Source organism: Micromonospora sp. WMMD730, assembly GCF_049178955.1.
In the GTDB taxonomy this organism is placed as follows: Bacteria; Actinomycetota; Actinomycetes; order Mycobacteriales; family Micromonosporaceae; genus Micromonospora; species Micromonospora wenchangensis.
Window position 1 is genome coordinate 6,983,758 of sequence record NZ_JBMHML010000002.1, and the last position, 227,574, is coordinate 7,211,331.

Here is a 227,574-nt window from a genome sequence, read left to right on the forward strand (position 1 = left end):
GGTCCATTCCCGGCGACGTGCGCCCGAGGCTGCGCAGCTACACCGCGTACCGCACCCGGCCGCCAGCGGGCGAGCTGGACCTGGACTTCTACCTGCACCAGCCGCACGGCCCGGCGAGCGGCTGGGCGGCGGCGGCCCGGCCCGGTGACCGGCTGCTCCTGTCGGGCCCGCACGTGGCGGCCGGCCAACCCGGGTACGGCGTGCAGTGGGAGCCGGGGCCGGCGACGCGGGTGCTGATCGCGGCGGACGAGACGGCCTACCCGGCGGTACGCGGCATCCTGTCCGGCCTCGGCCCGGGGGTGCGGGCGACGGTCCTGCTGGAGGCCGGCGACGCGGCGGACGCCGCCACCCTCGACGACGTGACCGCCGGCCACCGGGTCGAGGTCCGGCTGCGGGGCGACGCCCGGGGCGGGACGACGCTGACCGGGTTGGTGGCCGACTGGTTGGCCGGGCACGGCCGGGCGGCGGCGACGGCGGGAACGGACTTCTACGCCTGGGCGGCTACGGAGAGTAGCAAGATTGCCCTGGTGCGTCGACTCTTCACCGAGGCAGACGTTGATCTACGGCAGGTGCACACCCAGGGTTACTGGCACGACCGGCCAGCCCGCGAAGAGATCGATGATTAGGTAATGCTAACCTAAACATCGCCGTGAGTAATCACTGTCAGTAGCCAGACGGGAACCTGCACCATGCGCACGCCGACCCCTCGAACAATCCGCCGACGCCTCCTCGCCCTCACCGTCGCCTCGGCGGCCGTGCTCGCCGTGGCCGCCTGCGGCTCCGACGACTCCGACCCGGCGGGCAGCGTCGGCGACACCAGAACCGTCGAACACGCACGCGGCAAGACCGCCGTGCCGAACAAGCCGACCCGGGTCGTCGTCCTCGAACCGGTCCAGCTCGACACCGCCATCGCCCTGGAACTCACCCCGGTCGGCGCGGCCGTGCTCAACGAGGCCGCCGGCGTGCCCAAGTACCTCGGCGACAAGGCCGCCGGCATCACCACCGTCGGCACCGTCCAGGAACCCAACGTGCAGAAGATCGCGGCCCTCAAGCCCGACCTGATCATCGGCACCGAGTCCCGGCACTCCGCCCTCTACCAGCAGCTCACCGACGTCGCCCCGACCGTGTTCATGGCCTCCCAGGCCGACCCGTGGCAGGACAACGTCAGGTTCACCGCGACCACGCTCGGCGGCGCGGACTCCGCCGACAAGCTCCTCGCCGGCTTCCAGCAGCGGTGCGCGGACATCGCCAAGAAGTTCGGCACCGCCGGGAAGACCGCGCAGCTCATCCGCCCCCGCGACGGCGTCCTCACCCTCTACGGCCCCACCTCGTTCGCCGGCAGCGCACTGGAGTGCGTCGGCTTCACGACCCCCGAGCGCGACTGGGAGAACTCCATCTCGGTCGACGTCTCCCCGGAACGGGTGCTGGAGGCCAAGGCCGACCACGTCTTCGTCACCACCGTCGACGTCAACGACCGCAGCACCATCCCCGCCTCGGTCACCGCCAACGCCGCCGCCTTCCCCCGCCTGCACCTCGTCGACCAGTCGTTCTGGATCACCGGCGTCGGCACGGTCGGCGGGAAGGTCGTCCTCGACGATCTCGAACGCATCCTCACCGCGTCGAGTTGACCGCCACCACACCCGCCCGCGCGGTACGGCCGGACACCGGCCGTACCGCGCGTCGCCGTACCACCAGGCGGTGGCTGGTCGGCGCGGTCGTCGTACTCGTGGGGTCGCTGGTGTTGTCGGTCTTCGTGGGCGCGAACCCGGTGCCCCCGGCGGACGTCTGGGCGGCGCTGCGGGGCGCGGGCAGCGACACCGCGCAGTACGTCGTCTGGGGGCAGCGCCTCCCGCGCACCCTCGCCGGGCTGCTCGTCGGAGCCGGCCTCGGGGTCGCGGGTGCGCTGATGCAGGCGTTCACCCGCAACGCGCTCGCCGAACCGGGCATCCTCGGCGTCAACGCCGGTGCCGCCGCGTTCGTCGCCGCCGGCATCGCCTTCTTCGGGATCACCTCGCCGGCCGGCTACATGTGGCTCGCCCTGCTCGGCGCGCTCCTGGTCGCCGTCGCCGTGTACGCCGTCGGCGGCGCCGCCGACCTGCGGGCCACCCCCACCCGGCTGCTGGTGACCGGGGTGGCGACCGGTGCCGTGCTCGCCGGCCTGACCACCGGGATCACCCTCACCCACCCCGACACCTTCGACCGGATGCGCGGCTGGAACGCCGGCAGCCTGCTCGAACGCGACACCGCCGTGGTGCTGCCGGTGCTGCCGCTGATCGTGGCCGGGCTGCTCGCCGCGCTGGTCGCGGCCCGCAGCCTCAACGCGCTCGCGCTCGGCCCCGACCTGGCCGCCGCCCAGGGCGTCAGCCTGGTCCGGACCCGGCTGCTCGTGCTCGGCGCGGTGACCCTGCTCGCCGGTGGGGCGAGCGCCATCGCCGGCCCCATCTCGTTCGTCGGGCTCGTGGTGCCGCACCTGGTGCGCTGGGGTGTCGGCACCGACCAGCGCCGGATCCTCGCCGGGTCCCTGCTGGCCGGCGGGATGCTGGTGCTGCTGGCCGACGTGCTCGGCCGGATCGCCGTCCTGCCCAGCGAGATGCCCGTCGGCATCGTCACCGCGTTCGTCGGTGCGCCCATGCTGATCGCGCTCGCCCGACGCCGACGGGCGACCGCGCTGTGAGCCGGCCGGTCCGCCGCACCGCCGGGGGTCGCCGGCTGTTGCTCGGCACCGACCACCGGCACGTGACCGTCGGCGTACGCGAAGCCGCCGTCTGCGCCGCCGCCGCGCTCGTCGTCGCGGCGCTGGCGGTGCTCGGCCTCTGGCTGGGTGACTTCCCGCTGCGCCTCGACGAGGTGCTCGGCGTGCTCGGCGGCCGGATCGACGGGCTGACCCGCACCGTCGTGCTGGAGTGGCGGCTGCCCCGCATCGCCGCCGCCGTCGCCTTCGGCGCGGCGCTCGGCGTCGCCGGGGCGATCTTCCAGACCATCACCCGCAACCCGCTGGCCAGCCCGGACATCATCGGCCTGGCGAACGGGTCGTTCACCGGCATGCTGATCGCCCTGCTGATGCTCGGCGGCGGCTGGCACCTGCTGATGCTCGGCTCACTCGCCGGCGGCCTGCTCGCGGCGCTGGCGATCTACCTGCTCGCCTACCGGGACGGGCTCTCCGGGTTCCGGTTCATCGTCGTCGGGGTGGGCGTCTCCTCGATGCTCGCCGCCACCAACACCTGGCTGCTGCTGCGCGCCGACCTGGAGACGGCGCTGTTCGCCGCCGCCTGGGGTGCCGGTTCGCTCAACGCTGCCACCGCCGACGTGGTCTGGCCGGCCGCCGCGATCATCCTGGTGCTGCTGGCGGTCACCCCACTGTGGGCGGCGGCCCTGGCCCAGCTCGAACTGGGCGACGACGTCGCCGCCGCCAGCGGAGTCGCGGTCGAGCGCAACCGCGCCGTCCTCGTGGTCATCGCGGTCGCCCTGGTCAGCGCGGTCACCACCGTCGCCGGCCCGATCTCCTTCGTCGCCCTGGCCGCCCCGCAGATCGCCCGCCGGCTCGTCCGGGCCCCCGGCCTGCCGCTCGCCGCCACCGCCGGGGTCGGGGCGCTGCTGCTGCTCGGCGCCGACCTGATCGCCCAGCACGTGATCCCGCTGACCGTGCCGGTGGGGGTGGTCACGGTCACCCTCGGCGGCGCGTACCTGCTCTGGCTGCTCGTCCACGAGATCAGGAGGACCCGATGGTCGACCAGCTGACCGCGCGGCTGCGGGCCGAGAACGTCACCCTCCGGTACGACCAGCGCACCGTCAGCGCCGACCTGTCGTTCGCCGTGCCCGACGGCTCGTTCACCGTCCTCATCGGGCCCAACGCGTGCGGCAAGTCGACGCTCCTGCGCGCCCTCTCCGGGCTGCTCCGCCCCGCCGAGGGTCGGGTCACGCTCGACGGATCGGACCTGGTCACCCTGCCGGCGAAGGAACGCGCCCGGCGGATCGCGCTGCTGCCGCAGACCATGACCGCGCCCGAGGGGATCACCGTCCGCGAGCTGGTCGGCCGGGGCCGCTACGCCCACCAACGGGTGCTGCGCCGCTTCTCCCACGCCGACGAGGAGGCCGTCGAGTCGGCGCTCGACTCCACCGGCACCACCGACCTGGCCGACCGGCGGGTCGACGAACTCTCCGGCGGGCAACGCCAACGGGCCTGGATCGCCATGGTGCTCGCCCAGGAGACGCCCCTCGTCCTGCTCGACGAGCCCACCACCTACCTGGACGTGGCACACCAGATCGACGTGCTCAACGTGCTGCACCGCCTCGTCACCCGGGGACGCACCGTGGTGGCCGTGCTGCACGACCTCAACCACGCCGCCCGGTACGCCACCCACCTGGTGGCGATGCGCGACGGCCGGATCGTGGCCGAGGGGCACCCGGCGTCGACCGTCGGTGCAGGGCTCGTCGCCGAGGTGTTCGGGATGCCGAACCAGGTGGTCCCCGACCCGGTCACCGGGGCACCCATGGTCGTACCGGCCGACACCCGGGAACCGGCCGCCGGATGAGGTGGGCGACGGCGGCCCGGTCTCCGGGGCCGCCCGCAGGCGTACCCGACCGGGAGGGCGTGGTCGGGTAACCTGTGGGCGAACGGGCCGCTAGCTCAATGGCAGAGCTGAGGACTTTTAATCCTTAGGTTCAGGGTTCGAGTCCCTGGCGGCCCACCACGATCCGCCTTGGACGCGAAAGCGTCTGACGAAGGTCACCGGGACGCAGCCGGGGCACGACGCAGCCCCGGTCCTCGTCTGCACGCAGACCCCGAGCACTGCCCGTCTCCCGCCTGCGGCCACCCACCGGGCCCCGCGGCCGGTCCCTCTTCGGGCACCCGGTGAACGTAGATCTGCACGTGATCCGCAGGCTGGCGGCCTCGATCCCACCGGCGTCGGCCGGGACGCCGGTGGGCCGTGCGCTGGAGGGCACCGCTGGACGCCTTCCATTTCGCCTTCGAGATCGGGTCCACCCCACCAACGACCGACCACCTTGGCTTCCGAGACCAGCCGTCGATGTAACCGGCCCTGCCTGGCCGGCTACAGGGTGCATCGGAGCCTCAGGCGGCCCCGGCAATCGGGTCCAAGGGTTCGGCGTTGCTGCGGCGGATACTCACCACCTCTCCCTCTTCGTGCCAACCAAGCTGTTCCGCTTTCGCTCCCAGCGCGTAGAGGGTGGGTGCGTTTGCGCGCTGGCGGAGCCTGGCGAGCATTCCTTCTGCCGTCCTCGTGCTGACGTAGAGTGCTGCTGCCGCAGCGGCGACGGTCTGACCCAACAACAGTAGTCGCAGTAATTCGTGTTCCTGGCCACTAACACTTCTGTCCCCCGTGGACATGACAACCTCCGGCTGAGAATCCCGGCATCGGTAATCAAGAGCCTAGGGTGCAGCACCTATCCCCGACTGTCAATGCCGACAAATCCACCAAAGGCTCGATACCGGACACGGTCGCCGCACTGCTGCGGGTATCCGCAACCCTTCCCCGGCAGGCTTGTCGTGGCCCCATGGGTCCGGCCAGTCTGCATCGACGGGAGTTCCCGTGACAACTATCGGTTCCATCGGGAGGATGCATCTTGTTCGCCAAAGGGATTATCGGCCGCATTGTCGCCCTCACGGCCCTCGTGTCCGGGAGTGTGGTAATCATCAGCGCCACGGGAGCGCAGGCGGCACCTGAGCCCCTCTGTCTCAGCACTTCCGCGGCCAACAGGGCGACAGCCGGCGACGGCGGGGCAAAGGCGTTGGACCGCACCCTCGTCGCCCTGCGTCGTTCCGGCAAGTCGCAGGCGGAGATCGACCGGACGCTGTTCGCCGAGGAGGGACTCAGGCTCGTCTCGACCCCGACGCCCCGAACCGCTACTCCGATGTCGTCGGAAAGCATCGTCAGTGTGCCCGCGCCCTCCATATACAGGGACACCTGCACCAGTAAGTACTACGCGATCGCAACGTGGAAGTTCAGCAGTCTCACCTCACTCAAGAGTGACGGTGGTTGCACGACCACGTGCAATGTCGGTGGATACGACGTGTTCGCGATCTCCTTCAGCCGTAACGTCTCCTCGGTGTCGGGATACTCCTCGACCGCGTGGGGCGCATCCAGCACGTTCCCGTCCTTCAGCCTGACCATGGTCTCCGGCGGGACCGACGGGGTCGCGGCCAGGGCGCAGGATCGACTCTGCGGTGGATCCGGCTGTGGCGCGCTGGACTACAACATGTACAACGGCCAGATCGTGTACTCGATCAATACTCCCGGCTGCGGCGAGCTCCAGGCCTTCTCGGAATACACCCACACCTGGTCGACGGCACAGATCACCGGCATCGGCGTCGGGATCGACTCGATCAGCGTTTCGTGGAACCCGACCGACAAGGGCTGGGACAAGGGCAGCCAGCCCTCGAACGTCGTGCGGCCGTGCTGAGGCCCGGCGCAGTCTCCAGGGCATCCGGTGGCGTTCTCGTCGCGGCGGCAGTGCTGACGGCCACCCTCGGCGTCGCCTCGCCCGCCCTGGCCAACGACGGCAACTGCGGACCTGGCGACTTGTGCCTCTTCGAGGGCAACAACATGAGCGGTGGTCGCTGGGACCTGGGCAGCAGCGACAGCGACTACGCCAGTGGCGACAAGTGGTGGGGGACGACGATCTCCATCAACGACCAGGCCAGTTCCGGACAGAGCAAGTACAGCTTCTGGGATGCCTACCTTTACGAACACTCCTACTACCGAGGCTCCTGGCTCCGCATCCTCCCGGGGGAGAAGGTCTACTACTTCTCCGACTACGGGTTCAACAACAAGGCTTCTTCCAACGACTACTGAACATTCCGCATGTGGCGGAATTGAGAGATAATTGTCATGCGTCAGGCGCTGGTGGCCCTGCCGGCCACCAGCGTCTCAATCGCAGAGGTAGGCCATGCCACGATTGAGAACTTTAATCCCCGTCGTTGTGGTGACCTTTATTTCCGGCTGCGCAGGGCCGACTGCCGAAGTTGCGGGTGAGCCGGAGATAAGTGTCCGTACGGAACCGGTGCTCGCCGAGAAGGTTGCTCTCCCACTCGACGCCTACATGCTCGACGCGCGGAGCGAGGCGATAGTCACCTACGCAACTTCCCTGATCGCCGCGAAATGCCTGGCTCGCTTCGGCTACCAGGTCGTTCCTCCACCGCTGGTCGAGGGACGCCCCGGTCATCCCGACAGGTTCGGCATCACGGACGAGGCGGAGGCACGACGCTACGGCTACCACCCGCCTCCCAGCCGGCTGGCCGGCCCGAGGCGGGAGCCGGAGTTGCCCCCGGGGGCCTACGCGATCATGCATGGCGAGGTCGCCAGGAGCGAAGCCGGCCAGGTTCCGGAGGGCGGATGTCTGGGGGAGGGACGCCGGGCGCTGGGGTCAGTCTCCTCGGAGAGTTTCGCGCTGCCCTTCGCGCTCGCCGGTGAAGCGACGGCGCGGGCCAGGCAGGACCGTCGCCTCCTGGCCGCCTTCGACGACTGGCGTGACTGCATGTCGAAGCGGGGCCATGACTATCCGGACCCCTGGAAGGCGAATGACGATGTGCGGTGGCAGGGTTCGAACGTCGCGACGGCAACCGAGAGGGAGGTCGCGGTCGCCGATGTCACGTGCAAGCGCGAGACGAACCTGATCAACATCTGGATGGCAGTGGAGGCGGCCTACCAGACGCGCTCCATCGAGGAGAACGAGACCCGCCTCGACGAGGTCAAGCAGACGATGGATGCGGAGCTTCGCGCTGCCACATCCGTCGTCATGTCGAGTGGGACAACATGGTCCCCTCACGTCGCACCGCGTTGATCGCGACAACCGCTGCGGTGGCTGTACCCACCGGTCGACCGTGGCAGGCTGGCGAGCTTTCCGGGCCCGATGCCACCACGCCGTGCCCGAACTCGACGGGCACAGGGGGAGGACATCGCGATGAGCGGTGAAACACACGACGGCTTTTGCCGGTGCGGGTCCGCGAAGGCTGGCCTGGCGACAAGACGACGGTGGTTGGCACTGACCGCTGGGGCAGCTGTCCTGTCCGTAACCGGTCTGGTGGGCTCGACCTATGTGAAGTCGCCGGCGGAGCGGCGAGCGGCCGCCGCGCCGCCAACTCCCACCGTGCTGACCGCGCCCGTCGAGCGCAGGGTTCTGGCGGACACCGTAGTCGTACGGGGGACCGTGGTCACCGAGCGGCGAATAGAGGTCACGCCCGTGGTGTCCGATGTCGGCGCTCAGGTGGTGACCCAGGTCAGGGCGAGGACCGGTGCCACCGTGCGCGCGGGGCAGGTCCTTCTCGCCGTCTCGGGACGGCCCTTGGTCGTACTGCCGGGGCGCACACCCGGCTACCGTGACCTCAAGCCGGGAGACAGTGGTGAAGACGTCACGCAGCTTCAGCATGCCCTGAAAGGACTGGGCCACTACCGGGGCGGCGACCGGGCAGGGTACTTCGGTGCATCGACCAAGTCAGCGGTGCGACGACTGTACCGCTCGATAGGTTACGACGTTCCTGACACAGGAGGCCGCGGCGGAGCAGCCGATCGTCCTGCCCTGGACGCCGCTCGGTCGGCCATCGAGTCAGCGGAACACGAGCTACGGACCGCGGTTCGCGACGCCGCAGGTCAAGATGCCGTCGACATCGCCCGTCGTCGTTTCGAACGCGCGAAGGCGGCAGAGACGGAACTGATTGCGCATACGGGGCCGATGCTGCCGTTGGCGGAAGCTGTCTTCGTCCCAGCGTTCCCGGCCCGGGTCATCGACATGAAAGCGGAGGTCGGCCGCAAGATCGAGGAGCCCCTGCTCACCCTCGGCGCCGGGAATCTCAGCATCGAGGCGAAGCTGCCCCCGGACCAGGCCACTCTGGTGCAACCCGGGATGGGGGCGATCGTGGCGTCGGAGATCACCGGCGACGAGACCGCCGCGAAGGTCACTACGGTTGGCGAGCCGGTGGTGGACAGCACGGGTGGGGCGGCTCCACACTGTGTCGTCCTCCTGCAGTCGCTACGCAGGTTGCCGTCAAGTTGGGCCGATCTCGACGTGCGGGTCACGGTGACCTCCGCCAAAAGCGCGCGGAAGGTCCTGGTGGTGCCGGCGTCCGCGATCTTTGCCGGTGCGGACGGAACATCCGCCGTGCTCGTCCAGCCGGCTGCCGGCGTCCCCGTCAGGACCGAGGTACGCGCCGGGGCGAGTGCGGGTGGATTCGTCGAGGTCACCCCACTACACCAGGCACGCCTGCGGGAGGGCGACGTCGTCGTGGTGGGTACCGGCGCATGAACGACCTCATGCGCCTGAGTGCGATCGGACTCACCTATGCCGGTCCGCCGCCGGTGCGAGCGCTCAACGACGTGAACCTATCGATCGCGGCCGGCGAACGAGTCTCCGTGGTAGGCGCCTCCGGTTCCGGAAAGTCGACCCTGCTGAACGTCATCGGGCTGCTGGACCGACCTACAGCCGGGTGCTACGAGTTCCGGGGCAGGGATGTGGGCTCGCTGTCGGAAGGGAAGCGATGCGCGCTGCGCGCTTTCGAGATCGGGTTCGTCCTCCAGGCGTTCCACCTGCTGCCCCGGCGCTCGGCGTTGGAGAACGTGGAACTCGGCCTGCTCTACCGGGGCATAGCGGGTGAGACGCGCCGGGCAGCGGCCATGGAGGCGCTGAAGCGTGTCGGACTGGCCCGTCGAGCACAGGCGATGGCCAACAATCTCTCCGGAGGGGAGCGGCAGCGGGTCGCTGTGGCGCGGGCCATCGTCGGACGGCCGCAGGTGCTGCTCTGCGACGAACCCACCGGGAATCTCGATAGCCGGAGCGCGGCTGACGTCCTTGATCTCTTCGACGAACTTCACGGTGACGGTCTGGCGCTGATCGTCGTCACTCATGACATGGCGGTGGCGGATCGGTCACCGCGCTCCATCTCCGTCATGGACGGGGTGGTCACGTGAATCGCCGCACCAGTGTCCGCTTTCTCGACCTGATGTCCGAGGCCTTGGCCGGCCTGCTGCAGAGGCCCGGTCGATCGGTCCTGACGGCACTCGGCGCGGTGCTCGGCATCACCTCGCTCGTCTCGGTCCTCGGCCTCGCCGCTACGACCGGGGCGCAGATTGATGACCACTTCAGCGAACTCGCCGCGACGACCATCACGGTCGAGGATATCGGCAGAGCCGGGGAGATCTCCTCTCCGCCGTCCTTTCTCCCGGACGCACCGGAGAAAATTGCCCGCCTGAACGGCGTGACGGCTGCGGGAGTGTGGTGGCCGGTACCGAACGAGCGGTATCACCTTGCGGCAGCGCCCGGAGTCCGCAACGACACGAATGTGGGTGTGATGGCTGCGGACAGTGGTGCGCTGGCCGCAGCGGAAATCAAACTCCGATCGGGTCGGATCTTCGACACCTTTCACGAAGAACGTGCGGAACGGGTGGCCATCCTGGGTGCTGCGGCGGCCGACAGGCTCGGGATCTCGACCCTCGCCTACCAGCCCACGGTCTTCATCAATGACATGCCGTTCTCAGTGATGGCGGTTGTCGACTCGGTAGAGAGGTTGCCCGAGCTGCTCCTCAGCGTCATCATCCCCCCGAACTCGGCCGTGGTCGCGTTCGGCACGCCCGAGGAACCTCGTGCCCGAATGCTGGTGGAGACGAGGGCCGGGGCAATTTCCCTTGTCGCATCCCAGATAGCGTTGGCTTTGCGACCGGAAGCTCCGGAGATGTTCAAGGTGGTAGCGGCCGGCGACCCTCAGTCGCTACGCGCGAAGGTCACCGACGATCTCGACGATATGATCATCGTGTTGGCAGTCGTATGTCTCGTCATTGGCGCGGTCGGTATCGCCAATACGACGCTCGTGTCAGTCTTGGAACGGGTCGAGGAGATCGGGCTGCGGCGGACGCTGGGCGCGCGGCCGTGGCACATAGGTGTCCAGTTCATAGCCGAATCCGCGGTGCTCGGCGCGACCGGCGGGCTCATCGGCACCGCCCTCGGCGTCTCCCTCGTCTTGTCCATCGCCATCGCGCGGAGGTGGACCGCGGTGATCGAGCCTTGGACGGTCGCCCTGGCACCCTGCCTCGGCTTGGCAATCGGGCTATCGGCAGGGCTCTACCCAGCGCGTCGTGCGGCGCGTATCGAACCAGCCGACGCAATGCGGCGATGAGGTAGCGTAAGAAGTGACATCTACCGATCAGGAGGGCGCTGTGAAGATTGGTCACCCGCAAGTACGGTCAGCAGCCTGCGTCGTTTTGTCAGCCTTGGCCCTGTCCGCCTGTGGAGGTCCCGCCCGCACCGAGGTAGATGTGGAAATCCGCCTCAACTCGTGCAACACGCAGAAGGCGAGCTGCCTTGCGTCGGGGCTTTCTGAAGCCGAGATCTCGCTGGTGGATGCCGACGGGCAGACCATCGCCTCCGGAAAATCCGACGACGCGGGTAAGTTGGTGCTGGCGACAGGGGGTGCCGTGGGCGAGGCGCGGGTGATTGCCGTGTCCCCGCTGATTGAAGGTGGCCGGAAAGAGGCAAATCTCGTTCTTCCCCGCGAGGGAGAGACGACAAACATCACCATCATGGCCAACGGATCCGGGACCCCTTCACCCTAGTCAATCCCACTTGCAGAGACCCGTAAGAATTGATCAGATCCTTGCCGCACCCTCTTGCTTTCCATAGGCTGGAACCGCCAATAAAATCAAGACAAGGGAGTCGTCGTGAAAATTTGGCGGTTTGGAAGAACTGTTTCAGCGCCCCTCGTCGTCGCCACCACGGCAGCGATCATGGTGTTGGCCGGGGCAAGTGCGGCTACAGCTAACGACGGGGTCTGCGGTTCAGGTGACGTGTGCCTTTACGAAGACACGTCGTGGAGCGGTGGTCGCTGGGACGACAGTGGCAGCGTCTCGAACTTCACGAACGAGCGTTGGTGGGGAACGTCGCGATCCATCAACGACGCCGCGAGTTCCGCCGAGAACAAGTACAGCTGGGCGGTGGCCACGCTGTGGGAGCACTCGTTCAACCGCGGAAGCAAGGTCAGCTTCGGTCCAGGGATTCGGATCGGAAACCTGGGCGACTACGGAATGAACAACAAGGCGAGCGCCAACTGGTGGGGCTAGCCACCAGCACCATGCTCCCACGAGACCAACGCGACTTGGCGTGATCCTCCATCCTCCCGAGCGAAGGACGCCCTGGCGAGAACAGCCTCACCCAGGGCGTCCGCCCGCCAGGTCCGATATGAAGCCGGGCGACTGTCACTCGGCGCGACCGGCTGGCCCTCCGGCCCGACACGAAGCGCCGAATCCCGTCGCGCCGCCCGGTGACGCGGAGCGGGGGCAGTTGCTGCGCGCGATGGCCAGCGACGCCATCCGGGCCAGCCTGGAACGCCACTTCGGGGTGAAGCTGGCGTTCCAGAACTGCCACCGGGTCGCCGCGTTCCGTCCGGCGGCGGTCGACTCGGAGTCCTACCGCCGGTTCGTCTCCACCCGGGGCCAGCTCCTGAACCAGTCACCCGAGCTGCGCAACTGCTGACCCGTCGCCCGGGTGTGCCGGACCGGCAAGAACCGTCCCGGTCCGGCACACCCGGTGGCGCCGGTCGTCAGCGGGCGCACTCCGCGCAGGTGCCGAAGATCTCGAAGGTGTGCCCGACCTCGGTGAAGCCGTGCTGGGCGGCGACCTGGTCGGCCCACCGCTCGACCGCCGGCCCGGCCACCTCGACGGTGCTGCCACACCGGCGGCAGACCAGGTGGTGGTGGTGCCGGCTCTGGCTGCACCGGCGGAACAGCTGCTCGCCGCCGGGCAGCCGGGTGGAGTCGATCTCCTGGGCGTCGACGAGCAGTTGCAGGGTGCGGTAGACCGTGGTCAACCCGACCCGGGCCTTGCGGGCCAGCAGCATCTGGTGCAGCTGCTGCGCGGTGTGGAAACCGTCGACCTCGCGCAGCAGCGCCAGCACCTCGCCGCGCTGACGCGTGTTCCGGGTCACGTTCGGCATCGCCTGGGTCACCGTACCGCCGTCTCCGCTCGTCGCCCCGGCCCCGCCCGGCGGCCGTCGCTGCTCCCCGCCCCCGCCGGTCCACGCGGAGGCCGTACCCATTATGCGCTGCGGATACGGGCACCCCACGGCCCGAGGCGGGCCCGGGGGGACGACGACCGCCGGAGGCGGGTCAGGCCACGGCCGCGACCGTGGTGAGGGCCGCGTGCCGCGACCGGGCGACCACCGCCAGCTCGGTGGCCGGCACCAGCTCGTACTCGGGCACCCCGGCGCGCAGCACGGTGAGCAGCTTCTGCCCGGTCACGGTGCAGGTCCTGCCCCGCGCCGCGAGCAGCGCCGGCACGTCCGCGAACGAGCCGGTCGCCACCACCGCGCCGGCCACCCGCAGGGTGGCCAGGCCCTCGGCGGCGAGCACCGCCTCGACGGCGTCCGGGTCGTCGCCGGTGAGCACCACCGAACGGGCGTCGGCCACCACCGCGTACGCCGGGTCACCGGTCGGGCCGATCACCGAACCGACCCGGAAGTCACCGGTGTTCAGTCGGCAGGTGACCGTCACACCGTGCCGGGCGGCCAACTCCACGGCCCCGGGGTGCAGCACCTTCGCGCCGGCCCGCGCCATGGTCACCACGTCGGCGTACGCCAGGCTCGGCAGCAGTCGCGCCGCCGGGACCTGCCGGGGGTCGGCGTCGTACACGCCCTCGACGTCGGAGTGGATGTCGCAGCCCGGCAGCCGCAGCGCGGCGGCGACCGCGACGGCGGACAGGTCGGAGCTGTTCTTACCCAGCCAGGTGGGGCGCTGGTGGGCGTCGGCCGCCTGACCGCCGGGCAGCACCAGCGCGTCGGCGGCGGCGAGGTGCCCGTGCAGGTAGACCGGGTCGACACCGGTGAGCGCGGCGGCCTGCCCACCCGCCGGGCTGCTGGCCAGACCGATGTGGTGCGGCGGCAGCAGCTCGGCGCGCAGACCGGCGCGTTCCAGCGCGATCCGCAGCAGGGCCGCGCCGACCGTGTCGGCCAACGGCAGCAGGCCGAGCAGGGCCGGGCTGCTGACCTCGGGATGCAGTTCGGTGGCGAGCCGACGCAGTTCCTCGGTGGCCCCGGGCATCCCGCTGGTGACGACCACCAGTTTCTCGCCGTCGCGGACCCGCCCGGCGAGGTGGGCGGCGACGGTGTGGAAGTGCTCCGGACCGGCGAAGCTGGAACCGCCGAACTTGACCACCCGTACCCGGCTCACCGGACCCCCCTCGCCACCAGCACCTCGGCGATCTGCACCGCGTTCAGCGCGGCGCCGATCCGCAGGTTGTCCGCCACCAGCCAGAACGCCACCCGGTTCGGGTGCTCCGGGTCGACCCGGATCCGCCCGACGTGCACCAGGTCGGCGTCGTCGAGGGTGCGCGGGGTCGGCGGCCGGTCGGTCCACACCCGGACCTCGGGCTCGCCGGCCAGCAGCGCGGCCAGCTCACCGGCGTCGACCGGCGCGTCGCAGTCCACCACCACGGTCTCGCTGTGCCCGTTGAGCACCGGCACCCGGACGCAGGTGGCGGTCACGTCCAGCGTCGGGTCGCGGAGGATCTTGCGACTCTCCTGCCGCATCTTCTGCTCCTCCAGCGTGAAGCCGTCGGCGAGCAGGGTGTCGATCAGCGGGATCACGTTGTAGGCAAGCGGCACCCCGAACGCCTCGACCGGGCCCGTCCGGGTCGGGTCGTCGGTCGCGGCGGCGGCCTGGGCACGCAGTTCCGCCATTCCCCGGTTACCCCGGCCGGAGGCCGCCTGGTAGGTGCTGACGGTGACCCGGCGCAGGCCGTACCGCTGGCGCAGCGGGGCGAGCAGGCGCACCAGGGGAATGGTGGAGCAGTTCGGGTTGGCGATGATGCCGCTGTCCGGCCGCCGGTGCAGCACGTCCGGGTTGACCTGCGGCACCACCAGCGGCACGTCCGCCGCCATCCGGAACGCGTTGGTGTTGTCGATGACCAGGGCACCCTGGGCGGCGGCGCGACGGGCGTGTCGTTCGCTGACCCCGGTGCCGGCGGAGAAGAACGCCAGCCGTACGGCGGAGAAGTCGTACCGGTCGAGGTCGTGGACGGTGGCGGTGCCGCCGGGCACGTCGATGCGCTGCCCGGCGGAGCGCGCCGACGCCACCGGCACGCACTCGCCGACCGGGAAACCCCGCTGGACGAGCAGGTCGATCAGGGTACGACCCACCGCGCCGGTGGCCCCGACGACGGCGGTCGGCACCGCGACGCCGGTGGCGGCCCGCAGGTCGGTCGCGGGGAGAGCGGGGGTGTCGGTGGAGGATGTCACGTCAGCCCTGCTTTCGAAGGACGGAGTGGGGTGACCAGGCCTCGTCGACGGTCACCAGAGGAGTGGGTGCCCCGGTCGCCACCGGCACCTCGGCCGGCTCGGGCACCGCGGGCCCGGTCGACGCTTCGCCGGGCGCGGGGTTCGGGCGGCGGACGGCCAGCGGTTGCCAGCGCAACGTCACCCCGAGGCTGGACAGCACGATCAGCACGATGCCGACGATCTCGGCGAGGGTGGGCCGGTGGGCGTAGACGACGACGTCGCAGACGATCGCCACCGCCGGGTTCACGAACGCCACCACGGCGATGGTGGAGCTGGGCAGGTGCGGGACGGCGGAGTAGAGCAGGTGGTAGAGCACGCCGGTGTGGAACACCCCGAGCACCGCCAGCCAGATCCAGCTGCTCGCACCCGGGGCCGGCAGTGCCGCGAAGCGGACGAACGGCAGCAGCAGCGGAATGCCGATCAGCACCTGGATCAGTGCGGTGATCTGCGGCCGTACCCCCTTGAGCTGCTTCGCGGCGATGGTGGCCAGGGCGTAGAGGACGGCGGCGGCCAGCGCGTTGAGGATGCCCAGGAGCTGCCGGGAGTCCAGTCCCCCGCCGCGCAGCGCCGTCCACAGTTCGGTGGTCAGCACCAGCCCGACGAAGGCCAGCACCACCCAGCCGACGTTGGCCCGGGTGAGCCGTTCCTTGAACAGCAGCGCGCCGAGGAACAGCACGTAGAACGGCTGGGTGTGGTAGACGACGGTGGTGATGGTGATCGACGTCTGCTCGAACGAGGAGAACAGGAACACCCAGTTGAACACCAGGCAGACCCCGCCACCGGCGGCGAGCAGCAGGTTGCGCCGGGTCAGCCCGGTGTTGCGGAAGTAGCCGCCGACCAGGCAGGCCACGGCGAGGGCGACCGCGCCCAGCACGCACCTGGCGAAGACCACGTTGAACGCCGGCTGCCCGGATTCGAGGACGAACACCCCGATCGTGCCCCAGCCCGCCATCGCGACGATGATCTGGACCATCGGTGTCCTGCTGCTGCGGTGGTTCTCCATGGTGTCCCTTCCGGTTGCGGTCGCCGCCCCCTCGGCTGCGGCCGTGCTCAGGCGAACGGCGGGGCGTACATCAGGCCGCCGCACGTCCACAGGTCGTTGAGGCCACGGGGCACGTCGAGACCGCTGGCCGCGCCGAAGCTGCGGTCGTACACCTCGCCGTAATTGCCGACCTGACCGACGGCGTCGCCGATCCAGGTCTGCGGCAGGCCGAGCGTGTCGCCGAGGCGGGCCTGCGCGTCCAGCAGCGCCGACGCCGCACCCTGGCCGACGGTGGCCGAGGTCAGGCCCTCCTCCTCGGCGGCGATCAGCGCGAAGATGATCCAGCGGACCGTCTTGAGCCAGTGCGAGTCACCGTCGGCGACCGCCGGGCCCATCGGCTCGCGGGAGATCAGCTCGGGCAGGACGACGTGGGCGTCGGGGTCCGGCAGCCGGGTCTTCTCGGCCGCCAGCACCACCCCGTCGCAGACGTACGCGTCGACCGCGCCGTCGCGGTAGCCGACGAGCGCGTCCGCCGCGTCCGGGTACGGCACCACCTCGACCTCGGCGCCCAGCGGCGCGTAGTAGCGGGCGAGGCTGGCGGCGCTGCTGGTGCCGCCGAGCACCCCGATCCGGCGTCCGGCGAGCTGCGCGGCGGCGGTGACGCCGGCCGCCCGGGGCACCAGGAACGCCCCGCCGTCATAGCAGGTGGTGGCGACGAAGGTGGCCCCGAAGCCGGCCTCCCGGCTCACCGTCCAGGTGGCGTTGCAGGTGAGCAGGTCGATGTCGTCGCCGGCGAGGGCGGGCATCCGCTGGTCCGGGGTCAGCGGCACGAACTCGACCGCGTTGGCGTCACCGAGCACGGCGGCGGCCACCGCACGGGCCGTGTCCACGTCCAGGCCCTGCCACCGGCCGTCGGTGTCGGGGGCGGACAGGCCACGGATGCCGGTGCTCACCCCGGCGCGCACCGCGCCGTGGCGGCGGACCCGGTCGAGGCGGGCGGTCGTGCTGGTCAGGACCGAGGTCATCGGGTCTCCCTGTCAACGGGCCGGGCTCAGGGCCGGCGTGGTCGGCTCGGTGGTCGGGGTGTCGAAGCGGCGCTGGTTGAAGGCGAGCATGTCGATCAGTTCGGCCGAGCCGAGGTCGGCGGCGTGGCCGGTGGCGGGCCGCAGCGGCATCCGCCCGGTGCGGGTCCAGCGCAGCGTCCCGTCGGGTTCGACCCGGCTGCGGGCCTGGTTCGCGTTCTCCGGGTGCAGGCAGAACGGCACGTCGAGCAGGCCGGTGCCGAACGCCGCGGCGAGGGCGGCACCGGGCTCGGGGTGCAGGTCGAGCACGGCCTCGACGAGCAGCCGCGCCTCCGCGTACGCCGGGGAGGCGGCCGGGTCGAAGGACCGCCGGGTCGGTGCGGCGCAGCGGGCCGCCTGGGTGGCGGCGAACTCCAGGGCGGCGACGTTCTCCGCGACGGTGGGGATGCGGAACGCCTCGGCCGAGGTCTTGACGATCAGCCGGGCGGCCCCACCGGCCACGGCGAGCCGGACGCTCTCCGCCAGGATCTCGGCGGCACCGGCCGGCGTGCGGGGGAACAGCCCCATGAACGTGTAGACCACCAGGTGTACGTCGCAGTCGGGCAGGAACTCGGCGGCCAGGTGTCGCAGGGCCAGCAGCGCGTCCAGGTCCTGCCCGGGGTTGGTCTGCTGGGCGAAGCTGAGCGACAGGCTGCGTACCCCGTGCCGCCGGAAGAACAGGCCCTCCAGGATGCCCAGCGCGACGAGCAGGGACGGCGGGCAGAGTTGTCCGAGCATGCAGCCGGCGAAGCTCTCCAGGTGGGCGCCCCGCCCGTCGCCCACGGTGGCGAGCAGTTCGCAGCAGGCCGCCCACTCGTCGATCGCCGCCCGCAGCGGCACCCGGCTGTAGGGCAGGCAGTACGACACGGGTCCGCCCTCGGTGGCGTCGAGGCCGGCGTCGAGCAGGGCGTGGAAGATGCCCAGCGGCAGCGCCGAGCCGTGTCGTACCTGGACCGGGAAGTCGTCGGCGGCGATGTCCTCCAGCATCGCCCGGGTCATCACCGCCCCGTGCGCGACCAGTGGATAGCCGTTGAGGTCGTGCCCGTGCACCAGTGCACGGGCGGCGCTGGCGTGGTCGCCGACCCGGGTGAAGCTGTCCAGGGTGAGGGTGCCGGCGGCGGTGGCCCGGGCGGCACGGACGGCGAGCAGGCCGCCGCGCATCTGTTCGGTGGTGGCGAAGCCCATCCGGGGCTGCACCACCAACCGACCGGCGGCCTGGTTGTCGGCCACGTACGACGCGAACCGTCCCCGGGTCACACCGGGCTCGCGGCCAGGTGCGGGCGGGCGTGCAGGGTGTGCAGGTGGGCGCGGAAGTCGTCGACGGCCCGGTCGCCGACGAAGACGCCGGTGTACCCGGCGTCGAGCAGGGCGGGCACGTGCCGTTCGTCGGCGGACCCGGCCACGCCGAGGTTGCCGCCGATCACGACGGGGGTGGTGTGGTCGTGCCGGCGCAGCCGGCGGACCAGTTGCTCGCCCTCGACCGCGCCGTGGCCGTTGACGGTGCTGACCACGACCAGGTCGGGCGTGTGCCGCAGGTGGGCGGCGACGAGGTCGTCGATCGGCGTGCAGGCGCCGAGGTTGACCACCCGGAAGCCGTGCTCCTCCAGCAGCAGGTGGAGGTAGACCAGGTTCCAGGTGTGCGAGTCGGAGGGAATGGTGGACAGGACAGCGACCGGTGCGTTGGCCGTCGAGAGGCGCATGCCGAACTCCAGGACACTTCGCTAGCGGATAATCGTCACGGAAAATGGGCACGACTGGTCCGCCGCAGCCTCCGGGCGGAAGCTCGGCGAAAGATGCCGTTCCATGGTCAGAGAAAGATGATCTGGCTAGCGCAGGCCCGCCATTGCATTGAACACCGCAACTCCCCGTAAGTGGGTGTCTCACACATCTGTCGGTCGCCGAGTCTAGGACGCGACCAGAACCCTGACAAGCAATGTCCCGGTTGACTTCCGGAGGGTCGTCGTCGGTGGATACGGACGGTAGCCAAACCGCCACCGGCGCTCCGCGCAGGGCCCACCCGCGCCGCCTGCGGGCCACTCCCCACCAGCACCGCCCGCCGGGCAGGCCGCCACCCGCAGTGGCGCAGGGTGATCGAAACAATCTATCCCGGCATCCCATATAATGGGACATGGTCGACTGTGCGGCCCTCGACACCCGACGACCACCCGCTGCGGAGTGACCCAGATCATTCCCGCCATCGATCGCTCCCCCGCCGCTCACCCAGGGGGCCCGGATCATCGATCCGACACGTGTTCGGCTCACCCCGAGGCGCCCGACCGAACCGGGAAACCCCCGCCACGGATCACCCTTCCCGCATCGCGGGACACTTGAACAGGTCAATTGATGACTGCGGGTCACGGACGACGTCCCACCGATGGCCTGGGGATAGATAAGGCACGATGGCCTGCCACACACGGTGACGGGTCGACCCGGGGCGAAGAGATGCATTGCACGGCCCCCGCAACCGACCTATGGTCTACCCGCACGCCTGATCGACAGTGATCAGTGCGGCACTCATAGTCACCGGCGCCGCCGCGTCACGGGGGTCCCCCGCACCGCGCGCAGCCGACGAACATCCGGTCGTCGTCGACCGTCCCCGTGCCGTCGCCGCCATTGTGCGGTGACCCGGCACGCCCTCGGGAGGAGGTTTCCGTGGTGAGTGCGAAAGGCCATCGCGAATTGTTCGCGGTGCACGGTGAAATCGAGGTGAACGCCACCCGTCAGCACATCTACGAGGTGGTCAGCGACCTGGCGGGCAGCGGTCGGTGGAGCCCGGAATGCCGGGGCGGGAAATGGATCTCCGGCACTCCCGGCACGGTCGGTGCGGTGTTCCGGGGCGACAACGTGCGCAGCGACGACGTGGTGCCCTGGGCCCCGGTGGTCCGCGGCGAGTGGCAGACCACCGCCGAGGTGGTACGCGCCGAACCCGGCCGGGTGTTCGCCTGGGCGATGCGCAACAGCGCCGGCGAACGACAGGAGAGCGTCTGGTCGTACGAGATCGACGCCGCCCCGGGCGGCAGCCTGCTCATCCACCGGTTCCGGATGGGCGCGGCGACCGAGGGCATCCGGGGCATCACCGCCGGCCTCGACGCCGAGGCCACCGAGCGGTTCTTCACCCAGTGGACCGAGAAGCTGCGCGGCGACATCGGGCTGACCCTCGCGCGGCTGAAGACCTACCTCGAACAGCCCTCCGGAGGACGGTAGCCATGCTGCTGCAACGCGTCGCCAACCAGGGAATCCGACTCGGCACGGTGTTCGACCGGGCACTCGCCCGGCACCCCGCCAACCTGCTCATCCTCGACCACGACCTGGACGTCGCCCCGGAACTCGGCCGCCGGATCGCGATGGCCGAACTCGCGGACCTCGTCGACGACCTCGCCTCCCGGCTCTGGGCGGCACGCATCCGCCCCGGCGACCGGGTGGTCGTCTACAAGTCGGACGGGTTCGACATCCCGCTGCTCGCCGTCGCCGTCGCCCGCATCGGCGCGGTACCGGTGCTGCTCTCCCCCAAGCTGGACGGTGCGACGGTCGCCGAGCTGCTGCGCCGGGCGGCCCCGGCGTACCTGCTCACCGACGGGACGAAGCTGACCGGCACCCTGCCCGAGGGCATCGGCGAACTGGCCGACGGGGTGCTGCTCGCCGCCGGCACCCACCCGGCGGGTACCGCGCTGGCCGAGCTGGCCGGCGTACCCCGGGTTGCGCCGGTGACCATGCCCGCCGACCATCCGTCGCTGGTCACCCACACCTCCGGCACCACCGGCATCCCCAAGATGGCGGTGCACACCGGCCGGTCGCTCCAGGCCCGGTACCGGCCGCAGGCCACAATCGCCGCGCTGGTCCGCCGCCGGGAACCGCTGCTGCTGCACGTGTCGTTCGTGCACTCCCGGGCGATCAGCGCGATGACGCTGGCGCTGTCGCGCGGCGTACCGCTGATCGTGCTCGCCGACGACGACCCGGCGCGCGCCGCCGAACTGCTCACCCGGTTCCGGCCCGGCGTGATCGAGGCGCACCCCAACTCGTTCCTGCGCTGGGAGGAACTGGCCGAGGACCCGCGCCGGCCGCTGGCCAGCGTCCGCTACTTCAGCAGCACGTTCGACGCGATCCACCCGCGCACCATCCGCCGGATGCTCGCCGCCTCCGAGCACCGCAACCCGAAGTTCGCCCAGCTCTACGGCCAGAGCGAAACCGGCCCGGTGGTCGGTCGGACGTACAGCAGGCGGTGGGAGCCGGAGCACGACGGGCGCTGCGTCGGCGTGCCGTTCCCCGGCATGACCGATATCCGGGTCGTGTCGGTCGACGGCCGACCCCCGACCCGGGAGTCGCCGGGTCGGATCGAGGCCCGCAGCGACGGACGGGCGGTCACCTTCCTCGGCGAGCCGGAACGCTACGCGGCCCAGGTCGACGGCGGCTGGTGGAAGATGGGCGACGTCGGCTACCGCACCCGGTGGGGCTGCCTGCACCTGCTCGACCGCGAGGTCGACGTGGTGCCCGGCTTCGGCAGCACCCTGGTCGCCGAGGACCACCTGCTGGCCCGGATGAGCGACCTCACCGAGGTGATCATCGTGGGCACCGAGGGCCGGCCGGTGCCGGTGGTGTGCACGCGCGACGACAAGCCCCTCGACCTCGACGCCTGGCAGGCGGCGGCCCAGGGGTTGCCGCCGATGGCCGACCCGGTGCACCGCCGGCTGGCCGACCTGCCGCACACCGCCACCACCAAGATCAAGCGGCTGGAGCTGGCCCGGGCGCTCGTCGCCGAAGGTGTCGGTCGGTGAGCACCGACGGCACGGCCCTGGTCACCGGCGCGGCCGGCGGGATCGGCGCCGAGGTGGCGCGGGCACTGGCCCGGCGCGGCACCCCGGTCGCCGCCGTCGACAGCGACGCCGACCGGCTGCGGGCCACCGTGGACGAGGCCCGTTCCGCCGGGCTGCCGCTGACCGCGTACCCGGCCGACGTCCGCTCGGGCGCGGCGGTACGCGACCTGGTGGACACCGTCGAACGGACGCTCGGACCGATCGACGCGCTGGTCAACGCCGCCGGGGTGCTGCGCTCGGGCGAGGCCCGCACGCTGACCGAGGAGGACTGGCAGCACACCTTCGCGGTCAACGCGACAGGGGTGTTCCACACCTGCCGGGCGGTGGCCGACCGGATGGTGCCCCGACGACGCGGCACCATCGTCACCGTCGCCTCCAACGCCGCCGGCACCGCCCGCGCCGGCATGTCGGCGTACGGGGCGTCCAAGGCGGCGGCCACCGCGTTCACCAAGGCGCTCGGGCTGGAACTCGCCAGGTACGGCATCCGGTGCAACGTGGTGGCCCCCGGTTCCACCGACACCCCGATGCTGGCCGCGCTGCTGCCCGACGACGCCGCCCGGCGCTCCACCATCGGCGGGGTGCCGGAGGCGTACCGGGTGGGCATTCCGCTCGGCCGGATCGCCGACCCGGCCGACATCGCCGCCGCCGTGCTGTTCCTCATCTCCGACGACGCCCGGCACATCACCATGCAGCACCTGACCGTCGACGGCGGCGCCACGCTCGGCGTCTGAGCCCGACCGAGGAGGCAACCGTGGGCATCCCGGACACCATCCGGTACAACCTTCCCGACCTGCCCGGCAACACCGTCGGCTGGGTGCCCGACCCGGCCCGCGCGGTGCTGCTCGTCCACGACATGCAGGGCTACTTCCTGCGTCCGTTCCCGCCCGACGCGCAGCCGGGCCGGGCCCTGCGGCACAACGCGGCCCGGCTGCGGGCCCGCTGCGCCGAGCTGGGGGTGCCGGTGGCGTACACCGCGCAGCCGGGCTCGATGACCCCGCTGCAACGGGGCCTGCTCGCCGACTTCTGGGGGCCGGGAATGACCGCCGAGCCGCAGCAGCGTCGGGTCGACCCGGCGCTGGCCCCCGCCGTCGGGGACTGGGTGTTCACCAAGTGGCGCTACAGCGCGTTCCACCGCACCGACCTGCTGGACCGCATCCGCGCCGCCGGCCGTGACCAGCTCGTCGTCTGCGGCGTGTACGCGCACGTCGGCGTGCTGGCCACCGCCTGCGACGCGTTCTCGCACGACATCGAGACGTTCGTGGCCGCCGACGCGGTGGCCGACTTCACCGCCGAGGACCACCGGATGGCCCTGACCTACGCGGCGAACCGGTGCGCCGTGGTCGCCGACACCGACACCCTGCTCACCGCGCTGTCCGTCACCACCGCCGCCCACGCCTGAGCACGGGCCGGGCCGCGCCCACCGTCGTATCCCCGACCGGCCGGAACCTGTACCGGCCGGTCGGGCACCCACCACCACGAGAGGAGGCGGCCGATGTCCACGCAGCACCGACCACCGTCGTCCGACCCGGTCACGCTGCCACCCGCCGACCGGGCCGGGTGCCATGGACCGTTCGCCCTGCTGCACCGGCCGTACGCGCACGACTACGGCTGGGTCGACGTGCTCGCCGGGCCGGTCGCCCCGGTCGACCGGCTGGCCGACCTGCCCCTGCCCGACCCCGCCGGTTCCCCGGCCGGCGAGGACCTGCTGGTGCTGATCCCCTACCGGCAGCTCGCCGAGCGGGGGTTCGACGCCCCCGACGACGGCACCCCGCTGCTGGCGATGCGGGTCGAGCAGCAGGAGGTGCTGCCGCTGGCCGAGGTGCTGCGGCGCATCCCCGACGGTGAGATCCCGGTCGGCCCCGGCGACTACGACCTGTCCGACGCCGCGTACGCCGGGCTGGTGCGCGCGGTGCTCGACGCCGAGATCGGCAGCGGCCAGGGGGCCAACTTCGTCCTCAAGCGCACCTGGATCGCCGACCTGGGCGGGGACCCGTTGACCGCCGCGCTGCGGTTGTTCCGTCGGCTGCTCGCGGCGGAGAACGGCGCGTACTGGACGTTCCTGGTGCACACCGGTGACCGGACGCTGGTCGGGGCGAGCCCGGAACGGCACGTCAGCCTGACCGGCGGGCGGGCGGTGATGAACCCGATCAGCGGCACCTACCGGTACCCGGAGTCCGGGCCGACCCTGCCCGGCGTGCTCGACTTCCTCGCCACCTCCAAGGAGACGGCCGAGTTGTTCATGGTCGTCGACGAGGAACTGAAGATGATGGCCCGGATCTGCCCGGACGGCGCCCGGGTCCGGGGCCCGTACCTGCGGGAGATGGCCCGGCTCGCGCACACCGAGTACCTGGTCGAGGGGGGCACCGACGCGGACGTGCGGGACGTGCTGCGGGAGACGATGTTCGCCCCGACGGTGGTCGGCAGCCCGTTGCAGAACGCCACCCGGGTGATCGGCCGGTACGAGCCGACGGGCCGCGCCTACTACAGCGGCGCGCTGGCCCTGATCGGCCACGACCGGGACGGCCGCCGGACGTTGGACTCGACGATCGTGATCCGTACCGCCGACATCGACTCCGGTGGGCGGCTGCGGCTGTCGGTCGGTGCGACGCTGGTGCGCGACTCGGACCCGGTGGCGGAGGCGGCGGAGACCCGGGCGAAGGCCGCCGGCCTGTTGGCCGCCCTGCACGCCCGGCCGGCCGGCGGGCTGGCCGGCCATCCGCGGGTACGGCGGGCGCTGGGGCAGCGCAACGAGCGGGTCGGCCGGTTTTGGTTGGCGTCCGACCAGCCCGGCACCGGGGGCGCGCACCGGGCCGGTGACGCCGATCCGGTGCTCGACGGCCGGCGGGTGCTGGTGGTCGACGCCGAGGACACCTTCGCCGTCATGCTCGGCCAGCAACTGCGCTCGCTGGGGCTGGACGTGACGGTACGCCGGCACGACGAGTCGTTCACCGTCGACGGGTACGACCTGGTGGTGCTGGGGCCCGGTCCGGGTGACCCGCGCGATGACGCCGACCCGAGGGTGCGGCTGCTGCGGGAGACGATCGGCACGTTGCTGGCCGGTCGCCGCCCGTTCCTCGCCGTGTGCCTGAGCCATCAGGTGCTGTGCGACCTGCTGGGTGTCCCGCTGCACCGGCTGCCGGTGCCCAACCAGGGGGTGCAGAAGGAGATCCGGTTGTTCGGCGTGCCGCACCGGGTCGCCTTCTACAACACCTTCACCGGCCGCTGCCCCACCTCGCTGCTGCCGCCGGGGCGGCACCCCGGGACGGTGCAGGTGAGCCGGGATCCGGCGACCGGCGACGTGTACGCGTTGCGGGCGGCCGGGTTCGCGTCGGTGCAGTTCCATCCGGAGTCGATCCTGACCGAGGACGGGGTGGGCATCCTGCGGGAACTGCTGCGGGTCCTGCCGCAGCCGGGCGCGGCGCGGGTGCTGTCGGCCGTCGGCGTCGACTCCCGAAGCTAACCAGGACGTGTATTATCCAGGTTATGCGGATGAGCGAGCAGGTCGAGTGGGGGTTGCACTGCTGCCTCACCCTCGCCTGGATCGGCGGCGAACACCCGATGCCCGCCGTCCGGCTCGCCGAGTGGTTCGAGCTGCCTCCGGCCTACCTCACCAAGTGCCTCCAAGCCCTGACCAGGGCCGGCATCCTCCAGTCGGTGCCCGGCGCGCGCGGCGGGTTCCGGCTCGCCCGCCAACCGGCGGACGTGACGGTGATGGACGTGACGGTGGCGATCGAGGGAGCCGACAACCCGTTCCGGTGCACCGAGATCCGCCAGCGCGGCGCGGGGGTCGACCCCTCCGCGCCGGAGTTCCGCACCCCGTGCGCCATCAGCACCGTCATGCACCGCGCCGACCTGGCCTGGCGACGCGAGCTGGCCGGCCACACCCTGGCCGACCTGCTCGCCTCGGCACCGCCGGAGGCGGCCGAACGCACCCGTCGCCGCTACGCGCTGCTGCGCGGCTGACGCCCCGCCCGTCACCGCCGCGACCGCCGACCGACCGTCGGACCGCGCACCCGCCGACCACCGGTCCACCCGCGACCGGCCGGGGCCATCCGCGACCGCAGCACCGGTCGCCGGGCCGGACGGACCCCCGCCGCCGGCCCGGTGGTCGTCCACACCCGAATCCCGTGCCCGGCGCGCTCCGCCGCGCCGCCGCATGCCCTCCCGCATCCGGAGACCCCATGTCCCACCTGCACACCCGCACCGGCCCGGAGCCGGCCACCACCGCCGGGCCCGGCCGGGGCCTGCGCTTCACCCTGATCCTCGCGGCCGGCACCTTCGCCGTCGGCACCGACGCGTTCGTGGTCGCCGGGCTGCTCCCCGACATGGCCGCCGCGCTGCGCGTCTCCACCGCCGCCGCCGGGCAGTCGGTGACGGTCTTCTCCATCTCGTACGCGGTCCTGGCCCCGGTGCTGTCCACGCTGACCGCCCGGCTGCCACGCCGTACCCTGCTCGTCACCGCGTTGCTGGTGCTCGCCGCCGGCAACCTGGTCTCGGCCGTCGCCGACACGCTGTCGGTGCTGATCGTCGGCCGGATCGTCGCCGCCGCCGGTGCCGCCGCGTACACCCCGAACGCGGGTGCGGCCGGCGCCTCCCTGGTGTCACCGGCGCTGCGCGGGCGGGCCCTCGCGGTGGTGATCGGCGGGCTCACCGTCGCCACCGCGCTGGGCGTCCCGCTGGGTGGGCTGACCGGCCAGTGGCTCGGCTGGCGGGCGGCGCTCGTCGCGGTGGCCCTGCTCGCGCTGGCCGTGGCGGTGGCCGTCCGGTTGGTGATGCCCGCGCTGCCCGGCGCGGCGGCGGTGCCGCTACGCGCCCGGTTGACCGCGCTGCGCCGGCCGGGCGTGCTCGCCGTGCTGCCGCTCACCGTGATCGGCATGGCCGCCGCCTACACGGTGTACGCCTTCGCGGTGCCCACCCTCGGCGCGCTCGGCGTCGGCGCGTACCAGGTCAACCTGATGCTGCTGGTCTACGGGGCGGGTGCGTTCGCCGGCAACGTCGCCTCCGGCTACGCCACCGACCGGTGGGGCGCGGTGCCGGTGCTGGTGGTCGGGTACGCCGCGATGGTCGTCGCACTGGGCGTGCTCGGCGCGCTCAGCACCGCCGGGTCCGCGCCGATCCTCCTGGTCGGACTGCTCGTCGGCGCGTGGGGTGCGGCGAGCTGGTGTCAGACCCCGGCGCAGCAGCACCGCCTGATCGCCGCCGCGCCGCAGCAGGCCCCACTGGTGGTGTCGCTGAACTCGTCGGCCATCTATCTCGGCATCGGCCTCGGCACCACCGTCGGCGGGGCGACCCTCACCTCCGGCGTGCCCACCATGTACGCCCTCGGCGCGGCCGGAGCGGTGCTGGCCCTACTGGTGCTCCACCTCGGACAGCGGATCACCGGTCGTACCCCGGCGGTGACGTCGTGACCGGCCGGGTCCCCGCCGCCCGACCGACGCCGGGTGCGGGCTGGTCGGCTCCGCCGGCACCCCGGTCCGGCGCGACGGACACCACGACCGCCGCGTACGTGGACCGCACCGGGCCCGCCGAGACGATCCGGGTCGGCCCGCTGCCCGTGCCCGAACCGACGCCGACCGAGGTGCTGGTCAGGGTCGAGGCGAGCCCGGTGAACCGGGTGGACACCTTCGTCCGGTCCGGCGCGTTCCGCACCCCGCTGACCTTCCCGTTCGTCATCGGACGGGACCTGGCCGGCACGGTGCTGCGGGTCGGTGCGGCCGTCACCGGTTTCGTGCCGGGGGACCGGGTGTGGTGCAACAGCATGGGTCACGCCGGCCGGCCCGGTGCCGCCGCGGGGCGGGTGGCGGTGCCCGCCGACCGGCTCTACCCGGTGCCGGCCGGGGTGGACCCGGTGGCCGCGGTGGCGGTGGCGCATCCGGCGGCCACCGCCTACCTCGCCCTGGTCACCCACGCCCGGGTCCGGCCGGGTGAGGTGGTGCTGGTGATCGGCGCGGGCGGCAACGTGGGCAGCGCCGCGGTCACCCTGGCCCGCGCCGCCGGGGCCCGGGTCGTGGCCACCGCGCACCCCCGCGACGCCGACCACTGCGCCGGCCTCGGCGCGGAGCCGGTGGTCGACTACCGGGACGCCGACTGGGCCGCGCAGGTCCGCCGGGCCTGCCCGTCCGGGGTGGACGTGGTGCTCGACGCCGCCGGGGTCAACGACCTGACCAGCACCGTCGGCCTGCTCGCCCCCCGGGGCCGGGTGCTGGTGCTGGCCGGCCTGGGCACCACCCCGACGCTGCCCGCCGGCGAGTTGTACCTGCGTGACGGTGCGGTGCTGGGCTTCGTGATCTCGCACGCCACCGTCGCCGAACTGGCCGACGCGGCGCGGGCGATCAACGCGTTGCTGGCCGACGGCCGGCTGCGGGCCCGCACCGTCGAGACGCTCCCGCTGGCCGCCGCCGCCGAGGCGCACCGCCGCGCCGAGGACGGCCTGCACGGGGTCCGCACCCTCCTGCTGCCCACCCCACCCTGACCGTCGCCGAACCGGCCGGGCGGGCGGATCGGGTCGGCCGGCCCGGGTCGGCGGGCCGTCGTGCTGCCCGGCCGGGACGGCGGTCGGCGACGCCGGCCCGCCCGCGCGGTCAGCGGCGCAGGCCCACCCCGGCGTAGCCGTGGGAGATCCGCTCCCGGGGTTCCCCGTCGGGTCGCCACTCGGCCACCCGGACCAGCCCCGGATCGACCAGGTCGTAGCCGTCGAAGAAGCGCAGCACGTCGGCGTGCGGACGGGGCAGCAGCGGAGCGCTGCTGCGCTGGTAGACCGCCTGCCCCTGCCGGGTGGGCAGCGGCGGGGCGCCGTCGGCGGTGAGGTGGGAGACGACCAGCGGGCTACCGGGAACGGTCGCGTCCCGCAGCCGGGCCACGGCGGCCCACGGCTGCTCGGCGTCGGTGACGAAGTGCAGCACCGCCACCAGCAGCACGGCCACCGGCCGGTCGAAGTCGATCGCCGCCCGCACGTCGGGGTGGGCCAGCAGCTCGTCCGGCCGGCGCAGGTCACCGTGGACGACTGTGGTCCGCCCGTCGGCCGGCAGCAGCCGTCGGGCGTGCGTGACGGCGACCTCGTCGTAGTCGACGTAGACCACCGTCGAGTCGGGGGCGACCTGACGGACGATCTCGTGCACGTTGCCCTGGGTGGGCAGCCCGGCGCCGATGTCGAGGAACTGGCGTACGCCCAGCTCGGCGGCGTGCCGGACGGCCCGGCGCAGGAAGTGCCGGTTGGCCTGGGCGGCGATCCCGGTGTCCGGGAAGATCCGCAGGATCTGCTCGGCGGCGGCCCGGTCGGCGGCGAAGTTGTGGCACCCGCCGAGGTAGTAGTCGTACATCCGGGCCACGTTCGGTCCCAGCTCGGCGTCGGTCGGCGCGGTCACCGGCCCTCTCCCTCCACTCGCGTCGTCGCTGCGGGACGACCCACCGCCGGGCGGCGGGCACCCCGCGCCCTGATGTCTAGCACCCGGGGCGACGACATGTTGACCCCCCGTGTCGGCGAGCCGGCAGCACACGACCGTCACCTGCCGGTATGACGGTGACACCGACTGTCGGCGAGGAGGCATCCGATGAACACTGCCCGGGAGACCGTGGAGGTGGACCCGGCCCTGTTCCGGGCCGTGTACGACTCACCCGCCTCGCTGCCGGGGCGGCACCGCTGGACCACCCCGGAACACGACGTACGCCGGCTGGAGAAGCTGCTCGGGATGCCGGCGCAGAGCATCGGCGCGCCCCTGTGGGTCAGCGGTGACGAACCGGACTGCCCCAAGTGCGGACGCCGGGCCACCTGGCTGGACATCGTCGCCTCGGCCCTCAAGGGGGTGCACGACCCACTGATGATCGCCACCGTGATCCTCGGCGATCGCCGGTACGTCAACACCGAGATCCCGGACGCGATCGCCGGGGTGCACTGCCTCGACTGCCACACCCCGGTCACCGGCCTGCGCAGCTTCAAGTGCCACAACTGGGCGTACGCCTTCGAGGAGCTGGCGGTGGTGCGGGAGCGGATGCGGGGCGGGTCAGGCCCGGCGGGCGGGCCGCCGACCGTGCGGTGACGGCGGTTCCGGCCCCGGGTCGGGCACCTGCGGCAGGGGCCGGGTGACCGCCGCCGCGCCGGTGACCGTGACCGGCTCCCCGGCGTGCCGCAGGTCGACCGTCGTCTCCGGGTCGGCGTCGGGCAGCTCGTAGCGGGCCCCGTCGCGGGTCAGCGTGACCCGTAGCCGCTGCCCGTGCCAGCGCAGGTGGAAGGCGAGCCGGTCGATCCGGGCCGGCAGCCGGGGGTTGAACGAGAGCACCCCGGTGTCGTCGCGCAGCCCGCCGAAACCCTCCACCGCCGCCGTCCACGCCCCGGCCAGGGCCGCCAGGTGCAGCCCGTCGCTGGTCTTGTCGCCGAGGTCGGCGAGGTCGTGCAGCGCCGCCTCGGCGAACAGGTCGTACGCCAGGTCGAGGTGGCCCAGTTCGGCGGCGAGCACCGCCTGGGAGCCGGCGGACAGCGACGAGTCGCGGACGGTGCGGGCCTGGTAGTAGGCGAAGTTGCGGGCCTTTTCCTCGGCGGTGAACTCCCCCGGGCAGCGTTGCATGGCCAGCACCAGGTCGGCCTGCTTGACCACCTGCCGCCGGTACAGCTCCAGGTAGGGGTAGTGCAACAGCAGCGGGTAGTCGTCGTCGGTCATCGCCGCGAAGTCCCACTCGGGTTGCTCGGTGAAACCGGCCGCCTGCTGGTGCACGCCGCGCTTGCGGTCGTAGGGCAGGTGCACCGCGTCGGCGGCGGCCCGCCAGCCGGAGATCTCCGCCGGGTCGACGCCGAGCGCGGCGGCCCGCTCCGGGTGCCCCTCGGCGGCGTCGGCGGCGCCCCGCAGGTTGCGCCGGACCATCAGGTTGGTGAAGACATTGTCGTCGACCAGGGCGGCGTACTCGTCGGGGCCGGTGATCCCGGTGACGTGGAACGCGCCGTCGTCGGACCAGTGGCCGTAGCCGGCCCACAGCCGGGCCGTCTCCACCAGCAGTTCCAGCCCGGTGTCGGCGAGGAACTCCTGGTCCCCGGTGGCCGTGACGTAGCGCAGCACCGCGTCGGCGATGTCGGCGTTGACGTGCAGGGCGGCGGTGCCGGCCGGCCAGTAGCCGGAGCACTCCCGGCCGCCGATGGTCCGCCAGGGGAAGGTGGCCCCGGTGAGCCGCAGCTCGGCGGCCCGCTCCCGGGCCTGCGGCAGGTGGGCGTGCCGCCAGCGCAGCGCGCCCCGGGCCACCCCGGGCAGCAGGTACGTCAGCACCGGCAGCACGTAGCTCTCGGTGTCCCACAGCACGTGCCCGTCGTAGCCGTTGCCGGTGAGTCCCTTCGCCGCGATGGTCCGGTCGCCGTCGACCCGGCCCGCCTGGAGCAGGTGGAACACCGAGAACCGGACGGCCTGCTGGAGTTCGGGGTCGCCGTCGATCTCCACGTCGGCGGTGCGCCACCGCTCGTCGAGGGTGGCCCGCTGGTCGGCCAGCAACGCGTCGAACCCGTACCGGTGGGCGGCGTCGGCCTCGGCGGTGACCAGGTCGGCCAGCTCGTCGGGGGTGCCGCCGTCGACCGGGGCGCACTCGTACGCGGCGTACTTGGTCAGTCGGAGCCGCTGCCCGGGGGCGAGCCGCCCTTCGAGGGTCGTGCGCAGCCGGTCCGGGGTGTGGTCGTCGCCGTCGGTGAACCCCGCCGGCACGTCCGTCGCGTGGGTCACCGCCACGGCGACCCGTTGGGCGCTGCGGTCGGTGCGGTGCACCAGCACGCCCCGGTGGCCGTCGGGGCGGTGCAGTTCGGCGTCGAGCGGGTCGTGCACGACCGAGGCGGCCCGGGGGTCGTCGGCGCGTTCGGGTACCCGCTCGTTGGCGAGCACGTCCGAGCAGACCCGGATCTCGACCGGCCGGTCGTCGAGCGGTTCGACCTCGTAGCGGACGGCGGCCACGGCGTGCCGGGGCAGGGAGACCAGCCGGGTGCTGCGGACCCGCACCCCGTGCCCGGCCGGTGAGATCCACTCGGTGCACCGGCGTACCACGCCGGCCCGCAGGTCGAGGGTGCGCTCGTGGGCGCGGACGGTCCCGGTGCGCAGGTCGAGGGGTTCGCCGGCCACCCAGAGCCGGATCAGGGCGGCGTTGGGCGCGCTGATCACGGTGTCGCTCTCCTGCGGGAAGGCGTACCCGTCCTCGGGGTAGCTCTGTCGCCGCCGTTCGTGGAACCCGTTGAGGTAGCTGCCCGGCATGCCGTAGGGCTGGCCCTCGTCGAGGGTTCCCCGCCAGCCCACCCAGCCGTTGGACAGGGCGAACACCGACTCGGTCTCGCCGAGCCGGTCCAGGTCGGTGGCGGTCCGCCGGATCTGCCAGGTCTCGTCCATCTGCACGGCGGGGAGGTACCCGGTGGTGGTGGGCGGCCAATCGCGGGGACCGCTGTGAACTCGCTGTGACGGAGGTGGGGATCCGCCCCGACATCGCGCACCATGCGACCGGTCCACCCGGTTCCTGCACCTCGATGGGCCTAAAAGAGGTATGACACTTTGGTGAGGTGAGCAATGATCCAGATGATTACCACAGACATTCCCGATATCAGCGAGGAGTGGTACCGCGACGTCGTCGACGTGGCCGATGCCGCCCCGGCCCCGGCGCAGTGGTTCGCGGTGCACTTCACCGAGGCGGTGATCCTGCTGCTCGGCCTGATGGTGGTGGCCGTCGCCGTGCCCCGGCTGCGTCGTGCCGACCCGTGGGGCCGGGCCCTCGCCCTGGTCGCGCCGGCCACCGTCGTCCTGGCGTACGGGTGCAGCGAACTGCTCAAGTCGCTGATCGACGAGGAGCGGCCCTGCCGGGGCGCGGTCACCATCCTGGCCGCACCCTGCCCGCCGACCGGCGACTGGTCCTTCCCGAGCAACCACGCCACGATCGCCGGGGCGCTGGCCACCGCCGTGCTGCTGCTGTCCCCCCGGTGGGGTCTGCTGGCCGCCCCGCTGGCGCTGCTCGCCGCGTTCTCCCGGGTCTTCGTGGGCGTGCACTACCCGCACGACGTCCTCGCCGGCCTGCTGCTCGGCCTGGCGGTGACCCTGCTGGTGAGCCTCCCGGCGGCCCGGTTCCTCGCCGAACTGCTGCGCCGGCACTCCGGCCCGGCCACCCGGGAGGTCGACCAGGGTCAGCGGGTCGGCTGAGCCCGCTCAGCCGGTCAGCAGGTCAGCCGGCCAGCAGGAGCGTCGCGCAGGTGCCGGCGACCAGGAACGGCCCGAACGGCAGGTGGCTCGACCACCCGACCCGGCGGCTGGCCAGCAGCACCACCCCGACCAGCGCCGACAGCAGGAAGGTCAGCACCAGCCCGGTCACCACCGCCCCCCACCCCTGCCAGCCGAGCAACGCCCCCACCCCGAGCGCCAGTTTGGCGTCGCCGAGGCCGAAGCCCCGCCGGCCGAGCAGCAGTGTGGTGGTGGCGAAGGCCAGGCCGAGCGCCACCCCGGCGATCACTGCCCGCAGCCACGCCCCGGCACCCGCCCCGGTCACCGCCGCCACCCCGAGCAACGCCCAGGTGCCGACGGCGGCGGGCCAGGTGAGCCGGTCCGGCAGCCGGTGCACCGCCAGGTCCACCAGCACGAGTGGGACCGCGCAGCCGAGCCACCAGGCCAACGCGGCCCGTTCGGCCGCCGCGCCGTCGACCAGCGCCAGCACCGCCACGGCCACCACCAGCAGCGCCTCGACCGCGAACGGCGCGGCACCGACCCGGCCCGCGCAGACCGGGCAGCGGGCCGTCGGCCCGAGCGCCGGCAGCGGCCGGTCCAGCCCGACCGGCGCGCCGCAGCCGTCGCACCCGGCCCGGTCGGCCACCCCCGGGGGTACGGCGTACCGGAAGACCGCGAGCCGCAGCACCGGTACGACCGCCAGCATCCCGGCCAGCCGCCGAACGACGGACACGGAGCGTGACGTACGGGCGGGGTCGACGTAACGGTCCGATATCAGCTCGGCGTCCCCAGTGGAGACCTGAGCGCCCGCCACCCCGTCGGGCGTTTCCGGGGCATCGACGGCTGCCTTCGGGGAGCGGATCGGACCAGCCCGTTCGACCCGCCCCCCATCCTCCGGCGACGCAGGCGGTTCGCCGATCGGGCCGATCCCTTCGGCGGGCACCGGCCCGCGATCGGCGGGCACCGGTGACACCGGTCGGACACCCTGGACATCGCCCACCTTCGGTCACTCCTGCCCATCACGGTGAGTGCTCGGATGAATTGCCTCTGTTGCATCGGCGCACGTCAGCCTATGCTCGCCCCTTGAGTACGACGCAACCCCGAGCAGCCGCGTCGGACGCCACAACCACCCATTCGCACAAGATCCACACAGGTAAATGCCGCAGCACCCGGAATTGTCCGATCGACATCATCCCGGAGTACCGCCGCATGCCCGGAGGCCGCCACGACCGTCGCCACCGGGCGCCACCGAGGAGGGCACGGCAATGCGTACAGGGCGATCCCGCCACTGGACCAGCTGCCTGGTCGTCGTCGTGGTGGCCGCCCTCGCCGGCTGCGCCGACCCCCCGGAGACCACCTCCGCCCCCGCCACCCGACCGGCCAGCGACGACCGCCCGCCCACCGAGGCGGAGCAGGCCGCCGAGCGGGCCGCGCTGGCCGCGTACGCCGGATATCTGGAAGCCTCCCGGGAGGCGAGCCGCGACAGCGACCCCCGCCATCCGAAGCTGACCCGGTACCTGGGCGACCCGCTGCTCACCCGGGTCCGGGTGGCGATCGACGACGCCCGCCGACACGGCGCGGTCCGCACCGGGACCCTGACCTCGCAGCCCTCCGTCACCTCGGTCAGCCTCGACGGCGACCCCCCGACCGTGGAGATCCAGGACTGCCTGGACGCCACCGGATACCGGCTGGTCTACCGCAAGGACAACCGGGTGGTGCCCGGCTCGGCCGGCACCCGGCACCTGGCGACCGCCACCGCGACCCGATACCCGGACGGCCGCTGGCTGATCAACTCCGGTGCCGCCCACGAGGACCAGCCATGTTGACCCGGGAAGGAACGCCCGTGCCGACCCACTCCGCCACCGTGTCCCCCACCGTCCCGGACCACCCGACCCCGGCCGGCCGCCGCCCGCTCCGGCAGTTCGTCGGCGTGCCCCGTCGGGTGCTCGCCGGTCTGCTGCTGGCCGTGCTGGCGGCCGTGGCCGCGCCACCCGCCCCGGTGCAGGCCGCCGGCCCGGGGGTGGAGTGCCCGCCGGGCCAGAACGACTGCAGCGTCTGGGACGACGACCCCGGCACCCCCGGCGACCCGGGCGGTGGCACCGGACCGGGCAGCCCGAACAGCCCCGGCGCGGCCCCGAAGTGCCAGTGGAACGGCAAGCCGCTGCCCTGCTACAACCCGAACCTCGGCTGGTTCGACAACTCCAGCGGCTGCTACTACAAGGTCGCCGAGCCGCAGGAGGAGGCCCCCGAGGGTCAGGTGTGGTACGTCCAGACCTGCAACGGCGGTGACCTGGGCGCGCAGTCGATGGTGCTGCTCGACGGGCCGCCGCCCGGGTTCGGCACCCCGCCCGACCCGGAGGAACTGGCCCGGCGGGCGCTCGCCTCGATCAGCCTGCTGCCGCCCCGGGCGTCGGTCGCCCCCCGGCGCAGCCTCGGCCCCGGCCTGGTCGGTCTGCCGGTCTGGATGTGGGCCAGCAGCGGCCGGAACTACTTCGGCCCGCTCCGCGCCTCGGCCAGCGACCGGGGTCTCACCGTACGGATCACCGCGCAGGTCCAGCGGATCGTGTGGGACATGGGCAACGGCAGAAAGATCACCTGCAAGGGCCCCGGTACGCCCTACAAGGCGACCGGCCCGAACGCCGGCAAGAAGTCGCCGACCTGCGGCTACGACGGCTACCCCAAGGTCGGCAACTACCGGGTCAGCGCCACCACGTTCTGGAACGTGCACTGGGTCGGCGGTGGCCGCAGCGGCGACATCGCGCAGACCCGTACCAGCGGCGTGGTCGACATCCAGATCAAGGAACTCCAGGTGGTGACCCGATGAGCGCCCGTGCCGAGCTGATCTTGCGAGACCCGCAGTCGCGAACGGAGATGCACCAGTGAGTCTGGCCACCCGCGATGGAGTTCCGGTGGATGCGCCGATCGCCCCGCCCAGGGTGGTCCGGCAGCGCCGTACCCGGCCCGGCCTGCTCGGGCTCGCCGTGCTGCTGATCGCGTTGGGTGGCCTCGGGGCGGCCTTCGCGGTCACCTCGGTGCGGGCCACCGGCAGCTACCTGGCCATCGCCCGCCCGGTCGAGGTGGGTCGCATCCTGACCGCCGACGACCTGGTCAGCGTGCAGGTCTCCGGGGGCGCCGGGCTGTCCCCGGTGCCGGCGAAGAAGCGCGACGAGGTGGTCGGCAAGCGGGCCGCCGTGTCGCTGGTCCCCGGGTCACTGCTCACCATGGCGCAGCTCACCGACGCCCCGCTGCTCGGCCAGGGTCAGCAGCAGATCGCGCTGGGCCTGGAGCCGAGCAGGGTGCCGGCCCGCAAGCTGCACCCCGGTGACAAGGTGCTGCTGGTCAGCACCCCGGACGAGGACTCCGACAACTCGCCGTCGTCCACCCGGTTCACCGCCACGGTGATCGACACCCTCACCCCGGAGAACGACGACGTGGTGATCTACCTGGCGCTCGCCGTCCGGGACGTCCCGGCGGTGGTGGTGCTGGCCGCGCAGGAGCGGATCGCCGTCGTGCTGACCGAGGCGGCCTGACCATGGCCATCATCGCGCTGGTCTCGGCGAAGGGATCACCCGGCGTCACCACCACGGCGCTGGCCTGCACCCTGAGCTGGCACCGGCGGCTGGTGCTCGCCGAGTGCGACCCGGCCGGCGGCTCGGTGCTCGCCGGTTACCTGGGCGGTCAGCTCGACGGGCCACGCGGCATCGGCGAACTGGCCGTGGGCGAGCTGCGCGACGGCAGCCTGGAGTCGACGTTCTGGTCGCAACTTGTCGACCTGGACGCGCCGAGGCGGGAGCGGCTGCTGCTGCCCGGCGTGGTGGACCCGGCGCAGGCCGGCAGCGTCGCCCCGCTGTGGCAACGGTTCGCCGACTTCTTCCGCACCCTGGAGAAGGGCCGTCCCGGCTACGACGTGATCGTCGACTGTGGACGCCTCCAGGTCTTCGGGCCGCCCTGGCCGCTGTTGCGCGCCGCCGACGTGGTGCTGCTGGTGACCCGGGCGCAGCTCCCCGGGCTCTCCGGCACCCGGTCGATGATCCGGGCCATCGAACGGGACTTCACCCACCACCGGGTGCCCCCGGGCACGCTGCGGCTGGTGGTGGTCGGCGACGGGCACGGCAAGGCCGAGATCGGCAAGGCGTTGGGGGTGCCGGTGATCGCCCGGTTGCCGGAGGACCCGCGTACCGCGCAGGCGCTCAGCTTCGGCGGCACGGTCCGCGCCGGACGGCCGCTGATGCGCGCGGCGGCCGGGTTGGAGGCGCCGGTACGGGAGATCCTGGAGCAACGGCGGGCCCGGTTGGCCTGGCCGGCCCCGGCGCAGGGGGTGCCGGATGCGGTTTGAACCGGTCTCCCACGACCCGCGCACCCCGCCGCCGGGGGTCACCTCGACGATGCCGCCGCTGGCCCCGGTGAACGGCCGGCACCACGCCACCGCCCCGGCGACGCCACCGACCGCCGCCCCGCAGACGCTCCCGCCGGCCGCGCCACCCCGGCCGAAGGTGGACTTCGCGGTGGTCCGCGAGCTGCGCCGGGAGCTGAGCGAACGACTCACCCAGTGGCAGCGCGGCCGGGAGTTCGACGCCGACGCCGAGGAGGTCGAGCGGGCCCGGCTCGCCGTCGCCGTGGTCTCCGGCTACGCCGACGCGGTACGCCGGGCCGGTACCCCGCTCAGCGCCGACGAGGAACGGACCCTGCTCGACCAGGTGACCGCCGAGCTGGTCGGGCTGGGCCGGCTACAGACCCTGCTGGTCGACGACACCATCGAGGAGGTGCACATCCTCGGCTGCGACCAGGTGCGCATCACCCGGCACGGCGGCGGCGTCGACTGGGGTGAACCGATCGCCGACAGCGACGACGAACTGGTGGAGATCCTCCAGGCGGCGGCCCGGCGGGCCGGGGCCACCGAGCGGTCACTGTCCACCTCGAAGCCGACGCTGGACCTGCAACTGCCCGACGGCAGCCGGTTGGCGGCGGTGTTCCTGGTCAGCCACCGCCCCTACGCGGTGATCCGTAAGCACAACACGCTCGACGTCAGCCTCGACGACCTGGCCGGCAGCCGCCCCGACCTGGACGAGATGATCGACCCGCTGCTGCGCGACTTCCTCCGGGCGTCCATGCGGGCCGGGTTGAACATCATGGTCGCCGGGCTGGCCGGGGCCGGCAAGACCACGGTCATCCGGGCGCTGATGGACGAGATCCCGCCCGACGAGCCGTACGTGCTGCTGGAGGAGAGCCGGGAGCTGCTGCCGGCCCGGCGCGGGGACAAGCACCGGGCGGTGATGAGCTTCGAGTCCCGGGAGGGGCACGGCGAACGCGGCATGGACGGTCGACCCGCCGGCGAGGTGAGCATCGCCGACCTGATCCCGGTGTCGCTGCGGATGGGCGTGCTGCGGATCATCGTCGGCGAGGTCCGGTCCCGGGAGATCGTGCCGATGCTCCAGGCGATGACCACCAGCCGTGGGTCGATGTGCACCATCCACGCCCGTACCCCCGCCGGGGTGAGCGAGCGGATCATCGAGCTGGCCCTGGCGCACGGCCGGGAGATGACCGTCGACCAGGCCCGCCGGATGGCCGGCAACGCCCTCGACCTGATCGTGTACGTCACCGTCGAGGACGAGACCGCGATCGGCGGACGCAAGCACCGGTTCGTCTCGCACGTCGAGGAGGTGATCGGGGTAGGCGACGCCAACCGGATCACCACCACCACCGTCTTCGGGCCCGGCCCCGACGGTCGGGCCATCCCCCGCCACCTGCCGGAACGGGTCCGTGGTCAACTGCTGCGGGTCGGCTACGACGCCCGGCTGCTGTCCCGTTTCATCGAGGCCGGCGCGGGCGCGTGGCGTCGTCCCCGGCACAGCCACCTCGCCCCGGCGGTGCGCCGATGAGCACCATCGAACTGCTCGCGGTGATCTCCGGCGCGGCCTGCGTCGGCGGGATCGTGCTGGCCGTGGTGGCGCTGTTCGGCACCACCAAACCGACCCGGCCGGCGCGCAGTTCGACCACCGGGCTGCGCCGGCTCTGGCTCGGCTCCGGCACCAACCGGCGGGACCAGCGGGCGCACCAGATGACGTTGGGCGCGGCGGCGGTGGCGGGCGCGCTGGCGTTCCTGCTGACCGGGTTGCCGGTGGTGGGGCTGATCGTGGCGGTGGCGGTGCCGGGGGTGCCCTGGCTGTTCGCGGTGGGCCGGGCCGAGGAGCGGGCGATCACCCGGATCGAGGCGGTCGGCGAGTGGACCCGTCGGCTCAAGGACGTCTCCAACACCGGGCAGGGCCTCCAGCAGGCGATCGTCACCACCATCGCCACCGTCCCGGAGGAGATCCAGGAGGAGGTACGGCTGCTCGCCGCCCGCCTCCAGGCCGGCTGGACGGCCCGGTCCGCCCTGCTGGCGTTCGCCGACGAGATCGGTGACCCGGTCTGCGACCAGGTGGTCGCCGCGCTGATCCTGCACCTGACCGACCGGGGTGAACGCCTCGGCGACGTGCTCGGCTCCATCGCGTCGGCCGCCTCCGCCGAGGTGGCCACCCGGCGCGAGGTGGAGGCCAAGCGCACCCAGCCCCGGTTCGCGGTCCGCTTCCTCACCGGGATGACCCTGGCCGTGCTGGCGTACGGGCTGGTCAACACCGAGTACGTCAGGCCGTACGGGACGTTCTTCGGCCAGGTGCTGATGGCGGTGCTCGCCACGGCGTTCATCGCCCTGCTGGCCTGGGTACGCGCGATGAGCCAACCCCCGCCGCCGCCCCGGTTCCTGCCCAGGCCCGACCCGGCGGAGGTGATCGCGTGACGCTCAACTGGCAGCTCACCATCGCGGTGCTGGGCGGGGCGGCCATCGGGCTCGGCCTGTTCCTGCTGGTCCGGGAGGCTTTGCCGGCCTCCCCGGCGCTCGGCCCGGCGCTACGCCGGCTGCACCAGCCGGCGGGCACCGCCGTCGCCGCCGGCCGCGGGCCGGACTGGGTGGGGGGCTTCGCCCGCTGGCTGCGCCCGCCGCACCGCCAGCTCGCCCTGCTCGACCAGACCCCCGAGCAGTACACGATGTCGATCCTGCTCTCCGCCCTGGTCGGGTTGGCCACCCCGACGGTGGCGGGGGCGCTGCTCTTCCTGGCCGGGGTGAGCATGCCGGTGGTCGTACCGGTGCTGGGCAGTCTGGGGTTGGCGCTGTTCTGCGCGCTGCTCGCGCACCGGTCGGTGCTGGCCAAGGCGGACACCGCCCGGGAGGAGTTCCGCGCGGCGGTCTGCACCTACCTGGACCTGGTGGCGTTGCAGTTGTCGGCGGCGCACGGCCCGGTGCAGTCGCTGGAACGCGCGGCGGCGGTCTGCGACGGCTGGGTCTTCGCCCGCATCCGGGAGTCGCTGCGGATCGCCCAGATGCAGATGCACTCGCCCTGGGACGAGTTGCAGGAGCTGGCCGAGAAGATCGGCATTCCGGAGCTGGGTGACGTCGGGGCGATCATGCGGTCCTCCGGCAGCGAGGGCGCCCAGGTGCACGAGACGCTGCGCAGCCGCGCCGAGTCGCTCCGGGACCAGATCCGCACCGACAACCTGGCCCGCGCCGAGGGCGTCACCAGCCGGCTGGACATTCCCGGCTCTCTGCTGGTCTTCGTGCTGCTGGCGTTCATCCTCTATCCGTTCCTCGCCCGCATGTGAGCAACCGACCCCTGAGAAGGAGCCCCGCCATGCACCTCGTCACGTTCCTCTACGTCGCCACAGTGACCCGGCTGGCCGAGCTACGCCGCGAGGCGGAGCGGGGCGACAGCCCGGTCCCGACCGCCGTGATCATCGCCGGCCTGGTGGTGGCCGGAGCCGCAGTCACCGTCCTGGTCAAAGAGAAGGCCGAGACCTGGATGAAGAGCATCGCGAACCCGTGACCCGCGTCCCCCTGGCCGGCTCGTGCCGGGACCGGACGGCCCCCGTCGCCCAGTTCCGGTGCGCACCCCTGCGCGCACCCGACGCCGGACGTGCCGTGCCGGGCCGGCTTCGTGCCGCCGGCCGGGCCGCCCGTCGCCGGCTCACCGCCGGGGGTACGGACCGGGGGGCCAACCCCGTGGAACTGGCCGTGGTGATGCCGGCGGTGCTGGTGCTGCTCTTCGGCTCCATCCAGATCGCCGCCTGGTTCGTGGCCCGGTCGACGGCGATGCACGCCGCCCAGAGCGGGGTGAACGCGCAACGGGTCCTGGAGGCGCCGGCCGGGGCGGGTGAGGCCCGCGCCAAGCACTTCCTCGGTGCCGCCGGGGACTGGCTGGTCGGCGCGAAGACCACCTGCGCCACCACCGCGACCGAGGTGACCTGCACGGTCACCGGGAAGTCCCTGAGCGTCATCCCGGCCGTCCGGTTCGACGTCCGGCAGACCGCCCACGGCACCGTCGAACGGTGGACGAACCCGTGACCGGCCACCCGCCCCCGCGCACCGGGCGACCCTGGCGTGACCTGCTGACCCGGCCCGCCCGGGGGAAGCGGGCCGTGGCCCACGCCCTGTGGTCCGGCTGCCCCGCCGAGACGGTCGTGCACGCCGCCGGGCGCACCCCGGGCGACGTGCCGGTGGACCGTGCTGCGGGGCGTACACGGGGGTCGGTGTCGGTGGAGGTGGCGGTGCTGGCCCCGGCGTTCCTGGCGCTGCTGATGCTGGCCGGGGTGGCCGGGCGGGTCGCGGTCGCCGACGAGGCGGTGGAGGCGGCGGCCCACGACGCCGCGCGGGCCGCCTCGATCGCCCGCGACGCCGGCGCGGCGGAGAGCGCCGCGCGGTCGGCCGCCCGACGGCAGCTCGACTGGCGGGGCCTCAACTGCGCCAGCGCACCCCAGGTCACGGTCTGGGGTTCCACCCGCAACTCCGACCACACGTCGCTGGGCGCGGCGTTCCGCACCCAGCTCGGCGAGCCGGCGAGCGTCTGGGTACGGGTGAGCTGCACGGTCTCCTTCGCCGGGATGCGCTTCCCCGGGCTGCCGATGGGCGACAAGCGGGTCGAGGCGACGTTCGGCTCCCCGCTCGACCGTTACCGGAGCCGGCAGTGACCGCCCGCCCCACCGGCGACGAGGGCCGGATCAGCCTGTTCCTGGCCGTCGCCATGATCGGCGTGCTGGCGGTCATCGGCGTCGCGTACGACGGCGCGGGTCAGCTGCGTACCCTGCAACGCGCCGACGACCTGGCCGCCGAGGCGGCCCGCAGCGGCGGCCAGGTGATCGACCGGGCCGCCGCGATCGAGGGCCGACCCAAGGTGATCGACGAGCCGGGTGCCCGCGCGGCCGTCACGCAGTACCTGCGGGGCAACTCCGACGTGACCGGCCAGCAGGTCAGCTTCCCGGTGGTGGCCGGCGAGAAGCAGATCCGGGTACGCGTCACCGTCGTCTACCGCCGGCACCTGCTCGGCCTGATCGGCATGGACCGCACCGTCACCGTGGCCGGCGAGGCGACCGCCCGCACCCTCACCGACCGACCATGAACCCGCTGGCCCGACGGACCCGTCGGCCCACGCACCCGGTGCCCCCGCACCGGCAGACCGTAGGAAGGAGGGCAGCATGACCACACCGCGTGGTTCCACCGCCCGACGAACCGGCCAGTTGCTCACCGGCTTCGGGTCGCTGGTGGTCCTGGTGGCGTTGCTGGTCGGCGCACCGGTGGCGCTGCTCGCCTTCGCCGGCAACCCGCTGCCCGACCACCTGCCGACCCTCAGCGAGGTCGGCACCGTGCTGACCAGCCGGGACGACGGTCAGCTCTTCATCCGGGCGCTCGCGCTGGTGGGCTGGTTCGGCTGGGCGACGTTCGCCTTCTCGGTGCTGGTGGAGATCGGCGCCCAGGTGACCCGCCGGCAGACACCCCGGCTGCCCGGTATGCGCCGGCAGCAGCGGGCGGCGGCGGCCCTGCTGGGTTCGGTCGCGCTGATCATCGCGGCCAGTCCGGCGGCGAGCGCGGCCGTGACGCTGACCCAGCCGATGCCGGCCGCCGCCGGCACCGGGGTGGCGACGACGCTGGACGCCTCGCGTACCGGCCTGGGGGCCGCCCCCAGCGCCGGCATCGGTGGTGCCGCCCTCGGTGCCGCCCCCGGTACCGGTCTCGGCCCCGTCCCCGGTGCCGAGAAGCCGGCCACGAAGCCGGTCTACCGGGTGGCCCGGGGCGACTACCTGGGCGAGGTGGCCGAACGCTACCTGGACGACTTCGACCGCTACCCCGAGGTGGCCCGGCTCAACGACCTGCGCGACGCCGACCGGATCAGGCCGGGCCAGCTCATCCGGCTCCCCGCCGAGGCCGACGACACCGGTGCCCGGCGGCACGCCAGCGGCCACCTCGTCCCGGGTACGCCCCGCAAGCCGTCGCCGCGCCCGCCCGCCACCACCCCCGGCGGCCAGGCCGACCCGCAGCACCAGGGTGCGCCTTCCACGCCGGGCAAGCCGACCGGGCCCGCCGCCGCGAAGCCGACCGGTCCGGCCACCCCGAAGCCGGGGAAGATCGGGCCCGCCACCCCGCAGACGGCCACCCCGCAGACCGCCCAACCGCCCGCCGAGCGGCCGGTCGGCGTACCACCGGCGATGGCCGCCGGGGCGTCCCGGGGCACCCCGGACGACCCGATCAACAGGCCGCTGGCCGTGTCGGCGGTACTGGCCGTGGCGAGCATCGTCGGCGCGCAGATCGGTGCGGTGCTCGGCCTGCGTCGCCGCCCCGTCCGGGTGACCGCCGGCCGTACCTCGGCCGCCCGGATCGCCGCGGCCCGGATGTCCACCACCGGTCGCACCCCGGGCCGCTCGATGGGCAGCCGCGCCTCCGCCGCCCGGGACCTGGTGACCGGCCGCCACCGCCGCGACTGACCCCTGTCCCACCCCCACCCGCTCCGCCCCGCCGCCGTCCGCCCGCTCCGGCTAGCCCGCCCCAGCGGGGTCGCCCCGGTGATCAAGAGGTTTGCGTCAGGTTGGAGATCGACTTTGACGCAAACCTCTTGATCGACCTCCAAAAGCGAGAGCGGGGGTGTGGAGGCGGGGGCGGGGTTTGGGGGGTTAGGGGAGGCGGGTTTGGAGGGTGCCGTCTACCACGCGGGTGGGGAGGATCTGCTGGTCGGTGGCGGACGGGCCGTGGACGACCTCGCCGCCGTTGAGCCGGAACGCCGAGCCGTGCCAGGGGCAGACCACACAGGCGTGCCCGTCGATCTCCTGCACCTCGCCCTCGCCGAGCGGGCCGCTCTGGTGCGGGCAGCGCTCCAGCATGACGGTGACCTCGTCGCCGTGCCGGTAGAGGATCACCGAGACGTCGTCCACCTCACGGGTCACCAACGTGCGCTGCGGCAGCCCGGCCAGGTCGGCCACCGGCCGCCACCCGTCGCCCATCCGGTGCAGCTCGGAGACGCTCTGGCTGACCTGCGCCCCCTGCTTGTACGCCAGGTGCCCGCCGAGGTACGCCCCGGCGCTCGCCGCGCCCAGCCCCAGGTAGGCCAGGGCCCGCCCGACGCCGTGCCGGCCGGTCAACCGGGCCGCGAGGGAGCCGGCGTAGAGGGTCAGGCCGACGGTGTTGGCGGCGGCGTGCACCAGCCCCACCCGACGCTGGTCCCGGGAGAGTTCCGCCCAGTCGTTGAGCCCGGCCACGGCGGCGGGAACCGCGCTCACGGTGCCCAGCGCGACCAGGGTGGTGGCCGCCCGACGCTGCCCGGGGAGCAGGTCGACCACCGCGGCGCTGATCCAGGCCCCCACCGGCACCTGCACCATCGCCGGGTGCAGCGGATGGCCCAGGAAGACGCCGTGCAGCAGGTCGCGTACCCGCTGCGGGCGCAGGGTCGCCTGGACGGCACGCTGCAACCGGTCGCCGGTACGGTCCAGCGCGGTGGCCTGTTCGAGTTTCGTCATCAACGCTCGCACCCCGTCCGACTTCCCGCCTGACCGGGTCGCAAACCGGGCGACCGGCACCAATCCGGGTTCCCGCCCCGATCGACCCGACAGCGCCCAGGCGACACCATCGACCCCGCAACATCCCGCCACCGGCGTCGCGCATGCGTCGTTTCGGCCACGAAGATCCACTCAACGGAGTCCCGACAGCGGCATCAGCGCCCCGAGACACCGCAACATCGCCCCACCAGCGCCATCCCCCGCCAGCGCCACGACCCACGGGCGCGGCGCGTGCGGGATGCTGGGGGGATGGCGGTGCATGTTGTCCGGGACGGGGCGGTTACCACGGTGATCCTCGACCGGGCGGCGTCCCGCAACGCCGTCGACGGGCCGACCGCGCGGGCGCTCGCCGACGCGTTCCGCGCGTTCGAGGCCGACCCCGAGGCCCGGGTCGCGGTGCTCTGGGGTGCGGGCGGCACGTTCTGCTCGGGTGCCGACCTCAAGGCCATCGGCACGCCCAGCGGCAACCGGGTCGAGCCCGACGGCGACGGCCCGATGGGTCCGACCCGGATGGCACTGTCCAAGCCGGTCATCGCGGCGATCTCCGGGTACGCGGTGGCGGGCGGCCTGGAGTTGGCGCTCTGGTGCGATCTGCGGGTCGCCGAGTCGGACGCGGTGCTCGGGGTGTTCTGCCGACGCTGGGGGGTGCCGCTGATCGACGGTGGCACCGTACGGCTGCCCCGGCTGATCGGCCAGAGCCGGGCGATGGACCTGATCCTCACCGGGCGTCCGGTGCCCGCCGACGAGGCGTACGCGATGGGGTTGGTCAACCGGGTGGTCGCGCCGGGTGAGTCGCGGGCGGCGGCCGAGCGGCTGGCCGCCGAGATCGCCCGGCACCCGCAGACCTGCCTGCGCAACGACCGGGCGTCGGTGCTGGCCGGGGCCGACCTGCCCGAGCCGGAGGCGCTCGCCACCGAACTCGCCTACGGGATGGACTCGCTCGCGTCTGACGCGCCGGCCGGCGCGGCCCGGTTCGCCGCCGGCGCCGGCCGCCACGGCGAGTGAACCGACCCGCACCGAAACCACCCACCAGCCGGCCCGCGCCGACCGCACGCGCCGCCCGGCCGGAGCCGGGCGGCGCGGTGGCTCAGCTCAGGTCGTCCAGGGCGCTCTGGATGGCCCGGTGGAACGTCGGGTACGCGTAGATCATGTGCCGGAGCTGGCTGACCGGTACGGCCGCGTGCACCGCCACCACCAGCGCCGAGAGCACCTCGCCGCCGGCCGGGCCGACCGAGGTCGCACCGATCAGCACCCCCTGGTCGGCGTCGGCGATCACCTTGATGAAGCCGCCCGGCTCGCTCTTGTGGATCCAGCCCCGGGTGGACGACGACAGCTCGGTGAACCCGACCTGCACGTTGATGCCCCGCTCGCGGGCCTGCCGTTCGGTGAGCCCGACCGCGCCCACCTCGGGGTCGGTGAAGGTGACCCGGGGCAGTGCCCGGTAGTCGGCCCGGGGCACGGTGCCGGCGGCACCACTGGGGCCGGCCGCGCCCATCGCCCCTCCGACGGCACTGGCCGCGCCCATCGCGCCACCGACCACGCTGGCGGTGCCGCTGGCGTCGGGGCCGGCCTCGGCCCGCCGGACCCGGTCGAGCACGTCGGCGACCACGATCGACGCCTGGTACATGGCGATGTGGGTGAACGCGCCCTCGCCGGTGACGTCCCCGACCGCCCAGATCCCGTCGGTGACGTGCATCCGGTCGTCCACCGGCAGGTAGCGCTGCCCGGCGTCGATCCCGACGGTGTCCAGCCCCAGCTCGTCCAGGTGGGCCCGGCGGCCGGTGACCACCAGGAGCTGGTCGGCGCTGAACGACCGGTCACCGGCGTGCACGGTGAACGTGTCGCCGTCGTGGTCGATCCGCTCGGCCCGGACGTCGGTGGCGATCTCCACCCCGTCGGCGCGCAACGCGGCGGCGGCCACCTCGGACGACTCCGGTTCCTCGAGGGCGAGGATCCGGCCGGACGCCTCCAGCACGGTCACCCGGACCCCGAACCGGGCGAAGACCTGCGCCAGTTCCGCCCCGATCGCCCCACCACCGAGGACCAGCAGGCTCGCCGGCAGCTCCGCCGCCTCGATCGCCTGGTGGTTCGTCCAGTACGGGGTGTCGGCCAGCCCGTCGATGGGCGCGATCGAGGGGCGGGTACCGGTGCCGAGGACGATGCCGTGCCGGGCCTGGAACACCTGGTCACCCACCCGGACCCGGCCGGGGCCGTCCAGCCGGCCGCTGCCGCGCAGGAACCGGCCGCCCTTGCCGGTGAACCGGTCCACGGCGGCCCGGTCGTTCCAGTCGTCGGTGGCCTCCTCCCGGATGCGTTTCGCCACCGCCGCCCAGTCGGCCCGGACCTGCGCCGATCCGGCCAGCCCGTCGACCCGACGGGCCTCGGCCAGGGCGTTCGCCGCCCGGATCATCATCTTGCTGGGGATGCACCCCCAGTACGGGCACTCCCCGCCGACCAGGTCCCGTTCGACGCCGACGACGCTCAGGCCGGCCTCGGCGAGCCGCCCGGCCACCTCCTCGCCGCCCACGCCGAGCCCGACCACGACCACGTCCACCAGTTCCGGCTCTGCCATCCCGCCAGCATTCCGCACGGCCCCGCCCCCGGCCACCGCTCCACCCCGGAGTTCCCGCCCAAGTGCGCCCGGCCGGGCCAGCGCAGCCGGACCGGGTCAACGCAAGCCGGGGCGGGTCAGCGCAAGCCGGGGCGGGTCAGCGCAGCCAGACCGGGTCGGCGCCGGGCACCTCCAGCGGTGGCGGGTAGTCGAGGGTGCGACGGACCTCGGGGGGCAGCCGCCACGGCTGGTGCACGGCCTTGCCGGCGACCGTCGCCAGCTCCGGCACCCAGCGGCGGACGTACCCGCCGTCGGGGTCGTAGCGTTCGGCCTGGCGGACGGGGTTGAGTCCCCGGTAGGGGCGGCTGTCGTTGCCGGTGCCGGCCACCCACTGCCAGTTGCCGGAGTTGTCGGGCACGTCGCCGTCGAGCAGCCAGCGGGAGAAGACCGCGAGGCCGGGCCGCCAGTCGAGGCCGAGCACCTTGGTCAGGTAGCCGGCGGTGATCAGCCGGGCCCGGTTGTGCATCCAGCCCTCGGCGTGCAGTTGGCGCATGCCGGCGTCCACGATCGGCATCCCGGTGCGGCCGTCGGTCCAGGCGTCCAGTGCCGCCGCGTCGTACCGCCATTCCTCGGTGGCCCCGCGCCGGTACGCCTTCGCCGCGATCTCCGGGAAGGCGGCGGTGACCTGGTGGTAGAAGTCCCGCCAGCAGAGCTGCCTGACGAACGGGTGCCCCCGGTCGTCGGCCCGGTTCGCCACCGTCAGCGGGGACAGGCAGCCGAACCGCAGGTACGGGCTGAGTCGGGAGGTCTCGTCGGCGGCCAGGTCGTCGTGGATGTCGTCGTACCGGGAAAGGGTGGGCAACCACTGCGTGAGCCGGCGCCGCCCGACGGACTCGCCGCCGACCGCGGCGTCCGGCGACTCCCCCTGCGGTGCCGCCGGCAGCCGACCGACGGCGATCCCGGCGGGCAGCGTGACCCGCCGGGGCGCGGCCAGTTCCTCCCGCCACCGCGCCCCCGACCAGACCCGGTGGTACGGGGTGAACACCCGGTAGTGGTCTCCGCCGCCGGGTCGCAGCTCCCCCGGTTCGACGACGGTCACCCCGGGGAACAGCCGCAGGAACATGCGGTGCCTGTCGCACTCGGCGCGCAGTCGCCGTTCCCGGCGGTGGGCGTAGCGGCTGACGTCGGCGGACAGTCCGATCCCCTCGGCGTCGACCTCGCGGGCGAGCCGGATCGTCTCGGCCACCGGGTCGCCCCGGCGGATCACCAGGTCCCCGCCGAGGGTGCGCAGGGTGTCCCGCAGTTCGGCGAGGCACTGGTGCAGGAACCGGTTGCGGTTGGGCGAGTGGCCGGCCAGCGCCGGGTCGAGGACGTACAGCGGCACCACCCGGTCGAACGCGGCGCAGGCCGTCGCCAGGGCCGGGTGGTCGTGCACCCGCAGGTCGCGGGTGAACAGCACGACCGCCGTACGACCGCTCACGACACCGCCGGGCCGGGCACCACGACCGGGGTGCCGGTACGGGTGAGCAGTGCCTTCGCCGCCACCGCGAGCCGTCGCCGCTGGGGCACCACGGCCCGCTGGGCGAACACGTCGTAGTCCTGGGCGGCGACCTCGTCGAGGATGCCGCCGTAGAGGGCGTAGGCGGTGCGCATGCACGCCTGGGAGGCGGGGGCGAGCAGGGTGATGCCCGGCGCGGCGGCGGCGTAGTGGGCCTGGGCGCGGGTCACCTCGTACTCGACGAGGTCGCGGATGCGGTCGGTGCTGCGGCCGGCGGCCCGCGCGGCGAGCAGGTCCTCGCGGGTGACGTTGAACTTGGCCAGGTCCTCGTCGGGCAGGTAGGTGCGGCCCCGGTCGAGGTCCTCGGCGACGTCCCGGATGAAGTTGGTGAGCTGGAAGGCGAATCCGAGCTGCCGGGCCGGCTCCCGGGCGGCGACCGGGTCGGAGCTGCCGAGGATGGGCAGCATCATGGTGCCGATGACCGCCGCCGAGCCCTCCATGTAGTCGAGCAGGTCGTCGTAGGTCGGGTAGGCCATGACGGTCAGGTCCATCGCCATGCTGCGCAGGAACGACGCGAAGTCGGCGCGGTCCAGGTCGAACACGGCGATGGTGTGCAGCACCGCCGGCAGCAGCGGGTCGTCGACCGGTTCGCCGTGCAGTCCGGCGACGAAGCGGGCACCCCAGGCGTCCAGGCGGGCGGCGCGTTCGGCGGGCGGCAGGTCCTCGGTGCGGTCGACGATCTCGTCGGCGTAGCGGGTGAATCCGTACAGGGCGTGCACGTGCCGCCGTTTCCATGCGGGCAGCAGCCGGGTGGCGAGATAGTAGGTGCGGCCGTGGTGTTTGTGCAGCTCCTGGGAGCGGGCGTAGGCAGCGGTGAGATCGGTGTCCACCCGGGCCTCCTCGGATTCGACGCAGCAATCGACGCAACTCGTAACCCTAGGGTACGCTCCCCCACATGGCCAACGACGCAGTTGCGGGTAATGCGCTCCGCGTCGCACCGGAACAGCCGGGAGCGACGGACGATCCGGTCCGCGGCGTACTGGCCGCTTACGCCCGTGACCTGGTCAACGGGGTCGACGAGACGTTGTCGGCGTTCCTCGCCCGGGAGGTCGACGCGCTGACCGAGATCGACGCAGCGATGGGCGGTTTCGCCGCGACGGCACGCGACTGCGTGCTGGCCGGCGGCAAGCGGGTCCGCCCGACCTTCGCCTACTGGGGCTGGCGGGGGGTGGTGGGCGGCGACGAGCCGTTGCCCACGGTGCTGCCCGCGCTCGCCGCACTGGAACTCCTGCACACCTTCGCCCTGGTGCACGACGACGTGATGGACGCCTCCGACACGCGGCGCGGCCTGCCCACCGCGCACCGGGCCGCCGCCGAGCGGCACGTCACCGCCGGCCACACCGGTGACCCGCACCGGTTCGGCGAGTCGGTCGCCGTCCTCATCGGCGACCTCTGCCTGGTCTGGGCCGACCGGCTGCTCGCCCACGCCGCCCTGCCGCCGTCCCGGCTCATGGAGGTGCGGCGCTGCTACGACCAGATGCGGGTCGAGACCATCGCCGGGCAGTACCTCGACGTGCTCGGCGAGAACGACGCGGCGAACTGGTCGGTGGACCGGGCGCTGCGGGTGGCCCGCTACAAGACCGCCAGCTACACGGTGCAGCGTCCGCTGCTCTTCGGCGCCTGCCTGGCCGGCACCGACGCCGACGCGCCGCTGATCGCCGCGTACACCCGGTACGGGCTGGCGGTCGGTGAGGCGTTCCAGCTCCGCGACGACCTGCTCGGCGTCTACGGCGACCCGGCCACCACCGGCAAGCCGGCCGGCGACGACCTGCGTACCGGCAAGCCGACCACGCTGCTGATGCTCGCCCGGCAACTCGCCACCGGCGGCCAGCGGCGGGCGTTGGAGCGGTCCGGCAACCCCACCTCCGTCCGGGAGCTGGCCCGGCTGGCCGACCTCGTCGCCGACACCGGTGCGGTCGCCCGGGTGGAACACATGATCTCCGACCGGGTCGCCGACGCGCTGGCCGCGCTGGAGACCGCGTCGATCGACGAGACCGCGCGCACCGCGCTGACCGGTCTCGCCACCGCCGCCACCACGCGGCGGGCTTGATGGGCAACTTCGTGAAGGAGGTGGTCGCGTGCGGACCGTGACGGGACGTACGGACCGGGTGGTGGTCGTGGGCGCCGGCCTGGGCGGGCTGGCGTGCGCGCTGCACCTGGCCGGCAGCGGCCGGCAGGTGACCGTGCTGGAACGCGAACCGGTGCCGGGTGGTCGGGCCGGCCGGCTCAGCGTCGACGGGTACGAGTTCGACACCGGTCCCACCGTGCTCACCATGCCCGACCTGATCGCCGAGGCGCTGGGAGCGGTCGGCGAGGAGCTGCACGACTGGCTCGACCTGACCCCGCTGGACCCCGCCTACCGGGCCTACTACCCGGACGGCTCCACGCTGGACGTGATCACCGACACCGCCCGGATGGCGGCCGAGATCTCCCGGGTCTGCGGCCCGCGCGAGGCCGACGGCTACCTGCGGTTCGTCGACTACGCCCGCAACCTGTGGAACTGGGAGCGGGCCGACTTCATCGACCGCAACCTGGACGCCCCGACCGACCTGCTCACCGGCAACCTGCTGAAACTGCTGGCGAACGGGGCGTTCCGCCGCCTCCAAACCAAGATCAACCAATTCTTCTCCGACCCGCGCACCCAGCGGATCTTCTCCTTCCAGGCGATGTACGCCGGGCTCGCGCCGCACGACGCGCTGGCCATCTACAGCGTCATCGCGTACCTCGACTCGGTGGCCGGGGTCTACTTCCCGCGCGGCGGCATCCACGCGGTCTCCAGGGGGATGGCCGGCGCGGCCGAGAAGCACGGCGTCCAGATCCGGTACGACAACACGGTCGCCCGAGTGGAGACCGCCAACGGCCGGGCCACCGGCGTGGTCACCGCCGACGGCGAGCTGATCCCGGCCGACGTGGTGGTGCTCAACCCGGACCTGCCGGTCGCCTACCGCGACCTGCTGCCCGAGGGCCGGCAGCGGAAGCTGACCTACTCGCCGTCCTGCGTCGTCCTGCACGTCGGATCGACGCAGGGGTATGGGAAGATCGCTCATCACAACATCCACTTCGGACGGTCCTGGAAGGGCACCTTCGACGAGGTGATCGGGCGCGGTGAGCTGATGACCGACCCGTCGCTGCTGGTCACCAACCCGAGCCGGACCGACCCGTCGGTCGCCCCGGCCGGCCGGCACACCTACTACGTGCTGGCCCCGGTGCCCAACCTCGACCGGGCCCCGTTCGACTGGCGGGGTGACCTGAGCCGGCGCTACGCCGACCAGCTCGTCGCCACGCTGGAGGAACGCGGGTACGTCGGGTTCGGCGCCGGCATCGAGGTGTTGCGTACGATCACCCCCGCCGAGTGGGAGGAGCAGGGAATGGCCGCCGGTACGCCGTTCGCCGCCGCGCACAGCCTCTTCCAGACCGGGCCGTTCCGCCCGTCCAACCTGCACCGCAGCCTGCCCAACGTCGTCTTCACCGGTTCCGGCACCCAGCCCGGCGTGGGCGTGCCGATGGTGCTGATCTCCGGCAAGCTGGCCGCCAACCGCATCACCGGCGCGGGTCGGTGACCGCGTGAAATCCCGGGAGGGCCACCTCGTCGAGCTGGTCGACGACACCGGCCAGGTGCTCGGCGAGGCCACCGTCGCCGCCGCCCACCAGGCGCCCGGGCGGCTGCACCGGGCCTTCTCGGTGCTGCTTGTCGACCCGGACGGCCGGGTGCTCCTGCAACAACGGGCCGCGGTCAAGACCCGGTTCCCGCTGCGCTGGGCCAACTCCTGCTGCGGGCACCCGCTGCCGGGCGAGTCCCTGGCCGAGGCGGCGAACCGCCGGCTCGCCGAGGAGCTGGGCACCGGGCCGGTGTCGTTGACCGAGGTCGGCGTCTACCTCTACTACGCCGAGGACCCGGCCACCGGTCGGGTCGAGTTCGAGTACGACCACGTGCTCCGGGCCGACGTGCCGGCCGACCTCCCCCTCGGGCCCGACCCGGACGAGGTGGCCGAGCTGCGCTGGGCCGACCCGACCCGGTTGATGGCCCAGATCGACGCCGACCCGCGCACGTACTCCCCCTGGCTCGGCGGGGTGGTGAGCCGGCTGCTCCACCCGACCCCGACCGGTCCCGACGCCCCCACCGGCGGTCCCCGTGCCGCCCCCACCACCCCGTCCGGCCACCGGGTGGACCACGCGTCGGAGCGGTCGGGTGGTCGATGAGCCGCTGAGCGCGGGGGCCGTGGCACGCCGGCTGGGTGTGGCGGTCACCACGCTGCGCACCTGGCACCAGCGCTACGGCCTCGGCCCCAGCGAGCACGTCCCGGGCCACCACCGGCGCTACACGCCCGCCGATCTGGCCCGCCTGGAGATCATGCGCAAGCTCACCGCCGAAGGGGTCACCCCGGCGGAGGCGGCCCGCTGGGCGAAGCAGAGTCCCGTCGTCCCCGGTCCCGGGGTCGCCTCCCGGCTGCGGGCGGGCACCGGCCGCGACGGCGGCGGGCAGACCATCCCGGTCGGCCGGGCCGGTCCGGCCGCCCGGGGACTGGCCCGCGCCGCCATGCGGCTGGACTCGGCGGTGATCAGCGACACTATCTCGGACGCCCTGGCCACCGACGGGGTCGTCGCCACCTGGGAGGGGCTGCTCCGGCCGGTGCTGGCCGGCATCGGGGAACGGCACGTCGCCACCGCCGGCCTGATCGACGTGGAACACCTGGTGTCCCGGTGCGTCTCCGAGGCGTTCGCGGCGGTCGCCCGGGCCGGCCGGCCCACCGGGCCGGCCCGCATCCTGCTCTCCTGCGCCGACGAGGAGCAGCACACCCTGCCGCTGGAGGCGCTCGCCGCGGCGCTGGCCGAGGCGGGGGTGAGCTACCGGATGCTCGGGGCCCGGGTGCCGGCGGCGGCGCTCGTCGAGGCGGTCAACCGGACCGGACCGGCGGCCGTGGTGGTCTGGTCGCACACCCGGCCGACCGCCGACCCGGCGCAGCTGTCCGCACTGCTCGCGGTGCCCCGCCGGCCGCTGCTGGTGCTCGCCGCCGGGCCGGGCTGGCGGGCCGACACGCTGCCCGCCGGGGTGGTCCGCCCGGTCGACCTGGCCGAGGCGGTCTCGCTCGCGCTGGCCGTACGGGACTCGCTGGACCAGTCGACGGGGGCCGACCGGACCTGACACATTTCGCTTTCGTGAACTACCGTCGGGGCCGTCCGCGTACCCCATCCCCCGGAGTGACGATGCGTTCACGCCCCGTTCTGGCGGTCGCCCTCGGCCTGCTCCTGCTGGTCGCCGGCTGCGGCGACCAGCACCGGAACGTCCGGCCGGCAGCGGCGCCCGCCCCGACCACCACCGCACCGGAGCCGGCCCACACCCCGTCGCCGAGGCCGGTGCCCACCACCAAGCCGAAGCCCCGGCTCCGGCCGAAGCCCAAGACGCTGCCCGCCGGGCTGCGCAAGGCGACCGGGGTACGCGCCGTGGCGTTGACCTTCGACGACGGCCCCGACCCGACCTGGACGCCCCGGGTGCTCAACCAGCTCCGGGCGAACAAGGTCAAGGCGACGTTCTGCGTGGTCGGCACCCAGGTGCGCAAGCACCCGGAGCTGGTGGCCCGGATCGTCCGGGAGGGGCACCAGCTCTGCAACCACAGCTGGCACCACGACGTCGATCTGGGCCGCCGGCCGGTCGCCGACATCCGGGCCGACCTGGTGCGCACCAACCAGGCCATCACCAAGGCGGTCCCGGGCGCGAAGGTGCCGTTCTACCGGCAGCCCGGTGGCCGGTGGACCCCGGAGGTGGTGCAGGTCGCCAAGGAACTCGGCATGCGGTCGCTGCACTGGACCGTCGACCCCCAGGACTGGGCGAAGCCCACGTCCGGGGTGATCTCCGGACGGATCAAGAGTGCCTCCCGCCCCGGTGCGGTGGTGCTGATGCACGACGGCGGGGGTGACCGGAGCCGCACCCTGAGCGCCGTTCCGCAGGTCATCGGCGACCTCAAGCGCCGTTTCGGCATCGCACCACCTCGCTGACCTGCTATTTTGCCGGGCCGCAACCCGGTGGGCATACCGGTTTGGTCGACCGCCGGGGCATGGCATATGCTTCTCATGCCTCCGGCGGGGCCGGATGGGAGCAAGTCCGCTTGAAGTTGCGAGTGTGCAATGATGGCGGGGCCGCCCTCATCGTCTAGCGGCCCAGGACGCCGCCCTTTCAAGGCGGTAGCACGGGTTCGAATCCCGTTGGGGGCACGATCCGGCCCAGCCGGAGGCAACAGAGCAAGGTCCTGTGGAGCAGTTGGAGTGCTCGCCGCCCTGTCAAGGCGGAGGTCGCGGGTTCAAGTCCCGTCAGGACCGCCAGCGCCGACGCCGCGTGTACCAATGCGCGGCGTTCTGCGTATCGGGACGCGGCACCCTGTCGGCGGAGACCCCGCCCTCCGGGTACCATGTCCCGGAGTACCAGGCCAGGTAGCTCAGTTGGTACGAGCGTCCGACTGAAAATCGGAAGGTCGGCGGTTCGACCCCGCCCCTGGCCACATAGCCTTTCGCCGGGCTACAGAGAGCGGTGACCTGCGGAAACGCGGTCACCGTTTTCGTGTATCCGGGCCTGCCCGGCATCGATCACCGCCGTGGACCGCCCATCCCGGGACATCCAGGAGCCTCGCTGCCCACTGACCGGAATGAGCCGGTAGATGGCGCTGCGCAGCGCACCCCCAGCCGGTATGGTCCGGGCCTATGGGACAGCAGAAGCCAGATCCGGAGGGCGTCCATCAGGACGTCGACCGGTACTCGCTGCACTGCACCCTCCTCGTCCCCGCCCCGGCGGAGCAGGCGTTCGCGGTCTTCACCGGTTCGCTGGCCGACTGGTGGGTCCGTGAGTACACCTGGTCCGGGCCGGCGGCGCTGGCCGAGCTGGGGATGGAACCCCGGGCCGGCGGCATGCTCTACGAGATCGGCCCGTACGGCTTCCGGGGCGACTGGGGGCGGGTGCTCACCTGGGACCCGCCGCGTCGGCTCGTGTTCACCTGGCAGCTCGGCCCCGACCGGGTGCCGGTGCCCGATCCGGCGCGGGCCAGCGAGGTGGAGGTGCTGTTCCTGCCGGACGAGTCCGGGCGGACCCGCGTCGAGCTGGAGCACCGCCACTTCGACAGGCACGGTGAGGCCGCCGAGGGGTACCGGGCGGCGTTGACCGCCGGCTGGTACGAACTGCTCGGCCGCTACCAGGGCACCGTCATCCGGACCGCCCCCGACCCCCTCTGAGGGGCGGGGGCACCACGCGGAAGGACCGGGCCGGTCAGCGGGGCGGACCGCCGAGGGGCGTCCGGCCGGTCGGGCGACCGACCGGATCGGGGCCGCCGAGGTCGGCCCGGTGGCCGGCCGCCGCGCCCGCGCCGAAGCCGGAGCCGGCGAGCCGGCGGGTCGGCGCGGTACGCAGCCGGGGGTAGACCTCGGCGACCCGGCGGGCCACCCGGTCCGAGCGGTCGGCCAGCACCAGCGCCACCGACGGGGCGTCGCGTTCCGCCGCCGCGCCCGCCTCGGCGGCCCGTAACCGTTCGGCGACCACCCGGGCGAAGCCGGCCAGCCAGGAGCGGCGGAAGGCGGCCGGCTGCTCACCGGGCGGCACGGCGGTGCCGGCGAGACCGTGTGCGGCCTGCACGAGCAGCGAGGTGAACAGCAGGTCGACCCGTTCCAGGTCGCTGGCGAAGCCGAACAGGTGCAGCGCGAACCCGCTGCCGTCCGGTCGGCGTACGCAGCGGCAGCGCAGCGGGTCGGCCACCGCCGCGAGCAGCCCGGCCTTGTCCCGGGCGTACGGGGCGACGACGTCGACCACCCGGTCGCCGACCGGGTCGGTGGTGGGGTCGCGGGCGGCCAGCAGGGCCCGGTCGACGCCGTACCGGGCGATCAGCTCGGTGGCCTTGGCGGTGAACGCGGCCGACTCGGCGGGGGTGCAGGCCGGGTCCTCGGCCTGGGCCAGGAGCTTGCGCACCTTGCTGAGCATCGCCTCGGACATGCCTCACTGGTACCACAGCGGGTTCACGGTTCTGTCACAGCGGGATCAGAGATCGACAGATATCATCGCCACTCACCGCACCCTGTCCACGACTCAGGGTCCGCCCTCTTCCCTGGAGGCACCACCATGGCATCCCGGACCGCCCGCCTGACCGCGCTCACCGCCACCCTGCCCCTGCTCTGGTTCGGCACACCCGCCCAGGCCGCCCCGGAGGCGAACCTCTCCGCGTCGGCCGCCACCTGCTACGGCGGGGCGGTCCGGTCGTACTTCCAGGTCGGCGGGTGGGGCGGGGACGCCGGGCCGTACAAGGCGAGCACCAGGTGCAAGGACGTCAACGTCAAGAACAGCAGCGAGTTCGGCACCGAGGCGTGCGTGGTCTTCATCGACAAGACCAACAAGTGCAACTACCTCACCTATCTGCCGGCGAAGTCGGACTGGATCACCGTCGCCACCAACGTGCGCGACGGCGCGAACTTCAAGGTCCGCTTCACCAACCTGCGCTACGAGTACGAGCCGCTGGTGGCGTACCACGCGTACTGAGCCGCGCCGCCGGCCCTGCCGCTGACGGGCGGTGGGGCCGGGCGGGTCAGCCGGCCCGGCTGCGCAGCGTCGCCACCGCCGAGCCGGCGAGGGTGAGCAGGCAGTCCGGCAGTTGCCCGTCGGCGACCGCCGCTCCGAACAGCGCCTCGCCGGTGTCGGCGTCGTGGTTGGCGTACGCGCTGACGAACCGGGCCACCCAGCGGGTGTCGTACCCCGCCTCGTCGATGCCGGGGAAGTCCAGCGCGCACGCGCCGGGCGGCGGCGGGTCACCGACCATCGTCGCGGCCAGGGTCCAGGCGACCGTGTACGCACCAGCGAGCCCCGACCGGTCCACCACGGCGTCGAATGTGCCGACCACGGCGGCGCCGTCCCCGGTCAGCGCCGAATGGAGTACGGCGGTAGCGTCGGCGAGCGTCTGATCCGGTACGTCGGTCACCTGCGGCACAGTAGGACGCCAGGTCAAGCGGTCGGCCACCGGAAACGGTGACCACCTGGCGGGACGACGTGACGGAGCGTGCGTTGCACTGTCGGGCCGGCGACGAGGGCCGCCTCCCTGGTCCCACGGCCCCCGCCGGCACGCTATGGTGCGCACCGGACCTGCGCCGGAGGAAGGACCACCATGCTCGTAACCCGCGGCCCGCGCGCGGCCGTCCTGGCGGCCTGTGCGTCGTTGCTGCTCGCCGTCAGCGCGTGCGGGACGACCGACGACAAGCCCGAGGAAGCGGACACCCCGCAGGTGCGCCTGTACGGCACCGACGGCAACATGCTCAACTCCTTCGCCGCCGAGCTGAAGGACCGGGCCGACCTCGTCGACGGCATGAAGGGCACCACCCCGCTCACACCGCTCAGCGACGACTTCAAGCAGCGGCTGCGCTCCATCGACCCGAAGTTGACCGACTACCTCTATGCGGCGGAGTCGTACGACGCAGTCATGATCAGCGCGCTCGCCGCCCAGCTCGCGGGCAGCACCGACCCGGCCGACATCGCCAAGCAGATCGTCGGGGTGACCACCAACGGTCAGCGCTGCACGGACGCGGCGAGCTGCCTGACCCTGGCCCGGGACGGTCAGGACATCGAGTACCGTGGCCCGTCGCTGAACCGGGCCGGGTTCACCGATCTCGGTGAGCCGGCCACCGCCAGCTACGCGACCCTGCACTTCGACAACCAGAAGATCAACGACGCGAAGACCGAGTTCGTCGGTGCGGGCGACGAGTCCGGGGTGAGCACCAAGGCCGCGCCGAAGCCGAAGAAGCAGCGGGGTGGGCGCAACGACCGCAGCGACGGCTCCCCGCTGATCCTCGGTGGCCTGCTGCCCAAGACCGGTGACCTGGCCCTGGCGAACCCACCGCTGGCGGCCGGCGTGGCGCTGGCGATCAAGGAGATCAACGCCGCGGGTGGGGTGCTCGGCGACCCGGTGACCTGGTTCGACGGTGACGACGGCACCAACCCGGCCGTCGCCAAGGCCACCGTGGCCTCGCACGTCAGGAACAAGGTCCAGGTCATCATCGGGGCCGCCGCGTCGGGAATCTCCGCCGCCGTGCTGCCGGACGTGGTGGCGGCCGGCAAGATCCTGTTCTCGCCGTCCAACACCGACGCGGGGTTGAGCCAGGCCGACGACAAGGGCCTCTACTTCCGGACCGCCCCGCCGGACAGCCTCCAGGGCCGGGCCCTGGCCGACGTGATCCTCCGCGACGGCCCGCACAAGATCGTGGTGGTGGCCCGCAAGGACTCCTACGGCGAGGGCCTGCAGGAGACCGTCCGCGCCGAGCTGGAACGGGCCGGCTTCGGCACCGACCGGGTGCGGCTGCTCACCTACGAGCCGCCGGCCGACGCCAAGGCCCCGCCCGTCGACTTCGGCAGCCTGGCCGGCGAGATCAAGGACTACAAGCCGGAGGCGGTGCTGGTCATCGGCTTCGGTGAGTCCGCCGGACTGATCAGGGCGCTGGCCGACGCGGGCGTGCCGATCCGGCACTGACGCGACACCGGCGGGGGCGGCACCGGGTGCGGTGCCGCCCCCGCCGACGTTCAGCGGGGTCGGCGACGTTCCAGGAAGTCGGTCATCCGGCGGTGCTTCTCCTCGTCCTCGAAGAGCACCGCCTGGCTGACCAGGTCGAGCTGCGGGTGGGCACCGGGCGGGGCGTCCACCGCGAGCTTGGTCAGCCGCAACGCCAGTGCCGAACCCTTGGCCATCTCGTCGAGCAGCCCGTGCGCGGTGGGCAGCAGCTCGGCCGGCTCGGCCACCACCCGGTTGACCAGGCCGATCCGCAGCGCCTCGTCGGCGTCGACCCGCCGGCCGGTGAAGAGCAGTTCCTTGGCCCGGCCCTCGCCGACCAGGGCCGGCAACCGGTGGGTCGCCCCCGCGCCGGCCAGGATGCCCAACCGCACCTCCGGCTGACCGAAGACCGCCCGCGCCGTGCACACCCGCAGATCGCAGGCGTACGCCAGCTCCGCGCCACCGCCCAACGCGGGGCCGTCCACGGCGGCCACGCTCGGCATGGGCAGGGCCCGGAGCCGGGCGAAGGCCGCCGAGTTGATCGCGGCGAGGGCGTCCAGCCGACCCCGCTCACGCAGCTGACCGATGTCGGCCCCACCGGCGAAGAGACCGTCCGTGCCGCCGGTGAGCAGCAGCAGCTGGGGCCGGGCCTCCAGCGCGGCACAGACGTCGTGCAACGCGCCGATCAGGTCGGCGTCGATGGCGTTGCGTTTCTCCGGCCGGTCCAGCGTCACCACCACCCGGTCGGGCAGCTCCTGCACCCGTAGCCCGCTCACTGCCGGCGACCGTCCTTCCACACGTAGAAGCCCTGGCCGGACTTCTTGCCGAGTTTCCCGGCGGCGACCATCTCGACCAGCAGCGGCGGCGGGGCGAACCGGTCACCGTAGGCGGCCTGGAGGGTACGGGCGATGTCCAGCCGCACGTCCAGCCCGACGAGGTCGGTCAGCTCCAACGGGCCGACCGGGTGCCGGTAGCCGAGCACCATCGCCTTGTCCACGTCGGCCGGTGCGGCCACCCCGTCGGCGACCATCCGGATCGCCTCCAGGCCGAGGGTCACCCCGAGTCGGGAGGTGGCGAAGCCGGGCAGGTCGCGTACCACGACGGGGTCCTTGCCCAGCCGGCCGGCGAGCGCGACGGCCGCCGCGGTGGTCTCCGGCGCGGTGGCCGCGCCGACCACCACCTCCAGCAGGGTCATCGCCCAGACCGGGTTGAAGAAGTGCAGCCCGAGGAAGGACTCCGGTCGGGCCAGCCCCTCGGCCAGCTCGCCGATGGGGATGCTGGAGGTGTTGCTGCCCAGCAGCGCCGGGCGCAGCCGTTCCGCCTCGGCGAGCACCGACCGCTTCAGGTCGGGCCGCTCGGGCACCGCCTCGACGATCACCTCCGGTGCCGGGGCGACCTCGGCGAGCGCCCCCCGCAGGGTGATCCGGTCCCGCTGCGCGGCGGCGGCCTCGGCGTCGAGCTTCCCGCGCTGCACCGCCCGTGCGCACAGCTCGTCGAGGCGGGTGGCGGCGGCCTCGGCCCGCCCCCGGTCCACCTCGACCAGTTCGACCGCGTAGCCCGCGCCGGCCGCCACGTAGGCGATGCCGAGCCCCATCGTGCCGGCCCCGACGACGACAAGACGACTCATGGACGCTCCCTCACTGCGTACGGCGGCGTGCGGGGTCTCCGGCACGCCCTGCCGCTCGCTCCGCTGGCTCATGGGTGCGACCCTATGCAGCACCGTTCCTGGCGGCATGCGTGGGGGACCGCCGCACCGGGTACTGACGGCCCAACGTCAAGGGAAGGAACCAGTCGACATGAGCCAGGCACCGGAGACCGTGGACAGCGGCACCACCGACGGCACGGCGGTCGTGGAGACGCGCGGCGACGAGCGCATCGACCTGCTCCGCGCCGACACCAACAACGACGGCAAGACCGACGTGTGGGTGGTGGACACCGACGGCGACGGCCGGGCGGACCTGTTCCAGTTCGACACCGACGGTGACGGCAAGGTCGACATCACCATGGTCGACATCGACGAGGACGGCACCCCGGACGAGGTGGTCGACGGCGACGGCGGCCTCCCCCCGGAGCCGCTCCCGCCGACCGTCCAGGTCTGACGCGGACGCGGGGGCCCGACCGGGCCCCCGCTCACCGCCCGGCGGCCAACCGCAGGGTGGCCAGGTAGTACGGGGCGTCGCGGTCGTCCACGTCGGTCAGCCGCCATCCGGTGCCCCGGACCAGTTCGGCCAGCTCCTCGGCGGAGCAGACCAGGTAGTCGAACCACTGCGTGCCGAGTTCGCGGTAGCGCAGCCGCAGCCGCAGCTGCCCGCCGAGCCGCCCCCGCTGCCGGTTGCGCTCGTGGTAGCCGGTGTGCACCGGGTCGGTGGTGCCGTACGGGTCGGTGCCGTGCGCGATGACCTGCGCGCCGGGCCGGGCCAGGGCGGCCAGCGCGGCGAGGAACGCCGGAGCCCGCTCCCGCCCCTCGAACAGCCCCAGGTTGTTGCCGAGCAGCAGGAACGTGTCGTAACGCCGGCCGTCGGCGACGTGCTCGTCGACGGTGCCGAGGACGAGGTCCCGGACGCCCCGGTGCCGGCTGACCCGCAGCGCCCCGGGCGAGGTGTCCAGCCCGGTGACGGGGATGCCGCGCTCCTGGAGCACCAGCGCGATCCGCCCGCCCCCGACGCCGACGTCCAGGGTGGCGCCCCGGGTCCGCTCCACAGCCCGGTGGTCGTACGGCTGCCAGTGTTCCGGCCCGTCGAGGTAGTGCGCGGCGGGGGCCCCGTTGACCAGTCCGTCGTCCCGTTCGATGATCTCGATGACCGGTCGGGGCAGCCGCCCGCCGACCAGCGGCCGGGGGCCGATTCCGGTGTGCACCGCATACGCGTCACGCAGCAGTTCGCCGAACACGTCGCCGAGTCGAGGTTCTCCGGTCACGACCTGCACGGTATCCGGGTCCGTCCGCCGTATCCTGGGCGGCGTGACCGACCTGGACCGCCTGGCGGCGGAGAAGTACGTCCTGTTGACGACGTTCCGCAAGGACGGCCGTGCGGTGTCCACCCCGGTCTGGGCGGTCCGCGACGACGACACGCTGGCGGTCTGGACGGTCGCCGACTCGGGCAAGGTGAAGCGGATCAGGCGGGACGGCACGGTGACGGTGGCCCCGTGCGACGTGCGCGGCCGTCCGCTGGGTGACGCGGTGCCGGGTCACGCGGTGCTCTGCGGCCCGCAGGAGAGCAGCCGGATTCGCGACCTGCTCAAGCGCAAGTACCGGCTGCTGGGGCGGTTGACCCTGCTCGGCAGCCGGCTACGCCGGGGTGAGGCGGGCACCGTCGGAATCCGGGTCAGCCTGACGGGCCCGCCGGGGTGACCGATCCGGCCGCTGGCCTGCCGGAGGGTGACCCATGGGTGGAGACGACTCAGGGGCGGTGGTACGTCGCTGCTGCGACGTCCGCCCGCCCCTGAGGTCCGTAACGTTCTGACCGGGTCAGTCCCCCTGGCGCTGCTGGGGGATCTGGCCCTGTAGCAACGCCCGCACCTCCGACTCACGGTACCGACGGTGTCCGCCCAGGGTTCGGATCGCGCTGAGCTTCCCCGCCTTGGCCCACCGGGTCACCGTCTTCGGGTCGACACGGAACATCGACGCCACCTCGGCCGGCGTGAGTAGCGGCTCTGGTTCGTGCGTTCGCGATGCCATCGGTCACTCCTCCACATGGATAGACATCGGCCGGGGTCCCGCCGGCCGACGCGTCTCCCATGGTCCGGCTAGTCCCCGATGTCCGACATGGGCCGAACGGCCGAAGGTCCCTAGACGGACGGATGAACCATGCCCGATTTATCTGACTTTTACACGGCAGAAAGTACCTTATTCGGACTCATGATCACGGTTCGTGATGCGTCAACTACGAGTGTGACTCATAATTGACAGTGCGAATGGGCGATATGTGGTTAATTGCACCGCTCCAGTAACTGGATCGCGCGCCACCGCGCCACCAACCGGTCGTACGCCGCCGACGCCTCGTCCGTCTCGCCCCGGGATAGCCCGGCCAGGCCGCCCGCCACCAGCTCCGGCGAATCGTCTGCGGTCAACGTCTCGTCGGAGAGCAGTTGCACCAGGCCGCCGTAGTCCAACTCGACCACCGACCGGGGGTGGAACTCCTCCAGCCAGCGGGCGGCCTCCTCGACCGCCTCGGTGATCGGCGCGGCACCTATCGACTTCCTGAGCACCGCCAGCGCCCGCGAGGCCCGCCGGCGGGCCTTGGAGATCTCCGTGCGGTAGCGCAGCGCCCGCCGGTCCGGTCGGGTGACCAGCTCCCGCTCACCCGCCTCGACCAGCACGAACCACCGCAGTGGCACGCCCCAGGTGGCGATCTGCTCGTGCAGCCGGGGCACCCCGTGCTCCAGCACCCGGGCACCGCTGCGCCAGTCCTCCACCACGGTCTTGGCCTGCCCGGCCAGGACCGGCGGGACGAACGCGTCGGCGATCACCGACGGCACCCCTTCCCGGGCGCTCAGCGCCGCCTCGGCCACCCGGACCCGCAGGTTCCACGGGCAGACCAGCAGCGCGTCGTCGACCTCCAGCACGTACGCCTCGTCGGGCAGGTCGGGCAGTCGCGTCCAGCCCGCGCCGAGCGCCGCGATGACCGCGCTCCGTTGCCGGCCCGGCCCCTCCAGCGGGGCCACCGCCCGCCCCTCCCGCACGTAACGCCGCCAGTACGACTGACGGTCCCGGTCGAAGGCGGTCAGCGGCTCGTACACGCGCAGGTAAGAAGCGAAGAGCGACGGCACCGCGCGATCCTCCCACGAAACCTCCTACCGGTGCCGCCGCCGTCGGACGCGACCGGGGAGCCGCTGGCGGACGGGACCGGAACGGACCGGCGGGCGACGCCCGGAACGCCGCCGGCGGACGCCGCCCGGACGACCGGGTCGCACGCGACGTGGACGACGGCACGGTTCCCGACCGATATTAGGCTGACCAGCGCCGGCAGCACCCCCGCCGGCCGAGAAGGTCCGTGCCCCACAAGGGCGCACACCGACACCAGGAGCGAGCCATGGGCGTATTCGTGAGCACCGACGACCCCGGACCGGCCGGTCACGAACAGGTCGTCTTCTGCCAGGACAGGCAGAGCGGCCTCAAGGCGATCATCGGGATCTACTCGACCGCGCTGGGTCCCGCGCTGGGCGGCACCCGGTTCTACCCGTACGCCAGCGAGGAGGCGGCGCTGGCCGACGTGCTGGACCTCTCGCGCGGGATGGCGTACAAGAACGCGCTGGCGGGGCTGGACCTGGGCGGCGGCAAGGCGGTCATCTGGGGAGATCCGGACCAGGTCAAGAGCGAGGCACTGCTGCGCGCGTACGGGCGGTTCGTGCAGTCCCTGGGCGGGCGCTACTACACCGCCTGTGACGTGGGCACCTACGTGGCCGACATGGACGTGATCGCGCGGGAGACCCGGTATGTCACCGGCCGCAGCGTGGAGCACGGCGGGGCGGGGGACTCCTCGGTCCTCACCGCCTGGGGCGTATTCCAGGGGATGCGGGCCGCCGCCGAGCACGTCTGGGGCAGCCCCAGCCTGCGCGGACGACGGGTCGGGGTGGCCGGGCTGGGCAAGGTCGGCAGGCACCTGACCGGGCACCTGGTCGACGACGGGGCCGAGGTGGTGGCGACCGACGTCGACCCGCGGGCGCTGGAGTGGGCGCGGACCAACCACCCCGGGGTCGCCCTGGTCGCCGACACCGCCGCGCTGGTCGCCGCCGACATCGACGTGTACGCCCCGTGCGCGCTGGGCGGCGCCCTGAACGACGACACCGTGCCGGCCCTGCGGGCCCGGGTGGTCGCCGGCGCGGCCAACAACCAACTCGCCCATCCCGGCATCGAGAAGCTCCTCGCCGACCGGGGCATCCTCTACGCCCCCGACTACGTGGTCAACGCCGGCGGGGTCATCCAGGTCGCGGACGAGATCGAGGGCTTCAACTTCGACCGGGCCAAGCTGCGGGCCACCCGGATCTTCGACACCACCCGGCAGATCCTCCGGCTGGCCGGCGAGGAGGGGGTGCCCCCGGCGGTGGCCGCCGACCGGCTGGCCGAGCGCCGGATGGCCGACGTGGGTCGGCTGCGCGCCATCCACCTGGGCTGAGCGCGTGTCCCGGGCGTGGCGACGATCCGCGCCCGGGACGCCCCGGCCGGACCGGTCCGGTTCGGCACGGCTGCCGGCCACCGGCGGGCGGGGCACGCGGTAGCATGGCTTTTCGCGGCTTTTTCAGTAGTTTGACCGGCGTCACGGGCGGTCCAGCGCTTACCCCTTACCGGGTACACTCGGTGACTGCCGGGTGACTGCGACGCGCAGGGCCGGCAGACGGTAACCCGAGGTGCCGAACGGTGGCATCCCCATGTACCGTAAGAGCCACGAGAGATGCCTGACGTCATCGGGGCCCGCCTTCGGGCTGCCCCGCATTCTGTGCGAGGGGGTCGAGCCATGGGGCGCGGCCGTGCTAAGGCCAAGCAGACGAAGGTGGCGCGGGAGTTGAAGTACCACTCCCCGAACACCGACCTCACCGCCTTGCAGCGCGAACTGGCGGGTGCTGGTGGGAAGTCTGAGCAGCACTTCGACGACGACTACAAAGAGTATGTCGACGACGACGATGAGGATCATGCGGACGACGACCCGGACCCCTGGGCTCCTCCGACCCGCTGACCTCCGGTCACACTGAGCACGCGGCAACTCTCCGCGTGCTCACGCATGTGCCCGACCAGAGCAGCATCATCACCTCGATCAGGGACCCCGCCAGCCCGGAGCACACTCCGGCCGGTCGGCGCGGTCCCTGATCGAGGTGGCCATGACCCGTCCCCGTACGGCGAGGCCGGGCGTCCCTGCTCAGCGCGGCCGGTTGTTCCAGTTGTAGAACGTCGGGATGTTCTCGAAGTGGTTCCAGGCGCAGACCGCGCCGGCACCCTCCGCGCCCGACACCTCGGCGCGGGAACGACGGGCGGCCTCGGCCTCGTGGAGCAGGGCGGAGAGCCCCCCAGCGGCCTCCCGCACCCGGTCGGTGACCTGGTCCGGGCCGGTGCCGACCCGCTCAGCGGGCCGGTGACTCGTGGTCTCGGGCATGCTCCAACACTCCCTCCAATAGGCGGATCTTGCTGTTGCGGCAGTGCTCGGTTTCCGTGCCGTCGAACCGTCCCTGCTCGAAGTAGCGGTTGGCCGCGTGCCCTCCGCCGCAGAAGCCGAAGTACGGGCAGGACGACCGGCACGCCTCGACGCCGGTGAGGAACTCACCCACCCATTCCGTGCCCGCCGCCCCGGCCAGGATCTCGGCCAGCGGGGTGGCCAGCACGTTGCCACTGCTGAAGTCGCCGTAGCGGGCGTCGGAGAAGCCGGCCAGCTCGGGGGAGAGCACGGTCACCGAACCGTCGTACCCGATCGTCGGGATCGGGTCGAGCTGCCGGGGCAGCAGGTCGCCCTCCGCACCGTCCAGCACCGCCGCCGCGTACCGCAGCGACCACTCGACCTCCCGCAGGTGCACCCGGGGCGCCCGCCGCCAGGCCGCCACCAGCTCCGCCCAGAACGCGGTCACCGCCGCCGCGTCGTGTGCGTTGCTGCGGGTGTTGACCCCCTCGGTCTCCTCGATGTTCAGCCCGAGCACGTCACAGCCCAGGTCGAGGAAGTAGTCGTACAACTCGGTGGCGAGCCCCGGCGTCGGCCGGCTCACCACCGCCAGCGCCGAGAACGGCAGGCCGTGCCGGCGCAGCGCCGCGACCCCCCGGACGATCCGGTCGTACGCCGGCCGACCGGCCCGGGTCACCCGCTCACCGTTACGGGCGGCCGGGCCGTCCACGCTCACGCTCACCCGCACCCCGTGCGCGGCGAAGAACGCGCACCAGGCGTCGTCGATCAGGGTGGCGTTGGTCTGCACGTGGTGTTCCACCCCGGCGGGGAACGCGGCGATCAGCGCCGCCAGGTGCTCCCGGCCGGCGGCGAGCGGCTCACCGCCGTGCCAGACCACCGAGAACCGGCCCCGCGCCGCCCAGGGGGTGACAGCGGCGGCGACCGCCTCGGCAACCGCCACCGGCATCCGCCGGTCGGCCGCCCGGTGCGGCAGGTAGCAGTACGCGCAGTCCAGGTTGCACAGCGTCGTCGGCTGCATCACCACGTACGACGGGACCGCCGCGATCCCCCGCATGCCCGTCACGGACCGGCACCGAGCAGCCATCGACCCTCCTCCCCCGTGCCCGAAGTGTCCTTCAGGCTAGGCGGCGACGGCCGCTCGGGTGAACCCCCGACCAGGCAGCCGGCCGAGCGGCCACGCCGCTCAGCCCCGGGTGTGCTGGCCGATCATCTGCACGTTGCCGGTGCCCTCGATGATCTCGCCGGCCTGCCAGGCGTCCACGCCACGGCCGGCGAGGGTGGCCAGCGCGCGGTCGGCGTCCTCGGCGGAGACGATGGCGAACATGCCGACGCCCATGTTGAACGTCGACTCCATCTCCGAGTCCTCGATCCGGCCCTTGGACTGGATCAGGTCGAAGATCGGCTGCGGCTTCCAGGTTGCCCGGTTGACCACCGCGTCGACGTGCTCGGGCAGCACCCGGACCAGGTTGCCGGGGATGCCGCCGCCGGTGACGTGGGCGATCGAGCGCACCTCCGCCTCGGTGATCAGCTTCAGGCAGTCCTGCGCGTAGATCTTGGTCGGGGTGAGCAGCTCCTCGCCGAGCGTGCGCTGCCGGCCGAAGTCGTCGATCACCACGTCCAGCCGCATCCGGCCGGCACCGAGCAGCACGTGCCGGACCAGCGAGTAGCCGTTGGAGTGCAGGCCGGACGAGCGCATCGCGATCACCACGTCGCCCACCTCGACCCGGTCCGGGCTGAGGATCTCGCTCTCCTCGACCACGCCGACCCCGGTGGCGGAGACGTCGTACTCGTCGGGACGCAGCACGCCCGGGTGCTCGGCGGTCTCGCCACCGAGCAGCGCGCAGCCGGCGTACCGGCAGCCGTCGGCGATGCCCGCGCCGATCTCGGCGACCCGGTCCGGCACGACCTCGCCGGTGGCGATGTAGTCGAGCAGGAACAGCGGCTCGGCCCCGCACGCCACCAGGTCGTCGACGACCATCGCGACCAGGTCGATGCCGATCGTGTCGTGGATGTCGAGCTGCTGGGCGATGACCAGCTTGGTGCCCACCCCGTCGGTGGAGGACGCCAGGATCGGGTTCTTGTACTTCTTGGTGTCCAGCCGGAACAGGCCGGCGAAGCCGCCCAGGTCACCCATGACCTCAGGCCGCCGGGTCTCCTTCACCTTGGACTTGAGCAGCTCGACCGCCCGGTCGCCCGCCTCGATCGACACCCCCGCGTCGGCGTACGAGACCGAGCGTTTGCGGGTGGTGCGGCCGGTCCCCGCCGTCCAGGGCTGGCGGTCGCCACCGGCACCGCTCGGGCTGCTTCCTGCGCCGCTGCGCTCGGACACGTAGGTCACGGTTCTCCCCTTTGTGGTTCTCGGTGCCGCGCCGACGGTGGCCGGGCGACCCCGGTGTGCTACGGGCGGTGGGCGGTCGCGCCGCCCGGAGTGGCGACGAGCGGTGTGTGGTGCTCGGAGGAGGTGTCCGGGGCGTCGGCGACCCGCCGGCCCACCCCTTCGAGCACGTGCTTGCCGATCAGGTTCCCGGCCGGCAGGTCGATCGGGTACTCCCCGTCGAAACAGGCCCGGCAGAGCCTGCTCCTGGGCTGTTCGGTCGCGGCGATGAGACCGGGGAGCGAGACGTAACCGAGGGTGTCGGCGCCGATCGAGCGCCGGATGCCCTCGTTGTCCAGCCCGTTGGCCAGCAGTTCGGCCCGGGTGGCGAAGTCGATGCCGTAGAAGCACGGCCAGTTCACCGGCGGGGAGGAGATCCGGACGTGGACCTCCAGCGCGCCCGCCTCGCGGAGCATCCGGACGATCGCCCGCTGGGTGTTGCCGCGCACGATCGAGTCGTCGACCACGACCAGCCGCTTGCCCCGCACGTTCTCCCGCAGCGGGTTGAGCTTGAGTCGCACGCCGAGCTGGCGGAGGGTCTGCGACGGCTGGATGAAGGTCCGCCCCACGTACGGGTTCTTCATCAGGCCGGCGCCGTAGGTGATGCCGGACGCCTCGGCGTAACCGATGGCGGCCGGCGTGCCCGACTCGGGCACCGGGATCACCAGGTCGGCCTCGACCGGGTGCTCCTTGGCGAGTTGCCGGCCGATCTGCACCCGGGCGGCGTGCACGTTGCGGCCGGCGATGGTGGCGTCCGGGCGGGCGATGTAGACGTACTCGAAGAGGCAGCCCTTGGGCTCCGGCGCGGCGAACCGGCTGGAGCGCAGGCCCTCCTCGTCGATCGCGATCAGCTCGCCCGGCTCGACCTCCCGGACCACGCTCGCGCCGACGATGTCCAGCGCGGCGGTCTCGCTGGCCACCACCCAGCCGCGTTCCAGCCGGCCGAGCACCAGCGGGCGGACGCCGTGCGGGTCGCGGGCGGCGTAGAGGGTCGACTCGTCCATGAAGACGAAGCTGAACGCGCCACGTAGCTGCGGCAGCACCTCCAGCGCGGCGGCCTCCACCGACAGGTCGGGGCGGCTGGCCAGCAGCATGGTCACCAGTGAGGTGTCGTTGGTGGCCCCGTCGTCGAGCAGGCCGCGCTCGGCGACCTCCTTCTGCAACTCGGCGGTGTTGACCAGGTTGCCGTTGTGCGCCAGGGCGATCGTGGTGCCGGAGGTGGTCGACCGGATGGTCGGCTGGGCATTTTCCCAGGTCGAGCCGCCGGTGGTGGAGTAACGCGCGTGCCCGATGGCCAGGTGGCCGCGCAGGCTCTTCAGGGTCGGCTCGTCGAACACCTGGGCCACCAGGCCGAGGTCCTTGTAGACCACCACTCCCGAGCCGTCGCTCACGGCGATACCGGCGGCCTCCTGGCCCCGGTGCTGGAGTGCGTAGAGTCCGAAATAGGTGAGATTGGCGACCTCTTCACCCGGGGCCCAGACGCCGAAGACGCCACACGCGTCCTGGGGGCCGGGTCGCTGGGGGTCAAGGTCGTGGCTCAGCCGGCCATCGCCTCGGGGCACTGCCGCTCCCTCATGCTGGTCTGGACTGGCCTGGCGGAGCCGGGGGGCTGCTCCGCACCTTTCGGCCCTGGACCACTGTCGTCGCCTGACAGTGTACGCGAACACGAGTCAATACAGAAAGTCACGATCTGCCTCCACCCCGTCACCCCGTCGAGCGGAACGGTGCAGCTAGAGCGGCAGATGGTCGGTGAGATCCGCCCGGTTTCCGCTCACCTGTACGCGACCGTCCGTGACCGCCTGCGCCCACGACAGCCGTCCGGTGGCAAGCGCCAGCCAGGTGTCCGGCGCCATCTCCACCACGTTCGGCGGGGTACCCCGGGTGTGTCGGGGCCCGGGCACGCATTGAACTGCACCGTAAGGTGGGACACGCACCTCCACCGATCGGCCGGGGGCACGCTCCGCGAGGGCGGTCAGAAGGGCACGGACCGCCTCGCGGTACACCTGTCGTTCGGGGATACGCCCCTCATCGAGCGCCGTCAGCGCCGCCAGCACCGCGGCGGACTTAATGTGCGGAGAGGACACGACGGGACGATACGACCCCTGGCCGCGGAGTGCCACGCTGGCCCCTGGGTCGCGCCGATCCGGTCAGACAAGGCATAGTTGCCGACGGCGTATTCGTACCGTGATGATCCCCGGCCCCCGCCGGGGAGGTCAGACCGGAAGGCGGTGGACGTGTCAACACACCGACGTGCCTGGACGCAGCGGGCCGGTGTGGTCGTAGCGCTGGTGGCCGGCGCCCTGCTCACCGTCCCCGCCACACCCGCTTTCGCCGCTCCGAGCGTCAACAACGTGTCGGCGTCCCCGAGTTCCGTCGAGGCCGGGAAGACTACCCGGGTCAACTACTCGCTCACCGTGGGTGACGGCTCCCCGGTCGACGTCTCCGTCACCTCCAGCAACGGCAAGCTCCGCTGCGTCGACGGTTGCAGTCGCAACAAGGTCGACCAGAGCGGCGGGTCGAGCGCCAGCTTCGCCCTCGCCGACGACGCGTCGAGCGGGTCCGCCACGATCACCGTGAAGGCCGTCGACGCCAACGGCGCCGAGAACTCGGCCAGCACGACCGTGACCCTGGTGGCCAAGGCCGCGCCGCAGACCACCCCGCCGCAGGACAAGCCGACCGTCAAGTCGATCTCCGGCAAGGTGGTCGTGGCGGCCACCGGCGACGCGGTGCCCAACGCGGTGGTGGGGCTGGAGGACTCGACCGGCAAGCAGTTCAACACCACCAGCGACGGCAGCGGCAACTTCCGGATCACCGGGTCGAGCTCCAACCCGATCGCGCCCGGCTCGATGGTGCTCGGGGCCAGCAAGGACGGCGTCGTCGCCACCAAGCCGATCAGCGCGGGGGCCGGGCAGAGCCTGAGCAACCAGCGGATCAGCCTGGCGCTGAAGGTCGAGGTGAGCCCGAGTGCCACCCCGTCGACCTCCGCCGAGCCGACCCCCTCGGAGGAGACGACCGCAGAGACCACCGAGGAGAGCGCCGAACCGACCGGCGGGCAGCAGCAGGCCGCGTCGCAGGACGACGACAGCGGGTTCGGCTCCTTCCTGATCATCCTGCTCGGCGGTCTGCTGGTGGCGGCCGGCGTCGGCACCATCGTGCTGCTCTGGATCCGCCGGAGGAACGCCGACGACGACGGGAACGGACCGGCCGGTGCCGCTGCGGCCGGTGACGTCCCCGGCCCCCGGAGCCCACGCGGCACCGACGACCAGACCCGGGTGGTCAACCGGGTCGGTGCCGGCCCCGACCCGACGATGGTCGGCAGTTCCGCGCTGAGCGACGCGCCGACGATGTTGCAGCGACCGGTCGTCGACGACGTCCCGCCGGACCCGTACGCCGCGCCACCGCAGCCCTACGGCGCACCGCAGGACAACTGGGCCGGTGCCGGCGGCTACGGCGACGAGCCCGGTGGCCCGGGCGGTTACGGCGGCCAGCCGGGCGGCTACGGTGCCGCACCCGCCTCCGGCGGCGGCTACGGCGCGGCCGGAGCGGCGGGTGCCGCCGCAGGCGCGTACGGCGCGGCGAACCCGGCCGGTGGCGGCTACGGCAACGCACCGTCCTCCGGGAGTGGCTACGGCAACGCCCCCGCATCGGGCGGTGGCTACGACAACGCGCCCGCCTCCGGTGGCGGCTACGGCAACGCCCCCGCATCGGGTGGCGGTTACGGAAACGCGCACGCCTCCGGTGGCGGTTACGGCGGCCGGGACTACGGCGCGACCGCCGGTGCCGGCTACCCGGCGCAGGAGCAGGCCGGCGGCTTCGGCGGCGAGCAGCGCTACGACGAGCCCACCGGCCGGTACACCGGCGACAGCACCTCGTACGCGCCGGCCGCCGACCCGTACCCGACGAGCACCTACCAGCCGGAGCCGGACGCGTACGGCCAGCCGGGCGCGGGCGGCTACGGCCAGTCCGAGCGGGGTGGCTACGGTCGGGGTGCCGAGCCGACCGGTGGTTACGCCGGTGGCGGATACGGCCAGCAGGCCGGGTACGACGCCGGCCCGGACCAGGGTTACGGCGGCGGCCAGCGTGGCGGCTACGACCAGCAGCCCGGTGCCCACCAGGGCGGCCAGCACGGCGGCTACGACCAGCCGACGGGTGCCCACCAGGGCGGCTACGACCAGCGCGGCGGCGGGTACGACCAGCGGGGTGGCGCCCACCAGGGCGGCTACGACCAGCGCGGCGGCGGGTACGACCAGCAGCCCGGCTACGGCGCCCCGCAGGGCGGCTACGGTCAGGCCGGCGGCTACGGTGCCGAGCAGCAGCAGGGCGGCTACGGCCAGGAACCCCCGCAGCAGCGCGGCGGCGGCTACGACCAGCAGGGCTACGACCAGCAGCAGGGTGGCTACTACGGCGAGCAGGGCCAGCCCGGTCGTGACCAGCAGCCCCCGTCCGGTCGGGCCCGGCCCGACGGCCCGCCCCCGGAGCGTGGCGGACGCCGCCTCGACTGGCTGGACGACTGACCCGGACCGACGAAAGCGAACGACGGTGGGCCGCCCCGACGCACATCGGGGCGGCCCACCGTCGTTGCGGGTCGGGTCGGCACGGTTCCTACAGGCAGGTCAGCACGGTTCCTACGGGCCGGGTCAGCCGGCCGAGAAGACCCCCTGGCGGAGCACCGGCACCACGGTCGAGACGTCCCGCTGCACGGCCGCCTCGACGTCCCCGGCGAAGCCGCTCTCGATCAACTCCCGGCCGGAGACGCAGCCACGTACCGCCGCCGGCACGTCCGGGGTGCTGGCCAGGGCGGCCAGCGCCATCGCCGCCTCCACGGACAGCCCACCGGGCACCCCGGAGACGGCATCCAGCACACTGGCCGCGCCCAGCAGGTCCTCCACCGAGGGGCGCAGGGTGCCGTCCGGCCAGCGTTCACCGGCGGCGATCACCCCGACCGGGGCGTCCGTCGTGCCGTACCCCTGGTGGTGCAGCCACCGCCCGACGGCGCTGGCGTTGCGCAGGCAGGCCGCGACCACCGGCCGGCCGGTGGCGCTGGCGGCGGCGCTGATCGCGGAGCCGTTCGGCGACGGCAGCACCAGATCGCCGACGACGGGTGCGCCGGCCAGGGCCGCCGGGGACAGCGACCACGGGTGGGCGGTGGTGGTCTGCCGACGGCCCACCGCCGCCACCGCACCGACCCGTCGCGCGTAGTCGGCCGCCTGCTCACCCCAGGGGAACGGGTGGACCCGCACCCCCCGGGCGACCGCGACCTCGACGGCGGTGGTGAACGACAGGACGTCCACCACCACCAGTACGGCACAGACCCGGCCGAGTTCCGCCGCCCCGGTCAGCCCCCAGTCGAAGCGGGCACTCGACCCGGGCTGGACGTGGACGGCCGAGGCCACCGCCTCAGCGCTGCTCGGGCGTCGGGCGCTGCCCGTCACCGTCACCGGCGTCGGAGGTCGCCGCGTCGGCCTGCGGGGTGGACCCGGTCGCCGAGCCGGCGGGAGCGTCCGACGTCGGCGCGGAGCCCGCCGGGGCGTCCGGTGCCGGCGCGGAGCCTGCGGCGTCGTCCGACGAGGCGGCGCGGGCCGCCGGGTCGTCCGACACCGGGCCGGTCGACGTCGACCCGTCCGACACCGGGGCGTCGGTCGTCGGAGCGGCCACCGCCTCGGCTGCCGGGTCGTCCGCGTCCGCCGGCTGCTGCCGTTGCGGCACGTCCACCGGCTGCGTGGCGGTTGCCGGCGCGATCGTGGTGGTACCCGTTCGGACCGCCTCGACCTGCACCTGGGCCGCCTCCGGGCCGCCGAAGAGCCGGGGCAGGGTCGCGGTGTGCGCGGCCCGCAGCTCGTCCAGGCCGATCCGGAACTGGCCGTGCACGTCCAGGGCACCGCTCGCCGGGTCGGTCACGCCGATCTGCTCCCACGGCACGCCCCGCTCGTCGCAGAGCGCGGTGAACGCCTTCTCGTGCCCCCGGGGCACGGTCACCAGCGCCCGGCCGGCCGACTCGCTGAACAGGAAGACGAACGGCAGCGAACCGTCGGCGAACCGCTCCGGCACGCCGATCCGGACCCCGACACCCCGACGCAGGCTCGACTCGACCAGGCTCTGGGCCAGGCCGCCGTCGGACAGGTCGTGCGCGGAGCTGAGGTGACCCACCCGGGCCGCCTCGGCCATCAGCTCGGCGAGCTGGCGCTCCCGGCCCAGGTCGACCTGCGGCGGCATACCACCGAGGTGCTCGTGCGTCACCCAGGCCCACTCCGAGCCGGACAGCTCCACGTGCGTGTCGCCGAGCAGGTAGACCTGGTCGTGGTCGCCGTTGGCCCGGGGGACGAAGCCCATCGGCACCCGGTCGGCCACGTTGTCCAGCACACCCAGCACACCGACCACCGGGGTCGGGTGGATGGCGGCGGCACCGGTCTGGTTGTAGAAGCTGACGTTGCCGCCGGTCACCGGGATGCCCAGCTCCAGGCAGCCGTCCGCCAGGCCACGGACGGCCTCGGCGAACTGCCACATCACGCCCGGGTCCTCAGGCGAACCGAAGTTGAGGCAGTTGGTCACGGCGATCGGCTTCGCGCCGGTCACCGCCACGTTCCGGTACGCCTCGGCGAGCGCCAGCTTCGTCCCCTGGTAGGGGTCGAGGCGCGCGTACCGGCCGTTGCCGTCGACGGAGAGGGCGACACCCAGGCCGCTCTGCTCGTCGATCCGGATCACACCGGAGTCCTCCGGCTGGGCCAGCACGGTGTTACCCAGCACATACCTGTCGTACTGCTCGGTGACCCAGGTCTTGTCGGCCAGGTTCGGCGAGGCGATCATGCGCAGCAGGGTCTCCCGCAGCGCCTCCGGGTTGCTCGGCCGGGGCAGCGTCTCGGCCCGGTCGGCCTGGAGCAGGATCAGGTCGGCCGGCTCCCGCATCGGGCGGGCGTAGACCGGGCCGTCGTCGACAAGCGAGCCCGGCGGCACGTCGACGACCACGTGGTCGTTCCAGGTGACCAGCAGCCGGCCCGGCCGGCCGTCGGGCGCGGGCGGGGTGACCTCGCCGATCGCGGTCGCGAGCACGCCCCACTTCTCGGCGGTCTTGAGCACCGCCTCCAGCTTGTCCGGGGTGACGACCAGCAGCATCCGCTCCTGGGACTCGCTGGCCAGGATCTCGTGCGGCTCCATCGAGGGCTCGCGCAGCGGGACCCGCTCCAACCAGACCCGCATCCCGGTGCCGGCGGACGCGGCGGTCTCGGTGAGCGCGCAGGTCAGGCCCGCGCCGCCGAGATCCTGGATGCCGACGACCAGCTCGGCGTCGTACAGCTCCAGGCACGCCTCGATCAACAGCTTCTCGATGAACGGGTCACCGACCTGCACCGACGGACGGCGCTGCTCGCTGCCCTCGTCGAAGGTGGCGCTGGCCAGCACCGACACGCCGCCGATGCCGTCCCGGCCGGTCTTCGCGCCGAGCAGCACCACGACGTTGCCGGGGCCGGCGGCGTCCTTCTTCTGCAACCGGTCGACCGGCAGCACGCCGAGGCAGAGCGCGTTGAGCAGCGGATTGCCCTGGTAGCAGGGGTCGAAGACCAGCTCACCACCGATGTTGGGCAGACCGAGGCAGTTGCCGTAGCCGCCGACGCCGGCCACCACGCCGGGCAGCACCCGGGCGGTGTCCGGGTGGTCGGCCGCACCGAACCGCAGCGGGTCCATCACCGCGACCGGGCGGGCGCCCATCGCGAGGATGTCCCGGACGATGCCACCGACACCGGTCGCCGCGCCCTGGTAGGGCTCGACGAAGCTCGGGTGGTTGTGCGACTCGACCTTGAAGGTGACGGCCAGCGTGTCGGAGACCCGGACGACGCCCGCGTTCTCCCCGATGCCGGCGAGCAGCCGGTCGCTGGGCGGGGCCTTCTCGCCGAACTGGCGCAGGTGCACCTTGCTCGACTTGTACGAGCAGTGCTCGCTCCACATGATCGAGTACATGGCCAGCTCGGCCTGGGTGGGGCGGCGGCCGAGGATGTGCCGGATCCGGTCGTACTCGTCGTCGCGCAGGCCCAGCTCGGCGTACGGCTGGAGTTCGTCGCCGGTGCCGGCGGCCCGCTGCACGGTGTCCACGCCGTCGGCCCAGTCGGTGGCCGGCGTCGGACCGCTGGGCCGACCGGCGTCGGCCGGCGGCGCGACGGCCGCGTGCGGTTCCGCCGGGGCGACGCCCGCGACTGCCCGAACCGCCGGGTCCTGGTGGGTGGTCATGACCTCTCCTCGCTGCGCTCGTACCCGCCGGTGGGGCGGTGGAGCCGACCGATGTTGCCGCCGAGCACCGTCACGCCGGCGTCCCCACCAGGTGCTTGAGCACCGAGGTGAAGAAGCCGAGGCCGTCCAGGGAGGGGCCGGTGAGCGCCTCGACCGCGTGCTCGGGGTGGGGCATGATGCCGACCACGTTGCCGGCGGCGTTGGTGATCGCGGCGATGTCCCGCTGCGAGCCGTTCGGGTTGCCGCCGACGTAGCGGGCGACGACCCGCCCCTCGGCCTCCAGCGCATCGAGAGTGGCGGTGTCGGCCACGTAGCAGCCCTCGCCGTTCTTGACCGGGATGAGGATCTCCTGGCCGGGCTGGAAGGTGTTCGTCCAGGCGGTGCCGACCGACTCGATGCGCAGGACCTGGTCGCGGTTGCGGAAGTGCAGGTGCTGGTTGCGGGTGAGCGCGCCGGGCAGCAGGTGGGCCTCGCAGAGGATCTGGAAGCCGTTGCAGATGCCGAGCACCGGCAGGCCGCCCCGGGCGGCGTCGACCAGGGTCTCCATCACGGGGGCGAACCGGGCGATGGCCCCGCAGCGCAGGTAGTCGCCGTAGGAGAAGCCACCGGGGAGGACGACGGCGTCCACCCCGTGCAGCTCCGGGTCACCGTGCCAGAGCCGGACCGGCTCCGCGCCGGCGATCCGCACGGCGCGGGCGGCGTCCCCGTCGTCCAGCGAGCCGGGGAAGGTCACCACTCCGACGCGGGCGGTCACGAGTTCGCGTCCGCGGTCTCGTCGGCCTCGACCCGGACCGTGAAGTCCTCGATGACGGGGTTGGCGAGCAGCTTGTCGGCGATCTCCCGGGCCCGGTCCAGGTCCGGTTCGCCGGTGAACTCGATCTCGATCCGCCTGCCGATGCGGACGGAGGCGACGTCACCGACGCCGAGCCGCGGCAGCGCGTTTGCGACGGCCTGGCCCTGAGGATCGAGGATCTCGGGCTTGAGCATGACGTCGACGACGACGCGAGGCACTGGGCACTCCTGACTGTGTACGCAGTTGGGTGCCGGCCCACTACGGGCGAGCGCAGCCAGCGTACCTGGCAGATTCCGGTCCGGACGCACCGGCCGGGCGCAGTTCAGGCAGTGATCGACGTTACCGGTCGCCGGGACGTGTGGTCGAGATCCGTTCGTTGCCGCTCTGATACGGATTTGTTGCCGATTGTCGTCGCGTCGCTCCGACACACCCTACCTGAGCAGGCAATACACGGCTCAACGCCAGATTTGCGACCGGTATCCGACAAACAGGGACGAGCACATCCCGGGTCATTCCTGTCACATTGGTTGATCTCGATGGCACCCTTGTGAAGCCAATCACCACCCCCTAGCCTCATCGAGATACATCGATGCCCGGTCGGCGTCCCCGAGGGGCCACCCCCACCCCGACGCCCGACCCCCGCCCGGCCACCCCGGGCCCGACCCGAAGGAGTCTCTCCCGATGCGTCTCCGCTCCACGCTCGCGGTGCTCACCACCGCCCTCGCCGGTGTCCTCGTCGCCGCCTCCGGGGCCACCGCCGCCCCGGCCGGCCCGCAGCCGATCATCGGCGGCAGCACCGTCTCCTCCGCCCCCTGGGCCGCCGCGGTCTTCAGCAACGGGTCGTTCACCTGCTCCGGCAGCGTCATCTCCGCCCAGTGGGTGCTCACCGCCCGGCACTGCGTCAGCGGCACCATGTCCGTCCGGGTCGGCAGCGTCTACTACGCCTCGGGCGGCACCACCCGCACCGTGAGCGCCTCCTACACCCGCAACGACCTCGCCCTGCTGCGGCTGTCCAGCACGGTCAGCACCACCGCGGTCAGCCTGGCCAGCAGCAACCCGCCGGTCGGCTCCACCAACACCATCTACGGCTGGGGCATGACCTGCTACAGCGGCTGCGGGGCGTCCAGCCAGCTCAAGACCGCCTCGGTACAGGTGACCAGCACCAACGCCACCGACGCGTACGGCGGCCAGGCGATCCGCAGCACCCGGATCAACGGCAACGCGTGGCGCGGCGACTCGGGCGGCCCGCAGTTCTACAACGGCCGGCAGGTCGGGGTCGCCTCCACCGCCGACGGGTCGAGCATCCAGAACTACGGCAGCGTCGCGTACAACCGGGCCTGGATCACCTCGACGGCCGGTGTCTGACGGTTACCACCGCAGGCGGTGCGGATGGCCGGTCGCGTGCCGGGCGTCCGCGCCGCCTGGTTTTGCAGCATCCGACCAGGTGCGTACGGCACGCTTCGACGCCGTAGCGCTACTGACAGCATCGGAACCGTGCTGGTCGTGACGACGGATCAACTGCCCGGCTACGAGATCCGCCAGATCCTCGGCGAAGTGGTGTCGTCGATGGCGCGGACCCGGAACCCGTACCGCGAGGGGGTCAAGAACCTGCGCGGCGGTGCGTACGACCCGATGGCCCCGGACAACCTCACCCGCTGGCGCACCGACTCGGTGGCCCGGCTCGGCGAGGAGGCCCTGCGCATCGGCGCCAACGCCGTGGTGGGGATGCGCTTCGACAGCCGGGACTGCGGCGAGATGTGGATGGAGATCTGCGCCTACGGCACGGCGGTGATCGTGGTGCCCAAGGTCCCCGACGTCATGCCGCACGACCAACCCCTGGTCGCTGCCGAGACCGCACACGACCCCGGGTTCGCCGAGGCCCCCGGCGGCATCGCCGAACCGGCGAGCGCCCCCAACCTCTCCTCCGCCGCCGAAACCCCCACCCGGGACTCCTGACCCACGCCCTGCCACCCCACCCGGCTTCCGCCCGCCCCCGTGACCACGGGTGATCAAAAGCTTTACGCCAATTCGATCTCCATTGGTGACGCAAACCTCTTGATCACGGGGGCGAGCCGACGCCCGGCCGGGCCTGCGGGGCGTGATCAAGAGGTTTGGGGCTGGTTGATCTTCATTGGTGACGCAAAGCTCTTGATCACCGGGGGGAGAGAGGGCGGGAAGGCGGGCGCGGGGGGGTTAGAGGATGGGGGGTGGGGAGTAGGTGGCGGCTTCGGGGTGGGCGGTGACGACCGTGGTGATGCGGCGGGTGATCGCGTCCACCTGGGCCTGGGCGGCACCGGTGAAGGTGGCGGGGTCGGCGACCAGGGTGTCGATCTCGCTGCGGGTGAGACCGAGGCGGGAGTCGGCGGCCAGCCGGTCGAACAGGTCGTTGTCGGGGGCGCCCTTCTCGCGCATCGCGAGGGCCACGGCGACCGCGTGCTCCTTGATCACCTCGTGCGCGACCTCCCGGCCGACGCCCCGGCGTACCGCCGCGACCAGGATCCTGGTGGTGGCCAGGAAGGGCAGGAAGCGCTCCAGCTCCCGGCTGATCACCGCCGGGTACGCCCCGAACTCGTCGAGCACGGTGAGGAAGGTCTGGAACAGCCCGTCGGCGGCGAAGAAGGCGTCCGGCAGGGCCACCCGGCGGACCACCGAGCAGGAGACGTCCCCCTCGTTCCACTGGTCGCCGGCCAGCTCGCCGACCATCGACAGGTAACCCCGGATGATCACCGCGAAGCCGTTCACCCGCTCCGACGAACGGGTGTTCATCTTGTGCGGCATCGCGCTGGAGCCGACCTGGCCCGGCTTGAAGCCCTCGGTCGCCAGCTCCTGACCGACCATCAGCCGGATCGTGGTGGCCAGTGACGACGGCGCGGCGGCCACCTGCGCCAGCGCGGCGAGCACCGCCATGTCGATCGACCGCGGATAGACCTGGCCCACGCTGTCCAGCACCCGGGAGAAGCCCAGATGCTCGGCCACCCGACGCTCCAGCTCGGCGACCTTCGCGGCGTCGCCGTCGAAGAGGTCGAGCTGGTCGGCGGCCGTGCCCACCGGACCCTTGATCCCGCGCAGCGGGTACCAGTTGATCAGGTCTTCCAGCCGCTCGTACGCGATGAGCAGTTCCTCCGCCGCCGAGGCGAAGCGCTTGCCCAGCGTGGTGGCCTGCGCGGCGACGTTGTGCGAGCGGCCGGTCAGCACCAGGCCGGAGTGCTCGTGGGCGAGCCAGGCCAGCCGGGCCAGCGCGGCGACCACCCGGTCGCGGATCAGCTCCAGCGAGGCGCGCACCTGGAGCTGCTCGACGTTCTCGGTGAGGTCGCGGGAGGTCATCCCCTTGTGCACGTGCTCGTGCCCGGCGAGCGCGCTGAACTCCTCGATCCGGGCCTTCACGTCGTGCCGGGTGACCCGCTCCCGCTCGGCGATCGAGGCCAGGTCGACCTGGTCGACCACCCGCTCGTACGCCTCGACCACGCCGTCGGGCACCGCCACGCCGAGGTCCCGCTGGGCGCGGAGCACGGCGAGCCAGAGCCGCCGCTCCATCCGGACCTTCTCCTCCGGGGACCAGAGGGCGACCAGTTCGGGTGAGGCGTACCGGTGGGCGAGCACGTTCGGGATCGTCGTCACGTACCTCATTCTCTCCTACCCGACGACCGCCGCCCTGGTCGGGCCGCCGGGGGTGGGGTGATCGACTCCTGAGAGGCGAAACTGCGGTGTCGCGCGGGCCGGGACACCGCAGTTTCGCCTCCGATGAGTGGATCACCTGGTCGGGCTGTGCCCTCAGCCCGCGGCCTCGGACCGACCGGTCAGTGCCCGCCACAACCCCGCGCACGCCTCCTGCTCGGTGTCGTAGGTCAGGCGGACGTCGTACACCCCGCGTTCGTACGCTCCGATCTCCCACCGTCCGTCGGCGCAGCGGCGGAGGAACCAGAAGTCGGGTGGCAGGGGGACGTGCTCGTGCACCCCTTCCAGTTCGAAGGCGTCCGGGGATATCCCGGTCGCGAAGAGGGCGTTACGCAGCTCGTGCCGGTCCACGGTGACCTCCAGGGTGCGTCAACAGGCCGGACGGCCCGGCGGCCGCCCGAACGGCCGGGCCGGGCACGGCAGGAGCCGACCGGGTCGGGGCGGCGGCGGATCAGCACACCGGGGCGGTACGCAGCCCGCCGCCCCGCCCACCCTGACGCGGCACGGCGTCGGCCGCGCACGGCGGGGTGCTCCCCCCGAGATACTCCTCGACGATGACGTGGTGGTCGAGGAGCCACTGCACGGTGAGCAGCTTGCCGGCCTCCGGCACGTACGCCGGGTTGAGCTGGAACTGGGTGCCCATGCCGGGCTGCGCGAACCAGGGGGCGATCGGGCCGGAGTCGACGTCGAACGGCTTGAGTACGCAGTAGGTGTGGTAGTTCGCCAGCGGCGCGGCGGGCGTGGTGGCCGGCGGCGTGGGCGGGGTGTTCAGGCTCTGCGGGGCGAGGGAGCGGGAGTTGAACGGGGTGCCGAGCGGGGCCAGGAAGCTGCCACCGGTGAAGCCGAACCGGTCGAGCCGGTAGCCGGCCAGCATGGTCTGCCGTTGCTTCACCGGTTTGCCGTCGGGGCCGAGGAAGAAGCCGTTCTCGGGCGGAAAGACCAGCGTCGTGCCGGCCCCGTTCACGGTGTAGTTGCCGACCCACTGCGCTTCGGTCTGCGCACCGAACCGCCGGTAGCCGGCGAGCAGCGGGCCGACCGGGCTCTCCGTCGGCAGCACGGCCGGCCCGAGCAGCCGGTTGTCGTCGTAGAACCGGGTGGTCTGCGGGGCGTCCGGCGGCAGGCCGGGCCGGCACAGGCTCGGTGTGTCGGGCGGCGGCTGCGGGGTGCGGCTGTGCGCGGCGCGGGCGGTGGGCTGCCCGCCGTGGCCGGAGCGGTTGCCGTCCGCCCCCGGGGAGCCGGAACGGTTGCCGTCCGACCCTCGGGAGGCGTCGTCGACAAGCGTGGCGGTCCGGGCCGTGCTGCCCGGCGTACCGGCCGACGGGGCGGCTCCGGGGAGGAGGGCCAGGGCCGCGCTGGAGAGCACGGCGAGAAGCCAACGGCTGCGTTTCACCATAAACCTCCTGAAACGGGACGATTGTCGCCCTCATCCTGTGGAGGTCAGCACGTGAAAGTGAGCCTTTGGGTGGTTCGTCCCCCGATGGGGGGCTCATCCCGCCGCCCGGCGGTGATGCCGAGGCCCGGCCGCCGGGTGGTGGAGCCCGGGGTCAGCGCTCCAGGATGGCGGTCACGCCCTGCCCGCCGGCCGCGCAGATCGAGATCAGTCCCCGACCGCTGCCCTTCTCGGCGAGCAGCTTGGCCAGCGTGGCCACGATCCGGCCACCGGTGGCGGCGAACGGGTGCCCGGCGGCCAGCGACGAGCCGGCGACGTTGAGCCGGTCCCGGTCGATCGCGCCCAGCGGGGCGTCCCGCCCCAACCGGTCCTTGCCGAACTCCGGCGACTCCCAGGCCGCCAGGGTGGCCAGCACCTGCGACGCGAACGCCTCGTGGATCTCGTAGAAGTCGAAGTCCTGGAGGGTCAGCCCGGCCCGGTCCAGCATCCGGGGCACCGCGTACGCGGGGGCCATCAGCAGCCCCTCGTCGCCGTGCACGAAGTCCACCGCCGCCGTCTCCGACCAGGAGAACCAGGCCAGCACGGGCAGCTGGTGCTCGCGCGCCCACTGCTCGGAGGCGAGCAGCACGGTGGACGCGCCGTCGGTCAGCGGGGACGAGTTGCCGGCGGTCATGGTGGCCTGATCCGCGTCCGGGCCCCGGGTGCCGAAGACCGGCCGGAGCGCGCCGAGCTTGTCCAGGCTGGTGTCGGGGCGGAGGTTCTGGTCCCGGGTCAGCCCCAGGTACGGCGTCATCAGGTCGTCGAAGAACCCCCGCTCGTACGCGGCGGCGAGGCGCTGGTGCGAACGCAGTGCCAACTCGTCCTGGGACTGCCTGTCGATCTGCCAGCGCAGCGCCGTCCGGGCGGCGTGCTCGCCCATCGACAGCCCGGTGCGGGGCTCGGCGTTACGCGGCAACTCGGGCCGGAACGGCTGGTGCGGGCGGAGCTTCGCGGCGATCTTCAGCCGCTCGCCGAGGGTCCGGGCGCTGTTGAGCTTCAGCAGGGTGCGGCGCATGTCCTCGTTGATCGCCAGCGGCGCGTCGGAGGTGGTGTCGACCCCACCGGCGATGCCCACGTCGAGCTGCCCGAGGGCGATCTTGTTGGCGACCAGGATGGCCGCCTCCAGGCCGGTGCCGCACGCCTGCTGGATGTCGTACGCGGGGGTGTGCGGGTCAAGCTTCGAGCCGAGCACCACCTCCCGGGTCAGGTTGAAGTCCTTCGAGTGCTTGAGCACCGCCCCGGCCACCACCTCGCCGACCCGCTGCCCGGCCAGCCCGAACCGGGCGACCAGCCCGTCCAGCGCCGCGCCGAGCAGGTCGGCGTTGGACGCGCTGGCGTACCGGGAGTTGGACCGGGCGAAGGGGATGCGGTTGCCGCCGATGACCGCGACCCGCCGGATGCTCTGCACGATCCCGCCTCCGTTTCAGGACTTGCCCACAACCTACTGGCCAGTAGGCTACGCCTATGACCGACAGGTACGCGAGCTTCGTCCAATCGGGGGCCGGCCGCGCGCTGGTCAAGCGCCTCGGGCTGCCCGACCCACCGCGACTGCGCCGGTACGCCGTCGGTGACCCGCTGCTGCCCGGCCCGGTCCTGCTCGGCGCGGCCACCGGCGGTCGGCTCGGCGACCAGGTCGCCGCCCTGCTCACCGCCGCCGGGGTCGACGTGCGCACCGGAACGGGCACCGCCCCGCCCGCCGCCGGGCACGACGACTCCGCCGCAGCCGACGGACCCGCCGGCCGGGACGAGCGGGCCGGGAACGGCGGCGCACCGGCCGGGAGCGGGACGCCCGCCCGGTTCGGCGCCCTGGTCTACGACGCCACCGGCATCACCGACTCCACCGGTCTGCGTCAGCTCTACGACTTCTTCCACCCGCAGGCCCGCTCGGTGCTGCCCAGCGGCCGGGTGATCGTGCTGGGCACCCCGCCGGGCGAGTGCGGCCCGGCCCGGGAGGCCACCGCCCAGCGGGCCCTGGAGGGGCTGACCCGCAGCATCGGCAAGGAGTTCGGCCGGGGTGTCACCGCCCAACTGGTGTACGTCACCCCGGACGGGGACGCCGGCACCGCGACCAGCCTGGCGGCGACCCTGCGGTTCCTGCTCTCCGGCCGGTCGGCGTACGTCTCGGGGCAGGTGGTCCGGGTCGGCACCGGGCCGGCCGCCGTCCCGGCGGACTGGGACCGGCCGCTGGCCGGGCAGGTCGTGCTGGTCACCGGCGCGGCCCGGGGCATCGGCGCGGCGGTGGCCCGGGTGCTCGCCCGCGACGGCGCGCAGGTCGTCGCGCTGGACGTCCCGGCGGCCGGCGACGCCCTCGCGGCGGTCGCCAACGAGATCGGCGGCACCGCCGTACAGCTCGACCTGACCGGCGCGGACGCCCCCACCCGGCTCGCCGACCACCTGGCCGACCGGCACGGCCGGGTCGACGTGGTGGTGCACAACGCCGGCATCACCCGGGACCGGACGCTGGGTCGGATGGACGCCGACCGGTGGGACGCGGTGCTCGACGTCAACCTCTCCAGCCAGGAACGGATCAACGACGTGCTGCTGGAGCGGGGGTTGATCCCCGAGGGGGGCCGGCTGGTCGCCGTCTCGTCGATCGCCGGGATCGCCGGCAACCGGGGGCAGACCAACTACGCGACCAGCAAGGCCGGGGTGATCGGCCTGGTCGACGCGCTCGCCCCGGCGCTGGCCGGGCGGGGGATCAGCGTCAACGCGGTCGCACCCGGGTTCATCGAGACCCGGCTGACCGCCCGCATTCCGCTGGTGATCCGGGAGGCGGGTCGACGGATGAACAGCCTGGCCCAGGGCGGCCTGCCGGTGGACGTCGCCGAGACGATCGGCTGGTTGGCGTGGCCGGCCTCGGCGGCGGTCAGCGGTAACGTGGTCCGGGTCTGCGGCCAGAGTCTGCTGGGGGCGTGATGGCACGGCGCAGGAACCGACCCGAGGAGTCCGGCGACGGCGAACTGTCGGTCGGCGACCTGATCGAGGGGCCGACCGAGGTCATCTCACCGGCCGCGCTGGCCGCCGCCCGCGCCGCCGGCCCGGACCGCAGCGTCGACGAGACCCACGACCTGTCGGCGTACGCCACCCGGGACCTGACGTCCCCGGCCGGCACGGACCGCACCGAGGATCTGACGGGCCGGTCGGGCGGCCACGACGGCGGGCCGGCGGCGCGGCCCCGGGTGGTGCTGCCGGGGCTCCCCCGACCGGGCGCGCTCCGTCGGCGGGCGCTGCGCGACGCGCTGCCCGGGATCGGCCGTTCCCGCCGGCCGGACGCCGCGCCCCCGGTCGAGCTGGCCGTCACCGGGGTCACCGTGGACCGGGCCCACCTCGCGGAGTACGACCGGGTGTGCGGTTTCCGGTTGGCCGACACGCTGCCGGCGACCTACCCGCACGTGCTGGGGTTCCCGCTGGCGCTGCGGTTGATGACCCTGCCGGAGTTCCCGTTCCCGCTGGCCGGGGTGGTGCACGTGGGCAACCGGATCACCGTGCACCGGCCGGTTCCGGCCGACGTGCCGTGGGACTTCGTCGCGTACGCCGAGAATCTGCGGCCACACGCCCGGGGTCGGCAGGTCGACGTCGTCCTGGTCGGCTCGGTCGACGGTGAGGAGGTGTGGCGCGGGGTGTCGACGTACCTGGGCCGGGAGCGCGGGGCCGGCGGGGGTGCCGGGCGCGACCCCGGTGAGCGGCCCGCGCCGCCGGCCGCCACCGCGCACTGGCGGCTCACCCCCCGGGTGGGTACGGACTACGCCCGGGTCTCCGGGGACCACAACCCGATCCACACCTCCCGGCTGGGGGCGCGGGTGTTCGGCTTCCCCCGGCCGATCGCGCACGGCATGTGGAGCAAGGCCCGCTGCCTGGCTGCGCTGGAGAGCCGGCTGCCGGAGGCGTACACGGTGGAGGTGGCGTTCAAGCTGCCGGTGCCGTTGCCCTCGACGGTGGCGTTCAGCGCCGTCCCGGGCTGGGACTTCGCCCTGCACGACGCCCGGACCGGCCGCCCGCACCTGGTGGGCACCGTCCGCTGAGGCCGGACGCCGCCCGGCACCACCCGGTGCCGGGCGGCCCGCGTGACAGGACGCACAGCACCGGTCGGCCACCGCGCCGGTTCCACCGGTTGCGGAGCACTTTTTCGTGAGCTAAGTTGTTCTCAGATCGAGTAATTCTCAACCTGAGAGGGACGCCGTGAACGAGCAGGACTTCCTCGCCGGATACGACCCCAGCGCCTACCCCGCGACCGCGATCACCGTGGACGTGGTGGCGCTGACCATCCGCGAGGGCGCGCTGCACCTGCTGCTGATCCGGCGTGGCCAGCCCCCCTACCAGGGGCACTGGGCGCTGCCCGGCGGGTTCGTCCAGCCCGACGAGGACCTCGCCACCGGGGCCCGCCGCGAACTCGCCGAGGAGACCGGCCTCGGCGGCGACCGGCTGCGCCGCGTCCACCTCGAACAGCTCGCCAGCTACGGCGCACCGGACCGGGACCCCCGGATGCGGATCGTCTCCGTCGCCCACCTCGCCTTCGCCCCCGACCTGCCCGACCCGGTCGCCGACAGCGACGCCGACGAGGCCGGGTGGCTGCCGGTCACCGCCCTGCCCAGCCGGCAGCTCGCCTTCGACCACGCCCGGATCGTCGACGACGGGTTGGAACGGGCCCGCTCCAAGCTGGAGTACACCCCGCTGGCCGCCCGCTTCCTCGGCCCCGAGTTCACCATCGCCGAGCTGCGCGGCGTCTACGAGACGGTCTGGGGGCACCCGCTGCACGCCGGCAACTTCCACCGCAAGGTGCTCTCCGTCCCCGGCTTCGTCGAGAGCACCGGCGGCAACACCGAACGCGGCGGTGCCCGGGGCGGCCCCCGGGCCCGGCTCTACCGGGCAGGCGACGCCCGACTGCTGCACCCGGCGCTGCTGCGCCCCGCCCGGGAGGAGACCGTCCGGTGAGGACCGACGAGGCGATCCGGCTGGTCGCGGCGGCCCGCACCGACGCCGACCTGTTCGGCGTCGACAGCCCGGCCCGGCGCTACCGCGAGCTGGTCGCGGCCCTGCACCCCGACCGGCTGGGCACGCTCGACGCCGGGGTACGCGCCGCGGCCACCGACGCCTTCGTCCAGGTCACCACCCGCTGGCAGGCGGCCGACACACCCGACCCGGCGACGGTCGTGCTCGGCGGGTACCGGCTCGGGGCGCTCGCCCACGCCGGTGACCTCGCCGACCTCTACGACGTCGGCGCGGACCGGCTGCTCAAGCTGCCCCGCGACCCGGCCGACAACGACCTGATGGCCCGCGAGGCGTACGCGCTGCGGCAGATCGAGGACCGCGGCGACCCGCGCCACCTGCCGTACGTGCCCCGGCTCGTGGACAGCTTCCGGCACCGCGACGCCGCCAGCGGGGCGGAACGCCGGATCAGCGTGCTGGCCGCCGTACCCGGGCTGCACGACCTCGACGCCGTACGCCGGGCGTACCCCGACGGGTTGGACGCCCGGGACGCGGCCTGGATGTGGCGGCGGCTGCTGGTCGCCCTCGGCCTGGCCCACCGGGCCGGCGTGGTGCACGGCGCGGTGCTCCCCCGGCACGTGCTGATCGAGCCGGACGCGCACGGCGTGGTGCTCGTCGACTGGTGCTTCTCCGCCGTCGACGGCGGCACCGTCCCGGCGCTGGTCCCCGGCCACGAGGACTGGTACCCGCCGGAGGTCACCGCCCGGCGACCCGCCGGCCCCGGCACCGACCTGGCGATGGCCGCGACGTGCATGAGCTGGCTGATGGGCGACCGCGCCCCCCGTGAACTGCGCGCCTTCGCCGACGGCTGCCGCCGCCCGGCGCTGGCCGCCCGACCCGACGACGCCTGGCGACTGCTCGGCGAACTCGACGAGGTGCTCGACCGGCTCTACGGGCCGCGCACCTTCCGACCCTTCACCCTCAACCCCTAGGGAGGCTGCCATGGGCAGCGGAATCTGGTCCACCGACGTGTACGACGCCGCCGACCGCTACCGGAAGAAGAAGGGCAAGAGCGCCTTCTCCTACAGCGACGGCGGGGCCCGGACCGTGCACCCGGCGCTCGACCCGCGCGGCGCGGTACGGGAGAGCCGGGACTCGGCCGAGCACCCGCAGTCGACACCCATCGCGGTGCTGTTCGACGTGACCGGCTCGATGGGGCACGTGCCCCGCACCCTCCAGGCCAAGCTGCCGCAACTGCTCGGGCTGCTGCTGCGCCAGGGCTACGCCCGCGACCCGCAGGTGCTGTTCGGCGCGATCGGCGACGCCACCTGCGACCGGGTGCCGTTGCAGGTGGGGCAGTTCGAGTCGGACAACCGGATGGACGACGACCTCGGCCGGATCGTGCTGGAGGGCGGCGGCGGCGGTCAGATGACCGAGTCGTACGAGCTGGCGATGTACTTCATGGCCCGGCACACGGTCACCGACAGCTGGGAGAAGCGGGGCCGGCGCGGCTACCTGTTCATCATCGGCGACGAGCTGGCGTACCCCCGGGTGAGCCGGCGGGAGGTGAGCCGGCTGATCGGCGACGACCTCGGCGAGGACGTGCCGCTGCGGCAGATCGTCGACGAGGTGACCCGCCGCTGGGACACCTACTACCTGCTCCCCGCCGGCAGCCACTACGCCGGCAACGCCACGGTGCTCGACTTCTGGCGGGACCTGCTCGGACAGCGTGCCGTCGTCCTCGACGACCTCAACGCGGTCTGCGAGACCATCGCGCTCACCGTCGGCCTCGGCGAGCAGGCCATCGACCTGGACGAGGGGCTGCGCGACCTGGACCGGGCCGGCTCCACCGCCGGCCGTACCGTGTCCAAGGCGCTGGCCCCGCTGGGCGGCGGCCGGCGTGCCGAGGTCTCCACGCTGCCGGCCACGTCGCGCCGGGCCGGTGGGGTGACCCGGCTGTGACCGCGCTCCCCGACCCCGGACAGCCCGGCCGGCATGTGATCGTGGTCGACCTCGGTTACGGCGACGCCGGCAAGGGCACCGTCGTGGACTGGCTCTGCGCGACCCGCCACGTGCACACCGTGGTGCGGTTCAACGGGGGTGCGCAGGCCGCCCACAACGTGGTGCTGCCCGACGGCAGGCACCACACGTTCGCCCAGTTCGGGGCGGGGACGTTCCGCCCGGGGGTGCGTACCCACCTGGCCCGGCAGCAGGTGGTGGACCCGCTGGCGCTGGCCGCCGAGGCCGACCACCTGGCCTCGGTCGGGGTGCCCGACGCCCTCGACCGGCTCACGGTCGACGGGGAGGCGCTGCTGGCCACGCCGTACCACCGGGCCGCCAACCGGCTCCGGGAGATCGCCCGGGGGGCCGCCCGGCACGGCTCCTGCGGGCTGGGGGTGGGCGAGTCCGTCCGGTACGGGCTCGCCCACCCCGACGAGGCGCCCCGGGTGGCCGACTGCCGGGACCGGGAGCTGCTGCGCCGCCGGCTCACCGTGCTGCGGGACCGGTTGACCGCCGAACTCGGCCCGCTGGACGCCCCGCCGGTGGCGGACTGCCTGCCGGCGTTCACCGCCTTCGCCGACCGGGTGGCGATCGTCGACCGGTCGTACCTGGCCGGGGTGTTGCGGGCGGGGACGGTGGTGTTCGAGGGGGCGCAGGGGGTGCTGCTGGACGAGTGGCACGGCTTCCACCCGTACACCACGTGGAGCACCACCACCTTCGCCAACGCCGAGGACCTGCTCGCCGAGGCGGGGGCGGCCGGGTCGGCGTACCGGCTGGGGGTGGTACGGACGGTGACCACCCGGCACGGGCCCGGTCCGCTGGTCACCGAGGACCGGACGCTGCCGCTGACCGACCCGCGCAACCCGACCAACCCGTGGCAGGGCCGGTTCCGGTTCGGCCACTTCGACGCCGTCGCCCACCGGTACGCCCTGGACGTGGCCGGCGGGGTGGACGGCCTCGCCCTCACCCACCTCGACCTGACCCGCCCCGACCCGGCCCGCCCGGCGCTGAAGCTGTGCCGCCGCTACGACGGGACCGACCGGTTGCGCCCCGGCCCACCCGGTGACCTGGAGCGGCAGGCGGCCCTCACCGCCCGCCTGCTGACCACCCGCCCGGTGTACGACGCCCCACCGACCGACTGGCCGGCGGCGGTGTCCGAGGCGCTGGCCGCCCCGGTGGTGCTCACCTCGCACGGCCCCACCGCCGCCGACAAGCGGGAGCACGGCAGGTCGGCCGCCGATCCGCTGCCGGTTCCCCGGCGGGTGGCCTGATCCGGCGACTGGGCCCCCGGCCGGGGGCCCAGCGTCGAGCATGAGGGCATGCAGTCGGTGCTCGACCTGCTCCACCACACCGTCACCTCGCCCTGGGTGTACCTGGTGATCTTCGTGGTGACCGCGGTCGACGCGTTCTTCCCGGCGGTGCCCGGCGAAACCGTCCTGATCACCGCCGGGGTGTTCGCGGCCAGCGGCCACCCGAACCTGGTGGCCGTGATCGCGGTGGCGGCCCTCGGCGCGCTCGCCGGCGACCACGTGTCGTACGGCATCGGCCGGGGCGGCGGCGCGGAGCGGTTGGCCCGGCTGCCCGACGGTAGTCGCCGCCGCAGTGGCTCGGACTGGGCCCGCCGGGCGGTGGACCGGCGGGGCGGCTCGATCCTGACCACCTCCCGATTCGTGCCGGGCGGCCGGACCGCCGTCACCCTGACCATGGGGGCCGTCCGGTATCCGCTCCTGCGCTTTCTGGTGTTCGACGCCGTCGCCGCCGCGATCTGGAGCCTGTACTGCGGGCTGCTCGGCTACTTCGGTGGGCTGGCCTTCGAACGCGATCCGCTCCGGGGACTGCTCGTCGGCGTCGGGCTCTCGCTGGCCGTCACCGGGGTGTTGGAGCTGGTCCGCTGGATGCGCCTGCGGGCCCGCCGTCGCGCCGCCGCCAACCGCTGACCACTCCGGGCCGGGACCGGTGAGCCGCGCCGGGAGAGTGGGGGCAGTCAGTCCGCCGGGGGTCGCCAGGTGACGCCGTCGAGGAGTTGGGCCGCGCCGAGCCAGGCGACGTTCATCATCCGGGTGGCGGTCTTCTCCGGTTCGGCCTCCGGGTGGTCGGCGAGCCAGTCGGCAAGCGACTCGCTCGCGCCGACCAGGGCGTACGCGACGACCTCCAGCTCGGTCGCGGCGACCTCCCGGTCCCGGGCGCGCAGCGCGTGGTCGAGCATCCCGGCGACCACGTCGACCAGCCGGGCGCGCATCGCGGCCAGCTCGGCGGCGAACGGTTGGGAGCCCCGGGCCTGCCGGTAGAGCACCGCCCAGCCGTCGCGGTGCGCCCCGACGAAGCCGAAGAAGGCCCGCAGGCCGCGCCAGAGCCGCTGGTCGGGCGGGAGGTCGGGGGCGGCGGCCCCGGCGATCGCCAGCATCATCCGGGCGGTCTCCCGGTGCAGGCAGGCGATGAAGAGTTCCTCCTTGGTGCCGAGGTAGGCGTAGACCATCGGCTTGGAGATGCCCGCGTCCTCGGCGATCTCGTCCATGCTGGCGGCGTGGAAGCCGCGCCGGGAGAAGACCTTGACGGCCGCGTCGAGCATCTGCTGCTCGCGTACGGCGCGGGGGAGGCGCTTGAAGCTCGGCGTGCTGGACACCCTTGCGAGCATACCTACTCGTGCGTAGGGTTACGCGAGAGTAACCAGAACCGGTCCGCCCCGAGAGGTGCAACTTCCATGACTGACTTCGACCCGGCCAACTTCGCCAACTTCGGCCCGAAGGAGTTCGCCCAGCTGGTCAAGTCCACCCCGGACGACAAGATCGCCGAGGTGATGTCCGGCGACCTGCGCGGCAAGGTGCTCAGCGAGGTCTTCAGCCGGATGCCGCAGATCTTCCGCGCCGACCGCGCCGGCGCCACCAACGCGGTCATCCACTGGAACATCACCGGCCGCCCCGACGGTGGCGCCGACACCTACGAGATCGTCATCGAGAACGGCACCTGCACCGTCTCGGATACCCCCACCCGCGACCCGAAGCTCAGCCTCACCATGGGCCCGGTCGAGTTCCTGAGGATCGTCTCCGGCGGGGCCAACCCGGTGATGATGTTCATGACCGGCAAGCTCAAGGCCAAGGGTGACCTGGGCCTGGCCGCCAACATCGCCAACCTGTTCGACATCCCCAAGGCCTGACGATGGCCGAGTTCTCGCTCGACCTGAACGAGGAACAGCGGGATCTGCGGGACTGGGTGCACGGCTTCGCCGCCGAGGTCGTGCGCCCGGCCGCCGCCGAGTGGGACGCCCGGGAGGAGACCCCCTGGCCGATCATCCAGGAGGCGGCGAAGATCGGCCTGTACGGCTTCGAGTTCCTCGCCACCTGCTGGGCCGACCCCACCGGACTGTCCCTGCCGATCGCCAGTGAGGAACTCTTCTGGGGCGACGCCGGCATCGGGCTGAGCATCTTCGGCAGCTCGCTCGCCGTCGCCGCCATCTACGGCACCGGCACCCCCGACCAGATGGTCGAATGGGTGCCGCAGTGCTTCGGCACCGTCGACGCCCCCGCCGTCGCCGCGTTCTGCACCACCGAACCGGAGGCCGGCTCCGACGTCTCGGCCATGCGTACCCGCGCCGTCCACGACGAGGCCACCGACGAGTGGGTGCTACGCGGGCAGAAGGCGTACGCCACCAACGGCGGGATCGCCGGGGTGCACGTGGTCACCGCCTCCGTCGCGCCCGAGCTGGGCTCGCGCGGGCAGGCCGCGTTCGTCGTACCGCCGGGGACAGCCGGGCTGCACGCGACCCGGAAACTGAAGAAACTGGGACTGCGCGCCTCGCACACCGCCGACGTCTTCCTCGACGACGTCCGGGTGCCCGGACGCTGTCTGCTCGGCGGCAAGGACGCGCTGGACGAGCGGCTGGCCCGCGCCCGGTCCGGGCAACGGGCCAGCGGCCAGGCCGCGATGCGCACCTTCGAGCTGTCCCGGCCGACCGTCGGCGCGCAGGCACTCGGCGTCGCCCGCGCCGCCTACGAGTACGCCCTCGACTACGCCAGGGACCGGGTCCAGTTCGGCCGGCCGATCATCGAGAACCAGGCCGTCGCGTTCGCCCTGGCCGACATGAAGATGGAGATCGACGCCGCCCGGCTGCTGGTCTGGCGGGCGGCCTGGATGGGCCGCAACAACCGGCCGTTCACCGCCGGCGAGGGCTCGATGTCCAAGCTCAAGGCGGGCGAGGTGGCCGTCGCGGTGACCGACCGGGCCGTGCAGCTCCTCGGCGGGGCCGGCTTCCTGCGCGACCACCCGGTCGAACGCTGGTACCGGGACTCCAAGATCTACACCATCTTCGAGGGCACCTCCGAGATCCAACGGCTGGTCATCTCCCGCGCCATCTCCGGCGTCCAGATCCGCTGACCGTCGCCACCGGTCGACCGCCCGGTCACCGCCCGTCCACCACGGGCGACACCGACTGGGCGGTCGGCCGGCGACGACGCATGATCGGAAAGGAATCCCTGGTGAGGGCCCCGGCCGGCCCCACGTCACACCCCGAAGGAGGTCGCCGGATGGACCTGCCGTTCATCGTGGCCACACTGACCAGGCGGGGACTGCTCACCCCCGGGCACCCCGTCCGGGTCGCCTCGCAACTCGCCGCACTGCGCCAGTGGGGCTGGGGCATGGCCGGCGAACTACGGCAGGCCGCCGCCCGCGACCCCGGCCGGGTCGCCGTCGTCGACGAGCACGGCCACGAACTCACCTACCGGGAACTGCTCGACCGGGCCGAACGGCTCGCCCGGTCGATGCGCAGCGTGCTCGGCGTACAGGCCGGGGACCGGGTCGGGCTGCTGTGCCGTAACCACCACGGGCTCATCGAGGGCATCGTCGCCGCCACCCTGCTCGGCGCCGACGCGGTGCTGGTCAACACCGGACTGTCCGCCGCGCAGCTCGCCACCGTCGCCGAGGAGCAACGGCTGCGGGTGCTGGTGCACGACACCGAGTTCGCCGAGCGGGTCCTCGGTGTCCCCGCCGAGGTGCACCGGGTCGACGAACCCGGCCTCGACGCCCTGATCGCCGCCGCGCTCCCCGCCGACCGGCTCACCCCGCCCGCCCACGACGGCCGGACCATCGTGCTGACCTCCGGCACCACCGGCACACCCAAGGGCGCCCGCCGGCCCGTCCCGAACGGCTTCGGCCCGCTGGTGTCCATCATCGACCGCATCCCGCTGCACACCCACGACACCGTGCTGATCGCCGCCCCGATCTTCCACACCTGGGGGTACGCGGCACTCCAGGTCGCCTTCGCGCTGCGCGCCACCATCGTGCTGCACCGCCGGTTCGACCCCGCCGCCACGCTGAACGCGCTCGTGGCGCACCGCTGCCAGGCACTGTTCGCCGTACCGGTGATGGTGCAGCGTCTGCTCGACGTGCCGCCGCCGGACCCGCGACCGGCGCTGACGGTGGTCGCGGTCAGCGGCTCGGCGCTGCCCGGCGGCCTCACCACCCGGTTCATGGACACCTACGGCGACGTCCTCTACAACCTGTACGGCTCGACGGAGGTCTCCTGGGCCGCCATCGCCGGCCCCGCCGAGCTGCGCCAGGCCCCCACCACCGCCGGTCGCCCCCCGCACGGCACCCGCCTGGAGATCGTCGACGACGACGGGAAGCCGGTGCCGGCCGGGCGGGTCGGCCGGATCCTCGTCGGCAACGAGATGCTGTTCGAGGGTTACACATCGGGGGCCCGTCGGGAGACCCACGACGGGCTGCTCGACACCGGCGACCTCGGCCGGGTCAACGCCGACGGACTGCTCTTCGTCGACGGCCGCGCCGACGACATGATCGTCTCCGGCGGGGAGAACGTGTTCCCGTCCGAACTGGAGGACCTGCTCGCCCGGCTGCCGCAGGTCCGCGAGGCGGCCGTGCTCGGCGTGCCGGACCCGCAGTACGGGCAACGGCTGGCCGCGTTCCTCGCCCTGCACCCCGGCGAGACCCTGGACCCGGAGGCGGTACGCGAGTACGTCCGGCGCTACCTGGCCCGGTTCTCCGTCCCCCGGGACGTGATCTTCGTGAAGTACCTGCCCCGCAACGCCACCGGCAAGGTGCTCACCCGGGAACTGCGCCGCTACTACGGCTGATCTTCCCCGGGGTGGTCTCCCCGAGCCGACGATCGGGGTGTGGCGGGGGACTCTCCCCGATGTCGTCGCTCCCCGTCACCGGCAGGCTCGACGCCATGAAGATCATGAATCGACGGGCCGTGCTCGTCGCCACGACACTCGGTGCCCTGCTCGCCGTCGCCGCCCCCTCTCCCGTCTCCGCCCCCTCTCCCGCCTCCGCCGGTGACCGGCGCGGGGCTGCGGGCTGCCGGCCCGGCACCCTCGACCCGACCCCTGTCGCGCAGGCGATAGCCGGGTTACCCGACGCCGACGCCACCAGCGCCCAGGTCCGGATCACCACGCCCGACGGCTGCTGGACCGGCACCACCGGCGTACGGGACCTGCGCAGCCAGGCACCCGTACCGCCGCACGCCCGGTTCCGGGTCGGCAGCGTCACCAAGGCCTTCACCGCGGCCATGGTGCTGCAACTCGTGGCCGAGGGCCGGATCGACCTCGACGCGTCGGTGCAGCGGCTCCTGCCGGGGCTGCTCCCCGCCGGCTACCCGACGGTCAGCGTCCGGCAACTGCTCGACCACACCAGCGGCCTGCCCAGCCCACGAATGCCGGACGGCATCGAGTGGCAGCTCGCCCACCGGTACGACAGGTGGACCCCGCAACAGCTGGTCCGGCTCGGCCTGGACAACCCCCGCGAGTTCGAACCCGGCACGAAGCAGCACTACACCAACATAGGCTACATCGTCGCTGGGATGATCATCGAGAAGGTCACCGGCCACCCGTACGCGACGGAACTGGACCGGCGCATCGCCCGACCGCTCGGCCTCAAGGACACCTACGCACCGGGCGACGACCCGCGCATCCGCGGCCCGCACGCCCACGGCTACCAGGCCGTCGACCGGGACGGCCGGACCGAACTCGTCGACGCCACCACCTGGAGCCAGACCTTCACCCCGGCCTCCGGCAACATCATCTCCAGTCTCACCGACCTGGACACCTTCCTCACCGCGCTGTTCGCCGGCCGGGTGGTGCCACCGGCCCAGCTCGGCACGATGTTCACCCTGCCGGGCGTGCCGGACATCGGCGGCGGGCCGGCCCGCTACAGCGCCGGGCTCACCGCGTTCCCGCTGCCCGACGGCGAAACCCTGTGGATCAAGACCGGTTCCCGGTACGGCTACCTCGCCGGGGTCGCCTCCACCCGGGACGGCCGGTTCCGGGTGGAATACTCGATCACCAGCACCGACGCCAAGGGCGAGGACCTCAGCGCCACCGCCCAACGGGTGATCGCCGCCGCCCTGTCCCTGCTCTGACCGCCGACCCGACGGGGCACGACCCGACCGGGCCGCCACTGCGGGCCGTTGATCGCGGTGGTGGCCGGGCCGGGAGGGTGGCCGCCCGCTCCCGTGTCGTGCCGCGCCCGGCGTCGGGCGGGCGCTGCGGCAGTCGCCCCGGCTGTGGTCAGTCGGGGACGGTGATCCGGCCGTCGATCGCGGTGGCGGCGATGTCGCTGCGGTGGTGCGAGCCGGCCAGCTCGATGCCGCGTACCAGGGCGTAGGCGGCGTCCCGGGCGGCGGTCAGGTCCGGGCCGGTGGCCGTACCGCAGAGGACCCGGCCGCCGGCGGAGAGCAACGCGCCGTCGGCGGCCCGGCGGGCGGTGCCGGCGTGGATGACGCCCGGGTGGTCGGCACCGGTGATCACGTCACCGGTACGTGGAGTCGCCGGGTAACCCTCGGCGGCCACCACCACGGTGACGGCCGCACCGTCCCGCCACCGCAGCGGCGGATGCGCGGCCAGCGTGCCCGTCGCGGCGGCGTGCAGCAGCCCGCCGAGCGGGGTCTCCAGCAGCGCCAGCACGACCTGGGTCTCCGGGTCGCCGAAGCGGGCGTTGAACTCGATCACCCGGGGGCCGGCGGCGGTGAGCGCCAGCCCGACGTAGAGCAGCCCGGCGAACGGGGTGCCCCGGCGGCGCATCTCGGCGAGCGTCGGGTGGACCACGTCGGCCAGCACCTCGTCGACCAGACCCGGCGGTGCCCACGGCAGCGGCGCGTACGCCCCCATGCCGCCGGTGTTCGGGCCGGCGTCGCCGTCGCCGGCCCGCTTGAAGTCCTGCGCCGGCAGCAGCGGCAGGGCTGCCTCACCGTCGGTCACCACGAACAGGGAGACCTCGGGGCCGGAAAGGTACTCCTCGATCACCACCCGACCGCACTCCTGCGCGTGCCGCAGCGCGACGTCCCGGTCGTCGGTGACCACCACGCCCTTGCCGGCGGCCAGCCCGTCGTTCTTCACCACGTACGGCGTGCCGAACTCGTCGAGCGCCCGCCCGACGCTCTCCGCGTCCGTGCAGGTGTACGCGCGGGCGGTCGGCACCCCGGCCGCCGTCATGATCTCCTTGGCGAAGGTCTTGGAGCCCTCCAACCGGGCCGCCGCGGCCGACGGGCCGAAGACGGGGACGCCCTTGGCGCGTACCGCGTCGGCGACCCCCGCGACCAGCGGGGCCTCCGGCCCGATCACCACCAGGTCGGCACCGACCTCCACCGCCAACCCGGCCACCGCGACGGGATCGGCCGGATCGACCTGCCGCAGCTCCGCCACACCCGCGATCCCCGGGTTACCGGGCGCCGCCAGCAGGGCCTCGACCGCCGGGTCCTCGACCAACCCGAGCGCGAGCGCATGCTCCCGCCCGCCACCACCCAGAAGAAGTACGCGCACGGCGACGAATCCTACCCACCACCCCCACCACCCCCCTGCCCTCGCCCCCGCCCCATCCCATCCCGCCCTGCCCGCCCCGCCCCACCCTCGCCCCGTCCCGCCCCGCCCTGCCCCGCTGATCAAGAGGTTTGCGTCACGTTGAAGATCGACTTTGACGCAAACCTCTTGATCAGCTGACGCAAACCTCTTGATCACCGTCCGAGGGGTCAGGGGTCAGGGGTGAGGCGAGGTGGAGTCGGGTTGAGCTGGGGCGGGGCGGTATGCCGGGGCGGGGCGGGGCCGGGCTGTGCCGAGACTGGGCAGAGCGGGATGGGATGGCCGGCGGCGAGCAGAGTGATGAGGCGGGGGGCCGCATCGGGCTGTGCCGAGACTGGGCAGAGCGGGATGGGATGGGGCAATGCCGAGACGGAGCGGTGCCGAGACACGGGGCGGTGCCGGGACGGGGCAGCCGACGGCCTAGGGGCGGGAGCGGGTCAGGGCCATGGCCTGGCGGACGGTGTGCGGGATGTAGTCCGGGCGCAGCGCGTCGGACCAGGTGAACCGGAGCACCCGCCAACCGGCGTTGACCAGGCGGTTCTGCCGGCGGCGGTCGGCGAACAGGGCGTCCGGGGTGCCGTGTGGGCCCGCTCCGTCGGCCTCGGCGATCAACCGCGCCGCCCGCCACCCGAGGTCACCGATGCCGAGCAGGTGACCGTCCCCGTCCCGGACCTCCTGTTGCAGCACGTCGGGCGGGACTCCGCCGTCGACGCAGCGCAGCCGCGACCAGGTCTCCAGCGGTGACTGGGCGCGACCGTCCACCTCGGCGAGGTGGTTGCGGGCCGCCAGGGCACCCCGGCGGCCCCGGACGAGCGCCGGAGCGGTGGCCAGGTCCTCCCGGGTGACGAGCCCCCGGTTCAGTGCCGAGTCGAGCACGGACACCGCCGGGTACCGGTCGAGCCGGAGAATCATGTCCGTCACCGTGCGCAACGGCGAGGTCGTGGGAATGCCGGCCACGTCGACGACGTCGCCCGGGGCCACGGTGAACTGGTGGAGGACGAGCATCGGGTCGGTGTGCCGTTGCGGCCGGGGCCGGTCCACCGGCACCGACACGTGGACGGCGGATCGGCGTGGCCCGGCGATGTCGTGCAGCGCGAGGGCGCTGTCGAGGACGGCGAAGGCTCCGGGGCCGAGGCTCGTCACCGCCGCCCGGATGCGGGCCCGCCGGGTGATCGCGTCCGGTGGCTGCCCGGCGGGGGCGTAGCAGCCACGGGACAGTCGCCTCCACCGCCCGGAGCGGCAGAGTTGCCGGACATGGTGCCGGGTCAGCCCGGCCGCGAGGGCCTGTGACGTGGTGACCATGCCGTCCTGCCCGAGGGCGATCCGACGGAGAATTTCGAGCGGCATCACCCCGCCACCCTCACGCCCCACCCACCCCAACTTCCACCCCTGTGGACAACCCTCGGGTTTCCACAGGTGATCAAGAGGTTTGCGTCATCGGACGGCGAATCCGTGACGCAAACCTCTTGATCACCGGGGCACGGCGGGAGCGGGGCGCGGGAAGCGGGAGAGGGGAGGCGGGGGGTTAGGGGAGGAGGGGGTGGCGGACGACGTTCTCCTCGCGGCCGGGGCCCACGCCCACCACGCTGACCCGGGTGCCGGTGATCTCCTCGATGCGGGCGATGTAGCGGCGGGCGTTCTCCGGCAGCTCGTCCTCGGTGCGCGCCTTGCTGATGTCCTCCCACCAACCGTCGTGCTCTTCGTAGATCGGGGTGGCGTGGTGGAAGTCGGTCTGCGTCATCGGCATGTCGTCGAACCGCTCACCGTTGATCTCGTACCCGACGCAGAGCGGGACCTTGGACAGGCCGGTGAGCACGTCCAGCTTGGTGACGACCAGGTCGGTGACGCCGTTGAGGCGGCACGCGTACCGGGCCACGACGGCGTCGAACCAGCCGCACCGGCGTTCCCGGCCGGTGGTGGTGCCGTACTCGTGGCCGACCTTGCGCAGGTGCTGGCCGTTGTCGTCGAACAGCTCGGTCGGGAACGGGCCCGAACCCACCCGCGTGGTGTACGCCTTGCTCACCGCGATCACCCTGTTGATCGCCGTGGGCGGGATGCCGGCACCCACGCACGCCCCACCGGCCGTCGGGTTCGACGAGGTCACGAAGGGGTACGTGCCGTGGTCCATGTCGAGCATGGTGGCCTGGGCACCCTCCAGCAGCACCGTCTCGCCCCGGTCCAGGGCGTCCCAGAGCATCACCCGGGTCTCCGCGATGTACGGCCGCAGCCGCTCGGCGTACCGCAGGTACTCCTCGACGGTCTCCTCGACGTCGATCGCCTTGCGGTTGTAGACCTTGAACAGCAGCTGGTTCTTCTCGCGCAGCGCGAGTTCCAGCTTCTTGCGCAGGATGCCCGGGTCTAGCAGATCCTGGAGCCGGATGCCCATCCGGGCGACCTTGTCGCCGTACGCCGGGCCGATGCCGCGCCCGGTGGTGCCGATCCGGGCCGAGCCGAGGTAGCGCTCCACCACCCGGTCCAGCGCGCGGTGGTGCGGCATGATCAGGTGCGCGTCGCCGGAGATCCGCAGCCGGGACACGTCCACCCCCCGCTCGGCGAGCCCGTCGATCTCGGCGAGCAGCACCTTCGGGTCGACCACCACCCCGTTGCCGATGACGATCATCGCGCTCGGGGAGAGCGCGCCTGACGGCATCAGGTGCAGCGCGTACTTCTGCCCGTCCGGCGTGATCACCGTGTGGCCGGCGTTGTTGCCGCCGGAGTAGCGCACGACGTAGTCGACCCGCTCACCCAGCAGGTCGGTAACCTTGCCCTTGCCCTCGTCGCCCCACTGAGCACCGATGAGCACGATCGCTGGCATCTTTTCCGCCTCCAGAAGGCTCGGGTGCCAGGTGGCGACCGGTTGGCGAGCCCGGGGTGTCAGGCTAACAAGTAGAAACGGCGTGGCCGGCAGGGGTTCACGTCGCGAGGCAGGAGGCCCGGAGTGTACGACGTGGTGCTGCTCACCCTCGGCTCCGAGCGGGACGCTCCCGGTGGGGGCTGCGGCAGCGGCGACGCCTGCTGCGGCGGTGCTCCCGAGGCCACCGGCAAACCGGCCGCGCCACCGGACGGACAGCGCTGCGAGACGCCGCGCGTACCGGTGCTGGCCTGCGCGGACGCGCTGACCGCGCGGGGTGCCCGGGTGGAGACCGTCGTCGCCCGCTCCGACGCCGAGGTCGACGAGGTGCTGGCCCGGCTGGACGGCCCGGCCCGCCCCGACGGCCTCGCCTGGCCCGACCCGGACAGCAAGACCAGGCTGGTCGTCGCCGTCGCCAGCGACGCCCAGTTGCGCGCCGTCGTGCGTCGGCTCGTCCGCCGGTACGCCCCACCGCCCAGCCGCCGTCCCGCCGAACTGGCCGGCAACCGTACGGTGCCCGACCTGCCGCCGATCGGCGTACTCCCGCTCGATCCGGCCCGGGGTGGCCCGCACCGGGACCTGGCCGCGCAGCTCGGCCTGCCCCGGGACCCGGCGGCGGTGGCGGCGGCCGTGCTCGACGGCGGCGTACGCCGGCTCGACCTGCTGCGCAACGACGGCGGTTCGGTGACCCTGGACGGGGCGCTGCTCGGTGCCGCCGACGAGGCGGGCCGGCCGCTGCACTGGCGGGGTCGGGTGGAGGTGGACGACGCGGTGCTCTCCGACGGCGCGGACCCGATCCTGGCCTGCGCGATCGGCAACGCCGGCGGTTACGCCACCCTCGACTCGCTGCCGCTGCTCACCGCCGGCGACCCGGCCGACGGTCGGGTGGAGGTCGCGGTGGCCGTTCCCGTGCCGACCCGCCCGACGTTGGGTAGGAAGAAGAAGATCCGGTACGAGGTCCGGCGGGCCCGGGGCCGGGCGGTGGCGGTGATCCCCCGGGACGAGCGGGTGCCCTTCCTCGACGACGGGGTCGAGGGTGAGCTGAGCCGCAAGCGGTCCTGGTGGACCGAGCCCGGGGCCTGGGCGGTCTTCACCGGCTGACCGTTCCCCACATCCGTCACCCGGCGTAACGGGAACGGGACGGCCTATCCTCGGCGGGAGGAGTGGGGAGGATCCGTGGTGGACGACAACGCCGACCGGGCCGGACAGCCCGGCCAGCAGCCGGGGCCGGAGCGGGACATCGAACCACTCTGGCCGCCCGACCCCCCGGTGCCGCACTGGGCCGCCGAGCCCACGCCGGTCTACCCGCCGACGGCGTACCCGTCGCTCGCGGCGGAGGTCGCGCCCCTGCCGCCCGACGGCGGCTGGGCCCCGCCCGGTGACGGCTGGGTGCCCGACCTGCCCGAGCCGACCCCGTCGACCCAACTTCCCCCGAGGTACGACGACTCCCCGAGGTACGACGACTCCCCCGGCTACGACCCGCCACCCGGCTACGCCCCTCCCGGGTACGCCGCCCCGGCGGATCGTGGCGGTGCGGGCCGGGCGACCGCACCGGCCGGTGGAACGGGGCCGGGCCGGACCGGGCGGGTGGATCTCGACCTGCCCTTCACGTTGGACCCGTCGCTCGCCGGGCCACCGGCACCACCGGCCTCCGTCGCTCCGCCGCCCGGACCTCCCACGGCTGCTGCGCCGGCCGGGCCCGGGCCGCTGACTCCGGCTGCCCCGCCCGCCGGGCCAGGACCGTCGATGTCGGCTGCGCCGACGCCCCCGCCGAACAGTCCGTCCCATCCCGCCCCACCATCCCCTCCGCGCAACGGGAGCGTCGTGGCCCACGGAGATGACCCGACCGAGTTGAATCCTGGAAGGTTCGGGCCGCCGGCGGGGCCGAGATCCTCCAAGATCCAGGAGGCCGAACCGGCGGTCGTGGCGGCAGTGCCGGCACAGTCCACGGGGCGGGGCGAGTCGCCCTGGGCGTTGCCGCCCCAGCGGCTCTCCACCGGGATCGACGAGCCCGACCGGGCCACCGGTCCGACCACCACACCGCCGCCCGTCGCCGGTTCCGGTGTCCCCGGCGGGTTCCGGGCCGCCACCGGGGACGCCGGCCCGGAGCAACCGGCAGCGGGCTGGCCCGAACCGGGCGAACCGACGCCACCGGGCCGGCCCGAGCCGACCGCAGCCGGACCGGCCGTCCCCGGGTTCGATCCGCCCGGAACCGGGGCGGCAGTTCCCGCTCCGCTCCGACCGGAGTCGACGGACCGCGAGGGACCCGGCCTGCCCGACCAGCCGGCACCCGACCTGCCCGAGCCGTCAGGGTCCGGCCTGCCCGAGCCGTCAGGGTCCGGTCCCGCGCTGCCGGAGCCACCGGTACCCGGGCTGCCGCTACCCGGCTCGTCGGCACCGGGCCTCGCACGGCTCGATTCGCCGGCAGCGGGGCTGCCGCTACCCGGGCCGCAGGAACCCGGCCTGCCGGTTCACGGGTACCCGGTACCCGGACAGCAACCCGGACCGGGACAGCCGGCCGCCGGATCGCCGCAGCAGCCGGCACAACAGGCCGGACCACAGCAGGCAGCGGGGCAGTCGGCTCCGGGACCGCAACCGGCAGCGGAACAGCCCGCACCGGCGCAGCAGGTGACCGGCGGGTGGTACCGGCCGTCCTGGCCGGAGCCGTCGACCTCCGGCGGGACGCCTCCGGCGTCCCCACCCGCGCCGGTCTATCCCGATCCGCTCACCTCGGTCGGCTACCCCGAGATGGGGTGGTCGCCGGAGAGCGGGATCGCCCCGACCGCCGAGGACTTCGCCCGCCGCCGGCAGATCCGGCCGGCCGAGCCGATCGCCACGATGGGCGTCCGGGCCATGGTCAACAGGATCGGCCTGGTGAAGCTCCCCCCGGGGCAGCACGAGCAGGAGGTGAAGCGGGACATCGAGATGGTGCGCCGCAACTTCGGCGGGCTGCGCCAGGTGACCGTGGTCAATCCCAAGGGCGGCGCCGGCAAGACGGTGGCCATCCTGCTGCTCGCGATGACCTTCGGGCAGAAGCGCGGGGGTTACGTGCTGGCCTGGGACAACAACGAGACCCAGGGCACCCTGGGGATGCGGGCGCAGCAGGACTTCCACTCCCGTACGGTGCGCGACATGCTGCGGGACCTCGGGCAGTTCCAGGGGCCGCACGGCCGGATCGGCGACCTGTCGCAGTACGTCCGCTCGCAGGGCGAGGGGATGTTCGACGTGCTCGCCTCGGACGAGTCGGCCACCGGGGGCGAGATGCTGACGGCGGCGGCGTTCGCCGAGATCCGCGAGGTGGTGAGCCGGTTCTACAAGTTGATCTTCGTGGACACCGGGAACAACGTCCGGGCGCAGAACTGGCAGGCCGCGATGGACGCCACCGACCAGTTGGTGGTCACCATGTCGGCCCGTAACGACTCGGCGGAGACGGCCGCCCGGATGCTCGACCACCTGGAGCAGAGCGGCCGGCACCGGCTGGTCCGGCAGGCGGTGACGGTGGTGTCGATGCCCCCGTCACGCAAGGAGATCGACCTGCCGGCCATCCAGGAGCACTTCGCCGCCCGGACGAGGGCGGTGCTGCTCGCGCCGTACGAGCGGCTGATCGACACCGGCGAGCCGATCCGGTACGGCGGGCTCTCCTCGGCCACCCGGGACGCCTGGCTGAAGATCGCGGCAGCGGTGGCCGAGGGCCTCTGACCCCGGTCGGCCGGTCCGCCCCGACGACCGTCGGGGCGGACCGGAGACGGGTCGGTCAGGCGCTGGCGAGGGCGTCCCCGGCGGCCGGGTCGCAGTCGCGGAGGAACTGGGCACACCGGGCGGCCTCGTCCGCCTCGCCGATCTCCCCGGCGGCCCGGGACAGGACGTAGAGGCAGCGCAGGAAGCCCTGGTTCGGGGTGTGCGACCAGGGGACCGGGCCGTGCCCCTTCCAGCCGCTGCGCCGCAGCTGGTCCAGGCCCCGGTGGTAGCCGGTGCGGGCGTACGCGTACGCCGCGACCACCTGGCCGCCGTCCAGGGCCCGGGTGGCCAGCGCCGCCCAGGCCGCACTGTGCGTCGGGAAGCGGGCCGCGACCTCGGCGTACGCCTCGTCGGTGCCCTGCTCTGCGGCAGCGGCCAACGCGGCGTCCGCGTCGTCGTGCGCGGGCAGGAGAGTGGCCGGAGGCTCAGGCAACAGGTTCTGCATCGCCCCATTCAACCCGCTTCGCCCTGCGGGGCGCGAGGGGGTCGGGTGGGTACGCTGGCTGAACGGTGGAGGTCTACGTCACGTCGGGGACCCCACCGGGTGAACCCTCGGCCCCGTCGGGTGAACCCTCGGCCCTGTGGGGTGAACCCTCGGCCGACCGTACCGGCCCTGCGGCCCATGCCACCCGAAGATATTTTCCACTACAACTATTGGTCCGGAGCCTCCCCAGGACCCGGTTACGCAGGAGCCCGGCGACCTCGGTCGCCGGGCTCCTGTCGTCGGTACCCCTGCCCCGGTGCGCGGTGGCGGGGTGGGGGCAGGATGGCGGGGTGCCCACCCCACCTCCGGCGGACGTCATCGCGCCGCACGACACCAGTCATGACGAGATCGAGACCCGTGCCGAGTTCGACAGGCACCTGGCCGCCGACAGCCTCGCCGGGCTGACCGTGCAGGGGCTCCGCCTCGATCTCGACCCGGTCCCCGACCTGACCGCCACCGACGTGGCCGGCACGCTCTTCGTCGGCTGCCGGTTCGCCGGCCGGGAGGTCGGCGCGGACCTGGTCCGGCGCGGCGCGAACGTGGTGCCGCCCTTCTCCGGCCTGCCGTACCCGACCCAGCCGGCCCACCTCTACACCCCGACCGACCTGGCCGAGGGGTTCGCCACCGCCGGGTTCGCCGGGATGTACGACACCCGGGTCTACGACCACTTCCGCGCCCACGGTGGCGCCCTGCCTGACGTGAAGGAGGCGCTCGGCCAGCGGTTGCACGACCACGGCGTGGACAACGCCCTGGCCGACGCGACCCGGACCTGGCTCGCCACCCACGGTCCGCAGTCGGTGGTGGGCGTGATGGGCGGGCACGCGGTCCAGCGCGGCAGTGTGCCGTACCGGATGGCGGCGGTGCTGGGCTGGGAGCTGGCGCGGGCCGACCGGCTGGTGGTGACCGGCGGCGGCCCCGGGGTGATGGAGGCGGCCAACCTGGGCGCGTTCCTGTCGGCCTGGCCGGCGCAGGAGCTGAACACGGCGATCGACCTGCTGGCGGTGGCCCCCGACTTCACCGACCACGACCGCTACACGGCCGCCGCGCTGGCCGTGCGGGACCGCTACGCGGCGACCGTGCCGCAGCAGCGCGGTCCCGGGGTGGACTGGGCCCGTTCCGGCGGGCTGGCCATCCCCACCTGGCTGTACGGGCACGAACCGGCGAACCTGTTCGCCGGGCGGATCGCCAAGTACTTCTCCAACGCCATCCGGGAGGACACCATCCTGCGGCTGGCCCGGGGCGGGATCGTCTTCGCGCCCGGCCGGGCCGGCACCGTGCAGGAGGTGTTCCAGGCGGCCACGAAGACGTACTACGGCACGGACGGGGCGAGCGGGGCGTACGTCTTCCTCGACCAGGCGTACTGGACCCGGGAGCTGCCGATCGAGTCGTTGCTGCGGCCGTTGTTCGCCGGGTCGCCCTTCGGTGACCTGTCCGGCAGCATCCACCTCACCGACGACGTACGGGAGGCCGTCCGGGTGCTCACCGCGACCGCCTGACGTCCGGCGGGGCCGGTCGGGACCCGAGACGGCGACGGCCGGCACCCCGGGTGGGGAGCCGGCCGTCGACGGGGTACGTCAGGGTCACTTCATCCGGGTGCCGGTGGAGCGCAGGTGCTCGCACGCCTCGACGACCCGGGCGGCGAGACCGGCCTCGGCCAGCTTGCCCCAGGCACGCGGGTCGTACTGCTTCTTGTTGCCGACCTCGCCGTCGATCTTGAGGACGCCGTCGTAGTTGCGGAGCATGTGGTCCGCGACGGGCCGGGTGAAGGCGTACTGGGTGTCGGTGTCGATGTTCATCTTCACCACGCCGTAGTCGAGCGCCTCCCGGATCTCCTCCAGCAGCGAGCCGGAGCCGCCGTGGAAGACCAGGCTGAGCGGCTTGTCCTTGCCGTACTTGGCGCCGACCGCCTCCTGGATCTGGTTGAGGATCTCCGGCCGGAGCTTGACGTTGCCCGGCTTGTAGACGCCGTGCACGTTGCCGAAGGTCAGCGCCGCCATGTAGCGGCCCTTCTCGCCCAGGCCGAGCGCCTCGACCATGGCCAGACCGTCCTCGACGGTGGTGTAGAGCTTGTCGTTGATGGCGTTCTCGACGCCGTCCTCCTCGCCACCGACGACGCCGACCTCGATCTCCAGGACGATCTTGCCCTTGGCGGCCTCGTCGAGGAGCTGGGCGGCGATCTGCAGGTTCTCCGCCACCGGCACGGCCGAGCCGTCCCACATGTGCGACTGGAACAGCGGCTCCTGGCCGCCCTTCACCCGCTCCTGGGAGATGGCCATCAGCGGCCGGACGAACCCGTCCAGCTTGTCCTTCGGGCAGTGGTCGGTGTGCAGCGCGATGTTGACCGGGTACTTCTTGGCCACCTCGTGCGCGTACGCGGCGAACGCCACCGCGCCGGTCACCATGTCCTTGACCGACGGGCCGGACAGGTACTCCGCGCCACCGGTGGACACCTGGATGATGCCGTCGCTCTCCGCGTCGGCGAAGCCCTTCAGCGCCGCGTTCAGGGTCTGCGACGAGGTCACGTTGATCGCGGGGTACGCGTACCGGCCGGCCTTGGCCCGGTCCAGCATCTCCGCGTAAGCCTCGGGGGAAGCGATGGGCATGTGAAACGCTCCTTACTTACCGCTCTCGGCCGCGCTGGCCGCTGTCTTCCATCGGTGCGCCGGACCGCGCTGTCCACCGTCGGCAGTATCCCGTAGGAGGCGTCGGCGGACACAACCGCCCCGGTGACCGTCCACCGCCCGGCCTCACCGGGCCTCCCGGCCGTCCGGCACGGCGACGCTGATCAGCCAGGTCACCACGGCCATCACGATGGCCCCCCAGAAGGCCGGCCAGAAACCGTCCACCCGGAACGACAGGTCGACCGCGCGCGCGATCCGGTCGGTCAGCAGGAACAGCAGGGCGTTCACCACCAGCGCGAACAGCCCGAGGGTGAGCAGGTAGAACACGCAACCGACCACCTTGATCACCGGTTTGAGCACCGCGTTGACCACGCCGAAGATCAGCGCCACCAGCAGCAGGGTGAACGCGGTGTTCGCGCCGTTGCGCCCGGAGACGTCGACCCCCGGCACGATCAGCGTGGTGACCCACAGCGCGATCGCCGTGATCACCAACCGGATCAGGAAGCCCACCGATCCATCCTGACACCGCCCGGCGTCGCCGGTGGGACGTTCCCGCGTTCCCGCGCCCACCGGGCGACCTCCGCCCCCAGCCCGTACGGTGGGGTGGACAGGCCGCCGCAGCCAGGGAGGGACGATGGGTCAGCCCGACGAGGACTTCACCCCGAGCGACCACCTCGACCCGCAGGAACGCGACCTAGAGGCCGAGCCGGCCGACGCGGTCGAGCAGGCCGCCGTGATCGGCCCGGACGAGACCGACGCCGAGCCGCACCGGGGCCTGGAGGTCGCCGACTGGGACGCCATGGAGCAGGCCCGGGTGGTCACCGCCGACGAGGACGACTACCGCTGACGGTGCGGGTCCGGCCGGCCGGACAGGGCTGAGAGCAGCCCGCGGCCGGGAGAAGGACGAGCGGTACCGACGGCACCGGGTGCCGGGAAATGAGGACGACGCCGGATCGGCCGCGCTGGGATCATGGGCGCGTGCTGCTCACCCTGACCACCACCCACCAGCCGGCGACGGATCTCGGTTTCCTGCTGGTCAAGCACCCCGACCGGGTGCAGGAGTTCGACCTGCCGGCGGGCACCGCGCACGTCTTCTACCCGGAGGCGACGGAGCAGCGGTGCACGGCCGCCCTGCTGGTCGAGGTCGATCCGCAGCGCCTCGGGGTGGGGCGGCGGCGGGCGGCGTCCACCCCGGAGAGTTTCACCCTCGGGCAGTACGTCAACGACCGTGCCTACGCCGCGTCGAGCCTGCTGTCCTCCGCGCTGTCCACGGTGTTCCGTTCCGCGCTGCGCGGGGTGTCCCGGGACCGTCCGGAGCTGGCCGGCACGGCGATCCCGCTGAGCATCCGGGTACCGGTGCTGCGCTGCCGGGGCGGTGCGGAGCTGGCGGTACGGCTGTTCGCCCCGCTCGGCTGGGCGGTGGCCGCAGCCCCGCTCCCGCTCGACGAGCAGCACCCCGAATGGGGTGACAGCCGGTACGTCGACCTCTGCCTGACCGGCACGGTCCGGCTCGCCGACGCCCTCAACCACCTGTACGTCCTGCTGCCGGTGCTGGACGACGCGAAGCACTACTGGGTCGCCCCGGACGAAATCGACAAGCTGCTGCGGGCCGGGGCGGGCTGGCTGGCCGACCACCCCGAGCGGGCGTTGATCACCCGTCGTTACCTGGCGCACCGCCGGGCGTTGGCCGGGCGGGCGATGGCCCGGCTGGCCGAGTTGCGGCTGGCCGACGTACCCGTGCCGGACGACAGTGTCGACGAGGCCACCGGCCCGGCTGTCGCCGACCCCCGGCGGGCGTCCCTGGCGGTGCGGCGACGTGCGGCGGTGCTCGCCGCGCTGGCGGCCAGCGGCGCGAGCCGGGTGGTGGACCTGGGTTGTGGCGGTGGCGCGCTGCTCACCGCGTTGCTCGCCGACCGGCGTTACACCGAGGTGGTGGGCGTGGACGTCTCTGCCCAGGCGCTGACCGTGGCCGCCCGCCGGCTGCGGCTGGACCGGCTGCCCCAGCGGCAGCAGGACCGGGTCCGGCTGTGGCAGTCGGCGTTGACCTACCGGGACGACCGGTTGCGCGGCTATGACGCGGCGGTGCTGATGGAGGTCGTCGAGCACCTGGACCCGGCCCGGCTGCCCGCGTTGGAGGACGCCGTGCTGGGTCACGCCCGGCCGGGCACGCTCGTGGTGACCACCCCGAACGCGGAGTACAACGTGCGGTACGAGGGGCTGCCGGCGGGCCGGTTCCGGCATCCCGACCACCGGTTCGAGTGGACCCGTGCCGAGTTCGCCGCGTGGGTCGACCGGGTGGCCGCCGAGCACGGCTACACGGCCACGATCAGCGGGGTCGGCGACCCCGACCCCGAGCTGGGCCACCCCACCCAGCTCGCCGTCCTCACCGCCGTGGCCAGCCGGGAGGCGACCCGATGAGCATCCTCGACATTCCCGAACTGGCCCTGGTGGCGCTGGTCGGCGTCTCCGGTTCGGGAAAGTCCACCTTCGCGGCGCGGCACTTCGCGCCGAGTCAGGTGCTCGCCTCGGACGCGTTCCGGGCGATGGTCGCCGACGACGAGAACGACCAGTCCGCCTCCGCCGACGCGTTCGGGGCGCTGCACCACGTGGCGGGGGTCCGGCTGCGGCGGGGTCGGCTGACCGTGGTCGACGCGACGAACCTCCAGCCGCACGCCCGCGCCGGGCTGGTCAGGGTGGCCCGCGAGCATGACGTGCTGCCGGTGGCGATCGTGCTGGACGTGCCGGAGGCGGTGGCCTGGGAACGGACCCAGGCCCGCGCCGACCGGACGCACGGCCGGCAGGTGCTGGCCCGGATGCAGCGTGACCTGGGCCGGTCGTCCGGGCAGTTGGACCGGGAGGGGTTCCGCAGGGTGCACGTGCTGCGCGGGGTCGAGGAGATCGACGCCGCGCGGGTCCGGCTGGAGAAGCTGTACAACGACCGGCGGGAGCTGACCGGGCCGTTCGACATCGTCGGTGACGTGCACGGGTGCCGGGCGGAGTTGGAGGCGCTGCTGACGCGGCTGGGCTTCGTGCTGCACCGCGACGACGCGGGTCGCCCGGTGGACGCGGTCCACCCGGCTGGTCGTACCGCCGTATTCGTGGGTGACCTGGTGGACCGCGGCCCGGACTCCCCCGGCGTGCTGCGCCTGGTGATGGGCATGGTGGCGGCCGGGCACGCGATCTGCGTGCCGGGCAACCACGAGCACAAGCTGCTGCGCAAGCTGCGGGGCCAGGACGTCAGGCTCACCCACGGCCTGGCCGAGACGATGGACCAGCTCGCCGCCGAGGACCCGACGTTCGTGGCCGGGGTGGCGACCTTCATCGACGGCCTGGTCAGCCACTTCGTGCTGGACGGCGGCCGGCTGGTGGTGGCGCACGCCGGCCTGAAGGAGGCCTACCACGGCCGCGCGTCGGGCCGGGTCCGCTCGTTCGCGCTCTGGGGCGAGACCACCGGCGAGACCGACGAGTACGGCCTGCCGGTGCGCTACCCGTGGGCGCGCGACTACCGGGGTGCGGCGACTGTCGTGTACGGGCACACCCCGACCCCGACCCCGGAATGGGTCAACAACACGATCTGCGTCGACACCGGTTGCGTCTTCGGCGGGAGGCTCACCGCGCTGCGCTACCCCGAGCGGGAGCTGGTGGCGGTCGACGCCCAGCGGGAGTGGTACGCCCCGGCCCGGCCGCTGTTCACCCCGACCCGCCCGGACACGGTGCTCGATCTGGCCGACGTGACCGGGCGGCGGCACCTGGAGCACGCCTACGGGACGCTGACCGTGCCGGCGGAGAACGCCGCCGCCGCGCTGGAGGTGATGAGCCGGTTCGCGGTGGACCCGGGTCGGCTGGTCTGGTTGCCGCCGACGATGGCGCCCTGCTCGACGTCGACCGTGCCGGGGTTCCTGGAGCACCCGACGCAGGCGTTCGAGGATTACCGGTCGGCCGGCGTGCAGCGGGTGGTGTGCGAGGAGAAGCACATGGGTTCCCGGGCGGTGGTGCTGGTCGAGCGGGAACCCGGCCGGTTCGGCGGTGGGGTGGTGCACACCCGTACCGGTCGGCCGTTCTTCGGCCCGCCGCTGGACGGGGAGCTGCTGGACCGGGTCCGGGCGGCGGTCGGCGCGGCCGGCTTGTGGGACGAGCTGGGCACCGACCGGCTGCTGCTGGACTGTGAGCTGCTGCCCTGGTCGGCGAAGGCGGCCGGGCTGATCCGCGAGCAGTACGCCGGGGTCGGGGCGGCCGGACGGGCGGCGCTGCCGGCGGCTCTCGCCGCGCTGGACTCGGCGGCGGCCCGGGGACTGCCGGTGGCCGCGCTGCGGGACCGGATGGCGGCCCGGCAGGCGGAGGTCGACGGCTACTCGGCGGCCTACCGCGCGTACGTGGCACCCACCGAGGGGTTGCGCGGGGTGACCCTGGCACCGTTCGCGGTGCTCGCCGGGGCGACGGTGACCTTCACCGACCGGGACCACGGGTGGCACCTGTCGTTGGCCGACCGGCTCTGCGCGGCCGACCCGGAGTTCTTCACGCCGACCCGACGGCAGGTGGTGGAGCTGGACGACGAGGCTGCGGTGGCGGCGGCCATCGGATGGTGGTCGACGCTGACCGCAGCCGGTGGCGAGGGGATGGTGGTCAAGCCGTACGCCGGTCCGGCCGCCCGGTCGGCGCGCGGTTCGCTGCTCCAGCCGGGGATCAAGTGCCGGGGCCGGGAGTACCTGCGGATCATCTACGGTCCGGGCTACACCGATCCGGCGCAGCTCACCGCGCTGCGTCGCCGTTCGCTGGGGCGCAAGCGGGGCCTGGCGCTGCGCGAGCACGCGCTCGGTCTGGCCGCCCTGGACGCCTACGTCGCCGATGCGCCGCTGTGGCGTCGGCACGAGCTGGTCTTCGCGATCCTCGCCTGCGAGTCGGAGCCGGTCGACCCCCGGCTCTGACCGCCCCTCCCCTGGCGGGACGGGCGGGCGGGGTGGGCCTTCGGGGTGAATCCGTCGGCTGTTCGGCCCATTCTGCCGCCGCCCGTCGGCGTGGGGCGCCCGGCCGGGGACGAACTCCTTAGGCTGCGGCGACCGCCGTAGCACCTCCTCAGGACAGGATCCGCTGATGCGCAAGCACGAGACGCGTCGTTGGCTGGCCGGACTTGCCGTGGTGGGCGCGTGTGTCGTCGCCTCCGCCGCTCCCGCCCCGGCTGCCCCCGCGAGCCCCGACGCCTCCCCCGACGTGGCCGCGGCGGCGGGGTTCACCACGTCTGCCAACGACGTCACCCTGGCCCCGGGTGGGCCCGGCAAGACGGTGGTCCTGCGGTTGGTGGGCGATAAACTCCAGGACAGTTACGTCATCACCGTCGACGTCAGCGCGATCGACGCCTTCGCGGAGGTGCGCGGTCCCCTCGAACCGTTCTGCACCCGCGCCGGCACCGTCCTGACCTGTAAGGCCTACCAGGAGGACGCACCGGACCTGGTGTCGTTGTCGATTCACCCACGTGCGGGCGCCCAGGTGGGTCGGGAGGGCCGGATCCGGTTCACCGCGACCACCACCGGATCGGGTACGAGCACCGCCGCTTCGACCGTCCTCGTCGGCGAGGCGGTCGACCTCGTGGCGGGTCCGGCGGTGAAAGTGACAGGTGGTCCGGGTGCCACGGTGCCGGTGGGGCTTTCGGTCGGCAACCAGGGGCGGGAGACCGCCCGGGGCGCGGTGCTGCTCGTGTCGGCGATGTACGGTCTCACCCCGTCGCAGCGCTACCGGAACTGCCGTTACGGCAGCAAGGGCGGCCTGACCAACTTCACGCCGAACCTGTTCGTGTGCACCTTCGACGACGAGATCGCGCCGGGCCGGGTGTTCCGGGTCGGCGGCGGTTTCGGTGTCACCGTGCCCGGCGACGTCTCGGCACCGAACACCCAGACCGGCACCGCCACCTGGTTCACCCCGCAGGACTGGGCGGACCAGCAGCCCAGGTACACCCTCGACCAGCAGGGCACGGGTGAGGTGCTGCGGCTGGAGCAGGTCGGTACCCGACTGCCCGTCGGCGCGTCCCGGGCAGCGCAGACCGACGTCCGGCCGACCGACAACGACACCGCCGTCGAGTTGACCGTCACCGGCAACCAGCGGGCCGACCTGGCCGCCGACGAGGTGCGGATCACCGCCCGGGTGGGCGAGACCGTGCCGGTCACGATCGGTTACACCAACCGGGGGCCGGCCTCGTCGTCCAACGGCGGTCGCGACTTCTACACGATCGTCAAGATGACCGTGCCGAAGGGTGTCACCGCCGTCAAGGTCCCCAGGAACTGCCTCGACGCCGACATCCAGGACGAGGAGGGCGGCCGGCCGGGTGCCCGCGCCTACCTCTGCTACCAGTACGACGTCATCCGCAAGGGCGGGAAGGTGGCCCTGCCGTTCTCGTTCCGGATCGACCGGGCGGGCACCCTGACCGGCCGCACCGAGCTGCTCTACGGCCCGACCACCACGACGGACCTCGACCCGCGCAACGACACCGCGAAGATCCTGGTGAACGCCGGCTCGGGTGGGCAGGGCGCGGACGACGGCACGCTGCCGATCACCGGTTCCCCGACCGTCCTGGTCGCCGGTGTCGGCGGGTCGCTGCTGCTGGCGGGGGTCGGCAGCTACCTGGTGGCGCGGCGTCGCCGGTCGCGCTTCGTGGCCTGACCGGACCCGCCCGGGCGGGCGCTTCATGGCCCGGCCGGGCGGGCCCGGTGGGGTGGGTCGCCGGTCGGAGGGACGCGTGCCGCAACCGTGGGTTCGTGGGCTCGGTATGGTGTGTGGCCGTGGACACAGGTGAGAAGACGCGGGTGGTCGCGGAGACGGTCGCGCTGAACCCGCTCGACCCCAAGGATCTGCTCCAGACCTTCGGGCTGGTCGGCGTGTGGGTGATCCTCTTCGCCGAGACCGGCCTGCTGGTGGGGTTCTTCTTCCCCGGCGACTCGCTGCTGTTCCTGGCCGGGGTCGCCGCGTCGCCGGTGGCCGACGCGATCTTCGGCAGCGGCACCCGGCTCTCGCTGGCCGGGCTGCTGATCGGTGGGCCGCTCTGCGCCATCGTCGGCGCCCAGCTCGGGCACTGGCTCGGTGCCCGCTACGGCCGGCGGATGTTCGAGCGCCCCAACTCCCGGCTCTTCAAGAAGGAGTACGTGGAGAAGGCGGAGTTCTACTTCCAGAAGTTCGGCCCGGCCAAGGCCGTGGTGCTGGCCCGGTTCATTCCGATCGTGCGGACGTTCCTCAACCCGGTGGCGGGTGCGCTCGGCATGCCGGCGAAGCAGTTCCTCCTGTGGAACGTCGTCGGCGCGATCCTCTGGGTGGACGGCATCCTGCTGATCGGCTACCTGCTCGCCGACCAGATCTACAGCGCCATCGGCGACAAGATCGACAGGTACATCCTGCCGGTGGTCGCGCTGATCATCCTGATCTCGGTACTGCCGATCTTCTTCGAGTTCCTGCGCGACCGCAGGGCGCGTCGGCGCGGTGAGGCCGTGGCCGTGATCGCCGCAGCGAGCGCGGTCGGGGCGGTCGAGGCCGTCCGGGACGCCGTCGAGCACCACCACCACGACCAGCCCTCACAGCCGCACCCCGGGCAGCCGGCAGGAGACGCGCAGCCGTACGGCCAGCAGCCCGGCTCCGACCAGCGGTTCCCCCCGCAGACGTACGGGCAGCGCCCGCCACGCGACGGCGGGCGGTACCCGGACCACGGGCAGGGCCACTGACCGGCGGACGACCAACGGCCGGCCCTCGGGGAGAGGACCGGCCGTTGCGTACGCGTACGCCACCGCGGGCACGGTGGTGGATCAGCGAACTGACCGGTGACGGACAGACGTCACCACCCGATGGCGCCACCCCTGGTCCGCCATCGGACGTCGCCCCTGGACGGGACGAACGGGTTCAGTCAGCGGGCCTTCTTGGTGGCCCGCTTGCGCGGCGGCGTGAGGAGGTCGGCGATCGTGGCGATCGCCGACGGCACCAGCCGGTAGTAGGCCCACACACCACGCTTCTCCCGCTCCAGCAAGCCGGCCTCGGTGAGGATGCGGAGGTGGTGGCTGACCGTCGGCTGCGAGAGGCCGAGCGGCGCGGTGAGGTCACACACGCACGCTTCGCCCTCGGGCGCCGACTGGATCAGGCTGAGCAGCCGCAGCCGGGCGGGGTCGGCGAGGGCCTTGAGGACCCCCGCCAGCCGCTCGGCGTCGGCGCGTTCGATCGGCTCGCCGGCAAGCGGCGAGATCTGAGGCATGGTCATTTCAGCCAACGCAGTTCCCACGTATTCCATCCTTCCACCAGCAGCATCGATCCGCCTGCATATCAGCAGATCCGAATCGGCAAATTTTTACGCCACAAGGCCGAGGTCAGCCAACGTATAGGCCGCCCGATACGGCAGTCCGGCGGCACGTACGACGTCGCTGGCGCCACGGTCGACGATCACCGCCACGCCCACGACCTCCGCCCCGGCCTCGCGTAGAGCTTCGACGGCCGTCAACACGCTGCCGCCCGTCGTCGAGGTGTCCTCCACCGCCAGTACCCGCCGGCCGGCCACCTCAGGACCCTCGATCCGCCGTTGGAGACCATGCGCCTTGCCGGCCTTGCGGACGACGAAGGCGTCCAGGGGTCGATCGGTCTCTGCGGCGGCGTGCAACATCGAGATGCCGATCGGATCGGCACCCAGGGTCAACCCACCGACCGCGTCGTAATTCCAGTCGGCGGTCAGCTCACGCATCACCCGACCGACCAGGGGAGCGGCCCGGTGATGGAGAGTCACGCGACGCAGATCGACGTACCACTCCGCCTCCCGCCCCGAGGAGAGCACGACCCGGCCATGGACCACAGCCAGGTCAGTGATGAATTTACGCAGGTCGTCGTGGTCCCCCATGGCGATAGAGGGTACTGCTCAAGTCTGTGGGTCGTGTGTGCGGCCCACCCGGACCGACCATGCGGGCCCTCGATGACTGGCGATGGACGGCTACGCTGCGCGATCGCACCGGCAGAGTTGCGCAGCCACGCCGGAGGCACCGGCGCGTCGACCGGCACCGCCTGCCGCTCACTGCCCGGCCGGGTCGACCTGCCCGCGCCGGTCCCGGAAGGCACCGCGCAGCAGCCGGCGCGGCACGTGCCGCAGGCTCGCCACGGCCAGCTTGTACTTCCAGTCGGGAACGCTCAAGGTTTTGCCTTTTCGCAGGTCACGCAGGGCTTCGGCGACCACGTCGTCGGCCTTGAGCCAGATCCACCGCGGCATGCCGGACATGTCGATGCCGGTGCGTTCGTGGTAGCCGGTGCGGGTGTAGCCGGGGCAGAGCGCCATCACGTGCACCCCCGCCGCGCGGGCCGACTGCCCGATCGATTCGCTGAAGCTGGTGACCCATGCCTTGCTGGCCGGATAGGTGGAGCCGGGCATCACCGGGCCGAAGCCGGCGACCGAAGAGACATTTATCACTGTCCCATTACCGCGCCTCGTCATGGGCCCGAGCGCAGCGTGGGTCAGTCGCAATACCGCGTGCACGTTCAACCGGAGCAGCCGCGTCTCGTCGGCGACGGTGGACCGCAGAAACGGTTGGTTCAGGCTCAATCCGGCATTGTTGACCAGCAGGTCCACCGGGTCGCCGGTGGCCAGTCGCCGTTCCACCCGGGCGCATCCGTCGTCGGTGGACAGATCGGCGGAGATGACCTCCACCCGGTTGCCGTACCGGCCGGTCAGCTCGGCGGCGGTGGCGTCGAGCCGGGTGGTGTCCCGGGCCACCAGGACCAGGTCCCAGCCCTCGGCGGCGAGCTGCCCGGCGAACGCCGCGCCGATCCCTGCGGTGGCACCCGTGATCAGTGCGCACCGGCCGGGCACGGTTCGGTCGACGGTCACGGTTGCTCCTCGGCGGGACGGCGGACCACGTCAGGCCCGGACGCGGTCGGTCCGGCACCGGGATCGGGCCCGGACGCCGCCGGCCCGGCACCGGGATCGGGATCGGGTCGCGACGCGGCCGGTACGGCACCCTGGGCGGCTCCGGACCCGGACCCGGACCCGGACCAGCTTGGCACCGACGGCAGCGCGGGCCCGGGGGACGGGTAGGGCGCGGCGGTGAACGGGGCGGGCCCGTATCCGGGTCGCACCGGCCGCCTGCCGGTGAACCAGCTGTTCGCCGGCCGCAGGGCCAGCAGCACGGCCACCACGAGGTAGCCGAGGGCCTGGGCCACCGAGACGCCCGCGTTCACCGGCACCCACCACGAGGGATAGGCGTCGTCGAGGGTGGTGAAGAGGGCGGCCACCCCCTGGTCGCCGCTGCCCGGCCGCAGCGGCCTGACCCGCTGGCCGACCAGCACGGCCAGGGCGCACCCTCCGGCGAGCAGACCCAGCCCGCAGACCGCCCAGACGCCGACCCGGGCCGCCCGACGGCGGGCGAGCAACCCCCCGGCGAGGCCGACCAGCAGCAGCGCCACCAGCACCGTCAACACCGCCGCACCGACCGTGCCGAGCCGCAGCAGCCGGACCAGCCCGTCGACGTCGCCCGGGTCGGCGTCGGTACCGGCGGCGGCGCCCCGGAACCGGTCGATCGTGCCACCCAGGGCGAGCAGGCTGGTGACGGCGTAGACCCCGGCGGCGAGCGCCATCAGCCCGAGCAGCGCCGCCGCCACGGTGACCACCGGCGGGCGACGGTCCGGCACCTGATCCGGGTACGACACGACGATTCCCTCCGGTAGGCGTCGGTGTGCAACCTACTCGGAGGGAATCGTCGGTGTCGCTGTTACGCGCCCGTCAACTGCCGGCGGGGCGCTGCGGGTCGTCCGGGCCGCTGCCTCCGGTGGGCCGGTCGGGCTCCCCGCCCGACGGCGGCGACCAGGACGGGCCGTCGGACGACTGCGGCTGGTCCGGCACGCCGGGAGTGGCCGACGACGGGCCGGGGGCACCGGGCTGGCCGGGCGCACCGGGCTGCGGGTAGTCCGGCGTCGCCGGGTAGCCGGGGGTGGACGGGTAACCGGGGGTGGGCGGGTAGCCGGGCGTGGCCGGGTAGGTGGCACCCGGGACCGGCGGCTCCCAGCCCGCCTTGGGCTTGCGGAAGAACTCGTTGGACTGCGGCAGGGCGAGCAGGATCAGCGCCGCCAGCAGGGCGAGCAGGCTGACCACGCCGAGCAGGGTGCTGACCGGGTTGTACCAGGAGGGCAGCACGGCGTTCATGCTGCGTTCCAGTTCCTCGGCGCTCGGCGCGTTGCCGGAGGTGGAGCCGGTGGAGCCGCTGAAACCCGCGGCACCGTTGACCAGCCCACCGCCGACGCAGCAGACCATGATGCCGCCGACCACCCAGGTGGCGATCCGGCTGCCGTTCTTGCCCCGGTTGTTGAAGATCGCCAGGACGACGAGGGCGAGCGCGATCAGCAGCAGGACGGCGGACGCGCCGACGGCGAAGACCACGACGGCGGTGCCGAGGCCCTCGACCTCGCTCGCGGTCCCCTCGAAGGCGTCCTCGAACGCCTGGCGCAGCTTCCCGCTGATCGCCAGGGTCAGGATCAGCCCGATCAGTTGGAGCGCCGCGAAGAACATCAGCAGGTAGCTGGAGAGCGTCACCAGACCCGGACGGGTCCGGGCGGGCGTGCTGTGGGAATCGACCATGATTCTCCTTCCTAGATCACCGCACCACGGTAACGTCCGCAGTCCCGTCGCACCGGGTACGACGGAGCCGTACCCGCTGGTGGAGCCGCCGAATCACGGCTGTCGGGCACGGACCGGGACCGGCCGGGGCCGTTGAGGTCACGACTGGCGGACCAGTCGGCGGTGTTCGGCGGTCACCACGGCGAGCAGGAGCAGGTCCACCGCGAGCCCGGTCACCGCGTCGAACTGGTTGACTGTGAAGTTGAAGATCTGCCCGAACAGCAGGTCGACCAGGAGCGCCAGCTTGAACAGCCGGAACGCGGCCCGCCGGTCGTTGCGGAGCAGGAACGCGGCGCGGATGCTCAGCACCCCGGCGACCACGGCCGAGGCGGACACCCCGAGCACCGCGCCCCACTCGCCGAGCTGGTCCAGCTCGCCGGTGACGCCCTCGGTGGCGACCGCCACCACCGTCGCCACCGGCTCGACGACCAGGTAGGCCACCACCAGCAGGACCACCCAACGCTGGGCGGTCAGCCGGACCAGCGCGTCACGCAGCCGGTCCACCCAGGGCTGCCAGAACCGCCGCGGCGGTGGTTCCCGGTGCGGCACCACGTCCAGCAGCGCGGACACCCCCGACTCGACCTCCGGGCCGGCACCCCGGACCAGCCGCAGGGTGGCCGTTCGCTGTCGGTCGGTGAGCCCCCGGCCGACACCGCCGACGATCACGTCCAACGCGTTGGCCACCCGTTCGCCGGGGGTCGGGCGCAGCCGTTCGCGCAACGCCTGGGTGATCACCACCAGCAGGGCGAAGACGGCGTAGATGATCCCGGCGGCCGGCCGGTAGAAGTAGTCGGTGCCGGCGGTGACGAACTTGCCGACCTCGTCGATGAACAGCCCGAAGCCGATCCCGGCGAGCACCGCCCCGGTCATCCGGGCGGGCCCGCCGAGGAAGACCAGCGCGACGCCCAGCCCGACGGTCATCAGCAGGCCGCCCCAGAGCACGTGCGCGACGTGCAGGCCGCCGCCGCCGAGCTGCGGGTAGCCGGTGGCGTGCAGGAACGCCCGGGTGACCAGCACCGTCGCCACCCCGGACAGCACGAACGCCTGCAGGTACGCCGCAGCGTCCACCGCGCGCGGTGGCAGCCGGCGGCGCAGCGACGGTGACATCGCCTCCGAGGCTAGTAGCCGCGCCACTCGCTGCGGGCGTAGTCGAGCACCCTGGGCCTCAACAGGGTGGAGGCGGGCACGTCGAGCCGGCCCCGGTCGGCGGGGAAGGCCGCCGCCGCCCGCAGCACCGCCGGGTCGAGAAAACGCAGCCGGGGCGCGTCCACCGGCAGTTCCAGCAGCGGCGGGGTGCCGCCCGGGGCGGCGAGCACGAACCCCCAGTCACCGAACGACGGCACGTCGACGTGGTACGGCACGGTGGCGAAGCCGGCCGCACGGATCGACGCCTCGATCGACCAGTACGACCGGGGCGCGAAGTACGGCGACCCGGACTGCACCACCAGCCGGGCGCCCTCGGCGAGCACCGAACGGATCAACGCGTAGAACTCGACGGTGTAGAGCTTGGCGGTGGCCGTCTCGTCCGGGTCGGGCAGGTCGGCGACGACCACGTCGAAGCGCTCACCGGCGGTACGCAGCCAGCCGAACGCGTCGGTGTTGAGCACCCGGACCCGGGGGTCGTCGAGGGAGCCGCCGTTGAGCGCGCGTAACTGCGGTTCGGAACGGGCCAGCGCCACCACCGCCGGGTCGAGGTCGACCACGGTCACCCGGCGCACGTCCGGATACCGCAGGATCTCGCGTACGGCGAGACCGTCGCCGGCACCGAGGACCAGCACCTCGCCGCGCGGGCCGCGCATCGCCGGGTGCACCAGCGCCTCGTGGTAGCGGTACTCGTCGATCGAGCTGAACTGGAGGTCGCCGTTGAGGAACAGCCGCAGGTCGGTGTCGGAGTGGCCGACCTCGCGTACCGACCGGGTCAGCACAATCTCCTGGTAACGGGAGCGTTCGGCGTGCACCACCGGGTCGCGGTAGAGCTGCTGGCGGCTGGTCACCTCGAAGTCGGCGGCGGTGACCCAGGCGTACCCCAGGCAGAGGGCGACCACGACGGAGCCGGCGCCCAGCACGAGCCGGGCCCGGCGGCTCAGCTCGGCGCGGAACACCGTGCAGACCAGGGCCAGGCCGGCCACCGCGTTCACCGCGCCGACCACCAGGGCACCCTTGAGCTGGCCGAAGACCGGGATCAGCAGGAACGGGAAGGCGAGCCCGCCGAGCAGCGCGCCGACGTAGTCGGCGGCGAACAGGTCGGCGACCGCGCTGCCGGCGGCCTGCTCCCGGATGCGTTGCAGCATCACCATCAGCAGCGGGATCTCCGCGCCGATCAGCAGACCCAGCACGAACGCGGTGCCGACCAGCGCCGGGCCGTACAGGTCGAGCCAGGCGAACGCGGCGTAGAGGCCGAGCACCGACAGGCCGCCGAGCAGGGCCAGGGTCAGCTCGATCACCGCGAACGCGGCGGCGGCCCGGGGCTGCAACGGCTTGGCGACCAGCGCCCCGATCCCCATCGCGAAGACCATCACGCCGAGCACGATCGACGCCTGCCCGACCGTGTCGCCGATCAGGTAGCTGCCGAGCGCGACCAGGGCCAGCTCGTACACCAGGCCGCAGGCGGCGCAGACGAAGACCGCGAGCAGCACCGACGCGCGGGCCAGCCGCCAGCGCGGCCGGACCGCCGGGGTGTCGTCGACCGTGGTCACCGCGCCCCCCGGAAACGCCCGGCCGGCGTCGCCGCCCGCTGCCGGCCGCGCTGGACGAACCCGACGGTGATCAGCAGCGCGGCGACCAGCAGCAGGCCGGCGGTGGCGAGCAGCCAACCCCAGCGGTCTCGCAGGAAGTCGTTCCCGGCGTCCGGCAGCGCGCCGGCCGGCACGGCCGGGTCGGCGGTCGGGGTGGCGGCGGGCGGGGCGACACCGGCCTCGGCGACCAGCAGCGGCAGGGTCACCGCGGCCCGGCAGATCGCCCAGCCCGGATCGTCGATGAACGTGTCGGTGTCCAGCCCGAACCGGCCCAGCCCGTTGTCGACAGCCCACAGGTCGGCTCGGTCGAGGTCGTCGGAGCCGGAGACGGTGACCGTCGCCCAGTCGTTGCTCTCGCTGCTGGACGACGTGTACATGATCCGGGCCCGGACCTCCACCCAGCGCGGGCAGCGGGCGTCCCCGGTCACCGGCACCCCGTCGCCGAGGTTGGAGCCGACGCTGACCTCCGCGCCGGACGACCTCTCCAGCCGCCAGCCGTAGCAGATGCCCTGGCTGTCGGCCGCCTGCACGAGCAGCGGCACGGTGTCGGCACGCTCGTCGGCCGCCGGACCGGGCACGGTGGTGCCCCCGGAGTCCCGGTTGAGGATGCTGCTGCCCACGCAGACCAGCGCCATCACGCCGATGAAGAGCCAGACGACCCAGGCGCCCGAGTTCTGCTTCGCCTTCGCCGGCTGCTTCGCCGTGGTCATCAGCTGATGGCGGCGGCGATGATCGCGCCGGTGGCGAGGTGCACCATCGCCGACACCCAGACCGCCGGGTGCGGCTGCTGGTCCACCAGCAGCGTGCCCAGCTTGCCCGGGGTCAACGCGTCGAGCAGTACGAACGCCAGGGCCATGATGACCAGCCCGACGATCCCGTACGCGGCGGCACCGACCAGGCCGAGCAGGAAGTCGTCCTCACTGGCGGCGATCGCGGCGACCACGATGATGCCGACGCCGGCCAGGTTCGAGGTCAGCAGCAGCGCGGCGTTACGGTTGCGTTCGGTCCAGATCAGCTCGTGGAGCTTCCCCGGGGTGGCCACGTCGACCAGCACGTAGCCGACGGCCATCAGGACGACACCGACCACCCCGTAGGCGAGGGTGACCAGCAGGTCGGTGACCAGGTTCTGCACAGCGTGCTCCAGGGGTTCGTTCGGTCGGGGTCGGTACGCGTCACTTGCCGGAGCCGGGACCGCCGCCGCGCACGGTGCTGCCCCGACCCCAGCCCCAGTGGCTGCCCACCGTCGAGTGGTAACGCGGGTAGGCGGTGCGCATCCGCTCCAGCAGGATCAGCGAGCCGGCGGCGATCGGCAGGATCACCAGCGAGTCGTCGTCGTAGCGCAGGTAGACGCCGCTGCCGTCGACGTACTGGTCGGCCGGCTTCCAGGCGTCGGTGACGTCCTTGGCCACCTGGCTCGGGGTGCGGTTCGAGGTGTACGCGATGGCGTCCCGCCCGATGTCCCGGCTCGCCGCCCGGGTGTAGCGGTCCTCGATGTAGCCCCGGGGCGAGAAGTTGCCGTAGAAGATCGCGAAGGCGGCGACCAGCGCACCGACGACCGCGAAGGCCACCCCCACCACGAACCAGCGTCGGTACGTCACGGTGTTACCTCCGTTCGCGACTGCGGGGCTCGCCGATCGTGCGGGAGCGTCACCGCCGTCTCGGTCAGGACCAGTTCGTTGGTCTGGGGGTACGCGTGCCAGGTGCGCCAGGCCACCGTCCCGGCCGGCGCATCGGGGCGTACGGCCAGCGCGGTCACCGCGTCCGGGTCCCCGGGAAAGACCCCGACCAGGGCGTACGGGTCGTCGGCCAGGTCGGCGCGGAGCGCGGCGATCCGGGTGTGCAGCTCCCCCTCGGCGGGGCGCAGCACGGTGGCGGCGAACCGGTAACCGCCCGCCTCGTCGTGCAGGTCGCCAGGCAGGTGCGGGGGCCGACCGGGCAGGCAGGCGACCGTCTCGACCAGCCCACCGGGCCGATCGGGGGCGGTCGCGTCGGCACCTGCCGCCGGGACGGCGAGGACGACCTGGTGGGAGGCACCGAGCAGGCGCAGCCGCAGCCGGACGTCACCGGGCAGGGTCAGGTCACGGACGTGCAGGGCGGGGCGTTCCGGGCCACCGAGCGCCAGGCTCAGGTCGGCCGCGCACGTGTCGACGTACGGGGTGTCCAGGCTGACCAGCACGATCAGGACCCCACCGGGCCGGACTGCGGGTACACCATCACGTCGGCGCGGTGCAGCCGCTCACCCCGACCCACCTCCCAGCCGGCCTCCCCGTACGCCTCGAAGGAGAGCCGGTCGCCGCCCTGGCCCCGGTAGTCCTGGTAGCGGACGGTGCCGTACGGGTCGAGACCGGTGCTGCCGGTGGCCGAGTAGCGGGCCTGGCCGGACTCCTCCCAGGAGTAGCGGCGGCCGGCGAAGTCGAGGGTCGGTGCGCCCGGGGTGAGCGTCGCGGTCGGCTCGGCCGTCCAGAGCACCAGCTCCAGGTCCGGGTCCTCCTCGACGGAGAGCCAGCGCTTGTCGCCCTCGACGGTGTCCAGCAGGTGCTCGGCCCAGCTCCAGCCGCCCTCGACCAGGTGCACCGAGCCCCGGACCGCGTAGGACACGCCACGGATCTCGACGATGTCGCCTGGCTTGAGCTTGCGGGGGTCACCGCGCAGCGCGTCGGAGTCGGTGTCGCGGAACGGGTCCTTCGCCGGTGTCGGGCGGGCCGGTTTGCGGCTCCGGCTGAAAGCCACCGCCGCCACCACGATCCCGGCGACCCCGATCAGACACCCCAACGCCGCCACGACGTACGCGACTGAACCGTTCACCCCGACCACCTCCCCAAGTGCATCGGCGGAGACGGTAACAACCCCGCGCACCCCGCGCACCTGGGGAAACTCAGCGAATTCTGAGTGAGAGATCAGCTACTCAGCGTGCCTGTCGGGAGGTGGGCCGGACAGCCGGTCGGCCGCGTACCCACGCAGCGTGGTGGTGCCCATCGTGCAGCCGGCGAACGTGGTGAACTCGGCGTCGTCGTCGCCCAGCGCCGTCCAGGCCGCCCGGGCCGCCGCCGGGTCGACCTGCTCCAGCAGCGTCGCCGCGTACGCCCGCCCGGCTGGCGAACCGTGCCGCAGCAGCCAGTCGACCTGCTCGCGGGCCTGCCGGGGGCGCTGCGCGAACGCCTCCTCGACCCGCCGGTACGCCTCGGTCACCGGCAGCAGCGTGCCGGCGAACCCCACCCCACCGAAGGCGACGGTGTCCGCCCCGGCGAGTTCCCGCACGGCGGCGTCCAGCTCCGGATCGCCACTCTTCTTCCGCATCCCGAACATGCCCCTTTCCTTTCCCCGCCCCGCACCACCCCACCCACCCCCGCCCACCCCACCGCGCCCCGCACTCAGCCCCGCCCAACCGCGGTGATCAAGAGGTTTGCGTCACCGGAGAGCGCTCCCGGTGACGCAAACCTCTTGATCGCCGAGGGCGGGAGGGCCGGCGCGGGGCGATCAAGAGGTTGGCGTCAGGAGAAGGCGCTCTCGTGACGCGAATCTCTTGATCACCGGGACGGGAGGGGCGGGGCGAGGGCCGGGGCGAGGAGGGGGAGGGGGAGGGGGCAGCGGTGGAGGGGCCGGCCCCGCCGGGGTGGCGGGGCCGGGCCGGTGGGTACGGGGGGTCAGGAGGCGGTGACGGTGAGGCCGCTCTTGTCGTCGGACAGGTCGACCCGCACGGTGTCGCCGTCCCTGACCACGCCACCCAGCAGGGCCTTGGCGAGCTGGTCGCCGATGGCCGACTGGACCAGGCGACGCAGCGGCCGGGCACCGTAGATCGGGTCGTACCCGTGCTCGGCGAGCCAGGTCCCTGCGGGTTCGCTGACGTCCAGCGCCAACCGGCGGTCGGCGAGCCGCCGGCGCAGCCGGTCGAGTTGGATGTCGACGATCGAGCGCAGGTCGTCCCCGCGCAGCGCGGCGAAGACCACGATGTCGTCGAGCCGGTTGAGGAACTCCGGCTTGAAGTGCGAGCGGACCACCGCCAGCACCCCCTCGCGGCGCTGCTCGTCGGCGAGCGTCAGGTCGCTGATCACCGACGATCCCAGGTTGGACGTGAGGATCAGGATCGCGTTGCGGAAGTCGACCGTACGACCCTGGCCGTCGGTGAGCCGGCCGTCGTCGAGCACCTGGAGCAGGATGTCGAAGACGTCCGGGTGGGCCTTCTCCACCTCGTCCAGCAGGATCACCGAGTACGGCCGGCGGCGCACCGCCTCGGTGAGCTGCCCGCCCTCCTCGTAGCCGACGTATCCGGGCGGGGCACCGACCAGACGGGCGACGGAGTGCTTCTCGCCGTACTCGCTCATGTCGATGCGGACCATGGCCCGCTCGTCGTCGAAGAGGAACTCGGCGAGCGCCTTGGCAAGCTCGGTCTTGCCGACGCCGGTGGGGCCGAGGAACAGGAAGCTGCCGGTGGGGCGGTCCGGGTCGGCGACGCCGGCCCGCGCCCGGCGTACCGCGTCGGAGACGGCACCGACGGCCTCGGCCTGGCCGACGACGCGGCTGCCCAGCGACTCCTCCATCCGCAGCAGCTTGGCGGTCTCGCCCTCCAGCAGCCGACCGGCCGGGATGCCCGTCCAGGAGGCGACGACGGCGGCGATGTCGTCCGCGCCGACCTCCTCCTTGAGCATCGCGCCGTCGGCCTGGAGCCGGGCCAGTTCCTCCTCGGCCGTCGCCAGGTCCGCCTTGAGCGCCGGGATCCGGCCGTAACGCAGCTCGGCGGCGCGTTCCAGCTCGCCGTCGCGTTCGGCCCGCTCGGCCTCGCCGCCGAGGCGTTCCAGCTCCTCCTTGGCGGTGGAGAGCTTGGTGATGTGGCTCTTCTCGGTCTGCCAGCGCTCGGACAGCGCGGTGAGCTGCTCACGCTTGTCGGCCAGCTCCTTGCGCAGCCGCTCCAGCCGCTCGGCGGAGGCGGCGTCGGGCTCCTTGGCCAGCGCCATCTCCTCGATCTCCAGCCGGCGGACCGCCCGTTCGATCTCGTCCACCTCGACCGGCCGGGAGTCGATCTCCATGCGGAGCCGGGACGCGGACTCGTCGACCAGGTCGATCGCCTTGTCCGGCAGGAACCGGTCGGTGATGTACCGGTCGGACAGCGACGCGGCGGCGACCAGGGCGGCGTCGGTGATCCGGACGCCGTGGTGCACCTCGTAGCGCTCCTTGAGGCCACGCAGGATGCCGATGGTGTCCTCGATGGTCGGCTCGCCGACCAGCACCGGCTGGAACCGGCGCTCCAGCGCCGGGTCCTTCTCGATGTGCTCGCGGTACTCGTCGAGGGTGGTCGCGCCGACCATCCGCAGCTCACCCCGGGCGAGCATCGGCTTGAGCATGTTGCCGGCGTCCATCGAGCCCTCGCCCTTGCCCGCGCCGACCACCGTGTGCAGCTCGTCGAGGAAGGTGATGACCTGCCCGTTCGAGTTCTTGATCTCCTCCAGGACGGACTTGAGCCGCTCCTCGAACTGGCCCCGGTACTGCGCACCGGCGACCATCGCGCCGAGGTCGAGCGAGACCAACTTCTTGTCCCGCAGCGACTCGGGCACGTCCCCGGCCACGATCCGCTGGGCCAGGCCCTCGACGATCGCGGTCTTGCCGACGCCGGGCTCGCCGATCAGCACCGGGTTGTTCTTGGTACGCCGGGAGAGCACCTGGATCACCCGACGGATCTCGGAATCCCGCCCGATCACCGGGTCGATCTTGCCGTCCCGGGCGCTGGCGGTGAGGTCGACGCCGTACTTGGCCAGCGCCTGGTAGGTCTGCTCCGGGTCGGCGGTGGTGACCCGCCGGTCCCCGCCGCGCACCGTCGGAAACGCGGCGACCAGGTTCTCCTCGGTGGCCCCGGCGGTCTTCAGCGCGTTGGACACCGCGCCACCCACCCGGGCCAGGCCGGCGAGCAGGTGCTCGGTGGAGGTGTACTCGTCGCCGAGCGGACGGGCGATCTGCTCGGCGGCGCCGATGGCGTTGACGAACTCGCGGGCGAGGGTGGGCTCGGCGATGCTGGACCCACGGGCGGCGGGCAGCGCGTCGACCGAGCGCTGCGCGACCCGGCGCAGCCCGGCGGGGTCGGCACCCACGGCGCGCAGCAGGCCGGCGGCGGTGGAGCCGTCGGTGTCGAGCAGGGCCAGCAGCAGGTGCCAGGGTTCCACGGTGGCGTGACCACGCTGGTTGGCCAGCGCGACCGCACCGGTGATGGTTTCGCGGCTCTTGGTGGTGAGTCGTTCCGTGTTCATGGGCTCCCCCGGGATCGGCGTGTCCACTAGTAAGAGACACCATCAGAGTTGAGCCTATTCCGCTCAACTCTGCCAACGTGGCGTGGGTCACAATCTCCGGGGACGGGCGGCGTTCGGTGGCCAGCGGGACAGGCGGGACGTGCAGGGCGTCTCGTGACCGGCCCGCAGCACACACCGGCGGCCGGTCTCCAGTCGGACGTCGCAGAAGACCCGGTGACGTACCCCCTGATCATCCTCGATGGACACGGTGGTCTCGCCGGGGTCCACGTGGGCGAGGAAGGCCAGCGAGCGGGCCGCCGTCCGGGCGAGCACCTTGGCCCGCAGCGGCATGAGCAACATCGGCCCGATGGCGGTGTCGAACGGGGTCGGACCCCGCAATATCGCCCCCGACGAGTGGATCTGTCATCGCGGTTCCTCCTGGGCGGTCGGTTGTTCCGGGCGGAGCGGTGCGGTGCGGTGGGTGCAGGCGCGGTGACCGGGCGGCGCGGTGAGGGGTGTGACCCGTCGGGGGGTGGGTGGATACGGGCGGTGGCGGGGATGGCACGCTCGCGAGCAGGGCAGACATCCGTCGGGCCGAGGTGGAGGGCAGGGTATAACCTCTCGTCCGTGCGAGTACGAGTCGAACAGACCGCCCTACCGGGAATCGGCGTCCGTCATGACCTGATGACGGAGTCCGGCCGCCGGCTCGGTGTGGTCTCCCACCGCAATGGCCGCCGCGACCTGGTCCTCTACGACCCGGACGATCCCGACTCCTGTCAGCACGACATCCCGCTGACCGACGACGAGGCCGAGGCGCTCGCCGACATCCTCGGCGCGTCGCTGATGCTGGGTCAGCTCTCCGGCCTGCGCGAGCAGGCGGCCGGGCTGCTCACCGAGCAGATCGCCATCCCGGCCGGGTCGAAGTACGTCAACAAGCGGCTCGGTGACACCAAGGCACGCACCCGCACCAGCGCCTCGATCGTGGCGGTGCTCCGGCAGGGCGAGGTCAACGTCTCGCCCGATCCCACCTTCCGCTTCGCGGCCGGTGACGTGGTGGTCGTGGTCGGTACCCGGCAGGGTCTCGACGGGGTGACCGCCATCCTCGCCGACAGTGACCCGGACGGCTGAGGCGGATGCACGAAACCACAACCCTACTGGTCGAGGTTGGCGCTCTCCTCCTGCTGCTCGGGCTGCTCGGTCGACTCAGCCGCCGGTTCGGCGTCTCCCCCATCCCGCTCTACCTGCTCGCCGGCCTCGCGTTCGGCCACGGCGGTCTGCTGCCGCTGGCCGCCAGCGAGGAGTTCTTCGCCGTCGGCGCCGAGATCGGCGTCATCCTGCTGCTGGTCATGCTCGGCCTGGAATACAGCGCCAACGAGTTGGTCGGCAACCTGCGCTCGGCGGCGCCGGCCGGCCTGATCGACGCGGTCCTCAACGCCCTGCCCGGGTTCGGCTTCGCGCTGCTGCTCGGTTGGGGCTGGGTGGCGGCCGTGGTGCTCGGCGGCATCACCTGGATCTCGTCCTCCGGGGTGATCGCCAAGGTGCTCGGCGACCTCGGCCGGGTCGGTAACCGGGAAACCCCGGTCATCCTGTCCGTGCTGGTCATCGAGGACCTGGCGATGGCGCTCTACCTGCCGCTGGTGACCGCGCTGCTGGCCGGCGTTGGCCTGGTCAAGGGCGGCATAGCGCTGGGCATCGCGGTGCTCACCGTGGTGGTCGTGCTGGTCGTCGCCATCCGCTTCGGCCACCTGATCTCCGCCGCCCTGTCGGCGAAGGACCCGGAGGCGCTGCTGCTCGGGGTGCTCGGCCTGACCCTGCTGGTCGCCGGGATCGCCGCCCGGCTCCAGGTCTCCGCCGCCGTCGGGGCGTTCCTGGTCGGCATCGCCCTGTCCGGGCCGGTGGCGCACCACGCCACCGAACTGCTCTCCCCGCTGCGGGACCTCTTCGCCGCCGTCTTCTTCGTCTTCTTCGGCCTGGTCACCGACCCCCGGGACATGCCGCCGGTGCTGCTGCCCGCGATCGCGCTGGCCGTGGTCACCATGGGGACGAAGCTGGTCACCGGCTACCTGGCGGCCCGCCGGGCCGGGATCGCCGAGCCAGGCCGGTGGCGGGCCGGTTTCGCCCTGATGCCCCGCGGTGAGTTCTCCATCGTCATCGCCGGTCTCGCGGTCGCCGCCGGCACCGTCGAACCCAAGCTGGCCGCGCTCGCCACGGCGTACGTGCTGATCACCGTGATCACCGGTCCGATGCTCGCCCGGCTGCCCGACATGCACTGGTTCAAGCAGCGGGTGCGGCGGAGGATCGCCGCCCGCCAGGCCCGGCCGGTACCGGCCACGGACTGAGTTTCGCCTGGCCAGGTCGACCGCACGGGTCGGCCTGGCCAGGGCATCCGTTGCCGAATTGCTTCCCGGCAGGTCTTCCGCCGGCCGGGTGACGGCGGCTAGCGTTGCGCCCCAGCAGGCCAGGGTCTCGCGGGCGGACGGAGGCATCCCGCGGGCGTGAGCGGGAAGGTTGCCGGGTGAGCGCGCACGGTCCGACGTTCCGCGGCTTCGCCAACCCCGTCGACCCGTCACCGGCGGAGTTGCGGGCCTGGGCGTACCAACCCGACTCGGTGCCGTTGACCTCGCTGCCCCAGGACTGGGACCTGCTGGTGGCGGGTGACCACCTGGTGCTCACCCTCTTCGAGCTGGCCCGGGACCCGGCCTGCCCGGCCCGCCGTTTCGCCCTGCACTGCCTCTACATCTACGCCGCCGACGGCATCCGGACGAAGTTCCGCGCCCACCCCCGGCGTCGGTTCCGCAAGCTGGTGGAGCAGGCCGAGCGCGACGGCGACGAGTTGGTGCGCAACTGGGCGCACAACAGCCGGATGCTGCTGGCCCGGCAGGAACTCTTCACCTACCACGACTGGTGCGAGGGCGGCCTGGTCCGGGACAACCGCCGCCTCGGCTGACGTCGCGGTCGGGCCGGAGCCGCCCCACCACGCCCGGACGGCGAACGGGCCGGGACCCCCCGTGGGTCCCGGCCCGCACGTCGGCGGATCGTCAGCGTTGCGATCCGCCCTGGTCGCCGCGTTTCGGCTCGGCCTGCCCCCGGTTCGCCCTGCGGGCGTTCCGGTCGGCGAACCTGCCGTCCTTCACGGTGTCGGAGAACGTGCCCCGGGTGACCCGGTCGAACTTCTTCCGGACGTTCTCGGCCACCTGGTCGAGCCGCTCCTCCGCCTGCCGGGCCACCTTCTTCGCCGATTCCGCCACGGTTCCCCCCCCCCGCTGCCGAAGTCCGGATTGGTCCGCTTGCGCCTGATTCACAGGTTAACGGGACAGCCCCACTCCCGGCGGAGGAATGCCTGAACCCCGCCGGTCAGCGTCCCGCCTCGGGGAGATTCACTCCAGATACGCCGAATAGCGGCATCCCGTCGAGGGGATGCCGCTATTCGCGCCCAGAAGTGTTGATCATGCCGGTCGGGTGCGGCGAGGGCACCGGAGCACCCGACCGGAAGTGTCGATCAGGTGGGGCCGGTGCGGCGGGGACGCCAGACCACCAGCGCCGTCGAGGTGCGGCTGGTCGGCACCAGGTCGCCCCGGGAGAAGCCGCTGGCCAGCGTCTCCAGCTCGGCGATCCGCCGGTACGCGGCGTCCAGCTCCGCCTCCAGCCGGGCCACCCGCTGCTGGGCCTGCTCCACCAGGCGTTCCAGCCCGATGATCCGCTTCACCCCGGCCAGGTTGACGCCCTCGTCCTGGCTGAGCCGCTGCACCTCGCGCAGCAGGACGACGTCCCGCACGCTGTAGCGTCGCCCGCCACCGGCCGCCCGACCGGCCTGCACCAGGCCGAGCCGGTCGTACTGGCGCAGCGTCTGCGGGTGCATGCCCGCCATCCGTGCCGCAACCGAGATCATCAGCACCTTGGCCTCGTAGGCAGGGTCACCCGAACCGACGAACCCGTCCGACATCCCACTCACCTCCGCACCCGTCCACCGGTCAACCGACCCGACGCACCCGCGCGTCGAGATGTTCCCGGGCGGCCGGCGGCGTCGCCCCGGCGAACGACTCCAGCGCCGCCCGCGCCTCGTCCGACACCGTCGCCGGCACCACCACATCCAGCGTGACCAGCAGGTCGCCGGCCCGCCCGTCCCGTCGTACGACACCCTTGCCCCGGGCCCGCAGCACCCGCCCGGACGGGGTGCCCGGCGGGACGCGCAGGGTCACCGCGCCGTCCAGCGTGGGTATCCGCAGGTCGGTGCCGAGCACCGCCTCGGCGAAGGTGATCGGCACGGCCAGCGTCAGATCGTCACCGGTACGCCCGAACAGGTCGTCCGGGCGGACCTTCACCTGCACGAACAGGTCACCCGCCGGCCCACCGCGCTGCCCCGGCTCGCCCCGCCCGGCCAGCCTGATCCGCTGGCCGTCGGCCACCCCGGCGGGGAACCGGACGTTGAGCGTGCGGGCCTTGGTGACCCCGCCGGTGCCCTGGCACTCGGGGCACTTCTCCTCGACGACCGTCCCGACGCCCTGGCAGTTGCGGCACGGCTCGGAGAAGCTGAACGACCCCTGGTCCCGGGTGGTCACCCCGGCACCGTGACAGACCGGGCAGGCGGTCGGTTGGGTACCCGGCTTCGCGCCGTTGCCGTGGCAGGTGTCGCAGACCCCGGGGGCGCGCAACGTCAACGGCAGGGTGACGCCCCGGACGGCGTCGCCGAAGTCGAGCGCGACCTCGGCCTCCACGTCCCGGCCCCGGGCCGGTCCACGCGCCCGGGTCGGGCCGGCGCCACCACCGCCGGAGAAGATCGAACTGAACAGGTCGGTGAAGCCGCCGCCACCGAACCGGTTGTCCCCGCCCCCGCCGCCGCCGAACAGGTCGGAGACGTCGAACGGGACCCCGCCGGGCTGACCCGGGCCGCGGGCGCCCCGCCGGAACGCGCCCGAGCCGAACAGCGAGCGCATCTCGTCGTACTCGCGGCGTTTGGCGTCGTCGCCGAGCACCGCGTACGCCTCGGAGACGCCCTTGAACCGCTCCTCGGCCTTCGGGTCACCGGGGTTGTGGTCCGGGTGCGACTCCCGGGCCAGTTTCCGGTACGACTTCTTGATCTCGTCCGAGGAGGCGGACTTCTCCACGCCCAACGTGGCGTAGAAGTCCTTCTCGATCCAGTCCTTGGAACTCACCGGTCCACCCCCTTCCGTGAGATGTGGCCCGGTCGCCCCGCCCGCCTCGGGAGGCGGGCGGGGCGACCGGATGGCCGTGCACTACTCCGGGTCGGCGACCGCGACCATGGCCGGCCGCAGCAGCCGCTCGCCGAGCAGGTAACCCCGACGCATCACCTGCACGCAGGTGGGCTCGTCGACGTCCGGTGAGGTCTGGTGCGCGACCGCCTCGTGCCGGGTCGGGTCGAACGGGTCGCCCTGCTCGCCGAAGGGCGTCAGGCCGAACTTGCCCAGCGCCGTGGTGAGCTGCTCCGCCACGGTGCCGAACGGCCCGACCAGGTCGCCGTGTTCCCGGGCCCGGTCCAGGTCGTCCAGGATGGGCAGCAGCGCGGCGAGCACCGAGCCGGTCGCCTGCTCCTGGACCACGCCCCGGTCCCGGTCCACCCGCTTGCGGTAGTTGGCGTACTCCGCCGACACCCGCTGCAGGTCCCGGGTCCGCTCGTCCAGCTCGGCCCGGAGGGCCTCCAGCTCGGCGCCGAGCGGGGAGCCCGTGGCGCTGCCGTCGACCGGCTGCGCGGGGGCGTCCACCACCGGCGGACCGGTCGGTGCCGGGTCGTCGAGGGCGGTGGCCTCGGCCTCGATCTCGTCGACCACCACCTCGGACTCCTCGACCAGCCCCTCGGCCGGGACGTCGGCCCCGGCGTCGGCGGCGGCGGGCGTCTCCTCGGTCTTGCCGAGCTTGCGGTTGTCCCGGATGACGACCCGCGGCCCGTCGTCGGTGGGCGCGGAGCCACCCGGCGTCGACCCGGAGGTGTCCGGGTCGGCGGCTCGTGGCTTCTCCGTCATGCGACTACCTCGTTCCCTGTGCGGTGGCGCGGACCGTCACTTCTTGTCCTCGTCCACGATCTCCGCGTCGACCACGTCGTCCGGGCCGCCCGCCTTGGGGGCCCCGGCGGCCCCGGCGGCACCCGCGCCGGCTCCGGCACCCGCGCCCGCACCGGCCGCGCCCGGCTGCTCCCCCTGCTCGGCCTGCTGCGAGTAGAGCAGCGAACCGGCCTGCTGGGAGACCTGGGCGAGCCGCTCGTGGGCCGCCTTGATCTTCTCGATGTCCTGGCCGCCGAGCGCGCCCCGCAGCTCACCGAGGGCCTCGTTGAGCTGCTCCCGGTTCTCCGTGGGCAGCTTGTCGCCGCTCTCGGCGAGGAACTTCTCGGTCTGCCACTGGAGCGCCTCGGCCACGTTGCGGGTCTCGGCCTCCTCCCGGCGACGCTTGTCGTCGTCGGCGTGCTCCTCGGCGTCCCGGCGCATCCGCTCGATGTCGTCCTTCGGCAGCGACGAGCCGCCGGTGATCGTCATCTTCTGTTCCTTGCCGGTGCCCAGGTCCTTGGCGTGCACGTTGACGATGCCGTTGGCGTCGATGTCGAAGGTGACCTCGATCTGCGGCACGCCGCGCGGCGCCGGCGGAAGGCCGGTCAGCTCGAAGGTGCCGAGCTTCTTGTTGTACGCCGCGATCTCGCGCTCGCCCTGGAACACCTGGATCAGCACCGACGGCTGGTTGTCGTCGGCCGTGGTGAAGACCTCGGAGCGCTTGGTCGGGATGGTGGTGTTGCGCTCGATGAGCTTGGTGAAGATGCCGCCCTTGGTCTCGATGCCCAGGCTCAGCGGGGTCACGTCGAGCAGCAGGACGTCCTTGACCTCGCCCTTGAGCACACCGGCCTGCAGGGCCGCGCCGACGGCGACGACCTCGTCCGGGTTGACGCCCTTGTTGGGGTCGCGACCGGTGAGCTGGTTGACCAGGTCGGTCACGGCCGGCATCCGGGTGGAGCCGCCGACCAGGATCACGTGGTCGACGTCGGCGATCTTGATGCCGGCGTCCTTCACGGCCTGCTCGAACGGGCCCTTGCAGCGGTCCAGCAGGTCCTGCGTCATCCGCTGGAACTCGGCGCGGCTGAGCGTCACGTCCAGGTGCAGCGGGCCGGCCGACCCGGCGGTGATGTACGGCAGGTTGATGTTGGTGGTGGTGGCCGCCGACAGCTCGATCTTGGCCTTCTCGGCCGCCTCGCGGAGCCGCTGCAGCGCCATCTTGTCCTGGCCCAGGTCGATGCCGTGCTCGCCGCGGAACGTCTTCACCAGGTGGTCGATGATGCGCTGGTCCCAGTCGTCGCCGCCGAGCTGGTTGTCACCGCTGGTCGACTTGACCTCGACGACGCCCTCGGCCAGCTCCAGCAGGGACACGTCGAAGGTGCCGCCACCGAGGTCGAAGACCAGGACGGTCTGCTCCTTGGAGCCCTTGTCCAGCCCGTACGCCAGGGCCGCCGCGGTCGGCTCGTTGACGATCCGCAGCACGTTGAAGCCGGCGATCTCGCCGGCCTCCTTGGTGGCCTGGCGCTGGCCGTCGTTGAAGTAGGCGGGCACGGTGATCACCGCGTCGGTGATCTGCTCGCCCAGGTAGGCCTCGGCGTCCCGCTTGAGCTTCATCAGCGTGCGCGCCGAGATCTCCTGCGGGGTGTACTTCTTGCCGTCGATGTCGACGGTCCAGTTGGTGCCGATCTCCCGCTTGACCGAGCGGATGGTCCGGTCCGGGTTGGTCACCGCCTGGCGCTTGGCGACCTCACCGACGAGCACCTCGCCGTTGCGGGCGAACGCGACGATCGACGGGGTCGTCCGCGAGCCCTCAGCGTTGGCGATGACGGTGGGCTCACCGCCCTCGAGAACGCTGACGCAGGAGTTCGTCGTGCCGAGGTCGATACCGACCGCACGTGCCATCTTCGCTTCCTCGCTTCGTAACGGATGGGCAGGTCAGGTGGCCTACCCGGCGGGCCGCCCGGAGCGACCGCACCACAAGTTGAGTGAACTTGACTCAATAGTGCCACGCGATCGCCAAAGCGCAAGTCGAGTTGAGCCGACCCGACGCAACCTGACCGTTACTACCCTCCGGTTGTCTCTGTTGCATCGGTCGGGCACGCTTTAGCGGTGACGACGCACGGCGATCCCGCCACCCGGTCCGGCGCGCCCACCGTCGCCGCCCGCACCGGGTCGTCGGAGACCGACGAGACGCCGCCCGGCCCCACCGGAGACGGCCTGCCCGCCGCCCTCACCGGCCTGCGGGCCGCGATCGGCGCGGCCCGGTTCCCGCTGGCGCTGCCCTCGGCCGAGCCGGCGCGGCACACCGGCCGGGCGCTGACCGACCAGCTCGACGACTACCTGCTGCCCCGGCTGGCCCGGCTCGACGCCCCGCTGCTCGTGGTCGTCGGCGGCTCCACCGGTGCGGGCAAGTCCACACTGGTCAACAGCCTGGTCCAGGCCCGGGTGAGCGCCGCCGGGGTGCTGCGCCCCACCACCCGCTCCCCGGTGCTGGTCTGCAACCCCGCCGACGCCGCCTGGTTCCGCCAGGGCGAGCTGCTGCCCGGCCTGACCCGCACCAACGAGCCCAGCGAGGACCCGGGCACCCTGCACCTGGTCACCGCCCCCGCGCTCGCACCGGGGCTGGCCTTCCTCGACGCCCCCGACATCGACTCGGTGGTCGACGCCAACCGCGCCCTCGCCGGCCAGCTGCTCGCCGCCGCCGATCTCTGGCTCTTCGTCACCACCGCCGCCCGGTACGCCGACGCCGTCCCGTGGGAGCTGCTGCGCGCCGCCCGCTCCCGGGGGGCCTCGATCGCCATGGTGCTCGACCGGGTGCCCCCCGAGGCCGCCGACGAGATCGCCGCCCACCTGTCCGAGATGCTCGCCGCCCAGGAGCTGGGCGCGGCGCCGCTGTTCGTCCTGCCCGAGACCTGGGTCGACGGCCAGGGCCTGCTGCCCGACCGGGTGACCGCGCCGCTGGGCGGCTGGTTCGCCCGGCTCGCCGCCGACGCCGAGGCCCGCGCCGCCGTGGTCCGGCAGACCCTGGACGGCGCGCTCGCCTCCCTGCACCCCACGGTCGAGGCACTCGCCGACGCCGCCGACGAGCAGGTGGCCGCCGCCGACGCGCTGGACGACCGGGTCCGGGCCGCCTACCAGGGCGCGCACCGCACCGTGGCCGAGGGCATGAAGGACGGCCGGCTGCTGCGTGGCGAGGTGCTCGCCCGCTGGCAGGAGTTCGTCGGCACCGGGGAGTTCTTCCGGACGCTGGAGGCCCGGATCGGCAGGCTGCGCGACCGGCTCGTCGCCGCGGTCACCGGCCGGCCCGCCACCCCCGCCACCGAGCTGCGCAACGCCATCGAGTCGCAACTGGTGACCCTGCTGCGCGGGGTCGCCGCCGAGGCTGCGGAGCACACGTACACCGCCTGGAAGGCGCACCCCGCCGGGGCCGCACTGCTCGAACCGTCGCTTGCGCACGCCTCGGCCGACCTGCCCGAACGGGCCGAACGGCTGGTCCGGGACTGGCAGCGTGCCGTGCTGGAGCTGGTCCGGGAGGAGGGCGGCGACCGGCGGTTCGTGGCCCGTACGGCCGCGTACGCGGTCAACGCCACCGGGCTGGCCGTGATGATCGCCGTCTTCGCCTCCACCGCGTTCATCCCCACCGGTCTGGAGGTGGCGACCGGGGCGGGCACCACGGTCGCCGCGCAGGCCGTGCTCCAGGCGATCTTCGGCGACCAGGCGGTGCGTACCCTCGCCGCGAAGGCCCGGGGCGACCTGCTGGAGCGGGTCCGCACGCTGCTCGACGAGGAGGCGGCCCGCTACCTGGCCCGCACCGACGCCGCCCGGCCCGGTCCGGAGGCCGCCGCCGGCCTGCGTCGGGCCGCCGCCCGGGTCGAGGTGGCCCGGCACCGCAGCGGCCTCGCCGACCAGGCCGGCCCGGCGCTACCGACCCCGACCCCGACCCCGACCCCCGAGGACGGCATCCGGTGACCAACATCGTCGGCCGGATGCGCGAGGCGCTCCGGGGTGACAAGCGTGTCGACGCCGACGCCCTGGTGGCCCGGCTCGACGCGGTGCGCCGGTTCCTCGGCGCGGTCGACGGCGAGGTGCCCGACACCCGGCTGGTCGGCGCGCACACCCTGGTCGAGCGGGCCGGAACCCGGTTGGCGCTGTCCCGGGACCACACGGTGGTGGCGCTGGCCGGGGCCACCGGCAGCGGCAAGTCCAGCCTGTTCAACTCCCTGGCCGGGATGGAACTCTCCCCGGTCGGGGTGCGCCGGCCGACCACCGGTGTCGCGCACGCCTGCGTCTGGGGGCCGCTGGACGGCGGCAACCGGCTGCTCGACTGGGTGGGCGTGCTGCCCCGGCACCGGTTCGTCCGGGAGAGCGCGCTCGACGGTGACGACGAGTCGGCCCTGCACGGTCTGATCCTGCTCGACCTGCCCGACTTCGACTCGGTGCAGCGGTCCCACCGGCTGGAGGTGGACCGCCTGCTCGGCCTGGTCGACCTGGTGGTCTGGGTGGTCGACCCGCAGAAGTACGCCGACCGGGTGATCCACAACAGCTACCTGCGCGAGTTCCACCGGCACCGGGAGGTGACGGTGGTGGTGCTCAACCAGGCCGACCGGCTGCCCCCGGCCGAGCTGCCCCGGGTGCTGGCCGACCTGCGCCGGCTGCTCGACGTCGACGGGCTCGACGGGGTGCCGCTGCTGGCCACCACGGCGGTCGAGCCGAACGGGATGACCGGGCTGCGGGAGGCGCTGGAACGGGCGGTGTCGGACCGGCAGGCCGCGCTGCGCCGGCTCTGGGGCGACGCCGACTCGGTGACGGCCGCGCTGGGGGAACTGGTCGCCGTCGAGGCACCCGGGCACACCCCGGACGCGGAGACGATCCGCACCCTGGACCGGGCGCTGGCCGACGCGGCCGGGGTGCCCACCGTGACGGCGGCGGTCGAGGGGGCGTACCGGCAGCGGGCCGGTGCCGCGACCGGCTGGCCGCTGGTCCGCGGCTGGCGGCGGCTGCGCCCCGACCCGCTGCGCCGGCTGCACCTGACCGGCCCGGCGACCGATCCGCAGCAGCCGGCGCAGGCCCCGCTCGCGGCGACCTCGGTGCCCGAACCGACGGCCGCCCAGCAGTCCGCTCTCGGGCTGGCCATCCGCGCGGTCGGCGACCGCTCCGGCGGGGACCTGCCCGCCCCCTGGCCGGCTGCGGTGACCGCCGCGGCCCGGTCCCGCCTGGCCGACCTGCCGGACGCACTCGACGCGGCGGTCGCCGCCACCGACCTGGGCATGGAGCGCCGGCCGCTGTGGTGGCGGCTGGTGGGCGGCGTCCAGTGGCTGGTCACCCTCGCCGCCGTGGTCGGGCTGGGTTGGCTGGTGCTCGGGTACGCGCTGCGCGCCCTCGGGCTGCCGGCGCTGGAGTACCCCCGGGTGGGCGAGACGCCGCTGCCCACCGTGCTGCTGCTCGGCGGGTTGCTCGCCGGCCTGCTGGTGGCGGCGGTGACCGGGCCGGTGATCCGGTGGGCGGCCCGGCGGGCCCGGCAGCGGGCCGAGGGGCGGCTCACCGAGGAGGTCGCCCGGGTCGGCGCGGAGTACGTCCTCACCCCCGTCCGCGACCTCGTCGACCGGTACGCCCTCGCCCGCCGCGCCTGGCAGGACGCCGCCGGCTGACCGGCCCCGGCGGGGAACGCCAGCGGCCCGGCGGCCATCGACGGACGCCGACCACCGGCCGGCGAACGCGGACGTCGGCACGGGTGTCCGGGGCGGCGCGGCGGCGTAGGGTCGTGCCATGGCCACGCCACAGACCCCCTACGACGCGGTGCTGTCCGCCGCCCGCGACGTGACCAGGCTGGACTGCGCGCTCGACGCCGAGATGCTCGGCACGGCGCTGCTGGGCAGCGTCTACGCGATCGCCGAGACCGACCGGGAAACGGCGGTCCGGGAATTCGTCTCCGGTTTCCTCGCCGCCACCTCACGCCGCCGCACGGCCGCCGCCACCACCATCCGGCAGGTCTTCGCCGCGCTGGTCCCGACCGCCGAGGGCGCGGCGAAGGTCCGCCCCGGCGCGCAGGCGCCGGCCTGGGCCGGCCAGCTCGGCCGGGTCCACCTCACCGGCACCTGGTCCTACGGCGACGTGTACGGCGACCAGACCTCCTACCTGGCCACCTTCGCCTACGACGACGAGTCGGGCGGCCCGGAGCACGCCCTGGTCGCGCTGATCGACCACAACATCGGCATCACCAAGGACGTCTTCGTCGGCGGTCCGGCCGAACGCATCCTCGCGCAGGTCCGGCAGATGTGCGCCGACGACGACCTGACCTGGTTCCGGGAGGAGGATCCGGCCCGGATGCACGGCGAGGTGGGCCGCCACCTGGAGATCACCGACGACCTCGGTGACCTGCCCGCCGAGGGTTCGCTCGCCACCGACCGGGCGCTGGTCGGGGCGCGGTTGGCGGTGTTGCCGCAGGCGGGTGCCGACACCACCGGCTGGCCCACCGAGCCGCTCTCCAGCGACGAACGCACCGCGCTGGTCCGGGCCTTCCTGGCCGCCCCCGAGGCGGCCCGGTACGGGCTGAACACCCTCGACGGCGACGCCGAGCTGGCCTCGCTGCACTTCTGCCTCGGTCTGCTCTTCGACCACGCGGCGAGCTTCCCGGACGCCGATCCGCTGCGCTGGAGCCCGGCGGTGGCCGGGCTGTTCCTGCTCGACTGGGTGCACCGGCGGGCCGTGCTGGACATGGACGACGCGGCGATGCTGCCCCGGGTGCTGCGCGCCTGGGCGGCGTTCGCGGCGCGGCGGCGGGGGCTGCCCGAGCGGGCCGTCACCCAGACCGACGAGGCGATCGAGGAGCTGGTGCCGGAGTTCGCCAGGCTCTATTCGACAGGTGAGCGGCGCAGCCCGGCGACGGCGGCGGTGGCCCAGTTGATGGCCGACGGCGTCGACCCGGACGACCCGGTCGCGCTGGACGCCTGGATCGAGGCCAACCGGCAGCGCCTCGGCGACGACACCCCCTGACCGGCCGGACCGCCGGTCAGGGTTCGACCAGGGTCAGCCGGCCGGGGGCGACGTCGAGGCGGATGCGCTGGCCCCAGCGCAGCGTCAACCGGTCGGTCTCCAGGCCGTCGGCGAAGGCCACCAGGCCGTCGGACTCGGCGGTCAGCTCCAGCGTGCCGGTGCCGTCGAGGCGACCGGCGACCAGGTCGGCCCCGGTGACCGGGGAGGGCCACGCTTCCCGGACGAACCAGCACAGCGCCGGCTCCTGCGGGGCGGGTAGCGTGACGGCGGCCGGCCGGCCCCGGGCGATGGAGGCGCACCAGCCGGTGGCCCCGGTGCCGGTGCCGACGACCACCCCGGAGGACGACTGCCGCTCCCGGCGGGGTCGGCCGTCGGAGGTGACGTCGAGCAGGTAGCGGGCCGACTGGTGGGAGGGGTGCCCGACGTACACCTCGTTGAGGCCGACCAGTTCCTGGCCGTCGTCGAGGGTGGCCCGGACCATGGCCCGGTGCCGCAGCGGCGCGGTCCCGGCCACCACCGCCGGCAGCAGGGCGGCCACCTGGTCGCCGGTGCACCGGACCAGCACCCCGGCGTTGCGGCCCGGTTCCGGGTCGACGCCGACGACGGGCTGCCCGCTGAGGTACTTCGCCACGTTGGCGACCAGTCCGTCCGGGCCGACGGCGACGACGACGTCCTCCGGCCCGAACAGGAACCGGGGCAGGTCGTCGCGGTTCACCGTGCCGCGTCGCCAGTCGGCGGGGACGGCGGCCGCGACCGCGGTCAGCGCGCTCTGGAGGGCCTCGTGCCGGTCCACCACCTCGGCCAGGTCCCGCCCCCGGGCGCGCAGGTACCACTGGGCCGCCGCCCGGGTGCCGTGCCGGGCGAGCAGTTCGTCCAGCTCGCTGGGGCGGCGCACGACCACCACCCGGGGGGCCAGGGTGGCGCTCACCGGTCGACCGCCCCGGTCGGGCCGGTGAGCCGGCCGAGCAGGTCGGCGAGCAGGTCCGGGGTGACCGTGAGCTGGCCGATCGGGGGGAGCTGACCGGCGAGTTCCCGGACGGTGAGGGCCTGCAGCACCGCCGGCGGCAGTTCGGCGTACGTGGCCAGTTTCGCCGCCTCCGCCTCGGCCTCGGCGGCACCGACGGCGCGTACCGTCTCGGCCTTGGCCAGGGCGAGCGTCCGTTCCTTGTCGGCGGCACCGGCGGCGAGCAGGCGCTCCTTCTCGGCCTCGGCGGTGGCGAGCACCCGGGCCCGGTCGGCGGCGGCGGTGTTGGCGACCGTTTCCCGTTCCGCCTTGCCGTGGGCGCTGGCCAGTTCGGCGGCGGCGTCGAGTTCGGCCCGGCGGCGGGCGTTCGCCCCGTGCTGCTCGACGAGCTGCTGCTCCCGGCGGGCCAGCTCGATCTTGTTCTGGAGTTCGTTCTCGGCGATGCCGCGTTCCTGCTCGACGGCCTGGGCCCGGCGGGCGTACGTGGCCCGGTCGGCCTGCACCTGCACGGCCTCCCGGGTGGGGGTCTGCAGGGCGCGTTCCAGTTCCGGTTCGGGCCGGACGGCGACGACCCGGGCGCTGACCACGGCGACGCCGATGTCGGCGAGCCGGGGCTCGGCGCCGAGCGCGGCGGAGACCGCCTCCCGCACGGGTGCCACGGTGGTCAGCGCCTCGGCCAGCGGCACCCGGGCGAGCAGGTCGAGGGCGGGTTGCTGGGCCAGTTCGGCCAGCAGCGTGGCCACCTGGTCGAGGGGGCGGGAGCGGGCCTTACCGGTGCGCGGGTCGATCGAGAAGTCGAGCCGGGCGGCGGCGAGCGCCGGGTCGGCCACCCGGTAGGTCACGGTGGCCTGGACGGTGATGTCGGCGAAGTCGCCGGTGCGGGCGTGGAAGAGCAGCGGCAGCTCCCGGTCGTCCACCGGCACCTCGCTCAGCACGGCGGTCAGTGGCCGGTACCAGAACGACTGGCCGGTGCCCTCCCGCCGGACCCGCCCGGCGACGTGCAGCCGTACCCAGTTGGTCGGTGTCCCGCGCAGGTGGCGCAGGAAGAGTCGTCGCGTCACGTCGGCCATGGCTTCACCCTCCCCTTTTTCGTCGCTACGACGATAACCACTCTGCTAAGTTATCGTCAAGGTGGTGATAAAAAGATGACCGACTACCCGCCCTTCGCCGTGACGGTGGACCTGGTGGTGCTCACCGTGCGCGCCGACGCGTTGCACCTGCTGCTCGTCCGCCGGGGCATCCCGCCGGACCGGGGCCGGTGGGCGCTGCCGGGCGGCTTCGTCGGCATCGACGAGGACCTGCCCGACGCCGCCGCCCGGGAGCTGACCGAGGAAACCGGGCTACCGGAGCCGGTCGGCCACCTGGAACAGCTCGGCACGTACGGCCGACCGGGCCGCGACCCGCGCGGGCGGGTGGTCACCGTGGCCTGGCTGGCGCTGCTGCCCGACCTGCCCGCCCCCGTCGCCGGCTCGGACGCCGCCTCGGCGGAGTGGGTGCCGGTCACCCGGCTCAGCCCCGGCCTACTCGCCTTCGACCACGACCGGATCGTCGCCGACGGGCTGGAACGGGCCCGCGCGAAGCTGGAGTACACCCCGCTGGCCGGCGCGTTCTGCCCACCCGAGTTCACCGTGGCCCAACTGAGGGCGGTCTACGAGACGGTCTGGGGCACCCGGCTGGACCCGCGCAACTTCCACCGGAAGGTCACCGGCACCCCCGGCTTCGTCAGCCCCGTCGGCCGCGCCACCGAGGGCGACCGGGGACGACCCGCCCAACTGTTCCGCCGGGGCCCGGCGACCCGGCTCCACCCGCCCATGCTCCGCCCCGAACCCTGACGGCCCCGGCGTGCCGACCGCCCGGCGACGGCAGGCTCAGGACAGCGCTGCGAAGACCAACCCGGCCACCAGGGCACCCACCAGCCCGCCGGTCACGACCTGCGCGACGGTGTGGTCGCGCAGCCGGACCCGGGACCAGCCGACCAGGCCGAGCAGCGGGACGGCCGGCAGCAGCCGGGGGCCGAAGGTGAGCACCAGCACCACCAGCGTGCCGGCGGCCACCGCCGAGTGGATCGACATCTTCCACCAGTGGCTGACCGACACCGCCACCACCAGACCGACCACCCCGGTCGCGACCAGGGCCAGCACCGGGCGCGGCGCACCGAGCGCCGCGAGCAGGGCCAGCCCGGCGACGGCCGAGACCAGGCCGAACAGCAGCGGCACCCGGCGTTGCTCACGCCGACCGATGTGGTGGTCGGTGAGCCGGCCCCGCCGCACCCCGTTGAGGACGTACGCGAACGGGATGCCGGCGGCGAAGACCGTGGCGAGCAGACCCCAGACCAACCCCCGTACGCCACCCGCGCCGTGCCAACCGATCACCACGGTCAGCCCGGTGACCAGCACGGCCGGCGCGGTCGCCTCGGTCACCCACCGGGCCACCCGGGTCGCCGCCCCCGCCGGCCCGACGGGGACCTGACCGGGGGCGGACGGGACGTCGCGGGCCGGGGGTGGTCCGGGGTCGCCCGCCGGCCGGTCACCGCCCTCGTCGCGCGTACTCAGCGTTCCGCCCCCGCATGTCGTGCCGGCCGGTCCGTCGCGCCGGTCGGCCGGCCGGCGGCGTCCGCACCGTGGAGGGTTCAGCCGGCGTCGTTCGTCACCGTACCGTCCGGGTCGGTGCCGTCGTGGCTGGTCGGCGCGGGTATCGCCGGCGTCTGCGGCGTGGGGGCCGGGGTGGCCGACGGGCGGGCGGCCGGGGTCGACGCACCCACGGGTGGCGCTCCGACGCGCGGCACGCGACGGGCCTCGTCCCGCGGCCGGACGACGCGGGGGGCCCGGGTCGGGATGGCCGTCACGGTGGGCCGGGGGCGCGGGGTGGGGACCACGGTGACCGTGACGGTGGGGCACGGTCCGACCGTGGGCCCCGGCGTCGGGCCGGGTTCCAGGGTCGATGTCGGGCCGGGGGTCGGCTCGGGCGTGGGTACCGGGGTGGGGGTGTCGGGGGGCGCCGAGGTCGGCGACGGGTCCGGGGGCGGTTCGGAGAACGTGGTCGTCGGCTCGGCGCTCGGTTCCGCGCTCGGGCTCGGTGCCGTACTCGGGCTCGGCGCGGCGCTCGGCGAGGTGGGGGTGGGGTGGGCCGGGGCGGCCGGTGCGTGCGTCCGGGGGACGGGACGGGGGGTCGCGGCGGGGGCCGCCGGGGGCGGCGCGGGACGGTGGGTGGCACCGGTACCGCCGGTGCCCGGGACCGGGGCGGGCGTGGGGGGCGGGGGCGCGCCGGCCGGGCCGGTCGGCGGCAGGGCCGGTTGGCCGGTGGCGGGCACCGGGACGACGACCGGGCCGACCGACGGGGTGGGCAGGAACGGGGTGCCGCCGTCCGGCAGCGCGGTGCTGCCCACGGTGGCGGAGCCGGCGCTGATCGCGGCGAGGACCGGCATGGAGGCGGCCCCGGCGAGCAGGGCGACGGTGAACAGGTAGCCCCGGTGCGGTCCGCCCAGGCCCGGGGCCCGGTGCACGCCGATCATCCGCCGGTAGCTGCCGCCGCCGGCCCGGTGCCGCCCGAGGAGGGGGATCGGAGGACCGTCACCTGGCTCGGACACCGCACACTCCCTCGTCGACCTGGACGTGTTCGCCGGTGGGCAGCACGGATCAGAACGGACATTATTCGCCAAACGCCCACCAATACCGGTCAGCTTGACCCAGTGACGCCCAGTTCACCAGGCACCACAGCGTGTCGACACACAAAAAGTCCGTCACCCGGCCGGCACGGTCAGCAGCACGGCCGGCGTCACGACAAAAAAGTCCACGGGTCACCAAGCGGACATGTCGCCACCAGCGGGAGGGCCATACTGTGGGGCCGCTCACCTCCTCTGCAATCATTCAGGCACGACGGCAACGCAGCCGCCCCTCCGCGTACCCCGTGGCAGGCGTGGCTGGTGGCCGACGCTCCCGAACCGGGTTCGACCCATGGATCCGGCTCAGGTCGTGCGGCAACCCCCACCGGGGCCAGGCACGACCGCCAGGAACCAGTCCGGCAACAGCCGGGCCGGCGCACGTTGTGCGCGGACGGGTGACCCCCCGGCTCGGGCACAGACACGACAGGGAGAGACGGATGGCAAAGGGCGACCCTGCGGTCTCCAGCCGCGGCCGGCGAGCCGCACCCCGGTCCCGGCGGGCCACGACCGGCGAGCCGGAACTCGTACAGCTGCTCACCCCGGCCGGCGACCGGATCGAGAGCGCGACCGGGCCGGACGGCACCGAGTACCGCGTCGACTTCACCGACGAGGAGTACCGCGGCCTCTACCGCGACCTGGTGCTGGTCCGCAAGCTCGACGCCGAGGCGACCGCCCTGCAGCGGCAGGGCGAGCTGGGCCTGTGGGCCTCGCTGCTCGGCCAGGAGGCGGCCCAGGTCGGCTCCGGGCGGGCGCTGCGCAGCCAGGACATGGCCTTCCCGACCTACCGGGAGCACGGCGTCCTCTACTGCCGGGGCATCGACCCGATCATGCCGCTCGGCCTGTTCCGCGGCGTCGACCAGGGCGGCTGGGACCCGAACGAGTTCAAGTTCAACATGTACACGATCGTCATCGGGGCGCAGACCCTGCACGCGACCGGGTACGCGATGGGCGTCCACATGGACGGCAAGACCGGCACCGAGGACGGCGAGGCGGTGATCGCCTACTTCGGCGACGGCGCCACCAGCCAGGGCGACGTCAACGAGGCGTTCGTCTGGGCCAGCGTCTTCAACGCCCCGCTGGTGTTCTTCTGCCAGAACAACCAGTACGCCATCTCCGAGCCGCTGGAGCGCCAGACCCGGGTCCCGCTCTACCGGCGGGCCGGTGGCTTCGGCTTCCCCGGCGTCCGGGTCGACGGCAACGACGTGCTCGCCTCGTACGCGGTGACCCGGCACGCGCTGGACAACGCCCGGCTCGGCCAGGGCCCCAGCCTGATCGAGGCGTACACCTACCGGATGGGCGCGCACACCACCTCCGACGACCCGACCCGCTACCGGATCGCCAGCGAGGTCGAGGCCTGGCAGGCCAAGGACCCGATCGCCCGGATGAAGGCGTTCCTCGAACGGCAGCAGCTCGCCGACGCCGACTTCTTCGCCGAGGTCGACGAGCAGGCCCGCGCCGAGGCGGTGCACCTGCGCGAACGGGTGCTGAACCTGCCCGACCCGCAGCCGGTCAGCATGTTCGACCACGTCTACCCGCACGGCTCGCCCGAGTTGGACGCCCAGCGGGCCCAGTTCAGCAGGTACCTGGAGTCGTTCGAGGGGAGCGCGCACTGATGGCCACGGAGACGCTCACCATGGGCAAGGCCCTCAACACCGGCCTGCGCCGCGCCCTGGAGAACGACCCGAAGGTCGTCATCATGGGCGAGGACGTCGGCAAGCTCGGCGGCGTCTTCCGGATCACCGACGGCCTGCAGAAGGACTTCGGCGACCAGCGGGTGATCGACACCCCGCTGGCCGAGTCCGGCATCATCGGCACCGCCGTCGGCCTGGCCATCCGGGGCTTCCGGCCGATCTGCGAGATCCAGTTCGACGGCTTCGTCTACCCGGCGTACGACCAGATCGTGTCGCAGGTGGCCAAGATGCACTACCGCTCGCAGGGCAAGGTCACCATCCCGATGGTGATCCGGATCCCCTACGGCGGCGGCATCGGCGCGGTCGAGCACCACTCCGAGTCGCCGGAGGCGTACTTCGCGCACACCGCCGGGCTGAAGGTGGTGACCTGCGCCAACCCGCAGGACGCGTACGTGATGATCCAGCAGGCCATCGCCTCGGACGATCCGATCGTCTTCCTGGAGCCCAAGCGCCGCTACTGGGAGAAGGGTCCGGTCGACCTGGACGCCCCGCTGTCCGGGGCGTACCCGCTGCACGCCGCCCGGGTGGTGCGGGCGGGCACCGACGCGACCGTGCTGGCGTACGGCCCGATGGTGCGCACCGCGCTGGACGCGGCGACCGCCGCCGCCGAGGACGGCCGGGAGCTGGAGGTCGTCGACCTGCGTACGCTCTCCCCGCTGGACCTGACCGCCGCGTACGAGTCGGTGCGGCGCACCGGCCGATGTGTGGTCGTCCACGAGGCCCCGGGCAACCTGGGGCTGGGCTCGGAGATCGCGGCCCGGATCACCGAGGAGTGCTTCTACTCCCTGGAGTCGCCGGTGCTGCGGGTCACCGGTTTCGACACCCCCTACCCGGCCAGCCGGGTGGAGGAGGAGTACCTGCCCGACCTCGACCGGGTGCTCGACGCCGTCGACCGCACCTTCGGCTGGTGAGCGCGATGTCCCGGATCAAGGAGTTCAACCTGCCCGACCTGGGCGAGGGCCTGACCGAGGGCGAGATCCTCGCCTGGCTGGTCAAGGTGGGCGACGTCATCGAGCTGAACCAGCCGATCGTCGAGGTGGAGACGGCCAAGGCGGCCGTGGAGATCCCGGCGAAGTGGGCCGGTGAGGTGCGGTCGATCTTCCACCCGGAGGGGAGCACGGTCGAGGTCGGCACGCCGATCATCGCGATCGACACCGACCCGGGTGCCGGGCCGGTGCCGGAGTCGACGACCGCCGCCGCCGCGTCGACCCTGCCCACCCCCTCGGCCGCCTCCCTGGCCGCGGTGCAGGTGGCCCCATCAGAGGGCATGGTCGAGCCGGGCCTGATCGGCGGCGTAGCCCCGGGTGGCCGAACGGCCGTCCTGGTCGGCTACGGCCCCCGCAACGCCCCCGCCAAACGCCGCCCCCGCCGTTCCCCCGCCCCCACCCCAGCTCCCGCCGATCATGGGGTTGTGGCGGGGGACAAGAACGTCCCTGCCCCTGCGAAACCGGCACCACCAGTCCATGATCGACGGAGCGTGGGTGGTGCGGTGCTGGCGAAGCCGCCGGTGCGCAAGCTCGCCAAGGATCTCAGGGTCGATCTGGGTGCGCTGGTGGGGTCGGGGCCGCTGGGGTCGATCACGCGGGAGGACGTCCAGCGGGCGGTGGCGGGGAGCACGGTGGCGGCCGAGCCGGCGGCGGCGACGCCACCTGTCACCTCGGCCGCGAGCTTCGGCGCGGACCGCGAGCAGCGCATCCCGGTCAAGGGGGTACGCCGGCTGACCGCCGAGAACATGTCCCGCTCGGCCTTCACCGCCCCGCACGTCACGGAGTTCCTGACCGTGGACGTGACCCGGACGATGAAGGCGCTGGACCGGCTGCGCGGGCGACGGGACTGGCGCGACGTACGGGTCTCGCCGTTGCTGCTGGTCGCCAAGGCGGTGCTGTTGGCGGTCCGGCGGCACCCGATGGTCAACTCCACCTGGGCCGGCGACGAGATCGTCGTCAAGGAGTACGTCAACCTGGGCATCGCGGCGGCCACCGAGCGCGGCCTGATCGTGCCGAACATCAAGGACGCCGGCCGGCTCACGCTGCGTGAGCTGGCGGATGCGCTGACGGGTCTGGTGCAGAAGGCCAAGGCGGGGAAGACCTCCCCGGCGGACATGTCCGGCGGCACCCTGACGATCACCAACGTCGGGGTGTTCGGGGTGGACACCGGCACCCCGATCCTGCCGCCTGGCGAGTCGGCGATCCTGGCCTTCGGCGCGGTCCGCGAACTGCCGTGGGTCCACAAGGGCAAGGTCAAGCCGCGCCAGGTGACCACCCTGGGGCTCTCCTTCGACCACCGGATCATCGACGGCGAGTTGGGGTCGAAGTTCCTGCGGGACATCGGGGACTTCCTCGCCGACCCGGAGGCGGCGCTGCTCGCCTGGACCTGACCGGCGACGTTCCGGCCACGGCCGGTGTGCACAGGGTGAACGCCCGGCACACCGGCCGTTGCCGTTGAGGGAAGAAATAGTGGCCCAGATCGCTCTTTGACCTACGATCCTTAGGCCCGTGTTGCAGCTCACCTAATAATCGATGGCGATCGCCGCCCGATGGGTGTTCAATGGAGTCATCAAGGGGCTGACAACCGAATAGCCGGAGGAGAGACCACCATGAGCATGATCGAGCGAATCCGCACCCGTCGTGACGCCAACCGTCGGGCCCGTGCCATCGAGCACGCGCTGCGCTCCGCCAACTCGCCGGCGGTCCGCGAGGAGATCCTCGCGATCGCCCAGCGTCACATGAGCTGACCCGGCACCGACTTTCCTCTCCCTCCTCCAGATCGATGACCCGCCCGGGCCCCGGGCGGGTCATCGGCGTTCCGGACCCGCTGAGACCGGGATTCCGCCTCGCCACGACGCCCGGTACGGTGGTTCCGGTCGCCACCCGCCGACCCGGACACCGATCGCGACGGATGGAAGCCGATCGACACCGTCCGGCGACGCGGAGTGACGGCCGGTGCTGCATGGGGGCCGCGCGCGCGTACCGGATACCGTGCGGGGAGACCGCACGGCCGAACCGCCGGGCACCGGCGACACGGCCGACCGGACGGACGGCATCGGCGGCCGACATGTGATGGAGGAGGCGCACCCATGACGTCCGAGGGCCAGCACCGTCCCGGCCAGGAGCCGGGCGAGGCGCCGCCGGGCTCCGGTGGACCGACGCCGTACGGCGACCGACAGCCCCAGCAGGACCCGGGGTACGGCGTCCCCGCCACCCCCGACCTCGGCTGGGCCCCACCACCCCCCGCCGGCCGGGCCAACCCGCCCGGCCCGTCCTGGTCGGCACCCGACCAGCCGGCGGCCTGGGGCGGAGCGCAGGTTCCGCAGCAGTCCGAGCCGACCGAGGCGTGGAACCCGCCGCCCGGCGGGGCACCGCCCACCGAGGCGTGGACCCCACCGGCCGGCCCGCCACAGCCCGCCTGGGCGGGGCAGCCCGAGCAGCCCGCCTGGGCCGCCGCGCCCGCACCGGCCGCCGGGAAGCCCGACTCCTCGCCACAGCCCGGTTGGGCACCGTCGCACGAATCCGGCTGGGCGCAGGCCGAGCAACCCGCGCCGGCCTGGGCGCAGCCCGAGGCCGGTGCCCGGGGCGCCGCCCGGGTGCCGCAGCCGGACAACCCGGCCGGCGGCGGCTGGTCCCCGCCGGCCGACCCCGCCCCCACCTCTCCCGCCGGCTGGTCCGGTCAGGACGCCGCCGCGCGGGAAGCGACCCCGGGTACCAACGGCTGGGGCACCGCCCCCGCACCGCAGCAGGACGACCCGGCCCGCTCCGGCGGCTGGCCGGCCGACGACCGCGCCGACGCCGAGCGCGCCGACGCCGACCGGGGCCATGCCAACCGGGGCAACGGCTGGCCGGGTGACGACCGGGCCGGGGCCGACCCGGCGCGGGGTGGCTGGCCGGCGGGCCCGCAGGACGGGCCCGGCAACTCCGGCGGATGGGCCACCCGTGGACCGTCCCGCCCCGACGAGGCGCACCGCCCCGCCGGCCGGGCCTCGGTGCCCGTGCCGGCCCCGGCGGAGCCCACGAACCAGACGGCGGCCTGGCCGCAGCCGGAGGCCGGCGCGCAGGCGGCGGGCAACGCCGCAGGTGTCGACAGCCGGTCCACCGAGGACGATCCGTCCCGCTCGGGTGGCTGGGCCGCGAACCGGCCCGGCCCGGACGACGCCGGCCGCCCCGGTGACTGGCCGAACGGCACGCGGGACGACCGGCAGCCGCCGTGGGGTGCGCCGGACGAGCCGGCCACGGCCCGGTGGGAGGGTCAGCACGAGCAGGCCACCCCCGACGGCTGGCCGGGCGGCGCTCCCGCCCGCGCCGACCAGTCGCGTCAGGACGACCCGGCGTCGGGTCAGGAGTGGCCGGCACCGGTCGCGCAGCGGGGTGCGGCCTCCGTACCGTCGCCGGAGCACCAGGAGTCCGGGGCTGCCTGGGCGACGCCGGAACAACCCGCGCGCGCGTCCGCCTCGGTCTCCGCGCCGGACGGTCCGCCCGCCTGGGCCGGCAACGACCACCAGCAGCCGCCGTGGCCCGGGGCCGAACGCCCCGTCGTGCCGGAGGGCGAGCCGTGGGCACCCGAGCAGGCGTGGGGTCGCGCCGAGCCCGCCGGCCAGCCGGCCGAGGGCGGCTGGGAGCCCCGCCGTGGCGATGACCAGCCGATCTACCAGCCGGGGCCCGCTCCCGGCATCTCCCCGGCCAACAAGGTGCCGCTCCCGCCCCAGGAGCAGCGCGTGCCGGGGGCCAGCCTGGCCGCCGCTCCGCCGGCCGACTACGTGCCGCCGGCCCCGTTCGGAGGGCCCGGCGACCAGCAGCCGCACGGCCGCGAGGCCGCCGGTTGGGGCGCGCCGGAGCAGCCGCAGTTGCCGGCCGGCCCGGCACTGCCCGCGCAGCGGCTTTCGCCCGAGTCCGAGGGTGCCGGCCGCGCCCAGGTGCCGACGGCCGAGGCCGGGGAGCCCGGTGCGGTCGGCCGCGCCTCGGCCAGCGCCTCGGTGCCGACGGCCAGCCGGGTCGCACCCCCGAACGACCAGGCGGCACATCCGGCCGGCCCGGTCGTTCCGCAACCCCGGGTGTACGGCCGACCGGCCCGCCCGGAGCCGCCGGAGGAGGCGGAGGAGCACGACCCCCGCCGGCCCGAGCAGCACGACGCCCGGTTCGCCGACCAGGACCGCACCCGGTTCGACGGCCCCGAGCAGCCCCGCTTCGACGACCAGGACCGGACCCGGTTCGACGGTCCCCGCTTCGACGACCAGGAGCGGCAGCACGGCTTCGGCGGTGACGCGCCGTCGTCCGCGCCACCGGCCGCCCCGCCCGCGTTCGGCGGCGGCATCCCCGCTTTCGCCGACCCGGCGGGCAGCAACCGCCCGATGAACGGCACCCGTCCGCACGGGCCGGCGGACCGGCCGGCCGAGCCGTTCGGGGCCGGCCCGACCAGCGGCGCACCGGCCGGTGCCGCACCCGTGCCGGGGTACGGCCACCCGGCGCACGACCCGGCCCACGGTGGGTACGCCTCCCCGTTCCCGCCCGCCGGCCAGCAGTTCGGGCCGGCCGGGCAGCCGTCCGGCCCCACGGGTTGGCCTGGTGAGCCGGAGCAGGAGCAGGGGCGTTTCGACGCGTTCAAGCCGGACGCCGAGCCGGAGCAGAAGGCCGAACAGCCCACGCCGAAGGTACGCAACGGGCGGGTGCTCGCCCTGGTGCTGATCGCGGCGGTGCTGATCCTGGCCGTCCCGCTGGGCCTGCTGATGCTGCTCGGCAAGATCGGCTCGGACGACGACAAGCCGGCCCCGTTCAATCCGGCCGTCGGTTCCTGCGTCAAGCAGTCAGGTAACGGCGCGAGCGCGGCGAACTGCGACGAGCAGGGTGCCTTCACGGTCGTCTCCAAGGTGGACGCCAAGGAGAAGTGCACCGACCCGACCCAGCCGCACGTGGTGTTGCAGGGCGGCGGAGTCGACCGGGTGCTCTGCCTCAAGCCGGCCGGCCAGTAACGACGTACCGACGGCGGGGACCCGGGTGGACCGGGTCCCCGCCGTCGGTGTTTCGGGCCGCGCGGAGTGGGCAGTCTAAGAGGACATTGACGTAGCCCGAGGAGGTCACCCCATGGCAGGCAACGAGAACGAGGTCAACCGCAGCGCGCGCAGCGGCCGCTTCGTCACGGAGGGCACCACCGAGCGGGACCCCCGGCACACGACCACCGAGCAGGTCGGCAATGGCGGGGAGCAGGAGGTCAACCGCAGCGCGAGCACCGGCCGGTTCGTCACGGAGACCACCGCCGAGCTGCACCCGTCGACGACCGAGACCCAGCACGTCTGACCGACCGGCCGACCACTGCCCTCCGCACCGGCGCGGGGGGCAGTGTCATGTCCGGGCACCGAGCTGCACGCACGGGGTACGCGCGCTGGCCAGGACGCTGCGGTTGTCGGCCGCGGTGATGTCGACGGTGACCGACACGCAGCCCCTCGTGGTCCGCAGCACGTTGCCGAACACGCTGTACACCTGACTTTTGATCATGAACGGGTAGTCGAACCGGCTGGCCGCGCCGTCGGCGGGGCGGGTGGCCGCCAGCCGGATGGTCGCCCCGGTCGGCACCCGCTCGGTGGAGACGAACAGTGGCCAGGCCGCCTGGCAGCGCGGGGAGTAACGCAGGGTCAGGCTGCCGTAGGTGGGCTGCGTCGGGTCGGGGTCGGGCACCGGGACGGTCTCCGTGCTGACCGCGTCCACCTGGCAGCGTTCCTCCTGCGGGTCCGCCCCGTCGGGGACCGGCGTGCCGCCGGTGGCTGCGGGGTCGGTGGGTGCCGGGCGGGACGCGTCGACCGCCCGGTCCGAGGGCCGGTTCGTCCGGGGTTCCCGGTCGGCGATCATCGGTACGACCGAGCCGGCGACGAGCACGGTGAGCCCGGCCGCCGCGACCAGTGCCCACCGGGGCAGCGGTGCCCACCGGGGTCCCGGTGTGCGCCGGGCCGCCGCCAGTGGTGGCGACGGCGGTAGCCCCGGGACCGACTCATCCGACGGTCCGGCGGCTGCCGGCCCGGTGAGCGCTGGCCCGTCGGGGGCCGGTCCGGCGGGCCGGTCCAGTGCGGCCTCCCGGTGCCACCGGTCCCGCCAGGCCGCCTCGTCGCCGCCACAGGCCCGGACGAAAGCCAGGGTCAGCTCCAGCGACGGTAGGCGGGTGCCGGCAAGCACCCCCGCCAGCGCGGTGTGCGAGTAGTGGGCGGTCGCCGACATCCTGCGTAGTGACGGCTGCCCGGCGTCGCGCCGGAGCCGGGCGAGATCAGCGACGAACTGGTGGTGCCGGACCTCGCCGGAAACCTGCTCGCCGACTCGTCCGCTTCGACCCGTCATGGACCCTCCCCTGCATGTAAACCCTGGTGTCAACGCACGTCAAGCCAGTGCTTTACAGGCGGGTGCCACGACAGGATCGACCCCGGAGCAGCCACCCGCCGGATAGGTGCCGGTGAATATGATCTCACGGCGAGTGTCGGGCCTGACACGCATCCGTTCGGCTCGAAATCGACGTTCGCCCCGGGGATACCGGACCGCACGGAGCACCGCCCGACGGGTACGCCGCACCGCTTCCGGTGCGGCGCCGACCTCTCGACAGGAGAACCGCGTGTACCAGCCGAACGACTCGAACCCCCCGGGTCGCACATCCCGCCGAGCACTGCCGAGACTCGCCGTACGGGTCCTCGCCGCCTGCGGCGTCACGGCGATGGTCCTGGTGGGCACGGCCGCACCGTCGTTCGCCGGGATCTCCGGCTACAGCGTCGCCGGTACGGGCGGTGCCGGCCTGATGGTGCGCACCAGCCCGTACGACGCGAATGCCGGCTCGGTGGCGCTCCTCGGCGACGGCACCGGGTTCGTCGCCGAGTGCGCCGTACGCGGACGCAACATCTCCGGCAACTCGGTCTGGCACCGGATCAGTTCCCCGGCCAGCGGCTGGATCAGCGACTTCTACACCAACACGCCGGGGTTCAACCAGTACCTGCCCAACGAGCCGGAGTGCACCACCACCCCGCCGCCCACCGGCACCCGCGAGGACCGCGCGATGGCCTGGGCCCGGTCGGTCATCGGCCAGGCGTACACCAACGGGGACCTGGGTGACTCCAACCACCAGTGGGACGGCTGGTGCGACAACTTCGTCGGGCACGCCTACGGTCGGGCGGCCAGCGGCTACGCCTCGGCGATCGTGCACTACAACGCGCTGCTCTCGCGCGGCATGATCCGCACCACGGGCACCCCGCCGTCCGGCGCGCTGGTCTTCTACGCCGCCGCGTCGATCAACGGCTACTACGGCCACGTGATGCTCTCCGAGGGCAACGGCAACTACATCACCTCGGCGGCCACCGTCCGCCGCGTCTCGCAGACCTGGCCCGGTGCGCCGTACCTCGGCTGGTCCTACGCCGACCCGGAGTGGACCGGGCGCTGACGCCCCCCCACCCTGCCCGGCTCCCCTCCCGGTCGTCCGCTGAAAGGATCACGATGCGTCTCCCCCTTGCCGTCCCCGCGGCCCGACGCGCCCTGCGTCTGGCCCTCGGCCTGACACTGGCCGCCGTCGTCGGCGTCAGCGCCATGCCCACCCCCGCCACCGCCGCACCCGCCACCACCGGCCCGGCCCCCCACGCCGCGTCGGCCACCCGCCCGGCAGACCAGGCCAAGCCGGCCAGCGTCGGTGGCCCCGCCATCGGCGCGAAGGCGAACCGGGTGGGCGTCAACGCGGTCGGCATCGACCTGTGCGCCCAGGTGGCGTACGCCGCCGGGTTCCGGAACAACCCGCTGGTCACCGCCGTGGCCGTGGCGATGGCCGAGTCGTCCTGCAACCCGTCGGCGGTCGGCAGCAACGGCCCCACCGCCGGCTGCCCCAACGGTTCGCTGGACCGGGGGCTGTGGCAGATCAACAACTGCTACCACCCCACCGTCAACGACACCTGCGCCTACAACTCCCAGTGCAACGCCAACGCCGCCTACAGCATCTCCAGCGGCGGCAGCAACTGGCAGCCCTGGTCGACGTACAACAACGGGGCGTACGCCGGCTACCTGTCCGCCGCGCAGGCGGCGGTGGCCCGCCTGGGTGGCACCGGCGACCCGCCGGCCGTGACGGGCACGATCCTGGCCAACCCGTCGCTCAACATCCGCACCGGGCCGGGCACCACCTACGGCATCGCCGGCTCCGTCAACTACGGCGCGACGGTGAAGATCGCCTGCTACACCTTCGGCGAGTACGTCAGTGGCGGCTACTGGCCGTCGTCCACCTGGGACCGGATCACCAACCCGGCCACGGGCGTGACCGGCTACGTGGCCGACACCTGGGTCAACACCACCTACGACGTGAAGACGATGGTCGGTCGCTGCTGACCGTCCCGTCCGGGGCCGCGCGGGCAGGGTCGGACCCTCCCGCGCGGCTCCACCGTGACCGCCGCTCTGCCCCCTCGCTTCTGGCGCGGCGGCGGTCATACCCCGCCCCTGCGGGCGCGGCGGCGGCGACCCATGCCTTGCCTGGAGAGCGGTATGCCTGTCAGTCATATTTATGCCTGACAGGCATACCGGTATACGCCGCTATCACTGTCCCTGGCGCCGTGGAGGCCGGCGGTCGGGGTTCTCACTGATGCTTCCGGGAACCGGGCGGTGTTACGGTCGGCGTGGAGCTTTCACATCGACGACGGAGGCCCGGATGGGTCAACGAGGATCGTTCCCCTCAGGATTGGCGCGGTCGTTCAACACCCGGATCATGGCGCTGCGGTCGTCGCCACGCTGGGGGCGTTTTCTCCGGCGACACCTGGCCGTGGTCACCTACACCGGTCGCCGTTCCGGGCGGACGTTCAGCACGCCGGTCGCGTACCGACAGGCCGGCGAGACGGTGGTCATCCAGGTCGCGATGCCCGACGCCAAGCAGTGGTGGCGGAACTTCCTGGGCGAGGGCGGCCCGATCTCGCTGAACCTCGACGGGGTCGACCGGGCAGGGCACGCGGTGGCCCGCCGGGACGACCGGGGCCGGGTCACCGTCACCGTCGACCTGACCCGCTGACGCCAGATCCGCCCTCGGGCACCCTGACCAGGAGCCCGTCGGCTACACGACTATCCCTTGTGGTCGGTCCGCCTACACTTGCCGGCCATGGACCCTGTCGCGCTGGCCACGGCGCTGGCGAAGCCGATCCTGGCGCAGGTCGGGGCCGCCGCCGCCAAGGGCGTCAAGACCCGCGTGTGGGGAGACCCGGAACACAAGGCCCTCGAACGCGCGTTGCGCCGCGCCCTCACCGAGCTGAACCGGTCGTACGGTGACCGGCTCGCCGAGTTCGACGTCAACGACGGCTTCTGGGTGCACGAGGGCGCCCCCGAGCTGGCGAAGGTGCTCGTCCCCGGTGTGCCGCCCTCCCCGGTGCGGCTGGCGGAACGGGCCGTCGACTCGCTCGGCCGGGCCGAATCCGACGACGAGCGCTACGACCGGGTCGGCCTGCTGCGGCCGGCGTTCAAGGCCCTGCTCGACGGGCTGGACGCCGAGGTGCGCCGCGAAGCGGCCCTCCAGGGGATGCTCGGCCGCTCCGATGCCGCATCGACCGCCCAGGCCACCACCCGCATCGCCGAGCACCTGGGCGCGGTCGACGCCACCGACGACGACCGGGTCGCCTACCTGCGCTGGCTGATCGACCAGCACCGCTACCTGCGTACCGTCGGGGTGGTCCGGAACACCACCGTGCAGCTTCCGTTGGGCGAGGTGTTCGTCGGGTTGCAGGCGCGACCGGACCGCAATCCCGGCGACCGGGCGCGGGCCTGGTTCGAGCGGGAACGGGAGCGGCTGACCGCCCTGGTGGCCGAGGGGACGCTGGACCACACCGGTTTCGAGGCCGCCCTCGACCGGTTGCAGACGCAGTACGGCCACCGGTTCGCCGTCGAGGCGGAACAGCCGGCCAGCCAGCCGGTGCTCGACGCGGCCCGCGACGCCGCCCAGCTACTGGTCCTGGGCGATCCGGGGACGGGCAAGACCACCCTGCTGCGCTACCTGGCCCTGACCCACGCCCGAGCACTGATCGCCGGCGAGCCGGTCCGGGGCCGGGGTGCGCTGTTCCCGATCTATCTCCGCATCGGCGAGTACGCCCGCCAGGGGTTCCCGGAGGTGGGCATCGGCGAGTTCCTGTCCGGCCAGCTCCGGCGCGCCGAGTGCACCCTGCCGGGCCTGGCCGACCTGCTGCGCCGCCAGCTCGACGCCGGCCGCTGCCTGGTGCTGCTGGACGGCCTGGACGAGATCGCCTCGGCCGAGCTACGCCGGGGCGTGGTCACGGCGGTGGCCAACTTCGTGACCGCCCACGCCCGGCAGGGGAACCGTTTCGTGGTGACCAGCCGGATCGCCGGCTACCAGGCCGCCCCGCTGCCGGAGCCGTTCCGCGCGGTGCGGCTCCAGGACATGGACGACCCGACGATCACCCGGTTCCTCGACGTCTACTGCCGCGAGGTCGAGCGCGCCGAGACCCCGGGCCGGTCCGCCGAGGCGACCCGGCTGGCCGGCGCACGCGAGGCCGCCGCGATCGAGCAGGCCCTCACGACTAACGCCGGGGTACGCCGGCTCGCCGCCAACCCCCTGCTGTTGACCGCTTTGGTGCTGGTGCACCGGGCCAGCGGCCGGCTTCCGCACCGCCGGGTCGAGGCGTACGTGGAGGTGTGCAACGCGCTCGGCCGCACCTGGCGCAGCGCCCAGGGGGTCGCCGAGGCCGACCTGCCCGACGAGCGGATCCTCACCCGGTGGTTGACCGAGCTGGGCTGGTGGATGCACGAGCACCGCCCTGAGGGTGCCGCCACCCGGCTGGAACTACTCGACGTCCTCGGCCCATTGTGGGCAACTCACCAGGGCACCGAGTGGAATCGACGCATGCTGGAAGCCGCCGACCCGCTGCGCACCGACGCCGGGCTGGGGGTGCTCGACTTCGTCGACAAGGCCGACACCCACACCGGCCTGCTGGTCGAGCGTGCTCCCGGCCGGTACGGGTTCGCCCACCTGACCTTCGAGGAGTACTACGCCGGCCGGGCGCTGGCGTTCCGTGGCTCGGCCACCGACCGGATCAGCGAGATCCGCCGCCGGCTGCACGACCCCCGCTACGAGGAGCCGATCCTGCTCGCGCTCGGCCTGATCGGCACCGACTACGTCGAACAGATCGACGATGTGGTGGCGAAGTCGATCTATCCGGCCGAGGGCAACCCGAGCCCGTACGAGGAACTGCTGGGCCGGGACTTCCTGTTCATGCTCCGGGTGCTGGCCGACGACACACCACTGAAGACCGCGACCATCGATGCGGTGATCAACCAGGCGGTCGACGAATGGTTCGACCAGGAGCACAGCAGGTGCCGTTTCGCCGCCTATCGGGCTGCCCTGAGGGAGCGGCTGGCCGCGCTGGGCGGCACCAAAGCTGCTGATCGATTCCACGCCACCCTGGACAGTCGTGCCGTCCCGTCGGGTGGCATCACTCTTCTGCGCTGGTGCCAGCTTGCGGCTATCGCAGCCCAACTCGGCGCACTCACCGAACCCACCACGACCACACTGACCACCCTCGCCACCACCCACACCGACTGGCGTGTTCAGATCGATGCGTTCCGGGCGCTAGCCGCAGCCGGCGCACTCACCGAACCCACCACCACCGCACTGACCACCCTCGCCACCACCCACACCAACCCTTACGTGCAGATCCGGGCCATCCTCGCGTTGACCCAAGCCGGCGCACTCACCGGACCCACCACCACCGCACTGACCACCCTCGCCACCACCCACACCAACCCAGACGTGCAGATCCTGGCATTCCGGGCACTAGCCGAAGCAGGCGCACTCACCGAACCCACCACCACCGCACTGACCACCCTCGCCACCACCCACACCAACCCAGACGTGCAAAACCAGGCAATCCGGGCACTAGCCGAAGCAGGCGCACTCACCGAACCCACCACCACCGCACTGACCACCCTCGCCACCACCCACACCAACCCTTACGTGCAGATCCGGGCCATCCTCGCGTTGACCCAAGCCGGCGCACTCACCGAAGCCACCATCACCACACTGACCACCCTCGCCACCACCCACACCAACCCAGACGTGCAAAACCAGGCAATCCGGGCACTAGCCGAAGCAGGCGCACTCACCGAACCCACCACCACCGCACTGACCACCCTCGCCACCACCCACACCAACCCTTACGTGCAGATCCGGGCCATCCTCACGCTAGCCCTGAGCGGCGCACTCACCGAACACATCGCCAGCGCACTGACCACTCTCGCCATCACCCACACCAACCCTTACGTGCAGATCCAGGCGTGCCGATCTATAGTCGCAGCCGGCTTATTTAACAATTTGATCACCACCAAACTAACCATCCTCGCCACCGCAGACATCAACCCGGACGTGCAGATAGAGGCAATCCGAGCATTGGCCGCAGCCAACTTATTCAACGAATCGATTACCGCCAAGCTAGCCACCCTGGCCACTGCGGACAAATTGCGGGAAATACGTTCAGAGGCAGTAAGACTTTTGCGCCACGCGGCACCCTCCAAGGAAATCCAGAATCTACTTCTAAGACTACTGGCAGATAACCTTTTTGAGGTACGCCGCGAAGCAAAAGGAACACTGATCGATTACTCGCGCAGAAGTCCGGAACTCGCGCCCGACGTCCTAGCAGAGCTGGCCATCTTATGCAGAATCCCTACCCGGCCAGGAGAACTCGGGCGAGACGAAGCGTATGAGACTTTGCGGGCACACGTCGGGGCCGCCCTCTCCGTCGATCGCCAAATAATCAACGACCCGAATACCTGACCCAGCCTGATTAGAGCTCGCCTTTCCTTCTATCCAGAACGCTTCAGAGATTAGGATCATCGACAATAGCACCGGGGCAGCGTCTGGCCCAAATCGGTTGCCACTTCCTGAGCAAGGGTGATCTGATCGTCCACACGTCAACGGGTCGACCGCAGCGGCCACGCGGTGGCATACCAGGACCACCAGGAATAGGTCATCGTCACCGCACGTCACGTACGCGACCTCCAAGAAGAACCGGTACGGCTACGGTCCGCTCTGGAGCCCCGGACGGGCACCGATAGCAGAAACCTGGCGTACAGGTCCACCACCGGCACTCCCGGAAGATCACCCACTGCCGTCACGAAGAGGCTCGCCAGATAGCTCTGGGTTGCCCACAGATCGCCCGCCGCGAGAACCTTCCGCGCCTCGGGACACGGATACGGCTGCCGGCATGCCCCACAGCACCACCCTGGACGCTGCGGCCGGTGGGCGGTCACCAGCGCCGGCCCACGTTGGCGCGACGCGCCTGGTCCCGCATCGACCAGGACGCCCGGTCGGGGTGCGGGTAGGCGTGCGTCGGTGCGTTCGCCCATCCCGGGCGCAGAGGAGTCGGCTCGGCTGGCTCCGGGTTCCGCAGGCGATCCGGGCAGTGCCGCCACCGAAGGCCGCAGGCACATGCGCGGGACCATCGGCGGCGACGGTGAACGAGATCGGAAGGTATCGGCTCCATCGCTCTGTGTAGAGGCATAGTGTCAACATTGGCGGACCCGTAGGCAGGTCGTCAACCCCCTCGGTGACAAGTTGCCTACCCGTGTCACCGGATGGTCCGACCGTGCGTGTGATGGCCCTCTCGGAGGTCGCCGACTATCTCGGCGTCTCCCGCCAGCGCGCCGCGATCCTGGTCGACCGCCCGGACTTTCCGGCCCCGATCGACACCCTGACCGTCGGCCGGATCTGGGACGCGGTCGAGGTCCGCGCCTACGCCGCGAAACGACGAGAGCGCAACGAGGGCGGCGCGGGCTAGAAAGCTCGGTCGCCGGCCGGCCTGCCCGTCGGCCGGGTCACGATGCCCGACCCGCCCCGGGGTGACGTGGCAGGCTGACAGGCATGGGAACGACACCGCGCGTACGTGCCCCCAAACTGCGGGGCAGGCAGTGGCTCAACACCGGTGGGCGGGAGCTGAAGCTCGCCGACCTGCGGGGAAAGATCGCCTTGTTAGATTTTTGGACCTTCTGCTGTATCAACTGCCTGCACGTGCTCGACGAGTTGCGCCCGCTGGAGGAGAAGTACGCCGACGTGCTGGTCGTCGTCGGGGTGCACTCGCCGAAGTTCGAGCACGAGAAGGACCCGGCTGCCCTGGCCGCCGCCGTCGAGCGGTACGGCGTGCACCACCCGGTGCTCGACGATCCCGAGCTGGACATGTGGCAGCAGTACGCGGCGAAGGCGTGGCCCACCCTGGCGGTGGTCGACCCGGAGGGGTACGTGGTCGCCACGATGGCCGGCGAGGGTCACGCCGAGGGGCTGGTTCGGCTGGTCGACGACCTGATCGCCACGCACGAGGCGAAGGGCACCCTGCACCGGGGCGACGGGCCGTACGTGCCGCCGACGCCTCCGGAGACGACGCTGCGTTTCCCCGGCAAGGTCGTGCTGCTCGGCGGCGGCAACCTGCTGGTTTCCGACTCGGCCCGGCACAGCCTGGTCGAGCTGGCCCCGGACGGCGAGACGCTGATCCGGCGGATCGGCTCGGGTGAGCGGGGCCGGGTCGACGGGCCGGCCGCCTCGGCGGGGTTCGCCGAGCCGCAGGGGCTCTGCCTGCTGCCCCCGCACGTGGCCGAGGTCGCCGGCTACGACCTGCTGGTCGCCGACACGGTCAACCACCTGCTGCGCGGCGTACGCCTGGACACCGGCGAGGTGACCACGGTCGCCGGCACCGGCCGGCAGTGGCGCTCCACGGTCGACGACCACGCCCACGACGCGCTCTCCGTCGACCTCTCCTCCCCGTGGGACCTGGCCTGGTACGACGACAAGGTCATCGTGGCGATGGCCGGCATCCACCAGCTCTGGTGGTTCGACCCGGTCAAGCGGACCGCCGGCATGTGGGCGGGCACCACCGTCGAGGCGCTGCGCGACGGGCCGCTGCCCGAGGCGTGGCTGGCCCAACCCTCCGGCCTGTCCGTCTCCGCCGACGGGGCGCGGCTCTGGGTGGCCGACAGCGAGACCAGCGCCATCCGCTACGTGCAGAACGGCGTGCTCGGCACCGCCGTCGGGCAGGGGCTGTTCGACTTCGGGCACGTGGACGGGCCCGCCGACCGGGCGTTGCTCCAGCATCCGCTGGGGGTGTGCGCGCTGCCCGACGGCTCGGTGCTGATCGCCGACACCTACAACGGCGCGGTCCGCCGCTTCGACCCGGCGACCGGCCTGGTCGCCACGGTGGCCGACGGGCTGGCCGAGCCGAGCGACCTGGTGCTCACCGCCGACGGCGGGGTGCTGGTGGTGGAGTCGGCCGCGCACCGGCTGACCCGGCTCGCCCCGGGCGCGTTGACCGCCGCCGGGGCGGACACCGTGGACGGTCCCCGGCACCGGCTGGAACGCAAACCCACCGACGTCGCGGCCGGCGAGGTGACCCTGGAGGTGATCTTCACGCCGGCGCCGGGGCAGAAGCTGGACGAGACGTACGGGCCGTCGACCCGGCTGGTCGTCTCGGCCTCGCCGCCGGAGCTGCTGGTCGAGGGGTCCGGCACCGGGACCGAGCTGTCCCGCCGGCTGGTGATCGACCCGGCCGTACCGCAGGGGGTGCTCCAGGTGACCGCCCAGGCCGCCACCTGCGACGCCGACGTCGAACACGCCGCCTGCCACCTGACCCGGCAGGACTGGGGTGTCCCGGTGCGAGTCGTCGACGACGGCGCGACCCGCGTCCCGCTGGTGCTGCGCGGCCTGGACACCTGAGCGCCCGGCGGACGGGCACCGGACCCGCCCGGCCGGGCCATCAGGGCGAACGGGCGACGGTCAGGCGAACGGGGTCGGGGTGACCCCGGCGTCGATCAGCGCGGCCCGCACCAGGGCGGCCGAGGCGACCGCGCCGGGGCTGTCCCCGTGCAGGCAGATCGAGGCGACCGGGCACGGCACCACGGTCCCGTCGACCGCCACCACGGTGTGCTCGGTGGCCATCCGGACCGCCCGGACGGCCACCTCCTCCGGGTCGGTGACCAGCGCGCCCGGCGCGGTACGCGGCACCAGCGCCCCGGTGGGCAGGTAGCCCCGGTCGGCGAAGCCCTCGGCGACCACCCGCAGTCCCGCGCCGACGGCGAGCTGGGCGAGGGTGGAGCCGGGCGCGCACAGGATCGGCAGCTCGTGGTCGTACCCGGTGACGGCGGCGACCACGGCGGCGGCCTGCACCTCGTCGGTGGCCGCCGCGTGGTAGAGCGCGCCGTGCGGTTTGAGGTAGCGGACCCGGGTGCGGTACGGCCGGCAGAACGCGTCGAGCGCCCCGAGCTGGTAGGTGACGTCGTCGCGCAGCTCGTCGAAGCCGTACGCGATGTGCCGGCGGCCGAAGCCGGCCAGGTCGCGGTAGCCGACCTGCGCGCCGACGGTGACGCCGCGTTCGGCGGCGGCGGCGCAGACCCGGCGCATGGTCGACGGGTCGCCGCCGTGGAAGCCGCACGCCACGTTGGCGGAGGTGACCAGGTCGAGCAGCGCCTCGTCGTCGCCGAGCCGCCAGATGCCGAATCCCTCGCCGAGGTCAGCGTTGAGGTCCATGGAACCTCACCGTAGTCCCCGGTCGGGCCTGCGCGAGCCCCGCCACGTCGTCCACCACGCCGATCACCGGGTAGCCGCCGGTGGTCGGATGGTCAGCCAGGAAGATCAACGGTTGGCCGTCGGCGGGCACCTGCACCGCCCCGAGCACCACGCCCTCGCTGGGCAGTTCCCCGGCCACCGCGCGGGGCAGCGCCGCGCCGACCAGTCGCGCGCCGACCCGGTCACTGACCGGGCTCACCGTGTACGCCGTGCCAAGCAGCAGTGCCATCGCCCCGGCGGTGAACCAGTCGGCGCGTGGGCCGGGGCGCAGGGTCAGCCACAGCTCGTCCGGCACCGGCCGGCCGACGGTGAAGTCCACCGGCGCGGGTGGGCCGGCCGGTCGGCCGAGCGGGAGCAGGTCGCCGTCGCGGACCGGGGGTGGGCCGAGGCCGGCGAGGGTGTCGGTGGACCGGCTGCCGAGCACGGGCGGGACGGCGATCCCGCCGTCGACCGCGAGCCAGTTGCGCAGTCCGTGCCGGGGCGTGCCGATTCGCAGCACCGCGCCCGCCGGCACCGCCAGCGGCCGGCCTACGTCACCGGGCCGACCGTCGACCCGGACGTCGACGTCGGCCCCGGTCACCGCCACCGTGCCGGCCCGGGTCAGCCGCAGCTCGCACCCGCCGAAGGTCAGCTCCAGACCGGCGGCGTCCGCCGGGTTGCCGACCAGCCGGTTCGCCAGCGCCAGCGCCGCCGGATCGAGCGCCCCCGACCGGGGTACGCCGAGATGCGCCCACCCGGGCCGTCCCAGGTCCTGCACGGTGGTACGCGGTCCCGCCCGCCGTACCTCGATCGCGCCTGCGGTGTCCTGCGGTGCGGTCATCCGGTCACCAGCCGGACCCGGGTGCCCGGGGTGAGGGTGGCGGGTGGGTCGGCCGACACGTCGAACAGGGTCAGCGTGGTCCGCCCCACCAGCAGCCAGCCGCCCGGCGACGCGCTCGGGTAGATCCCCGCGTACGGGCCGGCCAGGGCCACCGAGCCGGCCGGCACCCGGGGGCGCGGGGTGGGTAGTCGGGGCACCGCGTACTGCGGGGGCAGCCCGGTCAGGTAGGCGAAGCCGGGGGCGAACCCGCAGAACGCCACCCGGAACTCGGTGTTCGCCAGGCGGTGCACCACCTCGGGTACGGTCACCCGCCAGTGTGCGGCGACCCGGGGCAGGTCCTCCCCGTCGTACACGGTGGGCACCTCGACGGTGGTGGCCCCGGCGGCGGCGACGGCCGGGCCGGGGGTCCAGCGGGCGATCCGGGCGGCCGTCGACTCCGGGTCGGGCACCCCGTCGAGCAGGACGGTGCCGGCGGCCGGGACGATCTCGGCGGCGGTCAGCTCACCGGCCTCCCGGCGACGCCACAGCTCGGCCCGCCACTGTTCCACCTGGGCGGGGTCGTCGCAGTCGAGCAGGAGGGCGTGCCGGCCCACGGGTCGGATCCGCATTGCGCCATACTCTCCGATCGATGGGCCGTCCAGGGTCGCCAGACTCGACAGGTCGGTGACGGGTCGCACTACCTAGAAGTAACCTACGGTGCCGTAACCTGTTTGCGTGACCACCTCCGCACCGCTTCGACTCAAGCCTGTCGACATCGGTAAGCCCCGGATGCGCGGCTGGCTGCACACCTACGCGTTCTTCGTCGCGCTCGTCTGCGGCATCGTCCTCAGCGCCGTCGCGGCCACCCGGCCCGGCTGGACACCCCTGGTCAGCTGCCTGATCTACAGCGTGACAGTCTGCGGTCTGTTCGGCACCAGCGCCCTCTACCACCGCCGGGTGTGGTCGGAGCGCGGCTACCAGATCATGCGCCGGATGGACCACTCGATGATCTTCGTGTTCATCGCCGGGACGTACACCCCGCTCTGCGTCCTGCTGCTCGACAGGCGGATGGCCATCCTGATGCTCGGCCTGGTCTGGGGCGGGGCGCTGGCGGGTGTCGCCGTCAAGCTGATCTGGCCGCACGCCCCGCGCTGGGTCTCCGCGCCGCTCTACCTGGCCCTCGGCTGGGTGTCGGTGGCGATCCTCCCGCAGATCCTGCGCCAGGGCGGGGTCACCGTGCTGGTGCTGCTCGCCGCCGGAGGCGCGGTCTACAGCATCGGTGCCGTCTTCTACGCGCTACGCCGGCCGAACCCGTGGCCCACCGTCTTCGGCCACCACGAGTTCTTCCACGCGTGCACCCTGATCGCCGCCCTCTGTCACCACATCGCGATCTACTTCGCCCTCTTCGCCTGACCCCACCCGACCCCGGGAAAGAACCGCAGACAGTTCGAGGGCCCCGCGCCGTTGCGGGGCCCTCGAGATCATGGGGTGCGGGACGGTCAGACCGGGTAACCCGAGCCGCGCGTCTCGCGGTACTCCTCACGCACCACCTGGCCGCCCTGCACCGGCACGACCCGGTCGGCGACGACCTGGTCCTGCCGCACCGCGGTGGTGACGACGGCCCGGCGGCGGCTGTTCCAGAAGTAGAGGGTGGTCAGCAGCCCGACGACGCCGGCGAGCATCAGCACCCAGCCGACCACGTCGAGGTTGAGCCATCCCAGGTTGGCGTCGATGGCGAACGCGAAGATCGCGCCCACCGCGATGAGGAAGATGCTGGCACCGATGCCCATGACGTCGCCTCCTTGGCTGTCAGCTGGCGTTACCCACCCGCCACGGCCATCGAGGGCATCGATGAGCGAGTGGCATCCATCGACTTACCCAGGCGGCCCCCGCCCCAATCAGGCAAGCTGGTGCAATGACGGACGGCGAGGCCGACACACGGACACTGGTGCTGCTCCGGCACGCCAAGGCCGAACAGCCCACGACCGGCCCCGACGTGGAGCGCAGGCTCACCGCACGCGGGCACGCCGACGCCGCCGCCGCAGGTGCGTGGCTGACCCGGCAGGGTCTGCTCCCCGACGTGGTGATCTGTTCGGCGGCCCGGCGCACCAGGCAGACCTGGCACGACGTGGCGCTGGGCATGACCGGGTCCCGGCCGGAGGGTGCCCCGGCGGGGACGGCTCCGGTGGTGCGGTACGCCGCCGCCGCGTACGAGGCGCACCCGGACGACCTGCTCGACCTGGTGCGGACGGTCGAGCCGGAGGCCGGCACGGTGCTGCTCGTCGCGCACAATCCGGGCGTCTCGCTGCTCTCGGCGCTGCTCGACCCGGACCGGGCCGACCGGGAGGGGCTACGGACCAGCGACCTGGTGGTGCACCGGACGGCGGCGCCGTGGGCGCAGTTGACCCCCGGCGGCGCCCCGATCGTCGACCGGCACACCGCCCGCGGCTGACCCTCTCGGGCCGCCGCACCGGTCACGGGCCGCCGCACTGGTCACGGGCCGGGCGCGGGCAGCGGGCCGGGCGCAGGCAGCGGGCCGGGCGCAGGCAGCGGGCCGAGTGCGGGCACCGGCGGCGGGCCCGGCCGGTGACGACAGCGGACCCACACCCCGGCCACGGGCGGCAGCGGACCAGCCGCGCGGTCAGGACGGGGGCGCGGTGGGCGGCGGCGGGTCGGGCGGCGGCGGCATCATCGCGGTCGGGTGGGAGAGCCGGTTCTCCTCGACGATGAGCGTGCGGGCGCGCTTGCGCCGGTCCTGCCAGAACCACAGCGTGGTGAGCAGTACGGCCAGCCCGGCCAGGATGAACACCCAGCCGACCGCGCGCAGGTCGATCCACCAGACGTTGGCCCGGATGGCGAACGTCATGATCGCGCCGAGCGCGATGAGAAAGATGCCGCTACCAATACCCATGTGCGCTGCACTCCCCCGTGCGGTGGCCGTTGGGCGTGCCCTGACGACGTGGTCCGCGCGGCTTACCCGCCCAGCCTCCCGGCTATCGGGGTTGGGGCGGGCAATCTGGGGGGACGGGGCCGATGTTGCGGTATCCAGGCGTTCGGATACCGCAACATCGGCCCCGTTGCGAACTATCGACCGGCGGGGATCAGAACGCCTCCTCCGGGAGGTCCATGATGTCCAGGTCGGCACCCTCGATGATCCGGCGGTCCGCGCCGATGCGGGGGAGCACCTCGCGGGCGAAGAACCGGGCGGCGGCCACCTTGCCGGTGTAGAACGCCCGGTCGGTGGCGGAGACCTCGCCGGCCAGCGCCTTGAGCGCCACGTCGGCCTGCTTCTGGAGCAGCCAGCCGACCACCAGGTCGCCGAGGGCGAGCAGGAAGCGGCGGCTGCTCAGACCGACCTTGTAGAGGCTGCGGGCGTCGCCGCCCTGGGCCTCGCCGAGCCAGCCGGTCAGCACGCCGAGGATGTTCTGGATCTCGGCGAGCGCCCGGCCGAGCGCCAGCCGCTCCTCCTTGAGCTGCCCGTTTCCAGCCTCGGTGGCGATGAACTCCTGGATCTCTCCGGCGACGGCGGTGAGCGCCCTGCCGTTGTCCCGGACGATCTTCCGGAAGATCAGATCGAGGCTCTGGATCGCGGTGGTGCCCTCGTAGAGGGTGTCGATCTTGGCGTCCCGGACGTACTGCTCCAGGGGGTAGTCCTGGAGGAAGCCCGAGCCGCCGTAGGTCTGCAGCGCCTCGTGGCCGAGCAGCTCGTACGCCCGCTCCGAGCCGACGCCCTTGACCAGCGGCAGGAGCAGGTCGTTGACCCGCTTGGCCAGCTTGGTGGCCGCCTCGTCACCGGCCGCCTCGGCGACCGCGACCTTGTCCTGCCAGGTGGCGGTGTAGCAGACCAGCGCGCGCAGGCCCTCGGCGTACGACTTCTGCATCAGCAGCGAGCGGCGCACGTCCGGGTGGTGGGTGATGGTGACCCGGGGGGCGGCCTTGTCGGCCTGCTGGATCAGGTCGGCGCCCTGCACCCGGTTCTTCGCGTACTCCAGGGCGTTGAGGTAGCCGGTGGACAGGGTGGCGATCGCCTTGGTGCCGACCATCATCCGGGCGTACTCGATGATCATGAACATCTGCCGGATGCCGTCGTGCTTGTCGCCCAGCAGCCAGCCCTTGGCCGGCACGCCGTGCTCGCCGAAGGTCACCTCGCAGGTGTTGGAGACCTTGATGCCCATCTTGTGCTCGACGTTGGTGGCGAAGACGCCGTTGCGCTCGCCCAGCTCACCGGTCTCGGCGTCGAAGTGGAACTTCGGGACGACGAACAGCGACAGCCCCTTGGTGCCCGGCCCGCCGACGCCCTCCACACCGACCGGACGGGCCAGCACGTAGTGCACGATGTTGTCGCTCAGGTCGTGCTCACCGGAGGTGATGAACCGCTTCACGCCCTCGATGTGCCAGGAGCCGTCCGGCTGCTGGACGGCGCGGGTGCGCCCGGCGCCGACGTCCGAGCCGGCGTCCGGCTCGGTCAGCACCATCGTGGAGCCCCACTGCTTGTCGATGAAGAGCTTGGCCCACTTCTGCTGCTCCTCGGTGCCCTCGACGTGCAGCACGTGCGCGAAGGACGGGCCGGAGGCGTACATCCAGACCGGGGCGTTGGCGCCGAGCACGAGTTCGGCGAGCGACCACCAGAGGGCGCGCGGGGCGCTGCTGCCGCCCAGGGACTCGGGGAGGTCCAGCCGCCAGAACTCGGAGTCCATGAACGCCTGGTACGACTTCTTGAACGACTCCGGCAGCGGCGCGGTGTGCGTGGCGGGGTCGAAGACCGGCGGGTTGCGGTCGCTGTCGGTGTAGCTGGCCGCAAGGTCCTCGCGGGCCAGGCGGTCGACCTCCGAGAGGAAGCTGCGGGCGGTGTCGACGTCCAGGTCCGTGTACGGCGCCTGGCCGAACGTCTGGTCCGCCCCGAAGACCTCGAACAGGTTGAACTCAAGGTCCCGAAGGTTGCTCTTGTAGTGGGTCATGTTCGCTGGCCCCGCTTCCGGACAGGTGTTACCGATCAGTAACCCCCACTGTATTACTCACGGGTAGGCAGCGACAACCCGGTCACGGAAGTGACGGCGATTACATACCCGGCGGTTCAGCTCTCGGCCGCGCCGACCTCCCACGAGGGCACCGCCACCGTCACCCCGCTGCGCGGGCCGGTGTACTCCATCAGGACCAGGGCGATGTCGTCGTCGAGCCGGCCGTGCACCCACTCGACCAGCGCGGTCTCCAGGGAGGCCAGGCCGTCGCCGACCGTGCCATGGCCGAGCAGCCGCCAGGCCCGGTCGGCGGTCGGGAAGAACTCGCCGTCGCGGCGCGCCTCGCCGAGGCCGTCGGTGAACAGCAACAGCCGGTCCCCCGGCTCCAGCCGCTCGACCCGGGGCCGGACCACCGGCATGAACCCCAGTGGCGGGGCGGGGGCGGGCGGCTCCAGCGGGATCACCGCACCCCGGCGCAGCAGCAACGGCGCCGGGTGGCCGCAGTTGACGATGGTGAGCGTCCCGCCGCGCTCCTCGACCACGGCCGCGGTGACGAAGTCCTCGTCCCCCACGTTGCGGGCCACCGCCCGGTCCAGGTCGGCCACCACCGCCCGCAGGTCGGGCCGCTCGTACGCGACGTGCCGGTAGGAGCCGAGCACGATGCTGGCGAGCCGGACCGCGTCCAGCCCCTTGCCCCGCACGTCTCCGATGATCATGCGAACGCCGTACGGGGTGTCGATCGCCTCGTACAGGTCGCCGCCGATCTCGGCGGTGGCCGTGGGGGAGATGTACCGGGCCGCCACCGCCAGGGTGCCCACCTGCGGGCCGAGCGGACGCAGCACGGCCTGCTGGGCCACCGAGGCCAACCTGGACAACTCGCCGATCCGCTCCACCTGCCCCTGCCGGACCGCCGCCACGCTCGCCGCCACCACCGTGGCGACGGCGATCCCGACCAGGGACACCGCCGTGGGTAGCTCCATCGCCGGATCGGCCACCGCGAAACCGGCCCCGACCAGCAGCGCGAGGAAACCCACCCCGGCCACCGCACGCCACGAGGCGAAGCCGGCGGCCAGGATCGGCGCCACCGTCATCAGCGCGACGTAGTGCACCGCACGGCCGTCGGCCGACTCGATCGCCGAGACGAGCGCGAGCAGCCCGACGGCCGCGCCGACGCCGGCGCGGGACCCGGGACTCAGTGGGCCTCGGCCCAACTGGAAGGCATGTTTACGTACGTGGGACAGCATGCCTGATGGAACCGGACGGGAGAATGAACCTAGCCCCACGATTGAGGGTGTTCTACCCACCCGTCCCGCTGCTGCCACCGTTCGCCGTCAGCCCAGCACCTCGTACCTGACGGTCAGCGCACCCACGTCGACCGAGGCGATCGTGGCGAAGGCGGCCCGGGACAGGTCGATGCAACGCCCGTCGATGAACGGGCCACGGTCGTTGATCCGTACGGTGACGGACTTGCCGTTGGCCGGGTTGGTCACCCGGACCTTGGTGTTGAACGGCAGGGTCTTGTGGGCGGCGGTCAACGCGCTCGGGTCGAAGTTCTCCCCGTTGGCGGTCAACTGACCCTCGTCGTAGAAGGACGCGCCGCAGGAGCCGCTGTCAACGACGGTGCTCTTCGGGGCCGCCTTCTTGGTGGTGGCGGACGGCTTGGGCGCGGGGGTGCGCGGCCTGCTCCGGGAGGCGGCCTGGGTGCGGGTGGCCTTCGGGCTGGCGGTGACCGTGGGCGACGGGCTGGCGCTCGGGGAGGCGGTGGCGCTCACCGACGGGCTCGGGGTAGGCGCGTCGGTGGTGGCGGCCGTGCCGGGGGCGAACGTGTCCACCACCACGGGGGCCGGCGCGTCGTCGGCGGTCAACTGCACCGCGCCGACGGTGCCGCCGACGGCGAGCGCGACACCGATCGCGGCGGTCGCGGCGATGCCGGCGGGCGAGGAGAAGATCCGGGTACGGGTATGCCTGCCGACCACCGGCTCGGTCCTTTCGTATGCCTGCATGACGGCTCGGACCGTAACGACAGAAGCACTTCCGAAGTCAACGTGATCATGGTGGTATGCCCGGAATTACAGTGATACGTGTGACCGATCAGTCGAGGACCGCTGGGCCGCACGGGCCAGAATGCCACCGTTGGCATTCGGCACCGAGGATGTGGGCATGACCGTCGCACTGCGTGACCGCCTGGCCGAGCTGTTCACCTGGGTCGATCCGGGACCCGGCAGCAGCCACCTGGTCAGCGACGTCTCCCGCTGGTGGCGGGACCCGCAGGTGCTGGCCGGGCTCGGTCCGGCCCTGGTCGCGCCGTTCCGCACCGACCGGCCCACCGTCGTCGTCGCCCCCGCGGTGACCGGGCTGATGCTCGGGCCGCTCGCCGCGACCGCGCTGGGCGTCGGCTTCGTCCCGGCCCACAAGCCCGGCGACGGACGCCTCCCCGCCGGCCCGCTGACCTGGGCCCAGAGTCCACCCGACTTCCGGGGCCGGCAGGTCGACCTCGCGGTACGCGACGACCGGCTCGGCGCGGACGACCGGGTGCTCATGGTCGACGACTGGGTCGCCACCGGCGCCCAGGTGCGGGCCGTACGGGACCTGTGCGCCGCCCGGGGCGCGCACTGGGTGGGCGTCGCCGCCGTGGTCGTCGACCTGCCCGACCCGGTCGCCGCCGAACTGGGCGCACACGGGCTGCTCACCCCCGCCGACCTGCCCTGACCACGCTCCGGTGTCAGCCCGGCCAGGTGAGCCGCACGAACTCCTCGACCGCCGTGCAGACCTGCCCGAGCACCTCGGCCGAGCGGGCCAGCGGGCCGGGCACCAGCAGACCGTGGTCGGCGTCCGGCACCTCCAGCACGTGCGGGGTGAGCCGCCGCGCCACCGCGCCGTCCCACGCCCCGTCGGCCGTACCGCCGACCAGCAGGAACGGCGCGGACGCCCGGTCCAGCGCCGCCACCACCTCGGGCCGGTGCAGCAGCGGCGTCAACCAGATCGCGGCCAGCCCCCGGTCGGCGGCGAGTGGGGCGGCCAGGGTGCCGAGCGACTTGGCGACCAGCAGATCAGTCGGTGTCCCCAGCGTCGGGGCGACCTGCCCGGCGACCCAGTCCATCGCCACCGACGGGGGCGCGCCGTCCATCCCGATCCCCTCCGGCGGCTGCCAGCCGATCTCGTGGACCTCGAAGCCCGCCCGGCGCAGGCCCTCACCCGGGTAGGCGAACAGCGGGTAGTGGGTGTCGTAGCCCCGTCCGGGGACGAGTACCGCGCGTCGGTCCATGGTTCCTCCCGTCGTCGGACCCACCGTAGCGACGGCGGAGCCGACCGTGGGGGCGTCGAAACCGGGCGACGGGCGAACGGCACGGCGGTAGCCTCGGCCGCATGTGGCCACGGATCGGCGGACTCCGCACGCTCGCCCTCGGCACCCCCGGCGAGCTGCGCACCACGCTCAACACGCTGGTGCTGGCCGGGGTGAAGACGGCCACCGCCGGCCTGCTCACCGAGTACGCCGACGAGACCGAGGAGTTGGAGCACGTCGGCGAACGGCTGGTCCTGGTCGACGACCGGGACGCCCTCGTCGGGGTGGTCGAGGTGACCGGGATCGAGGTCGTCCCCTTCGCGGGCGTCTCCTGGGACTTCGCCCGCTCCGAGGGGGAGGGGGACCGGTCCATCGAGGACTGGCGGGCGGGGCACGCCGGCTACTGGGCGCGGGTCGGCACCCCGGTCACCGACGACACCGAGATCGTCTGTATCCGGTTCCGGCTGGTCTCGGCCGGCGACGGCGGGACGCCCACCGGCGACCTCGGCACCTGAACAGCCCCCGGGGACGGCACCCCGGTCAGGCCGTCCGCAGCTCCGGCAGCAGCCGGGTGGCGACGTCGGCCAGGACCGCCTCGTCGCCCGCGTACCAACTGCTGGCCCGGGGCCAGTGGGTGATCACGTCGGTGAAGCCGAGCGCCGCCGCCCGCGCCACCTGCTCGGCGAAGAAGTCGGCGCTGCGCAGTGAGAAGACAGGTGCCGAGTCCAGGGAGAGGTAGCGGGGCAGGCTCGCCGGGTCGCGGCCGACCTCGCCGAGGGTACGGTCCATCCGGGCGCAGAGCGTCGCCACCCCGTCCCACCAGGCCGTCAGCTCCTCCTCACCGGTTCCGGTGGTGACCCAGCCCTGACCGAACCGGACGGCCAACCGCATCGACCGGGGCCCGTTGGCGGCCATCACGAACGGCACCCGGGGCTGTTGCACGCAGCCCGGGTTGTTGCGGGCGTCCACCGCGCTGAACCAGTCCCCCCGCCAGGTGGTGCCGTCCTCCCGCAGGATCAGGTCCAGCAGTTCGGTGAACTCGCCGAACCGGTCCACCCTCGGCCGGGGCGGCAGCGTCTCCCCGCCCAGCACCGCCGAGTCGAAGCCGATGCCACCCGCGCCGAGGCCCAGCAGCAGCCGCCCACCGGAGATGTCGTCGAGGGTGGTGACCTGCCGGGCGAACGCCGCCGGATGCCGGAAGTTGGGCGAGGCGACCAGGGTGCCCAGCTGGACCCGTTCGGTGACCATGGCGGCGGCGGTGAGCGTCGACATCGAGTCGAACCAGGGACCGTCTACCAGGTCCCGCCAGCCCAGGTGGTCGTACGTCCAGGCGTGGTCGAAGCCCCACTCGTCCACCTGCTGCCAACGCCGACGCGCCTCCGGCCAGCGCTGGTCGGGAAGGATCACGATGCCAATCCGCATGATCGCCAGCGTACGTCCCGCCGCCGGCCCTGCCCTTCCCGCGCCGGGTGCCCGCGCCCACGTGGGTCAGTCAGGTCGGGTCTGCTCCTCGGTCTCCGACCACGGGACCGCCTGCATCGCGATCGGCCGGTAGGCCAGCGCGCGGTCGACGACCTCGGTGGCCGTCAACTCCGGGGTGGTCGTGAAGATCAGATCGGAGACGTCCGGACAGACGAGGTCGAGTTCGAGTCTGTCCAGCCAGTCGTTCAGCTCGCCGTCGTCGGCATAGTCGAGCCGCATGATCCGCTCGACGAGGGCGACGGCCTCGTCCCGGGTCAGCTTCGCCTGCACGGCGACCTCCTCGGAGCAGGGTCGATGGCACCCCACATGATCCTCGACGGGGAAGTGTCGAGGTTTCCCGCCGTGGCCGTCATCCAGGTCGGCCCGGGAGCGCGCGGGTCGGGTGGTCCTGGCGCGTCCTTTCGAGCTGATGTCGTCAACGAATCAGGCGCGGTGAGTGGGGCGTGACAGGTGGCCCGGCGGATGGCAGGCGACGAACGGCGTGCTGTGCTGACGTCGACACCGCTGCGGCCACCAGTGCGAATCGTTCACGTCATCAGGTCTGAAGGACACGCACGTGTGTGTCCGCTCCGCCGCAATGCTGGCCCCGACGGCTTCAGGCCGCCGGGGTCACCGCCTGGGTAGCGTCAGCCCTGACAACTCGCCAGCAGGAGCCACTTCACGCAGGTGTTCAGTTCCGGTGCGGTGTGGGGGTGCGATACCGCTCCGCCGGATCACGAGCCCTGGTGAAGGTCGGTCGGGCATGTCATCATTCAGTGAGCGAAACGTGACTCGATATGGGGTTCCCTCGTCAGTGCCCGACCACCGGGCCTGAAGCGAGGGCGCTCGATATCGGCGCCACGTAGCGCTGACGAAAAAAGGGCCAGAGGAGCGAAGGGAGACGTAGCCGCGACCTCAGGGTCGCACGCGGCACGCCGGGCACCTGCCCCTGCGTCCCGCATGCCCGCTCGTCAGTACAGCTACGTAAAGGATCAGCGCCTTGAACTCGGAGACGATCCACGCCTTTGGCGTGCTTTTACTCCTACTCGCCGGGATCATCTTCCTGTCGTTTGTCGCCTGGCTCACCTTCTGCTACGCGATCGCCCGCCTGCCCAACGGAGAGGTGCTCGTTCGGCAAGCCCCGAAGGTCATCGAGGCATTCGACATCAGGAGCTGGGGAGATGTGCTGCTGCCCTGGCGGATCATCACGCGCGGCCTTCACGGGATCGCCGTGTTGGCAGCCAGAGACCCCGGTGGTGTGAGCGGCGAACCGCAAAGCCAACAGGCGAAAGTGGCTACCGGCCCCACCGACCAAGGGCCGTCGCCACCACCGCTGACCAGCCCGTAAGCGCCTGCCATCGGCACGGTGCGCCCTGGTTGGCCACTGAACATCGAAGGCCCTGACTCGGATTTGCATCCTGGTCAGGGCCTTCGTGGTGGAGCGGGTGACGGGAATCGAACCCGCACTGTCAGCTTGGGAAGCTGATGTTCTGCCATTGAACTACACCCGCAAGCGGCACCACTGTACCTGAGGTGACCACACCCGCGCACCCGGGCACCCCCGCGCGTCGTCGACACCGGTCGTGACCACCGGAACACGAAGGGTGCAAAAGAAACGGTCAGATGTTTCACACAAGCAGCTTGGGGACGTTCTCAAACGTGTCGATCAGTTGTAACGTCACCCCCACGTTCACGACCTCGGTGCGACATACCCCCTGTCGCGCCGCCAGAAAGAGGTGGGCCCATGGGACTGCGTCCCAACCTGCTGACCCGGCGTGCCGCCGGTGTCGCGTCGACGACCTTCGCGCTGCTGCTGAGCACCGCTGCGGTGGGCGTCGTACCTGCGGCTTCCGCGTACTCCGCAGCCCCCGACAACACGTCCTGCGCGGAGCCGGCCGACGCCCACGCGGACGTCCACTCCGACGCCCGTGTCCGTGGCGGCAGCAAGGCCGCCCACAAGCGGCACGATCCGAACGCGCTGACCGCCCAGCAGGTCCAGGAGCGGGAGGCGGACTTCGCCCTCGCCCTGCGCAACAGCGCCCTGCGGTCGAAGTCCAGCCACCGCAGCGGCTCGACCGAGGGCACGACGGTGGCACTGGCCCCGATCAGCGTCCCGGTCGTCGTGCACGTCATCCAGCGGGACAGCACCCGGGCCGGGGGCAACATCCCCGACTCGATGATCAACTCGCAGATCAGCGTGCTCAACCAGGCGTACAGCGGTGCGACCGGTGGGGCCGCCACGGGTTTCACCTTCCAGCTCCAGAAGATCAACCGGGTCACCAACGCGTCGTGGTACCCGATCGTGCAGGGTTCCTCCGCCGAGCGGGCGATGAAGACCCAGCTGCGCACCGGCGGCAAGAACACCCTCAACATGTACCTGGGTGAGCTGAGCGACGACCTGCTCGGCTGGGCGACGTTCCCCAAGCGCACCCTGGACGTGATGGACGGCGTCGTGGTGCTCGGCGAGTCGCTGCCGAACGGCACCGCCACCAACTACAACCTGGGCGACACCGGCACCCACGAGGTCGGTCACTGGCTGAACCTCTACCACACCTTCCAGGGTGGCTGCTCGGGCTCGGGCGACGGCGTCTCGGACACCCCGGCCGAGCGTGAGCCGGCCTACCAGTGCCCGACCGGTCGGGACACCTGCACCGCGACCGGCAAGGACCCGATCACCAACTTCATGGACTACACCTACGACTCGTGCATGTACCAGTTCACCGCTGGGCAGGCGAGCCGCATGGTGAACGCCTGGAGCGCGTACCGCGCGTCGGCCTGACCCGGCTGGCACGGCACAGCGTCAGGTGCCGGCTCCGTCCCTTGGGGACGGGGCCGGCACCGTCGTTTCCGGGGTCAGGCGGCGGTGCGGCGGGTGTCGAACCCGTGCCGTCCGCGCCGGGACGGTCGCTGGTCGGGCAGGCCGGCGACACCGTGCCGACCGGGAACCGGGTCGAGCCAGACCTGCACGGCGGGACGCCCGGCGTCGCCGCCGAACGGGCCGCCGTGCTCGCGCCGGGTGAGCATGGCGACGTCGACACTGAACTCGAAGAGCCGCCAGTCGACCTGGGGCGCGGCCCGACCGATCTCGGCCACCAGCGCCACCCGGGCCGGATCGGTCACCGGCTCGGCGCGACCGGCGACGTACGCCTCGTCGTCGCTCTCCTCCGGCGGGAACGAGTGGAGCGCGTAGCGGCCGTCGCGTTCGAGGTCACGCCGCTTGGGCGAGTCGACGACGAAGCAGAACAACCCGCCGTCGGTGACCAGCGGGCAGACCGGGTGCACCCGGGGACCGCCGTCGGCGCGGACGGTGGCCAGGTAGCCGAAACCCGACCCGTACTGCTGGAGGAGAAGGCGGATCCCGTCGGCGAGGCGGGGCTCGTCGGCGGCGAATGCGGACCAGGATGCCATGCGGTCATCCTATCGAACAGGCGTTCTAAAATCAGTCCGACACGCAGGTCGAACGGCCCGACGTACGCCTCGGCGCCAGCGACGACGCCGGTCGGTGGGGCGGCCCGGTGGGCGGGTCCGGCCGGGGCGCTGGATATGGTGTCCCGATGCTGCTCTCCGACCGGGACCTCGTCTCCGAGATCAAGGCGGGCGCGCTGGCGCTGGAGCCGTTCGAACCGAGTCTGGTGCAGCCCTCCAGCATCGACGTGCGCCTCGACAAGCTGTTCCGGGTGTTCAACAACCACCTCTACACCCACATCGACCCGGCGATGCAGCAGGACGACCTGACGTCGATGGTGGAGGTGCCGGCGGGCGAACCGTTCGTGCTGCACCCGGGCGAGTTCGTGCTCGCCTCCACGCTCGAGGTCATCTCGCTCGGCGACCAGCTCGCCGGCCGGCTGGAGGGCAAGTCGAGCCTCGGCCGGCTGGGGCTGCTCACCCACTCGACCGCCGGTTTCATCGACCCGGGTTTCTCCGGCCACGTCACGCTGGAGCTGTCGAACGTGGCCAACCTGCCGATCACCCTCTGGCCGGGCATGAAGATCGGGCAGCTCTGCATCTTCCGGCTCTCCTCGCCGGCCGAGCACCCGTACGGCTCCGCGGTGTACGGATCGCGCTACCAGGGCCAGCGTGGGCCGACGCCCAGCCGCTCCTGGCAGAACTGGCGCACCTGGCCCATCGGCTGACGCGGCGTGCCGTGTCCGGGCCCCGGGTCCGGGGCCCGGACACGGTGGCTCAGCCGGGTCGGCCGTAGCTGTTGACCGGCCCGTCGTCGACCCGCTTCATCGTGATCGGTTTGCCCGCCTGGGAGGCGTGCACGACCCAGCCGTCCCCGACGTACATCCCGACGTGGTGCAGGTCGGAGTAGTAGAAGACCAGGTCGCCGGGGCGCAGGTCGGCCCGGCTCACCCGGTCGGTGACCTGGCGCTGCTGCCGGGCGTTGTGCGGCAACGACACCCCGGCCTTCGCCCAGGCGGCCATGGTCAGCCCGGAACAGTCGTAGTTGTTCGGGCCGGCCGCGCCCCACACGTACAGCTTGCCGATCTGGGCGCAGGCGAACTTGACCGCCGTACCGGCCGGGCCACCGGGGTAGCCGGCGGGGCACGGGGCCGGGCGCAGCTTGCCACCGCCGCCGTTGCCGTAGACCGTCAGCCGCAGCTTCTGCAACCGGTCGATCTCGGTGTTGATCTGCTTTTTGCGGGCCGCGAGCTGTGCTTCGGTACGGGTGAGCTGGGCGACCATCTCGTCCAACGGCGCTTTGGTCGCGGCGAGTTCGTCGCGGAGCTGGGCGACCTCCCGCACCTCGCGCTGCTGGCGGCTGGCGAACCGGTCCAGCAGCCCCAACTGTTCGACCACCTGGCTCGGGCTGCGGCTGCCCAGCAGGGCGTTGACGGTGGACACGTTCTCGCCCTTGTACGCCTGCACGGCGAGGCCGCTGACCTGGTTCATCGCCTGGTCGACGCGGCGTTGCAGGGGGGCGATCCGCTTGCCGAGCGCGTCGGCCTGCCGGCGCTTGGCGGCGAGGTCGATGCGGGTGGCGTTGTGCTGTTCGATGAGCGGTTCGAGCTTGTTCCAGTCCTGGTCGATCTGTCGCTCGATCTCGGCGACCGAGGGGTCGGCGTGCGCCGCCGTGGGGCCACCTGTCAGAACGACCGCGGCGGCGGCCAGGGTGGCGAGGGTGGTGGTGAAGCGGGACCAGCGTGGGCGCGGCACCGTCGTGTTCCGGGCGACCTGGGTCGTCCGGTGCGACGGTGGCCGCGGGGCATGGTGTGCCACCGGGCTCCGGGCTCCTTCTTCCTCGACCGCCTACCGGGTTAGCTGACGGGTTCGGGCGGGAAGGGAGCGCCCTACCGCGGTGGTCGCGGATTCACCCCGGCGTACCTGGGTCCCCGGCTCGCCCGGAGGCGACTCGGCGGTGCCGGTCGACGCCACCCCGGGCGGGGCGGACCTGGTGCCGACCGACGATTGACCAGAGTAGAGACGCTCGTTATCGATCCGCAACCCGCCGGGCCGGCACACTCCGTGACCGGAAAACACGCAACCCCCGGCCCATCGGGCCGGGGGTTGACGTATGTGCTGGTCAGGGGCGGCGGAAGCCGGCCACCGGCATGTAGTTGATGCTGGTCACCTGGACCGGCTTACCGGTCCGGGGCGCGTGCACCATCATGTCGTTGCCCAGGTAGAGCCCGACGTGGTGCAGGTCGCTGAAGAAGAACACCAGGTCTCCGGGGCGGGCCTCGGAGCGCGGGATGGCCTTGCCCTCGTTCCACTGCGCACCGGTGAAGTGGGTCAGCGAGATGCCTGCCGCCTTGTACGCGAACTGGGTGAGCCCGGAGCAGTCGAACGAGTTCGGCCCGGTGGCGCCCCAGACGTACGGGTCACCGACCTGCGCGCAGGCGGTCGCGATCGCGGTCCGGGCGGCGGAGCTGACCACGCCGTTGATCGTGGGGCAGCCGTTCACCTTCACCGTGGTCTTCGGCATCGCCGCCTGCAACCGCTTGATCTCGGTGTTGATCTGGGTCTTCTTGGCCGCGAGCTCCTTCTCCTGCTTCACCTCGGCGGCGATCAGGGTGTCGAGCTTCTGCTTCTCGGCGTCGTACTTGCGGCGGACCACGAGCACGGCCTCGACCTCCCGGCGCTGCTCGGCGGCGAGCCGGTCCAGGATGGTCAGCTGCGTGGCGAGGGTGCCCGGCTTGGTGGTGGTGAGCAGCGCGCTCAGCTCCTGCGAGGGGCCGGACTTGTAGTAGCGGGAGGCGAGGTCACCGACCCGGCCCAGGGCTAGTTCGCTCTGCAGGGCCAGCGGCTCGATCTTCTTCTGGAGGTCGGCCGACTTCTTGCGGTTGACCTTGAGCTGGGCCCGGACCTTGTTGTAGTCCTCGATGGTGGGTTCGAGCTGCTCCCACTGCTTGTCGAGAGCCGCCTCGATCTCCTCGGGCGACGGCGCGGCGTGGGCCGGCACGGCGAGCATCCCGGCACCGACGGCGACCGCCGCGACCAGGGTGAGCAGGCGGCGGGCGACCCGCCGGAGGGCTGCCGGCCGGGCGGGCGGCTGGCCCTGGGCGTGACGGTGAGGGGGCATGGTTGCCACCGGCGTCGACTCCTTTGCAACCGACCGCCGGGCGCCTCGCTAAGGGGAAGAAGGAGGCAGACGTCCCACAGCGGCCGGTGCAACATTAGGGGCAGTCACGGTGGGGAATCAAGGCGGGTGGGCACTCCATCACATCAGTGCAATCGCTTGCACACAAAGGGTGTCCATTCAATTTCCAACGATGGCAGTCAATACATCGTCGAGCGTGACCACGCCCAGCGGACGGCGACCGTCGCTGACGAGCACCATGTGCCGCCGCTCGCGCCGCATCGCCAGCAGCAGATCGGCCAACGTACGGTCCGGCGGAACCACCGCCAGCGGCCGGTAGACCTCGGCCGGCACCGGCGCGCGACGGGCCACCCCGGCGTACCCGAGAACGTCCTTGACGTGCACGAACCCCAGCACCCGGCGGGTGGAACGCTGCACCACCGGGAACCGCGACCGGCCCGTACTGGTCGCCAGCACCTCCAGCGAGGCCGGTGAGACGTCCTCGGCCACGGTGGTCACCGTGGACCACGGTTGCAGCGCGTCGGCCGCCGTCCGGTCGTGCAACGCCAGCGCCCCGGTGATCCGGGCGTGCTCCTCGGCGTCGAGCAGCCCCTCGGTGCGGGCCTGGGCGACCAGTCCGGACAGCTCCTCGGCGGTGAAGACCGTCTTGACCGCGTCGGTCGCCTCCACCGCCCACAGCCGCAGCACCTGCCGCGCCGCCCACTTCATCGCCAGTAGCAACGGCTTGGTGGCCAGGCAGAACGCCAACATCGCCGGCCCCAGCCAGAGCGCCGACGGCTCCGGCCCGGCCAGGGTGATGTTCTTGGGCACCATCTCGCCCACCACGGTGTGCAGGAACACCACCACGGCCAGGGCGATCAGGAAGGAGACCGGGTGCACCGCGCCCGCCGGCAGCGGCACCGCGTGGAACACCGGCTCCAGCAGGTGGGCCAGGGCCGGCTCGGCGATCGCACCCAACCCGAGCGAACAGACGGTGATGCCGAGCTGCGCACCGGCGATCATCAGCGGGATCTGGTTCATCGCCGACAACGCCCACCGGGCCCGCTGGGAGGTGGCGGCCAACGGCTCCACCACCGTACGACGCGACGCGATCAGCGCGAACTCGCTGCCCACGAAGAACGCGTTGCCGAGCAGCAGCACCACCGCGACCAGCAGCTCAGTCATCGGCGTGCGGCTCCTCGGGACGGACCACCCGCACCTGTTCGATCCGGTGCCGCTCCACCTCCACGACGGTGAACGCGTAGCCGTCCGCACAGGTCGTCTCGCCCGGCAACGGGATGTGCCCCAACCGGGCCATCAGGAAGCCCGCCAACGTCTCGTACGGGCCCTCGGGGAGCCGGAAGCCGGTCTGCTCGAACAACTCGTCCCCGCGCAGCACCCCGTCGACCAGGACGGTCCGTTCCCCGCCCGGCACGGTCAGCCCGGTGGCGTGGGCGTCGTCCACGGTGGCCGGGTCGAACTCGTCGGCGATCTCCCCGACCAGCTCCTCGACCAGGTCCTCGACGGTCACCACCCCGTCGGTGCCGCCGTACTCGTCGACGACGATGGCCAGGTCGGACCCGGCGGCCTTCAGCGCCGCCAGCACGCCGTCGAGGTCCAGGCTCTCCGGGACGTACACCGGCTCGCGGGCGACCGAGGCGACGGTGGTGCGGGCCCGCGCGGCCAGCGGCACACCGAGCGCGTCCGGCACGGCCGCGACCCCGGTGACCAGGTCGAGGGTCTCCTCGAAGACGGGGAACCGGGTGCGGCCGGTCCGCCGGGACAGGTCCAGCAGCTCGGCGACGGTGGCGGTGGCCCGCAACGCGATCACGTCCACCCGGGGGGTCATCGCCTCGGCGGCCCGCTTGTCGCCGAAGCGGATGGTCCGGCGCAGCAGCATCGCGGTGTCCGGCGGCAGCGCGCCCGCCCGGGCCGAGATGGCCGCGAGCAGCCCTAGTTCCTCCGGGGAGCGGGCGCTGGCCAGTTCCTCCTGCGGCTCCACCCCGAGCTGGCGGACCAGCCGGTTCGCCGAGTTGTTCAGCCCTCTGATCAGCCAGCCGAAGGCCCGGGAGAAGGCCCGCATCGGCCCGGCGGTGACCAGCGCCGCCGGCATCGGCCGGGCCAGCGCCAGGTTCTTCGGCACCAGCTCACCGAAGAGCATCGACAGCAGGGTGGCCAGCGCCAGCGCAAGCAGCGGACCGAACCGGTCGGCACCGCCCAGCGGGGCCAGCAGCGGGGCGAACAGCCGGGACAGAGCGGGCTCGGCCAGGTAGCCGGTGAGCAGCGCGGTGAGGGTGATGCCGAGCTGCGCCCCGGAGAGCTGGAAGGACAACTCGCGCAGCGCCCGGCGTACCGTGGCGGCGGTGGCGTCGCCGGCCTCGGCCCGCCTGTCGATCTCCGCCCGGTCGACGGTGACCAGGGCGAACTCGGCCGCGACGAAGAACGCGTTGCCGGCGGTCAGCAGCACGAAGCCGGCCAGGGGCAGCAGCGTGCCGAGCAGCAGTGAGTCGATGGGTGTGATTGTTTCAGATCCGCCCCCGGCGGTCACCGGGGCGTGGCACACGGTCACCGGTGTCGCCGCCGGGCCGCCCACGGGCGGGGTTCGCGTTCCGGGGTTAGCGTGAACGGCATGGCACCGCTCACCCTCGCTGACGAACTGGTCCTGCTCGCCTACGACGACACCGGCGTGAACCGGCTGGGCCGGCCGCACCTCGACTACGGACTGTCCGGCGCGGTGCTGCTCGAACTGGCGCTCGCCGGTCGGGTCGAGGTGACCGACGACCGGCTGGTGGTGAAGGATCCGACGCCGGTCGGCCACCCGCTGCTCGACGACGCCCTCGCCCGGGTCGCCGCCGACGGCAAGCGCCGCCGGCCCAAGGACTGGATCAGCCGGCTGGCCAAGGGGCTGCCCGACCAGGTGCTGTCGGGACTGGTCGACGCGGGGGTGCTGCGCCGGGATTCCGACCGGGTGCTGCTGGTCTTCCCGCGTACCCGCTATCCGTCGCCGACCGGCGCGGAGCCGGCGGCGGAGACGGCGGCCCGGCAGCGGATGGTCGACGCGCTGCTCGCCGACGGCCCGGTGGAGGCCCGGACGGCCGCGCTGCTCGGCCTGACCCGCGCGGTGGGGCTGGACCGCAAGATCTTCCGGGAGTTGCCGAAGGAGCGGCTCAAGGCGCGCACCACGGAGATCGCCGACGGGGACTGGGCGTCCGCGGCGACGAAGAAGGCGATCGAGGAGACCCAGGCCGCGATCATGATGGCGACCACGGTCACCACCACGGCCGCCATCATCACCACGACGTCCTGACCGTGACCGTCACGACGCCCTGAGCACCGCCACGGCGGCGGCACCGGTGGGTGCCGCCGCCGTCGTGCGTCCGCCCCGAGGGCGACGGTACGGCCTCAGCCGGCGGTCGGCGCGGTCTCCTGCTGGCCGGGCGCGGTGTCCGACCTGACCGAGCGCAGCAGCACGCTGGCCACGTCGACCACCTCGACCTGCTCGCCCGCCCCCTTGCCGTTGACGCCGTCGTTGAGCATCGTCGAGCAGAACGGGCAGCCGACGGCGACCGTCCGCGCCCCGGTGGACATGGCCTCCTCGACCCGGTCCACGTTGATCCGCTTGCCGATCTTCTCCTCCATCCACATCCGGGCGCCGCCGGCACCGCAGCAGAAGGAGCGCTCGCTGTTGCGCGGCATCTCGATCAGGTCGGTGTCGGCCCTGCCGCCGCCGTTGATGGCGCTGCCGAGCACCTCCCGGGGGGCGGCGAAGACCCGGTTGTGCCGGCCCAGGTAGCAGGGGTCGTGGTAGGTGACACCGCCGTCGACCGGCTGCACCGGGGTGAGCCGGCCGGTGCTGACCAGGTGGGCCAGGAGTTGGGTGTGGTGTACCACCTCGAACTCACCGCCGAGCTGGCCGTACTCGTTGCCGAGGGTGTTGAAGCAGTGCGGGCAGGTCGCGACGATCTTGCGCTTGGCCGGTTCCCGGCCCTCGAACGCCTCGTTGAGGGTCTCGACGTTCTGCTGGGCGAGCATCTGGAAGACGAACTCGTTGCCGATCCGGCGGGCCGGGTCGCCGGAGCAGGTCTCGCCCTCGCCCAGGATGGCGAAGGAGACCCCCGCCTCGTTGAGCAGGGTGGCCACCGCGCGGGTGGTCTTCTTGGCCCGGTCCTCGAACGCGCCGGCACAGCCCACCCAGAAGAGGTACTCGAAGTCGTCGACCTCGCCGACCCGGGGCACCTCGAAGCCCAGCCCCTTGGTCCAGTCCTCGCGGGTGTTCTGCGGGGCGCCCCACGGGTTGCCCTTGTTCTCCAGGTTGCGCAGCATGACGCCGGCCTCGGACGGGAAGCTCGACTCGATCAGCACCTGGTAGCGCCGCATGTCGACGATGTGGTCGACGTGCTCGATGTCGACCGGGCACTGCTCGACGCAGGCCCCGCAGGTGGTGCAGGACCACAGCACGTCCGGGTCGATGACGCCGCCGGCCTCGGCGTCGCCGATCAGCGGCTTGTCGGCCTCGGCGAGGGTCAGCACGTCGAGGTGGGCGAGCTGCGCCGCGGTGGCCTTCTCCTCGCCGGTGAGATCCTTGCCGCCGCCGGCCAGCAGGTAGGGCGCCTTGGCGTACGCGTGGTCGCGGAGGCTGAGCACGAGCAGCTTGGGCGACAGCGGCTTGCCGGTGTTCCAGGCCGGGCACTGCGACTGGCAGCGCCCGCACTCGGTGCAGGTGCTGAAGTCGAGCAGGCCCTTCCAGGTGAACTGCTCGACCTGGGCGACGCCGAACTGGTCCTTCTCGGGGTCGGCCTCCTCGAAGTCGAGCGGCTTGCCGTTGCTCGTCATCGGGCGCAGCGGGCCGAGCCCGGAGCCGGCGGGCCGGGCCGGTTCCCGCTTGAAGAAGATGTTGAAGAACGCCAGGAAGCGGTGCCAGGCGACGCCCATCGTCACGTTCAACGCGATGACGATCAGCCAGGTCATCGAGATGACGATCTTGATGAGGGCGGCGACGCTCACGCCGGCCGACCAGGCGGGCAGCAGCGCGCCGAGGGCGTGGCTGACCGGGGTGGCCCAGAGCGGGTACTCGAAGTGGTCGGTGGCGACCTTGAAGCCACGGATCACGAACCCCATGACCAGCACGGCGAGGACGACCGCCTCGACGAAGTAGCCCTGCCACATGGTGGAGCCGGTGAACCGGGAGCGCCCGCCCGGCCGGGTCGGCCGGTTGCGGACCCGGATCGCGATCAGTACCAGGATGCCGACCGTGCCGAGCACCGCGATCACCTCGGTGACCAGGCCGTAGACGGCGAGGCCGCCGATCAGCGGCAGGCCACCGGTCGGCGAGACGACCTCGAAGTACGCCTCCAGCACCAGCAGCGACAGCACGATGAAGCCGACCATCACGAACCAGTGCGCGGCCCCCACCACGCCCCACCGGAGCATCCGGGTGTGGCCGGCCGTCTCGACCAGCATCGTCTTCGCCCGGGTGCCCTTGTCGGCGAACCGCTCCGGCGCGGGTTGCCCCAGCCGGATGACGGCCACCATCTTCAGCACCGCGCGTACCGCGAGCCACACCGCCACTGCGGTGATGGCGGCGGCGAGGACCGTGGTGACGATCTGGACGCTGCCCATCGAGTTGGCCTCCCGGTCTGCTGCCTGTCGAGCGGCTCGGCGACCGGGGGCCGGCTCAGGGGGTGGCCGGCGTGCCGCCGCCGCACCCCCGACCGGACCGGTCGATGACCTCGCTCCGCTCGGTCATGCAGTGCAGCCTACGCGAAAGTTACCCAACGGTAACGTGAGTCTTCTCGCACCAGGCCACGCCGCCCTGCGGACACCATAGGGCTCCCGACGCCGAAGCGCCGGGTCGGGGCCGTCCGGGGTGACCTGGGACGTGTCGCGGAAGCGCCGGAGCGCCGCGCTCAACGCCAGCGGGAGAGCAGGACCAGCGAACCCACCATCGCGCCGAAGCCGACCGCGAGGTTCCAGTAGCCCCACGAGGCGACCGGGTACTCCTGCTCGGAGAGGTAGTAGACCACCAGCCAGCCGATGCCGCCGACGATCAGCGCGACAGCGATCGCCGGCAGCCACACCGGGCTAGGCTTGCGCGTCGCCGCCGCCGTCGTCGGACGAACGTCCGTCGGCGGGGTGTACACCTTCTTCTTACGGACCTGAGACTTGGGCACGACGCTCTCCAGAGGGGTGACGACCTCGTCCGGCCTGACAACCGGGCGCGGGGGCGACGGTCCATGGCCAATAATGTTCGACAGCTAGCGTAGTCCGGAAGGCCGCTCCAGGCCATGAATGGGGTCGATCCGGTGCACGCGGTGACCGGATCGGGCGGGTCGACGCGACGCGCCGGTGACCGCCCAGCGTCGTGACGGGCGTCACCACACGACGGGAGAGGAACGCTCGGTGGAGTACACATCCGGTGCGGCGTCCTGGCAGAAGGCCATGCGCCGGGCGGTCGCCGCCTTCCTGCCACGCCGCCCCCGGCAGCGCCGGCCGGGTTGGTCGATCGGCGTACCGCTGATCGCCGCCGCGGCCGGGTTGCTCTTCACCACCACGGCGACCACCGCCGGCGGCACCGCCCTGCGCGAGGACCGCCGACCCCAGCTCACCCAGCTCATCGAGGACCGCCGCGAACAGGTGGCCGAAAGCGAGCTGCGGGCCGCCCGGCTGCGCGCCGACGTGGAGAGCGAGACCGCGACCCTGGCCGACACCGACGCACCGATCAAGGAACAGCGCGACCGAGCCCGGGCGCTCCAGCAGGCGGCCGGATTCACCGCGCTCGCCGGGCCCGGGGTGACCGTCGAACTGAACGACGCCCCCCGCCGCAGCGACGGCACCCTGCCCAAGGGCGCCACCAACGACGACCTGGTCGTCCACCAGGGCGACGTGCAGGCGGTGGTCAACGCGCTGTGGGCCGGAGGCGCGGAGGCCATGTCCATCATGAACGTCCGCGTGCTCTCCACCAGCGCGGTACGCTGCGTCGGTAACACCCTGCTGCTGCACGGCCGGGTGTACTCGCCACCATTCAAGATCGTAGCAATCGGCGATCCCGCTGCCCTCCAGCAGGCCCTCGCCGGCTCTCAGGGAGTCGGGTTGTTCAAGCAGGCGGTCGACCACTACCAGCTCGGTTACTCCGAGAACGTCGGCTCCGTCACCGTGCCCGCGTTCGAGGACTCGACGGCGCTGCGATCGGCGACGGTGCCGCGATGACCCGGCAGGGCGGCGGGGACCAGCGCCGCGGCGACCAGCACGACGGGCCGACCGCCTTCCTCCCCCCGGTCGACCGGTCCACGCCGCCCGCCACCGCCCGCCCGGCACCCGCCCACCCGCAGCCCGCCGGCCCCTGGCCGGCACCGGTGCTGCCCACCCGACAGCCGCCGCCCGCCTGGCCGGGCCGCCCCGCCCGGCCCACGCCCGACGACCGGCAGCAGCCGCCGGGCGGGCCAGGTCGCCCCGCCCCGCCCGCGCCCCCCGGTCAGCAGCCGGGCCGTACGGTCGACCCGGCGGCGACGGCGCTGCTCCCGGTGCTGCCGGCCCGGCCGACCGCTCCGGCGATGGACTCCACCGCCCTGATGGGTGCGGTGCCACCCGCCCCCGAGCCGAGCGGGTCCGACGACCCCGTCCCGCCCCCACCCCCGCCCCGCCGGGGTGAACGGGTGGTGCAGCTACGCCCGGAGCAGACCGGGAAGGGCTACAAGAGCGTCTACTCGGAGCTGACCCGGCCCACCTTCGCCTCCCGGCTGCGCACCGGCGTCCGGGTCAGCGGCGAGGTGCTGATCACCTTCGGCCTGGTGGTGCTCCTCTTCGCCGGGTACGAGATCTGGGGCAAGTCCGTCCTGGTCGACGCCCACCAGAGCAAGCTCAACCAGCAACTCGCCCAGGCGTGGGGGCCGACCGGCGATCCGACGGTCAGCCCGACCGGCCCGGCCAAGGCGGTCGCCCCGGCCGAGGGCAAGCCGATCGCCGGGCTCTACATCCCCAGCCTCGACAAGAACTGGGTCGTCGTCGAGGGCGTCACCCAGGAGGACATCCGGTACGCCCCGGGCCACTACCCGAAGAGCGCGCTCCCCGGCGAGGTGGGCAACTTCTCCGTCGCCGGACACCGCAACCGGGCCACCTTCTGGCGGCTGGACGAGCTGAAGTCCGGCGACGCGATCCTCCTGGAGGGCAAGCAGGACTGGTACGTCTACAAGGTGTACCAGTCCCGGATCGTCCGCCCCGACCAGGTCGAGGTGGTGGCTCCGGTGCCCGGCGAGCCGAACGCGAAAGCCACCCGCAAGCTGCTCACCCTCACCACCTGCAACCCGAAGTTCGACAACTACCAGCGGCTGATCGTCCACGCCGAACTCGACCGAACGCAGCCCAAGTCGCAGGGCCCGCCGCCGGAGCTGGAGGGCTGACGATGTACTCCTGGATCTGGCGCAAGCTGCCCTTCGGGTTGCCCGGCAAGCTGGCCGGCTCGGTGCTGCTCGCCACCGCGACGGTGGCGCTGCTCTGGTTCGTGGTGTTCCCCTGGGCCGAGCCGCTGCTGCCCTTCGACGACGTGCAGGTCACCCAGGACTCCGGCAACCCGGGTGGTGACTCCGCGGTCGACCCGGACGCACCGGCCGGTGACGGGCACGACCTGCCGTACGACACCGACCGGAACAACACCCCGCCCGCCCCCTCCCCGAGCCGGTGAGCCCATGCGCATCCTCGTGATCGACAACTACGACTCCTTCGTCTTCAACCTCGTGCAGTACCTCGGCCAGCTCGGAGTGGAGTGCGAGGTCCGGCGCAACGACGAGATCGACATCGCCGAGGTCGGCCAGGTCGGCGCGGCGGGCATCCTGCTCTCGCCGGGGCCGGGCAGCCCGGACCGCGCCGGCATCTGCCTCGACGTCATCCACCGGTACGCCGGCGAGCTGCCGATCTTCGGCGTCTGCCTGGGTCACCAGGCGATCGGGGAGGCGTTCGGCGGCACCGTCACCCGGGCCCCGGAGCTGCTGCACGGCAAGACCTCCGAGGTGCGGCACCACTCGGTCGGGGTGCTGACCGGCCTGCCCGACCCGTTCACCGCCACCCGTTACCACTCGCTGGCGGTGCTGCCCGAGACGCTGCCCGACGAGCTGGAGGTCACCGGCTGGACGGCCTCCGGCGTGGTGATGGCGATGCGGCACCGGACGCTGCCGATCGAGGGGGTGCAGTTCCACCCGGAGTCGGTGCTCACCGAGGGCGGCCACCTGATGCTGGCCAACTGGGTCGCCACCTGCGGCCACCCGGAGGCCCTGGAGCGCGCGCCGAAGCTGGCCGCCGAGGTCGACGCCCGCCGCCGGGCGGCCTTCGCCACCCTCTGACCGACCGCCGCACCGGCCGGCGTCCGGCCCGGCCCGGCGAGGCAGGTCCGCGCCCGCCGTCCCGACGAATGTCCGGCCCGGCCCGACAGGCCGACCCGCGCCCGCCGTTGCCCCCGACAGGAACGGGCCCGGCCCCTAGGGACCGGGCCCGGCACGACGGGCGGTACGGGTCAGTCGTCGTCGCTGCGGAACGGTGGGGTGGGCAGCGGGAACCCGCCCCCCGTGCCGTCGCCGGGCGGCGTGGTGGTCGGCGCCGGCGTGGTCGGTGCGGGCGGCGTCGGCGACTCGGTGGCCTCCGGCACGCTCACCACGATGGTGACCGTGCTTCCCTTGGCCTTCTTGGTGCCGGCCTTCGGGTTCTGGCTCTGCACCTTGCCGGCCTCGTCCGCCGGAACCTCCGAACCGAGTTCCGGGTTGACCTTGAAACCGGCGTTCGTCAGGGTCCGGGTGGCCTCCGCCTGGCTGAGGTCCTCGACGTCCGGCACCTCCCGGACGTTGCCCCGGGAGACGGTGAGGGTCACCTCGGTGCCCTCCGCCACCTTCTCGCCCTCGGGCGGGGACACGTCGAGGACGATGTCCTCGCTCTCCTCGCTGTCCTTCGTCACCACCTTGACGGTGAACTTCTCGTCCTTGAGCCGGGTCTGGGCGCTCTCGACCTTGCTGCCCTTGAGGCCCTTGGGGATGCTGACCTCGGGCTTGCCGCCGCAGAGGCTCACCGTCACCTGGCTGTTCTCCTCCAGCGCGGTGCCGGCCGGCGGGTCCTGCCTGACGACCGTGCCCACCTTGCAGGTGCTGTCGAAGACCTGGTCGCCGGTCGCCGGCACCAGGCCGGAATTGCGGATCTCGGCGAACGCGACGTCCTGCGTCTTGCCCGCCAGGTTGGGCACCGGGCTCTTCTTCGGCTCCTGACCGTTCATCAGCAGCGCCGCGACCAGGGCGATCACCGCCAGCACACCGACCGCCGCGAACGCCGCGATCACCCACGCCGAACTCCTGCGCCGCTGCGGGTCGCCGACCCGGGCCGGGATCTGCCGGGTCTGCTGGCCGACCACCTGGGTCGGGTAGCCGCTCGCCGCCGCGGCCATCGGGGTCGTCTCGTCCTGGCTCAGGACGGGGGTGGCCATCACCGGTCGGCCGGCGGCGGCGCGGAGCAGGTCGGCCCGCATCTCGCCGGCGCTCTGGTAGCGGTTGAGCGGGTTCTTCGACAGCGCCTTGAGCACGATCGCGTCGATCGCCGGGGTGACGTCCGGGTTGATGTCGCTCGGCGTCGGCGGGGCCTCCCGCACGTGCTGGTACGCCACGCTGACCGGGCTGTCACCGACGAACGGTGGGTGGCCGCAGACCAGCTCGAACAGCACACAGCCGGCGGCGTACACGTCGGAGCGGGCGTCGACGGCCTCGCCGCGCGCCTGCTCGGGGGAGAGGTACTGGGCCGTGCCGATCACCGCGCTGGTCTGCGTCATCGTGGTGGCACCGCTGGCCAGCGCGCGGGCGATGCCGAAGTCCATGACCTTGACCTGGCCGGTCTGGGTCAGCATGACGTTGCCGGGCTTGATGTCCCGGTGGATGATCCCGTGCCGGTGGCTGAACTCCAGGGCCGCGCACATGTCGGCGCAGATCTCCAGTGCCCGGCGCGGCTGGAGCCGCCCCTCGACGCCGAGGACCTCCTTGAGGGTCCGCCCGTTCACGAACTCCATCACGATGAACGGCAGGGTCTCCCCGGTGGGGGCGGTCTCCTCGCCGGTGTCGTAGACGGCGACGATCGCCGGGTGGTTCAGCGAGGCCGCGTTCTGCGCCTCCCGGCGGAAGCGCATCTGGAAGGTGGCGTCCCGGGCCAGGTCGGTCCGGAGCATCTTGATCGCGACGTCCCGACCGAGCCGGAGGTCCCGACCGCGGTGTACCTCGGCCATGCCGCCGTAACCGAGCAGCTCGCCGACCTGGTACCTGCCACCGAGCAGGCGGGCCTGGGCTGTCATCGCGTTCGTCGTCCTTCGCTCGTCGTCGTCTCGCCGTCACCCGGTCCGAGCCGTACCACCCGACGGTACGACGTTCCGGCCGGATCGTCGCGTCCGAGGGCACTCAGCGCGCCGGACGTCGTATCCGGCGCACCGGGATCGGTGGCCAGGTTGCCCTGCCGGCTCGCATACGCGAGCACACCCGAGCAGACCAGCACCAGCACCGCCAGCAGGATCGCCAGGGTCACCATGCCGGACCGGGAACGGGCAGGTGGGGCGGGGGGCGGGAGGGGCTGTCGGGCGTACACGGGCCGGTCGGCACGCAGCTGGGCGGGCGGGACGGAGGCCGCCCCCCGGGGTTGCTGCGGATAGGGCCGGGTCATCGGGGTGGCCTGGACCGGCGGACGCTGCGGGGTCACCGGCGGCGGCTGCGGGTGCCGGGCCGCGACCGGCGGCCGGGCCTGTCCGCCCATCGGCGGTCGGGCCTGCCCGCCCATCGGGGGCCGCGCCTGCCCGCTGACCGCCGGCCGGTGCGGGTGGACCGGCGCGCCGGGCTGCTGCCGGGGTACGGCGGGCACCTGGGCGCGGGCCATCGGGCCGGCCGGGGACGCCGGGGCCCCGGAGACCGGGCCACCGGAGACCGGGCCGGGGTGGCCGCCACCGGCGCGGGCCTGCTGGGAGAGGGCCTGCTTGGCCTGCCGGGCGACGGAGGCCAGGGCGGCGGCGCTGGGCCAGCGGTGGCCGGGCTCCTTGGCCATCGCCCGGTCCACGATCGCCTTGACCTGCGGTGGGATGTCCCCGGGCAGCGGCCGGGGAGTGTCCCGCACGTGCTTCATCGCGATTTCGAGTGGGTTGTCACCCTCGAAGGGCCGCCGGCCGGCGAGGCACTGGTAGGCCACCACACCGAGGGCGTAGACGTCGGAGGCGGGTGTGGCGACCGCACCGGTGGCCTGCTCGGGGGAGATGTACGAGGCGGTGCCGAGCACCGACCCGGCGGCGGTGAGCTGGCCGACCAGCTCGGACCGGGCGATGCCGAAGTCGGTCAGCACCAGCGTGCCGTTCGGCCGGACGAGCAGGTTGCCGGGCTTGACGTCGCGGTGCACGATGCCCTTCTCGTGGGCGGCGTGCAGGGCGTCGGCGGCCTGGGCGAGCAGGGCCATCGTCCGGGCCGGGGTGAGCCGGCCGACCCGGCTGAGCGTCGCCGACAGGGCGTCGCCCTCGACGTACTCCATCACCAGGAAGGCGATCTCCTGGTCGCTGCCGAAGTCGTAGACGTCGACCACGCCTGGATGGTTGATGGTGGCCATGGTGCGCGCCTCGCCGCGGAACCGCTCGGCGAAGCCGGGCTCGTCGAGCAGCGCCGGGAGCAGGCTCTTCACCGCGACCGTACGGCCCAGCACCTGGTCGGTGCCGCGCCACACGTCGCCCATGCCGCCGCTGGCGATCCGCTCGTCGAGGCGGTAGCGGTTGCCGAGCTGCACCCCGGGGCTGAGCATGTCAGCGGCCCCCCGCATCGGCGATGGCCGCCTGCATGATCTTGCCACCGATCCGGGCCGCCTCGGCGCTGCCGCCGCTGCCGGCCTGCTCCAGCTCCACGCAGACGGCGGAGACGGCGTTGCCGTTCTTGTCCAGCGCGAAGCCGATGAACCAGCCGTGGTCGGGGCGGTCCGGGGCGGACTGGGCGGTGCCGGTCTTGCCGCCGACGGTGTAGCCGTCGATGGCCGCCGAGCTGCCGGTGCCGTTCTTGACCACGCTGACCATCATGTCCCGCAGGTCGTCGGCGACCTGACCGCTGACCGGCTGGCGCAGCTCGCGGGGCTGGGCGTTGTAGTAGCTGGTGGTGCGGTCCGGCCCGAGGAGCTGCTTGACCAGGTACGGGCGCATCTGCCGGCCCTTGTTGGCTACGGAACCGGCGATCAGCGCGCCCTGGAGCGGGGTCATCCGGACGTTGTTCTGGCCGATCGAGGACTGCGCCAGCGCGGCGGGGTCGGTGCCGCCGTCGGGGTTCTGCATGTCGCCGGTCCGGCTGGCCGCCACCGGCAGGCCCCCCTCGCCGAGCTGCCCGACGGTGAGGTCGTCCTGCTCGAAGCCGAACTGCCGGGCCTTCTCCTTCACCGTGTCCGCGCCGAGCCGGACGCCGAGCTGGGCGAAGCCGGTGTTGCACGACTCGGTGACCGCGTCGATCAGGGTGACCTGCGCCTCCGGGCAGATCGACGCGGCGGCGTTGCGGATCTCGGTGCCCGACGTCGGCGGGGTCCAGCTCGGCCCGGCCGGGATCTCGGTGTCCTTGCCGACCCCGTTCTCCAGCGCGGCGGCGGCGATCACGATCTTGAAGGTGGAGCCGGGTGGCAGGACCTCCGACAGCGCCCGGTTCTTCAGCGGGCCCTCCGGGTCCTGCTCGTACTTGTTGTAGGCCGCCGACGCCACGTTGGTGTCGTGGTCGACAAGCGGGTTCGGGTCGAAGCTGGGCATCGAGACCAGCGCCTGCACCGCACCGGTACGCGGGTCGATGGCGATCGCCGCGCCCTTCTTCACCCCGTTGCGGTTGTTGCGCAACTGCTCGTAGGCGGTGTCCTGGGCCCGCTTGGAGATGCTCAGCAGCACGTTGCCGCCGCCGCTCTCGTCGCCGGTGAACATGTCCTTGATCCGGTTGCCGAGCAGGGCGTCGCTGGTGCCGGCGAGGAAGTCGTTCTCCAGCCGTTCGATGCCGGTGTCGGCCAGGTTGACCGGCTTGTAGCCGAGCACGTGCGCGTACTTCGTCCCCGCCGGGTAGCTGCGCTGGAACCGCAGCTTGCCGCCGGTCTCCTTGCTGGTGGCCACGGCGGTGCCGCCGGCCTCGATGTTGCCCCGCCGACGCTCGTACTCGGCCACCTGCACCCGGCCGTTGTAGTCGCTGTTGCGGTATTCGTCCGCCTTGTAGGCCTGGATCCAGTTGAGGTTGGCGAAGAGCAGCCCGAACAGGACCATGACGACGACGCCGACGCGGCGCAGGGGCGCGTTCACGGGCGGATCACCTCCGTGGGAGCACCGTGCAGCTGTTCCGGCGGCCCGCCGCCGGGTCGTCCCGCCGGGCCGCCACCCTGGGCCACCGGCCGCCGGGCGGCGTCGGAGATGCGCAGCAGCACCGCGATGAGCAGCCAGTTCGCCATCAACGACGAACCACCGGCGGACAGGAACGGAGTGGTCTGACCGGTCAGCGGGATGAGCTTGCTGATCCCGCCGACGATCACGAAGACCTGCAGGCCGAGGGTGAAGGCGAGACCACCGGCGACCAGCTTGCCGAACGAGTCCCGCACCGCCAGCCCGGCCCGCAGCCCCCGCTCGACGATGAGCAGGTAGACCACCAGCAGGGCGGTCAACCCGAACAGGCCGATCTCCTCGCCGATGCCGGCGAAGATGAAGTCGTTCTGCACCTCGGGGATCTCCAGCGGCTCCCCGGCCCCCGGCCCGGAGCCGAACAGGCCACCGCTGCCCAGGCCGAGCAGGCCCTGCACCAGCTGGTAGCCCCGGTCGTACGGCTCGGCGAACGGGTCGAGCCAGATCTCGGCGCGGGTGTAGAAGTTGGCGAACGGGCCACCCACCGTGCCGCCCAGCACGTACGCGAGGTAGGCGCCGCCGAAGAACAGGACCAGACCGATCAGCAGCCAACTGACCCGTTCGGTGGCGATGTAGAGGGTCACCACGAACATGCCGAAGTAGAGCAGCGAGGTGCCGAGGTCCTTCTCGAAGACCAGGACCAGCAGACTGATCATCCACACCCCGAGCACCGGCCCGAGATCCCGGCCGCGCGGGAAGTCGATACCGAGGATGCGGCGGCTGGCCAGCGACAGCACCTCACGCTTGCGGACCAGGTAGTAGGCGAAGAAGACCAGCAGCGCCAGCTTGGCGAACTCACCGGGCTGGATGCTGAACCCGCCCACCCTGATCCACAGCTTCGCGCCGTTGATCTCGGAGAACCGGCCGGGCAGCACCGCCGGGATCATCACCAGCACGATGCCGGCCAGCCCCAGCGTGTACGCGTACCGGGAGACCGCCCGGTGGTCGCGCATCAGCACCAGCAGGCCGGCGGCGAGAATCACCGCGGCCAGCGTCCAGGCGAGCTGCCGCCCGCCGGTGCCGGCGAAGATGGCCAGCGTCTCCCGGTCGGCCGGGGCGGCCTTGCCGAGGTCGAGCCGGCGCAGGAAGCCCACCCCGATGCCGTTGAGCAGGGCGACCGCCGGCAGCAGGGCCGGATCGGCGAACGGCGCCAGCCACCGGATCACCAGGTGCATGCCGAAGAAGACCAGCCCGAGCGCGGCGGCCGGCATCCAGAAGTCACGGGTGACGGTGTCGAGCAGGTTGGCCTCGACGATCGCCCCGTACGCGGCCACCAGCACCATGGCCAGCACCAGCAGGGACAGTTCGGCGTTACGCCGGGACCGCGCCAGACGTACGCCGGGCCGCTCGCCCGTCGTGACGGGCGAGACTACCGGGTGGGCCGCTGCGGTCAAGGAGGTGTCCCTCGGATCTCAGCCGACGGTCACTCGGGCGACCGGCAGCCCGCCGGGTCTCCGGCCGGCGGAACCGCGTCGGAGGCCGAGGCGTCGGGTGTGGTGGGCGGCGTGGGAGTGCCGGTGGTGCCCGGGAGCCTGGTGGCGGTCGGGAGCCCGGTCACGCCGGGGCTGGGTGAGCCCGGGACGGCCGGCGCCGACGAGTTCGCCGGCACGGGTGAGCCGGTGACCAGCGGTGGCACCGGCGGGCAGACCGGCTTCAGGTTCGGATTGGTCGGGTCGTCGCTGGTCAACTCCGCCAGCCGGCGCAGCGCGTCCGGTCGGCTCTTGGCCTGGATGCCCTGCTTGACCTGCTCCTGGGCGGCCAGGGTGAGGTCGTCGAGCTTGGCCTGGCTGGTCGAGTGCACGCTCGACAGGTCGAGGCCGGCCACCTGGCCGGGAACCCCGCGGAAGACCGCGAGCTGCCCGCTGTCCGTCGCCCCGACGTAGTACTGCCGCTGGGTGTAGCTCCAGCCGGCGAAGAGGCCGCCACCGAGGATGACCAGCAGGGCCGTCAGCATCGCCGCGGTACGCAGCGGCCGGCGCGGGCGCTCCGGGTCGTCGTCCCGGCTGGCCGCCGGTTCCTCCGGGGCGGGCGGGCGCGGCGCCGACAGCGCCGACGCGCGGGCGGCCGGGGTCGAGTCGTCGGCGGCGGTGGCCATCCCCCGGTCCCGGGCCGCGGCCCCGCCGACGATCGGGCTCGCCTCGACGATGTCCTGGTCGGTGGCGTCCGCGATGATCACGGTGATGTTGTCCGGGCCGCCGCCGCGCAGGGCGAGCTGCACCAGCCGCTCGACGCACTGCTGCGGGTCGGTGTACTCGCGGAGGCTGTCGCCGATGGTCTCCGCGCTGACCACGCCGGACAGGCCGTCGCTGCAGATCAGGTAGCGGTCGCCGGGCAGCACCTGCCGGACGCTGTACTCCGGGTCGATGTCCCGGCCGTCGAGGGCGCGGGTGAGCAGCGAGCGCTGGGGGTGGCTGCTCGCCTCCTCCGCGCTGATCCGCCCCTCGTCGACGAGCATCTGGACGTAGGTGTCGTCCTTGGTGATCTGGGCGAACTCGCCGTTGCGCAGGAGGTAGGCCCGCGAGTCACCGATGTGGACCATGCCGAGCTTGCTGCCCGAGAAGAGGGTCGCGGTGAGCGTGGTGCCCATCCCCTCCAACTGCGGGTTGGCATCCACCGTGTCGCGGAGCTGCTGGTTGGCGGTGCCCACGGCCGATCGCAGCGCGTCGACGAGCGCGTCCCCCGGGACGTCCTCGTCGAGCGGCGCCATGGCACCGATGACGATGTTGCTGGCGACGTCACCGGCGGCCATGCCGCCCATGCCGTCGGCGACGGCGAGGAGCCGCGGCCCGGCGTAGACGGAGTCCTGGTTTCCGTCTCGGATCAGACCGCGGTCGCTGTGGGCCGCATAGCGCAGGGTCAGAGTCATGGCCGTAATTCGAGAGAGGTGCGGCCGATACGGATCGGCACGCCGAGGGGGACGGGGGTTGGTCCGGTGACCTTAGCGCGATCGAGGTACGTGCCGTTAGTCGAACCGAGATCCTCGACGAACCACTGCCCGTCCCGGGGCACCAGCCGGGCGTGCCGGGCGGAGGCGTAGTCATCGGTGATGACGAGGGTGGAGTCCTCGGCCCGGCCGATGGTGATCTGCGCTTCGCCGAGGGTGATCCGGGTGCCGGCGAGCTGGCCGGCGGTGACCACCAGCTGGTGGGCCGCCCGACCCCGCTTCACCTTCGCCGGCTTCGCCGCCTGCTGCTGGGTGGAGGCCCCGACCGCGCGTGGCGCGGCCACCAGCCGCCCCGACCGGGCGCCCGCGAAGAGATCCCGACGGATGACACCGACCACCGTGAACACGAAGATCCACAGCAGGATGAGGAACCCGAACCGGGCGACGGTGATGACGAGTTCCGGCAAGGCGGGTCAGCCGTCCACGCGGAAGGTCAGCGTCGTGGTGCCGAGCTGGATCATGTCGCCCGGGTTCAGGGCGACGGCCGAGACCCGCTGGCCGTTGACCATGGTCCCGTTGGTCGACCCGAGGTCGGTCAGCACGACCTGGCCGCCGTCGAAGTCCAGCCGGGCGTGCCGCCGGGAGATCCCGACGTCGGGCAGGCGCAGGTTGGCCTGGTCGCCCCGGCCGATCACGGTCGAGCCCATCTGCAACGGATAGGTACGGCCGTCACCCGAGACCAGCCGGACGTTGCGCGCGCCGCCGCCGTGGCCGGGCGGCGGGCCGTAGCCGCCCCCCTGGTCGTACGACGGGTAGGCCGGCGGACCGGGGTCGTAGCCGCCCGGGGAGGAGACCGGAGCGACCTCGCCGCCGGTGTAGACCTCGGCGGTGACCCGGAACATGCCGGTGTCCAGCCCCTCGCCCCGCTCGACCTCGACGATCACGTCGCCGTAGACCGTCCACGCCTGCTCGCCGATGAACTCCGCCTGTGACTGGGCCAGTTCCTGGGCCAGCGCGGCGGCGTACGGCGCCAACCGGCTGTGGTCGTACGGGGAGAGATCGATCACGTAGCGGTTCGGCACCAGGGTGCGGCCACCAGCGAGGATGGCCTTGTGCGCCTCGGCCTCCCGCTGCATGGCGTTGAGGATCTCCACGGGGTGGACCACCCCTTTGAAGACCTTGGCGAAGGCCCCTTCTACCAGGCCTTCCAGACGCTTCTCGAAGCGTTGCAGCACGCTCACCGGCTCCTCCTCGGGTCCCGAGGACATGATGGTATCTGGACGGCGCGCATGCAGCTCGCGCGCCGCTCGGCCACCGCGCGGCGGCCCGTTCGGAGCGGCCGTCCGGACCGTGCTACTCTTTCGTCCGCCACGAAGGGTGACCGCTCGTAGGAACGGTAACCGGTCGGGGCGAGACCGCAGGACCGGGTAGGATGTTCCGGGCCCGCCGGAGACGGCGGGGTCGACGCGAACTACGACGTTCGAGGGTCGTGCCACGGGGATGTGGCGGAATGGCAGACGCGCACGGTTCAGGTCCGTGTGTCCGAAAGGACGTGGGGGTTCAACTCCCCCCATCCCCACCACCAGACGAGGGCTCCGCAGTCGCGGGGCCCTCACTTCGTATCGGGGCGTACCGGACGTCAGGCTATGCTCCGATGGTTTTTTCCAGCCTCCTACCTTGACCAGGAGTGTCGTGTGAGTGTCGCGTTGGTGACCGGGTCGGGCGGTCTGATCGGTTCCGAGGCGGTCCGGCACTTCGCCGGGCTCGGCCTGGACGTGGTCGGCATCGACAACGACATGCGGCAGGAGTTCTTCGGCGCCGAGGCCTCGACCGCGTGGAACGTCCGGCGGCTGACCGACGAGCTGGGGTCGGCGTACGCGCACCACAGCATCGACATCCGCGACCGGGACAGCCTCGGCAAGCTCTTCGCCAGGTACGGCCGGGACATCGCCGTGGTGATCCACACCGCCGCCCAGCCCTCGCACGACTGGGCGGTACGGGACCCGTTCACCGACTTCGACGTCAACGCCGGCGGCACCCTCAACATCCTGCAGAACGTGCGGGAGCACTGCATCGGGGCGCCGGTGATCCACTGCTCGACCAACAAGGTCTACGGCGACCGCCCCAACAGCCTGCCGCTGGTGGAGCAGGAGACCCGCTGGGAGATCGAGCCGGGGCACCCGTACGAGCAGGGCATCCGCGAGGACATGTCGATCGACGCCTGCCTGCACTCGGTCTTCGGGGCCTCCAAAGTCGCCGCCGACGTGATGGTGCAGGAGTACGGCCGCTACTTCGACATGCGGACGGCCTGCTTCCGGGGCGGCACGCTGACCGGCCCGGCGCACTCGGCGACCGAGCTGCACGGCTTCCTCGGGTACGTGATGCGGGCCAACATGGAACGCCGCACCTACAAGATCTTCGGATACCAGGGCAAGCAGGTGCGTGACGCCATCCACAGCTCGGACGTGGTGACGGCGTTCGAGGCGTTCTTCCGGGAGCCGCGCTCGGCGGCGGTCTACAACCTGGGCGGCGGCCGGCACTCCAACACCTCCAACCGGGAGGCGTTCGCCCTGGCCGAGGAGATCACCGGCCAGGAGATGATCACCGAGTACGTCGACGCGAACCGGATCGGCGACCACAAGTGGTGGATCGGCTCGAACGAGGCGTTCCAGGCCGACTACCCGGGCTGGAAGCAGGTCTACGACGTACCCATGATCATGCGGGAGATCTACCAGGCCAACGTCGACAAGTGGGTGCCGGGGGCATGACCGGACAGGGCAAGCGGAACGTCCTCGGCGTCCTGGTCGACGCCACCGACTACGCCTCGGCGACCGAGCAGGTGGTCGCGGCGGCCCGGGAACGCCGGCCGCTGGCGCTGACCGCGCTGGCCGTGCACGGGGTGATGACCGGGGTGCTCGACCCGGCGCACAACGCCCGGCTCAACTCCTTCGACGTGGTCACCCCGGACGGCCAGCCGGTGCGCTGGGCGCTCAACCTGCTGCACCACGCCGGGCTGACCGACCGGGTCTACGGCCCGACGCTGACCCTGCACGTGCTGCGCCGCTTCGCCGACGAGGGCCTTCCGGTCTATCTGTACGGCTCGACCGAGGAGACGCTGGCGAAGCTGATTCCGGCGCTGGAGCGGATGTTCCCGGCCCTGAAGATCGCCGGGGTGGAGCCGTCGAAGTTCCGCGCGGTGCAGCCCGGCGAGGACGTCGAGATCGCCGACCGGATCCGGGCCAGCGGTGCCCGGCTCGTCCTGGTCGGCCTGGGCTGCCCCCGCCAGGAGGTCTTCACGTACGCGATGCGGCCCCTGCTGGACATGCCGCTGATGGCCGTCGGCGCGGCCTTCGACTACCACGCCGGCCTGCTCCGGCAGCCGCCGCCGTGGATGCAGCGGGCCGGCCTGGAGTGGTTCTGGCGGCTCGGCCTGGAGCCGAAGCGGCTCTGGCGGCGGTACGTCATCCTCAACCCGGCCTACCTGACCCGCCTCGCCGGCCAGAAGACCGGACTGTGGAAGGCCCGTCCGCCGGCCCCGGCCACCGAACGACCGGCCACCTTCGCGGTCTGATCCGCCCACGACGGACGACCGGCCGGTACGACGACCCGGTCGGTTGCGTGCCGCCGGGCCGATCGGCCGGGACGCGGCCACCCCTACGGGATGCTCCGGGGTGGGAACAGGGGCTCGTCCCGGATTCGCCGCCCGCCGTTGTGGGCAAGGCTGTGTCCATGGATGGGCATCTCATCGTTCTGCTGTCGATCGCCGCCGTCTGGCTCGCCGCCGGCGTCGTGGCGGACGGACTACCCCGGCTGGACCGGGCCCGCGCCCTGCGACGGCGTACCGGATGGCTGCTCGCCCTCTCCGTGGCCGGGCTCGCGTTGACCGCGACGGTGCTGGTCGCCGGCACGATCAGCGGCGGGGACACCCCGGTCGACCGGGCGGCCGGGCAGCTCCCGCTGGTGGCGGTGCCGGCGCTCGCGGTGGCCGCCTGCACGGTGCGCCGGGTCCGCCGGCTGCGGGCCGGGGCGGGCGCGTTCACCGCCGCGCCGGAGACCCCCGCGCCGTACGGCCTGCGGGCCGCCGCCGGTCATCCGCTGATCGGCCTGCCCGTGCAGGTGACCGCGCTGGCCACCCTGCCGGGCCTGTTGCGGGCCGGTGGGCTCGATCTCAGCGCCGGCAACGGGGTGACCGGGGTGACGCTCATCCTCGGCGGGTTGGCCGTCCTCGCCATCGGGGTACGCCACGGGCTGCGGCACAACCGGCTCGCCGAGCGGACCCTGCCGGGCACCCGCCCCGCACTGGCCGGGCTGCCCGCCTCATCGGCCGCGGCCGGCTCCCTGCACGTATAGCAGTTCCAGGATCGCCCGGGTCGCCTCGAACCACCGGTCCAGCCAGCCGGGCGGTGGGACGCTGCCCTTGGGCGGCAGCTCCAGCAGCAGGCCCCGCAACAGCGGGTGGTCGATCAGCGGTTCGGAGGGGTCCATGGGCCAGCTGGCCGGTCGGAGCGACGGCTCGGCGAAGGGGCCCGGGTGCGACGAGGGCAGCGGCAGGGGTCCGCCGTGCTCGGACCCGGGGTAACCGTCGCGGCCCACCTCGGTGTCACCGGCGCCCACCTCGGTGAGCATCGTGTCGCGCCGGGCGCTGCGGTATTTCCCGCCGAACCGTTCGGTCTTGCCGGGGCCATGGGTGAGGTTGTCTGAGCCGATCGTCGTCATCTGCGTATCGCCTGCCTCGCTCGGTTGCCGCCACCTGCGGCGGATCGTCGACCAGCGCCGTACCGAGGGTTCAACGACCCGGGGCGGAAGTGGCGACGGGCCGGCCGGGGAGTGTCCCCGACCGGCCCGCGGTCAACGCCACGCTGCGTTGGTCAGTGTTGGCCGAACGCGCCGTTCCGAGCGTCGGCGACGAAGGCGTTCCATTCCCCGGGGGCGAATACGAGGGCGGGACCTGTCTTGTCCTTCGAGTCCCGTACCCCGACCGCCCCGATCACGTAAGCCACCTCGACACAGTTGTCACAGTTCGGCCCGCTTTTTGAGCTCTTGAACCAGGTCGCCTGCGTCAGGTCCTCGGGGAACCTCTTGGTCGCCATTTCCACAACGGCTCCTCTGCCAGTTCTGCGATGTGTGCTATGGACTCCTCCGGCTGCCGGGCTGCTGCTCGAATGTGATCGAAGATGAAGCTGTACTTCTGTAGCTCGTCGCTCTTCTCCAGGAAGAGCCCACCCGTGGCGTTCTCCGCGTACACGACATCCGGATCAACCGATTCGGGAAAGCTGAGAATGGTGAAGGTCCCGTCCATGCCGGCGTGCGCCCCCACCTCGAAGGGCAGGACCTGCAACGTCACGTTCGGCAGTTCGGCCACCTCCACCAGCCGCCTGAGCTGGTTACGCATCACCGCGTCACCGCCCACCGGCCGACTCAACACCGCCTCATCGAGCACCACCCACAGATCGACCGGATCGTCCTGGGTCAACAACGACTGACGGCCCAGTCGGACACGCACCCGTTGTTGCACCTGGTCGGCGGTGAAGTCCGGGCGGGCCGCCTGGATCATCGCGCTGGCGTACTCCTCGGTCTCCAGCAGACCGGGCACGACCTGCTGCTCGTACGCGCGGATGTGGCCGGCCGCCGCCTCCAGGCCGACGTACGCCCCGACGAGCACGGTGCTGTAGGGATGCCACCACCCCTTCTGCCGCGCCTCGCGGGCGATCTGCACCAGCTCCTCGCTCTCCGCGCCCACCACCCCGTAGATGCGGAGCATGTCCCGCACGTCACGGGGCGTGACGGAGGTGTGGCCGGTCTCGATCCGCGAGATCTTGGAGGCGGAACACTCCAGCTGCTCGGCGACGACCTCTATGGTGATGCCGGCACCGTCGCGTAGGCGGCGTAGCTCGGCCCCGAGCCGACGACGCCGGATGGTGGGGCTCCGCCGTTCGCTCATCGCATCGCCCCAGGTGCCGATGACGGGGGAAGCTGGTGCCTCGCGCTCACCCGGTTACCTCCGGTCGGTCGCGCCTGCGTCCACACCCGCCGGGGGCGCGACCGACGGACGGCGGGCGATCGTTCGCGGCAAGGGGTGGAACCGGTCGTCGACCGGCCGCGGCGGGCGAACCGCGTCCAGTGTGCCGCTCCGGAGTCGGCGTGATCAAGCGCCCGGTTCACGTGTCGCCCTCACGTATCGGCAAAAGTCGACGTGCAACTTGCATCCCGCATCACACTGATGCACTCTGTCCGTATGGTTCGAGTCACTCACCGTTTCCGGTCGATTTCCGGGTGTGATCATCGCCCCGGGCTCGCCCGGCCGGATGGATGCCCCGGGCCGCAGGAATCCACGAGGCCCGCCCCGGGTTGATGACCCCGCCGCTGTACGCCCGAAGGCTGCGGCGGCGGGAGCGGTAACACCCGTGAGCAGCCGGGTGATGGCCGGGTGGTGCGATCCACCACCAGCGGGTACGCCCCCGGCCACCACCACACCGAGCACCGGCCCGCGAGGCACAACCCCGTCGCCGGACCCGCATCCGTCCCCGTTCCGCACCGACCGGCCCCGCGACGCCGGCCATATCCTCCCAGGAGCCCATGTGCTTCCCCGCTCCGGTGACGTTCTGCACGTGACCCGCGCCGCCAGTGTGCAGTTCCTCCGACCGATCACCTTCCGGGTGATCCGGGTGCTCGACTGGCCGACGTACGACGGCTGGCTCTGGCTCGACGGCTACCAGCTCAACGCCGCAGGCGACGCGGTCAGCCGCCGCTCGATCTTCGTCCAGCGGGCCGGACTGACCCAGCTGCGGGCCGCGGCCGTACCGCGTCAGCACACCGCACGGTCGCGCCGGCCGGTCAACCGCGCGCCGATCGCGGTGGGCTGACTCCCCGATTACCCGGCCGGAGGGCGTGCCGCCGCCATAGAATCGGTACGCCCACCCCGGCGAAGTCTCCACCCCGCGCGTATCCGGCCCCTGAACCTGGGATGGCCATGGTCTATCTGCCCGCCGCGCGGCGGCACCACCGGTCCCGCCTCAGACCCGCCTTCGGCCTGCTGGCCCTGGTCGGCGTGGTCCTCACCCTCGTGGTGGTGACCCGCTACCCGGCCGAGTCGGCCACCCGGCTCGCCGAGCCGGTGCCGGCCCCCGAGATCACCGTGGCCGAGCCCACCGACGCCGACGGCACCACCGACGCCGACGGCACACCGCCCGATCCGGCCCTACCTGCCGACCGGCGCGCCCGCACCCCGCTCTGGGCCGACACCGACGGCGGGGCCGGAAACCCGCCCGGGGACGCTGTGCGGACCGGGGACGACCCGACCGCCGAGGACGACCCGACGGCTGGTCCCGGTGGGAGCATCGCGGCCGATCCGGGGACCGCGCAGTCCGGGGTCGGCGGTGGCGGTGCGTCCGCCCTCGCCCAGCCCCGGCACCCGTCGGACGACCGGCAGACCGTCGCCCGGTCGCTGTTCTACTCCGGCCTGCTCGGGCTGGCCATCTCCCTGGCCGGTCTGGGCCTGGTGGGGGCCAGACGCCGGATGTGGTGAGCCGGGCCGGTCACCCGGTGGGGGTGCCGGTCGGGGTGGCGGTGCCGGACGGCGACGCCGACGGCTCGGCGGCCACCACCAGGGTCACCTCGTCCCCCGGCGACACCGTCTGACCCGCGCCCGGATCGGTGGACAGGACGGTGCCGGGCGGCCGGTCCGACTCCCGCGTCTGCACCCGGGAGGACAACCCGAGCCGCCCCAGCAGGGCCTCCGCCGTCTCCTGGGAGAGACCGACCAGCGGCGGCACCGCAATTCCGGCGGGCTCGGTCGCCGGCGCGGTGGTTGGTGGGGTCGTCGGCGGCCCGGTGGTCGGTGGGGTGCTGGGTGGTGCGGTGGTCGGGGCGGCACCCGTCGTCGGCACGGCCGTCGGCGGTGGGGTCGGTGTCCCGTCCGACGAGGTGTCCACCGCCCGCAGGACCAGCCAGATCCCCACCCCGAGGAGCCCGAGCAGCACGAGCCCGAGCACGCCCAGCAGGATCGGCGTCCACCAGCGTCGACCGCGCTGCTCCTCGGCGTACCACTCGGCCGACTCGCGGGGGTCGTCCGCCCGTGCCGGTGGCACCCCGGCCCGGCCGGACCAGACCGGTGCGTCCGTCGCACCGGGCGGCGGCCCGTCGGCCGCCGGCAGCGGGCGGGTCGCGTCCACCGGCTCCTGCCGGGCGGTGGCGTCGACCGGGGACGGCCCGCCCGCCGGGGGCCGGTCCGCCGGCAACGGCGCGGTCCGGTCCGCAGCCGGCAGTCGGCCGGTCGCGTCGTCGGGCGGACGGGGCAGTGGGCGGGTCGCGTCGTCGGCGGGTGGGTCCTGGCGGTCGTCGCTCATCGCACGTCCTCTCGCCACCTGGCGGACGGCGGGCGCTCGACCCACCGGGCGAGGCCCCGGGCCGGCCCGGCGGTCGTGGCACTCGGCCCCACCACGGTAACGGTCGACGCCGGCAATCGCCGGTACCGGCGCGGCGACCCGCCCGTCAGGGCGTCGGCGTCGGTGTCGGCTCGGCGGTCGGCGTCGGTTGGTCCCCGCAGGAGATGGCGACCTGGTCGTTCCAGTGCGCGGTCGCGTCGGCCGCAGGCACCTGGGCGGTGACCTCGCCACGGTTCCCGGTGGGATACCGGGGGAACAGGCCCACCTCGCCCAGTTCGTCGGCGGCGTCGTCGCAGTCCTCGCCGACCAGGTCCGGCACCTCGACCTCGGGTGCCGGCCCGCTGACCTCCACCCGCACGGTGGTGCCCGGCTTCACCGACGTGTCCTGGGCGGGCACGGTACGGGTCACCGTCCGGCCCGACCCGGTGCCGAACACCAGCCGCCAGCCGAGCTTCCGGTCGTGCAGGGTGTCCCGCGCCTTCTCGAAGTCGAGCCCCACCAGCCGGGGCACGGTCAGCCCGCCACCGGTGGCGGCGGGTGGCGGGGTGGTCCGCGCGGCGGTCGGCCCGGCGGTGCTCGGCGCGTCGACCGGGGTGGACGGTCCGCTGGCCGCCGCTGCCGGGGTGGCGCCGGTCTCCGGGTCGCCGGGGTCGGCCAGCACCCACCCGACGGTGCCCCCGACGGCGGCCAGCAGGACCGTCGCCAGGGCGCCGCCGAGCAGCATCTTTCCCCGGCCCGGCCGGCCCCGGCCCGCGGTGTCCTGTCCGGTGTACTCGTCGTCGTCCATGCCGCTCCCCCGCCTCGTCCCCGAAACGGTACCGGCCGCTGCCCAGCGGTCACCGGCCGTGCTCCGGCGCTCGTCCGACTCGCCGCCTCGACCAGGGAACGCTACAGTCCCGACATGGCGGGACGGGGCTGGGGAGGATCGGTGCTCACCGCGCTGGGCGTCGCCGCCGGTGTGGGCGCCGCGCAGCTGGGCTTCGGCTACGGCCTGGGCATCATCAACTGGGCGCCGGCCGACGCCGGCGCCACCGAACCGTCCTGGTTCGCCAGCCTCGCCTGGGCGACCTGGATCGCCGCCGTCTCCACCGTCGCCGGGGCGGTCTGCGCCCAACGGCTGCACGAGCGCAGCGGGGACGTCGACATCGGTGGCACCCTGCACCGGGTCACCCTCGCGGTCGCGGGCGCGGTCGGGGCGCTGATCACGATCCTGCTGGTCGCGGTGCCGTCCCGGGCCGCCTCCGTACCGGAGACCTTCTCGCCGCAGACCGTCGCGGCCGGCTACGCCGGGGTGGGTGTGCTGGTGGGGTTGGTGGTCGCGGTCTGGGCGCTGCACTCGCGGGCCGCCGCGACGAACGTGATCGCCACCGTCGGCTGGTTGTGGTTGCTGGCCGTCGTCTCCGTCGTCGACGGGGTGCTCGCCGGTCGGGGACTGACCAGCGCCCAGCTCGGCATCTGGCAGATCGCCCAGGACAGCCCCCGGTTCTGGTGGCGGGACCACCTCTACTGGCCGGGAGCGCTGCTCGCCCTGGGCTCGGCCCTGCTGATCGGCGCGTCGGCCGCCCGACGGGCCGCCCGGACGCCCGCGCTGCGGCTCGGTGCGGTGGTCTCCGGGGCCGCCGGGCCGCTGCTCGTCGCGGTCGCCTACTTCCTCGCCGTGCCCCGGCTGGCCACGATCTCCCCGGCCCAGGTCTCGGCCCACCTCGTCGCGCCGTACGCGGTCATCGTCGGCGCGGCCGGTTCGGTGCTGGTCGCCTCGCTCGCCCAGCGGGCCGAGCGACGGGCCGCCGCACGGACGACGCCGTCGGTGCCGCACCCCCGCACCGGGGAACCGGACGACCTGCCGGCCGGCACCGACCCGGCCGCACCCTCCGAACCGGACGTTCCCGGTCGGGGGACCGGCCACCCGACGGCCGACAACCCGGGCCCCGGCGGCACCTCGGAGGTCACTCCCGGGCCGCCCGCGTCACCCGCCACCTCTGGCCCGGCGGACGACCCGGCCGGGGATTCCCCGACGCCGGTGCCGGAACCCGGTGACGATTCCCGGCCTCCGGCCGTGGGCCGGGCCCGACCGGTCCGCCGGGGTCGGAGCACCCCGCCGGCTCCGTCACCCGGTGCGGCCCAGGCCGGTGACGCCCGCGCCGGTGCAGCGCCGTCCGGCCCGGTTACCGACCAGCACCCCGGTTCGCCGGACGGCGGGCATCAGGGCGTCGACCAGGGGGACGGGGCCCCGCCGACGGGCCCGGTGCCCAAGCCCCGCGCCGGACGCCGCACCTCCTGACCTGGCAACGGCCTCCCCGGCCGGACGTAACCCTGGGACGCCGGCCCTCCTACCGGATGGCTCAGTCCACCGGCCAGGTGTGCACCGGTTCGTTGCTGCGCTGGAGTTCGGCGTACCGGTTGGCCATGTGGCGCAGCGCCGCGTCCCGGTCGAGGTTGCGGTGGTGTTGCGCGGCCCACACCGTCTCGGTCTGCCAGACCGCCCCGTTGCGGCCGGTACGGCAGCGCTGCTCGATGATGCCCAGCAGCCGGTCCCGTTCGGCGGGGGCGACACCGAACCGGTCCAGCCCGGTGGCCGCCTTCGGCAGCAGGGTGTCGAGGACCAGCTTGGTGACCGGCACCTCGCCGAGGCGGGGCCAGTGCAGCACGGCGTCCATGCCCCGGCGGGCGGCGGCGTGGAAGTTCTCCTCGGCGGAGCTGAAGGTGAGCTGGCTCCAGATCGGCCGGTCGGACTCGGCCAGCCCACGCGCCAGCCCGAAGTAGAAGGCGGCGTTGGCCAGCATGTCGACCACGGTCGGGCCGGCCGGCAGCACCCGGTTCTCCACCCGCAGGTGCGGACGGCCGTCCATGATGTCGTACACCGGGCGGTTCCAGCGGTAGACGGTGCCGTTGTGCAGCCGCAGCTCGGACAGTTGCGGGACGCCACCGGCGTGCAGCACCTCGACCGGGTCCTCGTCGGCGCAGATCGGCAGCAGCGGCGGGAAGTACCTGACGTTCTCCTCGAACAGGTCGAAGATCGAGGTGATCCAGCGTTCACCGAACCACACCCGGGGGCGTACCCCCTGGGCCTTCAGCTCGTCCGGGCGGGTGTCGGTGGCCTGCTGGAACAGGGCGATCCGGGTTTCGGCCCAGAGTTGCCGGCCGTAGAGGAACGGCGAGTTCGCGCCGACGGCGACCTGGACGCCGGCGATGGCCTGGGAGGCGTTCCAGTAGTCGGCGAAGCTGTCCGGCGCGACCTGGAGGTGGAACTGGAGGCTGGTGCAGGCGGCCTCGGGGACGATCGAGTCGGTGTGCGTCCGCAGCCGCTCGACCCCCCTGATGTCCAGTTCGATGTCCTCGCCCCGGGCGCCGACGATCTGGTCGTTGAGCACCCGGTACCGCTCGTTGGTGGAGAGGTTGTCGGCCACCAGGTGCCGTTCGGTCAGGGTGGGCAGGATGCCGACCATGACGATCCGGGCGTCGGACCGGGCCGCCCGTTCGTCGGCCCGGGTGAGGCTGCTGCGCAGGTCGCTCTCGTAGTGGGCGAAGCCGCCCCCCTCGATCAGCCGGGGTGCCGCGTTCAGTTCCAGGTTGAACTGTCCCAGTTCGGTCTGGAAGAGCGGGTCGGCGATGGCGGCGAGGATCTCGTCGTTGCGCATCGCCGGTTCGGCGTCCGGGTCCATCAGGTTGAGTTCGATCTCCAGTCCGGTCATCGGCCGGTCGGCGTCGAAGCCGAAGTCGTCGAGCATCAGCGCGAAGACGTCCAGGCAGCGCCGCACCTTCTGCCGGTAGCGGACCCGGTCCTCCCGGGAGAACGCGCCCTGCTCGACGTCCCTACCCATGTTTCCTCCAGGCGTGAGACGCGCGGGACGGTGACCGTCCCGGCGCGCAGTGTGAACCACCATAAGAGCGCCCACGCGCCGGGGCCAGTGCCCACCGGGTATGCGCTGTCCCGCTTCTCTACCCAGCGGCCATTCACCAGCACCGGATGTCGCCGTCGCCGGGCAGTGACAATCCGCACGCGCAGACGCCGAGGCCCCCGCTCGCGGCGAGCGGGGGCCTCGGCGTGCCGGGCTCAGGCCTGCCGGATGGCCTCGCCCTCGATCTCGATCTTGATCTTCTTGCCGACCAGCACGCCACCGGTCTCCAGGGCGACGTTCCAGGTCAGGCCGAAGTCCTCGCGGTCGATCTCGGTGCTGGCGGTGAAGCCGAACACGTCGGTGCCGAACGGGGTGCGGCCGACACCCTCGAACTCGACCTCCAGCTCGACCTGGCGGGTGACGCCCTTGATGGTCAGGTCACCGAGCAGGACGAACTCGTTGCCGTCGTGGGACTTCACGGCGGTGCTGCGGTACTCCAGCGTCGGGAACTGCTCGACGTCGAGGAACTCGGGGCTGCGCAGGTGGCCGTCCCGGTCGGCCTGGGCGGTGTTGATGCTGGCCGCCTGGATGGTGGCGGTGACCGAGGACTGCAGCGGGTTCTCGGCGACGGTGATGGTGGCGGTGGCGTCGGCGAACTCGCCGCGTACCTTGCTGACCATCATGTGCCGGGCGACGAAGCCCACCCGCTTGTGCGCGGCGTCCAGCAGGTAGGTGCCGGCGGCGGGGATGGTGAGGCCGTCCCAGTCGCGGGTAACCGACTCGGTGCTGGTCATGTAACTGCCCTCCGGGGAAGATTGTTTAGTAGCCCAACGACTGCCTGAGCAACTATAACCGCAGCAATATTCCCCGTGTCAAGCACTGTTAGGATGGCCAGGTGGACGAGACTGTGTTCGACGACCCCCGGATCACCGCCGTCGGCCTCCTGGTCGAGGCGCACGCCGGGCTGACCGCCCGGTTCACCGCCCAGTACGAGGAGCACGGCGTCTCCGCGGTCGAGTTCGAGGTGCTGATGCGCCTGGCCCGCTCCCCCGGCAACCAACTGCGGATGACCGACCTCGCCGCCCAGACCTCCCTGTCCACCAGCGGCGTCACCCGGGTGGTGGACCGGATGGAGCGCGACGGGCTGCTCCGGCGTCGCGCCTGTCCGTCCGACCGGCGCAGCTCGTACGCGGTGGCCACCCCGGCCGGCATGCAGCGGCTGGACGAGACCCTGCCCGGCCATCTCCAGATCATCGAGCAGTGGTTCACCGGCCAGCTCGAACCCGACACCCTCGCCGCCATGCTGGACGGCCTGCGCCGGGTACGCGACGCCGTCCACCCGGGGGCGACCGCCGGCAGCACCGACCAGGCCCCGACCGACGAGTCGCCGTCGGCCTGCTGACCACCCGCCGACAAGACACCGGGCCAACCGGCAGAAAAAGCGGCAGAACTCGTCGGACCCACCGGTCGCAGAGCCGCCGATCGCCGCAAAACGGACGGCCCGGCTGGCTAGCCTTCATCGCGCGGGGGAGCACCGGGGGGTGCTGGCGCGAGCGATCGAGCGAGGGGTTTGACCAGGGGGCCCGTTCGCTCGCGCCACCCCCGCGTCTAGCCCAGCAGGCGTTCCTCGTCCGGTAACAACCGGATGCCGCCGCGTCGGCACGCCTGCGCCAGCCGTTCCCGCACCTCGGCGGAGCCGGTGCTCACGGCCAGCCCGACCAGGGCTTCGACCACGTCCCGCCGGTCCTGACCGGCCGCACCGGCAGCCTCCGCCACCGCGAACCACTCCGCCGCCAACTCCCGGTCCCCCCGGTGCCGGGCCATGGTGCCCTCGATCAGCGCGCAGACCGACTCCTCCGCGCGGACCGGCCCGCCCCCGCCCGGACGCCCCCCGGCCACGCCCGCCTCCGACCGGGACCCGGGCGGCGACGGACGACCGTCGCAGCGCAGCTCGGCCAGGATCTCGGCGGCCTCGTCCAGCCGGCCCGACCGGGCCAACGCCAGGCCCACCGTGCCGAGCACCCGCCGCCGGTGCCCCGGATCACCCACCCCGGCCAGCGCGGCGACCACCCGCTGGCCCTGGTCCACCGCGTCACCGTGACGGCCCTCCAGCCGGGCCACCTCGGCCAGGTCGGCACGGGCCAACAGGCGCAGCCGGGGCTCCCCGCACTGGGCGGCCAGCCGGTCCACCGCCGCCAGCCGACGCCGGGCCGCCGACAGATCGGCGAGGCGGATCTCGTGCCAGGCCAGGTGGTGCTGGGCGACCGCCATGTCCCGGGTCCGGCCGTGCCGGGTGGCCAGGGTCAGCACCGCCTGCGCCTGCTCGGCCGCCTCGTCGTACGCACCGGTCGCGACCAGCAGGGTGCCGAGGACGGTCCGCGCCGCCAGTTCCCCGGCCACGTCGGCCCGCCCGGCGAGCACCGCGAGCGCGGCACGGGCGGCGGGCAGCTCCTGCGCCGCCGCGCCGTGCTCGGCGGCCAACCGGGCCACCCCGAGCAGCGCCCAGGCCCGCAGCACCGGATCGGCGTCGGCGGTACGGGGATCGGCGAGCAACCGGCACAGCCACTGCCGGCCGCTGACGTCCCGCCCCCGCATCCGCCACCAACGGGTCAGCTCGGCTGCCAGCCGCAGCGCGGTGACCGGATCGTCCCCGGCGGCGTGCGCCAGCGCCGCGCCGATGTCACCGGTCGCCTCGTCGAGCTGACGGACGGCCGCCGGCTGTCGCGCCCCGACCAGGTCCGGCGCGGTACGGGTCACCAACCGGGTGATCACCACGGCGTGCCGGCGGCGGACGGCGGTCAGCTCGCCCCGGCCGGCGGCCTGTTCGAGGGCGTACTCACGGACCGCGTCGAGCAGACGGAACCGCAGTGGCCCGGCACCCCGGACACTGAGCAGGCCCAACTCGACCAGCCGGTCGAGCAGCGGCACCGGGTCGACCACCCCCGACGGGTCCGGGTCGGTCTCGTCGGCGAGCAGTTCCTCGGCCAGCTCCACCGACCACCGGTTGGCGAACACCGAGAGCCGGCGTAGCGCCGCCTGTTCCCACCCGTCGAGCAGCCGGTAGCTGGTGGCGACCGCCTCGCGCAGGGTCACCGCGACCGTGGAGCGGGCCGGGTCGTCGGTACGTCCCGGCGGCGCGGCCTCCCACCCCCGCCCGCCGAGATCCGGGCCGGCCAGGTCGAGCACCCGGTCGCCGTACCGGTCGAGCAGTTCGGGCAGGTCGAGGATGCGGCCCCGGGCCGCCATCAGCTCGATCGCCAGCGGCAGGCCGTCGAGCCGGCGGACCAGCGCGGTGAGGGCGGGCAGCTCGTCCGGGCCGGGTGGTTCCGGGCGGACCCGGGTGAGCCGGGCGGTGAACAGGGCCGCCGCCGGCCACCGGGCCAGCTCGTCCGGGTCGACCACTCCGGCGGGGGGCACCTCCAGCGGGGCCACCGGGCGGACGAGTTCGCCGGGGATGCCGACCGGATGCCGACCGGTCGCCACCACCCGCAGGGTGGGCACCGCCGCGACGAGCAGGTGCACCACCTCGGCCACCGGGTCCGGGGCCCGTTCGACCGCGTCCACCAGCAGCAGCGCCGGGCGGCCCCGCAGCCGGGCGGCCAGTTCGGCGAGCCGGGCCGCGCCGAGCACCGCGCAGGCTGCGGCGAGCACGTCGTTGGCGTCGGAGCCGGTACCGACCAGCACTCCGGCCACCCCGCCCGGGTGGACGTCGGCCACCGCGTGCGCCACGGCCAGGGCGAGCGCGGTCTTGCCCACCCCGGCCAGGCCGACCAGGCTCAGCACCGGCGGCCAGCCGTCGCCGGTCAGCAGAGCGGTCAGCTCGTCGAGTTCCCGTTCCCGGCCGATCAGCTCGACCGGCGGGGGCAGCGCCATCGGCGTACCCGGGAGGTCGGGGTCGCGGGGGACGGTGCCGGCGGCGGGTGTGCGGTGCGGCAGCCCGGCGACGCCCGGAGCGGCCGGGGTGGTCGCGGCCCGGCCCCGGGCGGTGGCGAGGAAGCCGGCGCGCGCCGCGCCGGTCAGGCCGAGCGCCCCGGCGATCAGCTCGGCGGTGGTGCGGTGCGGCCGGTGGGCCCGGCCGCGTTCCAGGTCGCGGACCGTCCGCACGCCGACCCCGGCCCGCTGGGCCAGGTCGGTCTGGGTGAGACCGGCGGCCAGGCGGTGGGCCCGCACCAGCTCCCCGATGGGGGTACGACCACCCGCTGGCGAGTGATCATGATCCGGGGTCATGGGCAGGAAGGGTACGGACGGGATACGACGCCGGGCAGCCCTTCGTCGGTCTACTGACGAAGGGCTGCGGATACCCGACAGAGCCCCGTTCTCGCCCGGCGGCGGACCCGGTCCGGGGGTACGGTCAGAGGCCCAGGTCGCGGGCGATGATCATGCGCTGCACCTCGGAGGTGCCCTCGCCGATCTCCAGGATCTTGGAGTCCCGCCAGAACCGGGCCACCGGGTACTCGTTCATGAAGCCGTAGCCGCCGTGGATCTGGGTGGCCTCCCGGGCGTTGTCCACCGCGACCGTGCTGGCGTGCAGCTTGGCGATCGCCGCCTGCCGCTTGAACGGCTCACCGGCGAGCATCCGCGCGGCGGCGTCGTGGTAGGCCAGCCGGGCGGTGTGCGCCTTCAACTCCATGTCGGCGATCTTGAACTGGATGGCCTGGTAGTTGCCGATCGGCTGACCGAACGCCTGGCGCTCCTTCGCGTACTTCAGCGACTCGTCGACGCAGCCCTGGGCGAGGCCGACGGCCAGCGCGGCGATGGCGATCCGCCCCTCGTCGAGGATCCGCAGGAACTGGGCGAAGCCCCGGCCCCGCTCGCCGAGCAGGTTCCCGGCCGGCACCCGGCAGTCGTCGAAGGTCAGCTCATGGGTGTCCGAGGCGTTCCACCCCACCTTCGAGTACCCCGGCGCGACGGTGAAGCCGGGTGTCCCCGACGGCACGATGATGGTGGACAGCTCCTTCGAGCCGTCCGGGTTGGTGCCGGTGACCGCGGTGACGGTGACCAGCGCCGTGATGTCGGTGCCCGAGTTGGTGATGAACGCCTTCGACCCGTTTATCACCCACTCGTCGCCGTCCAGGACGGCCCGGGTCTGGGTGCCGCCCGCGTCCGAGCCGGTGCCCGGCTCGGTCAGCCCGAACCCCGCGAGGGCCTCCCCGCTGAGCAGCTTCGGCAGCCAGCGGGCCTTCTGCTCGTCGGTGCCGAACCGGAAGATCGGCATCGCGCCCAGGGAGACCGCCGCCTCCAGGGTGATCGCCACGCTGGAGTCGACCCGGGCCAGTTCCTCCAGCGCCAGGCAGAGCGCGAAGTAGTCGCCGCCCATGCCGCCGTGCTCCTCGGGGAAGGGCAGGCCGAACAGCCCCATCTTGCCCATCTGCCGGACGATCTCGTACGGGAAGGTGTGCCGCTCGTAGTGCTCGGCGATCACCGGGGCGACCGCCTCGCGGGCGAAGTCCCGCACGCTCTCCCGCAGCGCCTCGTGTTCCTCGCTGAGCCGGAAGTCCATCGGTTCCTCCTGTACGGGTGCCGCCCCGGACGCTCGTGACGCCGGGAACGACGGATCGGTTGGACGACCGGTCGGACCCGGTCGACGGCGGTGGCTCGGTGCCGACCGGTCGGGCCGGTCGGGGACGGCGGTGGGTCCCCGGCCGGTCAGACCGGGGTGACCCCGTGCCGGCGACGGGAGAAGTGCCGGTCCTTGCTGCGGGCGGCGGCGAACCGGCGGACCAGTTCGGCGCGTAGCTCGTGCGGTTCGACGATCGCGTCGATGACCAGCTCACTGGCGAGCCGCACCACGTCGATGTCCCGCTCGTACTCGGCCCGTCTGGCGGCGACGAAGGCGGCCCGTTCGGCCTCGTCGGCGATCGCCGCGATCTTGTTGGCGTAGACGGCGTTGACCGCCGCCTCGGCCCCCATCACCGCGATCTTCGCGGTGGGCAGGGCGATCGTCGCGTCCGGGGCGAAACCGGGGCCGGCCATCGCGTACAGGCCCGCGCCGTACGCCTTGCGCACCACCACGCAGATCTTGGGTACGGTCGCCTCGGAGATCGCGGTGATCATCTTGGCCCCGTGCCGGATGATGCCCTGCTTCTCCACCGCGCTGCCGACCATGAACCCGGGCACGTCGCTCAGGAACAGCAGCGGCACGTTGAACGCGTCGCAGAGCTGCACGAACCGGGTCGCCTTGTCGGCCGAGTCGACGAAGAGCACGCCGCCCTTGAACATCGAGTTGTTGCCGACCACGCCGACGACCTCGCCGTCGAGCCGGCCGAACCCGATGGTCAGCTCCTTCGCCCAGAGCGCCTGGATCTCGAAGAACGAACCCTCGTCGAGCAGGCCCTTGACGTACCGGCGCATGTCGAACGCCTGCCGCTCGCTGGCCGGCACCAGCGCGGCCAGGTCGACCTTGGCGGGCGCGGCGACGGCCGGGGCGGCCGGCGGTTGCTGCTGCCAGTTCGCCGGCAGGTACGACAGGTAGGTCTTCACCACGTCGAGCGCGTCGGCCTCGGTCCTGCACAGGAAGTGCCCGACGCCGGACTCGGCGCAGTGCACCCGGGCCCCGCCCATCGCCTCCAGGGTGGTCTTCTCCCCGGTGACCATCTCGACCATCCGGTCGGAGCCGAGGTACATGCTGGCGTTGCCCTCGACCATGGCCACCACGTCGCAGAACGCCGGGATGTACGCCCCGCCGGCGGCGCTCGGCCCGAACAACGCGCAGACCTGCGGGATCGCCCCGGAGGCGCGGACCTGGTTCCAGAAGATCTTGCCGGCACCCCGGGGGCCGGGGAAGAGGTCGACCTGGTCGGTGATCCGGGCGCCGGCCGAGTCGACCAGGTAGACCATCGGCACGCCTGTCGAGTAGGCCCGCTCGATGACCCGGATGATCTTCTCGACGGTACGCGCGCCCCAACTGCCGGCCTTGACCGTGGAGTCGTTGGCCATCAGGCAGACCGGCCGGCCGTCGATGGTGGCGGTGCCGGTCACCACGCCGTCGGCGGGCAGCCCCTCGGCCAGGGCGTTGGCGTAGAGCCCGTCCTCGACGAAGGAGCCCTCGTCGACCAGGAGCGCGACCCGTTCCCGGGCGAAGAGCTTGCCCTTGCCGGCGTTGGCCGCGTGGTACTTGTCGGCGCCGCCGGAGCGGGCCCGCTTGCGTAGCTGCTCCAGTGCCTCACCGTCGAGCGTCACGCCGACCCCCTCGCCCCGCGCCTCGTGGGCGCGCCCGACCGCCATGCCGCCGTGGGCGTCGTGGTGGACGCGCCGACCAGCCTGAACGATCGTTAGGCTAGCGCATCAGGGCCCCACCCGACCACCCGACCGACTTCCGCTCCGGATATTGATACTCAACTATCGATATGGCTACGCTCCAGACACCCCCTCCGGATTGGAGTGAGTCATGAACTCACGCATCAAGCGCCTCGCCGTCGCCGCCCTGGCGACGGCGACGGCGACCCTCGGCCTCACGGTCGCCAACCCCGCGCCCGCCTCCGCCGCGATGACCATCTGCTACAACACCAGCCAGGCGCCCAGCTACGCGAGCATCGCCAACCAGGCCGCCTCGATCTGGAACAACGCCACCACCAACCTGACGCTCACCGCGAACTGCGGCACCAACCTGCGGATCTACCAGATCACCGGCGGCGGCTCGTACGCCCAGCGCACCAGCCTCGGCAACGGCCGGGTCTACATCGACACCCAGCAGGCCGCCCAGTACAGCCCGCTGCGGATCATGACCCACGAGATCGGGCACATCCTCGGCCTGCCCGACAACTACAACGGCAACTGCGCGATCCTGATGTCGGGCGGCAGCGCCGGCACGAGCTGCACCAACCCGTACCCGAGCACCACCGAGGCGAACCGGGTCAGCAGCCTGTTCGCCGGCACCCTCAGCGCCAACGACCGTCGCAGCAGCACCGGCAGCCAGGTCTTCAAGGACAGCTGGCCGGGTCTGCTCAGCGTCGGCTGACCCACGACGTGACCCGACGGAGGGGCCGGCACCACGCCGGCCCCTCCCCGCGTCGTCGGGCCGATCCGCCCCCTCCGGGCCCGGTCAGGGCCGGGCGGTCAGCCGGCTACGCGGGCCGGCCCGCAGCACCCCCGACGGCAGCCGCTTGCCGAGCAGTTCCTCGGCCAACTCGGCGACCCCGATCAGGGCTTCCAGGTCGATGCCGGTGTCGATGCCCATGTCGTGCAGCATGTGCACCGCTTCCTCGGTGGCCAGGTTCCCGCTCGCCCCCGGCGCGTACGGGCAGCCGCCCAGACCGCCGACGCTGGCGTCGAACTCGGTGATCCCCAGCTCCAGGGCGGTCAGCAGGTTCGCCAGCGCGGTACCCCGGGTGTTGTGGAAGTGCAGCAGCACCGGCACGTCGGGCTCCCGGTCACGGACGGCGGTGACCAGCTCCCGGACCCGCCGGGGCGTACCCATGCCGGTGGTGTCGCCGAACGCGACCCGGTCGGCGCCGTCGCGGACCACCCGCTCGACGATCCCGGCGACCCGCCCCGGGTCGACGTCCCCCTCGTACGGGCAGCCGAAGCTGGTCGCCACGATCACCTCGGCCCGCGCGCCCGCGCCGTGCAGCAGGTCGATCAGCTCGGCGATGTCGTCGAGCGACTCGTCGGTGGAGCGGTTGACGTTGCGCCGGTTGTGCGTGTCGCTGGCCGAGACCACCACCTCGATCTCGGTGAAGCCGGCGGCCAGGGCCCGCTGGGCACCCTTCGTGTTGGGCACCAGCGCCGAGTAGCGGACCCCCTCGGCCTTCCGGGCCTGCTGCCACACCTCGTCGGCGTCGGCCATCTGCGGGATCGCCCTGGGATGCACGAACGACACCGCCTCGATCCGGCGCACGCCGGTGCCCGAGAGGGCGTCGAGCAGCCGCACCTTGGCCCCGGTGGGGATCGGCTCCTCGTTCTGGAGCCCGTCGCGGGGCCCGACCTCCCGGATCGACACCGCCGCTGGCATCTGACTCATGGTCACCTCGCTGTGACATCGGGTCGCCGGAGGTTCGTCCCGCGTCGTCGCCCCTCGTGGGGGGCGACGACCGGCGACGCCGGACGACCGGTGGTCCCTCCAGGGAACCACCACGCCGTCCGCCGCCGCCACACCGCCCCGGATCTCGGGCCGGCCGGGTGTCGGGCCGCCCCGGGTGTCGGGCCGCCCCGGGTGTCGGGCCGGCCGGCCCCGGAGGTCACCGGCCCGACGGGCCCTCCACCAGCTCGGCGGCGGTGCGCACCACCGCCGCGACCGCGCCCGCCCAGGCCACCGCGTCCTCCCGGCCCAGGACCAGGGCCATCGCCACCGCACCCTCGGCGAACAGCGACATCGACCGCAGGATCCGGCCCACCCGACGACGGTCGGGTCGCGGACGCGCGCCGCCGGTCAGTCTTCCGCTTCCCATGTTCCCCGCTCCCAGGCCGCATGACCGGCGACGGCATCTCCACCGCCGGGTGACGCGTCCGGCTCCCGCCGCGCGTGTGCCGACCGAGGGCCGGCGAAGGTGCGGCGACGAATCCGGTCGCACGACGGGCCCAACGACGGGCCGGGCCGGGCCCGCACGCCGTTCTGGCCGGGCAGTGCCGGGACGGGCGGCCAAAGTGGACCGTCCGGCGACGGCTCCGGGAAACGACCACCCCGGTCCCGGGGCCCGACCGTCCAACCCGGACGGCGCTCCGGCGCTACCCGGACAACGACCCGGCCAGAAACTGACCACGGACACAGGCTGGGGCGCTCACGATTTGTGGATGGAGGGTACGAATACCTTCCCGGGTCAGACAGCTCCGCACGAAAGGTCCGCCCATGCTCTCCGACACCAGTACGCCGACCCCGGCCCGGGGCCGGCACCAGCGGCACTGGCTCGTCCCGCGCGAGCACCTGGCCGCCGGCTACGCGGCCCGGTACGGGTCGCCGGCGGTGTCCGAGTACGCGCTGGCGGTCCGTGACCTGGTCGAACGGTCCCCGGAGATCGGGACGGTCGACACCTGGAGCAGGCTGGCCGAACGGATCTGCCGCAACCGGCCGGGCCGGGACCGGGACACCTGGCGCAAGCGGCTGTCCCGGCATTTCACCACCGAGACCAAGGGGCCGCCGTGGCAGACGGTGGTGCTGGTGGTCGAGTGCACCGTCGCACCCGCCGACCGGCAGGCCACCCTGCGCCGGTTCGAACGGCTCTACGAGGCGGCCCGGGGTGAACCGCCGACGGACCGTCGACCGACCGACGGCCGGGCCCACCCGCACGGCCCCGGGCCGCAGGTGACCAGCCCCGACGGGTCGACCCCCACCACGGACGACGCCGGCCGGATCATCGCCCAGCTCCGCGCGGAGAACGCCGTGCTGCGGCGCACGCTGGCCGCCCGGGAAGCCGAGAACGACCTGCTCCGCGCCACCATCAAGACCGCGAACCGGACCACCCCGAAGGGCCACCCGCACCGGGCGCCCGACGGGGGTAACCACCCGGCGGACCCACCGGGACGGGAGGCGGCCCTGCTCGACGGGCTGGCCCGCAAGGACCGCAACCCGGGGCACTTCCCCGCCGGCCCGACCCCGACCAACGACGCCCCGGCCGGCCGGCACCGCCCACCCCGGATCGACACGGTGTCGCTGCCGCCCCGGATCGACGTCGTCGGCCCGCCGCCGCACCGGCCGATGCCCCGGCCGCACCCGCCGGGCGGGATCCGGCGGGCCTGACCACGCCGCGCGGGGTCAGGCCCGCCGCCGGTCAGCGCATCCGGCCGACGATGCCGGTGTCGTAGTCGCCGGAGACGAAATCCCCGTTGGTCAGCAGCTCGGCGAAGAAGGGCAGGTTGTTCTTCGGGCCGGCCACCGCGAAGCCGGCCACCGCCGTCCGGGCCCGCTCGATCGCCTCTGCCCGGTCCGCCCCGGTGACGACGAGCTTGGCCAGCAGGCTGTCGTAGAACGGGGTCACGGTGTTGCCGGCGACGTACCCGGAGTCGACGCGTACCCCCTCGCCGGTCGGTTCCACCCAGGTGCCGATGACGCCGGGGCCGGGCAGGAACCGCTTCGGGTCCTCCGCGTTGATCCGCAGCTCGATCGCGTGCCCGCGCGGGGTCAGTGCGTCCGGGTCGAAGGTCGGTGGCAGGCCGGCCGCCACCCGTAGCTGCTCCTCGACCAGGTCGACGCCGTAGACCAGTTCGGTCACCGGGTGCTCCACCTGCAGCCGGGTGTTCATCTCCAGGAAGAAGAACTCCTGCGTGGCCGGGTCCAGCAGGCACTCGACGGTGCCCGCGTTGCGGTAGCCGACCGCCTCGCCGGCCCGCACGGCGGCGGCCAGGAACCGCGCCCGCAGCTCCGGCGAGACCGCCGGGGAGGGGGACTCCTCGACCAGCTTCTGGTTGCGCCGCTGCACCGAGCACTCCCGCTCGCCGAGCGCCACCACCCGGCCGTCGGCCAGGCCGAGGATCTGCACCTCGACGTGGCGTACCCGGGGGAAGTAGCGCTCGATGAGCACCGAGCCGTCGCCGAACATCCGCTCGGCGAACGCGCGGACCTTGTCGTACTCGGTGCGCAGCGCGGCCTCGTCGGCGGCCACCGCCATGCCCATCCCGCCGCCACCGGCGGCGGCCTTGACCATCACCGGGTAGCCGATCTCCGTGGCGGCGGCGACCGCCGCGTCGAGGTCGGTGGCCGGTTCGGTGGTGCCGGGCGCGACCGGCACCCCGGCCGCCGCCATCAGGTTCCGCGCGTTGATCTTGTCGCCCATCGCGGTGATCGCGTCCGCGCCGGGCCCGACCCAGACCAACCCACGGGCCTGCACCGTACGGGCGAAGTCGGCGTTCTCCGACAGGAAGCCGTAGCCGGGGTGGATCGCCTGCGCGCCGGTGGACTCGGCGGCGGCCAGGATCGCCTCCACGTTGCGGTAACTCAGGGCCGGGTTCGCCGGTCCTACGCACACCGCCTCGTCGGCCTCGACCACGAACGGCAGGTCGGCGTCGGCCTCCGAGTGCACCGCGATCGCACGGATGCCGAGCCGCTTCGCGGTACGGATGATCCGGCGGGCGATCTCGCCCCGGTTGGCGACCAACAGCGACTCGATCATGTTTCCTCCAGCGTCCAGGGTGGGGACGGTTGCTCAACGTCCAGGGGTGCGGACGGATGCCAGGAAACCACGGTCGGGCCGTCGGCCACGAGTCGGGCGGGAGGGTCAGGAGTCGGTCTCGGCGAGCAGGGCGGCCAGCGCGGCGGCTCGCAGCAGCGCCGCCCGACGCCGCCTGTCGACCTCGCCACCGAGGAACGGGGTCGAGTTCATCAGGCCGAACGCGGCGTGCGCCAGCACCCGCGCCTCTCCGTCGGGCAGCCCCGGGTGCAACGCGGTCAGCACGGTCACCCACTCCTCGACGTACAGCCGCTGGAGCTTGCGGATGCGGCGGCGCGGCTCGTCCGGGAGGCGGTCCAGCTCGTGCAGGTGCAGGGCGATCACGGCCGGGTTCGCCAGCGCGAAGTCGACGTGGAAGTCGATCAGGGACTCCAGCGCGCCACGCGGGTCGCCCGGACGGCTCGCCGCCCGGTCCCGGCCACCGTCGAGCAGCCCCTCGCTGACCGGGATCAGCGCGGCGGCCAGCATCGCCTCCTTGCCGGCGAAGTGGTGGTAGAGGGCGGGGCCGGTCACCCCGGCGGCCGCACCGATGTCGTCCATGGAAACCCCGTGGTAGCCACGGGCGGCGAAGAGCCCGACCGCGATCTCCAGGATCTCGTCGCGCCTCGACCGGCGCCGGCCCGCGCTGCCTGCGCTGCCCCTAGCCTGCTGCCCCACAGTCACCTGGCAAGCGTAGACCTCGACCCGGACACCGGGGCCCCTCGGTTACCCGCGGGTTCACCAGGCGGACAGCGGCCGCCGGGCGGGGTGCTGGCCCGGGTGCCGGCGGTGGCCGCCGGGAGCCGCCGGTGATCGCCGGACGGCGTGCCCCGCCGGCCCTAGCCTGGGAGGGGAGGGAGGGTGGGATGACGGCACGACGGCCGGACCGGTCGCTGCTGCTCGCCGGTGGCCTGCTGGTCGGCGCGGGCATCTTCGACGTGCTGTCCGGGATCGGCGACGTCGACAGCGGCGACGTCTACGTCTCGCTGCACGCCGACGGGCTGGTCTTCTACGACCTCACCGACTGGGCCTGGCTGCACGTGGCGAGCGGGGTACTGCTGGTGGCGAGCGGCCTGGTCGTCGCGTTCGCCCGCCGCCGCTGGGTGACCGCCGCCATGGTGGTCGGGGCGGTGGTCGTCGTCGTGCACCTGCTGTTCGCGCCGTACCACCCGATCGAGGCGTTGATCGTGGTGGGGCTGACCCTCGCCGCCGTCCGGCTGGTCGTCCGGCAGCGGCGCGGCGACCGGGACGACGCGCGGGTCAGGACGGCTGGCAGACCTTCCCGGTGAAGGACGGGTCCGGTTGGCGGACGTCGTTCCAGGCGGGGTTGACCCGGATCGCCAGTGGTGGCGCCTGCCAGCCCGCGCCGAGTTGCTGGAGCAGCGGATACTCCCGCCGCATCCGGCTCTCCGGCACCCCGGCGAGGAAGTGGATCAGCCGGTCCTGGACCAGTGAGCGGCCCAGCAACCCGCCGTGCACCCCGGGCATCTGGAACACGGGGATGCCGGTGTACTCGCCCGGCGGCGCCTCGGTCGCCGTGGTGGTCGGCAGGAAGGCCACCATGCGCACGCCCGGCACCGGGCACATCAGCTGGTTGCGGTAGAAGGGCGCGTTGTCCAGCAGGGAGCGGATGAACGGCTCGTCCGGCCCGGCGTCGGTGACCCCGAACAGTTCGATCGTCCCGAGCAGGGCCCGTAGCTGCCAGCCGGTGGCCACACCCCAGCCGTGGGACGCCCCGGCCGGCGGGTAGTACGCCCGCCCCGCGTTGATCAACGGGCTGAACATGACCAGGGTGTCCACCGCCGGGTGCGGGCGCTGCGCGAGGTAGGTGCGGGCGAGCATCGCCCCCTCGCTCTCCCCGATCAGCGCCACCGGCCGGCCGGTACGCCGGTGCAGGCGGTCCACCTGCGTCTGGAGCAGGGCGGCCCCGCTCTCCAGCGACCGGTTGGTGTCCGACGACCGGTACGGCAGCGGCCGGCCGTCCCCGTCCAGCCCCCGGTAGGAGAACCGTTCCACGTTCGCGTCAACGGGCGGGGTGCCGTCGTAGGCGGACCCGTGACCGGCGAGGACGATCACCGCGTGCCGGACGTCGGCGGGTAGCCGCTGCCCCAGCACCACCTGCTCGATGGTCACCCCCGCCGGGACGACCTGCACCAGCACGGGGATCGTCAGCGGCACGACGAGCGCCAGCGCGACGGCGATCGGGGCGACCGGCACCCGCGCCCAGCGCACCCGGGGGGCCAGCACGGCGACGTGCACGGTGCGTTCCCAGAGCAGCCCGTTGGCCGCCCCGGCGAACAGCGCGACGGGCACCGTCCACCAGCCGGGAACGCTCCAGCACAGCGCGCTCGCCACGGTGATCACCACGAAGTTCAGCAGCGACCAGCCGACCAGGGAGATCGACGGCAGTCCACGCCACCACGGCCCGACCACGGCGGCGCGTTGCAGGAACGGCGCGAGCAGGAACATCGGCAGCAGCGAGGCGAGCAGCACCCAGGAGAGCGCGACCACCGAGGCGGCCACCGAGATCAACGCCCAGGGTGCGACCAGCACGACGACCACGACGGACAGGCCGAGGTTGCGGCCGAGCAGCCAGCGCAGACCGGGCCGGTCCACCCCGGCGGGCCAGGCGAGCGTGACCAGCCCGGTGGTGAGCAGCGCCCGGAACCCGATCACCAGCAGCAGTCCGACCAGGAAGTCGGGCCACGAGTCGTGGTAGACGTACAGCCAGCGCAGGTCGTGGTAGGTGTCGTACGGCCAGACGGCGGTGACCTGGGAGGACAGCCCTTCGGCGGCGACGAACCCGAGGCGTACCAGTAGCAAC

General features: G+C 73.0%; 215 protein-coding genes, 6 tRNA genes, 3 pseudogenes and 1 riboswitch (2 of these 225 cut by a window edge). Of the genes and pseudogenes, 117 read left to right on the forward strand and 107 right to left on the reverse strand.

Going from position 1 to position 227,574, the window contains the following annotated elements; all coding sequences use genetic code 11:
• The 15 genes and pseudogenes from ACN265_RS29865 to ACN265_RS29935 all read left to right on the forward strand — a co-directional run.
• A protein-coding gene (locus ACN265_RS29865; RefSeq protein WP_421410770.1) for a siderophore-interacting protein crosses the window boundary here: on the forward strand, positions 1-626 show its 3' portion. Its footprint begins 226 nt before the window's first position; only the last 626 of its 852 coding nucleotides appear in the window; its start codon lies beyond the left edge, outside the window; it ends in the stop codon at positions 624-626.
• A 63-nt stretch (positions 627-689) separates the two neighbouring features.
• Positions 690-1,628 carry an ABC transporter substrate-binding protein gene (locus ACN265_RS29870; RefSeq protein WP_204925685.1) on the forward strand — a complete coding sequence of 313 codons (939 nt, stop codon included), beginning with the start codon at positions 690-692 and terminating at the stop codon, positions 1,626-1,628.
• Entirely contained in the window at positions 1,625-2,674 is a 1,050-nt protein-coding gene (locus tag ACN265_RS29875; RefSeq protein WP_232377957.1) for a FecCD family ABC transporter permease, read from the forward strand. Before ACN265_RS29870 ends, ACN265_RS29875 begins: the two co-directional genes overlap by 4 nt.
• A complete protein-coding gene (locus tag ACN265_RS29880) occupies positions 2,671-3,738 on the forward strand; it encodes a FecCD family ABC transporter permease (RefSeq protein WP_421410771.1) in 1,068 nt (355 codons plus the stop codon). The genes ACN265_RS29875 and ACN265_RS29880 overlap by 4 nt, the downstream gene beginning before the upstream one ends.
• Positions 3,735-4,532 (forward strand): ABC transporter ATP-binding protein, encoded by a 798-nt coding sequence (locus ACN265_RS29885; RefSeq protein WP_357925793.1) that lies wholly within the window; start codon positions 3,735-3,737, stop codon positions 4,530-4,532. Before ACN265_RS29880 ends, ACN265_RS29885 begins: the two co-directional genes overlap by 4 nt.
• 84 nt (positions 4,533-4,616) lie before the next feature.
• Positions 4,617-4,691: transfer RNA gene (locus ACN265_RS29890), tRNA-Lys, on the forward strand.
• An 892-nt stretch (positions 4,692-5,583) separates the two neighbouring features.
• Positions 5,584-6,420 (forward strand): hypothetical protein, encoded by an 837-nt coding sequence (locus ACN265_RS29895; RefSeq protein ID WP_420118565.1) that lies wholly within the window; start codon positions 5,584-5,586, stop codon positions 6,418-6,420.
• A gap of 50 nt (positions 6,421-6,470) precedes the next feature.
• Entirely contained in the window at positions 6,471-6,812 is a 342-nt protein-coding gene (locus tag ACN265_RS29900; protein WP_363650001.1) for a peptidase inhibitor family I36 protein, read from the forward strand.
• A 208-nt stretch (positions 6,813-7,020) separates the two neighbouring features.
• On the forward strand, positions 7,021-7,800 hold the full coding sequence (locus tag ACN265_RS29905; protein ID WP_420118567.1) for a hypothetical protein: 780 nt from the start codon (positions 7,021-7,023) through the stop codon (positions 7,798-7,800).
• 195 nt (positions 7,801-7,995) lie between these two features.
• On the forward strand, positions 7,996-9,258 hold the full coding sequence (locus tag ACN265_RS29910; RefSeq protein ID WP_420118568.1) for a peptidoglycan-binding protein: 1,263 nt from the start codon (positions 7,996-7,998) through the stop codon (positions 9,256-9,258).
• Positions 9,255-9,920: an ABC transporter ATP-binding protein gene (locus ACN265_RS29915; RefSeq protein ID WP_421410772.1), complete on the forward strand. Its 666-nt coding sequence runs from the start codon at positions 9,255-9,257 to the stop codon at positions 9,918-9,920. Before ACN265_RS29910 ends, ACN265_RS29915 begins: the two co-directional genes overlap by 4 nt.
• On the forward strand, positions 9,917-11,122 hold the full coding sequence (locus ACN265_RS29920) for an ABC transporter permease (protein WP_421410773.1): 1,206 nt from the start codon (positions 9,917-9,919) through the stop codon (positions 11,120-11,122). Before ACN265_RS29915 ends, ACN265_RS29920 begins: the two co-directional genes overlap by 4 nt.
• Before the next feature lie 40 nt (positions 11,123-11,162).
• A complete protein-coding gene (locus ACN265_RS29925) occupies positions 11,163-11,558 on the forward strand; it encodes a hypothetical protein (RefSeq protein WP_421410774.1) in 396 nt (131 codons plus the stop codon).
• Positions 11,559-11,663: 105 nt separating this feature from the next.
• On the forward strand, positions 11,664-12,062 hold the full coding sequence (locus tag ACN265_RS29930; RefSeq protein WP_421410775.1) for a peptidase inhibitor family I36 protein: 399 nt from the start codon (positions 11,664-11,666) through the stop codon (positions 12,060-12,062).
• 181 nt (positions 12,063-12,243) lie between these two features.
• Positions 12,244-12,474: pseudogene (locus tag ACN265_RS29935) on the forward strand (SCO5389 family protein); the annotation flags it as partial.
• A 67-nt stretch (positions 12,475-12,541) separates the two neighbouring features.
• Here ACN265_RS29935 and ACN265_RS29940 read toward each other — a convergent pair.
• The 7 genes from ACN265_RS29940 to ACN265_RS29970 all read right to left on the reverse strand — a co-directional run bounded on the left by ACN265_RS29940 (position 12,542) and on the right by ACN265_RS29970 (position 19,014).
• Positions 12,542-12,934: a Fur family transcriptional regulator gene (locus ACN265_RS29940; protein ID WP_145917370.1), complete on the reverse strand. Its 393-nt coding sequence runs from the start codon at positions 12,932-12,934 to the stop codon at positions 12,542-12,544.
• 172 nt (positions 12,935-13,106) lie between these two features.
• Positions 13,107-14,165 (reverse strand): aspartate kinase, encoded by a 1,059-nt coding sequence (locus tag ACN265_RS29945; RefSeq protein ID WP_421410776.1) that lies wholly within the window; start codon positions 14,163-14,165, stop codon positions 13,107-13,109.
• Positions 14,162-15,232 (reverse strand): aspartate-semialdehyde dehydrogenase, encoded by a 1,071-nt coding sequence (locus ACN265_RS29950; RefSeq protein ID WP_421410777.1) that lies wholly within the window; start codon positions 15,230-15,232, stop codon positions 14,162-14,164. Before ACN265_RS29950 ends, ACN265_RS29945 begins: the two co-directional genes overlap by 4 nt.
• 1 nt (position 15,233) lies before the next feature.
• Positions 15,234-16,244: a DMT family transporter gene (locus tag ACN265_RS29955; protein ID WP_421410778.1), complete on the reverse strand. Its 1,011-nt coding sequence runs from the start codon at positions 16,242-16,244 to the stop codon at positions 15,234-15,236.
• 77 nt (positions 16,245-16,321) lie between these two features.
• Positions 16,322-17,278: an amino acid ABC transporter substrate-binding protein gene (locus tag ACN265_RS29960; RefSeq protein ID WP_421410779.1), complete on the reverse strand. Its 957-nt coding sequence runs from the start codon at positions 17,276-17,278 to the stop codon at positions 16,322-16,324.
• A 12-nt stretch (positions 17,279-17,290) separates the two neighbouring features.
• On the reverse strand, positions 17,291-18,571 hold the full coding sequence (locus ACN265_RS29965; RefSeq protein ID WP_421410780.1) for a methylaspartate mutase: 1,281 nt from the start codon (positions 18,569-18,571) through the stop codon (positions 17,291-17,293).
• Complete coding sequence (locus tag ACN265_RS29970) at positions 18,568-19,014, reverse strand: cobalamin B12-binding domain-containing protein (protein ID WP_204925676.1); 447 nt, start codon at positions 19,012-19,014, stop codon at positions 18,568-18,570. Before ACN265_RS29970 ends, ACN265_RS29965 begins: the two co-directional genes overlap by 4 nt.
• A gap of 988 nt (positions 19,015-20,002) precedes the next feature.
• Between ACN265_RS29970 and ACN265_RS29975 the strand changes: the two genes are divergently transcribed.
• The 8 genes from ACN265_RS29975 to ACN265_RS30010 all read left to right on the forward strand — a co-directional run bounded on the left by ACN265_RS29975 (position 20,003) and on the right by ACN265_RS30010 (position 28,597).
• The gene (locus ACN265_RS29975) at positions 20,003-20,518 is read left to right on the forward strand and encodes an SRPBCC family protein (RefSeq protein ID WP_420118588.1); all 516 of its coding nucleotides are present in this window, start codon (positions 20,003-20,005) and stop codon (positions 20,516-20,518) included.
• 2 nt (positions 20,519-20,520) lie between these two features.
• On the forward strand, positions 20,521-22,086 hold the full coding sequence (locus ACN265_RS29980) for an AMP-binding protein (protein ID WP_421410781.1): 1,566 nt from the start codon (positions 20,521-20,523) through the stop codon (positions 22,084-22,086).
• Positions 22,083-22,856, forward strand: a complete 774-nt coding sequence (locus ACN265_RS29985; protein WP_204925673.1) for a 2,3-dihydro-2,3-dihydroxybenzoate dehydrogenase — start codon at positions 22,083-22,085, stop codon at positions 22,854-22,856. The genes ACN265_RS29980 and ACN265_RS29985 overlap by 4 nt, the downstream gene beginning before the upstream one ends.
• Positions 22,857-22,876: 20 nt before the next feature.
• A complete protein-coding gene (locus tag ACN265_RS29990; RefSeq protein WP_421410782.1) occupies positions 22,877-23,524 on the forward strand; it encodes an isochorismatase family protein in 648 nt (215 codons plus the stop codon).
• Between the two features lie 93 nt (positions 23,525-23,617).
• Entirely contained in the window at positions 23,618-25,585 is a 1,968-nt protein-coding gene (locus ACN265_RS29995) for an anthranilate synthase family protein (protein ID WP_421410783.1), read from the forward strand.
• A gap of 29 nt (positions 25,586-25,614) precedes the next feature.
• The gene (locus ACN265_RS30000) at positions 25,615-26,088 is read left to right on the forward strand and encodes an RrF2 family transcriptional regulator (RefSeq protein WP_357925226.1); all 474 of its coding nucleotides are present in this window, start codon (positions 25,615-25,617) and stop codon (positions 26,086-26,088) included.
• 218 nt (positions 26,089-26,306) lie between these two features.
• On the forward strand, positions 26,307-27,533 hold the full coding sequence (locus ACN265_RS30005; protein ID WP_421410784.1) for an MFS transporter: 1,227 nt from the start codon (positions 26,307-26,309) through the stop codon (positions 27,531-27,533).
• Positions 27,530-28,597, forward strand: coding sequence for an NADPH:quinone reductase (locus tag ACN265_RS30010; protein ID WP_421410785.1), 1,068 nt, complete (start codon positions 27,530-27,532; stop codon positions 28,595-28,597). Before ACN265_RS30005 ends, ACN265_RS30010 begins: the two co-directional genes overlap by 4 nt.
• A 109-nt stretch (positions 28,598-28,706) precedes the next feature.
• On the opposite strand, the gene ACN265_RS30015 is transcribed toward ACN265_RS30010, so the two are convergent.
• Positions 28,707-29,489, reverse strand: a complete 783-nt coding sequence (locus tag ACN265_RS30015) for an SAM-dependent methyltransferase (RefSeq protein WP_420118583.1) — start codon at positions 29,487-29,489, stop codon at positions 28,707-28,709.
• Between the two features lie 186 nt (positions 29,490-29,675).
• Between ACN265_RS30015 and ACN265_RS30020 the strand changes: the two genes are divergently transcribed.
• On the forward strand, positions 29,676-30,161 hold the full coding sequence (locus ACN265_RS30020) for a hypothetical protein (RefSeq protein WP_420118584.1): 486 nt from the start codon (positions 29,676-29,678) through the stop codon (positions 30,159-30,161).
• Here the strand turns inward: ACN265_RS30020 and ACN265_RS30025 are convergent.
• Positions 30,126-32,471, reverse strand: a complete 2,346-nt coding sequence (locus ACN265_RS30025; protein WP_421411688.1) for a glycoside hydrolase family 65 protein — start codon at positions 32,469-32,471, stop codon at positions 30,126-30,128. The genes ACN265_RS30020 and ACN265_RS30025 overlap by 36 nt on opposite strands.
• Positions 32,472-32,654: 183 nt before the next feature.
• Here ACN265_RS30025 and ACN265_RS30030 point away from each other — a divergent pair, with 183 nt between their 5' ends.
• Complete coding sequence (locus ACN265_RS30030; protein ID WP_363649956.1) at positions 32,655-33,269, forward strand: phosphatase PAP2 family protein; 615 nt, start codon at positions 32,655-32,657, stop codon at positions 33,267-33,269.
• Between the two features lie 22 nt (positions 33,270-33,291).
• Here ACN265_RS30030 and ACN265_RS30035 read toward each other — a convergent pair whose 3' ends face one another.
• Positions 33,292-33,993: a prepilin peptidase gene (locus ACN265_RS30035; RefSeq protein ID WP_421411690.1), complete on the reverse strand. Its 702-nt coding sequence runs from the start codon at positions 33,991-33,993 to the stop codon at positions 33,292-33,294.
• 559 nt (positions 33,994-34,552) lie between these two features.
• Here ACN265_RS30035 and ACN265_RS30040 point away from each other — a divergent pair.
• The 12 genes from ACN265_RS30040 to ACN265_RS30095 all read left to right on the forward strand — a co-directional run bounded on the left by ACN265_RS30040 (position 34,553) and on the right by ACN265_RS30095 (position 44,072).
• Positions 34,553-35,113 carry a hypothetical protein gene (locus ACN265_RS30040; protein WP_420119286.1) on the forward strand — a complete coding sequence of 187 codons (561 nt, stop codon included), beginning with the start codon at positions 34,553-34,555 and terminating at the stop codon, positions 35,111-35,113.
• A 17-nt stretch (positions 35,114-35,130) separates the two neighbouring features.
• Complete coding sequence (locus tag ACN265_RS30045) at positions 35,131-36,111, forward strand: hypothetical protein (RefSeq protein WP_421410786.1); 981 nt, start codon at positions 35,131-35,133, stop codon at positions 36,109-36,111.
• A 55-nt stretch (positions 36,112-36,166) separates the two neighbouring features.
• Complete coding sequence (locus ACN265_RS30050; RefSeq protein WP_204925665.1) at positions 36,167-36,817, forward strand: SAF domain-containing protein; 651 nt, start codon at positions 36,167-36,169, stop codon at positions 36,815-36,817.
• Between the two features lie 2 nt (positions 36,818-36,819).
• On the forward strand, positions 36,820-37,623 hold the full coding sequence (locus tag ACN265_RS30055) for an AAA family ATPase (RefSeq protein WP_357925206.1): 804 nt from the start codon (positions 36,820-36,822) through the stop codon (positions 37,621-37,623).
• Complete coding sequence (locus ACN265_RS30060; protein WP_421410787.1) at positions 37,613-39,166, forward strand: CpaF family protein; 1,554 nt, start codon at positions 37,613-37,615, stop codon at positions 39,164-39,166. The genes ACN265_RS30055 and ACN265_RS30060 overlap by 11 nt, the downstream gene beginning before the upstream one ends.
• Positions 39,163-40,062, forward strand: coding sequence for a type II secretion system F family protein (locus tag ACN265_RS30065; protein ID WP_421410788.1), 900 nt, complete (start codon positions 39,163-39,165; stop codon positions 40,060-40,062). Before ACN265_RS30060 ends, ACN265_RS30065 begins: the two co-directional genes overlap by 4 nt.
• Complete coding sequence (locus ACN265_RS30070; RefSeq protein ID WP_420119282.1) at positions 40,059-40,922, forward strand: type II secretion system F family protein; 864 nt, start codon at positions 40,059-40,061, stop codon at positions 40,920-40,922. The genes ACN265_RS30065 and ACN265_RS30070 overlap by 4 nt, the downstream gene beginning before the upstream one ends.
• A 29-nt stretch (positions 40,923-40,951) precedes the next feature.
• A complete protein-coding gene (locus ACN265_RS30075; protein WP_363649944.1) occupies positions 40,952-41,143 on the forward strand; it encodes a hypothetical protein in 192 nt (63 codons plus the stop codon).
• Positions 41,144-41,238: 95 nt separating this feature from the next.
• Complete coding sequence (locus ACN265_RS30080; RefSeq protein ID WP_307826198.1) at positions 41,239-41,661, forward strand: pilus assembly protein; 423 nt, start codon at positions 41,239-41,241, stop codon at positions 41,659-41,661.
• 152 nt (positions 41,662-41,813) lie between these two features.
• Positions 41,814-42,284 (forward strand): TadE/TadG family type IV pilus assembly protein, encoded by a 471-nt coding sequence (locus tag ACN265_RS30085; protein ID WP_204925956.1) that lies wholly within the window; start codon positions 41,814-41,816, stop codon positions 42,282-42,284.
• 53 nt (positions 42,285-42,337) lie between these two features.
• Positions 42,338-42,712 carry a hypothetical protein gene (locus tag ACN265_RS30090; protein ID WP_088642087.1) on the forward strand — a complete coding sequence of 125 codons (375 nt, stop codon included), beginning with the start codon at positions 42,338-42,340 and terminating at the stop codon, positions 42,710-42,712.
• 76 nt (positions 42,713-42,788) lie between these two features.
• Positions 42,789-44,072: a LysM peptidoglycan-binding domain-containing protein gene (locus ACN265_RS30095; RefSeq protein WP_421410789.1), complete on the forward strand. Its 1,284-nt coding sequence runs from the start codon at positions 42,789-42,791 to the stop codon at positions 44,070-44,072.
• Positions 44,073-44,258: 186 nt separating this feature from the next.
• Here the strand turns inward: ACN265_RS30095 and ACN265_RS30100 are convergent, their stop codons facing one another.
• Positions 44,259-45,098, reverse strand: a complete 840-nt coding sequence (locus ACN265_RS30100; RefSeq protein WP_363649940.1) for a Rieske 2Fe-2S domain-containing protein — start codon at positions 45,096-45,098, stop codon at positions 44,259-44,261.
• Positions 45,099-45,386: 288 nt separating this feature from the next.
• Between ACN265_RS30100 and ACN265_RS30105 the strand changes: the two genes are divergently transcribed.
• Entirely contained in the window at positions 45,387-46,142 is a 756-nt protein-coding gene (locus ACN265_RS30105; RefSeq protein ID WP_421410790.1) for a crotonase/enoyl-CoA hydratase family protein, read from the forward strand.
• An 82-nt stretch (positions 46,143-46,224) separates the two neighbouring features.
• Here ACN265_RS30105 and ACN265_RS30110 read toward each other — a convergent pair whose 3' ends face one another.
• The 3 genes from ACN265_RS30110 to ACN265_RS30120 form a co-directional block, all read right to left on the reverse strand.
• Positions 46,225-47,709: a dihydrolipoyl dehydrogenase family protein gene (locus tag ACN265_RS30110; protein ID WP_421410791.1), complete on the reverse strand. Its 1,485-nt coding sequence runs from the start codon at positions 47,707-47,709 to the stop codon at positions 46,225-46,227.
• A 136-nt stretch (positions 47,710-47,845) separates the two neighbouring features.
• A complete protein-coding gene (locus tag ACN265_RS30115) occupies positions 47,846-49,168 on the reverse strand; it encodes a cryptochrome/photolyase family protein (protein ID WP_421410792.1) in 1,323 nt (440 codons plus the stop codon).
• Complete coding sequence (locus ACN265_RS30120) at positions 49,165-50,076, reverse strand: phytoene/squalene synthase family protein (RefSeq protein WP_204928419.1); 912 nt, start codon at positions 50,074-50,076, stop codon at positions 49,165-49,167. Before ACN265_RS30120 ends, ACN265_RS30115 begins: the two co-directional genes overlap by 4 nt.
• Positions 50,077-50,141: 65 nt before the next feature.
• Between ACN265_RS30120 and ACN265_RS30125 the strand changes: the two genes are divergently transcribed.
• From ACN265_RS30125 to ACN265_RS30165, 9 genes are all read left to right on the forward strand, one after another.
• Complete coding sequence (locus tag ACN265_RS30125) at positions 50,142-51,296, forward strand: polyprenyl synthetase family protein (RefSeq protein WP_204928420.1); 1,155 nt, start codon at positions 50,142-50,144, stop codon at positions 51,294-51,296.
• A 28-nt stretch (positions 51,297-51,324) separates the two neighbouring features.
• A complete protein-coding gene (gene crtI, locus ACN265_RS30130; protein WP_421410793.1) occupies positions 51,325-52,806 on the forward strand; it encodes a phytoene desaturase family protein in 1,482 nt (493 codons plus the stop codon).
• 4 nt (positions 52,807-52,810) lie between these two features.
• On the forward strand, positions 52,811-53,446 hold the full coding sequence (gene idi, locus ACN265_RS30135) for an isopentenyl-diphosphate Delta-isomerase (protein WP_421410794.1): 636 nt from the start codon (positions 52,811-52,813) through the stop codon (positions 53,444-53,446).
• Entirely contained in the window at positions 53,436-54,389 is a 954-nt protein-coding gene (locus tag ACN265_RS30140; RefSeq protein ID WP_421410795.1) for a MerR family transcriptional regulator, read from the forward strand. Before idi ends, ACN265_RS30140 begins: the two co-directional genes overlap by 11 nt.
• A 62-nt stretch (positions 54,390-54,451) precedes the next feature.
• Complete coding sequence (locus ACN265_RS30145; RefSeq protein ID WP_204928424.1) at positions 54,452-55,240, forward strand: polysaccharide deacetylase family protein; 789 nt, start codon at positions 54,452-54,454, stop codon at positions 55,238-55,240.
• Positions 55,241-55,383: 143 nt separating this feature from the next.
• A tRNA-Glu gene (locus ACN265_RS30150) sits at positions 55,384-55,456 on the forward strand.
• A gap of 31 nt (positions 55,457-55,487) precedes the next feature.
• Positions 55,488-55,564, forward strand: a tRNA-Asp gene (locus ACN265_RS30155).
• A gap of 102 nt (positions 55,565-55,666) precedes the next feature.
• Positions 55,667-55,740: transfer RNA gene (locus ACN265_RS30160), tRNA-Phe, on the forward strand.
• Between the two features lie 199 nt (positions 55,741-55,939).
• On the forward strand, positions 55,940-56,464 hold the full coding sequence (locus tag ACN265_RS30165; protein WP_421410796.1) for an SRPBCC family protein: 525 nt from the start codon (positions 55,940-55,942) through the stop codon (positions 56,462-56,464).
• A 34-nt stretch (positions 56,465-56,498) separates the two neighbouring features.
• Here ACN265_RS30165 and ACN265_RS30170 read toward each other — a convergent pair whose 3' ends face one another.
• On the reverse strand, positions 56,499-57,215 hold the full coding sequence (locus ACN265_RS30170) for a DUF2786 domain-containing protein (RefSeq protein WP_421410797.1): 717 nt from the start codon (positions 57,213-57,215) through the stop codon (positions 56,499-56,501).
• A 126-nt stretch (positions 57,216-57,341) separates the two neighbouring features.
• Here ACN265_RS30170 and ACN265_RS30175 point away from each other — a divergent pair, with 126 nt between their 5' ends.
• Entirely contained in the window at positions 57,342-57,755 is a 414-nt protein-coding gene (locus ACN265_RS30175; RefSeq protein ID WP_208565364.1) for a hypothetical protein, read from the forward strand.
• A gap of 46 nt (positions 57,756-57,801) precedes the next feature.
• Here ACN265_RS30175 and ACN265_RS30180 read toward each other — a convergent pair whose 3' ends face one another.
• Positions 57,802-58,191: a hypothetical protein gene (locus ACN265_RS30180; RefSeq protein WP_204928428.1), complete on the reverse strand. Its 390-nt coding sequence runs from the start codon at positions 58,189-58,191 to the stop codon at positions 57,802-57,804.
• Between the two features lie 183 nt (positions 58,192-58,374).
• Between ACN265_RS30180 and ACN265_RS30185 the strand changes: the two genes are divergently transcribed.
• A complete protein-coding gene (locus tag ACN265_RS30185; RefSeq protein ID WP_204928429.1) occupies positions 58,375-59,730 on the forward strand; it encodes an ABC transporter substrate-binding protein in 1,356 nt (451 codons plus the stop codon).
• Positions 59,731-59,780: 50 nt separating this feature from the next.
• Here the strand turns inward: ACN265_RS30185 and ACN265_RS30190 are convergent, their stop codons facing one another.
• Together ACN265_RS30190 and ACN265_RS30195 are read right to left on the reverse strand one after the other, a co-directional pair.
• The gene (locus ACN265_RS30190; protein WP_421410798.1) at positions 59,781-60,524 is read right to left on the reverse strand and encodes an enoyl-CoA hydratase/isomerase family protein; all 744 of its coding nucleotides are present in this window, start codon (positions 60,522-60,524) and stop codon (positions 59,781-59,783) included.
• A complete protein-coding gene (locus tag ACN265_RS30195; RefSeq protein ID WP_421411693.1) occupies positions 60,521-61,375 on the reverse strand; it encodes a 3-hydroxyacyl-CoA dehydrogenase family protein in 855 nt (284 codons plus the stop codon). The genes ACN265_RS30190 and ACN265_RS30195 overlap by 4 nt, the downstream gene beginning before the upstream one ends.
• Positions 61,376-61,544: 169 nt before the next feature.
• Between ACN265_RS30195 and ACN265_RS30200 the strand changes: the two genes are divergently transcribed.
• Positions 61,545-61,847 carry a hypothetical protein gene (locus ACN265_RS30200; RefSeq protein WP_357925163.1) on the forward strand — a complete coding sequence of 101 codons (303 nt, stop codon included), beginning with the start codon at positions 61,545-61,547 and terminating at the stop codon, positions 61,845-61,847.
• 31 nt (positions 61,848-61,878) lie between these two features.
• Here the strand turns inward: ACN265_RS30200 and ACN265_RS30205 are convergent, their stop codons facing one another.
• Positions 61,879-62,664 carry a class I SAM-dependent methyltransferase gene (locus tag ACN265_RS30205; protein ID WP_357925160.1) on the reverse strand — a complete coding sequence of 262 codons (786 nt, stop codon included), beginning with the start codon at positions 62,662-62,664 and terminating at the stop codon, positions 61,879-61,881.
• A 43-nt stretch (positions 62,665-62,707) separates the two neighbouring features.
• On the opposite strand from ACN265_RS30205, the gene ACN265_RS30210 reads away from it, so the two are divergent.
• A complete protein-coding gene (locus ACN265_RS30210; RefSeq protein WP_421410799.1) occupies positions 62,708-63,097 on the forward strand; it encodes a PPOX class F420-dependent oxidoreductase in 390 nt (129 codons plus the stop codon).
• Between the two features lie 117 nt (positions 63,098-63,214).
• On the opposite strand, the gene ACN265_RS30215 is transcribed toward ACN265_RS30210, so the two are convergent.
• Together ACN265_RS30215 and ACN265_RS30220 are read right to left on the reverse strand one after the other, a co-directional pair.
• A complete protein-coding gene (locus ACN265_RS30215; protein ID WP_007073996.1) occupies positions 63,215-63,424 on the reverse strand; it encodes a BldC family transcriptional regulator in 210 nt (69 codons plus the stop codon).
• Positions 63,425-63,675: 251 nt separating this feature from the next.
• Positions 63,676-64,515: a hypothetical protein gene (locus ACN265_RS30220; RefSeq protein WP_204928434.1), complete on the reverse strand. Its 840-nt coding sequence runs from the start codon at positions 64,513-64,515 to the stop codon at positions 63,676-63,678.
• Positions 64,516-64,778: 263 nt separating this feature from the next.
• Here ACN265_RS30220 and ACN265_RS30225 point away from each other — a divergent pair, with 263 nt between their 5' ends.
• Together ACN265_RS30225 and ACN265_RS30230 are read left to right on the forward strand one after the other, a co-directional pair.
• A complete protein-coding gene (locus ACN265_RS30225; RefSeq protein WP_421410800.1) occupies positions 64,779-65,861 on the forward strand; it encodes a Glu/Leu/Phe/Val family dehydrogenase in 1,083 nt (360 codons plus the stop codon).
• 339 nt (positions 65,862-66,200) lie between these two features.
• Positions 66,201-66,419, forward strand: a complete 219-nt coding sequence (locus ACN265_RS30230; RefSeq protein WP_088641959.1) for a DUF3073 domain-containing protein — start codon at positions 66,201-66,203, stop codon at positions 66,417-66,419.
• 180 nt (positions 66,420-66,599) lie between these two features.
• On the opposite strand, the gene amcA is transcribed toward ACN265_RS30230, so the two are convergent.
• The 5 genes from amcA to ACN265_RS30255 form a co-directional block, all read right to left on the reverse strand.
• Positions 66,600-66,833 carry a multiple cyclophane-containing RiPP AmcA gene (gene amcA, locus ACN265_RS30235; RefSeq protein ID WP_420119319.1) on the reverse strand — a complete coding sequence of 78 codons (234 nt, stop codon included), beginning with the start codon at positions 66,831-66,833 and terminating at the stop codon, positions 66,600-66,602.
• Complete coding sequence (gene amcB, locus ACN265_RS30240) at positions 66,802-67,905, reverse strand: cyclophane-forming radical SAM peptide maturase AmcB (RefSeq protein WP_420119324.1); 1,104 nt, start codon at positions 67,903-67,905, stop codon at positions 66,802-66,804. Before amcB ends, amcA begins: the two co-directional genes overlap by 32 nt.
• A gap of 129 nt (positions 67,906-68,034) precedes the next feature.
• Complete coding sequence (gene purM / locus ACN265_RS30245; RefSeq protein ID WP_357925154.1) at positions 68,035-69,189, reverse strand: phosphoribosylformylglycinamidine cyclo-ligase; 1,155 nt, start codon at positions 69,187-69,189, stop codon at positions 68,035-68,037.
• 59 nt (positions 69,190-69,248) lie between these two features.
• A complete protein-coding gene (gene purF / locus ACN265_RS30250; RefSeq protein ID WP_204928439.1) occupies positions 69,249-70,787 on the reverse strand; it encodes an amidophosphoribosyltransferase in 1,539 nt (512 codons plus the stop codon).
• A gap of 168 nt (positions 70,788-70,955) precedes the next feature.
• Positions 70,956-71,309, reverse strand: coding sequence for a sterol carrier family protein (locus ACN265_RS30255; RefSeq protein ID WP_421410801.1), 354 nt, complete (start codon positions 71,307-71,309; stop codon positions 70,956-70,958).
• Between the two features lie 150 nt (positions 71,310-71,459).
• Here ACN265_RS30255 and ACN265_RS30260 point away from each other — a divergent pair, with 150 nt between their 5' ends.
• A complete protein-coding gene (locus ACN265_RS30260; RefSeq protein WP_421410802.1) occupies positions 71,460-73,739 on the forward strand; it encodes a carboxypeptidase-like regulatory domain-containing protein in 2,280 nt (759 codons plus the stop codon).
• Positions 73,740-73,862: 123 nt separating this feature from the next.
• Here ACN265_RS30260 and ACN265_RS30265 read toward each other — a convergent pair whose 3' ends face one another.
• From ACN265_RS30265 to purS, 4 genes are all read right to left on the reverse strand, one after another.
• On the reverse strand, positions 73,863-74,618 hold the full coding sequence (locus tag ACN265_RS30265; RefSeq protein WP_421410803.1) for a 2-phosphosulfolactate phosphatase: 756 nt from the start codon (positions 74,616-74,618) through the stop codon (positions 73,863-73,865).
• A gap of 4 nt (positions 74,619-74,622) precedes the next feature.
• The gene (gene purL / locus ACN265_RS30270; protein WP_421410804.1) at positions 74,623-77,442 is read right to left on the reverse strand and encodes a phosphoribosylformylglycinamidine synthase subunit PurL; all 2,820 of its coding nucleotides are present in this window, start codon (positions 77,440-77,442) and stop codon (positions 74,623-74,625) included.
• Positions 77,443-77,512: 70 nt separating this feature from the next.
• The gene (purQ, locus tag ACN265_RS30275) at positions 77,513-78,196 is read right to left on the reverse strand and encodes a phosphoribosylformylglycinamidine synthase subunit PurQ (RefSeq protein WP_204928444.1); all 684 of its coding nucleotides are present in this window, start codon (positions 78,194-78,196) and stop codon (positions 77,513-77,515) included.
• Positions 78,193-78,453, reverse strand: coding sequence for a phosphoribosylformylglycinamidine synthase subunit PurS (gene purS, locus ACN265_RS30280; protein WP_088641951.1), 261 nt, complete (start codon positions 78,451-78,453; stop codon positions 78,193-78,195). Before purS ends, purQ begins: the two co-directional genes overlap by 4 nt.
• A gap of 463 nt (positions 78,454-78,916) precedes the next feature.
• Between purS and ACN265_RS30285 the strand changes: the two genes are divergently transcribed.
• Positions 78,917-79,600: a S1 family peptidase gene (locus ACN265_RS30285; RefSeq protein ID WP_088641950.1), complete on the forward strand. Its 684-nt coding sequence runs from the start codon at positions 78,917-78,919 to the stop codon at positions 79,598-79,600.
• Positions 79,601-79,624: 24 nt separating this feature from the next.
• Positions 79,625-80,191 (forward strand): YbjQ family protein, encoded by a 567-nt coding sequence (locus ACN265_RS30290; protein ID WP_421410805.1) that lies wholly within the window; start codon positions 79,625-79,627, stop codon positions 80,189-80,191.
• 237 nt (positions 80,192-80,428) lie between these two features.
• Here the strand turns inward: ACN265_RS30290 and purB are convergent, their stop codons facing one another.
• The 4 genes from purB to ACN265_RS30310 form a co-directional block, all read right to left on the reverse strand.
• On the reverse strand, positions 80,429-81,853 hold the full coding sequence (gene purB / locus ACN265_RS30295; RefSeq protein WP_420117412.1) for an adenylosuccinate lyase: 1,425 nt from the start codon (positions 81,851-81,853) through the stop codon (positions 80,429-80,431).
• A 153-nt stretch (positions 81,854-82,006) separates the two neighbouring features.
• Positions 82,007-82,261, reverse strand: coding sequence for a hypothetical protein (locus ACN265_RS30300; RefSeq protein ID WP_420118850.1), 255 nt, complete (start codon positions 82,259-82,261; stop codon positions 82,007-82,009).
• Positions 82,262-82,361: 100 nt separating this feature from the next.
• The gene (locus ACN265_RS30305; protein ID WP_421410806.1) at positions 82,362-83,300 is read right to left on the reverse strand and encodes a TNT domain-containing protein; all 939 of its coding nucleotides are present in this window, start codon (positions 83,298-83,300) and stop codon (positions 82,362-82,364) included.
• Between the two features lie 154 nt (positions 83,301-83,454).
• Positions 83,455-84,747: an acetyl-CoA C-acetyltransferase gene (locus tag ACN265_RS30310; RefSeq protein WP_421410807.1), complete on the reverse strand. Its 1,293-nt coding sequence runs from the start codon at positions 84,745-84,747 to the stop codon at positions 83,455-83,457.
• A gap of 56 nt (positions 84,748-84,803) precedes the next feature.
• Here ACN265_RS30310 and ACN265_RS30315 point away from each other — a divergent pair, with 56 nt between their 5' ends.
• From ACN265_RS30315 to ACN265_RS30345, 7 genes are all read left to right on the forward strand, one after another.
• Complete coding sequence (locus ACN265_RS30315) at positions 84,804-86,255, forward strand: 3-oxoacyl-ACP reductase (protein WP_421410808.1); 1,452 nt, start codon at positions 84,804-84,806, stop codon at positions 86,253-86,255.
• Positions 86,255-87,361, forward strand: coding sequence for a MaoC/PaaZ C-terminal domain-containing protein (locus tag ACN265_RS30320; protein WP_421410809.1), 1,107 nt, complete (start codon positions 86,255-86,257; stop codon positions 87,359-87,361). The genes ACN265_RS30315 and ACN265_RS30320 overlap by 1 nt, the downstream gene beginning before the upstream one ends.
• A 157-nt stretch (positions 87,362-87,518) precedes the next feature.
• Positions 87,519-88,271 (forward strand): NUDIX hydrolase, encoded by a 753-nt coding sequence (locus tag ACN265_RS30325; RefSeq protein ID WP_357925123.1) that lies wholly within the window; start codon positions 87,519-87,521, stop codon positions 88,269-88,271.
• Complete coding sequence (locus tag ACN265_RS30330) at positions 88,268-89,257, forward strand: serine/threonine protein kinase (RefSeq protein ID WP_421410810.1); 990 nt, start codon at positions 88,268-88,270, stop codon at positions 89,255-89,257. Before ACN265_RS30325 ends, ACN265_RS30330 begins: the two co-directional genes overlap by 4 nt.
• A 10-nt stretch (positions 89,258-89,267) precedes the next feature.
• Entirely contained in the window at positions 89,268-90,227 is a 960-nt protein-coding gene (locus ACN265_RS30335; RefSeq protein ID WP_421410811.1) for a hypothetical protein, read from the forward strand.
• Positions 90,224-91,537 carry an adenylosuccinate synthetase gene (locus tag ACN265_RS30340; RefSeq protein WP_420118155.1) on the forward strand — a complete coding sequence of 438 codons (1,314 nt, stop codon included), beginning with the start codon at positions 90,224-90,226 and terminating at the stop codon, positions 91,535-91,537. Before ACN265_RS30335 ends, ACN265_RS30340 begins: the two co-directional genes overlap by 4 nt.
• A 48-nt stretch (positions 91,538-91,585) precedes the next feature.
• Positions 91,586-92,203 (forward strand): DedA family protein, encoded by a 618-nt coding sequence (locus ACN265_RS30345; protein WP_204928455.1) that lies wholly within the window; start codon positions 91,586-91,588, stop codon positions 92,201-92,203.
• A 47-nt stretch (positions 92,204-92,250) separates the two neighbouring features.
• Here the strand turns inward: ACN265_RS30345 and ACN265_RS30350 are convergent, their stop codons facing one another.
• A complete protein-coding gene (locus ACN265_RS30350; protein ID WP_194821032.1) occupies positions 92,251-92,889 on the reverse strand; it encodes a TetR/AcrR family transcriptional regulator in 639 nt (212 codons plus the stop codon).
• A gap of 78 nt (positions 92,890-92,967) precedes the next feature.
• On the opposite strand from ACN265_RS30350, the gene ACN265_RS30355 reads away from it, so the two are divergent.
• From ACN265_RS30355 to ACN265_RS30370, 4 genes are all read left to right on the forward strand, one after another.
• Positions 92,968-93,420 (forward strand): SCP2 sterol-binding domain-containing protein, encoded by a 453-nt coding sequence (locus ACN265_RS30355; protein ID WP_420118156.1) that lies wholly within the window; start codon positions 92,968-92,970, stop codon positions 93,418-93,420.
• A gap of 2 nt (positions 93,421-93,422) precedes the next feature.
• The gene (locus ACN265_RS30360) at positions 93,423-94,637 is read left to right on the forward strand and encodes an acyl-CoA dehydrogenase family protein (RefSeq protein WP_420118157.1); all 1,215 of its coding nucleotides are present in this window, start codon (positions 93,423-93,425) and stop codon (positions 94,635-94,637) included.
• A 149-nt stretch (positions 94,638-94,786) separates the two neighbouring features.
• The gene (locus tag ACN265_RS30365; RefSeq protein WP_421410812.1) at positions 94,787-96,352 is read left to right on the forward strand and encodes an AMP-binding protein; all 1,566 of its coding nucleotides are present in this window, start codon (positions 94,787-94,789) and stop codon (positions 96,350-96,352) included.
• Positions 96,353-96,411: 59 nt separating this feature from the next.
• On the forward strand, positions 96,412-97,635 hold the full coding sequence (locus ACN265_RS30370; protein ID WP_421410813.1) for a serine hydrolase domain-containing protein: 1,224 nt from the start codon (positions 96,412-96,414) through the stop codon (positions 97,633-97,635).
• A gap of 148 nt (positions 97,636-97,783) precedes the next feature.
• Here ACN265_RS30370 and purD read toward each other — a convergent pair whose 3' ends face one another.
• From purD to ACN265_RS30385, 3 genes are all read right to left on the reverse strand, one after another.
• A complete protein-coding gene (purD, locus tag ACN265_RS30375) occupies positions 97,784-99,034 on the reverse strand; it encodes a phosphoribosylamine--glycine ligase (RefSeq protein WP_421410814.1) in 1,251 nt (416 codons plus the stop codon).
• A 456-nt stretch (positions 99,035-99,490) separates the two neighbouring features.
• Positions 99,491-100,417: a type IV toxin-antitoxin system AbiEi family antitoxin domain-containing protein gene (locus tag ACN265_RS30380; RefSeq protein ID WP_421410815.1), complete on the reverse strand. Its 927-nt coding sequence runs from the start codon at positions 100,415-100,417 to the stop codon at positions 99,491-99,493.
• A gap of 178 nt (positions 100,418-100,595) precedes the next feature.
• Positions 100,596-101,885: an adenylosuccinate synthase gene (locus ACN265_RS30385; RefSeq protein WP_204928463.1), complete on the reverse strand. Its 1,290-nt coding sequence runs from the start codon at positions 101,883-101,885 to the stop codon at positions 100,596-100,598.
• A gap of 123 nt (positions 101,886-102,008) precedes the next feature.
• Between ACN265_RS30385 and ACN265_RS30390 the strand changes: the two genes are divergently transcribed.
• Positions 102,009-103,022, forward strand: a complete 1,014-nt coding sequence (locus ACN265_RS30390; RefSeq protein ID WP_421410816.1) for a hypothetical protein — start codon at positions 102,009-102,011, stop codon at positions 103,020-103,022.
• Between the two features lie 75 nt (positions 103,023-103,097).
• Entirely contained in the window at positions 103,098-105,620 is a 2,523-nt protein-coding gene (locus ACN265_RS30395) for a chromosome partitioning protein (RefSeq protein ID WP_421410817.1), read from the forward strand.
• 55 nt (positions 105,621-105,675) lie between these two features.
• Here the strand turns inward: ACN265_RS30395 and ACN265_RS30400 are convergent, their stop codons facing one another.
• Positions 105,676-106,104, reverse strand: a complete 429-nt coding sequence (locus tag ACN265_RS30400; RefSeq protein ID WP_363649870.1) for a DUF3151 domain-containing protein — start codon at positions 106,102-106,104, stop codon at positions 105,676-105,678.
• Positions 106,105-106,433: 329 nt separating this feature from the next.
• On the opposite strand from ACN265_RS30400, the gene ACN265_RS30405 reads away from it, so the two are divergent.
• The gene (locus ACN265_RS30405; RefSeq protein WP_421410818.1) at positions 106,434-107,639 is read left to right on the forward strand and encodes an LOG family protein; all 1,206 of its coding nucleotides are present in this window, start codon (positions 106,434-106,436) and stop codon (positions 107,637-107,639) included.
• A gap of 84 nt (positions 107,640-107,723) precedes the next feature.
• Here ACN265_RS30405 and fbaA read toward each other — a convergent pair whose 3' ends face one another.
• Entirely contained in the window at positions 107,724-108,746 is a 1,023-nt protein-coding gene (fbaA, locus tag ACN265_RS30410; protein ID WP_204928467.1) for a class II fructose-bisphosphate aldolase, read from the reverse strand.
• Between the two features lie 144 nt (positions 108,747-108,890).
• A complete protein-coding gene (locus tag ACN265_RS30415) occupies positions 108,891-109,274 on the reverse strand; it encodes a phage holin family protein (RefSeq protein WP_204928468.1) in 384 nt (127 codons plus the stop codon).
• Between the two features lie 124 nt (positions 109,275-109,398).
• Here ACN265_RS30415 and ACN265_RS30420 point away from each other — a divergent pair, with 124 nt between their 5' ends.
• The 5 genes and pseudogenes from ACN265_RS30420 to ACN265_RS30440 all read left to right on the forward strand — a co-directional run.
• The gene (locus ACN265_RS30420) at positions 109,399-109,611 is read left to right on the forward strand and encodes a hypothetical protein (protein ID WP_204928469.1); all 213 of its coding nucleotides are present in this window, start codon (positions 109,399-109,401) and stop codon (positions 109,609-109,611) included.
• 131 nt (positions 109,612-109,742) lie between these two features.
• A complete protein-coding gene (locus ACN265_RS30425; RefSeq protein ID WP_421410819.1) occupies positions 109,743-111,182 on the forward strand; it encodes a 3' terminal RNA ribose 2'-O-methyltransferase Hen1 in 1,440 nt (479 codons plus the stop codon).
• Positions 111,179-113,689: a polynucleotide kinase-phosphatase gene (locus tag ACN265_RS30430; RefSeq protein WP_421410820.1), complete on the forward strand. Its 2,511-nt coding sequence runs from the start codon at positions 111,179-111,181 to the stop codon at positions 113,687-113,689. The genes ACN265_RS30425 and ACN265_RS30430 overlap by 4 nt, the downstream gene beginning before the upstream one ends.
• Before the next feature lie 166 nt (positions 113,690-113,855).
• Positions 113,856-115,415: an LPXTG cell wall anchor domain-containing protein gene (locus ACN265_RS30435; protein WP_421410821.1), complete on the forward strand. Its 1,560-nt coding sequence runs from the start codon at positions 113,856-113,858 to the stop codon at positions 115,413-115,415.
• A gap of 113 nt (positions 115,416-115,528) precedes the next feature.
• Positions 115,529-116,302, forward strand: a pseudogene (locus tag ACN265_RS30440) (DedA family protein); the annotation flags it as partial.
• A gap of 341 nt (positions 116,303-116,643) precedes the next feature.
• Here the strand turns inward: ACN265_RS30440 and ACN265_RS30445 are convergent.
• The 15 genes and pseudogenes from ACN265_RS30445 to ACN265_RS30515 all read right to left on the reverse strand — a co-directional run bounded on the left by ACN265_RS30445 (position 116,644) and on the right by ACN265_RS30515 (position 129,688).
• The gene (locus tag ACN265_RS30445; protein WP_007454255.1) at positions 116,644-117,021 is read right to left on the reverse strand and encodes an ArsR/SmtB family transcription factor; all 378 of its coding nucleotides are present in this window, start codon (positions 117,019-117,021) and stop codon (positions 116,644-116,646) included.
• A 57-nt stretch (positions 117,022-117,078) separates the two neighbouring features.
• Entirely contained in the window at positions 117,079-117,618 is a 540-nt protein-coding gene (pyrE, locus tag ACN265_RS30450) for an orotate phosphoribosyltransferase (protein WP_088641922.1), read from the reverse strand.
• A 168-nt stretch (positions 117,619-117,786) separates the two neighbouring features.
• Positions 117,787-118,596 carry an SDR family NAD(P)-dependent oxidoreductase gene (locus ACN265_RS30455; protein WP_204928473.1) on the reverse strand — a complete coding sequence of 270 codons (810 nt, stop codon included), beginning with the start codon at positions 118,594-118,596 and terminating at the stop codon, positions 117,787-117,789.
• Positions 118,597-118,790: 194 nt separating this feature from the next.
• Positions 118,791-119,414: pseudogene (locus ACN265_RS30460) on the reverse strand (hypothetical protein); the annotation flags it as partial.
• A gap of 73 nt (positions 119,415-119,487) precedes the next feature.
• Positions 119,488-120,339, reverse strand: coding sequence for a hypothetical protein (locus tag ACN265_RS30465; RefSeq protein ID WP_421410823.1), 852 nt, complete (start codon positions 120,337-120,339; stop codon positions 119,488-119,490).
• Between the two features lie 138 nt (positions 120,340-120,477).
• Positions 120,478-121,461 (reverse strand): hypothetical protein, encoded by a 984-nt coding sequence (locus ACN265_RS30470; protein ID WP_421411695.1) that lies wholly within the window; start codon positions 121,459-121,461, stop codon positions 120,478-120,480.
• Positions 121,462-121,496: 35 nt separating this feature from the next.
• Positions 121,497-123,074: a polyamine aminopropyltransferase gene (locus ACN265_RS30475; RefSeq protein ID WP_421410824.1), complete on the reverse strand. Its 1,578-nt coding sequence runs from the start codon at positions 123,072-123,074 to the stop codon at positions 121,497-121,499.
• Positions 123,071-123,823, reverse strand: a complete 753-nt coding sequence (locus ACN265_RS30480; RefSeq protein ID WP_421410825.1) for a hypothetical protein — start codon at positions 123,821-123,823, stop codon at positions 123,071-123,073. The genes ACN265_RS30475 and ACN265_RS30480 overlap by 4 nt, the downstream gene beginning before the upstream one ends.
• Complete coding sequence (locus ACN265_RS30485; protein WP_204928477.1) at positions 123,823-124,245, reverse strand: DUF350 domain-containing protein; 423 nt, start codon at positions 124,243-124,245, stop codon at positions 123,823-123,825. The genes ACN265_RS30480 and ACN265_RS30485 overlap by 1 nt, the downstream gene beginning before the upstream one ends.
• 40 nt (positions 124,246-124,285) lie before the next feature.
• Complete coding sequence (locus ACN265_RS30490) at positions 124,286-124,711, reverse strand: DUF4247 domain-containing protein (protein WP_204928478.1); 426 nt, start codon at positions 124,709-124,711, stop codon at positions 124,286-124,288.
• Positions 124,708-125,289: a DUF2617 family protein gene (locus ACN265_RS30495; protein WP_421410827.1), complete on the reverse strand. Its 582-nt coding sequence runs from the start codon at positions 125,287-125,289 to the stop codon at positions 124,708-124,710. The genes ACN265_RS30490 and ACN265_RS30495 overlap by 4 nt, the downstream gene beginning before the upstream one ends.
• 2 nt (positions 125,290-125,291) lie before the next feature.
• Entirely contained in the window at positions 125,292-125,918 is a 627-nt protein-coding gene (locus ACN265_RS30500; protein ID WP_421410829.1) for a DUF4178 domain-containing protein, read from the reverse strand.
• Positions 125,919-126,014: 96 nt separating this feature from the next.
• The gene (locus tag ACN265_RS30505) at positions 126,015-126,419 is read right to left on the reverse strand and encodes a hypothetical protein (protein WP_420116532.1); all 405 of its coding nucleotides are present in this window, start codon (positions 126,417-126,419) and stop codon (positions 126,015-126,017) included.
• A gap of 338 nt (positions 126,420-126,757) precedes the next feature.
• On the reverse strand, positions 126,758-129,349 hold the full coding sequence (gene clpB, locus ACN265_RS30510) for an ATP-dependent chaperone ClpB (protein ID WP_421410830.1): 2,592 nt from the start codon (positions 129,347-129,349) through the stop codon (positions 126,758-126,760).
• Between the two features lie 87 nt (positions 129,350-129,436).
• A complete protein-coding gene (locus tag ACN265_RS30515) occupies positions 129,437-129,688 on the reverse strand; it encodes a hypothetical protein (RefSeq protein WP_421410831.1) in 252 nt (83 codons plus the stop codon).
• Positions 129,689-129,955: 267 nt separating this feature from the next.
• Between ACN265_RS30515 and ACN265_RS30520 the strand changes: the two genes are divergently transcribed.
• The 3 genes from ACN265_RS30520 (at position 129,956) to ACN265_RS30530 (ending at position 132,275) form a co-directional block, all read left to right on the forward strand.
• Entirely contained in the window at positions 129,956-130,456 is a 501-nt protein-coding gene (locus tag ACN265_RS30520; RefSeq protein WP_088641912.1) for a cation:proton antiporter regulatory subunit, read from the forward strand.
• Positions 130,457-130,461: 5 nt separating this feature from the next.
• Positions 130,462-131,667: a cation:proton antiporter gene (locus ACN265_RS30525; RefSeq protein WP_420115548.1), complete on the forward strand. Its 1,206-nt coding sequence runs from the start codon at positions 130,462-130,464 to the stop codon at positions 131,665-131,667.
• A gap of 176 nt (positions 131,668-131,843) precedes the next feature.
• Complete coding sequence (locus ACN265_RS30530; RefSeq protein ID WP_145917277.1) at positions 131,844-132,275, forward strand: hypothetical protein; 432 nt, start codon at positions 131,844-131,846, stop codon at positions 132,273-132,275.
• A 91-nt stretch (positions 132,276-132,366) separates the two neighbouring features.
• Here ACN265_RS30530 and ACN265_RS30535 read toward each other — a convergent pair whose 3' ends face one another.
• The 5 genes from ACN265_RS30535 to dnaK form a co-directional block, all read right to left on the reverse strand.
• Positions 132,367-132,576 (reverse strand): hypothetical protein, encoded by a 210-nt coding sequence (locus ACN265_RS30535; RefSeq protein WP_421410833.1) that lies wholly within the window; start codon positions 132,574-132,576, stop codon positions 132,367-132,369.
• 251 nt (positions 132,577-132,827) lie between these two features.
• A complete protein-coding gene (locus tag ACN265_RS30540) occupies positions 132,828-133,271 on the reverse strand; it encodes a heat shock protein transcriptional repressor HspR (protein WP_088641908.1) in 444 nt (147 codons plus the stop codon).
• A gap of 28 nt (positions 133,272-133,299) precedes the next feature.
• The gene (dnaJ, locus tag ACN265_RS30545) at positions 133,300-134,481 is read right to left on the reverse strand and encodes a molecular chaperone DnaJ (RefSeq protein ID WP_421410835.1); all 1,182 of its coding nucleotides are present in this window, start codon (positions 134,479-134,481) and stop codon (positions 133,300-133,302) included.
• Positions 134,482-134,562: 81 nt separating this feature from the next.
• Complete coding sequence (gene grpE, locus ACN265_RS30550; RefSeq protein WP_204928489.1) at positions 134,563-135,306, reverse strand: nucleotide exchange factor GrpE; 744 nt, start codon at positions 135,304-135,306, stop codon at positions 134,563-134,565.
• Between the two features lie 36 nt (positions 135,307-135,342).
• Positions 135,343-137,223: a molecular chaperone DnaK gene (dnaK, locus tag ACN265_RS30555; protein WP_357925029.1), complete on the reverse strand. Its 1,881-nt coding sequence runs from the start codon at positions 137,221-137,223 to the stop codon at positions 135,343-135,345.
• Positions 137,224-137,430: 207 nt separating this feature from the next.
• On the opposite strand from dnaK, the gene ACN265_RS30560 reads away from it, so the two are divergent.
• The 3 genes from ACN265_RS30560 (at position 137,431) to ACN265_RS30570 (ending at position 142,314) form a co-directional block, all read left to right on the forward strand.
• The gene (locus ACN265_RS30560; protein ID WP_421410837.1) at positions 137,431-139,290 is read left to right on the forward strand and encodes an ABC transporter; all 1,860 of its coding nucleotides are present in this window, start codon (positions 137,431-137,433) and stop codon (positions 139,288-139,290) included.
• A 17-nt stretch (positions 139,291-139,307) separates the two neighbouring features.
• A complete protein-coding gene (locus tag ACN265_RS30565) occupies positions 139,308-140,969 on the forward strand; it encodes a GTPase (protein WP_421411697.1) in 1,662 nt (553 codons plus the stop codon).
• A gap of 118 nt (positions 140,970-141,087) precedes the next feature.
• Positions 141,088-142,314: a hypothetical protein gene (locus ACN265_RS30570; RefSeq protein ID WP_377683669.1), complete on the forward strand. Its 1,227-nt coding sequence runs from the start codon at positions 141,088-141,090 to the stop codon at positions 142,312-142,314.
• 16 nt (positions 142,315-142,330) lie between these two features.
• Here ACN265_RS30570 and ACN265_RS30575 read toward each other — a convergent pair whose 3' ends face one another.
• Positions 142,331-143,242, reverse strand: coding sequence for a hypothetical protein (locus ACN265_RS30575; protein ID WP_421410839.1), 912 nt, complete (start codon positions 143,240-143,242; stop codon positions 142,331-142,333).
• Complete coding sequence (locus ACN265_RS30580; RefSeq protein ID WP_420115551.1) at positions 143,239-144,348, reverse strand: SPFH domain-containing protein; 1,110 nt, start codon at positions 144,346-144,348, stop codon at positions 143,239-143,241. Before ACN265_RS30580 ends, ACN265_RS30575 begins: the two co-directional genes overlap by 4 nt.
• 75 nt (positions 144,349-144,423) lie before the next feature.
• Between ACN265_RS30580 and ACN265_RS30585 the strand changes: the two genes are divergently transcribed.
• Positions 144,424-145,110, forward strand: coding sequence for an NUDIX hydrolase (locus ACN265_RS30585; protein ID WP_421410840.1), 687 nt, complete (start codon positions 144,424-144,426; stop codon positions 145,108-145,110).
• A gap of 36 nt (positions 145,111-145,146) precedes the next feature.
• On the opposite strand, the gene ACN265_RS30590 is transcribed toward ACN265_RS30585, so the two are convergent.
• Positions 145,147-145,698 carry a phosphatase PAP2 family protein gene (locus ACN265_RS30590; protein WP_421410842.1) on the reverse strand — a complete coding sequence of 184 codons (552 nt, stop codon included), beginning with the start codon at positions 145,696-145,698 and terminating at the stop codon, positions 145,147-145,149.
• A 209-nt stretch (positions 145,699-145,907) separates the two neighbouring features.
• Positions 145,908-146,864 (reverse strand): hypothetical protein, encoded by a 957-nt coding sequence (locus ACN265_RS30595; RefSeq protein ID WP_421410843.1) that lies wholly within the window; start codon positions 146,862-146,864, stop codon positions 145,908-145,910.
• 512 nt (positions 146,865-147,376) lie between these two features.
• On the opposite strand from ACN265_RS30595, the gene pdhA reads away from it, so the two are divergent.
• From pdhA to ACN265_RS30625, 6 genes are all read left to right on the forward strand, one after another.
• Complete coding sequence (gene pdhA, locus ACN265_RS30600) at positions 147,377-148,552, forward strand: pyruvate dehydrogenase (acetyl-transferring) E1 component subunit alpha (protein WP_421410845.1); 1,176 nt, start codon at positions 147,377-147,379, stop codon at positions 148,550-148,552.
• Positions 148,552-149,541: an alpha-ketoacid dehydrogenase subunit beta gene (locus ACN265_RS30605; protein ID WP_420117876.1), complete on the forward strand. Its 990-nt coding sequence runs from the start codon at positions 148,552-148,554 to the stop codon at positions 149,539-149,541. The genes pdhA and ACN265_RS30605 overlap by 1 nt, the downstream gene beginning before the upstream one ends.
• Positions 149,542-149,546: 5 nt before the next feature.
• Complete coding sequence (locus ACN265_RS30610; protein ID WP_421411699.1) at positions 149,547-151,007, forward strand: dihydrolipoamide acetyltransferase family protein; 1,461 nt, start codon at positions 149,547-149,549, stop codon at positions 151,005-151,007.
• A gap of 219 nt (positions 151,008-151,226) precedes the next feature.
• Complete coding sequence (locus ACN265_RS30615; RefSeq protein ID WP_168222356.1) at positions 151,227-151,364, forward strand: hypothetical protein; 138 nt, start codon at positions 151,227-151,229, stop codon at positions 151,362-151,364.
• Positions 151,365-151,706: 342 nt separating this feature from the next.
• Positions 151,707-154,589, forward strand: a complete 2,883-nt coding sequence (locus tag ACN265_RS30620) for an LppU/SCO3897 family protein (RefSeq protein ID WP_421410847.1) — start codon at positions 151,707-151,709, stop codon at positions 154,587-154,589.
• 112 nt (positions 154,590-154,701) lie between these two features.
• A complete protein-coding gene (locus ACN265_RS30625; RefSeq protein ID WP_088641895.1) occupies positions 154,702-154,914 on the forward strand; it encodes a hypothetical protein in 213 nt (70 codons plus the stop codon).
• Positions 154,915-154,959: 45 nt separating this feature from the next.
• Here ACN265_RS30625 and ACN265_RS30630 read toward each other — a convergent pair whose 3' ends face one another.
• On the reverse strand, positions 154,960-155,943 hold the full coding sequence (locus tag ACN265_RS30630) for a DUF2690 domain-containing protein (RefSeq protein WP_421410848.1): 984 nt from the start codon (positions 155,941-155,943) through the stop codon (positions 154,960-154,962).
• A 268-nt stretch (positions 155,944-156,211) separates the two neighbouring features.
• Here ACN265_RS30630 and ACN265_RS30635 point away from each other — a divergent pair, with 268 nt between their 5' ends.
• The 6 genes from ACN265_RS30635 (at position 156,212) to ACN265_RS30660 (ending at position 165,310) form a co-directional block, all read left to right on the forward strand.
• Positions 156,212-157,027, forward strand: a complete 816-nt coding sequence (locus ACN265_RS30635; protein ID WP_357925003.1) for a hypothetical protein — start codon at positions 156,212-156,214, stop codon at positions 157,025-157,027.
• Positions 157,028-157,080: 53 nt separating this feature from the next.
• A complete protein-coding gene (locus ACN265_RS30640; protein ID WP_421410850.1) occupies positions 157,081-157,953 on the forward strand; it encodes a transglycosylase SLT domain-containing protein in 873 nt (290 codons plus the stop codon).
• Positions 157,954-158,269: 316 nt separating this feature from the next.
• A complete protein-coding gene (locus ACN265_RS30645; protein ID WP_421410851.1) occupies positions 158,270-158,623 on the forward strand; it encodes a hypothetical protein in 354 nt (117 codons plus the stop codon).
• 87 nt (positions 158,624-158,710) lie between these two features.
• Positions 158,711-162,385, forward strand: coding sequence for an NACHT domain-containing protein (locus tag ACN265_RS30650; RefSeq protein WP_421410853.1), 3,675 nt, complete (start codon positions 158,711-158,713; stop codon positions 162,383-162,385).
• Positions 162,386-163,205: 820 nt separating this feature from the next.
• Positions 163,206-163,388: a helix-turn-helix transcriptional regulator gene (locus ACN265_RS30655; protein ID WP_281901504.1), complete on the forward strand. Its 183-nt coding sequence runs from the start codon at positions 163,206-163,208 to the stop codon at positions 163,386-163,388.
• Positions 163,389-163,471: 83 nt separating this feature from the next.
• Positions 163,472-165,310 (forward strand): NHL domain-containing thioredoxin family protein, encoded by a 1,839-nt coding sequence (locus ACN265_RS30660; RefSeq protein ID WP_421410855.1) that lies wholly within the window; start codon positions 163,472-163,474, stop codon positions 165,308-165,310.
• Between the two features lie 60 nt (positions 165,311-165,370).
• Here the strand turns inward: ACN265_RS30660 and ACN265_RS30665 are convergent, their stop codons facing one another.
• The 3 genes from ACN265_RS30665 to ACN265_RS30675 are packed head-to-tail and all read right to left on the reverse strand — an operon-like array spanning position 165,371 to position 167,587.
• Positions 165,371-166,120: a LamB/YcsF family protein gene (locus ACN265_RS30665; RefSeq protein WP_421410856.1), complete on the reverse strand. Its 750-nt coding sequence runs from the start codon at positions 166,118-166,120 to the stop codon at positions 165,371-165,373.
• Positions 166,104-166,979 carry a biotin-dependent carboxyltransferase family protein gene (locus ACN265_RS30670; protein WP_421410857.1) on the reverse strand — a complete coding sequence of 292 codons (876 nt, stop codon included), beginning with the start codon at positions 166,977-166,979 and terminating at the stop codon, positions 166,104-166,106. Before ACN265_RS30670 ends, ACN265_RS30665 begins: the two co-directional genes overlap by 17 nt.
• Positions 166,976-167,587 carry a 5-oxoprolinase subunit B family protein gene (locus ACN265_RS30675; RefSeq protein ID WP_421410859.1) on the reverse strand — a complete coding sequence of 204 codons (612 nt, stop codon included), beginning with the start codon at positions 167,585-167,587 and terminating at the stop codon, positions 166,976-166,978. The genes ACN265_RS30670 and ACN265_RS30675 overlap by 4 nt, the downstream gene beginning before the upstream one ends.
• Before the next feature lie 106 nt (positions 167,588-167,693).
• Between ACN265_RS30675 and trhA the strand changes: the two genes are divergently transcribed.
• Complete coding sequence (trhA, locus tag ACN265_RS30680) at positions 167,694-168,371, forward strand: PAQR family membrane homeostasis protein TrhA (protein WP_357924972.1); 678 nt, start codon at positions 167,694-167,696, stop codon at positions 168,369-168,371.
• Positions 168,372-168,457: 86 nt separating this feature from the next.
• Here the strand turns inward: trhA and ACN265_RS30685 are convergent, their stop codons facing one another.
• The gene (locus tag ACN265_RS30685; protein ID WP_420115798.1) at positions 168,458-168,748 is read right to left on the reverse strand and encodes a DUF6458 family protein; all 291 of its coding nucleotides are present in this window, start codon (positions 168,746-168,748) and stop codon (positions 168,458-168,460) included.
• Between the two features lie 125 nt (positions 168,749-168,873).
• Between ACN265_RS30685 and ACN265_RS30690 the strand changes: the two genes are divergently transcribed.
• Complete coding sequence (locus tag ACN265_RS30690) at positions 168,874-169,410, forward strand: SixA phosphatase family protein (protein ID WP_421410860.1); 537 nt, start codon at positions 168,874-168,876, stop codon at positions 169,408-169,410.
• A gap of 189 nt (positions 169,411-169,599) precedes the next feature.
• On the opposite strand, the gene ACN265_RS30695 is transcribed toward ACN265_RS30690, so the two are convergent.
• From ACN265_RS30695 to ACN265_RS30710, 4 genes are all read right to left on the reverse strand, one after another.
• Positions 169,600-169,869, reverse strand: coding sequence for a DUF6458 family protein (locus ACN265_RS30695; protein WP_067300694.1), 270 nt, complete (start codon positions 169,867-169,869; stop codon positions 169,600-169,602).
• 190 nt (positions 169,870-170,059) lie between these two features.
• Positions 170,060-171,916: an acyl-CoA dehydrogenase gene (locus tag ACN265_RS30700; RefSeq protein WP_421410862.1), complete on the reverse strand. Its 1,857-nt coding sequence runs from the start codon at positions 171,914-171,916 to the stop codon at positions 170,060-170,062.
• Between the two features lie 116 nt (positions 171,917-172,032).
• Positions 172,033-173,160, reverse strand: a complete 1,128-nt coding sequence (locus tag ACN265_RS30705; RefSeq protein ID WP_357924961.1) for a PP2C family protein-serine/threonine phosphatase — start codon at positions 173,158-173,160, stop codon at positions 172,033-172,035.
• An 87-nt stretch (positions 173,161-173,247) separates the two neighbouring features.
• The gene (locus tag ACN265_RS30710) at positions 173,248-173,892 is read right to left on the reverse strand and encodes a septal ring lytic transglycosylase RlpA family protein (protein WP_421410864.1); all 645 of its coding nucleotides are present in this window, start codon (positions 173,890-173,892) and stop codon (positions 173,248-173,250) included.
• Positions 173,893-174,076: 184 nt separating this feature from the next.
• Between ACN265_RS30710 and ACN265_RS30715 the strand changes: the two genes are divergently transcribed.
• The gene (locus tag ACN265_RS30715) at positions 174,077-174,625 is read left to right on the forward strand and encodes a phosphoribosyltransferase (protein WP_421410865.1); all 549 of its coding nucleotides are present in this window, start codon (positions 174,077-174,079) and stop codon (positions 174,623-174,625) included.
• Between the two features lie 13 nt (positions 174,626-174,638).
• Here the strand turns inward: ACN265_RS30715 and ACN265_RS30720 are convergent, their stop codons facing one another.
• Positions 174,639-175,181, reverse strand: coding sequence for an alpha/beta hydrolase (locus ACN265_RS30720; RefSeq protein ID WP_421410867.1), 543 nt, complete (start codon positions 175,179-175,181; stop codon positions 174,639-174,641).
• A 101-nt stretch (positions 175,182-175,282) separates the two neighbouring features.
• On the opposite strand from ACN265_RS30720, the gene ACN265_RS30725 reads away from it, so the two are divergent.
• Complete coding sequence (locus ACN265_RS30725) at positions 175,283-175,714, forward strand: ASCH domain-containing protein (protein ID WP_204925592.1); 432 nt, start codon at positions 175,283-175,285, stop codon at positions 175,712-175,714.
• A 25-nt stretch (positions 175,715-175,739) separates the two neighbouring features.
• Here the strand turns inward: ACN265_RS30725 and ACN265_RS30730 are convergent, their stop codons facing one another.
• Both ACN265_RS30730 and ACN265_RS30735 read right to left on the reverse strand, forming a co-directional pair.
• Entirely contained in the window at positions 175,740-176,621 is an 882-nt protein-coding gene (locus ACN265_RS30730; protein ID WP_421410868.1) for an LLM class flavin-dependent oxidoreductase, read from the reverse strand.
• 66 nt (positions 176,622-176,687) lie between these two features.
• Positions 176,688-176,951, reverse strand: coding sequence for an e9imm peptide (locus ACN265_RS30735; protein ID WP_420118273.1), 264 nt, complete (start codon positions 176,949-176,951; stop codon positions 176,688-176,690).
• Positions 176,952-177,660: 709 nt separating this feature from the next.
• Between ACN265_RS30735 and ACN265_RS30740 the strand changes: the two genes are divergently transcribed.
• Positions 177,661-178,008: a hypothetical protein gene (locus tag ACN265_RS30740; RefSeq protein WP_421410870.1), complete on the forward strand. Its 348-nt coding sequence runs from the start codon at positions 177,661-177,663 to the stop codon at positions 178,006-178,008.
• Positions 178,009-178,097: 89 nt separating this feature from the next.
• Here ACN265_RS30740 and ACN265_RS30745 read toward each other — a convergent pair.
• Positions 178,098-178,171 (reverse strand) — tRNA-Gly (locus tag ACN265_RS30745).
• Positions 178,172-178,404: 233 nt separating this feature from the next.
• On the opposite strand from ACN265_RS30745, the gene ACN265_RS30750 reads away from it, so the two are divergent.
• A complete protein-coding gene (locus ACN265_RS30750) occupies positions 178,405-179,439 on the forward strand; it encodes a zinc metalloprotease (protein WP_420118255.1) in 1,035 nt (344 codons plus the stop codon).
• A 74-nt stretch (positions 179,440-179,513) separates the two neighbouring features.
• On the opposite strand, the gene ACN265_RS30755 is transcribed toward ACN265_RS30750, so the two are convergent.
• The gene (locus tag ACN265_RS30755) at positions 179,514-180,068 is read right to left on the reverse strand and encodes a pyridoxamine 5'-phosphate oxidase family protein (protein ID WP_357924931.1); all 555 of its coding nucleotides are present in this window, start codon (positions 180,066-180,068) and stop codon (positions 179,514-179,516) included.
• A gap of 146 nt (positions 180,069-180,214) precedes the next feature.
• On the opposite strand from ACN265_RS30755, the gene dcd reads away from it, so the two are divergent.
• Positions 180,215-180,793, forward strand: coding sequence for a dCTP deaminase (dcd, locus tag ACN265_RS30760; protein ID WP_204925586.1), 579 nt, complete (start codon positions 180,215-180,217; stop codon positions 180,791-180,793).
• Positions 180,794-180,842: 49 nt separating this feature from the next.
• On the opposite strand, the gene ACN265_RS30765 is transcribed toward dcd, so the two are convergent.
• The 4 genes from ACN265_RS30765 to ACN265_RS30780 form a co-directional block, all read right to left on the reverse strand.
• Entirely contained in the window at positions 180,843-181,883 is a 1,041-nt protein-coding gene (locus ACN265_RS30765; protein ID WP_204925585.1) for an NlpC/P60 family protein, read from the reverse strand.
• Between the two features lie 12 nt (positions 181,884-181,895).
• Positions 181,896-182,032: riboswitch (cyclic di-AMP (ydaO/yuaA leader) on the reverse strand.
• Positions 182,033-182,187: 155 nt separating this feature from the next.
• Positions 182,188-183,186: a C40 family peptidase gene (locus tag ACN265_RS30770; RefSeq protein WP_204925584.1), complete on the reverse strand. Its 999-nt coding sequence runs from the start codon at positions 183,184-183,186 to the stop codon at positions 182,188-182,190.
• 177 nt (positions 183,187-183,363) lie between these two features.
• Positions 183,364-184,368, reverse strand: a complete 1,005-nt coding sequence (locus ACN265_RS30775) for a hemolysin family protein (protein WP_204925583.1) — start codon at positions 184,366-184,368, stop codon at positions 183,364-183,366.
• Positions 184,361-185,668: a hemolysin family protein gene (locus tag ACN265_RS30780; RefSeq protein WP_357925765.1), complete on the reverse strand. Its 1,308-nt coding sequence runs from the start codon at positions 185,666-185,668 to the stop codon at positions 184,361-184,363. The genes ACN265_RS30775 and ACN265_RS30780 overlap by 8 nt, the downstream gene beginning before the upstream one ends.
• A gap of 144 nt (positions 185,669-185,812) precedes the next feature.
• Between ACN265_RS30780 and ACN265_RS30785 the strand changes: the two genes are divergently transcribed.
• A complete protein-coding gene (locus ACN265_RS30785; protein WP_421410873.1) occupies positions 185,813-186,490 on the forward strand; it encodes a GOLPH3/VPS74 family protein in 678 nt (225 codons plus the stop codon).
• A gap of 95 nt (positions 186,491-186,585) precedes the next feature.
• Here ACN265_RS30785 and ACN265_RS30790 read toward each other — a convergent pair whose 3' ends face one another.
• Positions 186,586-188,802 carry a (Fe-S)-binding protein gene (locus tag ACN265_RS30790; protein ID WP_421410874.1) on the reverse strand — a complete coding sequence of 739 codons (2,217 nt, stop codon included), beginning with the start codon at positions 188,800-188,802 and terminating at the stop codon, positions 186,586-186,588.
• A 287-nt stretch (positions 188,803-189,089) separates the two neighbouring features.
• Positions 189,090-189,353: a cell division protein CrgA gene (locus ACN265_RS30795; RefSeq protein ID WP_204925580.1), complete on the reverse strand. Its 264-nt coding sequence runs from the start codon at positions 189,351-189,353 to the stop codon at positions 189,090-189,092.
• Positions 189,354-189,582: 229 nt separating this feature from the next.
• Between ACN265_RS30795 and ACN265_RS30800 the strand changes: the two genes are divergently transcribed.
• Genes ACN265_RS30800 through ACN265_RS30815 form a run of 4 tightly spaced genes read left to right on the forward strand, consistent with a single transcriptional unit; the run spans position 189,583 to position 192,515 of the window.
• Positions 189,583-190,389 carry a DUF881 domain-containing protein gene (locus tag ACN265_RS30800; protein WP_363649777.1) on the forward strand — a complete coding sequence of 269 codons (807 nt, stop codon included), beginning with the start codon at positions 189,583-189,585 and terminating at the stop codon, positions 190,387-190,389.
• The gene (locus ACN265_RS30805) at positions 190,386-191,579 is read left to right on the forward strand and encodes a class E sortase (protein ID WP_421410876.1); all 1,194 of its coding nucleotides are present in this window, start codon (positions 190,386-190,388) and stop codon (positions 191,577-191,579) included. Before ACN265_RS30800 ends, ACN265_RS30805 begins: the two co-directional genes overlap by 4 nt.
• Positions 191,580-191,581: 2 nt before the next feature.
• Positions 191,582-191,860 carry a hypothetical protein gene (locus tag ACN265_RS30810; protein WP_204925577.1) on the forward strand — a complete coding sequence of 93 codons (279 nt, stop codon included), beginning with the start codon at positions 191,582-191,584 and terminating at the stop codon, positions 191,858-191,860.
• Between the two features lie 4 nt (positions 191,861-191,864).
• Positions 191,865-192,515 (forward strand): aminodeoxychorismate/anthranilate synthase component II, encoded by a 651-nt coding sequence (locus ACN265_RS30815; RefSeq protein WP_421410878.1) that lies wholly within the window; start codon positions 191,865-191,867, stop codon positions 192,513-192,515.
• A gap of 170 nt (positions 192,516-192,685) precedes the next feature.
• Here ACN265_RS30815 and pknB read toward each other — a convergent pair whose 3' ends face one another.
• From pknB to ACN265_RS30850, 7 genes are read right to left on the reverse strand one after another with little or no spacing between them, the layout of a single operon-like run.
• A complete protein-coding gene (gene pknB, locus ACN265_RS30820; RefSeq protein ID WP_421410880.1) occupies positions 192,686-194,491 on the reverse strand; it encodes a Stk1 family PASTA domain-containing Ser/Thr kinase in 1,806 nt (601 codons plus the stop codon).
• Positions 194,488-195,966, reverse strand: a complete 1,479-nt coding sequence (locus tag ACN265_RS30825) for a protein kinase domain-containing protein (RefSeq protein WP_421411701.1) — start codon at positions 195,964-195,966, stop codon at positions 194,488-194,490. Before ACN265_RS30825 ends, pknB begins: the two co-directional genes overlap by 4 nt.
• A gap of 1 nt (position 195,967) precedes the next feature.
• Positions 195,968-197,473, reverse strand: coding sequence for a peptidoglycan D,D-transpeptidase FtsI family protein (locus tag ACN265_RS30830; RefSeq protein ID WP_420118914.1), 1,506 nt, complete (start codon positions 197,471-197,473; stop codon positions 195,968-195,970).
• Positions 197,470-198,960 carry an FtsW/RodA/SpoVE family cell cycle protein gene (locus ACN265_RS30835; RefSeq protein WP_420118915.1) on the reverse strand — a complete coding sequence of 497 codons (1,491 nt, stop codon included), beginning with the start codon at positions 198,958-198,960 and terminating at the stop codon, positions 197,470-197,472. Before ACN265_RS30835 ends, ACN265_RS30830 begins: the two co-directional genes overlap by 4 nt.
• Before the next feature lie 29 nt (positions 198,961-198,989).
• Positions 198,990-200,432: a PP2C family protein-serine/threonine phosphatase gene (locus tag ACN265_RS30840; protein WP_204925573.1), complete on the reverse strand. Its 1,443-nt coding sequence runs from the start codon at positions 200,430-200,432 to the stop codon at positions 198,990-198,992.
• Positions 200,429-200,917, reverse strand: a complete 489-nt coding sequence (locus ACN265_RS30845; protein WP_088645730.1) for an FHA domain-containing protein FhaB/FipA — start codon at positions 200,915-200,917, stop codon at positions 200,429-200,431. The genes ACN265_RS30840 and ACN265_RS30845 overlap by 4 nt, the downstream gene beginning before the upstream one ends.
• A gap of 6 nt (positions 200,918-200,923) precedes the next feature.
• A complete protein-coding gene (locus tag ACN265_RS30850; protein ID WP_088645731.1) occupies positions 200,924-201,718 on the reverse strand; it encodes an FhaA domain-containing protein in 795 nt (264 codons plus the stop codon).
• Positions 201,719-201,946: 228 nt separating this feature from the next.
• Here ACN265_RS30850 and ACN265_RS30855 point away from each other — a divergent pair.
• From ACN265_RS30855 to ACN265_RS30870, 4 genes are all read left to right on the forward strand, one after another.
• A tRNA-Leu gene (locus ACN265_RS30855) sits at positions 201,947-202,032 on the forward strand.
• Between the two features lie 64 nt (positions 202,033-202,096).
• Positions 202,097-203,218: an NAD-dependent epimerase/dehydratase family protein gene (locus ACN265_RS30860; RefSeq protein ID WP_204925571.1), complete on the forward strand. Its 1,122-nt coding sequence runs from the start codon at positions 202,097-202,099 to the stop codon at positions 203,216-203,218.
• On the forward strand, positions 203,215-204,021 hold the full coding sequence (locus ACN265_RS30865) for a WecB/TagA/CpsF family glycosyltransferase (RefSeq protein ID WP_363649771.1): 807 nt from the start codon (positions 203,215-203,217) through the stop codon (positions 204,019-204,021). The genes ACN265_RS30860 and ACN265_RS30865 overlap by 4 nt, the downstream gene beginning before the upstream one ends.
• A 158-nt stretch (positions 204,022-204,179) precedes the next feature.
• Positions 204,180-204,800, forward strand: coding sequence for a hypothetical protein (locus tag ACN265_RS30870; protein WP_232377859.1), 621 nt, complete (start codon positions 204,180-204,182; stop codon positions 204,798-204,800).
• Here the strand turns inward: ACN265_RS30870 and ACN265_RS30875 are convergent.
• The 3 genes from ACN265_RS30875 to ACN265_RS30885 form a co-directional block, all read right to left on the reverse strand.
• A complete protein-coding gene (locus ACN265_RS30875) occupies positions 204,768-205,166 on the reverse strand; it encodes a hypothetical protein (protein WP_420118919.1) in 399 nt (132 codons plus the stop codon). The genes ACN265_RS30870 and ACN265_RS30875 overlap by 33 nt on opposite strands.
• Positions 205,167-205,318: 152 nt before the next feature.
• Entirely contained in the window at positions 205,319-205,540 is a 222-nt protein-coding gene (locus ACN265_RS30880; protein ID WP_091253343.1) for a DUF397 domain-containing protein, read from the reverse strand.
• Positions 205,510-206,391: a helix-turn-helix domain-containing protein gene (locus ACN265_RS30885; RefSeq protein WP_204925568.1), complete on the reverse strand. Its 882-nt coding sequence runs from the start codon at positions 206,389-206,391 to the stop codon at positions 205,510-205,512. Before ACN265_RS30885 ends, ACN265_RS30880 begins: the two co-directional genes overlap by 31 nt.
• Before the next feature lie 637 nt (positions 206,392-207,028).
• On the opposite strand from ACN265_RS30885, the gene ACN265_RS30890 reads away from it, so the two are divergent.
• Together ACN265_RS30890 and ACN265_RS30895 are read left to right on the forward strand one after the other, a co-directional pair.
• Positions 207,029-207,313, forward strand: a complete 285-nt coding sequence (locus ACN265_RS30890) for a hypothetical protein (RefSeq protein ID WP_088645737.1) — start codon at positions 207,029-207,031, stop codon at positions 207,311-207,313.
• Between the two features lie 107 nt (positions 207,314-207,420).
• Positions 207,421-207,975 (forward strand): hypothetical protein, encoded by a 555-nt coding sequence (locus tag ACN265_RS30895; RefSeq protein WP_421410883.1) that lies wholly within the window; start codon positions 207,421-207,423, stop codon positions 207,973-207,975.
• A 10-nt stretch (positions 207,976-207,985) separates the two neighbouring features.
• Here the strand turns inward: ACN265_RS30895 and ACN265_RS30900 are convergent, their stop codons facing one another.
• Entirely contained in the window at positions 207,986-208,795 is an 810-nt protein-coding gene (locus ACN265_RS30900; protein ID WP_421410884.1) for a PASTA domain-containing protein, read from the reverse strand.
• Between the two features lie 145 nt (positions 208,796-208,940).
• Complete coding sequence (locus tag ACN265_RS30905) at positions 208,941-209,621, reverse strand: PASTA domain-containing protein (protein WP_421410886.1); 681 nt, start codon at positions 209,619-209,621, stop codon at positions 208,941-208,943.
• A gap of 114 nt (positions 209,622-209,735) precedes the next feature.
• On the opposite strand from ACN265_RS30905, the gene ACN265_RS30910 reads away from it, so the two are divergent.
• Complete coding sequence (locus ACN265_RS30910; RefSeq protein ID WP_421410887.1) at positions 209,736-211,115, forward strand: hypothetical protein; 1,380 nt, start codon at positions 209,736-209,738, stop codon at positions 211,113-211,115.
• A 61-nt stretch (positions 211,116-211,176) separates the two neighbouring features.
• On the opposite strand, the gene ACN265_RS30915 is transcribed toward ACN265_RS30910, so the two are convergent.
• Positions 211,177-212,655 (reverse strand): glutamate--cysteine ligase, encoded by a 1,479-nt coding sequence (locus ACN265_RS30915; RefSeq protein ID WP_204925563.1) that lies wholly within the window; start codon positions 212,653-212,655, stop codon positions 211,177-211,179.
• Positions 212,656-212,888: 233 nt separating this feature from the next.
• Positions 212,889-213,467, reverse strand: a complete 579-nt coding sequence (locus ACN265_RS30920; RefSeq protein ID WP_204925562.1) for a YceI family protein — start codon at positions 213,465-213,467, stop codon at positions 212,889-212,891.
• 101 nt (positions 213,468-213,568) lie between these two features.
• Between ACN265_RS30920 and ACN265_RS30925 the strand changes: the two genes are divergently transcribed.
• Positions 213,569-214,075 (forward strand): MarR family winged helix-turn-helix transcriptional regulator, encoded by a 507-nt coding sequence (locus ACN265_RS30925; protein WP_421410890.1) that lies wholly within the window; start codon positions 213,569-213,571, stop codon positions 214,073-214,075.
• Positions 214,076-214,281: 206 nt separating this feature from the next.
• Here ACN265_RS30925 and ACN265_RS30930 read toward each other — a convergent pair whose 3' ends face one another.
• The 3 genes from ACN265_RS30930 to ACN265_RS30940 form a co-directional block, all read right to left on the reverse strand.
• A complete protein-coding gene (locus tag ACN265_RS30930) occupies positions 214,282-216,900 on the reverse strand; it encodes an ATP-binding protein (protein WP_421410891.1) in 2,619 nt (872 codons plus the stop codon).
• Positions 216,901-217,024: 124 nt separating this feature from the next.
• Positions 217,025-218,173: an acyl-CoA dehydrogenase family protein gene (locus tag ACN265_RS30935; RefSeq protein ID WP_204925559.1), complete on the reverse strand. Its 1,149-nt coding sequence runs from the start codon at positions 218,171-218,173 to the stop codon at positions 217,025-217,027.
• 146 nt (positions 218,174-218,319) lie between these two features.
• On the reverse strand, positions 218,320-219,852 hold the full coding sequence (locus tag ACN265_RS30940; protein ID WP_421410893.1) for an acyl-CoA carboxylase subunit beta: 1,533 nt from the start codon (positions 219,850-219,852) through the stop codon (positions 218,320-218,322).
• A gap of 208 nt (positions 219,853-220,060) precedes the next feature.
• On the opposite strand from ACN265_RS30940, the gene ACN265_RS30945 reads away from it, so the two are divergent.
• On the forward strand, positions 220,061-220,630 hold the full coding sequence (locus ACN265_RS30945; protein ID WP_357924891.1) for a snapalysin family zinc-dependent metalloprotease: 570 nt from the start codon (positions 220,061-220,063) through the stop codon (positions 220,628-220,630).
• An 84-nt stretch (positions 220,631-220,714) separates the two neighbouring features.
• Here the strand turns inward: ACN265_RS30945 and ACN265_RS30950 are convergent, their stop codons facing one another.
• Both ACN265_RS30950 and ACN265_RS30955 read right to left on the reverse strand, forming a co-directional pair.
• Positions 220,715-221,632 carry a hydroxymethylglutaryl-CoA lyase gene (locus ACN265_RS30950; RefSeq protein WP_421410894.1) on the reverse strand — a complete coding sequence of 306 codons (918 nt, stop codon included), beginning with the start codon at positions 221,630-221,632 and terminating at the stop codon, positions 220,715-220,717.
• A gap of 217 nt (positions 221,633-221,849) precedes the next feature.
• On the reverse strand, positions 221,850-222,059 hold the full coding sequence (locus ACN265_RS30955; RefSeq protein WP_421410896.1) for a hypothetical protein: 210 nt from the start codon (positions 222,057-222,059) through the stop codon (positions 221,850-221,852).
• Positions 222,060-222,457: 398 nt separating this feature from the next.
• On the opposite strand from ACN265_RS30955, the gene ACN265_RS30960 reads away from it, so the two are divergent.
• Positions 222,458-223,345, forward strand: coding sequence for a hypothetical protein (locus tag ACN265_RS30960; RefSeq protein ID WP_421410897.1), 888 nt, complete (start codon positions 222,458-222,460; stop codon positions 223,343-223,345).
• Between the two features lie 31 nt (positions 223,346-223,376).
• Here the strand turns inward: ACN265_RS30960 and ACN265_RS30965 are convergent, their stop codons facing one another.
• Together ACN265_RS30965 and ACN265_RS30970 are read right to left on the reverse strand one after the other, a co-directional pair.
• Positions 223,377-224,714, reverse strand: coding sequence for an acetyl-CoA carboxylase biotin carboxylase subunit (locus tag ACN265_RS30965; RefSeq protein WP_421410899.1), 1,338 nt, complete (start codon positions 224,712-224,714; stop codon positions 223,377-223,379).
• Between the two features lie 105 nt (positions 224,715-224,819).
• Positions 224,820-225,434, reverse strand: coding sequence for a TetR/AcrR family transcriptional regulator (locus tag ACN265_RS30970; RefSeq protein WP_145917209.1), 615 nt, complete (start codon positions 225,432-225,434; stop codon positions 224,820-224,822).
• A gap of 182 nt (positions 225,435-225,616) precedes the next feature.
• Between ACN265_RS30970 and ACN265_RS30975 the strand changes: the two genes are divergently transcribed.
• Positions 225,617-226,039 (forward strand): DUF7144 family membrane protein, encoded by a 423-nt coding sequence (locus ACN265_RS30975; RefSeq protein ID WP_421410900.1) that lies wholly within the window; start codon positions 225,617-225,619, stop codon positions 226,037-226,039.
• Here ACN265_RS30975 and ACN265_RS30980 read toward each other — a convergent pair.
• On the reverse strand, positions 226,011-227,574 hold the 3' portion of the coding sequence (locus tag ACN265_RS30980; RefSeq protein WP_421410902.1) for an esterase/lipase family protein. The gene runs 68 nt beyond the window's last position; 1,564 of the gene's 1,632 nt are visible here — the last part of the coding sequence; its start codon lies beyond the right edge, outside the window; it ends in the stop codon at positions 226,011-226,013. The genes ACN265_RS30975 and ACN265_RS30980 overlap by 29 nt on opposite strands.

Excerpts from the sequence above, each read along its gene's own strand:
- ACN265_RS29870 (WP_204925685.1), top strand. The coding sequence starts at position 690 with ATGCGCACGCCGACCCCTCGAACAATCCGCCGACGCCTCCTCGCCCTC.
- ACN265_RS29915 (WP_421410772.1), top strand. The coding sequence starts at position 9,255 with ATGAACGACCTCATGCGCCTGAGTGCGATCGGACTCACCTATGCCGGT.
- ACN265_RS29940 (WP_145917370.1), bottom strand. The coding sequence starts at position 12,934 with ATGCCGAACGTGACCCGGAACACGCGTCAGCGCGGCGAGGTGCTGGCG.
- ACN265_RS29955 (WP_421410778.1), bottom strand. The coding sequence starts at position 16,244 with ATGGTCCAGATCATCGTCGCGATGGCGGGCTGGGGCACGATCGGGGTG.
- ACN265_RS29960 (WP_421410779.1), bottom strand. The coding sequence starts at position 17,278 with ATGACCTCGGTCCTGACCAGCACGACCGCCCGCCTCGACCGGGTCCGC.
- ACN265_RS29970 (WP_204925676.1), bottom strand. The coding sequence starts at position 19,014 with ATGCGCCTCTCGACGGCCAACGCACCGGTCGCTGTCCTGTCCACCATT.
- ACN265_RS29980 (WP_421410781.1), top strand. The coding sequence starts at position 20,521 with ATGCTGCTGCAACGCGTCGCCAACCAGGGAATCCGACTCGGCACGGTG.
- ACN265_RS29995 (WP_421410783.1), top strand. The coding sequence starts at position 23,618 with ATGTCCACGCAGCACCGACCACCGTCGTCCGACCCGGTCACGCTGCCA.
- ACN265_RS30000 (WP_357925226.1), top strand. The coding sequence starts at position 25,615 with ATGAGCGAGCAGGTCGAGTGGGGGTTGCACTGCTGCCTCACCCTCGCC.
- ACN265_RS30005 (WP_421410784.1), top strand. The coding sequence starts at position 26,307 with ATGTCCCACCTGCACACCCGCACCGGCCCGGAGCCGGCCACCACCGCC.
- ACN265_RS30020 (WP_420118584.1), top strand. The coding sequence starts at position 29,676 with ATGAACACTGCCCGGGAGACCGTGGAGGTGGACCCGGCCCTGTTCCGG.
- ACN265_RS30025 (WP_421411688.1), bottom strand. The coding sequence starts at position 32,471 with ATGGACGAGACCTGGCAGATCCGGCGGACCGCCACCGACCTGGACCGG.
- ACN265_RS30030 (WP_363649956.1), top strand. The coding sequence starts at position 32,655 with ATGATTACCACAGACATTCCCGATATCAGCGAGGAGTGGTACCGCGAC.
- ACN265_RS30035 (WP_421411690.1), bottom strand. The coding sequence starts at position 33,993 with ATGCTGGCGGTCGTACCGGTGCTGCGGCTCGCGGTCTTCCGGTACGCC.
- ACN265_RS30040 (WP_420119286.1), top strand. The coding sequence starts at position 34,553 with ATGCGTACAGGGCGATCCCGCCACTGGACCAGCTGCCTGGTCGTCGTC.
- ACN265_RS30055 (WP_357925206.1), top strand. The coding sequence starts at position 36,820 with ATGGCCATCATCGCGCTGGTCTCGGCGAAGGGATCACCCGGCGTCACC.
- ACN265_RS30060 (WP_421410787.1), top strand. The coding sequence starts at position 37,613 with ATGCGGTTTGAACCGGTCTCCCACGACCCGCGCACCCCGCCGCCGGGG.
- ACN265_RS30065 (WP_421410788.1), top strand. The coding sequence starts at position 39,163 with ATGAGCACCATCGAACTGCTCGCGGTGATCTCCGGCGCGGCCTGCGTC.
- ACN265_RS30075 (WP_363649944.1), top strand. The coding sequence starts at position 40,952 with ATGCACCTCGTCACGTTCCTCTACGTCGCCACAGTGACCCGGCTGGCC.
- ACN265_RS30090 (WP_088642087.1), top strand. The coding sequence starts at position 42,338 with ATGATCGGCGTGCTGGCGGTCATCGGCGTCGCGTACGACGGCGCGGGT.
- ACN265_RS30095 (WP_421410789.1), top strand. The coding sequence starts at position 42,789 with ATGACCACACCGCGTGGTTCCACCGCCCGACGAACCGGCCAGTTGCTC.
- ACN265_RS30100 (WP_363649940.1), bottom strand. The coding sequence starts at position 45,098 with ATGACGAAACTCGAACAGGCCACCGCGCTGGACCGTACCGGCGACCGG.
- ACN265_RS30105 (WP_421410790.1), top strand. The coding sequence starts at position 45,387 with ATGGCGGTGCATGTTGTCCGGGACGGGGCGGTTACCACGGTGATCCTC.
- ACN265_RS30110 (WP_421410791.1), bottom strand. The coding sequence starts at position 47,709 with ATGGCAGAGCCGGAACTGGTGGACGTGGTCGTGGTCGGGCTCGGCGTG.
- ACN265_RS30125 (WP_204928420.1), top strand. The coding sequence starts at position 50,142 with ATGGCCAACGACGCAGTTGCGGGTAATGCGCTCCGCGTCGCACCGGAA.
- ACN265_RS30145 (WP_204928424.1), top strand. The coding sequence starts at position 54,452 with ATGCGTTCACGCCCCGTTCTGGCGGTCGCCCTCGGCCTGCTCCTGCTG.
- ACN265_RS30165 (WP_421410796.1), top strand. The coding sequence starts at position 55,940 with ATGGGACAGCAGAAGCCAGATCCGGAGGGCGTCCATCAGGACGTCGAC.
- ACN265_RS30170 (WP_421410797.1), bottom strand. The coding sequence starts at position 57,215 with ATGTCCGAGGCGATGCTCAGCAAGGTGCGCAAGCTCCTGGCCCAGGCC.
- ACN265_RS30175 (WP_208565364.1), top strand. The coding sequence starts at position 57,342 with ATGGCATCCCGGACCGCCCGCCTGACCGCGCTCACCGCCACCCTGCCC.
- ACN265_RS30185 (WP_204928429.1), top strand. The coding sequence starts at position 58,375 with ATGCTCGTAACCCGCGGCCCGCGCGCGGCCGTCCTGGCGGCCTGTGCG.
- ACN265_RS30195 (WP_421411693.1), bottom strand. The coding sequence starts at position 61,375 with ATGAGTCGTCTTGTCGTCGTCGGGGCCGGCACGATGGGGCTCGGCATC.
- ACN265_RS30200 (WP_357925163.1), top strand. The coding sequence starts at position 61,545 with ATGAGCCAGGCACCGGAGACCGTGGACAGCGGCACCACCGACGGCACG.
- ACN265_RS30215 (WP_007073996.1), bottom strand. The coding sequence starts at position 63,424 with ATGGCATCGCGAACGCACGAACCAGAGCCGCTACTCACGCCGGCCGAG.
- ACN265_RS30225 (WP_421410800.1), top strand. The coding sequence starts at position 64,779 with ATGGGCGTATTCGTGAGCACCGACGACCCCGGACCGGCCGGTCACGAA.
- ACN265_RS30230 (WP_088641959.1), top strand. The coding sequence starts at position 66,201 with ATGGGGCGCGGCCGTGCTAAGGCCAAGCAGACGAAGGTGGCGCGGGAG.
- amcA (WP_420119319.1), bottom strand. The coding sequence starts at position 66,833 with ATGCCCGAGACCACGAGTCACCGGCCCGCTGAGCGGGTCGGCACCGGC.
- amcB (WP_420119324.1), bottom strand. The coding sequence starts at position 67,905 with ATGCGGGGGATCGCGGCGGTCCCGTCGTACGTGGTGATGCAGCCGACG.
- purL (WP_421410804.1), bottom strand. The coding sequence starts at position 77,442 with ATGACCACCCACCAGGACCCGGCGGTTCGGGCAGTCGCGGGCGTCGCC.
- ACN265_RS30285 (WP_088641950.1), top strand. The coding sequence starts at position 78,917 with ATGCGTCTCCGCTCCACGCTCGCGGTGCTCACCACCGCCCTCGCCGGT.
- ACN265_RS30290 (WP_421410805.1), top strand. The coding sequence starts at position 79,625 with ATGGCCGGTCGCGTGCCGGGCGTCCGCGCCGCCTGGTTTTGCAGCATC.
- ACN265_RS30315 (WP_421410808.1), top strand. The coding sequence starts at position 84,804 with ATGACCGACAGGTACGCGAGCTTCGTCCAATCGGGGGCCGGCCGCGCG.
- ACN265_RS30320 (WP_421410809.1), top strand. The coding sequence starts at position 86,255 with ATGGCACGGCGCAGGAACCGACCCGAGGAGTCCGGCGACGGCGAACTG.
- ACN265_RS30335 (WP_421410811.1), top strand. The coding sequence starts at position 89,268 with ATGGGCAGCGGAATCTGGTCCACCGACGTGTACGACGCCGCCGACCGC.
- ACN265_RS30345 (WP_204928455.1), top strand. The coding sequence starts at position 91,586 with ATGCAGTCGGTGCTCGACCTGCTCCACCACACCGTCACCTCGCCCTGG.
- ACN265_RS30355 (WP_420118156.1), top strand. The coding sequence starts at position 92,968 with ATGACTGACTTCGACCCGGCCAACTTCGCCAACTTCGGCCCGAAGGAG.
- ACN265_RS30360 (WP_420118157.1), top strand. The coding sequence starts at position 93,423 with ATGGCCGAGTTCTCGCTCGACCTGAACGAGGAACAGCGGGATCTGCGG.
- ACN265_RS30365 (WP_421410812.1), top strand. The coding sequence starts at position 94,787 with ATGGACCTGCCGTTCATCGTGGCCACACTGACCAGGCGGGGACTGCTC.
- ACN265_RS30370 (WP_421410813.1), top strand. The coding sequence starts at position 96,412 with ATGTCGTCGCTCCCCGTCACCGGCAGGCTCGACGCCATGAAGATCATG.
- ACN265_RS30380 (WP_421410815.1), bottom strand. The coding sequence starts at position 100,417 with ATGCCGCTCGAAATTCTCCGTCGGATCGCCCTCGGGCAGGACGGCATG.
- ACN265_RS30385 (WP_204928463.1), bottom strand. The coding sequence starts at position 101,885 with ATGCCAGCGATCGTGCTCATCGGTGCTCAGTGGGGCGACGAGGGCAAG.
- ACN265_RS30400 (WP_363649870.1), bottom strand. The coding sequence starts at position 106,104 with ATGCAGAACCTGTTGCCTGAGCCTCCGGCCACTCTCCTGCCCGCGCAC.
- fbaA (WP_204928467.1), bottom strand. The coding sequence starts at position 108,746 with ATGCCCATCGCTTCCCCCGAGGCTTACGCGGAGATGCTGGACCGGGCC.
- ACN265_RS30420 (WP_204928469.1), top strand. The coding sequence starts at position 109,399 with ATGGGTCAGCCCGACGAGGACTTCACCCCGAGCGACCACCTCGACCCG.
- ACN265_RS30430 (WP_421410820.1), top strand. The coding sequence starts at position 111,179 with ATGAGCATCCTCGACATTCCCGAACTGGCCCTGGTGGCGCTGGTCGGC.
- ACN265_RS30435 (WP_421410821.1), top strand. The coding sequence starts at position 113,856 with ATGCGCAAGCACGAGACGCGTCGTTGGCTGGCCGGACTTGCCGTGGTG.
- ACN265_RS30445 (WP_007454255.1), bottom strand. The coding sequence starts at position 117,021 with ATGGAATACGTGGGAACTGCGTTGGCTGAAATGACCATGCCTCAGATC.
- pyrE (WP_088641922.1), bottom strand. The coding sequence starts at position 117,618 with ATGGGGGACCACGACGACCTGCGTAAATTCATCACTGACCTGGCTGTG.
- ACN265_RS30465 (WP_421410823.1), bottom strand. The coding sequence starts at position 120,339 with ATGGTCGATTCCCACAGCACGCCCGCCCGGACCCGTCCGGGTCTGGTG.
- ACN265_RS30480 (WP_421410825.1), bottom strand. The coding sequence starts at position 123,823 with ATGACCACGGCGAAGCAGCCGGCGAAGGCGAAGCAGAACTCGGGCGCC.
- ACN265_RS30505 (WP_420116532.1), bottom strand. The coding sequence starts at position 126,419 with ATGTTCGGGATGCGGAAGAAGAGTGGCGATCCGGAGCTGGACGCCGCC.
- clpB (WP_421410830.1), bottom strand. The coding sequence starts at position 129,349 with ATGAACACGGAACGACTCACCACCAAGAGCCGCGAAACCATCACCGGT.
- ACN265_RS30515 (WP_421410831.1), bottom strand. The coding sequence starts at position 129,688 with ATGTTGCTCATGCCGCTGCGGGCCAAGGTGCTCGCCCGGACGGCGGCC.
- ACN265_RS30525 (WP_420115548.1), top strand. The coding sequence starts at position 130,462 with ATGCACGAAACCACAACCCTACTGGTCGAGGTTGGCGCTCTCCTCCTG.
- ACN265_RS30540 (WP_088641908.1), bottom strand. The coding sequence starts at position 133,271 with ATGTCGGACGGGTTCGTCGGTTCGGGTGACCCTGCCTACGAGGCCAAG.
- grpE (WP_204928489.1), bottom strand. The coding sequence starts at position 135,306 with ATGACGGAGAAGCCACGAGCCGCCGACCCGGACACCTCCGGGTCGACG.
- dnaK (WP_357925029.1), bottom strand. The coding sequence starts at position 137,223 with ATGGCACGTGCGGTCGGTATCGACCTCGGCACGACGAACTCCTGCGTC.
- ACN265_RS30565 (WP_421411697.1), top strand. The coding sequence starts at position 139,308 with ATGCGCGAGGCGCTCCGGGGTGACAAGCGTGTCGACGCCGACGCCCTG.
- ACN265_RS30570 (WP_377683669.1), top strand. The coding sequence starts at position 141,088 with ATGGCCACGCCACAGACCCCCTACGACGCGGTGCTGTCCGCCGCCCGC.
- ACN265_RS30580 (WP_420115551.1), bottom strand. The coding sequence starts at position 144,348 with ATGGCCGACGTGACGCGACGACTCTTCCTGCGCCACCTGCGCGGGACA.
- ACN265_RS30585 (WP_421410840.1), top strand. The coding sequence starts at position 144,424 with ATGACCGACTACCCGCCCTTCGCCGTGACGGTGGACCTGGTGGTGCTC.
- pdhA (WP_421410845.1), top strand. The coding sequence starts at position 147,377 with ATGGCAAAGGGCGACCCTGCGGTCTCCAGCCGCGGCCGGCGAGCCGCA.
- ACN265_RS30605 (WP_420117876.1), top strand. The coding sequence starts at position 148,552 with ATGGCCACGGAGACGCTCACCATGGGCAAGGCCCTCAACACCGGCCTG.
- ACN265_RS30610 (WP_421411699.1), top strand. The coding sequence starts at position 149,547 with ATGTCCCGGATCAAGGAGTTCAACCTGCCCGACCTGGGCGAGGGCCTG.
- ACN265_RS30615 (WP_168222356.1), top strand. The coding sequence starts at position 151,227 with ATGAGCATGATCGAGCGAATCCGCACCCGTCGTGACGCCAACCGTCGG.
- ACN265_RS30620 (WP_421410847.1), top strand. The coding sequence starts at position 151,707 with ATGACGTCCGAGGGCCAGCACCGTCCCGGCCAGGAGCCGGGCGAGGCG.
- ACN265_RS30625 (WP_088641895.1), top strand. The coding sequence starts at position 154,702 with ATGGCAGGCAACGAGAACGAGGTCAACCGCAGCGCGCGCAGCGGCCGC.
- ACN265_RS30630 (WP_421410848.1), bottom strand. The coding sequence starts at position 155,943 with ATGACGGGTCGAAGCGGACGAGTCGGCGAGCAGGTTTCCGGCGAGGTC.
- ACN265_RS30640 (WP_421410850.1), top strand. The coding sequence starts at position 157,081 with ATGCGTCTCCCCCTTGCCGTCCCCGCGGCCCGACGCGCCCTGCGTCTG.
- ACN265_RS30645 (WP_421410851.1), top strand. The coding sequence starts at position 158,270 with ATGGGTCAACGAGGATCGTTCCCCTCAGGATTGGCGCGGTCGTTCAAC.
- ACN265_RS30650 (WP_421410853.1), top strand. The coding sequence starts at position 158,711 with ATGGACCCTGTCGCGCTGGCCACGGCGCTGGCGAAGCCGATCCTGGCG.
- ACN265_RS30655 (WP_281901504.1), top strand. The coding sequence starts at position 163,206 with ATGGCCCTCTCGGAGGTCGCCGACTATCTCGGCGTCTCCCGCCAGCGC.
- ACN265_RS30660 (WP_421410855.1), top strand. The coding sequence starts at position 163,472 with ATGGGAACGACACCGCGCGTACGTGCCCCCAAACTGCGGGGCAGGCAG.
- ACN265_RS30665 (WP_421410856.1), bottom strand. The coding sequence starts at position 166,120 with ATGGACCTCAACGCTGACCTCGGCGAGGGATTCGGCATCTGGCGGCTC.
- ACN265_RS30670 (WP_421410857.1), bottom strand. The coding sequence starts at position 166,979 with ATGACCGCACCGCAGGACACCGCAGGCGCGATCGAGGTACGGCGGGCG.
- ACN265_RS30675 (WP_421410859.1), bottom strand. The coding sequence starts at position 167,587 with ATGCGGATCCGACCCGTGGGCCGGCACGCCCTCCTGCTCGACTGCGAC.
- ACN265_RS30685 (WP_420115798.1), bottom strand. The coding sequence starts at position 168,748 with ATGGGCATCGGTGCCAGCATCTTCCTCATCGCGGTGGGCGCGATCTTC.
- ACN265_RS30690 (WP_421410860.1), top strand. The coding sequence starts at position 168,874 with ATGACGGACGGCGAGGCCGACACACGGACACTGGTGCTGCTCCGGCAC.
- ACN265_RS30695 (WP_067300694.1), bottom strand. The coding sequence starts at position 169,869 with ATGGGTATTGGTAGCGGCATCTTTCTCATCGCGCTCGGCGCGATCATG.
- ACN265_RS30700 (WP_421410862.1), bottom strand. The coding sequence starts at position 171,916 with ATGACCCACTACAAGAGCAACCTTCGGGACCTTGAGTTCAACCTGTTC.
- ACN265_RS30705 (WP_357924961.1), bottom strand. The coding sequence starts at position 173,160 with ATGCTGTCCCACGTACGTAAACATGCCTTCCAGTTGGGCCGAGGCCCA.
- ACN265_RS30715 (WP_421410865.1), top strand. The coding sequence starts at position 174,077 with ATGACCGTCGCACTGCGTGACCGCCTGGCCGAGCTGTTCACCTGGGTC.
- ACN265_RS30720 (WP_421410867.1), bottom strand. The coding sequence starts at position 175,181 with ATGGACCGACGCGCGGTACTCGTCCCCGGACGGGGCTACGACACCCAC.
- ACN265_RS30725 (WP_204925592.1), top strand. The coding sequence starts at position 175,283 with ATGTGGCCACGGATCGGCGGACTCCGCACGCTCGCCCTCGGCACCCCC.
- ACN265_RS30730 (WP_421410868.1), bottom strand. The coding sequence starts at position 176,621 with ATGCGGATTGGCATCGTGATCCTTCCCGACCAGCGCTGGCCGGAGGCG.
- ACN265_RS30750 (WP_420118255.1), top strand. The coding sequence starts at position 178,405 with ATGGGACTGCGTCCCAACCTGCTGACCCGGCGTGCCGCCGGTGTCGCG.
- ACN265_RS30755 (WP_357924931.1), bottom strand. The coding sequence starts at position 180,068 with ATGGCATCCTGGTCCGCATTCGCCGCCGACGAGCCCCGCCTCGCCGAC.
- dcd (WP_204925586.1), top strand. The coding sequence starts at position 180,215 with ATGCTGCTCTCCGACCGGGACCTCGTCTCCGAGATCAAGGCGGGCGCG.
- ACN265_RS30770 (WP_204925584.1), bottom strand. The coding sequence starts at position 183,186 with ATGCCCCCTCACCGTCACGCCCAGGGCCAGCCGCCCGCCCGGCCGGCA.
- ACN265_RS30775 (WP_204925583.1), bottom strand. The coding sequence starts at position 184,368 with ATGACTGAGCTGCTGGTCGCGGTGGTGCTGCTGCTCGGCAACGCGTTC.
- ACN265_RS30785 (WP_421410873.1), top strand. The coding sequence starts at position 185,813 with ATGGCACCGCTCACCCTCGCTGACGAACTGGTCCTGCTCGCCTACGAC.
- ACN265_RS30790 (WP_421410874.1), bottom strand. The coding sequence starts at position 188,802 with ATGGGCAGCGTCCAGATCGTCACCACGGTCCTCGCCGCCGCCATCACC.
- ACN265_RS30805 (WP_421410876.1), top strand. The coding sequence starts at position 190,386 with ATGACCCGGCAGGGCGGCGGGGACCAGCGCCGCGGCGACCAGCACGAC.
- ACN265_RS30810 (WP_204925577.1), top strand. The coding sequence starts at position 191,582 with ATGTACTCCTGGATCTGGCGCAAGCTGCCCTTCGGGTTGCCCGGCAAG.
- ACN265_RS30815 (WP_421410878.1), top strand. The coding sequence starts at position 191,865 with ATGCGCATCCTCGTGATCGACAACTACGACTCCTTCGTCTTCAACCTC.
- pknB (WP_421410880.1), bottom strand. The coding sequence starts at position 194,491 with ATGACAGCCCAGGCCCGCCTGCTCGGTGGCAGGTACCAGGTCGGCGAG.
- ACN265_RS30825 (WP_421411701.1), bottom strand. The coding sequence starts at position 195,966 with ATGCTCAGCCCCGGGGTGCAGCTCGGCAACCGCTACCGCCTCGACGAG.
- ACN265_RS30840 (WP_204925573.1), bottom strand. The coding sequence starts at position 200,432 with ATGACTCTGACCCTGCGCTATGCGGCCCACAGCGACCGCGGTCTGATC.
- ACN265_RS30850 (WP_088645731.1), bottom strand. The coding sequence starts at position 201,718 with ATGTCCTCGGGACCCGAGGAGGAGCCGGTGAGCGTGCTGCAACGCTTC.
- ACN265_RS30860 (WP_204925571.1), top strand. The coding sequence starts at position 202,097 with ATGCTCCGATGGTTTTTTCCAGCCTCCTACCTTGACCAGGAGTGTCGT.
- ACN265_RS30865 (WP_363649771.1), top strand. The coding sequence starts at position 203,215 with ATGACCGGACAGGGCAAGCGGAACGTCCTCGGCGTCCTGGTCGACGCC.
- ACN265_RS30870 (WP_232377859.1), top strand. The coding sequence starts at position 204,180 with ATGGATGGGCATCTCATCGTTCTGCTGTCGATCGCCGCCGTCTGGCTC.
- ACN265_RS30875 (WP_420118919.1), bottom strand. The coding sequence starts at position 205,166 with ATGACGACGATCGGCTCAGACAACCTCACCCATGGCCCCGGCAAGACC.
- ACN265_RS30880 (WP_091253343.1), bottom strand. The coding sequence starts at position 205,540 with ATGGCGACCAAGAGGTTCCCCGAGGACCTGACGCAGGCGACCTGGTTC.
- ACN265_RS30885 (WP_204925568.1), bottom strand. The coding sequence starts at position 206,391 with ATGAGCGAACGGCGGAGCCCCACCATCCGGCGTCGTCGGCTCGGGGCC.
- ACN265_RS30895 (WP_421410883.1), top strand. The coding sequence starts at position 207,421 with ATGGTCTATCTGCCCGCCGCGCGGCGGCACCACCGGTCCCGCCTCAGA.
- ACN265_RS30900 (WP_421410884.1), bottom strand. The coding sequence starts at position 208,795 with ATGAGCGACGACCGCCAGGACCCACCCGCCGACGACGCGACCCGCCCA.
- ACN265_RS30905 (WP_421410886.1), bottom strand. The coding sequence starts at position 209,621 with ATGGACGACGACGAGTACACCGGACAGGACACCGCGGGCCGGGGCCGG.
- ACN265_RS30910 (WP_421410887.1), top strand. The coding sequence starts at position 209,736 with ATGGCGGGACGGGGCTGGGGAGGATCGGTGCTCACCGCGCTGGGCGTC.
- ACN265_RS30915 (WP_204925563.1), bottom strand. The coding sequence starts at position 212,655 with ATGGGTAGGGACGTCGAGCAGGGCGCGTTCTCCCGGGAGGACCGGGTC.
- ACN265_RS30920 (WP_204925562.1), bottom strand. The coding sequence starts at position 213,467 with ATGACCAGCACCGAGTCGGTTACCCGCGACTGGGACGGCCTCACCATC.
- ACN265_RS30930 (WP_421410891.1), bottom strand. The coding sequence starts at position 216,900 with ATGACCCCGGATCATGATCACTCGCCAGCGGGTGGTCGTACCCCCATC.
- ACN265_RS30935 (WP_204925559.1), bottom strand. The coding sequence starts at position 218,173 with ATGGACTTCCGGCTCAGCGAGGAACACGAGGCGCTGCGGGAGAGCGTG.
- ACN265_RS30945 (WP_357924891.1), top strand. The coding sequence starts at position 220,061 with ATGAACTCACGCATCAAGCGCCTCGCCGTCGCCGCCCTGGCGACGGCG.
- ACN265_RS30950 (WP_421410894.1), bottom strand. The coding sequence starts at position 221,632 with ATGAGTCAGATGCCAGCGGCGGTGTCGATCCGGGAGGTCGGGCCCCGC.
- ACN265_RS30955 (WP_421410896.1), bottom strand. The coding sequence starts at position 222,059 with ATGGGAAGCGGAAGACTGACCGGCGGCGCGCGTCCGCGACCCGACCGT.
- ACN265_RS30960 (WP_421410897.1), top strand. The coding sequence starts at position 222,458 with ATGCTCTCCGACACCAGTACGCCGACCCCGGCCCGGGGCCGGCACCAG.
- ACN265_RS30965 (WP_421410899.1), bottom strand. The coding sequence starts at position 224,714 with ATGATCGAGTCGCTGTTGGTCGCCAACCGGGGCGAGATCGCCCGCCGG.
- ACN265_RS30975 (WP_421410900.1), top strand. The coding sequence starts at position 225,617 with ATGACGGCACGACGGCCGGACCGGTCGCTGCTGCTCGCCGGTGGCCTG.